Source organism: Bradyrhizobium sp. CCGB01, assembly GCF_024199795.1.
Taxonomy (GTDB): domain Bacteria; phylum Pseudomonadota; class Alphaproteobacteria; order Rhizobiales; family Xanthobacteraceae; genus Bradyrhizobium.
The window spans coordinates 2,623,008-2,843,055 of sequence record NZ_JANADK010000001.1 but is presented as its reverse complement, the minus strand read 5'-3'; the positions used below and the strand labels follow the sequence as shown (position 1 = coordinate 2,843,055).

The 220,048-nt window shown below is 62.4% G+C and carries 233 protein-coding genes, 2 tRNA genes, 10 pseudogenes and 1 riboswitch (2 of these 246 only partly in view); of the genes and pseudogenes, 120 read left to right on the top strand and 125 right to left on the bottom strand.

From position 1 onward, the window contains the following. Together NLM25_RS13090 and NLM25_RS13085 are read left to right on the top strand one after the other, a co-directional pair. Positions 1-34, top strand: partial view of a branched-chain amino acid ABC transporter permease gene (locus tag NLM25_RS13090; protein WP_254137187.1) — the 3' end only. The gene continues 842 nt to the left of window position 1, outside the view; only the last 34 of its 876 coding nucleotides appear in the window; the start codon falls outside the window, past its left edge; it ends in the stop codon at positions 32-34. Continuing rightward, positions 31-2,571, top strand: a complete 2,541-nt coding sequence (locus NLM25_RS13085; protein WP_254137186.1) for a branched-chain amino acid ABC transporter ATP-binding protein/permease — start codon at positions 31-33, stop codon at positions 2,569-2,571. Before NLM25_RS13090 ends, NLM25_RS13085 begins: the two co-directional genes overlap by 4 nt. A gap of 6 nt (positions 2,572-2,577) precedes the next feature. Here NLM25_RS13085 and NLM25_RS13080 read toward each other — a convergent pair whose 3' ends face one another. Beyond that, entirely contained in the window at positions 2,578-3,552 is a 975-nt protein-coding gene (locus NLM25_RS13080) for a tripartite tricarboxylate transporter substrate binding protein (protein ID WP_254137185.1), read from the bottom strand. 405 nt (positions 3,553-3,957) lie between these two features. Here NLM25_RS13080 and NLM25_RS13075 point away from each other — a divergent pair, with 405 nt between their 5' ends. From NLM25_RS13075 to NLM25_RS13065, 4 genes are all read left to right on the top strand, one after another. Continuing rightward, entirely contained in the window at positions 3,958-4,626 is a 669-nt protein-coding gene (locus NLM25_RS13075; RefSeq protein WP_254137184.1) for a hypothetical protein, read from the top strand. Next, entirely contained in the window at positions 4,575-4,892 is a 318-nt protein-coding gene (locus NLM25_RS44125; RefSeq protein ID WP_309143596.1) for an HGGxSTG domain-containing protein, read from the top strand. The genes NLM25_RS13075 and NLM25_RS44125 overlap by 52 nt, the downstream gene beginning before the upstream one ends. A gap of 132 nt (positions 4,893-5,024) precedes the next feature. Further along, entirely contained in the window at positions 5,025-6,524 is a 1,500-nt protein-coding gene (locus NLM25_RS13070; protein ID WP_254137183.1) for a CYTH and CHAD domain-containing protein, read from the top strand. 106 nt (positions 6,525-6,630) lie between these two features. Beyond that, positions 6,631-6,987 carry a response regulator gene (locus tag NLM25_RS13065; protein WP_254117189.1) on the top strand — a complete coding sequence of 119 codons (357 nt, stop codon included), beginning with the start codon at positions 6,631-6,633 and terminating at the stop codon, positions 6,985-6,987. A 188-nt stretch (positions 6,988-7,175) separates the two neighbouring features. On the opposite strand, the gene NLM25_RS13060 is transcribed toward NLM25_RS13065, so the two are convergent. Together NLM25_RS13060 and NLM25_RS13055 are read right to left on the bottom strand one after the other, a co-directional pair. Continuing rightward, complete coding sequence (locus tag NLM25_RS13060) at positions 7,176-7,745, bottom strand: c-type cytochrome (protein WP_254137182.1); 570 nt, start codon at positions 7,743-7,745, stop codon at positions 7,176-7,178. 125 nt (positions 7,746-7,870) lie between these two features. Then, complete coding sequence (locus tag NLM25_RS13055) at positions 7,871-9,145, bottom strand: sorbosone dehydrogenase family protein (RefSeq protein WP_254137181.1); 1,275 nt, start codon at positions 9,143-9,145, stop codon at positions 7,871-7,873. 221 nt (positions 9,146-9,366) lie between these two features. Between NLM25_RS13055 and NLM25_RS13050 the strand changes: the two genes are divergently transcribed. The 4 genes from NLM25_RS13050 to NLM25_RS13035 all read left to right on the top strand — a co-directional run bounded on the left by NLM25_RS13050 (position 9,367) and on the right by NLM25_RS13035 (position 14,270). Further along, the gene (locus tag NLM25_RS13050) at positions 9,367-10,614 is read left to right on the top strand and encodes an MFS transporter (RefSeq protein WP_254137180.1); all 1,248 of its coding nucleotides are present in this window, start codon (positions 9,367-9,369) and stop codon (positions 10,612-10,614) included. Positions 10,615-10,646: 32 nt separating this feature from the next. Further along, positions 10,647-11,840 carry a M20/M25/M40 family metallo-hydrolase gene (locus tag NLM25_RS13045; RefSeq protein ID WP_254117185.1) on the top strand — a complete coding sequence of 398 codons (1,194 nt, stop codon included), beginning with the start codon at positions 10,647-10,649 and terminating at the stop codon, positions 11,838-11,840. Between the two features lie 101 nt (positions 11,841-11,941). After that, on the top strand, positions 11,942-13,030 hold the full coding sequence (locus NLM25_RS13040; protein ID WP_254137179.1) for a mandelate racemase/muconate lactonizing enzyme family protein: 1,089 nt from the start codon (positions 11,942-11,944) through the stop codon (positions 13,028-13,030). A 91-nt stretch (positions 13,031-13,121) separates the two neighbouring features. After that, a complete protein-coding gene (locus NLM25_RS13035; protein ID WP_309143649.1) occupies positions 13,122-14,270 on the top strand; it encodes an amidohydrolase in 1,149 nt (382 codons plus the stop codon). Here the strand turns inward: NLM25_RS13035 and NLM25_RS13030 are convergent. The 17 genes from NLM25_RS13030 to NLM25_RS12950 form a co-directional block, all read right to left on the bottom strand. Continuing rightward, a complete protein-coding gene (locus NLM25_RS13030; RefSeq protein WP_254137177.1) occupies positions 14,267-15,202 on the bottom strand; it encodes a dihydrodipicolinate synthase family protein in 936 nt (311 codons plus the stop codon). The genes NLM25_RS13035 and NLM25_RS13030 overlap by 4 nt on opposite strands. 92 nt (positions 15,203-15,294) lie before the next feature. After that, positions 15,295-16,653 (bottom strand): ABC transporter substrate-binding protein, encoded by a 1,359-nt coding sequence (locus NLM25_RS13025; RefSeq protein ID WP_254141167.1) that lies wholly within the window; start codon positions 16,651-16,653, stop codon positions 15,295-15,297. Positions 16,654-16,852: 199 nt separating this feature from the next. Continuing rightward, a complete protein-coding gene (locus NLM25_RS13020; RefSeq protein WP_254137176.1) occupies positions 16,853-17,908 on the bottom strand; it encodes a LacI family DNA-binding transcriptional regulator in 1,056 nt (351 codons plus the stop codon). Between the two features lie 155 nt (positions 17,909-18,063). Then, positions 18,064-18,279, bottom strand: coding sequence for a hypothetical protein (locus tag NLM25_RS13015; protein WP_254137175.1), 216 nt, complete (start codon positions 18,277-18,279; stop codon positions 18,064-18,066). A gap of 36 nt (positions 18,280-18,315) precedes the next feature. Next, positions 18,316-18,489: a hypothetical protein gene (locus NLM25_RS13010; protein ID WP_254137174.1), complete on the bottom strand. Its 174-nt coding sequence runs from the start codon at positions 18,487-18,489 to the stop codon at positions 18,316-18,318. 22 nt (positions 18,490-18,511) lie between these two features. Then, the gene (locus tag NLM25_RS13005) at positions 18,512-18,841 is read right to left on the bottom strand and encodes a four-helix bundle copper-binding protein (RefSeq protein ID WP_254137173.1); all 330 of its coding nucleotides are present in this window, start codon (positions 18,839-18,841) and stop codon (positions 18,512-18,514) included. Between the two features lie 81 nt (positions 18,842-18,922). Next, positions 18,923-19,999, bottom strand: a complete 1,077-nt coding sequence (locus NLM25_RS13000) for a flavodoxin family protein (RefSeq protein ID WP_254137172.1) — start codon at positions 19,997-19,999, stop codon at positions 18,923-18,925. A gap of 88 nt (positions 20,000-20,087) precedes the next feature. After that, positions 20,088-20,702, bottom strand: coding sequence for a cysteine hydrolase (locus NLM25_RS12995; protein ID WP_309143648.1), 615 nt, complete (start codon positions 20,700-20,702; stop codon positions 20,088-20,090). 9 nt (positions 20,703-20,711) lie between these two features. Then, entirely contained in the window at positions 20,712-21,014 is a 303-nt protein-coding gene (locus NLM25_RS12990) for a hypothetical protein (RefSeq protein WP_254117175.1), read from the bottom strand. Between the two features lie 130 nt (positions 21,015-21,144). Further along, on the bottom strand, positions 21,145-21,312 hold the full coding sequence (locus NLM25_RS12985) for a DUF2934 domain-containing protein (RefSeq protein ID WP_254137170.1): 168 nt from the start codon (positions 21,310-21,312) through the stop codon (positions 21,145-21,147). A gap of 15 nt (positions 21,313-21,327) precedes the next feature. Then, the gene (locus tag NLM25_RS12980) at positions 21,328-21,516 is read right to left on the bottom strand and encodes a hypothetical protein (RefSeq protein WP_254117173.1); all 189 of its coding nucleotides are present in this window, start codon (positions 21,514-21,516) and stop codon (positions 21,328-21,330) included. A gap of 96 nt (positions 21,517-21,612) precedes the next feature. Beyond that, the gene (locus NLM25_RS12975; protein ID WP_254117172.1) at positions 21,613-21,897 is read right to left on the bottom strand and encodes a hypothetical protein; all 285 of its coding nucleotides are present in this window, start codon (positions 21,895-21,897) and stop codon (positions 21,613-21,615) included. A gap of 128 nt (positions 21,898-22,025) precedes the next feature. Continuing rightward, the gene (locus NLM25_RS12970; RefSeq protein WP_254137169.1) at positions 22,026-24,527 is read right to left on the bottom strand and encodes a two-component system VirA-like sensor kinase; all 2,502 of its coding nucleotides are present in this window, start codon (positions 24,525-24,527) and stop codon (positions 22,026-22,028) included. Continuing rightward, complete coding sequence (locus NLM25_RS12965) at positions 24,524-25,450, bottom strand: cytochrome-c peroxidase (RefSeq protein ID WP_254137168.1); 927 nt, start codon at positions 25,448-25,450, stop codon at positions 24,524-24,526. The genes NLM25_RS12970 and NLM25_RS12965 overlap by 4 nt, the downstream gene beginning before the upstream one ends. 256 nt (positions 25,451-25,706) lie before the next feature. After that, positions 25,707-26,333, bottom strand: a complete 627-nt coding sequence (locus NLM25_RS12960; protein WP_254137167.1) for a DUF1127 domain-containing protein — start codon at positions 26,331-26,333, stop codon at positions 25,707-25,709. A gap of 106 nt (positions 26,334-26,439) precedes the next feature. After that, complete coding sequence (locus tag NLM25_RS12955) at positions 26,440-27,165, bottom strand: response regulator (RefSeq protein WP_254117168.1); 726 nt, start codon at positions 27,163-27,165, stop codon at positions 26,440-26,442. A gap of 435 nt (positions 27,166-27,600) precedes the next feature. Then, the gene (locus NLM25_RS12950) at positions 27,601-28,551 is read right to left on the bottom strand and encodes a c-type cytochrome (RefSeq protein WP_254137166.1); all 951 of its coding nucleotides are present in this window, start codon (positions 28,549-28,551) and stop codon (positions 27,601-27,603) included. A 407-nt stretch (positions 28,552-28,958) separates the two neighbouring features. On the opposite strand from NLM25_RS12950, the gene NLM25_RS12945 reads away from it, so the two are divergent. Then, positions 28,959-30,311: a glycosyltransferase gene (locus NLM25_RS12945; RefSeq protein ID WP_254137165.1), complete on the top strand. Its 1,353-nt coding sequence runs from the start codon at positions 28,959-28,961 to the stop codon at positions 30,309-30,311. A 79-nt stretch (positions 30,312-30,390) separates the two neighbouring features. Then, positions 30,391-31,641 (top strand): MFS transporter, encoded by a 1,251-nt coding sequence (locus tag NLM25_RS12940; protein WP_254137164.1) that lies wholly within the window; start codon positions 30,391-30,393, stop codon positions 31,639-31,641. Between the two features lie 10 nt (positions 31,642-31,651). Here NLM25_RS12940 and NLM25_RS12935 read toward each other — a convergent pair whose 3' ends face one another. Continuing rightward, the gene (locus NLM25_RS12935; protein WP_254137163.1) at positions 31,652-32,839 is read right to left on the bottom strand and encodes a CaiB/BaiF CoA-transferase family protein; all 1,188 of its coding nucleotides are present in this window, start codon (positions 32,837-32,839) and stop codon (positions 31,652-31,654) included. Positions 32,840-33,018: 179 nt separating this feature from the next. On the opposite strand from NLM25_RS12935, the gene NLM25_RS12930 reads away from it, so the two are divergent. From NLM25_RS12930 to NLM25_RS12910, 5 genes are all read left to right on the top strand, one after another. Further along, complete coding sequence (locus NLM25_RS12930; RefSeq protein ID WP_254137162.1) at positions 33,019-33,906, top strand: VOC family protein; 888 nt, start codon at positions 33,019-33,021, stop codon at positions 33,904-33,906. A gap of 402 nt (positions 33,907-34,308) precedes the next feature. Then, entirely contained in the window at positions 34,309-34,956 is a 648-nt protein-coding gene (locus NLM25_RS12925) for a hypothetical protein (RefSeq protein ID WP_254117162.1), read from the top strand. An 86-nt stretch (positions 34,957-35,042) separates the two neighbouring features. Beyond that, positions 35,043-35,210, top strand: coding sequence for a hypothetical protein (locus NLM25_RS44120; protein ID WP_309143595.1), 168 nt, complete (start codon positions 35,043-35,045; stop codon positions 35,208-35,210). Positions 35,211-35,249: 39 nt separating this feature from the next. After that, positions 35,250-35,420 carry a hypothetical protein gene (locus NLM25_RS12915; protein ID WP_254117161.1) on the top strand — a complete coding sequence of 57 codons (171 nt, stop codon included), beginning with the start codon at positions 35,250-35,252 and terminating at the stop codon, positions 35,418-35,420. Between the two features lie 546 nt (positions 35,421-35,966). Beyond that, positions 35,967-36,218, top strand: coding sequence for a hypothetical protein (locus NLM25_RS12910; protein WP_254117160.1), 252 nt, complete (start codon positions 35,967-35,969; stop codon positions 36,216-36,218). Positions 36,219-36,901: 683 nt separating this feature from the next. On the opposite strand, the gene NLM25_RS12905 is transcribed toward NLM25_RS12910, so the two are convergent. Continuing rightward, positions 36,902-37,165, bottom strand: coding sequence for a hypothetical protein (locus NLM25_RS12905; protein WP_254117159.1), 264 nt, complete (start codon positions 37,163-37,165; stop codon positions 36,902-36,904). Between the two features lie 354 nt (positions 37,166-37,519). On the opposite strand from NLM25_RS12905, the gene NLM25_RS12900 reads away from it, so the two are divergent. Beyond that, complete coding sequence (locus tag NLM25_RS12900) at positions 37,520-37,723, top strand: hypothetical protein (protein ID WP_254137161.1); 204 nt, start codon at positions 37,520-37,522, stop codon at positions 37,721-37,723. Between the two features lie 152 nt (positions 37,724-37,875). Then, positions 37,876-39,159: a hypothetical protein gene (locus tag NLM25_RS12895; RefSeq protein ID WP_254117158.1), complete on the top strand. Its 1,284-nt coding sequence runs from the start codon at positions 37,876-37,878 to the stop codon at positions 39,157-39,159. 867 nt (positions 39,160-40,026) lie between these two features. On the opposite strand, the gene NLM25_RS12890 is transcribed toward NLM25_RS12895, so the two are convergent. Next, on the bottom strand, positions 40,027-41,013 hold the full coding sequence (locus NLM25_RS12890) for a LysR family transcriptional regulator (protein WP_309143594.1): 987 nt from the start codon (positions 41,011-41,013) through the stop codon (positions 40,027-40,029). 134 nt (positions 41,014-41,147) lie between these two features. On the opposite strand from NLM25_RS12890, the gene NLM25_RS12885 reads away from it, so the two are divergent. From NLM25_RS12885 to NLM25_RS12865, 5 genes and pseudogenes are all read left to right on the top strand, one after another. After that, positions 41,148-41,702, top strand: a complete 555-nt coding sequence (locus NLM25_RS12885) for a DUF4440 domain-containing protein (protein ID WP_254137160.1) — start codon at positions 41,148-41,150, stop codon at positions 41,700-41,702. Beyond that, positions 41,699-41,956: pseudogene (locus NLM25_RS44430) on the top strand (glutathione S-transferase N-terminal domain-containing protein); the annotation flags it as partial. The gene NLM25_RS12885 and the pseudogene NLM25_RS44430, both read left to right, overlap by 4 nt. Positions 41,957-42,170: 214 nt before the next feature. Then, positions 42,171-42,521, top strand: a complete 351-nt coding sequence (locus tag NLM25_RS44425; protein WP_375166836.1) for a hypothetical protein — start codon at positions 42,171-42,173, stop codon at positions 42,519-42,521. 438 nt (positions 42,522-42,959) lie between these two features. Beyond that, positions 42,960-43,226: a hypothetical protein gene (locus NLM25_RS12875; protein WP_254117094.1), complete on the top strand. Its 267-nt coding sequence runs from the start codon at positions 42,960-42,962 to the stop codon at positions 43,224-43,226. A 926-nt stretch (positions 43,227-44,152) separates the two neighbouring features. Further along, the gene (locus NLM25_RS12865; RefSeq protein WP_254117153.1) at positions 44,153-44,356 is read left to right on the top strand and encodes a hypothetical protein; all 204 of its coding nucleotides are present in this window, start codon (positions 44,153-44,155) and stop codon (positions 44,354-44,356) included. A gap of 750 nt (positions 44,357-45,106) precedes the next feature. Here the strand turns inward: NLM25_RS12865 and NLM25_RS12860 are convergent. Beyond that, a complete protein-coding gene (locus NLM25_RS12860; protein WP_254117152.1) occupies positions 45,107-45,331 on the bottom strand; it encodes a hypothetical protein in 225 nt (74 codons plus the stop codon). A 114-nt stretch (positions 45,332-45,445) separates the two neighbouring features. Between NLM25_RS12860 and NLM25_RS12855 the strand changes: the two genes are divergently transcribed. The 4 genes and pseudogenes from NLM25_RS12855 (at position 45,446) to NLM25_RS12840 (ending at position 47,753) form a co-directional block, all read left to right on the top strand. After that, complete coding sequence (locus tag NLM25_RS12855) at positions 45,446-45,796, top strand: hypothetical protein (protein ID WP_254117151.1); 351 nt, start codon at positions 45,446-45,448, stop codon at positions 45,794-45,796. A 3-nt stretch (positions 45,797-45,799) separates the two neighbouring features. After that, positions 45,800-46,717: pseudogene (ligD, locus tag NLM25_RS44420) on the top strand (non-homologous end-joining DNA ligase). Positions 46,718-46,897: 180 nt separating this feature from the next. Further along, on the top strand, positions 46,898-47,356 hold the full coding sequence (locus NLM25_RS12845; RefSeq protein WP_254117150.1) for an Hsp20 family protein: 459 nt from the start codon (positions 46,898-46,900) through the stop codon (positions 47,354-47,356). Positions 47,357-47,429: 73 nt separating this feature from the next. Then, on the top strand, positions 47,430-47,753 hold the full coding sequence (locus NLM25_RS12840) for a hypothetical protein (RefSeq protein ID WP_254117149.1): 324 nt from the start codon (positions 47,430-47,432) through the stop codon (positions 47,751-47,753). Positions 47,754-48,030: 277 nt separating this feature from the next. Here the strand turns inward: NLM25_RS12840 and NLM25_RS12835 are convergent, their stop codons facing one another. From NLM25_RS12835 to NLM25_RS12820, 3 genes and pseudogenes are all read right to left on the bottom strand, one after another. After that, a complete protein-coding gene (locus NLM25_RS12835) occupies positions 48,031-48,231 on the bottom strand; it encodes a hypothetical protein (protein WP_254141370.1) in 201 nt (66 codons plus the stop codon). Positions 48,232-48,257: 26 nt separating this feature from the next. After that, a pseudogene (locus tag NLM25_RS12825) lies at positions 48,258-49,051 on the bottom strand (Ku protein); the annotation flags it as partial. Positions 49,052-49,477: 426 nt separating this feature from the next. After that, positions 49,478-50,338, bottom strand: a complete 861-nt coding sequence (locus tag NLM25_RS12820; RefSeq protein ID WP_254117148.1) for a LysR family transcriptional regulator — start codon at positions 50,336-50,338, stop codon at positions 49,478-49,480. Between the two features lie 138 nt (positions 50,339-50,476). Between NLM25_RS12820 and NLM25_RS12815 the strand changes: the two genes are divergently transcribed. The 5 genes from NLM25_RS12815 (at position 50,477) to NLM25_RS12795 (ending at position 53,724) form a co-directional block, all read left to right on the top strand. Next, positions 50,477-51,025, top strand: coding sequence for an NAD(P)-dependent oxidoreductase (locus NLM25_RS12815; RefSeq protein WP_254117147.1), 549 nt, complete (start codon positions 50,477-50,479; stop codon positions 51,023-51,025). Further along, positions 51,003-51,335, top strand: coding sequence for an NAD-binding protein (locus NLM25_RS12810; protein ID WP_254117146.1), 333 nt, complete (start codon positions 51,003-51,005; stop codon positions 51,333-51,335). The genes NLM25_RS12815 and NLM25_RS12810 overlap by 23 nt, the downstream gene beginning before the upstream one ends. A gap of 36 nt (positions 51,336-51,371) precedes the next feature. Then, the gene (locus tag NLM25_RS12805; protein ID WP_254117145.1) at positions 51,372-52,196 is read left to right on the top strand and encodes an oxidoreductase; all 825 of its coding nucleotides are present in this window, start codon (positions 51,372-51,374) and stop codon (positions 52,194-52,196) included. Between the two features lie 46 nt (positions 52,197-52,242). Further along, complete coding sequence (locus NLM25_RS12800) at positions 52,243-53,091, top strand: alpha/beta fold hydrolase (protein WP_254117144.1); 849 nt, start codon at positions 52,243-52,245, stop codon at positions 53,089-53,091. A gap of 102 nt (positions 53,092-53,193) precedes the next feature. Further along, positions 53,194-53,724 (top strand): VOC family protein, encoded by a 531-nt coding sequence (locus NLM25_RS12795; RefSeq protein ID WP_254117143.1) that lies wholly within the window; start codon positions 53,194-53,196, stop codon positions 53,722-53,724. Between the two features lie 1,109 nt (positions 53,725-54,833). Here NLM25_RS12795 and NLM25_RS12790 read toward each other — a convergent pair. The 3 genes from NLM25_RS12790 to NLM25_RS12780 all read right to left on the bottom strand — a co-directional run bounded on the left by NLM25_RS12790 (position 54,834) and on the right by NLM25_RS12780 (position 57,212). After that, positions 54,834-55,073 carry a hypothetical protein gene (locus NLM25_RS12790; protein ID WP_254117142.1) on the bottom strand — a complete coding sequence of 80 codons (240 nt, stop codon included), beginning with the start codon at positions 55,071-55,073 and terminating at the stop codon, positions 54,834-54,836. A 228-nt stretch (positions 55,074-55,301) separates the two neighbouring features. After that, positions 55,302-55,511, bottom strand: coding sequence for a cold-shock protein (locus tag NLM25_RS12785; protein WP_254117141.1), 210 nt, complete (start codon positions 55,509-55,511; stop codon positions 55,302-55,304). A 447-nt stretch (positions 55,512-55,958) separates the two neighbouring features. Then, positions 55,959-57,212, bottom strand: coding sequence for a GAF domain-containing sensor histidine kinase (locus NLM25_RS12780; RefSeq protein WP_254117140.1), 1,254 nt, complete (start codon positions 57,210-57,212; stop codon positions 55,959-55,961). Positions 57,213-57,338: 126 nt separating this feature from the next. Here NLM25_RS12780 and NLM25_RS12775 point away from each other — a divergent pair, with 126 nt between their 5' ends. The 6 genes from NLM25_RS12775 (at position 57,339) to NLM25_RS12750 (ending at position 65,200) form a co-directional block, all read left to right on the top strand. Beyond that, the gene (locus tag NLM25_RS12775; RefSeq protein ID WP_309143593.1) at positions 57,339-57,686 is read left to right on the top strand and encodes a response regulator; all 348 of its coding nucleotides are present in this window, start codon (positions 57,339-57,341) and stop codon (positions 57,684-57,686) included. 284 nt (positions 57,687-57,970) lie between these two features. After that, the gene (locus NLM25_RS12770) at positions 57,971-60,334 is read left to right on the top strand and encodes a PAS domain S-box protein (RefSeq protein WP_254117139.1); all 2,364 of its coding nucleotides are present in this window, start codon (positions 57,971-57,973) and stop codon (positions 60,332-60,334) included. Between the two features lie 53 nt (positions 60,335-60,387). Next, on the top strand, positions 60,388-60,855 hold the full coding sequence (locus NLM25_RS12765) for a DUF2971 domain-containing protein (protein ID WP_254117138.1): 468 nt from the start codon (positions 60,388-60,390) through the stop codon (positions 60,853-60,855). Positions 60,856-61,802: 947 nt separating this feature from the next. After that, positions 61,803-62,261: a hypothetical protein gene (locus NLM25_RS12760; protein WP_254117137.1), complete on the top strand. Its 459-nt coding sequence runs from the start codon at positions 61,803-61,805 to the stop codon at positions 62,259-62,261. Beyond that, positions 62,258-62,992 (top strand): hypothetical protein, encoded by a 735-nt coding sequence (locus tag NLM25_RS12755; protein WP_254117136.1) that lies wholly within the window; start codon positions 62,258-62,260, stop codon positions 62,990-62,992. The genes NLM25_RS12760 and NLM25_RS12755 overlap by 4 nt, the downstream gene beginning before the upstream one ends. Before the next feature lie 1,458 nt (positions 62,993-64,450). Next, on the top strand, positions 64,451-65,200 hold the full coding sequence (locus tag NLM25_RS12750; protein ID WP_254137159.1) for a recombinase family protein: 750 nt from the start codon (positions 64,451-64,453) through the stop codon (positions 65,198-65,200). A gap of 9 nt (positions 65,201-65,209) precedes the next feature. Here NLM25_RS12750 and NLM25_RS12745 read toward each other — a convergent pair whose 3' ends face one another. Continuing rightward, a complete protein-coding gene (locus NLM25_RS12745; RefSeq protein WP_254137158.1) occupies positions 65,210-65,425 on the bottom strand; it encodes a PilZ domain-containing protein in 216 nt (71 codons plus the stop codon). Between the two features lie 223 nt (positions 65,426-65,648). On the opposite strand from NLM25_RS12745, the gene NLM25_RS12740 reads away from it, so the two are divergent. From NLM25_RS12740 to NLM25_RS12710, 7 genes are read left to right on the top strand one after another with little or no spacing between them, the layout of a single operon-like run. Further along, a complete protein-coding gene (locus NLM25_RS12740; protein WP_254117132.1) occupies positions 65,649-66,011 on the top strand; it encodes a hypothetical protein in 363 nt (120 codons plus the stop codon). Next, positions 66,008-66,316 carry a hypothetical protein gene (locus NLM25_RS12735; protein ID WP_254117131.1) on the top strand — a complete coding sequence of 103 codons (309 nt, stop codon included), beginning with the start codon at positions 66,008-66,010 and terminating at the stop codon, positions 66,314-66,316. Before NLM25_RS12740 ends, NLM25_RS12735 begins: the two co-directional genes overlap by 4 nt. Next, positions 66,316-66,801, top strand: a complete 486-nt coding sequence (locus tag NLM25_RS12730) for a hypothetical protein (protein WP_254117130.1) — start codon at positions 66,316-66,318, stop codon at positions 66,799-66,801. Before NLM25_RS12735 ends, NLM25_RS12730 begins: the two co-directional genes overlap by 1 nt. Further along, positions 66,702-68,108, top strand: a complete 1,407-nt coding sequence (locus NLM25_RS12725; RefSeq protein ID WP_254117129.1) for a hypothetical protein — start codon at positions 66,702-66,704, stop codon at positions 68,106-68,108. The genes NLM25_RS12730 and NLM25_RS12725 overlap by 100 nt, the downstream gene beginning before the upstream one ends. Then, complete coding sequence (locus NLM25_RS12720; protein WP_254117128.1) at positions 68,108-68,494, top strand: hypothetical protein; 387 nt, start codon at positions 68,108-68,110, stop codon at positions 68,492-68,494. Before NLM25_RS12725 ends, NLM25_RS12720 begins: the two co-directional genes overlap by 1 nt. Continuing rightward, positions 68,491-70,422, top strand: coding sequence for a phage portal protein (locus tag NLM25_RS12715; protein WP_254137157.1), 1,932 nt, complete (start codon positions 68,491-68,493; stop codon positions 70,420-70,422). The genes NLM25_RS12720 and NLM25_RS12715 overlap by 4 nt, the downstream gene beginning before the upstream one ends. Continuing rightward, complete coding sequence (locus NLM25_RS12710) at positions 70,419-70,946, top strand: hypothetical protein (protein WP_254117125.1); 528 nt, start codon at positions 70,419-70,421, stop codon at positions 70,944-70,946. The genes NLM25_RS12715 and NLM25_RS12710 overlap by 4 nt, the downstream gene beginning before the upstream one ends. A 161-nt stretch (positions 70,947-71,107) precedes the next feature. Here NLM25_RS12710 and NLM25_RS12705 read toward each other — a convergent pair whose 3' ends face one another. Next, on the bottom strand, positions 71,108-72,757 hold the full coding sequence (locus NLM25_RS12705; protein WP_254137156.1) for an arylsulfatase: 1,650 nt from the start codon (positions 72,755-72,757) through the stop codon (positions 71,108-71,110). A 653-nt stretch (positions 72,758-73,410) separates the two neighbouring features. Here NLM25_RS12705 and NLM25_RS12700 point away from each other — a divergent pair. Then, a complete protein-coding gene (locus NLM25_RS12700) occupies positions 73,411-73,560 on the top strand; it encodes a hypothetical protein (RefSeq protein WP_254137155.1) in 150 nt (49 codons plus the stop codon). Positions 73,561-73,629: 69 nt separating this feature from the next. Here NLM25_RS12700 and NLM25_RS12695 read toward each other — a convergent pair whose 3' ends face one another. Genes NLM25_RS12695 through NLM25_RS12685 form a run of 3 tightly spaced genes read right to left on the bottom strand, consistent with a single transcriptional unit; the run spans position 73,630 to position 74,955 of the window. Then, positions 73,630-74,478 (bottom strand): nucleotide-binding protein, encoded by an 849-nt coding sequence (locus NLM25_RS12695; RefSeq protein ID WP_254117122.1) that lies wholly within the window; start codon positions 74,476-74,478, stop codon positions 73,630-73,632. Further along, positions 74,478-74,657 (bottom strand): hypothetical protein, encoded by a 180-nt coding sequence (locus NLM25_RS12690; protein WP_254117121.1) that lies wholly within the window; start codon positions 74,655-74,657, stop codon positions 74,478-74,480. Before NLM25_RS12690 ends, NLM25_RS12695 begins: the two co-directional genes overlap by 1 nt. A 25-nt stretch (positions 74,658-74,682) precedes the next feature. Continuing rightward, positions 74,683-74,955, bottom strand: coding sequence for a hypothetical protein (locus NLM25_RS12685; protein ID WP_254117120.1), 273 nt, complete (start codon positions 74,953-74,955; stop codon positions 74,683-74,685). 334 nt (positions 74,956-75,289) lie between these two features. Between NLM25_RS12685 and NLM25_RS12680 the strand changes: the two genes are divergently transcribed. Together NLM25_RS12680 and NLM25_RS12675 are read left to right on the top strand one after the other, a co-directional pair. After that, positions 75,290-75,493 (top strand): hypothetical protein, encoded by a 204-nt coding sequence (locus NLM25_RS12680; RefSeq protein WP_254117119.1) that lies wholly within the window; start codon positions 75,290-75,292, stop codon positions 75,491-75,493. 447 nt (positions 75,494-75,940) lie between these two features. Beyond that, positions 75,941-77,020 carry a tyrosine-type recombinase/integrase gene (locus NLM25_RS12675; protein ID WP_254117118.1) on the top strand — a complete coding sequence of 360 codons (1,080 nt, stop codon included), beginning with the start codon at positions 75,941-75,943 and terminating at the stop codon, positions 77,018-77,020. 9 nt (positions 77,021-77,029) lie between these two features. On the opposite strand, the gene NLM25_RS12670 is transcribed toward NLM25_RS12675, so the two are convergent. The 5 genes from NLM25_RS12670 to NLM25_RS12650 all read right to left on the bottom strand — a co-directional run bounded on the left by NLM25_RS12670 (position 77,030) and on the right by NLM25_RS12650 (position 81,068). After that, positions 77,030-77,096 (bottom strand) — tRNA-Glu (locus tag NLM25_RS12670). 398 nt (positions 77,097-77,494) lie between these two features. Further along, on the bottom strand, positions 77,495-78,358 hold the full coding sequence (locus NLM25_RS12665; protein ID WP_254117117.1) for an intradiol ring-cleavage dioxygenase: 864 nt from the start codon (positions 78,356-78,358) through the stop codon (positions 77,495-77,497). Positions 78,359-78,591: 233 nt separating this feature from the next. Continuing rightward, positions 78,592-80,172 carry a 4-hydroxyphenylacetate 3-hydroxylase family protein gene (locus NLM25_RS12660; protein ID WP_254137154.1) on the bottom strand — a complete coding sequence of 527 codons (1,581 nt, stop codon included), beginning with the start codon at positions 80,170-80,172 and terminating at the stop codon, positions 78,592-78,594. Between the two features lie 21 nt (positions 80,173-80,193). Further along, positions 80,194-80,598 (bottom strand): nuclear transport factor 2 family protein, encoded by a 405-nt coding sequence (locus tag NLM25_RS12655; protein WP_254117115.1) that lies wholly within the window; start codon positions 80,596-80,598, stop codon positions 80,194-80,196. After that, positions 80,595-81,068 (bottom strand): flavin reductase family protein, encoded by a 474-nt coding sequence (locus NLM25_RS12650; protein ID WP_256570691.1) that lies wholly within the window; start codon positions 81,066-81,068, stop codon positions 80,595-80,597. Before NLM25_RS12650 ends, NLM25_RS12655 begins: the two co-directional genes overlap by 4 nt. 380 nt (positions 81,069-81,448) lie before the next feature. Here NLM25_RS12650 and NLM25_RS12645 point away from each other — a divergent pair, with 380 nt between their 5' ends. After that, positions 81,449-82,363 (top strand): LysR family transcriptional regulator, encoded by a 915-nt coding sequence (locus NLM25_RS12645; protein WP_254117113.1) that lies wholly within the window; start codon positions 81,449-81,451, stop codon positions 82,361-82,363. A 180-nt stretch (positions 82,364-82,543) separates the two neighbouring features. Here NLM25_RS12645 and NLM25_RS12640 read toward each other — a convergent pair whose 3' ends face one another. Next, complete coding sequence (locus tag NLM25_RS12640; protein WP_254117112.1) at positions 82,544-82,756, bottom strand: hypothetical protein; 213 nt, start codon at positions 82,754-82,756, stop codon at positions 82,544-82,546. A 195-nt stretch (positions 82,757-82,951) separates the two neighbouring features. Continuing rightward, positions 82,952-83,176, bottom strand: coding sequence for a hypothetical protein (locus NLM25_RS12635; protein WP_254117111.1), 225 nt, complete (start codon positions 83,174-83,176; stop codon positions 82,952-82,954). Positions 83,177-83,701: 525 nt separating this feature from the next. Here NLM25_RS12635 and NLM25_RS12630 point away from each other — a divergent pair. After that, positions 83,702-83,920: pseudogene (locus NLM25_RS12630) on the top strand (hypothetical protein). Between the two features lie 21 nt (positions 83,921-83,941). Continuing rightward, positions 83,942-84,364 (top strand): hypothetical protein, encoded by a 423-nt coding sequence (locus tag NLM25_RS12625; RefSeq protein ID WP_254117109.1) that lies wholly within the window; start codon positions 83,942-83,944, stop codon positions 84,362-84,364. A gap of 46 nt (positions 84,365-84,410) precedes the next feature. Here the strand turns inward: NLM25_RS12625 and NLM25_RS12620 are convergent, their stop codons facing one another. The 4 genes from NLM25_RS12620 to NLM25_RS12605 all read right to left on the bottom strand — a co-directional run bounded on the left by NLM25_RS12620 (position 84,411) and on the right by NLM25_RS12605 (position 86,987). Beyond that, entirely contained in the window at positions 84,411-84,650 is a 240-nt protein-coding gene (locus NLM25_RS12620; RefSeq protein ID WP_254117108.1) for a hypothetical protein, read from the bottom strand. A 409-nt stretch (positions 84,651-85,059) separates the two neighbouring features. Then, a complete protein-coding gene (locus tag NLM25_RS12615) occupies positions 85,060-85,305 on the bottom strand; it encodes a hypothetical protein (RefSeq protein WP_254117107.1) in 246 nt (81 codons plus the stop codon). 124 nt (positions 85,306-85,429) lie between these two features. Continuing rightward, on the bottom strand, positions 85,430-85,648 hold the full coding sequence (locus NLM25_RS12610; RefSeq protein WP_254117106.1) for a hypothetical protein: 219 nt from the start codon (positions 85,646-85,648) through the stop codon (positions 85,430-85,432). A 1,162-nt stretch (positions 85,649-86,810) separates the two neighbouring features. Continuing rightward, on the bottom strand, positions 86,811-86,987 hold the full coding sequence (locus tag NLM25_RS12605; protein WP_254117105.1) for a hypothetical protein: 177 nt from the start codon (positions 86,985-86,987) through the stop codon (positions 86,811-86,813). Between the two features lie 493 nt (positions 86,988-87,480). On the opposite strand from NLM25_RS12605, the gene NLM25_RS12600 reads away from it, so the two are divergent. Further along, the gene (locus tag NLM25_RS12600; protein WP_254117104.1) at positions 87,481-88,743 is read left to right on the top strand and encodes a site-specific integrase; all 1,263 of its coding nucleotides are present in this window, start codon (positions 87,481-87,483) and stop codon (positions 88,741-88,743) included. Positions 88,744-89,154: 411 nt separating this feature from the next. Continuing rightward, the gene (locus tag NLM25_RS12590; protein ID WP_254124748.1) at positions 89,155-89,517 is read left to right on the top strand and encodes a hypothetical protein; all 363 of its coding nucleotides are present in this window, start codon (positions 89,155-89,157) and stop codon (positions 89,515-89,517) included. Here the strand turns inward: NLM25_RS12590 and NLM25_RS12585 are convergent. From NLM25_RS12585 to rpsU, 3 genes are all read right to left on the bottom strand, one after another. Continuing rightward, positions 89,514-89,762 (bottom strand): hypothetical protein, encoded by a 249-nt coding sequence (locus NLM25_RS12585; RefSeq protein ID WP_254117102.1) that lies wholly within the window; start codon positions 89,760-89,762, stop codon positions 89,514-89,516. The two genes, NLM25_RS12590 and NLM25_RS12585, sit on opposite strands and share 4 nt — an antisense overlap. Positions 89,763-91,511: 1,749 nt before the next feature. Further along, positions 91,512-92,576, bottom strand: a complete 1,065-nt coding sequence (locus NLM25_RS12580; protein ID WP_254117101.1) for an IS110 family transposase — start codon at positions 92,574-92,576, stop codon at positions 91,512-91,514. 435 nt (positions 92,577-93,011) lie between these two features. Continuing rightward, entirely contained in the window at positions 93,012-93,287 is a 276-nt protein-coding gene (rpsU, locus tag NLM25_RS12575) for a 30S ribosomal protein S21 (protein WP_254124215.1), read from the bottom strand. A 425-nt stretch (positions 93,288-93,712) separates the two neighbouring features. Between rpsU and NLM25_RS12570 the strand changes: the two genes are divergently transcribed. The 3 genes from NLM25_RS12570 to NLM25_RS12555 all read left to right on the top strand — a co-directional run bounded on the left by NLM25_RS12570 (position 93,713) and on the right by NLM25_RS12555 (position 94,998). After that, entirely contained in the window at positions 93,713-93,922 is a 210-nt protein-coding gene (locus NLM25_RS12570) for a cold-shock protein (RefSeq protein WP_254117100.1), read from the top strand. Between the two features lie 439 nt (positions 93,923-94,361). Continuing rightward, positions 94,362-94,532, top strand: coding sequence for a hypothetical protein (locus tag NLM25_RS12560; protein ID WP_254117099.1), 171 nt, complete (start codon positions 94,362-94,364; stop codon positions 94,530-94,532). A 310-nt stretch (positions 94,533-94,842) separates the two neighbouring features. Next, positions 94,843-94,998, top strand: a complete 156-nt coding sequence (locus tag NLM25_RS12555; protein WP_254117098.1) for a hypothetical protein — start codon at positions 94,843-94,845, stop codon at positions 94,996-94,998. 18 nt (positions 94,999-95,016) lie between these two features. Here the strand turns inward: NLM25_RS12555 and NLM25_RS12550 are convergent. The 3 genes and pseudogenes from NLM25_RS12550 to NLM25_RS12540 form a co-directional block, all read right to left on the bottom strand. Beyond that, a pseudogene (locus tag NLM25_RS12550) lies at positions 95,017-95,294 on the bottom strand (DUF1488 family protein). Between the two features lie 18 nt (positions 95,295-95,312). After that, positions 95,313-95,618: a hypothetical protein gene (locus NLM25_RS12545; RefSeq protein WP_254117097.1), complete on the bottom strand. Its 306-nt coding sequence runs from the start codon at positions 95,616-95,618 to the stop codon at positions 95,313-95,315. After that, on the bottom strand, positions 95,615-95,875 hold the full coding sequence (locus tag NLM25_RS12540) for a hypothetical protein (protein WP_254117096.1): 261 nt from the start codon (positions 95,873-95,875) through the stop codon (positions 95,615-95,617). The genes NLM25_RS12545 and NLM25_RS12540 overlap by 4 nt, the downstream gene beginning before the upstream one ends. Positions 95,876-96,248: 373 nt before the next feature. On the opposite strand from NLM25_RS12540, the gene NLM25_RS12535 reads away from it, so the two are divergent. The 3 genes from NLM25_RS12535 to NLM25_RS12525 all read left to right on the top strand — a co-directional run bounded on the left by NLM25_RS12535 (position 96,249) and on the right by NLM25_RS12525 (position 97,892). After that, the gene (locus tag NLM25_RS12535) at positions 96,249-96,587 is read left to right on the top strand and encodes a hypothetical protein (RefSeq protein WP_254117095.1); all 339 of its coding nucleotides are present in this window, start codon (positions 96,249-96,251) and stop codon (positions 96,585-96,587) included. Between the two features lie 486 nt (positions 96,588-97,073). Next, positions 97,074-97,340, top strand: coding sequence for a hypothetical protein (locus tag NLM25_RS12530; protein ID WP_254117094.1), 267 nt, complete (start codon positions 97,074-97,076; stop codon positions 97,338-97,340). A 321-nt stretch (positions 97,341-97,661) separates the two neighbouring features. Continuing rightward, positions 97,662-97,892 carry a hypothetical protein gene (locus tag NLM25_RS12525; RefSeq protein WP_254137152.1) on the top strand — a complete coding sequence of 77 codons (231 nt, stop codon included), beginning with the start codon at positions 97,662-97,664 and terminating at the stop codon, positions 97,890-97,892. A 183-nt stretch (positions 97,893-98,075) separates the two neighbouring features. Here the strand turns inward: NLM25_RS12525 and NLM25_RS12520 are convergent, their stop codons facing one another. From NLM25_RS12520 to NLM25_RS12510, 3 genes are all read right to left on the bottom strand, one after another. Beyond that, on the bottom strand, positions 98,076-98,303 hold the full coding sequence (locus NLM25_RS12520; protein ID WP_254117092.1) for a hypothetical protein: 228 nt from the start codon (positions 98,301-98,303) through the stop codon (positions 98,076-98,078). Positions 98,304-98,642: 339 nt separating this feature from the next. Beyond that, positions 98,643-98,930, bottom strand: coding sequence for a hypothetical protein (locus tag NLM25_RS12515; RefSeq protein ID WP_254117091.1), 288 nt, complete (start codon positions 98,928-98,930; stop codon positions 98,643-98,645). Between the two features lie 84 nt (positions 98,931-99,014). Then, on the bottom strand, positions 99,015-99,200 hold the full coding sequence (locus tag NLM25_RS12510) for a hypothetical protein (RefSeq protein WP_254137151.1): 186 nt from the start codon (positions 99,198-99,200) through the stop codon (positions 99,015-99,017). A gap of 613 nt (positions 99,201-99,813) precedes the next feature. Here NLM25_RS12510 and ligD (NLM25_RS12505) point away from each other — a divergent pair. The 3 genes and pseudogenes from ligD (NLM25_RS12505) to NLM25_RS12495 all read left to right on the top strand — a co-directional run bounded on the left by ligD (NLM25_RS12505) (position 99,814) and on the right by NLM25_RS12495 (position 101,765). Further along, positions 99,814-100,734, top strand: a complete 921-nt coding sequence (gene ligD / locus NLM25_RS12505) for a non-homologous end-joining DNA ligase (protein WP_254124213.1) — start codon at positions 99,814-99,816, stop codon at positions 100,732-100,734. Between the two features lie 178 nt (positions 100,735-100,912). After that, the gene (locus NLM25_RS12500; RefSeq protein WP_254117088.1) at positions 100,913-101,371 is read left to right on the top strand and encodes an Hsp20 family protein; all 459 of its coding nucleotides are present in this window, start codon (positions 100,913-100,915) and stop codon (positions 101,369-101,371) included. A gap of 71 nt (positions 101,372-101,442) precedes the next feature. Then, positions 101,443-101,765: pseudogene (locus NLM25_RS12495) on the top strand (hypothetical protein). A 1,294-nt stretch (positions 101,766-103,059) separates the two neighbouring features. Here the strand turns inward: NLM25_RS12495 and NLM25_RS12490 are convergent. The 4 genes from NLM25_RS12490 to NLM25_RS12475 form a co-directional block, all read right to left on the bottom strand. Beyond that, a complete protein-coding gene (locus tag NLM25_RS12490) occupies positions 103,060-103,293 on the bottom strand; it encodes a hypothetical protein (RefSeq protein ID WP_254117087.1) in 234 nt (77 codons plus the stop codon). Between the two features lie 264 nt (positions 103,294-103,557). After that, positions 103,558-104,184 (bottom strand): hypothetical protein, encoded by a 627-nt coding sequence (locus NLM25_RS12485; protein ID WP_254137150.1) that lies wholly within the window; start codon positions 104,182-104,184, stop codon positions 103,558-103,560. A 12-nt stretch (positions 104,185-104,196) separates the two neighbouring features. Next, positions 104,197-104,511, bottom strand: a complete 315-nt coding sequence (locus NLM25_RS12480) for a hypothetical protein (RefSeq protein ID WP_254117085.1) — start codon at positions 104,509-104,511, stop codon at positions 104,197-104,199. 1,039 nt (positions 104,512-105,550) lie between these two features. After that, on the bottom strand, positions 105,551-106,063 hold the full coding sequence (locus tag NLM25_RS12475) for a ferritin-like domain-containing protein (RefSeq protein WP_254137149.1): 513 nt from the start codon (positions 106,061-106,063) through the stop codon (positions 105,551-105,553). Between the two features lie 882 nt (positions 106,064-106,945). Here NLM25_RS12475 and NLM25_RS12470 point away from each other — a divergent pair. Further along, entirely contained in the window at positions 106,946-107,482 is a 537-nt protein-coding gene (locus NLM25_RS12470; protein ID WP_254117083.1) for a DUF4142 domain-containing protein, read from the top strand. 354 nt (positions 107,483-107,836) lie between these two features. Here the strand turns inward: NLM25_RS12470 and ligD (NLM25_RS12465) are convergent, their stop codons facing one another. Further along, positions 107,837-108,772: a non-homologous end-joining DNA ligase gene (gene ligD, locus NLM25_RS12465; RefSeq protein WP_254117082.1), complete on the bottom strand. Its 936-nt coding sequence runs from the start codon at positions 108,770-108,772 to the stop codon at positions 107,837-107,839. Next, positions 108,772-109,302, bottom strand: a complete 531-nt coding sequence (locus NLM25_RS12460) for an alpha-ketoglutarate-dependent dioxygenase AlkB (protein WP_254124212.1) — start codon at positions 109,300-109,302, stop codon at positions 108,772-108,774. The genes ligD (NLM25_RS12465) and NLM25_RS12460 overlap by 1 nt, the downstream gene beginning before the upstream one ends. A 650-nt stretch (positions 109,303-109,952) precedes the next feature. Here NLM25_RS12460 and NLM25_RS12450 point away from each other — a divergent pair. From NLM25_RS12450 to NLM25_RS12440, 3 genes are all read left to right on the top strand, one after another. Beyond that, complete coding sequence (locus NLM25_RS12450; protein WP_375166835.1) at positions 109,953-110,516, top strand: cysteine hydrolase family protein; 564 nt, start codon at positions 109,953-109,955, stop codon at positions 110,514-110,516. After that, entirely contained in the window at positions 110,513-110,719 is a 207-nt protein-coding gene (locus tag NLM25_RS12445) for a hypothetical protein (protein WP_254117079.1), read from the top strand. Before NLM25_RS12450 ends, NLM25_RS12445 begins: the two co-directional genes overlap by 4 nt. An 837-nt stretch (positions 110,720-111,556) precedes the next feature. Further along, positions 111,557-112,726, top strand: a complete 1,170-nt coding sequence (locus tag NLM25_RS12440) for a sensor histidine kinase (protein WP_254137148.1) — start codon at positions 111,557-111,559, stop codon at positions 112,724-112,726. Between the two features lie 67 nt (positions 112,727-112,793). Here the strand turns inward: NLM25_RS12440 and NLM25_RS12435 are convergent, their stop codons facing one another. The 3 genes from NLM25_RS12435 to NLM25_RS12425 form a co-directional block, all read right to left on the bottom strand. After that, complete coding sequence (locus NLM25_RS12435) at positions 112,794-113,045, bottom strand: DNA-binding protein (protein WP_254117077.1); 252 nt, start codon at positions 113,043-113,045, stop codon at positions 112,794-112,796. Between the two features lie 572 nt (positions 113,046-113,617). Beyond that, a complete protein-coding gene (locus tag NLM25_RS12430) occupies positions 113,618-113,791 on the bottom strand; it encodes a ribbon-helix-helix domain-containing protein (RefSeq protein WP_254117076.1) in 174 nt (57 codons plus the stop codon). 164 nt (positions 113,792-113,955) lie between these two features. After that, entirely contained in the window at positions 113,956-114,279 is a 324-nt protein-coding gene (locus NLM25_RS12425) for a hypothetical protein (RefSeq protein ID WP_254117075.1), read from the bottom strand. Positions 114,280-114,983: 704 nt separating this feature from the next. Between NLM25_RS12425 and NLM25_RS12420 the strand changes: the two genes are divergently transcribed. Both NLM25_RS12420 and NLM25_RS12415 read left to right on the top strand, forming a co-directional pair. After that, positions 114,984-115,148, top strand: coding sequence for a hypothetical protein (locus tag NLM25_RS12420; protein ID WP_254117074.1), 165 nt, complete (start codon positions 114,984-114,986; stop codon positions 115,146-115,148). Beyond that, entirely contained in the window at positions 115,145-115,411 is a 267-nt protein-coding gene (locus NLM25_RS12415) for a hypothetical protein (RefSeq protein ID WP_254124211.1), read from the top strand. Before NLM25_RS12420 ends, NLM25_RS12415 begins: the two co-directional genes overlap by 4 nt. A 45-nt stretch (positions 115,412-115,456) precedes the next feature. Here NLM25_RS12415 and NLM25_RS12410 read toward each other — a convergent pair whose 3' ends face one another. Both NLM25_RS12410 and NLM25_RS12405 read right to left on the bottom strand, forming a co-directional pair. Continuing rightward, positions 115,457-115,660, bottom strand: coding sequence for a hypothetical protein (locus NLM25_RS12410; protein WP_254117073.1), 204 nt, complete (start codon positions 115,658-115,660; stop codon positions 115,457-115,459). Between the two features lie 690 nt (positions 115,661-116,350). After that, positions 116,351-116,554: a hypothetical protein gene (locus tag NLM25_RS12405; protein ID WP_309143592.1), complete on the bottom strand. Its 204-nt coding sequence runs from the start codon at positions 116,552-116,554 to the stop codon at positions 116,351-116,353. A 542-nt stretch (positions 116,555-117,096) separates the two neighbouring features. Between NLM25_RS12405 and NLM25_RS12400 the strand changes: the two genes are divergently transcribed. Both NLM25_RS12400 and NLM25_RS12395 read left to right on the top strand, forming a co-directional pair. After that, positions 117,097-117,282, top strand: coding sequence for a hypothetical protein (locus NLM25_RS12400; protein WP_254117072.1), 186 nt, complete (start codon positions 117,097-117,099; stop codon positions 117,280-117,282). Positions 117,283-118,059: 777 nt separating this feature from the next. Continuing rightward, on the top strand, positions 118,060-118,782 hold the full coding sequence (locus NLM25_RS12395; protein WP_254117071.1) for a helix-turn-helix domain-containing protein: 723 nt from the start codon (positions 118,060-118,062) through the stop codon (positions 118,780-118,782). Positions 118,783-119,898: 1,116 nt separating this feature from the next. Here the strand turns inward: NLM25_RS12395 and NLM25_RS12385 are convergent. The 4 genes from NLM25_RS12385 to NLM25_RS12370 form a co-directional block, all read right to left on the bottom strand. Next, the gene (locus tag NLM25_RS12385) at positions 119,899-120,072 is read right to left on the bottom strand and encodes a hypothetical protein (RefSeq protein ID WP_254117069.1); all 174 of its coding nucleotides are present in this window, start codon (positions 120,070-120,072) and stop codon (positions 119,899-119,901) included. Positions 120,073-120,185: 113 nt separating this feature from the next. Then, complete coding sequence (locus tag NLM25_RS12380; protein WP_254117068.1) at positions 120,186-120,374, bottom strand: hypothetical protein; 189 nt, start codon at positions 120,372-120,374, stop codon at positions 120,186-120,188. Positions 120,375-120,560: 186 nt separating this feature from the next. After that, complete coding sequence (locus NLM25_RS12375) at positions 120,561-120,731, bottom strand: hypothetical protein (protein WP_254117067.1); 171 nt, start codon at positions 120,729-120,731, stop codon at positions 120,561-120,563. A 530-nt stretch (positions 120,732-121,261) separates the two neighbouring features. Continuing rightward, positions 121,262-121,468, bottom strand: a complete 207-nt coding sequence (locus NLM25_RS12370; protein ID WP_254117066.1) for a hypothetical protein — start codon at positions 121,466-121,468, stop codon at positions 121,262-121,264. Positions 121,469-121,867: 399 nt separating this feature from the next. Here NLM25_RS12370 and NLM25_RS12365 point away from each other — a divergent pair, with 399 nt between their 5' ends. Beyond that, the gene (locus tag NLM25_RS12365; protein WP_254117065.1) at positions 121,868-122,413 is read left to right on the top strand and encodes a Crp/Fnr family transcriptional regulator; all 546 of its coding nucleotides are present in this window, start codon (positions 121,868-121,870) and stop codon (positions 122,411-122,413) included. Positions 122,414-122,629: 216 nt separating this feature from the next. On the opposite strand, the gene NLM25_RS12360 is transcribed toward NLM25_RS12365, so the two are convergent. The 7 genes and pseudogenes from NLM25_RS12360 to NLM25_RS12335 form a co-directional block, all read right to left on the bottom strand. Then, positions 122,630-123,439 carry a hypothetical protein gene (locus tag NLM25_RS12360; protein WP_254117064.1) on the bottom strand — a complete coding sequence of 270 codons (810 nt, stop codon included), beginning with the start codon at positions 123,437-123,439 and terminating at the stop codon, positions 122,630-122,632. Positions 123,440-124,103: 664 nt separating this feature from the next. Next, the gene (locus NLM25_RS12355) at positions 124,104-124,316 is read right to left on the bottom strand and encodes a helix-turn-helix domain-containing protein (RefSeq protein WP_256565666.1); all 213 of its coding nucleotides are present in this window, start codon (positions 124,314-124,316) and stop codon (positions 124,104-124,106) included. 561 nt (positions 124,317-124,877) lie between these two features. Beyond that, positions 124,878-125,126, bottom strand: a complete 249-nt coding sequence (locus tag NLM25_RS12350; protein ID WP_254117062.1) for a hypothetical protein — start codon at positions 125,124-125,126, stop codon at positions 124,878-124,880. A gap of 103 nt (positions 125,127-125,229) precedes the next feature. Continuing rightward, positions 125,230-125,436, bottom strand: a pseudogene (locus NLM25_RS44415) (serine hydrolase); the annotation flags it as partial. Positions 125,437-126,613: 1,177 nt separating this feature from the next. After that, the gene (locus tag NLM25_RS12345) at positions 126,614-126,937 is read right to left on the bottom strand and encodes a DUF736 family protein (protein ID WP_254117061.1); all 324 of its coding nucleotides are present in this window, start codon (positions 126,935-126,937) and stop codon (positions 126,614-126,616) included. 617 nt (positions 126,938-127,554) lie between these two features. Continuing rightward, positions 127,555-127,866, bottom strand: a complete 312-nt coding sequence (locus NLM25_RS12340; RefSeq protein WP_254124209.1) for a DUF736 domain-containing protein — start codon at positions 127,864-127,866, stop codon at positions 127,555-127,557. 705 nt (positions 127,867-128,571) lie between these two features. Then, positions 128,572-130,584: pseudogene (locus NLM25_RS12335) on the bottom strand (ParB/RepB/Spo0J family partition protein). A gap of 1,273 nt (positions 130,585-131,857) precedes the next feature. Here NLM25_RS12335 and NLM25_RS12330 point away from each other — a divergent pair. After that, complete coding sequence (locus NLM25_RS12330; RefSeq protein ID WP_254117060.1) at positions 131,858-133,063, top strand: hypothetical protein; 1,206 nt, start codon at positions 131,858-131,860, stop codon at positions 133,061-133,063. Positions 133,064-133,344: 281 nt separating this feature from the next. On the opposite strand, the gene NLM25_RS12325 is transcribed toward NLM25_RS12330, so the two are convergent. Then, positions 133,345-133,419 (bottom strand) — tRNA-Gln (locus NLM25_RS12325). 250 nt (positions 133,420-133,669) lie between these two features. On the opposite strand from NLM25_RS12325, the gene NLM25_RS12320 reads away from it, so the two are divergent. Further along, positions 133,670-135,448, top strand: a complete 1,779-nt coding sequence (locus tag NLM25_RS12320; protein WP_254137147.1) for an acyl-CoA dehydrogenase — start codon at positions 133,670-133,672, stop codon at positions 135,446-135,448. A gap of 173 nt (positions 135,449-135,621) precedes the next feature. Here the strand turns inward: NLM25_RS12320 and NLM25_RS12315 are convergent, their stop codons facing one another. Further along, positions 135,622-136,857: an MFS transporter gene (locus NLM25_RS12315; RefSeq protein ID WP_254137146.1), complete on the bottom strand. Its 1,236-nt coding sequence runs from the start codon at positions 136,855-136,857 to the stop codon at positions 135,622-135,624. 310 nt (positions 136,858-137,167) lie between these two features. Between NLM25_RS12315 and NLM25_RS12310 the strand changes: the two genes are divergently transcribed. From NLM25_RS12310 to NLM25_RS12275, 8 genes are all read left to right on the top strand, one after another. Next, positions 137,168-137,926 carry an enoyl-CoA hydratase-related protein gene (locus NLM25_RS12310; protein ID WP_254117057.1) on the top strand — a complete coding sequence of 253 codons (759 nt, stop codon included), beginning with the start codon at positions 137,168-137,170 and terminating at the stop codon, positions 137,924-137,926. Positions 137,927-138,141: 215 nt separating this feature from the next. After that, positions 138,142-139,800, top strand: coding sequence for a bifunctional UDP-sugar hydrolase/5'-nucleotidase (locus tag NLM25_RS12305; RefSeq protein ID WP_254137145.1), 1,659 nt, complete (start codon positions 138,142-138,144; stop codon positions 139,798-139,800). Positions 139,801-139,933: 133 nt separating this feature from the next. Beyond that, positions 139,934-140,863 (top strand): histone deacetylase family protein, encoded by a 930-nt coding sequence (locus NLM25_RS12300; protein WP_254137144.1) that lies wholly within the window; start codon positions 139,934-139,936, stop codon positions 140,861-140,863. Positions 140,864-140,936: 73 nt separating this feature from the next. After that, entirely contained in the window at positions 140,937-141,188 is a 252-nt protein-coding gene (locus NLM25_RS12295) for an exodeoxyribonuclease VII small subunit (protein WP_027516568.1), read from the top strand. A gap of 590 nt (positions 141,189-141,778) precedes the next feature. Beyond that, positions 141,779-143,707 carry a 1-deoxy-D-xylulose-5-phosphate synthase gene (gene dxs, locus NLM25_RS12290; RefSeq protein ID WP_254117054.1) on the top strand — a complete coding sequence of 643 codons (1,929 nt, stop codon included), beginning with the start codon at positions 141,779-141,781 and terminating at the stop codon, positions 143,705-143,707. Between the two features lie 37 nt (positions 143,708-143,744). Beyond that, on the top strand, positions 143,745-144,299 hold the full coding sequence (locus NLM25_RS12285) for a nucleoside 2-deoxyribosyltransferase (protein ID WP_254137143.1): 555 nt from the start codon (positions 143,745-143,747) through the stop codon (positions 144,297-144,299). A 27-nt stretch (positions 144,300-144,326) separates the two neighbouring features. Continuing rightward, on the top strand, positions 144,327-145,061 hold the full coding sequence (locus NLM25_RS12280) for a TlyA family RNA methyltransferase (RefSeq protein WP_254137142.1): 735 nt from the start codon (positions 144,327-144,329) through the stop codon (positions 145,059-145,061). Beyond that, positions 145,054-146,301 carry a methyltransferase gene (locus NLM25_RS12275; RefSeq protein ID WP_254141166.1) on the top strand — a complete coding sequence of 416 codons (1,248 nt, stop codon included), beginning with the start codon at positions 145,054-145,056 and terminating at the stop codon, positions 146,299-146,301. The genes NLM25_RS12280 and NLM25_RS12275 overlap by 8 nt, the downstream gene beginning before the upstream one ends. Positions 146,302-146,341: 40 nt before the next feature. On the opposite strand, the gene NLM25_RS12270 is transcribed toward NLM25_RS12275, so the two are convergent. The 5 genes from NLM25_RS12270 to NLM25_RS12250 are packed head-to-tail and all read right to left on the bottom strand — an operon-like array spanning position 146,342 to position 151,272. Then, on the bottom strand, positions 146,342-147,193 hold the full coding sequence (locus tag NLM25_RS12270) for an ABC transporter permease (RefSeq protein ID WP_254137141.1): 852 nt from the start codon (positions 147,191-147,193) through the stop codon (positions 146,342-146,344). Between the two features lie 2 nt (positions 147,194-147,195). Further along, the gene (locus NLM25_RS12265; protein WP_254137140.1) at positions 147,196-148,044 is read right to left on the bottom strand and encodes an ABC transporter ATP-binding protein; all 849 of its coding nucleotides are present in this window, start codon (positions 148,042-148,044) and stop codon (positions 147,196-147,198) included. Next, on the bottom strand, positions 148,041-149,084 hold the full coding sequence (locus NLM25_RS12260) for an ABC transporter substrate-binding protein (RefSeq protein ID WP_254137139.1): 1,044 nt from the start codon (positions 149,082-149,084) through the stop codon (positions 148,041-148,043). The genes NLM25_RS12265 and NLM25_RS12260 overlap by 4 nt, the downstream gene beginning before the upstream one ends. A 38-nt stretch (positions 149,085-149,122) precedes the next feature. Next, positions 149,123-150,340, bottom strand: coding sequence for a CaiB/BaiF CoA-transferase family protein (locus tag NLM25_RS12255; RefSeq protein WP_254137138.1), 1,218 nt, complete (start codon positions 150,338-150,340; stop codon positions 149,123-149,125). Beyond that, positions 150,337-151,272 carry a hydroxymethylglutaryl-CoA lyase gene (locus NLM25_RS12250; RefSeq protein WP_254117046.1) on the bottom strand — a complete coding sequence of 312 codons (936 nt, stop codon included), beginning with the start codon at positions 151,270-151,272 and terminating at the stop codon, positions 150,337-150,339. Before NLM25_RS12250 ends, NLM25_RS12255 begins: the two co-directional genes overlap by 4 nt. A gap of 89 nt (positions 151,273-151,361) precedes the next feature. On the opposite strand from NLM25_RS12250, the gene NLM25_RS12245 reads away from it, so the two are divergent. Continuing rightward, positions 151,362-152,273 carry a GntR family transcriptional regulator gene (locus NLM25_RS12245; RefSeq protein ID WP_254137137.1) on the top strand — a complete coding sequence of 304 codons (912 nt, stop codon included), beginning with the start codon at positions 151,362-151,364 and terminating at the stop codon, positions 152,271-152,273. Positions 152,274-152,322: 49 nt separating this feature from the next. Here the strand turns inward: NLM25_RS12245 and NLM25_RS12240 are convergent, their stop codons facing one another. After that, positions 152,323-152,925, bottom strand: a complete 603-nt coding sequence (locus NLM25_RS12240; RefSeq protein ID WP_254137136.1) for a hypothetical protein — start codon at positions 152,923-152,925, stop codon at positions 152,323-152,325. Between the two features lie 220 nt (positions 152,926-153,145). Here NLM25_RS12240 and NLM25_RS12235 point away from each other — a divergent pair, with 220 nt between their 5' ends. Beyond that, positions 153,146-154,204, top strand: coding sequence for a class I SAM-dependent methyltransferase (locus tag NLM25_RS12235; protein WP_254117043.1), 1,059 nt, complete (start codon positions 153,146-153,148; stop codon positions 154,202-154,204). Between the two features lie 27 nt (positions 154,205-154,231). Here NLM25_RS12235 and NLM25_RS12230 read toward each other — a convergent pair whose 3' ends face one another. Continuing rightward, positions 154,232-154,615 carry a VOC family protein gene (locus NLM25_RS12230; RefSeq protein ID WP_254117042.1) on the bottom strand — a complete coding sequence of 128 codons (384 nt, stop codon included), beginning with the start codon at positions 154,613-154,615 and terminating at the stop codon, positions 154,232-154,234. A 133-nt stretch (positions 154,616-154,748) separates the two neighbouring features. Between NLM25_RS12230 and NLM25_RS12225 the strand changes: the two genes are divergently transcribed. Both NLM25_RS12225 and NLM25_RS12220 read left to right on the top strand, forming a co-directional pair. Beyond that, complete coding sequence (locus tag NLM25_RS12225) at positions 154,749-155,390, top strand: carboxymuconolactone decarboxylase family protein (RefSeq protein WP_254137135.1); 642 nt, start codon at positions 154,749-154,751, stop codon at positions 155,388-155,390. 54 nt (positions 155,391-155,444) lie between these two features. Then, a complete protein-coding gene (locus tag NLM25_RS12220; protein ID WP_254137134.1) occupies positions 155,445-156,218 on the top strand; it encodes an enoyl-CoA hydratase/isomerase family protein in 774 nt (257 codons plus the stop codon). A 31-nt stretch (positions 156,219-156,249) separates the two neighbouring features. Here NLM25_RS12220 and NLM25_RS12215 read toward each other — a convergent pair whose 3' ends face one another. Continuing rightward, positions 156,250-156,882, bottom strand: coding sequence for a hypothetical protein (locus NLM25_RS12215; RefSeq protein ID WP_254137133.1), 633 nt, complete (start codon positions 156,880-156,882; stop codon positions 156,250-156,252). Positions 156,883-157,063: 181 nt separating this feature from the next. Continuing rightward, complete coding sequence (locus NLM25_RS12210) at positions 157,064-157,927, bottom strand: DUF1194 domain-containing protein (RefSeq protein WP_254137132.1); 864 nt, start codon at positions 157,925-157,927, stop codon at positions 157,064-157,066. Between the two features lie 294 nt (positions 157,928-158,221). Then, a riboswitch (Fluoride riboswitch) is annotated at positions 158,222-158,299 on the top strand. Positions 158,300-158,421: 122 nt separating this feature from the next. On the opposite strand from NLM25_RS12210, the gene NLM25_RS12205 reads away from it, so the two are divergent. The 5 genes from NLM25_RS12205 to clpS are packed head-to-tail and all read left to right on the top strand — an operon-like array spanning position 158,422 to position 161,165. Continuing rightward, positions 158,422-159,630 (top strand): MFS transporter, encoded by a 1,209-nt coding sequence (locus NLM25_RS12205; protein WP_254137131.1) that lies wholly within the window; start codon positions 158,422-158,424, stop codon positions 159,628-159,630. Next, on the top strand, positions 159,605-160,039 hold the full coding sequence (gene crcB, locus NLM25_RS12200; protein WP_254137130.1) for a fluoride efflux transporter CrcB: 435 nt from the start codon (positions 159,605-159,607) through the stop codon (positions 160,037-160,039). The genes NLM25_RS12205 and crcB (NLM25_RS12200) overlap by 26 nt, the downstream gene beginning before the upstream one ends. Positions 160,040-160,045: 6 nt before the next feature. Next, entirely contained in the window at positions 160,046-160,471 is a 426-nt protein-coding gene (gene crcB, locus NLM25_RS12195; protein ID WP_254137129.1) for a fluoride efflux transporter CrcB, read from the top strand. A 2-nt stretch (positions 160,472-160,473) separates the two neighbouring features. Continuing rightward, the gene (locus tag NLM25_RS12190) at positions 160,474-160,815 is read left to right on the top strand and encodes a DUF190 domain-containing protein (RefSeq protein WP_254117035.1); all 342 of its coding nucleotides are present in this window, start codon (positions 160,474-160,476) and stop codon (positions 160,813-160,815) included. A gap of 44 nt (positions 160,816-160,859) precedes the next feature. Then, positions 160,860-161,165 carry an ATP-dependent Clp protease adapter ClpS gene (clpS, locus tag NLM25_RS12185; protein WP_254117034.1) on the top strand — a complete coding sequence of 102 codons (306 nt, stop codon included), beginning with the start codon at positions 160,860-160,862 and terminating at the stop codon, positions 161,163-161,165. Between the two features lie 161 nt (positions 161,166-161,326). Here the strand turns inward: clpS and NLM25_RS12180 are convergent, their stop codons facing one another. From NLM25_RS12180 to fabI, 5 genes are all read right to left on the bottom strand, one after another. Then, the gene (locus tag NLM25_RS12180; protein ID WP_254137128.1) at positions 161,327-162,508 is read right to left on the bottom strand and encodes a radical SAM protein; all 1,182 of its coding nucleotides are present in this window, start codon (positions 162,506-162,508) and stop codon (positions 161,327-161,329) included. 468 nt (positions 162,509-162,976) lie between these two features. Continuing rightward, entirely contained in the window at positions 162,977-164,167 is a 1,191-nt protein-coding gene (locus tag NLM25_RS12175) for an adenylate/guanylate cyclase domain-containing protein (RefSeq protein WP_254137127.1), read from the bottom strand. 75 nt (positions 164,168-164,242) lie between these two features. Beyond that, positions 164,243-165,331, bottom strand: a complete 1,089-nt coding sequence (aroC, locus tag NLM25_RS12170; protein WP_254117031.1) for a chorismate synthase — start codon at positions 165,329-165,331, stop codon at positions 164,243-164,245. 87 nt (positions 165,332-165,418) lie between these two features. Next, a complete protein-coding gene (locus NLM25_RS12165) occupies positions 165,419-166,018 on the bottom strand; it encodes a histidine phosphatase family protein (RefSeq protein WP_254137126.1) in 600 nt (199 codons plus the stop codon). 14 nt (positions 166,019-166,032) lie between these two features. After that, positions 166,033-166,848 (bottom strand): enoyl-ACP reductase FabI, encoded by an 816-nt coding sequence (gene fabI, locus NLM25_RS12160; RefSeq protein ID WP_254137125.1) that lies wholly within the window; start codon positions 166,846-166,848, stop codon positions 166,033-166,035. Between the two features lie 172 nt (positions 166,849-167,020). Between fabI and NLM25_RS12155 the strand changes: the two genes are divergently transcribed. Both NLM25_RS12155 and NLM25_RS12150 read left to right on the top strand, forming a co-directional pair. Next, the gene (locus NLM25_RS12155; protein ID WP_254117028.1) at positions 167,021-167,509 is read left to right on the top strand and encodes an RNA polymerase sigma factor; all 489 of its coding nucleotides are present in this window, start codon (positions 167,021-167,023) and stop codon (positions 167,507-167,509) included. Positions 167,510-167,615: 106 nt separating this feature from the next. Next, positions 167,616-168,386: an anti-sigma factor gene (locus tag NLM25_RS12150; protein ID WP_254137124.1), complete on the top strand. Its 771-nt coding sequence runs from the start codon at positions 167,616-167,618 to the stop codon at positions 168,384-168,386. 424 nt (positions 168,387-168,810) lie between these two features. Here the strand turns inward: NLM25_RS12150 and NLM25_RS12145 are convergent, their stop codons facing one another. Further along, the gene (locus NLM25_RS12145) at positions 168,811-169,776 is read right to left on the bottom strand and encodes a DnaJ C-terminal domain-containing protein (RefSeq protein WP_254117026.1); all 966 of its coding nucleotides are present in this window, start codon (positions 169,774-169,776) and stop codon (positions 168,811-168,813) included. A gap of 109 nt (positions 169,777-169,885) precedes the next feature. Continuing rightward, positions 169,886-170,293, bottom strand: coding sequence for an RT0821/Lpp0805 family surface protein (locus NLM25_RS12140; protein ID WP_254137123.1), 408 nt, complete (start codon positions 170,291-170,293; stop codon positions 169,886-169,888). Between the two features lie 113 nt (positions 170,294-170,406). Here NLM25_RS12140 and pdxH point away from each other — a divergent pair, with 113 nt between their 5' ends. The 3 genes from pdxH to NLM25_RS12125 are packed head-to-tail and all read left to right on the top strand — an operon-like array spanning position 170,407 to position 172,631. Continuing rightward, a complete protein-coding gene (pdxH, locus tag NLM25_RS12135; RefSeq protein WP_254137122.1) occupies positions 170,407-171,048 on the top strand; it encodes a pyridoxamine 5'-phosphate oxidase in 642 nt (213 codons plus the stop codon). 38 nt (positions 171,049-171,086) lie between these two features. Beyond that, positions 171,087-171,839 (top strand): SDR family NAD(P)-dependent oxidoreductase, encoded by a 753-nt coding sequence (locus NLM25_RS12130; protein WP_254117022.1) that lies wholly within the window; start codon positions 171,087-171,089, stop codon positions 171,837-171,839. Between the two features lie 21 nt (positions 171,840-171,860). Further along, complete coding sequence (locus NLM25_RS12125) at positions 171,861-172,631, top strand: class I SAM-dependent methyltransferase (protein WP_254137121.1); 771 nt, start codon at positions 171,861-171,863, stop codon at positions 172,629-172,631. A gap of 82 nt (positions 172,632-172,713) precedes the next feature. Here the strand turns inward: NLM25_RS12125 and NLM25_RS12120 are convergent, their stop codons facing one another. Beyond that, positions 172,714-172,947 (bottom strand): hypothetical protein, encoded by a 234-nt coding sequence (locus tag NLM25_RS12120; RefSeq protein WP_254117020.1) that lies wholly within the window; start codon positions 172,945-172,947, stop codon positions 172,714-172,716. Between the two features lie 186 nt (positions 172,948-173,133). Beyond that, entirely contained in the window at positions 173,134-174,111 is a 978-nt protein-coding gene (locus NLM25_RS12115) for a magnesium transporter CorA family protein (protein ID WP_254117019.1), read from the bottom strand. 325 nt (positions 174,112-174,436) lie between these two features. Between NLM25_RS12115 and NLM25_RS12110 the strand changes: the two genes are divergently transcribed. After that, on the top strand, positions 174,437-175,123 hold the full coding sequence (locus tag NLM25_RS12110; protein ID WP_254117018.1) for a L,D-transpeptidase: 687 nt from the start codon (positions 174,437-174,439) through the stop codon (positions 175,121-175,123). A gap of 36 nt (positions 175,124-175,159) precedes the next feature. Here NLM25_RS12110 and NLM25_RS12105 read toward each other — a convergent pair whose 3' ends face one another. Continuing rightward, the gene (locus tag NLM25_RS12105; RefSeq protein ID WP_254137120.1) at positions 175,160-176,269 is read right to left on the bottom strand and encodes an extensin family protein; all 1,110 of its coding nucleotides are present in this window, start codon (positions 176,267-176,269) and stop codon (positions 175,160-175,162) included. A gap of 65 nt (positions 176,270-176,334) precedes the next feature. Between NLM25_RS12105 and NLM25_RS12100 the strand changes: the two genes are divergently transcribed. After that, positions 176,335-177,963 carry a fatty-acid--CoA ligase gene (locus tag NLM25_RS12100; RefSeq protein ID WP_254137119.1) on the top strand — a complete coding sequence of 543 codons (1,629 nt, stop codon included), beginning with the start codon at positions 176,335-176,337 and terminating at the stop codon, positions 177,961-177,963. A gap of 220 nt (positions 177,964-178,183) precedes the next feature. Next, on the top strand, positions 178,184-179,038 hold the full coding sequence (locus tag NLM25_RS12095; RefSeq protein WP_254117015.1) for a DUF1499 domain-containing protein: 855 nt from the start codon (positions 178,184-178,186) through the stop codon (positions 179,036-179,038). Positions 179,039-179,154: 116 nt separating this feature from the next. Here NLM25_RS12095 and NLM25_RS12090 read toward each other — a convergent pair whose 3' ends face one another. The 4 genes from NLM25_RS12090 to NLM25_RS12075 all read right to left on the bottom strand — a co-directional run bounded on the left by NLM25_RS12090 (position 179,155) and on the right by NLM25_RS12075 (position 184,593). Then, positions 179,155-180,072 carry an MBL fold metallo-hydrolase gene (locus NLM25_RS12090; protein WP_254137118.1) on the bottom strand — a complete coding sequence of 306 codons (918 nt, stop codon included), beginning with the start codon at positions 180,070-180,072 and terminating at the stop codon, positions 179,155-179,157. Positions 180,073-180,259: 187 nt separating this feature from the next. Continuing rightward, the gene (locus NLM25_RS12085) at positions 180,260-181,474 is read right to left on the bottom strand and encodes an acyl-CoA dehydrogenase (RefSeq protein WP_254117013.1); all 1,215 of its coding nucleotides are present in this window, start codon (positions 181,472-181,474) and stop codon (positions 180,260-180,262) included. Between the two features lie 139 nt (positions 181,475-181,613). Continuing rightward, on the bottom strand, positions 181,614-182,690 hold the full coding sequence (gene ribB / locus NLM25_RS12080) for a 3,4-dihydroxy-2-butanone-4-phosphate synthase (RefSeq protein ID WP_254137117.1): 1,077 nt from the start codon (positions 182,688-182,690) through the stop codon (positions 181,614-181,616). Between the two features lie 172 nt (positions 182,691-182,862). Next, positions 182,863-184,593 carry a cation:proton antiporter gene (locus NLM25_RS12075; RefSeq protein ID WP_254117011.1) on the bottom strand — a complete coding sequence of 577 codons (1,731 nt, stop codon included), beginning with the start codon at positions 184,591-184,593 and terminating at the stop codon, positions 182,863-182,865. Positions 184,594-184,684: 91 nt separating this feature from the next. On the opposite strand from NLM25_RS12075, the gene NLM25_RS12070 reads away from it, so the two are divergent. Next, a complete protein-coding gene (locus NLM25_RS12070) occupies positions 184,685-185,188 on the top strand; it encodes a DUF3124 domain-containing protein (protein ID WP_254141165.1) in 504 nt (167 codons plus the stop codon). Between the two features lie 125 nt (positions 185,189-185,313). Further along, entirely contained in the window at positions 185,314-186,546 is a 1,233-nt protein-coding gene (locus NLM25_RS12065; protein ID WP_254137116.1) for a PLP-dependent aminotransferase family protein, read from the top strand. 4 nt (positions 186,547-186,550) lie between these two features. Here the strand turns inward: NLM25_RS12065 and NLM25_RS12060 are convergent, their stop codons facing one another. Continuing rightward, positions 186,551-186,823 (bottom strand): helix-turn-helix domain-containing protein, encoded by a 273-nt coding sequence (locus tag NLM25_RS12060; RefSeq protein ID WP_254137115.1) that lies wholly within the window; start codon positions 186,821-186,823, stop codon positions 186,551-186,553. A 157-nt stretch (positions 186,824-186,980) separates the two neighbouring features. Between NLM25_RS12060 and NLM25_RS12055 the strand changes: the two genes are divergently transcribed. Together NLM25_RS12055 and NLM25_RS12050 are read left to right on the top strand one after the other, a co-directional pair. Continuing rightward, the gene (locus NLM25_RS12055; RefSeq protein ID WP_254137114.1) at positions 186,981-187,433 is read left to right on the top strand and encodes a hypothetical protein; all 453 of its coding nucleotides are present in this window, start codon (positions 186,981-186,983) and stop codon (positions 187,431-187,433) included. 96 nt (positions 187,434-187,529) lie between these two features. Beyond that, positions 187,530-187,757, top strand: a complete 228-nt coding sequence (locus NLM25_RS12050) for a hypothetical protein (protein ID WP_254137113.1) — start codon at positions 187,530-187,532, stop codon at positions 187,755-187,757. Positions 187,758-187,826: 69 nt separating this feature from the next. On the opposite strand, the gene NLM25_RS12045 is transcribed toward NLM25_RS12050, so the two are convergent. Beyond that, on the bottom strand, positions 187,827-188,645 hold the full coding sequence (locus NLM25_RS12045; RefSeq protein ID WP_254137112.1) for an aldo/keto reductase: 819 nt from the start codon (positions 188,643-188,645) through the stop codon (positions 187,827-187,829). 257 nt (positions 188,646-188,902) lie between these two features. Between NLM25_RS12045 and NLM25_RS12040 the strand changes: the two genes are divergently transcribed. After that, positions 188,903-189,124 carry a hypothetical protein gene (locus NLM25_RS12040; RefSeq protein WP_254137111.1) on the top strand — a complete coding sequence of 74 codons (222 nt, stop codon included), beginning with the start codon at positions 188,903-188,905 and terminating at the stop codon, positions 189,122-189,124. On the opposite strand, the gene NLM25_RS12035 is transcribed toward NLM25_RS12040, so the two are convergent. The 4 genes from NLM25_RS12035 to NLM25_RS12020 form a co-directional block, all read right to left on the bottom strand. Beyond that, positions 189,121-190,695: an alkaline phosphatase gene (locus NLM25_RS12035; protein WP_254137110.1), complete on the bottom strand. Its 1,575-nt coding sequence runs from the start codon at positions 190,693-190,695 to the stop codon at positions 189,121-189,123. The two genes, NLM25_RS12040 and NLM25_RS12035, sit on opposite strands and share 4 nt — an antisense overlap. Before the next feature lie 119 nt (positions 190,696-190,814). Then, positions 190,815-191,234 carry a hypothetical protein gene (locus NLM25_RS12030; protein ID WP_254137109.1) on the bottom strand — a complete coding sequence of 140 codons (420 nt, stop codon included), beginning with the start codon at positions 191,232-191,234 and terminating at the stop codon, positions 190,815-190,817. A 104-nt stretch (positions 191,235-191,338) separates the two neighbouring features. After that, a complete protein-coding gene (locus NLM25_RS12025) occupies positions 191,339-192,340 on the bottom strand; it encodes a nitronate monooxygenase family protein (RefSeq protein WP_254137108.1) in 1,002 nt (333 codons plus the stop codon). 63 nt (positions 192,341-192,403) lie between these two features. Then, positions 192,404-193,141: an SDR family oxidoreductase gene (locus tag NLM25_RS12020; protein WP_254137107.1), complete on the bottom strand. Its 738-nt coding sequence runs from the start codon at positions 193,139-193,141 to the stop codon at positions 192,404-192,406. Positions 193,142-193,306: 165 nt separating this feature from the next. On the opposite strand from NLM25_RS12020, the gene NLM25_RS12015 reads away from it, so the two are divergent. Then, positions 193,307-193,771: a helix-turn-helix domain-containing protein gene (locus NLM25_RS12015; RefSeq protein WP_254137106.1), complete on the top strand. Its 465-nt coding sequence runs from the start codon at positions 193,307-193,309 to the stop codon at positions 193,769-193,771. A 79-nt stretch (positions 193,772-193,850) separates the two neighbouring features. Here NLM25_RS12015 and NLM25_RS12010 read toward each other — a convergent pair whose 3' ends face one another. The 4 genes and pseudogenes from NLM25_RS12010 to NLM25_RS11995 all read right to left on the bottom strand — a co-directional run bounded on the left by NLM25_RS12010 (position 193,851) and on the right by NLM25_RS11995 (position 197,375). After that, complete coding sequence (locus tag NLM25_RS12010) at positions 193,851-195,470, bottom strand: DHA2 family efflux MFS transporter permease subunit (RefSeq protein WP_254137105.1); 1,620 nt, start codon at positions 195,468-195,470, stop codon at positions 193,851-193,853. Beyond that, positions 195,467-196,620 (bottom strand): annotated as a pseudogene (locus tag NLM25_RS12005) (efflux RND transporter periplasmic adaptor subunit). Before NLM25_RS12005 ends, NLM25_RS12010 begins: the two are co-directional and overlap by 4 nt. 196 nt (positions 196,621-196,816) lie before the next feature. Continuing rightward, positions 196,817-196,975: a hypothetical protein gene (locus tag NLM25_RS12000; RefSeq protein ID WP_254116997.1), complete on the bottom strand. Its 159-nt coding sequence runs from the start codon at positions 196,973-196,975 to the stop codon at positions 196,817-196,819. A gap of 25 nt (positions 196,976-197,000) precedes the next feature. Next, on the bottom strand, positions 197,001-197,375 hold the full coding sequence (locus tag NLM25_RS11995) for a PRC-barrel domain-containing protein (RefSeq protein ID WP_254137104.1): 375 nt from the start codon (positions 197,373-197,375) through the stop codon (positions 197,001-197,003). 153 nt (positions 197,376-197,528) lie between these two features. On the opposite strand from NLM25_RS11995, the gene NLM25_RS11990 reads away from it, so the two are divergent. The 6 genes and pseudogenes from NLM25_RS11990 (at position 197,529) to NLM25_RS11965 (ending at position 200,035) form a co-directional block, all read left to right on the top strand. Further along, complete coding sequence (locus NLM25_RS11990) at positions 197,529-197,756, top strand: hypothetical protein (RefSeq protein WP_254116996.1); 228 nt, start codon at positions 197,529-197,531, stop codon at positions 197,754-197,756. A gap of 78 nt (positions 197,757-197,834) precedes the next feature. Next, positions 197,835-198,386 carry a DUF4142 domain-containing protein gene (locus NLM25_RS11985; protein WP_254137103.1) on the top strand — a complete coding sequence of 184 codons (552 nt, stop codon included), beginning with the start codon at positions 197,835-197,837 and terminating at the stop codon, positions 198,384-198,386. A gap of 10 nt (positions 198,387-198,396) precedes the next feature. Further along, positions 198,397-198,522: pseudogene (locus NLM25_RS11980) on the top strand (NAD(P)-dependent oxidoreductase); the annotation flags it as partial. A gap of 72 nt (positions 198,523-198,594) precedes the next feature. Next, on the top strand, positions 198,595-199,179 hold the full coding sequence (locus NLM25_RS11975; RefSeq protein WP_254137102.1) for a phosphatase PAP2 family protein: 585 nt from the start codon (positions 198,595-198,597) through the stop codon (positions 199,177-199,179). Further along, positions 199,176-199,553: a DUF3147 family protein gene (locus NLM25_RS11970; protein WP_254137101.1), complete on the top strand. Its 378-nt coding sequence runs from the start codon at positions 199,176-199,178 to the stop codon at positions 199,551-199,553. Before NLM25_RS11975 ends, NLM25_RS11970 begins: the two co-directional genes overlap by 4 nt. Beyond that, positions 199,553-200,035 carry a hypothetical protein gene (locus tag NLM25_RS11965; protein ID WP_254137100.1) on the top strand — a complete coding sequence of 161 codons (483 nt, stop codon included), beginning with the start codon at positions 199,553-199,555 and terminating at the stop codon, positions 200,033-200,035. The genes NLM25_RS11970 and NLM25_RS11965 overlap by 1 nt, the downstream gene beginning before the upstream one ends. A 148-nt stretch (positions 200,036-200,183) precedes the next feature. On the opposite strand, the gene NLM25_RS11960 is transcribed toward NLM25_RS11965, so the two are convergent. After that, positions 200,184-200,342, bottom strand: a complete 159-nt coding sequence (locus tag NLM25_RS11960) for a hypothetical protein (RefSeq protein WP_254116991.1) — start codon at positions 200,340-200,342, stop codon at positions 200,184-200,186. A 172-nt stretch (positions 200,343-200,514) separates the two neighbouring features. Between NLM25_RS11960 and NLM25_RS11955 the strand changes: the two genes are divergently transcribed. Continuing rightward, a complete protein-coding gene (locus tag NLM25_RS11955; RefSeq protein ID WP_254137099.1) occupies positions 200,515-200,769 on the top strand; it encodes a hypothetical protein in 255 nt (84 codons plus the stop codon). A gap of 158 nt (positions 200,770-200,927) precedes the next feature. Here NLM25_RS11955 and NLM25_RS11950 read toward each other — a convergent pair whose 3' ends face one another. Together NLM25_RS11950 and NLM25_RS11945 are read right to left on the bottom strand one after the other, a co-directional pair. After that, positions 200,928-201,134, bottom strand: coding sequence for a hypothetical protein (locus tag NLM25_RS11950; protein WP_254137098.1), 207 nt, complete (start codon positions 201,132-201,134; stop codon positions 200,928-200,930). Between the two features lie 331 nt (positions 201,135-201,465). After that, a complete protein-coding gene (locus tag NLM25_RS11945) occupies positions 201,466-201,660 on the bottom strand; it encodes a hypothetical protein (protein WP_254124206.1) in 195 nt (64 codons plus the stop codon). Positions 201,661-201,754: 94 nt separating this feature from the next. On the opposite strand from NLM25_RS11945, the gene NLM25_RS11940 reads away from it, so the two are divergent. After that, complete coding sequence (locus NLM25_RS11940; protein WP_254137097.1) at positions 201,755-202,267, top strand: DUF4142 domain-containing protein; 513 nt, start codon at positions 201,755-201,757, stop codon at positions 202,265-202,267. 5 nt (positions 202,268-202,272) lie between these two features. Here NLM25_RS11940 and NLM25_RS11935 read toward each other — a convergent pair whose 3' ends face one another. Next, the gene (locus NLM25_RS11935; protein ID WP_254137096.1) at positions 202,273-202,569 is read right to left on the bottom strand and encodes a hypothetical protein; all 297 of its coding nucleotides are present in this window, start codon (positions 202,567-202,569) and stop codon (positions 202,273-202,275) included. Positions 202,570-202,849: 280 nt separating this feature from the next. Between NLM25_RS11935 and NLM25_RS11930 the strand changes: the two genes are divergently transcribed. Both NLM25_RS11930 and NLM25_RS11925 read left to right on the top strand, forming a co-directional pair. Further along, entirely contained in the window at positions 202,850-209,143 is a 6,294-nt protein-coding gene (locus NLM25_RS11930; protein ID WP_254137095.1) for a HAMP domain-containing protein, read from the top strand. Positions 209,144-209,157: 14 nt separating this feature from the next. Beyond that, positions 209,158-210,642, top strand: a complete 1,485-nt coding sequence (locus tag NLM25_RS11925; RefSeq protein ID WP_254116985.1) for an HWE histidine kinase domain-containing protein — start codon at positions 209,158-209,160, stop codon at positions 210,640-210,642. Between the two features lie 53 nt (positions 210,643-210,695). Here the strand turns inward: NLM25_RS11925 and NLM25_RS11920 are convergent, their stop codons facing one another. Then, positions 210,696-210,914, bottom strand: a complete 219-nt coding sequence (locus NLM25_RS11920; RefSeq protein ID WP_254116984.1) for a hypothetical protein — start codon at positions 210,912-210,914, stop codon at positions 210,696-210,698. Between the two features lie 140 nt (positions 210,915-211,054). On the opposite strand from NLM25_RS11920, the gene NLM25_RS11915 reads away from it, so the two are divergent. Both NLM25_RS11915 and NLM25_RS11910 read left to right on the top strand, forming a co-directional pair. Then, the gene (locus tag NLM25_RS11915) at positions 211,055-211,312 is read left to right on the top strand and encodes a hypothetical protein (protein WP_254137094.1); all 258 of its coding nucleotides are present in this window, start codon (positions 211,055-211,057) and stop codon (positions 211,310-211,312) included. A gap of 95 nt (positions 211,313-211,407) precedes the next feature. Beyond that, positions 211,408-211,653 (top strand): hypothetical protein, encoded by a 246-nt coding sequence (locus tag NLM25_RS11910; protein ID WP_254137093.1) that lies wholly within the window; start codon positions 211,408-211,410, stop codon positions 211,651-211,653. Between the two features lie 131 nt (positions 211,654-211,784). Here the strand turns inward: NLM25_RS11910 and NLM25_RS11905 are convergent, their stop codons facing one another. Beyond that, positions 211,785-211,970 (bottom strand): hypothetical protein, encoded by a 186-nt coding sequence (locus NLM25_RS11905; protein ID WP_254116981.1) that lies wholly within the window; start codon positions 211,968-211,970, stop codon positions 211,785-211,787. An 18-nt stretch (positions 211,971-211,988) separates the two neighbouring features. Continuing rightward, positions 211,989-212,210, bottom strand: coding sequence for a hypothetical protein (locus NLM25_RS11900; protein ID WP_254137092.1), 222 nt, complete (start codon positions 212,208-212,210; stop codon positions 211,989-211,991). 115 nt (positions 212,211-212,325) lie between these two features. On the opposite strand from NLM25_RS11900, the gene NLM25_RS11895 reads away from it, so the two are divergent. Together NLM25_RS11895 and NLM25_RS11890 are read left to right on the top strand one after the other, a co-directional pair. Then, positions 212,326-212,520 carry a DUF3072 domain-containing protein gene (locus NLM25_RS11895; RefSeq protein WP_254137091.1) on the top strand — a complete coding sequence of 65 codons (195 nt, stop codon included), beginning with the start codon at positions 212,326-212,328 and terminating at the stop codon, positions 212,518-212,520. Positions 212,521-212,592: 72 nt separating this feature from the next. Then, positions 212,593-212,892: a DUF6496 domain-containing protein gene (locus NLM25_RS11890; RefSeq protein ID WP_254137090.1), complete on the top strand. Its 300-nt coding sequence runs from the start codon at positions 212,593-212,595 to the stop codon at positions 212,890-212,892. Between the two features lie 7 nt (positions 212,893-212,899). Here NLM25_RS11890 and NLM25_RS11885 read toward each other — a convergent pair whose 3' ends face one another. Then, positions 212,900-213,265, bottom strand: coding sequence for a hypothetical protein (locus NLM25_RS11885; RefSeq protein WP_254137089.1), 366 nt, complete (start codon positions 213,263-213,265; stop codon positions 212,900-212,902). 272 nt (positions 213,266-213,537) lie between these two features. Next, positions 213,538-215,073 (bottom strand): Do family serine endopeptidase, encoded by a 1,536-nt coding sequence (locus NLM25_RS11880; RefSeq protein ID WP_254137088.1) that lies wholly within the window; start codon positions 215,071-215,073, stop codon positions 213,538-213,540. Positions 215,074-215,281: 208 nt separating this feature from the next. Between NLM25_RS11880 and NLM25_RS11875 the strand changes: the two genes are divergently transcribed. After that, entirely contained in the window at positions 215,282-216,118 is an 837-nt protein-coding gene (locus NLM25_RS11875; RefSeq protein ID WP_254137087.1) for a universal stress protein, read from the top strand. Between the two features lie 19 nt (positions 216,119-216,137). Here NLM25_RS11875 and NLM25_RS11870 read toward each other — a convergent pair whose 3' ends face one another. The 4 genes from NLM25_RS11870 to cbbX form a co-directional block, all read right to left on the bottom strand. Further along, a complete protein-coding gene (locus NLM25_RS11870; protein ID WP_254137086.1) occupies positions 216,138-216,341 on the bottom strand; it encodes a hypothetical protein in 204 nt (67 codons plus the stop codon). Between the two features lie 176 nt (positions 216,342-216,517). After that, entirely contained in the window at positions 216,518-218,374 is a 1,857-nt protein-coding gene (locus NLM25_RS11865) for a bifunctional diguanylate cyclase/phosphodiesterase (protein WP_254137085.1), read from the bottom strand. 264 nt (positions 218,375-218,638) lie between these two features. After that, the gene (rpe, locus tag NLM25_RS11860; protein ID WP_254137084.1) at positions 218,639-219,376 is read right to left on the bottom strand and encodes a ribulose-phosphate 3-epimerase; all 738 of its coding nucleotides are present in this window, start codon (positions 219,374-219,376) and stop codon (positions 218,639-218,641) included. Then, on the bottom strand, positions 219,373-220,048 hold the 3' portion of the coding sequence (gene cbbX / locus NLM25_RS11855) for a CbbX protein (RefSeq protein ID WP_254116971.1). It continues 260 nt past the right edge of the window; 676 of the gene's 936 nt are visible here — the last part of the coding sequence; the start codon falls outside the window, past its right edge; it ends in the stop codon at positions 219,373-219,375. Before cbbX ends, rpe begins: the two co-directional genes overlap by 4 nt.

The window sequence follows — 220,048 nt, the reverse complement described above, 5'->3', positions numbered from 1 at the left end:
CCTGCTCGGCGAGCGCATCGAGAAGTTCGAATGAGGAGCACTTCCACCATCGCCAGATTGAAACCGCTGCTGATCGCGACTGTCGCGGTCGTCGCGCTGCCCTTCCTGCTGAAGGCGTTCGGTCTGTCGCTCAACACCGGCACATGGATCGTTGGGCTCGCGATCGCGACCATGGGGCTCAATCTCTGCATCGGCTATACCGGCCTCGTCTCGTTCGGCCACAGCGCCTGGTTCGGCATCGGCGCTTACGCTGCCGGTCTGATCCAGCTTCGCTACTTCCCCGGCGAGATCTGGCTGCCGCTGCTGGGATCGATGGTCGTGGTCGCCATCGCATCAACCGTGATCGGGATGCTGATCCTGCGCCGGCGCGGCGTCTACTTCTCTCTGCTCACGCTGGCGCTGGCCGCGCTGGTCTACACCACGGCCTTCCGCTGGACGAGCCTCACCGGCGGCGAGGACGGGCTTGGCGGCCTCAAGCGCGGCGGCATCGGCGCTATCAGCTTCGACAGTGCCCTCAACTATTACATCGTGGTCGCGGCGATCGGCCTCGCCGTGCTCTACGTGCTGATGCGCCTCGTGCGCTCGCCGTTCGGGCATGTGCTGGTCGCGATCCGCGAAAACCAGCTGCGCGCGAGCTTTCAGGGCTACCCGGTCGAGCGCTACAAGCTCGCGGTGTTCGTGATCTCCGCCGTCGTCACCGGCCTTGCCGGCGCGCTGATCGGATTCCTCAACTATCTCGTCTCGGCCGAAGCGGTCTCGGTGCCCTTCGCCGGCGAGCTGCTGGCGATGGTCGTGATCGGCGGCATGCACAGCCTGCTCGGCCCCGCGCTCGGGGCGCTGTTCTTCATCCTGTTCAGGGAACTGTTCTCGATCTGGACCTCGGACTGGCTGTTCTGGTTCGGTCTCACCTTCGTGGCTTTCGTGATGTATTCGCCCGGCGGCCTCGTCGGCATCGGCGCGCTGATCATGCGCCGCCTCCGCCCGCCCGCGGAAGAAACGGCCGCGATGAGCCGCCGCAAGATCTATGACGGCCTGCCGCTGCCCGATTTCCTGCGGCCCGAGACGCTGAAGGGAACGGTGCTGGAAGTCAGCGGTGTCTCGCGAAAGTTCGGCGGCATCCGCGCGGTCGAGAATGCCAGCATCACGGTCGCGGCCGGCGAGATCCACGCGCTGATCGGACCGAACGGCGCCGGCAAGACCACGCTGTTCAACCTCATCTCCGGCCTCTATGCGCCGGAGCAGGGCACGATCCGCCTGCAGGGCCGCGACATCGCCGGCGTGCCCGCGAATCTGATCTGCCATCAGGGGCTGGCGCGCTCGTTCCAGATCACCAACCTGTTTCGCGGGCTGACGATCTACGAGAATTTGCGCCTGTCGCTGCAGGCGCGCCGTTCCATGCGCTTCAACATCTGGAACGACATCGACGCGTACGAAGACATCCACGCCGAAGCCGCGGCACTGACAAAGTTCCTCGGCCTCGAAGGCATCGAGGCAATCGAGGGCGGCGAGCTGTCCTATGGCGGGCAGCGGCTGGTCGATCTCGGCATCGCGCTCGGCAGCAAGCCGCAGGTGCTGCTGCTCGACGAGCCGCTCGCGGGCCTCGCCGCCGCCGAGCGCGAGCGGGTCTGCAACCTCGTCAAGAACATCGCGGCCAACATTCCCGTGCTGATCGTCGAGCACGACATCGACCGCGTGCTCGGCTTCTCGCAGGTCGTGACCGTGATGAACCAGGGCGAAGTGCTGATGTCCGACTGTCCCAAGGCGGTGCGGGCCGATCTTCGGGTGCAGGAAATCTACACCGGCAAGGGCATTCCTCCCGTCGAGCATCGACGCAGCCTCGAGGAGGCCGGCGAGCACGAGACCGTGCTGCGCCTCGACCGGGTCAACACCTTCTACGGCAAGAGCCACATTCTCAACGATGCCGCGCTCGACGTGCGCGAAGGCGAGATCGTCGCGCTGCTCGGCCGCAACGGCGCCGGCAAGTCGACGCTGCTCAAGACCATTTCCGGCCTCGTGCCGGCGGCCTCAGGCAGCATCGACTATCACGGCAGCGACATCGCGCGCCTGCCCGCCCCCGACATCGCCCGGCGCGGCGTCGGCTATGTGCCGCAGGGCCGCGGGTTGTTCGCCGGCATGACCGTGCGCGAAAACCTCGCGCTCGGGCGCCTCGCGCGCAAGACCGATGGCAGCGACGGCGTGGTCTGGGACGAGGAGCAGATCCTCAATTACTTCCCGCGCCTGAAGGAGCGCATGAACATCGCCGCCGACTACCTCTCGGGCGGCGAGCAGCAGATGGTCGCGGTCGCCCGCGCGATGTCTGGCAATGTCCGCCTGCTGCTGCTCGACGAGCCGTTCGAGGGCCTCGCGCCGGCCGTGACGCTGGAGCTGTTCGGGGTGTTCGACCAGCTGCGCCGCCACATGTCGATCGTGATCGTCGAGCACAATCTCGACCTCGTGCTGGCGCTCGCCGACCGCGTCTTCGCGCTGGAGCGCGGCGCCGTGTTCCACCAGGGTCCGGCAGCGCCGCTGCTCAACGATCTCGGCTATCGCAAGCAGATTTTGTGGCTGTAGCGTCCCCTACTCCGCCTTGATGTTCGCGGCCGCGACGACCTCGGCAAGCTCCTTGGTCTCCTTCGCGATCTTGGCGGCGTAGTCGGCCGGGCTGAGCACGCTTACGACGCCTTGCGTCTCCAGCCGCTCCTGCAGCACCGGATCCTTGGCGGCGGCGATGATCTCACGATGCAGCGTTTCCTGGATCGGCGCGGGTACGGCCTTCGGCATGAAGAAGCCGACCCAGAACGAGATGTCGAAGCCGGGATAGCCGGCTTCTGCGATGGTCGGCACGTCAGGCAGCGACGGCAGCCGTTCGGCCGAGGACACCGCGAGCGCGCGCAGCTTTCCGGCCTTCACCAGCGGCACCGCGGACAGGGGATCGAACACCGCCAGCACCTCCTGCGCGAGGATGCCGACCTCCGACGCCGCACCGCCGCGATAGGGCACGTGGATCAGCTTGATACCGGCCTTCTGGCTGAGCAGCTCCATGGCGAGATGAGCGAGGTTGCCGTTGCCGCCCGAGCCGTAGGCGAGCGCGCCCGGCGCGGCTTTCGCCGCCGCGACGAGATCGGCCACGGTGTTGATATTCGCCGTCTTGGGATTCTCGGGATTGACCACGAGGACGAGCGGCGCGGACACGACGGTGGTGAGCGGCGCGAAATCGCCTTGCGGGTCGTAACGAGCTTCCTTGAACAGCGTCTTGTTCAGCGTGATGGTGGACGAGTTGCAGGCGAGGATCGTGTAGCCGTCCGCGTCCGCCCGTGCCACGCCCTCGGCGGCGATCATGCCGTTGGCGCCGGCGCGGTTCTCGACCACGAAGGGCTGCCCGAGCCTGTTGCTCAAGCGGTCGGCGACGATGCGCGCGACGACGTCGACCGGTCCGCCGGCACTGAAGCCGACCATGATCTTGACCGGGCGCACCGGATATTTTTGCGCGAGAGCCTCGGTCGTCACGCACAATCCGGCGACAATCGCCAGCAGGCGAAGCGTTCGTTGCATTCGTTCTCTCCCCGGACCCGCGCCGCGCTCTTGCATATGTCGATGCGGCGTATTCGACCGTCATGATTAGCGGCCGCGCCGGATTTCGCAATCGCGTTTCCACGCCGGCATTCCGCCGCGCGGCAGGCGGGAGCCGCATCCAGATAGAAAATGCGAAGACAACCCCATGCACAGTAGGCGGCGCGTGCAAGAACAAGGACTTGCGCGCTTCGCAATGTCCTTTGACTCGTCGGGCAAAACACTGGCAGAATGCCATCATCGCAACAATCGTCAGCGTCACCACCGGAATGGCCAGGGCCACGCCGACGCAGTTGCGCGTAAACCCTTCATCGACATCCCGAAATTCGCAATCGCGCGCGGCAAGCGAACGATCGCGCGCGCCTGCGCCAGCCAAGGACACAGCCCATGACGGCATCCGCAAAACGCCACGCCACGCCGCCGGTTGCGGCAAACGATCGCAGCGGATTCATCGCGAGCCCGCGGATCAAGCTCTACAAGCGCCGCATCGCGATCGACCATCCCGACCCGCAAGCCGGCGAGCGGCTGCTGGCCGACGCACTCGGCGCCGTCGACCGCGATGCGCTGCACGGCATCCTCAAGCAATTGGTGAAGGCAAGCGCGATCGGACACAAGCCGGACGAGGCCAATCTCGCCTTCATGATCTCGACGATGAAGAGCATCGCGCCGAGGGGTTCCATCGAGTCCATGCTGGCGGCGCAGATGGTGTGCGTCCACATGGCGGCGATGCGCTCCGCCTGTCGCCTTGCCTGCACCGACGATCTTCCGCAGCAGGAGAGCATTACACGCGCACTGTCCCGGCTGGCACGCACCTTCGCAGCGCAGATCGAGGCGCTCGGCCGCCATCGCAGCGGCGATGAGCGCGCCATCACGGTGAAGAATTTGTCGGTGCAGGAAGGTGGCAAGGCGATCGTGGGCCATGTCACACAGCACGCCAGCGTGATTGTCGCGGAGGCAGGGATGACAGACCCATTTCCGAATGCGCAGACGATGGCTCCGCAGGAATGTCGTTGCAGCGACGACAGGCCCGGCGCAGCGCGCGGTGGCATCGCATGAGCAGCAATCACGTCCGCAATACCGGCCCGATGCGCGCAAGCCGCCGCTGCGGCGCAAGGACCCGCCATGGCGGCCCCTGCTGCGCGCCGGCCATGCGAGGCAGATCGCGTTGCCGCATGCATGGCGGCGCACCGGGATCACGAGCGCCTCGCGGCAACCGGAATGCCTGGAAACACGGGTTCTTCACGCGCACCGCGACTGCGGAGCGGGATGGCGTCCGGGCACTGCTGGATCAGGCATTCAAGCTGCTGCGGGACATGCCTTGATGCCGGCCCCTCGAGCATGTCCGAGCCGGGTTCCGTGAAATTCTGATGACCGCAGATCACGAACTGAAATCTTCCCGCACCGGAACTCCCGCGCTGACCCCGCTTTGAATCGGGGCAACGGAAACGCTCCCGATGAACGCTGAAACGGAACTGAAATTCCTCGTTGCGCCGCGAAAACTGTCGTCCATCCTGCATAACGGTGCCGGGCGACGCCGCGATCAGACGCTCGTGTCGACCTATTTCGACACGAGCAAGCACAAGCTCAGGCGACATGGTTTCACCCTTCGGGTTCGCAACGTCGACGGACACTATGTGCAGACCGTGAAAGCGGCCCGATCGGGAAGCTTGACGCGTGGCGAGTGGGAGAACGAGATTGCGGGCGCACGGCCGGATCTCACGAAGACGAAAGATACGCCGCTCAAGGACCTCGCGACCGGAAAACTTCCTCACAAGCTCAAGCCGGCCTTTCAGACCAACGTTCATCGCACGACCCAGGCAAGGCGAGTCCGAAAGAGCCGGATCGAGCTCGCGGTCGATCGCGGCCGGATCGCCGCCGGCCGTCGCTCGCGGCCCATCGCCGAACTCGAGCTGGAATTGAAGTCCGGGCAAACCGCCGATCTGTTCCGGCTGGCACGGACCGTCGAACGCAAAACGGACGCAGAGCTCGATCTTCGCTCGAAGGCCGAGCGCGGTTTTCAACTCGCGACGGGCAGTGGCGGCGGCGTACAACACGCCGAACCGGTCCAGCTCAAATCCGGACTGTCACCGCAAGACGCCTTCCGCGTCATCGCGCATTCGACACTTCGTCACATCACGGGGAACGCAGATCCGGTGCGCGGCATGGATTCCGAAGGGGTCCACCAGATGCGCGTCGGCCTGCGGCGGTTGCGGGCAGCGATCTCCCTCTTTGACGATATCCTGCTGCGCGCAAGCACGGCCCGGGTGAAGACCGAACTCAAATGGCTCACAGGCGAGCTGGCGCCGGCGCGCGAGATCGACGTGTTCCTGAAGGAGAGCCTTCAGCCGATTGCCGCCCAGGGCGTCCCGCGACGCGGCGCTCGTGCGATTCGCAAGAAATTCTCCGGGCAACGCGCGGCCGCCTTCCGGCGCGCCCGCGACGCCACTGCGTCGGCCCGCTATCGCCGCTTGCTGATCGATGTGATGGAATGGATCGAGTCCGGGGGATCTCGCACCGATCAGGACCGCACGATCGCTACCTACGCCGCCGCCCTGCTCGATCGACGCATCAGGAAGGCGCGAAAGCAGGGCAAGCACCTGAACGATCTCACCCCGCAGCAGCGCCACAAGCTGCGGATCAGGATCAAGAAGATTCGCTATGCCGTCGACTTCTTCAAGAGCCTGTATGGGAATCGCGACCAGCAGGTGCTCGCGGATCTCTCCGGCCGGCTGAAGCAGATTCAATCCGCCCTGGGATCACTGAACGACTTCATGGCGCATCGCGAGCTGGCGACGGAAGCCGCGTTGGCGGCGCCTCCCGCGAACCGCCGCGCACAGGCCTTCGCAGCGGGATTCATCGTCGGACAGGAACGCGAGGCGGCTGACGGCCTGATGAAGGACGCGGCGAAGGAGCTGCATCGGTTGCATCGTCTCCGCGTGGGACCGGCCGACTGAGTGACAACGGGGCTGACAGAAATCCGCAAGCGAACTTAGGGCATGTTGCACGGAACGGAACTGCACCCTGCAAATTAACATTTGATAAGAAGAGCGAGGTGCAATCATGGGCCAGTCAAAACCGTTTCGCCCGACCGCGATCGTCGTCGAGGACGATGACATTCAGCGCGAGATGCTCGCGCTGCTGCTCGAACAGCGGAACTTCGACGTGCTGCAATGCGAGGACGCAGAGACCGCGACCCTGGCGCTGAAGAAGAGGCACCCGTCCCTGATCATTACCGACATCAATCTGGTCGGGAAGATGGATGGCGTCGACCTCGCCTACTATGCCAAGCAGCATGATGCCGCGGTGCGGATCATCGTGATCTCGGGCAATCCGCTTCCGCGGCCTCTGCCTGCCGGCGCGAAGTTCTTCACAAAGCCCGTTTACCCGACTGCGCTTCTGAAGGAAGCCGCGCTGTAGCCGAGGTCTGCTGCTGCCTGTCCTTCGAGACGCCCGCCTTCGGCGGGCCCTCAGGATGAGGGCATGTTTTGCGGCGAGATACCCTCATGGTGAGGAGCCCGCCAAAGCGGGCGTCTCCGAACGATGCTCCGCATCGCCGGGCGACCACGCAGGCCGAGTTCGTTCGGCACATGCGACGATCCCGCCTCTCACCGGTAATGTGCGAGGTAATACGCAAGGTCGGCAATCTGGTCCTTGCCGACGGTCTGCATCACGTCGGCCATGGTGGCGTCGTAGCCGTGGCGGGTGTTGTCCTTGTATTCGGCGAGCGTCTTGCCGAGATAGTCCTCGCGCTGGTTGGCGATGCGCGGGACGTTCTCCTTTCCGGAGTAATCGGTGTTGTGGCAGGTGTTGCAGCGGTTCTGCTTCGACAAAGCCTCTCCGCGCGCCATCCGTGAGGCATCGGCCGCGTCAGTCGGCGGTGCGGGTTTCGGCAGCGTGGCGATGAAATCGGAGAAGGTGCGCAGATCGTCGTCGGTCAGCGGCTTCGCCATCTCGTTCATCGACTCGAACACGCGCAGCTTCTCGCGAAACATGAAGAGCTGGATCAGCGCGTAAGGCGCCTGCTGACCGCCGAGCGAGGGCGTGTTCTCGGTCTCGGAGGTGCCGCGCTCGCCGTGACAGGCAAGGCAGGGCGCGGCGCGCTCCTGGACGGTTTCGGCGTTTGCGGAGACGCTGAAGGAGGCCAGCACCAAAGCGGCGATGAGTGTTTTGTGCATGGGCTTCCTTCCGCGTATTCCGCTATTGCGAGGAATGAGGCGACGAAGCAATCCAGTGTGCTTCCGCGTTGGGATTTCTGGATTGCTTCGCTGCGCCCGCAATGACGGCAGTTATGACCGCGACCCTACTGCGCCGCGAGCTTCTGCTTGCCGTAGCTGATGCGGTAGACCGCGCCGTTCCAGTCGTCGGAGACGAGCAGCGAGCCGTCCTTCAGTTGCATCACGTCGACGGGGCGGCCGACATATTTGTTGTCCTCGAGGAAGCCGGTCAGGAACGGCTCCATCGACTTCACGCTGCCGTCCTTGTTCAGCCTGACGACGACGACGTCACCGCCCTGCTTCTGCGACTTGTTCCAGGAGCCGTGGCGCGCGACGAAGATCGCGTTCCTGTATGGCTTCGGGAACATGCTGCCGGTGTAGAAGCGCATGCCGAGCGCCGCGGTGTGCGGGCCCATCAGGCCGACCGGAGCGGTGTAGTTCTTGCAGTCCTTGCCCCAGCCGAGCTCCTGGTCGATGATGTTGCCCTGGTAGCAGAATGGCGCACCAAAATCCTCGCCGGCCTTGGTGACGCGGTTGAGCTCGTCCTCCGGCACCGTCTCCGACAGCCAGTCGCGGCCGTTGTCGGTGAAGTAGAGCTGTTTGGTGTCAGGATTCCAGTCGAAGCCGACCGTGTTGCGCACGCCGACCGCGTAAACTTCCGCGCCCGAGCCATCGAGATTCATGCGGCGGATCTGGCCGTGATCGGCGTCGTGCAGCACGTTGTTGCCGGGCTGGCCGACCGGAACATAGAGCTTGTTGTCGGGGCCGATGCCGATGAACTTCCAGCCATGCGCCTCGTCCTTCGGCAGCTTGTCGTAAATGACGGTCGGCTTCGGCGGGTTGTCGATGACGTCGTCGATCTTGTCGATCTTCGAGACTTTCGACAGCTCGGCGATGTAGAGCGTGCCGTCCTTGAAGGCGACCCCGTTCGGACGATAGAGGCCGGATGCGATCACCTTGACCGCACGTTTGCCGTCCTTGTTGGCGATGGCATAGACCTTGTCGACGAGGCGGCTGCCGACGAACACCGTGCCCTTGTCGCTCTGCGCGAGCGAGCGCGCATTGGCCATGCCCGAGGCATAGACCTCGACGTTGAAGCCGGCGGGCACCTTGAGCTTGGCGAGCGGCAGCTTCTCGGCCTGCGCCGGAATCGGCGGCGGCGCGACGGGGGCGAGCTTGGCGGCGGCCTCACCGTCCGGACGCCCGATCAAGGGCGAACCGGGCGGAAGCGGCTGGGCGGCAGGTGCAGCGCCGGCGGCGGGTGGAGTAGCGGGCTGCTGCGCCGCGGCGGACAGCGTGAACGCACCGAAGACAGCGCCGGCCAGCAACAAGCTGCGCGACGCAGACGAAATAGCCATCATGGTGATCTCCCCAAAGCGGAAGCCGTCTTCAGACGCTGGCGCGTCCGCGGCTTTTCCGATGCACAGTGTGTGAAGTTGCGAGAGCAATTGCAATCGGAACGACGTCGAGGACCCCTGACATCACGTCTGGGCGCCCCTGCGTGAACAGCGCCCCTCCCGCCATTGGCACCCTCCCCCCAATCGTGTAACCCGGCCCAAACCCTTGCCGGGACGGGACGCTGATGACTGCGGTTGCCACGGAAGAAGCGGGCGATGGCACCCGCGCGTTGATCTTTGCGCTGCTGGCGCTGGCCTGCGGGCACATGCTCTCGACCTTGCTGCGCACCATCCCCGCGGTCAGCCTCGATCTGATGGCCGCGGATTTCCACATGGAGCCGCAGGCGCTGGCGAGCCTCACCTCGGTCTATCCCTTTGCCTTTGCCGCGGCGCAGATCCCGGTCGGCGCCGCGATGGATCGCTTCGGCGTCCGGCCGGTGTCGCTGAGCCTGCTCATGGGAACCGTGATCGGCGCGATCGCGTCGGGCTTTGCGACCGGGCCGGAAAGCTTCGCGGTCGGGCAGGTGCTGCTCGGCATCGCGACATCAGGCATGCTGATGTGCCCGATGACGCTCGCCGCCAAGCAATTGTCGGCGGCGCGATTCGGGCTGTGGTCGGGCGCGATCCTCTCGATCGGCAATATCGGCATGCTGCTGTCGGCGAGCCCGCTCGCCTTCGTGGTCGACGCTTACGGCTGGCGCGCCGGGTTCTGGATCTCCGCGCTCGGCGGCGTGCTGGTGGCGCTCGCGGTGTTCCTGCTGGTGCCGAGCCAGCCGGCCGAGCACAAGGACGATTCCTCGCCGCTGTCGCAGATGATCGAGGTGCTCAGGCTCGGCTTGTCGCGGCCGTTGCGCGGGCTGATCGCGCTGGCGCTGGTGTCGCTTGCGACCTCGCTGGTGCTGCGCGGCCTGTGGGGCGGGCCATGGCTGATGGAGATCAAGGGATTGTCGCGGGTCGAGGCCGGCAACCAGCTCGGCGCGTTCACGCTGGCGATGATCGCGGGTCCCCTGTGTATCGGCATGATCGACCGCAGGCTCAACCGCCGCCGCGCGCTGGTGGCGAGCACGCATATGGTCGGGGCGCTGCTGCTGGCGCTGATGGCGCTCGGGGCGCCGCACTATCCGGTCTCGATGCTGTTCGGCGTTCCCGTGATGCCGCCGCAATACGATCTCGTGCTGTTCGTGCTGATCGGCCTGGCCACGTCCGCCCAGCCGCTGCTGTTCGGCATGTCGCGGCAACTCGTCGACGCGCAGACCGCGGGCAAGGCGCTCGCGGCGATCAACCTCGCCTTCTTCCTCGGCGCGGCGCTGATGCAGTCGGTCACCGGCGCGGTAGCGGCGCTCGCCGGGCTGCCGGCGGTGCTGCTGTTCATGGCTGCCATGCTGGGATTGGGCGCGCTGATCTTCTTGGCTTACACCTCGCCACGCTCATAGGATGGCGGGCCCATTGGCCAAAGGAATGAATCATGCCTGTCGACACCAAAGCCGCCACCGACCGCCTCATGCGCTTCCTCGCCATCGAGGGCGTCACCGGACAGGAGGCGGCGATCGGGCGTGAGCTCACCGCCGCGCTGAAGGAGAGCGGCGTGCCGGCCAAGGCGATCCGGCTCGATGACGCCAACACCCGCATTCCCGTGCCGACCGAGACCGGCAACCTCATCGTCGACCTGCCCGGCCGCGGCGCGCTGCACAACCAGCCGCGCATCATGTTCATGACCCACATGGACACCGTGCCGCTGTGCGCCGGTGCCAAGCCGAAGAAATCCGGCCGCAAGATCGTCAACGAGGCCAAGACCGCGCTCGGCGGCGACAACCGCTGCGGCTGCGGCGTGCTGGTGACGCTGGCCGCCGAGCTCGAAAAGCAGAAGCTCGACCATCCCCCGATCACGCTGCTGTTCTGCGTGCGCGAGGAGAGCGGGCTCTACGGCGCACGCCACGTCAAGCTGGACGAGCTGGGCTCACCGGTGATGGCCTTCAACTATGACGGCGGCTCGGCCTCCAACGTCATCATCGGCGCCGTCGGCGCGGACCGCTGGACCGTCGAGATCATGGGCCGCGCCTCGCATGCCGGCGTCGCGCCGGAGCGCGGCATCTCCTCGACCATGATCATGGCGCTCGCGCTCGCTGACGTGAAAGCCGGCGGCTGGTTCGGCAAGGTGGTGAAGGGCAAGCGGCAGGGCACTAGCAATGTCGGCCCCGTCACCGGCGGCGAGGGCCGCCCGGCCGGCGATGCCACCAACGTCGTCACCGACTACGTGCATGTGCGCGGCGAAAGCCGGAGCCATGACGGAAAGTTCTTCAAGGAGATCACGAAAGCCTACAAGGCCGCGTTCGAGAAGGCGGCCAAGAAGGTGACGAACGCGCAAGGCAAGTCCGGCAAGGTCAAGTTCAAGGCCGAGACCGACTATTTCCCGTTCCGCATGAAGGACAGCCAGCCCGTCATCAAGCGCGCGGTCGAAGCGGTGTCCGCGGTCGGCGGCACGCCGAACGTCCGCACCGCCAATGGCGGCCTCGATGCCAACTGGATGGTGCGCCACGGCGTTCCGACCGTGACCTTCGGCGCCGGCCAGAACGAGGCGCACACGATCGACGAATGGATCAACCTCGACGAATACGACCGCGCCTGCGCGCTCGCCGTGCAGCTCGCGACGATGCGGTGATCTCGTAGGGTGGGTTAGCCCTGCAGATGCACGAAGTGCATCGGCTCGGCGTAACCCACCCTACGGACGACGAAACAAAAAAGAAAAAACAGGGAGGCCACATGGCACGCATCGCGACGATCGAATCCGCACTCTACCGGATCCCCCTCCCCGTCACGCTCTCCGACTCCACCCATGGCGAGATCGCGGCATTCGAGCTGATCACCTGCCGCATCCGCGATGCCGATGGCGCCGAGGGCGTCGGCTACACCTATACCGTGGGGCGCAATGGCGGCGCGGTCGCCGACATCCTGAAGCGCGAGATCCCGCCGCTGGTCGAGGGCCGCGAGGCCGACGACACCGAGGCGATCTGGCATCATGTCTGGTGGGGCCTGCATTATGGCGGACGCGGCGGGCCGGCGGTGCTGGCACTGTCCGCGCTCGACATCGCACTGTGGGACCTGAAAGCGCGGCGCGCGAAACTGCCGCTGTACCAGTTGCTCGGCGGCTTCGATGCGCGCGTGCCGTGTTACGCCGGCGGCATCGACCTCGATCTCTCGGTCGAGGCGCTGCTGAAACAGACCGACGGCAATCTCGCCAAGGGTTTTCGCGCCATCAAGATGAAGGTCGGCCGGCCGGACCTCAAATCCGACGTCGCGCGCGTTGCGGCGATGCGAAAGCATCTCGGCGACGGTTTTCCGCTGATGGCGGACGCCAACATGAAATGGACGGTCGAGGAAGCGATCCGCGCCGCCCGCGCCTTCGTTCCCCATGATCTCACCTGGCTCGAGGAGCCGATCATTCCCGACGATGTCGCCGGACACGCGCGCATCATGCAGGCCGGCGGCGTGCCGATCGCGGCCGGCGAGAATCTGCGCTCGCTGTGGGAGTTCAAGAACTACATCGTCGCCGGCGCCGTGTCCTATCCGGAGCCCGACGTCACCAATTGCGGCGGCGTCAGTGCGTTCATGAAGATCGCGCGGCTGGCGGAGGCCTTCAACCTGCCGGTGACCAGCCACGGCGCGCACGACATCACCGTGCACCTGCTCGCGGCCTGCCCGAACCGGTCGTATCTGGAAGCCCACGGCTTCGGCCTGGACAAATATATCGAGCACCCGCTGGTGCTCGAGGACGGCAAGGCCCTCGCGCCGGACCGCCCGGGCCACGGCATCAGCTTCGACTGGAACGGGCTGGCAAAGCTTTCGCCGTGATTGCACGCGAGGCATTCCGAGGGGCTTGATGCAGCGGGCGGATAATCGGCTATGGTGATGACAAGCCCACACCATGCGAAAGATGCCCGCCTTGACCCCCGAGCTGCACCAGAAACTGACCCAATGGCGCCGGCATCTGCATGCGCATCCCGAACTGTCGCTCCAGGAGAAGGAGACCTCTGCCTTCGTGCAGGAGAAGCTTACCGAGCTCGGCATTCCCTTTGAGGCCGGTATCGGGGGCCACGGCATCGTCGCGACCTTGACGCGCGGCCATGCGCAGAGCCGCGTCGGCCTCCGCGCCGACATGGATGCGCTGCCGATCACCGAGGATACGGGCCTTGCCTACGCGTCGAAAACTCCCGGCGTGATGCATGCCTGCGGCCATGACGGGCACACCGCCTCGCTGCTCGGCGCCGCCGCATTGCTCGCCGCCGACGCGAGCTGGAGCGGCACCGTCGATTTCATCTTCCAGCCGGCCGAGGAAGGCTATGGCGGCTCGCGCGCGATGGTCGCAGCCGGGCTGTTCGAGCGCTTTCCGATGGATCAGGTGTTCGGCTTTCACAACTGGCCGGGCCTGGCGGCCGGCACGATCGCGGTCCATGACGGCGTCGTCATGGCCTCCGGCGGCCGCGTCACCATCACCATCGACGGCCATGCCGGTCACGCCGGCATGCCGCATCTGACGCGCGATCCGGTGATGGCGGCGGGGCACCTGATCGTCGCCATGCAATCGATCGTGTCGCGCAGCGTCGATCCGCTCGACACCGCCGTGTTGTCGCTGTGCACGATCGACGGCGGCACCGCGCCCAACCAGGTCGCCGGCCGCGTCACGATCCGCGGCACGCTGCGCCACCATCGCGAGGCTGTGAAGGACATGATCGTGAAGCGGATCGGCGAGATTTGCGCCGGGATCGCGACGACCTTCGGCGTCAAGGTCACGCCCGAGATCGTGATGGGCGTCGGCGTGGTGACCAATACGCCTGATGAGGCGGGCCTCGCGCGCCTCGCCGCGGGGAAGGTGCAGGCGCCAGTTCGCCGCGACCTCGCGCCCAGCATGGCCGGCGAGGATTTTGCCTTCTACCTCAAGCAGCGCCCCGGCGCCTTCGTCTGGATCGGCAACGGTGAATTGCGCGACGGCGCCGAGCTGCACGGCCCGCGCTACGATTTCAACGACGCGATCTTGCCGGTCGCATCGAGCTGGATGGCCGAGGTCGCCAAGGCAGCGCTGGCGTCGAACTAGCGGCGCGCGGCCGCAATCCTGGCGCGGAAGCTCGCCTGCCCCTGCTCGATCTTGTCGAGCAGCGCGTCCAGCGCCCAGAAGCGCTCGCGGATGTCGAAATCGACGGCCCGGCTGCGGATGGACGCGAACGTGCCGAGCCGCTGATGGTACAGTTTTGCCAGCTTGGGGTATCCCATCGGCTCGGCCATCGCCGCGAGTGCGAGATAGACGGAGAGCTCGTCCGCCAGTGCGGGATGCCTGGAGCTGTCGGTGAGCAGCCATTTGTAGAGGTCGGGGTGGAAGTTCGTGAACACGCCGGTGAAGCCGGCAGATCCTGACTTCATGGCGTCGAAGGCGATCGCCGCATTGGCGTTGACGATCGCAAGCGACGAGCCTTTGGTCAGCGCCACGCGACGCTTCACGGTGTCGAGGTCGCAGGACACGTCCTTGAGGATCGCGAAGCGTCCGCTTCCGGCGCAGAACTTCAGCTCGTCGTCGGACAGGAGCCGGCGGAACGGCGCGGGGCACTCGTAAAGGCCAAGCGGGAGATCAGTGGGCAGCGCAGCGAGCAGGCTGCGCAGATTGTCCATGAAGACGGGGCCGCCCTGCCCCTTCGGATCGAACCGGTTCGTCACCAGCACCAATCCGTCCACGCCGGTCTTGGCGATCGAGGTCAGCTCGGCCACCTGATCGTCGCGGGATTCGCTGACATGGCCCGACGCGATGACAGGCACCCGGCCCGCCGCCTGCCGCACCACGAAGCGCGCCAGCGCGACGCGCTCCTCCAGGCTCAAAAACTGCATCTCGCTCGACTGGGCCACCGCGAACAGCGCATCCGCACCATTGGCAATGTACCATTCGATCAGCTTTTCGAGGCCGGCATAGTCGATCGCGTCGGCTTCGGTGAACGGCGTCAGCATCACCGGAATGATGCCCTTGATGGTTGCAGTCACAGCTCGGCTCCCAGGCGTTGAAATCATTGACAGGCAGGAGCCTGCCGCTCACGCGTCCTGCGACGCGTGAGCGTAACATGCGTGGCTGGCGATCAGTTGCCGGCCACTTCCTTGATGCGCGCGATCATGTCGTCGACGGCCTTGTCGACCGGCACCTTGTTGGTGACGATGGCGTTGACCGCCTTCATCCAGACGTTCTCGTTGTTGAGCGTGGTGAACTTGTAGTTCTTGCTCATCTCGTAGCCGCCGACGCCGGCGAAGAACTGGTCGCGCACCGCGCGGCGATGAACGTCGCCATCCCAGAAGGCGGACTTCTGTGCCGACGTCTTGACCGGAAACCAGCGGCCGAGCGCGCCTTCGATATAGGGCTGGAGGTTCTCATCGCGCAGCAGGAACGAGACGAACTCCTTGGCGCGATCCTTGTTCTTGGCCTGCTCGAAGATCAGGCCGACCACCACGGACGCGCGGGTGTGAACCGGCGTGCCATCCGGCTTGTTGGGCCAGACCATGGTGCGGATGCGCTCGGAATAGTTCTTCTTGGCTTCGTCGCGCTGCTCGGCGGTCAGCGTCTCGTTGCTGGAATCGTCGAGCCATTTGCCGGGAAGCGAGACCGTCGAATTGTGCGTCATGATGGTCGTCTTGTTGTGGAAGGCGACGTTGTTGTCGGGATCCTTCCAGCTCGTCGCCGATTGCGGCGTGCAGCCCTTCGCGGCGATCTCGACATAGTCCTTCATGGCGGCGACGAGACCCGCCTTCACCTTGGGATCGTCGACCAGGAGCTTGCCGTTGTCGTCGACCAGCACGACGTTGTAGGCATCCATGAACACCAGGAACGAGATGAAGCTGTCGGTGGCGTCGACGCCCATGGGATGGCCGATGCCGTAGATGCGCTTGCCGGATGCCTTGCGCACCGCCGGCTGCGCCTTGTCGCACCAGAACGACCAGAAGCCGTTCCAGTCCTTCGGGATGTCGGTCTCCTTGAGACCTCCCTCCTCGAGCATGTCCTTCCAATAGTGCAGATGCAGCGTCGCCTGCTTCAGCGGGAAGGCGTAGTAGGCCTTCGCCTTGGTCTTGTCGTTGTACAGCATGACCGTTTCGAGCGACTGCGGGGAGAACTCGCCCTTGATCGGCGCGAGGACCGAGGTGAGATCGACCAGCTTGCCTTCGGACGCCCACTTGCCGGCGCCCTGGAAATGGTAGGTGTCCGCATAGGTGACGTCGGGCGGACTGCCGGCATCGAGCGCGGCCACCAGCTTCGGCATCATGTCCTGCGTCGCATATTGCGACAGCTCGACCTTGACCCCGGTCTTGGCCTCGAACTTCTTGATGACGTCGAGCAGCGCGTCTTCCTCGGCCTTGTAGTAGCCCTTGTTCCACCAGACGACGAGCTTCTCCTCGGCGGCCGCGGGGCTCGCCGCTCCCATCACGGGCAACAGCAGCGAGGCCGCCATCGAACAGTTTCTGGCCCACCGCAAAAGGCTATCGCGCATTGTCGTTTCCTCTCCGTCCCATCCCGGCGAGGAGCCCGCCGGTTGCTCTCATGGCGTTTAAAACGGGCGCTATGTAAGCGCTTACATGCCAGGAGTCAAGCAGCCCTCTTGCGCCGACCATGCGTGCTATCGAAGGACGGCCGTCATCTACCGTAAGGAATCAGCGGGCTTTGGCCTCGCCAGCGCTCTCGCGGATCTTCAGAACAGGCACGACTTCCCGGGACTGCGCGTGCGCTTGCCGGCCCGCGATCACGGCGAGCAGCTCGTTGGCCGCGAGGATGCCGATCTGCTGATTGTCGACCTTCATCGTCGTGAGCCTGGGAGCAAAGCGCGATGAAATCGCAAGATCGTCGAATCCGGTGATCGAAAAATCCGCAGGTGCGTCGAGGCCAAGCTCCCGCGCAGCCATCAACGCACCGAGCGCGAGATTGTCGTTGCCGCAGACGATCGCGGTCGGCCGAACGCCGGCCGCCTGCGTCATCAATCTGGCAAAACTGGCCGCCCCGAACTCCAGCGTCGAGGGGCCCATCATCAGGTCCTGCGCCGCGATTTCCAATCCCGCGGCCGCGAGCGCTTCGCGGATGCCGCGAAGCCTTTCCTTCACGCGGTCGTTGTTGGTGTCCGGCTGAAAGATGGCGGCAAACCGGCGATGGCGAAGAGACAGCAGATGCTCGGTCATGCGGCTGAACGCGGCGCGATTGTCGAAGCCGATGCACGGATGCGACGACAGCTTGTTGTAGGAGTAGGTCACGACATAGGGAATGCCGCGCGAGTTGAGCGCGTCGAAAAGCTCGGGTGGATGATTTTCACCGACCACGGCAAGTGCTTCCACACCGCGCGCAAGCATGGCTTCGGCCTGCCTCAGGCCCTCGTCCGGATCATAGTTCGAGCAGCCCAGGAACAGCGTGAAGCCGCGTTCGCTGAAAACGGTCTGCATGCCGCTGATCTGGTGGGCGAAGATTTCGTCGTCCAGGGTCGGGATGATGGCGCCGGCGATATGCGTCCGGCTCGAGGCCAGCGCCCGTCCGGCCGCATTCGGAATCCAATTCAGCGCGCGGGCGGCGTCCTTGACCCGCAGCCTGACCTCTTCGGAGACCTTGTCGGGCTCGTTGAAGGCGCGCGAGACGGTCGCGGTCGAGACATTGGCCTTGCGGGCGACCTCCTCGAGCTTGACGCGGCCGCTGCCTCCGCGCGCCCTCTTTGAACCTGCTACCATCCCGCCACTTCGGTCGAATGCTCGTTTGATCAATACCTTGCCATGGTATTGACGACCGCCGGAGTCCTCAACGGAAATCTCCGCGCGCGGTTGCGTTCACGCGCCACCGCCGCGCAGCAGGCGCCGACGGTCGAACGGGCACGGAGGCGGGAGCCTCACGAGATTTCGCGCGGCAGCTTCCAGTCCGGTTGCGGCTCGCAGGTCTCCTCCACCCGCGCGACGTGATACCCCTTGGGGAGAAGCTGGCCGCCTTCCTCGTCCGCAACGGGAACGTCGGTGACCAGTCCCTCGATCAATGCGGCTTCCCACACCTCCTTCTCGGAGGGGAAGGGATCGCCGATCTGCTTGTTGCCTTCGAACAGCGCGTACATCGGTTCGGCCCTCGTCTGGATGGTGCTGCAGCAGTGCTACGGTCCGCCAGCGACCGAACCGGCGATCACCATCACCAGCTCGGCGAGATTGATCTTGCCGTTGACGACCAGCTCTTCGGAAGAGCCCTCGACTTTCAACGATTGCGGACGGTTGGCAGCCTGACGCTTGAGTTCGCCGATGATGGATTCCGTGAGCTTCTCTTCCAGCATGAATTTTCTCCTCAAGCGACTCTTAAGCGGCCATGGCGCGGCAGGATTCGGCGCACGAGCGGCACATCGCGACGCACTCCTCCATGCCGCCGATCCGCTCGCAATCCCCGGCGCATTCCGTGCAGATCTCCGCGCATTCACCGCAGGTGTGCCGGTGATGCGGCGTGTTGATCAGCATGAAATGCGCGGATGTCCGGCACATTTCGGCGCAGGCCATCATCAGGCGGAAATGCTTCGGCTCGACATGCTTGCCGCCGGTCTCGAGGCAATGGTTCATGGCCACGCCGAGGCAGGTCCGGTAGCAGCTCAGACACAGCTCGATGCAACGGGTCATGTCCTCGGATTTCGGCATCTCGTCTCTCCTGACTGCTGCGTCCACGCTTCTCTGCACTATCCAGACAAGCCAAGGCGGCCGGCTTCGTTCCTGGCGTCGTCATTTGGGGTTCGGGTCTTCGAGGCCGGCCCCGGGCTCGTCGAGGCGCCCGCTTCGCGCCAGCCTGACAGCGTTGCCGAGGGCGCGCGCCACGTTCAGCACCTCCTGCTGAAACTCGCGGTCCTCGTCGAGGTGGCGATGCGACATCGCATATGGCTCCATGTAGCCGACGTAACCGTCGATCTCGCCGAAGCGGCCCGCCGAGATCAGGTGCATGTCGGTCAGCCAATCGGACAGGGTGCGACGCACGCCCTCGGCCCCGACGCTGTCGCCGTGAACGACGAGGCCGAAATGGCGGCCGGCGAGATGACGCGGATAGGGCCAGCCCTTCAGCTCCATCGCCTTGGCCTCGTCGGCCTTCTTGCCGTGCGTGGATGTCGGATCCGGATTGCCGCCGTCCGCGCAGACGAGGCGATCCATCATCGCTTTCAGCCCGCCCGGCACGTGATACCAGTTCACCGGCGTCACGATCATTATGCCGTGGGCCGCGACCCAGAGCGGGTAGATCTCGTTCATCCAGTCGCTGGCCTGGCCCAGCGAATGGTTCGGATAGCAGCTGCACGGCCAATGGCAGAGCGGCATCGCGGTGGAGACGCACGACTTGCACGGATGGATGGTCCTGCCGAACTCCGAGGTCAGGCGGGAGAGATCGAGGATGTCGACGGCATAGCCCATCTCCATGAAGACGGGCTCGGCCAGCTTGACCAGGCGCCAGGTCTTGGACATCTCGCCGGGACAGGTATGCTCGCTGCGCGCCGAGCCGTTGACGATGAGGATGCGCGGCGTCGCGCCTGCGTCGTCGTGCCGGCGCTGCGCCTCCAGAATTGCGGCGCGCGCGGCGAGCCAGTCCACGGCGAGATCGTAATCGGGATCGGCGAAACCTGCCCCCGCCTTCCGCGTCACCGGCGCCTTGCGCGAATGAGTGTAGGCATCCCAGGCGGCGCCGACGATGGCGTCGAGCTCGCGCTGGAGCGGCGCAAATGCCGGATCGACGAACTGGTCTCTGTAGCGCTTCTCGAACGCCTCGCGCGACAGCTTGACGGGCGGCATCCCCTTGCGAACGTCGACTTCCGTCATGCGTGCTCCTCGATCAATCGGTGCAACCCGACCAACCCAAGGTGCTGCACGCAGTTCCAAAGCAGGCGCGCGCGGGACCACAAGATCCCTAGTCGCGCCAGAACTCCGCCAGCTCTTCCGCGGTCACGAGATCGACCTGACCGTGGAAGCGGGTGCGGTACATCGTCATGAGCGCATCGTGGCCGACGTCGGACGAGCTGCACAGCGCATCCTCGACGATCACCACCCGGAAGCCGAGATCGACGGCGCTCAGCACCGTCGAGAGCACGCAGACATCGGTCTCCGCACCCGTCATCACCACCGTGCTGACGCTCTCTTCAACCAGCAGGCCCGCAAGGCGCGGATTGCTGAAGGCGGAATAGGCCGGCTTGTCGATGATGCGGGCCGGCGGAACGTAGCGTGCCAGCGCCGCCACGAGATCGAGCGCGGATGGCGGAAGATGGTTGCGCGTTGCCTGACGCCAGCGTTGGAAATAAGCCTTCCACTGCCCAGGACGATCTTCCGGCTCCTGCGGCGTGATGAAGCGCGTGAAGATCGTCCTGGCCTGATGGCGCGAGACGATCGACGCGATTGCCGGCAGGACTTTGTCCATCCACGGCGTTTGCCAGAGACCGCCGGGCGCAAAGATGTTCTGCATGTCGATGCAGAGGTGGATCGCATGCCGGATTTCGCCTTCCGGCGACTTCGCGTCCCGTTTGGAAATGCCGATGACTCAGCAATCCTTGTCGGCGGTACCGGTCGTCGACTTCGGCTGTTCGGCAGCCGTCGGCTGTCCCTGCATCTGACGCTGGGCGTCCTGCGACGAAGTCGCCGTGCTCTCGCTGGCTTTGTTCATGGCTGATGTCGGCGGATGCTCCTTGGCATTTGGCGAGGCGATGCCAGTCGTCCCCGTCGCCTGACCGGTGGTGGCCGGCCCCGAGCCTGCGTCGCGGTTGGCGGTGTTGCAGGGACCTGCCAAAGCAATGGTCGAGCTGACGGCCAGAATGGCGCCAACCAGCATTGATCTCCTGAGCATGACAATCTCCTTCCCGAAGTGCCGGCTCATGCTTGGCGGAGCCGGGTTCCGCCATTTTGCGATGCTTCTTGCTTGCCTAATCGCGCAGGGCACCGGCTGTTCCTAAGCGGAAGGGAACCTCGAGGCTCCGTTATTCCGTGAACGTATCGGAGGCTTCTTCGGCGTTGTTGGCTGGATCGGCCGAAAGCTCCCGCTCCGCTTCGCGCCAAAACTCGTCCTGCCGCCCTTCCGGCCTGCCTGCCAATTCCCAGAGCGCATGCGCGCGGCTCCGGATGAGATCTTCTGTCGGTTTCACCATCTCAGCTCCTTCCTGTCAGTTCGGCTTGGCAGGATGCGCGGTGCGCGGATGGCGATCGTGCAGCAGCCGCGCCAGAGCTTCGCGATCCTCGGCGCGGTCCTTCATCGCGGTCTCGAACAGCGCCTCCTGGACGTCACGCGGCATGTCGCCCCATACGTCCATGGCGGCGCGGCCCAGCAATGTGGCAAAGCGTTCGTCACCCATGTCGATCCTCCTGTCCAGATCGAAGAGGGAACAACGCACGCTCGCTGGCGTTCCACGAGCGGCTCCGCGGCGTCGCGGAGCCGCCCTCCGGCATGATCAGCAGCCGCGGCAGATCATCAGCTTGCGATCGATCTCCTCGTCGATCTGTCGCAACTCGACGTCGATCGCCGAGGCTTGCAGAGGCCCGGACAGGTCGCTAGGCCGCGGCTGGCGGTGCCCGATGGGAGCCTGCCGAAACAGGTCCGCGAACCTTGTCGGGGCGAGATCGCCGGGCGAGACGATCGTCGTGCGGGCGCCGGCGCTCTCTCCCGCCTTGAGGCTCGAAACCGGCCAAAACAACAAATTAGCTGCGACCATGGTCGCGCCGAGTCTGATCGACATCATCATTCTCCTATAACGGTGACATTGCGGACACGCGTGCACTGGATAGGAGGTTGCGGCTACCCGGCCATTTCGCCCGCGGTGATATCGCGTTACCGCTGAAACGGCGGGCACAGCCGCCGCGGGCGCTATGTCGCGCTGGCGGCTCGCTTCAATCGACTGCTCGTGGCCGGGGAGACAATGCTCCGCGCCAGGACGCCGGCGAGCTCCGCCGATGCCAGCGGGTGGTGAACGAGTTCGGTGATGCCAGATGTCTTGAGCGACGGCATCGCCAAGTCGCGTGTCGAGGGCGCCGCCAGGATGATCGGCAGCGCCGGCGCAGCGTCATGCAGCGCCGCCGCGAGATCGAGTGACGAGCCTCCGGGCAGATGACACACCAGCGCCGCGTCGAAACGGGTGTGCGCGGCGCGGCAGGCGGCAATCGCCTCCGCCAGCCCAGTGAAGCCGACGGGTTCATAACCCAGTGCCGCGAGGATTTCCTCGTAGCGCAACAGGCGGCGGCGATCGGTGTCGATCACGAGCACGGTTTCGCCGGCGCCGCGCAACGCCGGATCGGAGCCGTGTTGAAGTGCTTGCGGCTCGTCGGACTCGCCGGACGGCAGCCAGATCTCAAAGCGCGCGCCGGCATCCGGCTTGCTCTGCACGGCGATGGCGCCGCCATGTTGCTCGACGATCTCGCGAACCGTCGCAAGTCCAAGGCCGTTGCCGTCCGGGCGGGTCGTGAAGAACGGCTCGAATATCCGCTCCAGCGTCGCCTCATCCATGCCTGGCCCGGGATCGGCGATCGAAATGACGGTGAAACGGCCACGGCCGACTTCGTTGCGCCCGACCAACAACGGCTTCGCGAGATCGCGCACCTCGATGCGGAGCTCGACGCGGCCCGGCTCATTCATCGCCTGCGCCGCGTTGTTGCACAGGTTCAGGATGACCTGCTGCAATTGGGCAGGCTCGCCGATCACGACGGCCGTTTCGGCCATCTCAACGACCTCGACCTTGACGTGCGACGGCAATGATGCGGCCAGCAGCGACCTGGTTTCGTCGACCAGGGTCTTGACGCAAACGCGCTCCCGCCTGCCCTCGCCGCGGCGCCCGAAGCTGAGAATCTGTTCGACCAGCTCACGCGCCCGCTCACCGGCACGGCGGATTTCCGCAAGACTCGCGGCCGGCCCGCTTCCTGACGGGACTCGCGCATCGGCCATTTCGGCATAGCCGAGGATTGCACCGACGATGTTGTTGAAGTTGTGGGCGATGCCGCTGGCAAAGGTTCCAACGGTCTCCATGCGACGCGCGTGTTGCAGACTTTTCTGCAGGCGCTCCTTCTCGCCTTCGAGCCGAGCTCGTCGGATCGCATTGCCGATGGCGTCAAAGGCCATGCGAAACAGCGAGACTTCGGGCCAATATGTGAGCGCGCCTCCGCGCACGGCATCGAAGCCGAGAATTCCATCGCGGTTTCCGTAGGCCGCCATGATGCAGAGCCAGCCGCTGACGTCGGCTTCGGCAAGCAGGTTCATCGTGTCGTGGGGATGCGAAGCGTTCACCTTGGGGATATAGACGATGCCGTCCTCACCGCCGTCCAATCGCGGCGCGAGGCTCAGCACCCGCTCCGGCCAACCCGGCTCCAACTCGATGCCATCCCGGGACCACCGATAGGTCTGCATGGTCGTGCCGAGCACGCAGGCAAAATAAGCCCGATCCGCACCGATGCATCCTGCAAGCTGGTGAAGCGCCATCTCGACATCCGTGGCGATCCTCTCGTTGCTCGAATTGATGAACAGCATCGAGATGTTGGCGATCACATGCTCGAACGCGGCACGGCGGCGCAGTGTCACGGCCCGTTTGCGCAACAACGATCCGAAATAGATGATGCCCGAGAGTAGCAGCAGCGAGGTGATATACTGCAGCAAACGCGTCTTGCGCGCCGAGGCGCGCGCGGCGAGCTGGCGCTTCAAGATCACCGTCATCATGGCATCCTGCTCGCGGTTGTTGGATTCGGCGACGAGCGTCTTCAGGATGGTGTCGATATCAGGCAGAAGATCGTGCAGCATCTGCCCGTGGGTGAGCAGCGCCCGGACCGAGTCCGCTTCCGCCCGCGGCGCTTGAAGCTGCGCCAGCTCTTCCAGCCGATCCTCGACCTGGCGCGCGGCGGTGTCCGACGTGTCGAGCGTCAGGCGCAGCATCGCCGCCGCCAGTGCGGAGGCGGCCGTCACCAGCCGCCGGTCATCCGACGCGGCCAGCTTGTCGCTGAACAGGCCGAAATAGGCAAAGGAGTTTTGCAGCAACGCGTTCCTGCTCTTGAACCGCTCGATCAGGCTCTCCTGCCGGCCGGCGCGTGCCGACAGGACATCGATCGCCATGGTCTGCTCGGGGTCGAGGCCCGCGGTGTCGCGCAGCCGCGACAAGGCATCGTCATAGGCATTCACCAGATGCACCAGCGCGTCGTAATTGCGCGACAGGCCGGCACGCGCGGTGAGGACCTCCCTGGTCATCCCGCGTTCGAACCGGCTGAAATCCCCCAGCGCCTGCAGCTGGCTATCATAACGCGCCGAATTGATGTTCAGCCCGTTCAACAGCAGCCAGGTGAGAAGCGCGAGCACGAACGCGACGCAGGCAACGAGTGGAGCGGATCTCACGGCGCGCCTCCCACGGTCGCGCCGCGATAGGTCCCGGTCAGGCTGCCGAGAAAGGCGACAAGCGCCTTGACCTGCTGGTCCGTCAACGTCGCGTTCAACTGGGCCAGCGCCATCTTGCGAACCGCGTCGTCGAGTGTCGGCGCGCTGCCGTCATGAAAATACGGCGGCGTGGTCGCGACGTTGCGCAGGCTCGGCACGCGCAGGATCTTGGGCTCGGGCGAAGCGAGAGGGTGGAATATGCCGTGGCGCTCGAACAGATTGCCGCCGACGTTGACGCCCTGATGGCAGGCCGAGCAGCCCAGCGATTTGAACAGGCGGTATCCGTCCAATTCATCGGCCGACAGCGCTGCATCGTCGCCCTGCAGCCAGCGATCGAACCTGCCGCCCGGCGTGAGCAGCGTGCGTTGGTAGCTCGCAAGCGCATCGATGACATCGCCACCCTCCGGGCGGCGGCCATACGCCGCGAGGAAACGACCTCGCATATCAAGATCGGCATCGAGCTTCTCGGCAGCCTCCGCCGCGCTGCTGCCCATGGTGTGCGGGCTTTCCAGCGACGCCTTGATATCAGCCTCGACGGTGCGGAATTTCCCTTCCCAGGTGAAACGAAAATTGAGCGTCGAGTTGAAGACCGTGGGCGTGTTGAGCGGAAGCTCCATCCCGTCGAGGGCAACATCGTGCGGCTTCTGGCTCGCGCCGTTCGTCGCGACATCGTGGCAATATTGGCAGGTGCGGGAATTGTCATGCGATATCCGGCGATCGCTAAACAGCTTCTCGCCAAGTTGGACCTTGAGCGGATCGTTGGCGCGAGCCGCAGGAATCGGCGTGATTGGCTCGCCGCGGTCCAGTGCCGACGGGGGCGGCGACTGCGACGGCGCGGGAGTGACTTCCACGCAGCACAACAGCACCGCGCAAATGGCGATCAAGCCGCCTCGATAGCCGGCGCCTGGTCCTGCTCCACGAAATCCGATCAATTGTCGCACTGTCAGTGATATGGGGTGGAAGCGATACGCAACTGCGTCAATTCAAGGGCTTTTGATCGAAGCGCGATGATTTCGTGAACGCGGCCATCGCCAGATCCGGGGAACGAGACCGAACATGCCGGCCCTGAGGCCGCTCGGGATCATCGAGCGGCACGCGGCGTGACATAGGCCCAGCCCGGCGAAGGCGAAATAGATCGTGTCAGCAATCATGACAGTACCTCACCGTCCATTCGATATCCGAACGGCTCTGGATTCCGAGATCGCGCAATGTCTGGTCGTCGAGCTTCGCCAGAGCGGCAACCGCCCTGTCGATCTCGCGCTCCCGCCGCGAATGCGACAGCAAGTCGGTCAACGTCCCACCGGCCGAGCGCAGCCAACGCCAACGCCGCTCCCGTTGCGCATTGAACGGCCGGACGCGATCGAGTTCGACGACATTGCTCTCGGCCCCGTCGCTGCCGCTGTTCCGCACCGGCGCCACGGGCGCGCCAGCCTCTGGGCGCGGCTGCCAATGCCTCCTGGCCTCCAGTATTGCGTGAACCGGCATGGCCGCGGTCGGATGCAACGCGGCACCATAGAGGGCAAACCCTTCGATGAGGGCAAAGACCCCAGACCAAAATTTGCTGACCTCCCGGTCTGGCTGCGCAGCCGTCGCCGCCGGCCGCGAGCCGATGTCCGCGAGGCCCTGATCCGCCAAGCGCTGGCTCGCGGTGCAGTCAGTACGGCGACCGGACACGCCGCGGCCGTCAGACCACGCGAAACGGCTGCGCCGCTCGCGCTCCATGGCATCCGGGACAACACGGACCACATTGCGAGAATGCGTCTTCATCTCAAATCTCCCACACGCTGTTGATGGGAGAAATGTGCGGGCCGGCCGTTACGCCGAGATCACCGCCACCGGCAAAGGGGTTACAGTTGCAATCCCGCCGCCGCGTTTAGAACGGATCTACAGGAACCGCGAACACATAGCCGACGCCGCGCTCGGTCTGGATGACTCGCGGCGCACTCGGATCGGCCTCCAGCTTGCGCCGCAGCCGCAGCACCTGGACGTCGATGCTGCGATCGAAAATGTCTTCATGGATGCGGGTCGCCTGCAGCAGATGCTCGCGTGACAGGGGTCGCTGCGGCGCCTCGAGGAAGGCCAGCAACAAAGCATACTCTCCCTTGCTGAGCGGGACCGGCGTTTCGCTGGGATCGACGAGCTTTCGGCCGCGGCGTTCCAGTTTCCATCCGCTGAATCGATAGCCTCCGCGCTCGGGATCGCGGGCCCGCGCAGCACGACCCATCTCCTGCCGCCGCAACACAGCCCGGACGCGGGCCAGCAGCTCTCGCAGGGAGAAAGGCTTGATGATGTAGTCGTCGGCGCCGAGCTCGAGCCCGACGATACGATCGATCTCGTCGGGGCGGTGACCGGTCGTGATGATCACCGGCACGTCGGAATGCGAACGGATCTCCCGCAACAGATCCAGACCGTCGTCTTGGCCGAGGCGAAGGTCGAGAATGATCAGGCTGGGCTGACCGGCTTCGAGATAGTGGTTCAACTCGGACCTGGTGGAGGCCGCCCTGGTCGGGACGTTGTGCTCCTCCAGATATCTGATCACCATCTGACGCAAGGTGGGGTCGTCGTCGACAACGACGATGTGGCCAACATCTGCAAGCATACTACTCTCTCAAATCTGGCGTAACCAACAGGGTCGCGTTCAAGATCTGCAATCGCTCAAATGATATCCGGGACAGCCAAAACATCGCCATGCGCCGACGCCGTCCATTGCATGTCGATGACGCTGCAACCCGGTATTTCTGCGGCCAATCCCGCTGAATGTCGCAGACGTGAAGCATTGTGATCCCAGCTAATGCTACTTTTGGGCGATTTCCAGTGTGCCCGCCGACGTGATTGTTCGTCAGTGACGAAAGGACCGTTCGGCGATGACGACGGCTGCGCGACTGGCAGCAAGAAGGCTGTGAAAATTTTCCTGGAGCGCGACGTCGCCTTCAACAGCGCGCGCAGAGCCGGGGCGCCGCTGTTCGAGCGCACGCATAAGCGATGAGTGCAGCCGGGGCGAGACCGGCCACACCAGGTCATTCTCCGGGATGGGTCAGAAGCGCGGCAGGTTCACGAGGTACTGGTAGATCGCGGCGAGTTCGTCATCGTCCATCCGCCCGATCGGCTGCCACGGCATTTGCTCGGTGAGCCGATGTCCGTTCGGATCGACACCTGTGCGCATGGTTGCGACGAACTGCGCCTGGCTCCAGTCCTTGACGATAGCGAGGTCGGGTCCGAGCGGCGGCAACTGGCCGGGCACCCCACCGGAGAGATCCTTGCCGTGACATTCACGGCAGTCCTGATAGGACAGCAAGTACCTGCCGTAGCGCGCCGTCGGCTCCTTCGGCGGCGCGATGACCACACCGGTGAAGACCGGCTTGGCATCCGGCAACATTCCGGCGCCCAGCATCGCCAAGCCCAGCAAGCTGAAACGATCCGGAGGATCCGGGGTCTGTTCGCCGCTCGGTGACAAGCCGCGGATGTAGGCGATGACGGCCCTGGTGTCGTCGTCGCTGAGCCGGCCGGCGTTGGTAAAGGACATGATCGCGAGCCATCGTCCCCGCGCGTCGATGCCATTGCGAATGGCACGAAAGATCTCGCCGTCGGACCAATGCTTCAGGGCCCCGGCGGGAGTCAAATTCGCGGGCACGAAGGAGCCGATGGGAAGGGGCAGATCTTTGCCGACATCGCCGCCACCCGACAGAACGCCGCTCTTCGAATGGCATCCGGCGCAAAAGCCGTCGGCGACTGCCCTGCCGCGGGCAATTCGTTCCGGCGTCACCTCGACCTCGAGATCGGGGACCGGCGCAGACCGCGAATGCTGCTTGACGATGCCCGCTGCGGTCAACGCGCTTACGCCTGACAGCGCGACGGCGAGCGTTGCTGCCAGCACCACTCCGCCCCATTTCACCAGGGGATTCCTTGCCCGCAAGGCGCGAACGCCTGACCAAACCAGGAATGCGATGAGCGCAGCCATCGCAATCAAGGCGACAATGTTCTGCATGGCGTCTTCCTCGAAGAATTCCGCCTCAACGAATTTTGCGCGGTCAAAGCCGCGCGATATGTCGGTCTTCAATAATCGCGCCCGGCCAAAATCGCCGCTGAATGCCAGCAGTCCTCCAGGCTGATAATTTGGCAGATTAGGAGCGCAGCGTTACCGCTCTGTTTCACGGCCGGCCGCTCGCGTTACATTTGTAATCCTTGTGCGGCGACATGGTCGCCGCCTGCATGCTGCCGGGGCTGGACTCCGGCCTTGGACACCGGCCTTGGCCGCGCCACGATGCGTTGCCGGCGTAACCATTTGGCGGCCATCGGAAGCCTCGGCGTAACGGCGATCCCTTCAATTGCCTCTGCTCACTCGAGCGGCCGCCTTGCGGCGACCGTGCATCGATCATCAAGAGGTCATCTCCCATGAAGATTCTTATCGCTTCGACGCCTGCGACGGGTCATCTCAATCCGATGCTGGCGATCACGCAGATCCTGGTCGCCGAAGGCCATGAGATTGCTTTCATGACGGGCACCGCCTTTCGTGCCCGCGTCGAAGCCAGCGGCGTCAGATTTTTTCCGCTTCCGGAGGGCGCGGACTTCGATCCGAGCGACGTCTTCTCGCGGGTCCCCGAGCTCAAATCCATCCCTCCGGGGCTGGAGTGGTTCCGTGTTGCCTGCGAGCGCATCTTCGTCGACGCCGTTCCGCACCAGCACCAGGGACTGTTGCAGGTGTTGCGGCAATTCCCCGCGGACATCATCGTCTGCGACGACATGCTGTTCGGTGTGCTGCCGATGCTGCTCGGACCGCGCTCGCAGCGGCCCCCCATCGCGCTCTGCGGGACCTCGTTCCTGCATTGGGCGCGCGAGGATGGCGCGCCCAATTTCCTCGGCTTGCCGCCTGCAAAGACCGACGAGGAGCGCGATCATTACGCGGCCATGGCGCGGGACTATGATGCGGCGGTCGATCAGCCGGTGTCACTGCGACTGAACCGGGCCCTGAAGAGCCTCGGCGTCGGACCGATAGCGATGCCGCTCTTCCATTCCGTGGTCGCTCTCGCGGACGCCTACCTGCAATTGTCGGTGCCGAGCTTCGAATTTCCTCGCGAGATTCCGTCCTCGGTGCAATTCGTCGGCACGCCTCCGATCATTGCCAACCAGGTCCCGCCGCCGTCATGGGCCGAGCAGCTCGACGGCACACGCAAGATCGTTCTGGTGACGCAGGGAACGGTGGCCAATCACAATTTCAATCTGCTGATCGCCCCGACGCTGGCCGCGCTCGCCGACGAGCCCGACATCCTGGTGATCGCGACCGCGGGCGGCCGCCCGGTCGACGCCATCCCCGGCAGGATCCCGTCGAACGCGCGCATCGCCAGCTATCTGCCGTTCGAATGGCTGCTGCCGAACGTCGACGTACTCGTCACCAATGGCGGCTATGGCAGCGTCAACCAGGCCATGAGCTTCGGCATCCCGCTGGTCACCGCGGGAATGACCGAGGACAAGGCCGACGTCAACGCGCGGGTCGCCTGGTCCGGCGTCGGCATCAACCTCGCGACCAACGAACCGACTCCAGAGGCCTTGCGCGACGCGGTGCGAGCGGTGCTCGACCAGCCGCGCTATCAATTGCGCGCAACGCAGATCGCGGACGAGTTCGCCGAGATCGATACGCCGGCGGAAATCCTTCGTGTCCTCAGCGAACTCGTGACCGACGAGACGGAGGTATCGCGCCTCCGCGCGGCCGCAGCGAGCCAGGGGCGACGTGTCGGCCGGCGTGCCTGATCGCACGAGCGATGGAGCGCGGAGCGGCCGCGCTCCATCGCCTCGCGAAACCTCATCACACCTCATCGGGTATTCGTCCATGCGAATCGAGCCTCAATCCCTCGCATTCACGCTGTTGCTCGGCCTTCTTGCGGCCGTGCCGTATTCCGGCATCGACATCAATCTGCCGGCACTCACCGCCACCGGCGTCACGCTTGGCGCGAGCGCATCGGATGTCGGACTGACGATGAGCGCGTTCATGCTCAGCCTGGCCATCGCGCCGCTGATCTACGGACCGGTCTCGGACCGCCTTGGCCGCAAGCCGGTTCTCGCATTCGGCCTCGCGCTGTTCGTCGCCGCCAGCGTCGGTTGCGCGCTTGCCCCTTCGCTGCCGGTCCTGCTGCTGTGCCGCTTCGTTCAGGGCATCGGCGCCGCCGCAACCGCCACGACCTTTGCCATCATCCGCGATCTGTTCGACGGCGACGCCGCACGCGGCAAGATCGCCAACGTCATGGTCGCCGTCAACGTCGCCACCGTGATCGCGCCGACGGCGGGCGCCGCCCTGCTGGCGGCTGCCGGCTGGCAGTCGATCTATGCGGCCCAGGCCGGAATCGGTTTCATGCTGCTGATGGTCGTGATGTTTCGCTTCGCCGAAACCGCGACGATCGCCCCTTCCGGCCGCCTCGTGCCATCCGCCGTGATCGACAGCTATCGGCGCGTGCTGACGCATCCGGTTTCGCTGCCTTTCATCCTGGTCGGCGCCACCGGAGGCGCCACGGTGTTTGCCTATGTTACCGGCGCCTCGCTGTACTTCGTCGGCGCCGTCGGGCTGCGCCCCGAACAATACGGGCTGATCTTCAGTGCCTGCTCGGCGGCCGTGATGGGCGGCGCCCTGCTCGACGGCCAGCTCGGCCGGCGCGGCGCAAGTTCGGCACGCATGCTGGCAACCGGGCTGACGCTGTCGGCCGCAGCCAGCGTCGCCTTGCTTGCGATGACATTGGCCGGCTGGATGCCGACGGCTCTCGTAGTCACGCTTCTGATGACGGTCGCGCTTGGCTTCGGCCTGAGCCTGCCGAACGTGATGAGCGCGACGATGCAGCGCCTCCCTGAGATCGCCGGCGCCGTCAGCGCCGCCGCCGGCAGCATCCAGCTGACCGCAGGCGCGATAGCCAGCGGGCTGGTGGCGGTTCGCTTCGACGGCCGGACCGCGCTCTCAATGACCGCGGTGATGGCGGCGGCAGCGCTTCTCGCCCTGGTCCTGTATCTGTTGGTTGCACGCCCCGCCGAACGTCGTCTGGAGTCGCTGACCATCGAACCCGGCGTCGCGATCCGAAGCCCGAGGAATTCCTGACTTATGCCGACTAGATGATACCGCCCTGCCGAAGCGCCGCGATCGCAGCCGCGTCATAGCCGAGCTCGGTGAGGACGAGATCGGTGTGCTCGCCGAGCGTCGGCGGGCGCGATGCGATCTCGCCCGGCGTTTCCGACAGCCGCACCGCAGCGCGAGCGACCGGGGCCTGTTTCGGCAGGCCGGGATAATCGACATCCTGCATGAAGCCGGCGGCGCGAATATGCGGATGATCGAGCGCCTGTTGCGGGCTCAGCACGGGCCCGGTCGGGATCATCGCCTTACCCAGGGTGTCGACCGCCTCCTGCGTGGTGCGCTCGGCGCACCAGCGCGCCATCCGCTCGCTGATGACAGGGCCGTTGTTGCCGCGGCTGATGTCGTCGGCAAAACGCGGATCATTCAGCCAAAGCTCCTCCTCGCCCATCAGCCTCGCCCAGCGCTTGAACAGCGGATGGCCCGTGACCTGGCACAGCACCCAGCCGTCCTTGGTGCGGTAGATATCCGCCGGAGCTGCGGTCTGGCCGAGATTGCCTGTCGGCACGCGATTGACGTTGATGACGGCCTGCTCGATCAACGTCGCATTGGTGAAGGACAGCGCGGTTGCGAGCAGCGCGCCCTCGACGATCTGCCCGCGTCCGGATTTGCCGCGCTCGATCAGCGCAGCCAGCGTCCCGAATGCGCAATGCAGCGCCGTGCCGAAATCGACCCAGTTCACCGCGGCCCGATACGGCGGATCGCCGGCACCGGTCATATACACCGAGCCCGACATGACCTGCCCGACACCGTCGAAGCCGACACGGTCGGACCAGGGGCCCGGTCCGCCGAATGCGGTCGCCGTCGTCAGGATGATGTCGGGCTTGATCGCCTTCAGCGAGTCGTAATCGAGCTTCATCGCGTGCAGGGTCTGCGGCGGCAGATTGGCAACGACGACGTCCGCGGTCGCGATCAGGCGGCGCATCACCTCCTGCCCCTCCGCCTTCATCGGATCGAGCGTGATACACTTCTTGTTGCGGTTGACCTGGAGAAACAGCGCGCCTTCGCCGTTCTCGCCGACCGGCGCCACGAAGCGGTCCTCGCTGCCGTCGCGCTTTTCCACGCGGATGACCTCGGCGCCGAATTCGGCCAGCAAGGTCGCGCAATAGGGCCCCGCGATATAACGCCCGAAATCGAGGACGCGCACGCCCTCCAGAACTCCTCCCATCGATCCCTTCCCTGCATTGCTTGCCGCATGTTTTCGCCAGATTACAGGGACTGGCTGCCACGGCAAGGCGGCAGAGCGGGCATGCTGCTCTGCTCTCAAGATGTGATCGGCGAACAGTTTCGGCGGGCGGAAATTGTGCTCTAGTATGCCCCCGTCCGTCCTCAAGCCAGGGCTCATCCATGCCGCAACAATTCGATCGATCCGCAGAAGATCTCGGCAACGCCATTCATTTCGAGCACGTCAACATCCAGGTCCCGGACCAGCGCCTCGCCACGCTGTTCTACGTCACGGGGCTCGGGCTCACCCGCGATCCCTATCTGATGGTCTCAGACACCAACATGTGGATCAACGCCGGACGGAGCCAGTTTCATCTGCCGAGCGGCAAGCCGCAGGTGCTGCGCGGCCATACCGGGCTGGTCATCGAGGGCCGCGAGGCGCTGCTGGCGCGGCTGGCGTCAGTCGCCAAGAAGCTCGAGGGCACGGCGTTCGCCTTCACCGAACACAACGATCATGTCGAGGCGGTTTGTCCCTGGGGCAACCGCATGCGTTGTTACGAGCCCGACGCCGCGCGCTTCGGGCGCATCGCGCTCGGCATTCCCTATGTCGAGTTCGACGTGCCCATCGGCACCGCAAAGGCGATCGGCGCCTTCTACCCCGAGATCATGGGCATGCCCGCGGATTTGCGGAACGGCGACGGCCTGATTGCGGCCGTGAAGACCGGCCGCGACCAGCATCTGCTGTTCCGCGAGACCGACCGGCCCCAGGGCGGCTATGACGGCCACCATGTGCAGATGTACATCACCGATTTCTCCGGCCCTTATCGCAAGCTGCTGGCGCGCGACCTGATCTCGCGCGAGGACAATCAATACCAGTACCGGTTCTGCGACATCGTCGATCTCGACAGCGGCAAGCATCTGTTCACCGTGGAGCACGAGGTGCGCAGCGCCACCCACCCGATGTTCATGCGCCCGATGGTCAATCGCAATCCTGCTAGCAACAACCGCAACTACGCGGCCGGCCACGATCAGTCGCTGTGGGCCATGGGACCGGATCAGTACGAGGGATAGGCGCTGGCTGGGGCGGGAGGGATCGAACCTCCGAATGGCGGAATCAAAACCTGCTTGATTAGTGAGTGATTTCAGGGCGCATTTGGAAAAAACGTTCGAACTCGCCCCTAGCAATATCAATTGCTTAGCTAGCATTTCCAAACAGGGAAGCGCTTCGCCCCAGTGCAGATTGTACGCGAACACGGCGCAAGGTCGGGTCCACTCCTGCCGATCTTATCGACAAACGCGACAAGTCCCCGCGATTGGGGGAGATCCGCAGCTTCCCCGAGCCGCCACAAGCTCGGACACACTGGCGTTACGTTCCCTAGCTGATCGCGGCCTGCCGAAAGCCTGCTTTGTCTAACCGAGAGAAAATAGCGGCGATTATCTCCGCCGAAAATCCTTCCGCAGGAGCTGCCGCGTTTGAGTGTGGACGCTGCATTTGTCTCGCAGACTATCGATAGGATTAAATGCGACCAGTCTATGAGGCGGCTTAGACTAACATCGCGTGGCGACTATCTCGACCAATCCCTTGGGCTCGCTCCTTTTGTGCCCGCAGGGCTGCAGACGCTGGCTGTTATTCTGGCAAACTCCTATTATTCGGGCATGACCGCCCTCACCCGACGCCGTAGCGACAATACGCACCAGAAGACCTGGCATATCTATTTCGGCGACCTTCGTGTCGGCACGATCGGCACGCGAGCCGGCGTGCTGACAGCCGCCGATCAGTGGGGCTGGTCCTGCGGATTTTATCCCGGTCTCGAGCCCGGCCAGCACTGCAGCGGGACGGCCGAGACCTTCGAAGCCGCTCGCGAGGCCTTCGAGACCGCCTGGTCCGAACTGTTGCCCGACATCCCCAATAGCGCCTTTGCCGAATGGCGCCGCGATCGCGACTGGCGCGCGGATTTGATAGCCAGGCGCGGCCGCGGCGAGAAGCTCGACAGCGAGATCCCGAGCACGCTGATGCGCTGCGTCTGCCGTCCGAAATTTGACAGCTGCAATCCAGCGGAGAGCTACCCTCACCGCGCACACATCACCGCCGCGCAGGCGGCTAATGGGACACGCCGATGAAGCACGCCGAAGGACGACCTATGCGAACCCGGAGGCGGCCGCGCGCAAGCTGGTGGAGATCGCCGCTGGCATCGAGCCGGTCCAGGTTGGCCGATATCTATATCGAGCGCATCAACGCGCCGTTCATGTTCAATCTAAAGGGCAGCGGCAGCGAGTTCGGCGCCGGGCTCAAATACGCGATCGAGCGCGGCTGGCTCGAGCTGCACGAGTCCGGCACGTATGTCCGGCTGCTCAACGGGGGCGAAATGCTATAATTGGGTAGTGCAAACAAACGGGCACATGGGGACTGACCTATGTCGAAGGAGATCAAACAGTTGCGTAAGCAAGCTGAAAAAGCTGCTCGCGCCGCAAAGACCACCGTAGATGCCGAGGTTTCAGAGGAGCTGCAGGCCCTAGCACGCGCGTTCCAAAGCCAGGCCGACGTCCTGAAATGTAAAAAGAAGGCAGGCAAGAAGGAACGGTAAGGCTGTCCTTCGGAACCTGCACCAAACTCGCAACGGCTTATCTACCCCGGGGTGCCATTCTCAAGAGGGCGCCTGCTAATGACGGCCCCGGCCGTAGGGGCTTTTTGGGGTGTGGAGGCCGGGCCGTTGGAGGTGCTTGGACCTTGAGGAAGGCCAAGCAACAGCCTAGGAAAGAGCGGCAATCTGTTCTGTTAGCTTTCGGACGGTGGCTATATTGATCCCTCGGGGAACGGAGTAGCTGCATGGAAGACATGCAGGCCCCGTTGGAAAAGCTCCGCACGGATGCAGCCGTGTGCGCGCCGATCTGGCGACCGATCCAAAGAAGCGCGAACTGTTCACCCGGCTGCCGATCACCTAAGCGTGCTCGCCGCTGAGGTCGAGCGTGCGGTTGCGGAGGGTGTGAAGCGCAGCGACGGGTGAATATTTCTACACACCCACGACCCGCAGCGGCTCGCGCTCGTTCCGAGCCGCTGAAATCGATAAATTTGACGCAGGTTTTGCCGAGTGGCTTCGGGAACGTTCGGTGGTGGCGTTGCTTTGAGAGCAATGACGAGCACGACCGTAGTTCTCATTCCCGGCATGCTGAAAGCGCTTCGCCTGGTGCGCGTCTACGGCTTTATGGTCGAGCGCAGAGACGGCCTGTATTACCCCGGCAGCAACCAGCTGGCATGCTCGAAGGCTTTGGCAGAGAAGATGGTTGAAGGCGGCTGGCTGGTGAAACAGGGAGAACGTTATCAGCCTACAGAGAAGGGTTGGGATGCAGGAGAAGCCGGTTCGGATAAGGGGGAAGATAGGTGAATCCCAAGGTCGCCCGCGACGCACTCCCTCTTCGCGACCTAGGCTGCTAACTGAGGCGGCATTACTCGTCGCTGCCGGTTTGGATTTGGCGAACGTATTGGTCAGCGAGAGCAAGTAGGCGCTGGGCAATAACCGGATCGTTGATTTGGCGCGCAAGCCTTCGGCACTGCTCCACTTTCGTGATCAGAGAGAACTGTAGTTCCCAACGCTCTTCCGGTGTCCGCTCCATCCCGTGTAATTACACCCAACCCGTAAAATCCGCACTGGAAGATTCGGCGGTAGTCCCTCCGGGCCAACTGGCGGCCTTAACGCATTTAGTGCTTCGTAATGGGCTCAAACCTAGCGAGCCTGGTCGCACCTTCCCAAAGCTCTACGGCGTGCCCGTCCACCAGCTGCTTGGCTCGCTCTCTCGCAACCGCTTCGTCCTGCGCCTCAATGTCAACTCGAGACACTATGTGACCGTCTTCGCCGATTAGATAAGCACGAAAGCCTCGCATGACCCAGCTCCAAAACCCGCCGCGTTCCAAAGCAGGAACGATTTTAAAGCCGATCTAAAATCACGTCATCAGGGAAAATATCAACAAAGGAATCGCCGGTCCTAACGAGTTTTCGTTCGTTAAGCGTCAGCGATAAAAACTCGCCAGCGTGAACCGGCGGGCCTTTGTGATGGACTCGCGATCGGCTTACCAAGGAAGATAGAGCGCGACAAACAGCGCCAAGCTGATCAAACCGCACGCCCACGCGACCGGGCCCATTGGTGTCTGCGTATCCACGATATCCCCAAAAAAACTGCGAGCTTGACTCTGAAGGGCGGCCCGCGCCTCGATCTCGGCCGCCGAGCGCCTACAATCCTCGGCGACCTTCAGTAGTCCGATCCGCTCGCAATGCATCGAGGCAAGCGCGGCCTCAGCTAGGCAGATCTGCTCTAGCCGCCAGAGCTCTTCCACGTCTCGTTTCATTCGACCACGTGCGCCCATTGGCAGATGCTGATCCTGCTGTGGTGCAAAACTGTGGCAACAACACTTGTGCGAGTAGCGTGCATATAGTTCCAAGGTTGCGGCAAGGTCCGATCTCGGTCGTTCGGCGCTCCTTGTCACAGCCGGATCGGCAGCCCGAGCGACCTGTTCCCACCCATGAAGTACAGCAGCTCGCGCTGGTTTCCAGCCACTATAAACGACAATTTTACTCTCGCTGGCGCCGCGTTTCGATGACGTCATGCCCAGGGCAGAGAACCGCGCGGCCGCGAAAGCTCACCATAATGGACGGAAGCGCAAGATCGATGAGGAGCAGAAGACGAACGCTTGAAGGCAGACCTCGCTGAGCTCGATCGACTTCGCGCTACCTCATCGTCGGCACGAAAGCCCGGGCGCTTCGGCAACCGCGAGAAGCAGTTAACCATTGAGGACTACGTGGAGGAAATGACTGGAGAGCGGACCGCGCTGCGCGCCAAGAACCACCAGCGCGGACGACTAGAGGATACCGCCAACAGTGCTGCAGTCCCGTAGCTCCCCGTGGATTTCCCCAAGGGTTGCCGCTTCGCCTTTCGAAGGCCTTCTTTACCCTCAAGGGTCGCGACACTGTTTACAGAACAACCGGGCCACATTCGAGCAATAAGCGCAGCGTTTAGCGCGCGCCCACAGACTATGCGGGAAGAGCTGTGAAGCGCACTTACCTAGCAATTTCTATTGCAGTGGGCGCCTATATCCTTACGACGGGAGTCGGCGCGGCGATCTTCCCTTTCTCATTCGGCCGCGACCAGCTCATGGCGTACGTGGGCCATGAACCCAATATCATTTCGGGGGCCACCCTCGGCTCTCTGACGTATTGGATGCTGCTGCTAGTCTTTGTGGTCGCGCTGCCGACAGCCGCGGTGCTGGCAGGAGGCTTGATCGATCGCCCCATCTTCTCTGAAAAATCAAAGGTACCCATTTGGTTTCCAATCGCCACCGCGTTGGCGATGACTGCCTACTGCCTCTATCGCCTTTCGCTGTCTGGCGGCCACAACCTTCTGACAGCCCCATGGGACCTGACCTCGTGCTACGAAGCCAAGATCCTGCGTCGGGCCGAATTGCAGAGTTCGCTTGGAAACTTCTACTTTGCCTTCGCCTTTGCGAGCCTCCCGATGCTCAGTTGCTATCTGCTTGCACGCGGCGTGATGGGTAAAGACAAACCGGCGTTGCTGTCCTTTTTCGTTCTAAGCGTCGTCATTCTCAGTCTTGACCTTGCGACAATGCAGAAGGCGCCAGCATTCATCTACCTCTTGATGGTGGCGCTGACGCTCGCACTCTCAGAATTCGGAGTTTTACGCAGCGGCATTCTCGTGCTGCCGATTGCTGCCGCTCTCTTCCTCGCGCTTAGCATCACTCAGTTTTGCGCTGCTGAACACGTTGTATCGCCCGCACCCTTTGCGGAGGGATCGCGACCAGAGGGAACGCGACCAGATCGCCTGTCAACGTTTCGGATCTTCGCGATCCGGATGGTTCGCTCCAACTTATTGAGGATGGCCGTCGGCTTTCCCTTCTATGTAGAAACCTTCTCAGACCCAGAACGCCGATGTGGCATCGATCCATCGTGGCTACGTCGAGTCTTTGGTGAGCAACGATGCTTCCCGCCAACACTAATATTTCCTAAGGTCTTTCCAAATGTCACGTCCACGACAGGCTATCAGCCTGCACCTGTGAACATCTCCGGCTATGCCGAGGCAGGCCCTTGGTACGCATTGTTCGCGACCTTTGTTGCCGGATCACTGCTTGGCCTCATTTCCAGTCTGGGACGCGGCAAAGACCCTGCGGCGATCGCGACCACAGTCGCAGCATGCGTCTTTGCCTACTATATTGCGCAATCGTCTCTAACCGGAGCTCTGTTTGACGCATACGGACTGCTATGGCTAACGCTGCCCCTTTTCATTTTGAAGCTGTCAAATATTTCGCGTGGCACGTAACCGCCTGCGCACGGAAGAAGATAAACGGTGAAGGAATTTTTATCTGTCGCCGCGAAGGTGGTCACGACGAGCTCAAGGAGCAGCTGAATGGGCCAACGTGCTCACGCAAGCCGAAGCAAGCGATCCAAGAACGACCACAAACACTGCTGATATCGTCACCCGAAGATTCAACGCCCAAATCTCCGTACCAGTCGAGAACCGATCATCGCTCAAAACCACGTCAGATGAAAACGCGGTATGCCGAGACCGTGTGATCGGATCCGCAGCCGAGCATCGCCGACAATGTCTAGGCCGAATGGCGCCAAGATCGCGATTGGAGGGCTGAGGTTGCGGCCAAGTCGGGCGCGTGGCGAGAAGCTCGACAGTGAGGCAGAAACACGCCTCATGCGCTGCGTCTGCGGTTCGTAATTTGACAGCTGCAAGCCGGCGGAGAGCTACCTCCCCCGCCAGCACATCTTTGCTGCGCAAGCGGCCGAAAAGCTCCAGAATCGTACTAGGGCACATACTCATAAACGTCCGCTTACCAACACAAAGGGGAAGTCTGCCAGCTTGAGCGTGGTCGGCGGCTTGTGACCCGTAGCGGACCAAGCTCGGCCCGCTAAGCTCGATGGACAGTAATTTAGCGCTCTACTTCTGTGGGAGGGCGAAGGTGCCTGCGTGTGCCGGATCCGAAGCACCCGCTCTAGTAAGCGATAGTGATCTATTGGGCCCACGCCGGACCTCACCAGCATCGTGATCATCTTCCCCGTCGCCCCCCAAAAGCACACAGGGCAAATCTCATCGCCGGCTCGCTGGTGCAAGGTGCGACATAGGTAGCAAGGCCTGTCTTCAGAAAGCGGAGGCCGACGTCCTCAGCAGGTCCTGAGCTCAATTGCGAATCCGCGCCGCCTTTCCCGAGCGCGGCGCCTTGCCTAGGCCGATGCAGCGCGCGATGGTCTCGAACAGCCAGGCGATGCCGGCATCGGCCATCGCGGCCTGCGATGTGATGATGCGCACCGGATCAGGCGTCCAAGGAAGCGGCACCGCGCGCGTAACCAAATTAAAATGCGCGGCATGGCGCTCGACCAGGTGACGGGGCAAGGTCGCTACCAGATCGCTCTCGGCCAGCTGCACCAGAGCCATCATGAAATTCGGTACCGTCAGCGCAACACGCCGCGAATGTCCTTTCTCGGCCAACTTGGCATCCACGACCCCCAATGCATCGCCGATAGCCGAAACGAGCATGTGCCGCGCAGCTAGATAAGCCGGGAGGCTCGGCTTGCGTGCGAGCGGATGCCCCTTTCGCATGGCAATGACGAAGTCCTCCTCGAAGAGCAGCCGCTCGGCGAAGCGAGGCGGTGGCGGGCCGATCGGCAGAACCGCAATATCGAGCCGTTGCGCATCGATCTCCGTCAGAGTGGTCTGCCAGACCTGGCTCGTCGGCCTGCCGCGATGTTGCGGCATCAGCTGCAGAAGCCGGACGTCGATACCCGGCGCCTCACGTGCCAGGCAGGCAACCAATGGTCCGAGAAAGACGGCCGCCAGCGCATCCGGCGCACCGATCGTGAAGCAGCGTTGCGCGGTTTTCGGATTGAATGGTCCTGCCGTTGAAACGATCCCTTCCACACGGGTGAGCAACTCGGCAACGGGACCCGCGAGCGCCCGCGCCCGGTCCGTCGGCTTCACGCCACTGGGCGTCTTTAGAAACAACGGGTCATGCAGGAGGCGCCGCAGTCGGCGCAGGCCATGGCTGACCGCGGACGGGGTGAGATTGAGCCTCTGCGCCGCGCGCGCCACATGGCCCTCCTCTAGCACTGTGCTGAACAAGACGAGGAGACGGAGATCGATGCGAAGGAGCTGAGCTGCGTTCAGCACGGTCCTGAGTTCTTATCACTGGCTTCATGTGCAAGATGAGACCATCTCTCATCCGTTGCAATCCAAATCGACAGGTAACCGACCAGGAACCCACGACGGCGATCGCCGTCACGAATACTGAACAGGACAGTGCAATGTCAGAGCATATTGGCAATGAGGACCAGCAGGTACAAGCGATGACCAGGCGTACCGCGCTCGCGGTAGCGGCAGTCGCTTCCCTTTCCATCGATTCCGCGGCTGCCGCCGAACCCGTTGCGGAGCTGGTGGCCCGGGCTGCCGAGAAGAATGCGGCGTTCATGCGAGGCGACATGCAGCGCTGGTCAGATCTCGTTCGTATCGCCGCCGACTTCACCCTGATGCAACCCTTCGGCGGCCCTCCGAGCCGCGGCTTCGACATGAGCCCGGGGCGCATGGCGGAGCGGGCTCGGTACTTCCGCAACGGCAAGACCGACCTGGAACTCTTGCAGACCTACGCATGCGAGGACATGGTGGTGCTCGTCATGATCGAGCGGCAGACTGCAGAGGTGGGAGGGCTGCCCGAGCAAGACTGGTCGCTGCGCGTAACGGAGGTCTACCGTAAGGCAGGCTCCGAGTTGCAACTGGCGCACCGCCACGCCGATCCACTGGTCCGACCTGTCAAGCTCGAGCAGGTCGCCGCGATCGCGCGTGGATTGGACGTGACGGAATGACCTGTCAGGCGGCCAAAGACATGACCGGACCCATGCTTCAGTTTTACTCTTTTAAGCTGTGCCCCTTTGCGCACCGGGTGCGTCTAGCGCTCGCCGAGAAGGGTGTTTTGGCGGAAGCGATCGAGATTGATCTCAAGAACAAGCCCGCTAGCTTCGTGCGGATCTCGCCCTGTGGCAGGGTCCCGTTGCTGCTGCACGGGGAGGCCAAGCTATGGGAATCGGCTGTCATCAGCGAATATCTCGACGAGGTCTTCCCTGACCCGCCATTGATGCCAGCCTCGCTTCCCGATCGGGCGCATGCCCGGATCTGGGTCAAGTTTGTCGATGATCGACTTTATTCGGCGACGCACCGCTTCATCTTCACGCGGGAAGAGGAAGCGAGACGGAAGCTTGCTGCCGAGATGGTCGATAGCGTGTGGTTTCTCGAGAACGAGTTAATGGCAAAGCGCCCCCGGAGGGGGGCCTTATGTGTTCGGAGATCGCTTTACCCTGACGGACATTGCGCTTTATCCCTGGTTCGAGCAGGTGGGCGCCTTGGAGCAGCTGAGCGAATTCCGGCTGCCGCTCGGCTGCGTCGGCCTCTCCGAATGGCGAGGGGCGATGAACGGGCGCAAGGCCGTTCAGCAGTGTGCGCGCACAAGTGATTGGTACGTCGAGCATTATCGCGCCTATCTTCCGCCTGAGGCTTATCAAGCGCCAAATGCCTGCTGGTTAGAACCAAAAACGCGTTGCCGGCAAAGATGGTTGCTGAAGAAGAGATCGTGCGTTTCCGTTTGGCCCTTTGTCCACTTAATTGGAACGACCGCTTCTGGTCCTTAGCGGACTAGCTAGGGCGAACTGGCGATGTCCGGTCTTGAAGACTAAACGGACACGGGCCCTACCTCCGCGCAAGGCTGATTCGGGTTTATGAGTACACCCTAGCGCACCCGCAAGGCTATCAAGACAGTCGATGCTGGCGGACTTCTCCTGGCTTCATTTGCAAGGCCGCCGCATCCTCGGCGCTCAACTCCCGCTGGACTAGGCTGGCCCTCCAGCCCTCGGGGATCGCATCGAGCACGTAGTCGACAGCGTTGTCGCGCTCCGTCGCTGCAAGCCAGATCTGGCGCTCGCCGCTGTCAGTTATCACCCGCACCAAATGAACCCTTCATGGGCCTACAAGCACAACAATGCGCATTGGTTGCATGGCAACCCTAGCTGAATTAGGCAGAACTCCAAATTTGGAGTTAGGAAGACTGGATCAAATATGGAAAGCTGCGCATGAAGCACGCCGAAGGACGACCCTATGCGGACCGGGAGTTGGCTGCCCGAAAGCTCGTCGAACTCGCGGCCAGTATCGAGCCGGTGCAGGACGGCCGCATCTACATCGAGCGGATCAACGCGCCATTCCTATTCAAGCTGAAGGCCAGCGGCAGCGAGTTCGGCGCTGGGATTCGGTACGCCGTCGAACGCGGCTGGCTGATGCTTCACGAGAGCGGCACATATGTGAAGCTGCTCCCGCCTGGCGAGGATCTTCTCGCGCGATAGGAGGGCCTCTCCGGCGGGAACGCGCTCCGACCGAGGCGGCGGGTGCCCCATTCGTCCCAAATTAGAACGCTGCCGGGCTCGAAATACGCGTCCCGGCAGCGTCTTATTCTCTAACTGAGCTCTGAAATCCCAGTTGGCTTCAACTTTGCAATGGGCGTGCCACAGGCTAGTGACCAAAGCAAAACGGCTTCAAGCAGGTCCGGGGCTGGCGCGGACGCTGAGGCCGTTCGGCGCAGCCCCCCACAAATAGGCGCGCGCTGCATATTTTCCCGCTCGCGGCCAGATTCGCAAGGAATACTTGGACCAAATGTACATTAATTGGCTCGAATGGAAACGTCGCGAGCTGCTGCCCATCTAGGTTTGGACAACAGAGCGGTACTGTCCGTATTTGACCCCAAGTGTCCTAAGTTGATTTTGGCAGTGTCCTAATAGCCAAATCCGCCTTTTGAGCGGTTCCCGAAAAGTTCGAGCCGCGCGCAAAAATATAGTCCCCGGCTCGTTAACCTAAGTTGTCGTCGCGCGGTGCCGATATTGTACGGTTAGTCCATCACCGCACGGTCCGTGGCATTTATCGGTGATGAGAACGCCATCACGCGCTCCCGCCTTCCTCTCATGGAAAGGAGCGCGCCATGACCCCGCGTCGGCGTCGTTTCAAACAAATCGAAACATTGGAAACACGGCTAGCGGCAGAGGCCATGCGCTTGCGTGAGGAGGCAAGAAACGCCTCCCCAGGTATTGAGCGGGAGCGCCTTCTGAGGAAGGCCCGCCAGTGCGAGACCGGCTCGCATGTGAGCGAATGGCTCCGGTCGCCCGGACTGCAGCCACCGAAATAGCCAGCATTGTCTGCTTCCGATCGCAGCGGTTTGAATTTGTAACTGGCCGTTTTTGACTTCTGGTCGCACGCTGGTTCCGGGTAGGAACTGGCAATGACGCTGGATAAAAGAATCGCTTTGGCGCAGCGCCACGTTGATCGTGGCAGGCTCATCATAGAGCGCCAACGAGTGCTTGTTGACCAGGACGGGACGCCAGCTTCAATCGATCTTCTAAAACTGTTCGAGCAGACCCAGCAGATGTTCGAGATGGACCTCGCCGACCTACTCAAGAGGAAAGCAGCCTGCGGACCTCAATAGGCACATTCTGTCTGCGCACGCATTGATCGCGATGAAGGAAGCTGATTTTGCGAGGTACGTGCAACAAGCGCAGAATTGCTTGGATGAAGCCGCGAGGGCCACGAACCAAGTCGACAAACAGGCTTGGTTAGAGCTTGCGGAAGAGTGGATGGCCATGGCGCGGAAGGCTCGTGGCGGCGGGCCATCGGAGCATTAAGCCAAGTTGCAACTTGACGATCTTCGACCGTGAACTCAGAAGGCGCGACTGATGGCGCCTATATCGGAAGGCATACAGACCTAATTGCCGAATCTTCCTAGACCTTAGTAGACCTTGGCGCCCCCTTAACCGCCAAGGCTTCCAACGGCTCCGGCATCTAGTTGTGCTGGGGCCGTTTTTTCGACCTGTTACCACGAGCGCAAGCGCTACTGCGGCTCGTAGGCGGAGAAAAAGGCGCTGGCCTGTTTCCGAGCTCAGTGGTCTAGTTTGATTTTTGCGGTGGCCTAAATCGAAACTAAACGGGTGTCTCGGTAGACTTAAAGAAGGGTGTTGAAAGTGGTGCCGTGCAGTCCAAGAACGAACGCGTTGAACTGGAAATGCGGATACTACGCTATCGGCAAATAGTCCGACGCATTGCTCACGACCCGGAGACCTATGAGCGTATCCAGGCGCTAATTCGGGAACTGGAAGATAAGCTCCGCGAGATCGACGAGTAAAACCGCCTCAGTTGCGCGTTCGACATCCAATCAGCGATCAAACCTAAGCCACCAAACCTAGCGCTTCCGCGTGGCGGTTTTCTTAGCTCTCTCGACCCGCACGCCTTTGAATTTTTTGGCAGCTTTCTTCGCCGTTTTCGGCTTCTTCACAGCCATAAACTCGCCCGACGTTCTGTCGCGCTTTGTATAGCCGGTAGCGCCGCCAATTGTCGTTTTGGTCTGCGAGCGTTTCTTCACCGCGCCCTTGCGCGCGTTGTCGCCGGTCGGTTTATTGACTGCCATGGTTCCTCCGCTAGCTGCCTCTCCTCATAAAATCCTGGCGCAACTAGCAGTTCCAACCCGGGGAACGAATCGGCGCGGATCAAATTGAATCCCGGTTCTTGAGTGGAGTTGCGTATGCGTCCGCCTCGTTGGACCCCGTCTATTGTCCCCGCCGATGAGCCGACCGTTTATCTGGTCGCCGACGATTTTGGACGGGCCGGCAGCGCCTGGCGGGAAACGGACATGGAGACGGCCGACCTAGAGACGGTCATTCAGGACCTCATGGCCGGCGAGTACAGACGGCCCATCAAGGTGGTCGCTTTTAACACGGCCGAACGCTGGTGCGAGGATGTGTCTGAGGACATAGCAGGCGAGATCCAACGCCGCTTCAATCTTCAGCGGGCCGATGTTCCTTCGCATCTCCAGGAATTTGTCAACCGCTACGCCGCGGAGGACTCGCGGCAGTTCAGCTTGCGCCTGGCATAGCCCATGGCTTTTCAACGAATGAAGCCCGAAGCGCTTGGCATCAAGGCGCCCCTTCCCGGTTTCATCGAGCCGGCCCTGGCAGCCTCCATCGACCGCGTGCCATCCGGCGAGCGCTGGATCCACGAGATCAAGTTCGACGGGTATCGCGTTCAGGTGCATCTCGCCAACGAAGCCGTCACCGTATTCACCCGCCGCGGGCACGACTGGACCAAACGCTTCAAGAAGGTTGCCAACGACGCCTGGCACATCAAGGCGAGCTCGGCCATCATCGACGGCGAGATCGTGGTGCCGGCCGCCGATGGCAGCACCGATTTCTCCGTCTTGCAGAACGAGCTAAAGGGAACCTCGACTAAGATCATACTCGTCGCCTTCGACCTGCTTTATCTCAACGGCAGGGACATCCGGAAGGTGCCGCTATTCGAGCGCAAGGCCGCACTGAAGAAGGTCGTTACTGGCAGCGACGTCCAGTTCAGCGAGAGTTTTGAGATCGACGGAGGCGAGATGTTCGCCCATGCCTGCAAAGTCGGGCTGGAAGGCGTCGTCTCCAAGGTGCGGGACAGCGTCTACCCGGTCGGCCGCAGCAATAATTGGGTCAAGAAAACATGCTCCCAGCGCGAGACGCTCACCATCGCCGCTTCGCCCTCGATGAGGGCAAATGGGACGGCATATATCTCGGTAGGCGCAAGGGCGAGGATCTGGTTTATGCCGGCAAGGTCGACCACGGCTTCGACAAAACGTCAGCCGCCGAGTTGCGGCGGCGCCTCGAGCCCCTGGTCCGGAAGACACAGCCCTATGCAAAGCGGGTTGCGCAAAGGCATCTGGGTCGAACCGAAGCTGCTGGCAGAGATCGAGTACCGCGCCAAATCAGCTGAGGGAAAGGTGAGGCATCCGTTCTTCAAGGGGCTGCGCGAGGACCTGTAATGGCGCGGCGATCTGTGGCAAAATTTTTTCAGCCCCCTCTTGAAACCAAAATCGGCTTTGCTAATTTTTTTGTCGCCATCTGACGATGGCGTCCGGGCGCCTGACGGGCCCGGCCAAGAGACGGGCACCGGTTGTGTCCGGTGCCGCTCGTAGACATCTTGCTCTTAGGAGGATTTGGCTATGCGCACCTACGATTTCGCCCCCCTCTGGCGCTCGACCGTTGGTTTCGACCGCCTTTTCGACCTCGCAGAAACCGCTCAGCGGGCCAGCGAGGACAATTACCCGCCTTACAACATCGAACGGCTGGCGGATGATCGCTATCAGATCTCGCTCGCGGTGGCGGGTTTCTCGCCCGACGACATCGTCATCACCGCCGAGCAGAACGTGGTGACGGTCGAAGGCAGCAAATCCGACAAGACTGAGCGTGATTTCCTCTATCGCGGTATCTCGAGCCGCGGTTTCAAGCGGCAGTTCAACCTCGCAGAATATGTCCAGGTGAAAGGCGCCGCGTTCGACAACGGCTTGCTGACTATCGAACTCGTTCGCGAGATCCCGGAAGCCATGAAGCCGCGCCGAATTTCCATCGCCGGCGCAACGTCTTCCGGCAACGTCCACCAGATCGAGGCCAAGGTGGCCTAACTCATCCACCAGAGGAATGCCGCGCGTCCGGGCGACGCGCGGCAGCTGATTTCGTCTTAGAATGGAGGATACCATGCGGCCGACGACCGCTTCCGACGACAACGTCATCGACTTTAACGCGCTTCTGCATCCCGGCACCGTGTTTGACCACCCGAGGGACGTACTGGCAGACCTTTCGCTTTCGGTCTCCGAGAAACGCGCCATTCTGGCGTCTTGGGCGTCCGACGCGTCGGCAATCGCTTCCTGTCCCTCCTTGCGGGCACCAGCGAGACTTAAAGCGCCGGTCACCATCGACGAGATACTCGAAGCATTGTGCGAACTTGACGGCGGCCCACGCAATCCACCCGGAGGCAAGCCCAACCGTCTCTGTTCGACATCAAGACTTCTCGCCGCTTGAGGAGGAGGTCGCGATGGATAACATTGCATTGCCGAGAGACGTATTGAACCGCATCGAGCGTCGGTGGATGGCCAAGCTCTCGCAGGCTCCTTCTCGCCAACCGTCGTCGATGCTTGGCGATGATCCTCTCCGATCTCCGCGAGTCCGGCGACTGCTGGAGGGGCCCTTGAGACCTCCGACGGTTGATAGACCCGTCCAACCCAGTTGCGCCTGAACCTCGGGCGCTACAGATCGCACGATCGATCTCCGGTTAGCTCTTCGCGTCCCGGAGGTCGCCCTATTGCATGCCGGTCGGTCTACCGCGTGAGCAGAGACTCCTGAAATCTAGCAAAAAGCGTCGCCCACCGCCGACGACCGTCTCGACCTCGATCTCCTCGCCGATAGCAACGACGCCGAAGAAGTCGCCCAGGAAGGCGAAGAAGGCGTCCGCCGGCCAGAAGGAGATGCTGATGCCGATCGCCGGCAAGAAAGCGGTCAAGGAGACCGCAGCGAAGAAGGCGTCGGACCGACGCTCTTGCGCAGCGCCTCCATCAGATCGACCACGTTACCCGGTGACCCCGGATGGACGGTACTTCGTCGTCCGCGGTCGGCTTTGGGACGGATGACCTTGCCGGCCCGCTTCTGGTTGATGAGGTCGATCAAGGCCGTCTCGTAGTGGTCCTCGAATTTGTCCGGCTCGAAGTTGCCGGCCTTCTGATTCACGATGTGTTTGGCCAGGTCGAGCATGTCCTTCGTGACTTTGACGTCCTGGATGTCGTCGAAATACTCGGCGGGATCCCGCACCTCGTAAGGATACCGCAACAACGTTCCGATTAGGCCCTTGTCGCGCGCTTCGAGCGCGATGATGTGCTCGCGGTTCGTCAGCACGACGCGGCCGATGGCCACCTTGTCCATCTCACGGATGGTCTCTCGAATCACGGCGAAGGCATCATGGCCGACCTTGCCGTCCGGGCGCAGATAGTAGGGGCGGATCAGGTAGCGCGGATCGATGCCGCTGCGGTCGACGAATTCGTCGATCTCGATGGTCCGGGTGGATTCCAAAGCGACGTTCTCAAGATCTTCCTTGGTAACCTCGATAAACGTGTCGGTGTCGACCTTATAGCCCTTCACGATGTCCTCGTTCGGGACCTCGTCACCGGTATCGGGGTCGACCTTGAGGTACTTGATGCGGTGGCCCGTCGCCCGGTTCAGCTGGTTGAAGGAGATCTTCTCGGACTCGGACGTTGCAGGGAAAGCGCCACCGGGCAGGTGACGAGCGAGAGGCGAAGGAAACCTTTCCAGTTGGCGCGGGGGGCCATGAACGCGGTACTCCGGATGGACGATCGGCTAGAATCAAGACGACCGGCACCGCTTGGTTCCGACATGGCCCAGGTGTGATTTCGGCACGGCCGCGGCGGCCCGGGCTACGGTAAATACATACGCGCTCTGTCCGAAACCACGTGCTGCGATTAGTGAAGCTACTACCCTGCTTCAAGCTCGCCGTCCGCTATCGGCGATGCGCCCATCAGACGAGTGAGTTCGAGCGAAGCCATGGAAATGGCGAACTCGGCAATTTCTTTATGCTTTGCCATGCGCTTCATGCCAGGCACTTTGATCTTCCCGACTGATCGGCTTCGACATCCGGCGCGGGCCTATCGTCCATTCCGGCAGGACGCCGAACTGCCGGGTTGGTCGTTCCAGCACGATGGAATTGATACGTTACGCAGCATGCGAAGATTGTCGAATCATGCGGTCGCATTCACGAGATGGTCCGATACAGTCGAGATGAACGCGCGAAGACGCTCAAGACGCCGCAGGTCCCGGTGGTATCCCATCCAAATGTCCCGCGCTGGCGGCGGCGTCGGTAGTTCCAGCCTGCGGATACCCGGGATCTGATTGCCGACCACGCGGGGCAGAACGGCGATGCCGACGCCTTGCCTGCACATGCGCCCCTGAACGTTGCGGTTGTTCGATCGCAGGACCGGTTTCGCGTTGGGGAAACTCTCGATGAGCCACACGATGTCGGGGAAATTGCCTGTGGATGTGTCATGGGTGATCAGCCGAAAACCGGTCCCATCGCCATATTTGGGATCGGCCGCCTCCTCGGCGATGTAGACGCCGTATTCGAGCCTGAAGAGCCGCCGCTGAACGACATCGGCAGTATCGAAGGGAACGATACGAAAAGCGACGTCGGCCTCCCGTTGGGAAAGGTTGACTCGGCGCGTGCCGGTCAGGATTTCGACATCGACATTGGGGTAGGCTTTCGAGAAATCCGCCAGAATTGGAGGCAGGACATAGGCCCCGAACCAGTCCGCTGACGTAATGCGCAGACTGCCTTTGAGATTTTGCTCCTGCCCTGCAAGCCGGCGCTCCATGGCCAGCGCGCCTTCTTCCATTTGCTCCGCCAGTGCGATGATCCCGTGGCCTTCGTCGGTCAGAACAAGCCCGTCCGCTGTGCGCTGGAAGAGCGTGTGACCGATCGCCTGCTCTAGTGCGCGAAGGCGCCTGCCTACGGTTGGATGGCTTGTCTGAAGAGAACGCGCGGCGCCGCCGAGCGTGCCCGATCGCGCAACAGCAAGAAAGATTCTGACGTCACTCCATTCCATCGCGACACCCGCACAAAACTGAACACCGAAAGTACAGTTATGTCACTCAAAGAACAAATCTAAGCACCTAGGTTCCTGCCATCGCCCGGCTGCCTGCGTCCGATCCCGCGCACAGCCCTCATCGACAGGAGATAGAACATGCAGATCGGATTTATCGGTCTCGGCAGCATGGGCTCGGCAATGGCCCTGAACCTCGTGAAGGCAGGCCATGATGTCCGGGCCTGGAACCGAAGCAAGGTCGCCCAGAATAGCGTCCCCAGGGTGAGGCTCGTCGAACTCGCCGCGGATGCATTCCAGGCTGACGCTGTCTTTACGATGCTGTCCGACGACTCTGCCATTCGTGACGTAATCCTCGATGCCGGCTTGCTCGCAAGCGCGCGCCCAGGACTGACCCATGTCGTCGCATCGACGATCTCGGTCGCATTCGCGCGGGAACTGGAGCTCCTGCACGAAGAGGCGGGCCTTGGCTATGTGTCCGCGCCGGTCCTCGGTCGACCGAACGTAGCGGCGAGTGGCCAGCTCAACATCCTCGCAGCCGGGAAAGCCGATGCAATTGCCGCGATTGAGCCGCTGCTCGCTCCGCTCAAGCAAAAAGGTCTGGAAGTTGGGGGAGAACCCCGCGCGGGCGAATGCGGCAAAGCTCGGTTGCAACATGATGATCGCCATGGCCATCGAGGCGATGGCTGAGGCTGTCGTGCTGACCGAGAGCGTCGGCCTCGGCCGCGCGGATTTCTTTGAACTCATCTTGGGCACCCTGTTCTCGGGCCGCGCCTATGAGAGCTACAGCACGCAGATCAAGGAACGATCTTTCGAGCCGGGTTTCAAAGCCAGGCTCGCTCTCAAGGACATGCGCCTGGCGACTGAGGCCAGCAACGAGATCGGACGCACGCTCCCGATGCTTGAAGCTGTTCGCGAGGGGCTCAGCCAAGCTGTCTCGGCGGGCCTCGGGGAGAAGGACTGGTCGATCATGGCCGATATGACGGTACGCGGCGGCTAGCGTGGCGTCGTTTGAAAACAACTTGGAGAAGAAGTCATGAAAACCTGGCTCATCACAGGCTGCTCAAGCGGCTTCGGCCAGCGGCTCGCGCTCGCTGCAGCACAGCGGGGCGATCGGGTCATCGCGACGGCCCGCGATGTCAAGATGGTCGAGGAAATGGCCGCGCCTTTCGGTGGCCGCATGATCACTTGGCCGTTCGACGTGACCGATGCGACGGCAGCCAAGGCAGCGGTCGCAAAGGCGGTCGAGACCTTTGGCGGGTTTGACGTGCTCGTGAACAATGCCGGCTACGGGCTGTTCGGCGCGATCGAGGAAGGCACGCCCGAGGAATATCGGGCGATGTTCGAGGTGAATGTCTTCGGTCTGATCGAAACCACCAGAGCCGCCCTGCCCGTCCTGCGACGTTCGGGCGGAACGATCGTCAACATGTCGTCCGGCGCCGGCATCGCGGGCAGCGCCGGCGGAGGTTATTACAACGCCGCCAAGTTCGCCGTGGAGGGGATTTCCGAAGCGCTCGCCGGCGAGCTGGAGCCGTTCGGCATTCGCGTGCTGATCGTCGAACCTGGGCCGTTTCGCACCGATTTCCTTGGCCGCTCGATCACGGTGGCGGCGAACGAGATGCCGGAATACGCCGCGAGCTCCCGCAGGCACTATCGCGAAACCAACAACGGCAATCAGGCGGGCGATCCCGACAAGGCGATCGCGGTGATCCTGCAGGCAGTCGACGCCGATGACGCCCCGCTTCATCTGCCGCTCGGCCCGATCGCGCACGCGATCGCTGAGCGGAAGCTGGCTGCCTTCCGCAGCGATCTCGACGCCTGGCGCGACATCGCGATCGCCACCGATTTCGAGCAGCCGTGAACATGCCACGAGCTCCGTTTGAACAACATCTGACTGGAAAGCGATCATGATCTCAGCTTTGAAGGGGTTTACCCAGCAGCTGGTGCCGGTGAATGGCATCAAGATCAACGCCGTCACAGGAGGCTCGGGCCCGCCGATCCTTCTGCTTCACGGCTGGCCGGAAACATGGTGGGAATGGCACCACGTGATGCCGTTGCTGGCCGAGTATTTCAGCGTGGTGGCCATGGATCTGCGCGGCGCTGGCTTTTCCGACTGCCCGCTCGACGGCTATGACAAGGCGACGATGGCGCGCGACGCGCATGAGGTGATGATTGCCCTTGGGCATGAACGCTACGCCGTGTGCGGACACGACATCGGCGGAATGGTCGCCTTGCCGCAGGCCGCCATCTATCGGGAAGTTGTTACCCACCTGGCTGTGCTCGACGTTCCGCTTCCCGGCTGGACCGGATGGGAGGCGACGACCGCAAGGCTCTGGCACTTCGGCTTCCATACGAACCGGGATCTACCAGAGCGCCTGATTCATGGCCGTGAATATGACTATGTTTCGACCTTCATGGCAGAGCGGTTCTACGATCACAGCACCTTCAATCCGGCGGACATCGAGATCTACGCCAAGGCGATGGCGCTTCCTGGCCGCACGCGTGGCGGCATGGAATGGTACCGCACCCTCGCCGCCGATCATGCGACTGCGCTCGCGTACAAGAAGCAACCGCTCGCGATACCGGTGCTTGGCCTGGGCGGGGACCAGCGGTTCGGTGCGCAGATGGTGCCGATGCTCAGGGAGTTCGCCACCAATGTGAGGGGCGGCTCGATCGCGCGGTGCAGCCACTATGTCGCGGACGAGCGGCCGGATGAAGTCGCAGCCGCCCTGATCGAGTTCCTCAAGGCCAATTGAAGCTCGGCGCCCGCGCCGTCGTCGACCGGGCGGATCGCGAGGCTGCGGGCGCATTGCGCCCGCGGCGATCGCGATGGATCGAATCTAGCAAAGGAGACTGTCATGACTAAACCCGTCATTCGCGGCGTCAATCATATCGGCATCACGGTGCCCGACATCGAAGCAGCAAAGTCGTTCCTGGTGGAAGCTTTCGGCGGCCAAGTGATCTACCAGTCCTTCGGACCGCAGGATCCGCCACGGCAAGGACCCGAATTCGAGCGGGCCGTCGGCGCTTTTCCCGGAACGGTCGTGCGTGCGCAGGCGATGGTCAAGATCGGGACCGGACCCGATATCGAGCTCTTCGAAATGCACGGTGCCGAGCAAGCCAAGCCGATTCGGGCGAGCGACTTCGGCATCACGCACTTCGCTCTCTACACGGACGACATCGATGCATCGGTCGAGCGCTTCGAGAAGGCGGGAGGCACACCCCTTACCGCGCCGCGCGCTATTCCCTACGCAACCGAGAAAGGTCCTGGAAACAAGGTCTGCTACTGCCGCATGCCCTGGGGCACGATGATAGAGTTCATCACCACGCCGGACCGCATGGCCTATCATAACCAGACGGATCTGCGCAGGTGGCAGGACGCAGACTGATCGCGCGAAAAGGGACCGACCGCTTCTAGTCTGTCGCTGAGGTCAGCAAAGAGCACGAATCTGTCCGCTTTCGACTGGTGACCGGACCACGTTCATGCGGTCAGCCGTGGCAGCCATTGACCATTGCAGACCTCGCCTGTGGCTAACCTGACATCGTTCTAGGTACCCGAAAAAGCTTGAGCAACGAGATCGGGCGGTGATCAGCGCTTGTCTGCCGTTTGACCGTTGGCCTTCTTCTCGAGTTGATCATTCTGTCGAGTGCGTTGCTGAGGAGCTCATAAGGCATCATCTGGTAGGCGGGCGGTGTCTGGTGCTTACTCTGGGCCGAACATGGCAAAATGGGGTTCCCTTTTCGGCCGCCTTCCTACATAGTTCGGCATGGCAAAAATAAAAGTGAACTTCAAACCAGTTCGTAAGTCAGAAGGCGACTGGGCTATCATCGCCGAGTACCCGGGCACAGAAGCGCGAGAGATTACGGGCTTCACGAGCAAAGCCGAAATTGACGAATGGATGAATGGAGAGCGTCGGATCGCTTGGCTCCGATCACAGGGTTACGCGAAGTGACTCGATGAACCCCTTGAGCGGTGCGTCCGGTGCTTCTGGAGTGGCTGAAGGATCGTAGATCTTTCGTAGCATGTCGGCGGCCTGAGTCGACCGTACGCAAACGGCGGGACCTCGACCAGCGTTCCGATCAATCGCAACAACGCTTGTTGTTCGGGTTCCTTCCCGTCACGTTTGTGGGCTCGCGTGCGATGAACCATGCGTCCCCGTTTAGGCTCCGGTATAGCTCGCGCCGGTCTGACATTTTTTCCCTCCCTGCTGCTCCGGGCACTGCCTGACGAGCCCTTCGGGATGCGGAGATCAGTGGCGATAAGAAAGCTGATCTTCCGTAACCACGCGTTCAATGTTCTCGGACGTGCACTTGATGCGATATTTTACGCGTCCATCGGACTCGATCGGCATGCACTGTACGATCGTGTAGATCCTTGGCAGTTCAGTTGCGGCGCGTCCTTGGGGACCTTGAGCGTGGTGGCGAACCTCTTCATTTAGCTTATAGGCGTATGGCATATTTGCTTTCTCGGCGTTTACGGGTCTATCGGCGGTCTTACTTAGTCTTCGAGAATGGATTTTGTCGCCTCGAATATCTGTTCCGCGCTGCCCTTGATCGTGCCCTTTGCCCAGGCTTGGAATACCGTGACGTATGCGTTCTTGTGTGCCGCTTCGTCCGCGGAGAAGTAGACTTCGTCTGTCGCAGTATCCAAGACAAGCGCGCCTGTATCGATACAGATTTCCTCGATCAGGACTAAGCGTTCTTCTTGCTCGGCTAGATGACGTTTAACGATGCTCAATTGATCTCCTGCTTAACAATGAGGAATCACGTTCCCGATGCGGCTGGTGAACATGGTGACGTAGTCACCGGACACAAGCCACAGTCAAAGGAAGCCGTAGGGGCGCCCGCTTTTCGATCTCTCTGCCTGCTTGAATGAAAAACCCCGCCCCGATAACCCGGGAGCGGGGCAGGACCAAAAGCTCTGCCAGTACATCCGTGGCTAGAGCGACAGGTCTGGTGTTCTTAACTAAGCGGCACGAAGATTTTCGGCAGCAGACTTGCCCGTACGACGGTCTGCGACGACGTCGTACGACAGCGTCTGACCTTCATTCAGGGTGCTCATCCCGGCGCGTTCGACCGCGCTGATATGAACGAAAACGTCGTTGCTACCGTTCGCCGGCTGGATAAAGCCAAAGCCCTTTTGGCTGTTAAACCACTTCACTGTACCTGTGTTCATCACGTCTTTCTTTCGTATACGCGCAGGAGTTGGCGCACGGACTCGCGGTCCGTGCGCGGTTAGTCGATGTTGGAGAATGTCTGAAACGTGCGCGCCGTCAGGAACTGAGGCGAAAGCGGAACAGTTGTTCGGCCAGTATCGATACGTCAGATCATACATCAGCAATTCACAAACTTCAAGAAAAAGCGAACGGTGCTTCTGGTCATTGTTCTTCGAACCAGCGACAGATTACGGAACCGAACTTGATTCATCGAAAATGTAAAGGATTGCTCGTTGGCATCGCAGAACGATAACCACCTTCGGTGATTGTTGTGGAGTACCCCAGGCGCAGTCACCGGGAAACCACGCGTTTCGCGAGCAAATCCGAAATTGACTTCGCGGGACAGAAAGACGCAGCGCATCCCAACCGGGTGTCTGCCACACAAGACCCACGTCGCTCAGCCAGTGCTACAACGGCATCTTGAAAGTGAAAATCGTTTCGTTCGGTGTTGACACTGCGTCCAGCTTACCACCGTGGGCACGCGCGATTTCCGACGAAATATACAAGCCCAGACCCAGACCGTTCTGACTGGGCCTGTCGCCGCGCGTGTAGGGCTGAAACAGATACGTCATTGCTTTGTCAGATATCGGCGTACCGTAGTTCGTCACGGAGAGTGTAAACTCGGCCTCGTTGGTCCAAGCTGTCACCATGACCGCTCTCTCCGGGTCACCATAGGTGATGGCGTTGCCCAACAGGTTGGAGAAGAGCTGACCGAGTTTACTTCGATCGCAACGGACGGGTTCTTTGATTTCGATGACTGTCTCGATTTTTCTGTCAGGCCACGCCAACCTGACTTCGTTCACCACTCCCTCCAGAACCGGGGTTAGCGACTGTTGAGCGTCGGGCTTGATCGTCAAGCCGCCGCCCAACCGCCCGCGGGCAAAATCCATGATGTTATCGACGAGCCCGGCCATCCGCAGGACCGACTTCTGCATTTCAGCGATAACGGCCTGAGATCGACCATCATTGATATCCCTCAGGAGGATGCGCAGACCAGCGTCGATCGAGGCCAGCGGATTGCGCAGATCATGGCCCAGCACTCCGATGAACTGTTCGCGCAACTCAGCCGTTCTCCTCTCATCCACCAGATCGGCCTGGCTAAGCCTAAGGCTCTCTTCGGCCGACATGCGATCGTGCTCGCTCTTGCGCAGACTGGACTCGTGGATCGACAGATCAGATTGGCTCTGCTCAAAGCGCGCGTTCATGCTTAGCTGAGCAGCTATCAACTCAGCAAACAGTTCGAACGTGCTGATCACTTCAGGTCGGTCCAGATCGCGAGGCTCGGGATCGAGAGCGCAGAGCATGCCCCAGACCGCGCCATCAACTAGCTTGATGGGCGCCGCAATATAGCTCCGAAAGCCGTATTGCTCAGGAGACGGGTGATTACAATAAACACCGTCGGTCTGAACATCATTGATAACGACGACCTCGCTGTGTTCGCTGGTCTTGCGGCCTGTCGTCTTCTCAATGCGAAGCTCGCCGCCTAGTGGCAAACCAAAATCGGTGAGGTCCCGCACCGCACAGCAGACCCAATTGCCGGTCCTCACCCTCGCAATTGCGACAAAACGCATCCCGGTGATACGGCCAACCGAGTCAATTATTTTGGGAACTGCGTGGATGTGCTGGACCTCATCAACATCCGCTCGCAGGCCAGTGTTCATAGCAAACGCCCTCTCAGCTCCTCGACCCGTTATAACGGTTCAATCGGAACAATGTTCGCCGGAACCTATCAAGTGGCTGACTGTTAAGGCTGATTGATCGAAAACTAAAAACGCATTGTGAGTAGCATGCCCGTCGTCTTGATTGTCGAGGATGATTTCCTCCTCCGTTCTGGCGCAGCCGATATGGTGAGGGAGCTGGGTTTTGAGGCGATCGAAGCCGCTGACGCCGACGAGGCGATAGAGCTGCTCGAGCGGCGGAACGACATCGACATTCTGTTCACTGATATTCAGATGCCGGGCTCGATGAACGGGCTAAGGCTCATCGCGGTCGTCAGAGACCGATGGCCACCGATTCTGCTCCTTGTGACTTCGGGTCAGTCACGCCTCCCAGCGACCAGATGCCTTCGGGAACGCGGTTCTTGTCCAAACCATACTTGCAAAACGAACTTAAGTCTCATTTTGAGGCGCTCCTAAACTAGCCGCCCGGCTAAGCCGACCGATCGGACAGCAAGCTTGCAAGGCGGCAACTTTCCCAGTCTGCGCGGGCCGAAATGGCATTCAAGCTGGAAAGCCGGCTCGGCGGGCGCACTTCGCACACCGTCCTCTGGGCTTATGGCTACGCTTGCAATGTGACTTTGGGGGCGGCCTCCGTCATCCTTAATACGAGCCGTGCCGCCTTTCATTGGAACTAAGACTGATGGAGCCGCGTTTCATCGAAATGGTGTCCCAACCCACACTGGGGCTGGGATAGGATTTGTATGGAAGTCTCCAACCGCTTCGAAGCCGCACAGACGAGCGACGGCCGTTATCGGCTGCTCGTCGAAGCGATCACCGACTACGCGATCTACATGTTGGATCGCGAAGGTCGCGTAACCAGCTGGAATCCAGGTGCGAGGCGCTTCAAGGGCTATGAGGCGGATGAGATAATAGGTCGTCATTTCTCGACCTTTTACACCGATGCCGAGAGGTCGCAGGATGTCCCTGCGCAAGCGCTGGCAGAGGCCGAGCGTACAGGCCGCTTCGAGCGCGAAGGTTGGCGTGTCCGCAAGGACGGCACGCAGTTCTGGGCCCATGTAGTCATCGACGCGATCCGCTCGCCCGAAGGGCACCTAGTCGGCTTCGCTAAAATCACCCGCGATTTGACCGAGCGAAGGGCGGCGGAAAGGAAACTGCGCGAAAGCGAAGAACAGTTCCGCTTGCTCGTTCAAAGCGTGACCGACTACGCTATCTACATGCTGGATGCCGGTGGCCACGTGGCAAGCTGGAACGCCGGCGCGCAGCGTATCAAAGGCTATGCCCCCGAAGAGATCATCGGCCGACATTTCTCTAATTTCTACACGGAAGCCGACCGTGTCTCCGGGCTTCCCGCGATTGGCCTTGAGACCGCGACCCGAGATGGACGCTGGGAGCACGAAGGTCAACGGGTCCGAAAGGACGGCACTACGTTCTGGGCACACGTGGTGATCGACGCGATCCGGGACGATGCTGGCAAGCTTCTCGGCTTCGCCAAGGTGACGCGGGATATCACCGAACGCCGCGAAGCGGAAGCCGCACTCCAGACGGCGCAGGCGACCATGATCCGTTCGCAGAAGCTTGAGGCGATCGGGCAACTCACCGGTGGCGTTGCGCACGACTTCAACAACTTGTTGCAGGTGATCAGTGGAAATCTGCAGCTACTGAGCAAAGACATCGCCGGCAACGTCCGGGCTGAGATGAGGGTCCAAAGCGCCCTCGCAGGTGTTGCCCGCGGTTCGAAACTTGCTGCTCAATTGCTTGCCTTCGCAAGGCGGCAGCCGCTGGAGCCAAGAGTGGTGAACGCCGGGCGCCTGATCAAAAACATGGACGAGATGCTCCGTCGCGCCCTCGGCGGGGAGATCGAAGTCGAGACGGTAGTCGCGGGCGGGCTATGGAATAGCCTAGTTGACCCGGATCAATTTGAGAATGCCGTCTTGAACCTCGCGATCAACGCCCGCGACGCGATGAATGGCGAAGGCCGACTGACGATCGAAGCAAGCAATGCCTTCTTGGACGACGAATACGTCAGGCAGCATGACGAATTGTCTGCGGGACAATACGTGATGATCGCTGTGACTGATACGGGCACCGGCATTCCGCCTGACATTCTGGAACGGGTTTATGAGCCATTCTTCACCACCAAGGCCGAGGACAAGGGCACGGGCCTGGGCCTCGCCATGGTTTACGGTTTTCTCAAGCAGTCTGGCGGACACGTCAAAATCTACAGCGAGGTAGGTGCCGGGACCACGGTGAAACTGTACTTCCCGCGATCGGTAGCAAGCGAAGATACTCTGGTCGGGCCTGCGTCAGGCGAGGTGCAAGGTGGGGAGGAAACCGTTCTCGTGGTAGAGGATGACGATGAGGTTCGCGAAGTCGCGGTCTCTATGCTGACCGAACTCGGCTACCGCGTCGTCAAGGCGCGAGATGCGGCGAGTGCACTCGTTGTGGTCGATAGCGGCATCCCGATAGATCTGATCTTCACCGACGTAATGATGCCTGGCAGCCTACGGAGCCCGGACTTTGCGCGAAAAGCCAAGGAACGATTGCCTAATGTCGCTGTACTTTTCACATCCGGCTATACCCAGAACGCCATCGTGCACGGCGGGCGGCTTGATCCCGGGGTAGAGCTTCTGGCCAAACCTTATACGCGCGAGGCGCTCGCTCGGAAAATCAGACACGTGTTGGCCAATCAAGCTCAAAGGCGCGCGGCTCTGGGATCGCGGCACTTGGACAATGAAAAGACTTTCAAGAACGCAACCGTGTTGCTGGTCGAAGATGACGACCTCATCCGCCTTACGACGACGGAGATGCTGAGCGATATCGGATGCCAAGTGAGAGAAGCCAGAACGGCTCAAGAGGCCCTGAAGCTCCTGGATGAGCACCCTGTTGACATTCTACTCACGGATGTCGGTCTGCCCGGGGTTTCAGGTCTGCAGCTCGCAAGGGAGGTCCAAGCGCGCCGGCTCAATCTACGCTTGGTTCTCGCGACAGGTGACAGCGCAGTGCAAACCGAAGCCGCTCAAGTGGGCGCGATACTCATCGTGAAACCCTATACCGCGGAGTCTCTTCGTCAGGGGTTGGAAGACGCGATGAAGAAACGTCGCTGAATAGGTGTAGGAAGACGCGGTCTGAAGCGTTTGTGAACGAGACGAATGCGTTCATGCAGAACTATCGCGTGTTTTGTGTCACAACCGACAAGGCCTCCGAACGCATGTGGAAGGATTATGCCAAAGAACACCAAGGTATCGCCCTGCGCATCACGCCAAGCGTCGAGAAGGCTTCGAAGTACCTGAAATTCGCGCCCGTGACCTATCAAGAGAAGCGCCCACCGATCTTCGCTAAGGTGGCCGATTTCGCGGCGGAGTCCCTATTCGGCAATCAAACCGAACGGGCGCGCACAGTCCTCGAAGGGATCATCTACACCAAGACCAACGCTTATAGATTCGAAAACGAGTACCGGCTCGCTATTCCGCTCGGCGAAGGGGAAGAGGATTACCGGACGCAGCCTTTCCATCCCGAAGAGATCACCGAGCTCTATCTCGGTGCCGCCATGACGGACGCCGACAAGCAGGAGATTGTCGCTACCGCCAAGGCACTCAATCCGGCGATTGTCCAATCGTTGTCGTGACGATACGCCCATCGCCTATCAACTCGTAGAGCTTCGTGCGTCCCAGGCCGGTCGCTTCGCGAGCTTCGTCAATCGTGCAGGCGATCCGTTGTGCAAATGGCATCGTGTACTGCTCTGCGGTTTCCCGAGCGGATAGACTGGCGTGTGACTGTCGTTCGCCAGTTTTCTCTCGTCGCTTGTAGCTCACGTGGCCCTCCAATTCGCACAAAGGTCAACAGGGCAAGAGTTGATTGTGCGATGAGCAACGTCAATGCGAACATCCGAAGGCACTTGCGTACGACAGCGCACGACAGCGGCGGTTTGAATGTTTCCGGATACCAAAGGCGACGAGGAAATTTTTCGCGAGTCCGCCAGCCACAGTGGGGCATCGGGCCGAGGCTGGTCTGCCAATATCGGGAGAAAATTTCGCAGGCGTCCGCCGCTGTTCACCAGCGACTTATTCAACCATTATTCAACGAGTTCGGCTTAAGGCCACCTAAGTGCCTGAGATTGCTGGCGCTCCCTAGGGAAGCGAGGAAACTCTATAAAAAACGGCAAATCTTGAAAAGTTTGGGAATCACTCGCTGCATTGAATTGCAAAGGGTTTCAAGATCGATTCCCAAACATCACCCCATGCCGAGGGGGAAGGTCCGCACACCGCGCGCGAGTAGCGCCGCGGGGCACGATACCTACATGATATTCGGCGTTCGCAGCGCCGGCACCCGCAGCACCTTTTCGACCAGCACACCACCAAGGAGACCACCACTATGACGCCGAAACATCGAATGAAAGACAAACGACATGAAGCCCATAATGGAAGGGCCCGGTCACCGACATGACCAGGCCCTGAGAAGCTCGTCTCGACAGCTCACCATCACGAAAGCTATCGCCGACAAAAATAGATCGTCGCTCTCGCTCGCGCAAGGGCCACTGCATCGCCTCGCCTCAAAAAACATGGAGGCGCGCCGATGAACCGTCAGCCGCGCCGCTCTCGAAAGAAGGCGAGCGAGGTCGATCCGACACGGATCGGCCAACTGCTCCGGCTGGCGCTAAGCTCGAACCAGACCGGCGAAGCTGTCGCTGCGATCGCGGCGCTGAAGCGCACGCTTGGAGCTGCCGGCCTGGACCTGCATGATCTCGCAGGCGCCGCGGAACGCGGCCTGCAGCCACAGTATCAGCAGCAGCAGCCACGCCAGCGTGGATCATGGGGCCCGCCTGAGCCGTCTCTCGACGACTGGAATAGCATGGCGTGGTGGTGCTTCCATCACCGCTACCGTGTGCCCGTTCATCAGCGCGAGCTAGTCGAGGACCTGCTCTTAGGTCGCGGCGAGGGTTTCGCTAATGGCCAGATTTGCCGCTGGGCCATTAGCGAGCTGCGTGCAATCGTCGTGAGCGTGCGGGCCGCTCTCGCGGAGGCGCGGCCATGATCTCGGAGAACGCGGGCGACAAGCAGACGCTGCTCGCCCGGGGGCGCCTCAAAGAGGCCAAGCAATGGTTCGCCCACCGCGGCTGGGAAGTGCTGCCACGGAACAAGCGCGGCTGGAGCATCCTAAAATGGGGCGCCGACCATGCATACCTGGCATCCGCCGCCAACCCTGAGCGGTCGGTCCGCCGCTGGTGCCGCCGCTGGGCTCCGTGGCTGACCGATGCCAAGCTCAACCAGATCGTCGCCGACGCCGAGACGTCAAACAGACGCTGGTCACACGATCAGTGCGCCATCACGCTCGAGATCACCGTGCGCGACCGCCAAGCCCTTCGATTTCGTTTCATCGGCGCCAATGATGATCCCGACTACAAAGAGCGTGACGCGGCGAAGAAGGCGAAGAACGCTGCAGCCAACCGCCGATACCGGGCGAAGCGTAGCTCCGGCCGCAAGCGAGGTCGGCCGAAGTTGGAAGTCCCGGCATGGAAGGTTGCAGGCTACAACAGCAAGCGAACCTATCAACGCCATAAGGCGAATGGAACATTGGCCGCTCAGGGTGGCACCAAAAATGCGAGATGCGACATAAGTAAGAATAGAACGCATCACGGAATAAAAGTGCCATTGCCAACGCAGCCGAGCAGCGATCTCGCCGGCACCGACTTTTCGAGGTTCGGCATCACCGCCATCCATGTCATCAGCAACAACCGTGTTGTTCGCCATTGGCCCGCAGGCTGAGAGCGCGGCGCCTGAAGCGTCCGCGCTAGCACACCGTCTCCTCGACGGCCTGCCAGACGCGCTTCGCGCGGGGCGCCGTGGATTGATGGACCACATGCGCGGCCGCACACCTCCCGACCTCGCCGACCTGGACTCGTGGAGACCCGGCCGCGCCTGCGGCGAGCTCTGCCGTTCCGCGTGTCACCACCGAGTCCTAATCTGGGACAAATGGGACATGCCGGGAAGATGTCCCAAATGTCCCAAATGATGCGCTCGAAGGAAAGGAACAAAAGCGCCGTTATTAACTTATGTGACTCATCTACGGATCAGGAACGAAGTCAGTGGTGGAGGAGACGAAGGCGGAACTGCCAAAACAACAGACGCAGGATGGCCCACGTTGCCCAACCTGCGCAGCCTTCCCCCGTCTGGCTCAATCCATACTCGATACCCGCAAGGGCAAGACCGTTCGGCTCTACCAATGTAAGTGTGGCGAGCGCATTTGGGACGACTAGTGCCCGCGAGGTAATTCAGACTCGGGCGCTGAGCCAACAAGGATTTCGTACGCTCGCTCGGCCTGCTCCCGCGTCAAACTGGCTGCCCAGTCGGTGCCGATCAGTGCTGGACCCCGGCGTTCTCGATCGTAAACCATCCAACCAACGCCGCCAATGCGAATGAGAAATCTGGTCGCTGCCCGCGCGCTTTCACTCACCATCGCCTCTCAATCACCTGCAGAGGTGGCGAGTACGCCGCTTATGTCCCGACTGCATTTGCCTATGTGAATCAATTCGGGAAAAATAGGCAACAGAACTGTGCGAAAGCGAACAGAGCGGCCTTTCGCTGTGTGCGTGGGCGCGCCCCTGCTTGGTGCAACCGACACCAAAGCGCAGCGGCCCGGCCCACACCCCCGAAATACCCCGCCGGGCCGGGGCCGTCTCGCTGACTCAGTAGCCGCTGCTGCAGTGGCCCATGATCGCGCGCCGCGGCTCACCTCGCTCCAAATCCGGCCGAACGTCGGCGCCGCGTGATCCGCACGCTTGGCAGACACTCTGGGCAGACGCATCCGGACGCTCGGATTTTTCCTGGCCCTAATCTGGCTTTCGCGAGAACCGCCCGAACCGCACCGCCGCCGCCCCTTTCTGCGAAGAGGGAGGGCGACGACGGCGGACGCAGCCTCGCCGTGAGGACCGCGCTATCGGGCAACGCCCTCGAGCCGGCGCGCGTTCCTGTCGGATGCGTTCTCCCCACGCGCATCCGCGCCCCTCCATTTTTTTCAAGCGGCTGCGCCCGCTACCTGGACGTATGCCGTAGCTCGGATTGCTCGAGCCGCTGCGCGCCCATCTCGATCTCGTGCTGCCTAAGCCACAGCATGCCGAGGATTAGTAAGCCCGTAAGCGCGGCGAGGCCGAGCTGTAGATGCCACTTCATTCGCTGTGAACGCGACGTGCGGGCCGACGTTCCTGAGCTCGACCAAGCGCGGCCTTGAATGCCGGGCGCCATTCTGTTACGTTTCCTCAGGGAAATGATACAGGCTTTGAGGATAACGCTATGTTCCGCAAAGACTTAATCAAGGCTTTCGCCTATCTCCGCACCTCCAGCGCGACCAATGTCGGCGAGGACAAGGACTCCCAGAAGCGCCAGCTCGCCGCGATCGAGCGGTTTGCCAAGCGCAACAGCTTCACCATCGTTGGCACGTTCTCGGATGACGCTGTGTGGGGCGAGGACGACATTGCATCGCGTCCCGGCTTCTCGGCGATGTTGGATGCCCTGGAGGCGAACGGCACCCGTACGGTCATTGTAGAGGATGCTAGCCGCTTCGCGCGCAAGGTGCTCGTGCAAGAGCTTGGCATCGTGGCGCTGATCGCGCGGCAGGTCTCGTGCTGGTCCGCGGCCGGCGACATCGAGCTGACCAACACCGAGGACGAGTTCAAGGTAGCAATGCGGCAGGTCGCCGCGACCTTTGCTGAGCTTGAAAAGAAGCGTCTCGTGAAAAAGCTCAAGGTGGCTCGCGAGCGCAAGCTACAGGCCACCGGCAAGTGTGGCGGCCGCAAGACCTATGAGGAGCGCAATCCCGCGATGGTCGAGCTGGCGAAGAAACTGCACCGCTACACCATCAACGGGCGCAAGCGGTCGCTGCGTGACATCGCCGCCGAGCTGGAGGCCGCGGGCCATGTTGCCAAGAATGGCCAGCGCTACTCGGCGACTGCGATCTCGCGCATGATCGCGGCCTGATCGCCTCGCTCACACGAACTTAACTCCGAGGCGCTGTTCATCGCGCCATAGCGCGCGGCACCGGAACCGCTTGCGATCAATGAACAGCTCGAACGCGTCCGGGATATCAGCCGAGGACGGAAGTTCCAATACAGCCAACGTCGCAGTCCGATCGTGCACCGTGCAGCTGAAAGCGCTTTTGGGAAATTCAATTATTCCGAATTCTTCTTGTTTTTCTTGCTTCATAGGGCGCTGGTCTTCTTCTTGTTTTGCCCGGCTTCGTAACTGAATCGGGAAAACTCGGCAACCTATCGCCTCGGCCTCGCCTCCGGACGCTCCGAAACACATCTGCACCGATCCCGTGCAAGCCATTGATTTTTAACAGCTATTACGAACTTGTCATTTGAAACAAAATGCTGGGCGGATACTGTGGACATACCGCGAACATGCAGTGGCGATGAGTGCTCGAATGGCGGAGATAGCCGCGCTATCCAAAATTGATGGGCGCACGAAGTTGGCGAGGCGGCTGAAAGCCGATGCCGCTCATCGAGATGAGATCGCGACCGGCTTGCTCACCGATCTCAATCGGCCGGCAAACACGACCGACAGGATCTGGGCCCAAAACCTCGCCGTCCTGGTCTGGCGTGCCGAGCAGATCGAAGCAATCGGTGGGGATACCACAGAGCTGCGGCGGCTGATCAACCAATCCATGAGGGCGGGCGGACAGAAGCCGGCGCCACCGGCACCGGCGAAGACTTCGCCTGGCCCGTCCGCCGCGGAGCGCATCGCCGCCATCGGCGCGGCCCGGAAGGCCGCGGAGGAGGCATTGTGAGCGCACCGCCGACACGCCGCCTCCGGGCTTTGGCCGACGTACTGATGGTGCACGAGTATCACACCCGCGTGCACGACGGCACCATCGTCATGATCGCGGGCACGACTGGCGAGATCAGGCCCCATCATGGCGAGCTGATCGTAACCATCAGGCAGCGAACCTCCGCCGCGACGGTCCGGAAACTGCTCGGCCTCGCCGTGCTCGACGTTGCCGGTAACGGCGACCTGAAGCTTGGCCGCATGCCGCGGCCGGACGAGGCGCCGCTGTTTCGTGACCTCCTCGGCTTGCATGCGAGGAGAGCGTGATGCCGCCGATCACGTCGATCGAGTTCTTCGCCGGCTTGAACTGGATTGACGGCAAGCCGCTGGTGATCGAACCGTATCGGCGTGAAATCTTCCGCAGGGCGCTCGACACCTACCTGGACGGCACCAGCATCCCAGCAATCAACCTGGTGGTCAGCGGCCGCGGAAAGAAGAACAACAAGAGTCTCGACCTTATCCTCGCCGGTCTCTACTGCCTGGTGTGCCGCGAAAGTCCGCAAGGCTCCGACGTCCTGATCGTGGCCAATGATAAGGACCAAGCCGAGCAAGATCTCGACTTGGCCAAGAAGCTGATTGCGGCCAATCCCGACATTGCGGAGGAGCTAGAGATCCTCTCCGACGAATCCGCCGCAAGGACGGCAAGGGTACCATGCGGGTGCTGCCGGCGAACAACGTCGCGGGCCAGCACGGCAAAACAGCCTGCTTCATCGGCTACGATGAAATCCACGCCTACCGCGATTGGAGCCTGATGGAGGCCCTACAGCCGGACCCGACCCGCGGCGACGTCCTGCAGTGGGTGACTAGCTATGACAGTCTCCTCGACTTCGAAGGCGCACCGCTTCACGATTTGAAGAAGATCGGCATCAGTGGCGAAGACCCGCGAATGCTGTTTTCGTGGTATTCGGCCGACTTCACGACCGATCCGGCAGCCGTCAGTTTGCCGCCGGATCAACGCGCAAATCCTAGCTGGCGGTCATGGCCGGAAGGTCTCGGCTATCTCGCACAGCAGCGCCGCCGTCTGCCGTCGGCGCGCTTTCGGCGCCTTCATCATAATCCGCCGGGTGCTCCACAAGGAGCTTTCTTCGACCAAGGCATAGTAGAGCGTGCCATCGTCACCGGGCGTCATGCGCTCGATCCGGTCGACGGAATCGATTACCTCGCCTTCGTCGACATGTCTGGTGGCAGCAGCGACGATGCGACACTCGCGATCGCGCATTGGGACGGCCGTAGGGTGGTCATCGACCTGGTCATCAATCAGGGCGAAGCGATCCCGTTTAATCCCCGACTCGCCGTGGCGAGATTCGCGGCCACCTGTTCCCGCTATCGGATCAAAACCGTCAGTGGTGATGCTTATGCTGGCGAAACCTTCCGCCGGGACTTTGCCGATTGCGGCATCGACTACGTCGTCCACAAGGCGACCCGCACGGATCTTTATGAGAATGTCGAGGTGGCGCTGAACGCCGACCAAGTTGAGCTGTTGGACAGCGCCAAGCTGCGAAACCAGCTTCTGACCTTGGTGCGGCGTGGTGCGAACATCGATCACCCGTCTGGGCAACATGATGACTGGGCAACCAGTGCAGCCGGCGCCGTGACGCTGGCCTGTCCCGACCTCGGCGCGCCGGTGCCGTCGATGCTCGTGCACTACCAGCGCATGGTCGAGGCGGCGATCGCGCCGCCGCCGGTTAGCGATAAGGTGCGCATCGTCTGGCCGCCGCAGGACCAGGCGCCGTCCCATCTCGAGGACGACGGCCACGCTTACCTCGTCGAGCTCGATGGAAACGAGTTAGTATTTCGCGTCAGCAAAGATCACGCTCGCCGCCTGCTCAAGGGGGCGCTCTCCACCCCCAATCTCGTCGCTGCGAATCAAGAGATTGCCGCTGGTCTTGAGCCGCTTCGTGAGCCGGCCCGCGTCAACATTAATGCAATACTCGCCGAGATCGAGGCGCAACGCCCGATTCATCCGCTCGATCGAGGCAGAATGGCGCGGGAAGCCCTACGGGGCTACAGCCCCGGCGCGGTTTTGCGCGAGGTGCTTCAGGAACGGGGATATCGGTGATGATGAGCACCGTAGCGATCATAAGCAATGATGCGGAGGACGCCGTCGTGCTGTTCAAAAGTAACGAAGTGCTCCGGCGTGATTACGAGCAGATCTGCCGGCGCTTCGATGGCCAATGGGAGACAATCCTGGCCGACCACGCCGAGGCCCAGGCCACGATCCAACCAGGCCAACCCAAACTGGCGAAAGCGGATCGGCGGACCGCGCTGCTGGAGGAGCAAAAACTACTCCTCGAGGAGCATGTTTCTAGACTGCAAGCCGGTAACGCGACGCTCGCTAAAATCGCGGCCTGGTTGAAATACCGCAACCAAGCATTTGCCGAACACAATGAGGTCGCCGACCGAAGCAAGCGCTTCGCGCGGCGGCACGCGAGGTTTGCCGAATGACCGAACTCGATAAGATCTCAACCCCACGCGGTGAAGCGCGGTTGATGACTGAGATTGACGCCAACGGCGGATACCCGACAGCACCGCCGGGCACCGGTGCGGACTGGTTCGGACCGCAGGCACCGATGCGGCCTCTGGCACCGTCGGAGGTTGCCGGACGGGCCTGGGACTTTGTCCCTGGCTACAATCTCAACACTCAGCCCCGCGCCTACGAGTCAATCGACTTCGTCTCGCTGCGGGCGCTCGCTGACAGCTACGATCCGGTCCGCCTCATCATTGAGCGCCAAAAGGATCAAATCTGCCGACTACCCTGGAGAATCCGACTCAAGCACGAAGACACCGGCCGGCGTCCGAAGACCAGTGAGCTATCACCTGCCACAAGGGGACGCATCGCCGACATCACCAACTTCATCAAGACGCCTGACCACGACGTCAACTTTCGCGCCTGGCTTCGTTCTCTACTCGATGACCTATTCGTCATCGATGCGCCTTCGATCTACTGCGACCGCAATTATAGCGGCGACCTCGTCGGTCTCCGCATCGTCGACGGCAGCACCGTCAAGAAGATCATCGGACCAGATGGGCGCGCACCGCGGCCGATTAGATGGACCGGTGCGCCATTCGAGTGGAACGGCCAGACCATCACGCTGGAGAACCATCGCGCCCTCGGCTTCCGGCTTGTCGGTGGCACGATGTTTCCGCCCATGTTTCAGCAGATTCTGCACGGGCTTCCGGCGGCCTCACTCACAAGGTGGGACCTACGCTACGCACCAATGAACGTCCGGCCCGGCCACGTATACGGCTTCAGCCCGTGCGAGCAATTGGTGCAGACGGTGTCGACCGCGATGCGCCGCGCGACACATCAACTGGAATATTACCGCGAAGGCAACCAGCCCGAGAGTTTGTACGGATTGCCTCCGACATGGACGTCGGACCAGATCCAGAAATTCCAAGACTACTGGGACAATCTGTTTGTTGGCAATCTCGGTCGCCGCCGCCAGATGAAGTTTATGCCCGGCGGCGGGGACTATAAGCAACTCAAGGAACCGCCGCTCAAGACGGAGATAGACGAGTGGCTGGTGCGGATCATCTGCTTTGCGTTCTCGTATCCTCCGTCGGCCTTCGTCACGCTCTCGAACCGCTCCATCGCCGAGCAGCACGAACGGCAATCGGAGGAAGAGGGAATCGAGCCGGTAAAAAATTGGGCGAAGGACCTGCTAGACGGCGTGATCGCCGATGAGTTTCTTTCCGACGATCTGGAATTCGTATGGATCGAAGAAGACGAGATCGACCAGGAGAAGCAGTCGATCATTCTCAACAGCTACGCCGAACCGCGTCATGACGATCAACCAGGTAAGGGAGCGTCTAGGCCTCGATCCCGATCCATCTCCGGCCGCGAACAAGCTGATGGTGAAAACCGCCGCGGGCTACGTGCCAGTCGACAAAACCAGGGAGATCACCGCATGACAATATTATCGCCGGCCAGAGCGCGCCTGGCCAAACTGATCGCCGCGGGCGTGGACGATCTCGACGGCGATCTCATCGCTGTGCTTCATGAGGAGCACGCGGCAGCACTGGCGCGGCGCGAGGCCGCGCGTAGTCAGCTTGTCGAAGCTGAGGCGGATGCTATCGCGATCGCCGCAGTGTTCGGCGAACAGGGACGGTCCGGCCCGGGGTCCTCGGTCAAACTGAAATGGCTTAGGGCCGGCGAGCGCGCGGCTGTGGCATGCAGCGAGGCATCACGGCCAGAGCCGACGCCTGATGAGATGATGGAAGCACTTCGCCGCTGGACCACAGTCCTGGCGCGCCTCTCGACGGACGCCACCGCGCCGCGGCCACTTGCCGTCATCCACCCCGTCCGGCCTCGCCCGCTGGCCGCTGAGGCTTCATCGCACACGAACCCCACTCCGTTAGGATTATTTCGATGACGAAGACCGCGCGCGATCCGTTGTTCGCAACCCAGCGCGCCCCGATGTCGTCGGGGCGCCATGCCAAAGCGATCACCCCCGATCCTAACAACGATCTCTCCGACGTCACTTCCAGTTTGATCGTGACCATCGGGGCCGGCGGCACTGGGGTCACGGTAATCTTTGCTGATGATCCCGATCAGGCGCCGGTCTCGATCCCGCTCGCGGTCGGTGTCTTCCAGCTGCAGATGCAAGTTCGTCGCGTGACCGCAGCCACGCTCGGCACCGGTGGTGGCATTGTCGCAACATGGGATGAGTTACCGCGACCGTCACGACGCTGCTTTTCTCCGTGGGGCAGCGGGTTGCGCCCGGCGGCGGGCGTTTTGGTCTCCCTGTGGCGCCCGCCGCTGACTTTCATTCCTTCAAGCGCGTGCAGCCCATCCAACTGCGAGCGCTCGGGGGAGCCGGCGAGGTCGACCGTGGATGTAGCGGCGGCTTCGCTTGGCGACCTTTTCACAACGGCGTGCGATGACCAAACTATTTGATCTCGTTGGCTTCGTCGCGACGCTGATCCTACGTGCCGTCCAAGGCGCGTTTGATGTCCGCAATGCTCCCGACAGCGGCGCACAAGCGGACATTGCAGGAGGTCCGCGAAGGGCCAATTACTGACAGGAGCGGACGATTCGCCGCCCCGATGGACAGAGCATCAATTTTTCCCCGGGCCCGCCGTCATGATGTTGTCCAGGACATCGCCGATCGTGAAGCTCGCCGCTTTTGCGCGCGGTGGGAACTCCTTGAAGCTCTCGATATACTTCGCAACAATGGCTTGTGCGGGCACGAGTAGAAAGACACGGTGAGAGTGCCAATCGCTATAGAGCATGCTTGTTGTGGCGCGTTCGAACGGATCGGCCCGCAGATTGTACAAATTGGGCACGCGGAGCTTCGTAAATTGGCCTTGCCAGACTCCGATTGGAAGTTTCGGATTGATTTCAGCATGCTGCTCCATGAAGGCGATTTTCCAATCACGAACGCGAATGGCCATCAGATCGCCGTCGTCGCTCCAGTATAGGAATTCGCTGCGCGGCGACTCCTTTGCTTCGCCTTTGAGGAACGGCAGCAGGTTGAAGCCGTCGAAATGCGCTTTGAACTGCTTGCCGTTTAACGTCGTGCCCTTCTTCGTCCGCTCGACCAGGTCCACATCCCCGTTGGCGGCCGCGAATGTCGGTATGAAGTCTTCATGTGCACAGATGTCGTTGATGACGGTTCCGGGCTTAATGACTCCGGGCCACTTGATCAGACACGGCACGCGGAAGCCGCCTTCCCAGTTGGTGGCCTTCTCGCCCTTGAAAGGCGTCGCGCCGCCGTCGGGCCAGGTAAACACTTCAGCACCATTGTCGGTTGTGTAGACGATGATGGTGTCGTCGGCGACGCCGAGATCGTCGACGAGTTTCAGGAGTTCGCCGACATGCCCGTCGGTCTCGACCATGCCATCCGGATAGAGGCCCTTGCCGGTCTTGCCTTGGGATCCCGGCTTGAGATGCGTGAAGACGTGCATGCGCGTCGAGTTGAAGTAGCAGAACCACGGCTTGTTGGCGCGGTGTTGGCGGCCGATGAAGTCCTTGGCCGCGTCGAGGAATTCCTCGTCGATAGTCTCCATCCGCTTTTTGGTGAGCGGTCCGGTGTTCTCGATCTTTCCGTCTGCGCTGGACTTGATCACCCCGCGCGGTCCGAACCTTTTGCGGAACTCGGGATCCTTCGGGTAGTCGGGGTTCTCCGGTTCTTCCTCGGCGTTGAGATGATAGAGGTTGCCAAAAAATTCGTCGAAGCCGTGCGCCGTCGGCAGGTGCTCGTCGCGGTCGCCGAGATGGTTCTTGCCAAACTGGCCGGTGGCATAGCCGTAAGTCCTCAGGACATCAGCAACGCTGGGATCTAGTGGGCCGAGGCCAAGCTCGGCGCCGGGCAGGCCGACCTTGGTCAGTCCCGTGCGCACCGGCGTCTGTCCCGTGATGAAGGCGGCTCGACCCGCTGTGCAGCTCTGCTGGCCGTACCAGTCAGTGAACACGGCACCCTCCCTGCCTATTCGGTCGATGTTGGGCGTGCGATAGCCCATAATTCCCATATTGTAGGCGCTCACGTTGAACCAGCCGATGTCGTCGCCCATGATAAAGAGGATGTTGGGCTGGCGGCCCGAGGGTACGGCTGGCTGTGCGGTAGCGGGCGCAGCTCTTTGGTCCTGCGGGAACGCCGCGCTGCTCATCGCTGCAGCTGCAGCCAGCATGGACGTTCCCAAAAGCAGAGTACGGCGATCAATTTTTCTTGGCGACGCTGTTCGTTCGCGCGCGTCTGTGTTGATCATGCTTCACTCCGCATTCACCTGGATACTGCACTGCAAAATCGCGCCTTAGCGATGTCTGCATGCTAGTGAACATGAAGAAATATGTGATGTGCAGTTTGTGCCAAAGGTGACTAGCACTCAGCGGAGTCCGCAATGGGTCAAAACCGGCAAATGCTCTGATTGAGCAGAGAATTTCTGCTTAGCTCCCGAAAGCCGACATCTGCGCCTTTATGGTCGGGCCGCCGAGCCTCATGCTGATGCGATTCTGCCGCTGCCCCATTGGGTGCGGGCCGCGCGCGAGATCGTCATCGAGTTGCTACCGGCCGAAGCGCGCGATCCTGGTGCGCTGACGAATGCACTCAAATGGTGCAACACCAGGTTGTGAAATCCGGAACGTTGACGTTGAGTCAGGCGAAGGAGCAGCATGGCGATGCCGTCGAGTACAGCGGCCCGGCCGACATCTGTGAAATGCCTGCCGAGCCTAACCCGAGCCACCTTGGAGGTTACACATGGCCCAGGCTACCGACCATTCTACCACGTCCAAGTAGAACCCCGACGCCGCACTGCTCGCGATGATCAAGCACCATGATATCCTTTCGGCGCAGTGGGATCTCGCGGTCAAACGTGACCCCATGAACGGCGCCCCTACGAATCTCATCCAAAAGACGTCCGACTTGCAGCGTAAGATCATCGCAACCTGCGCCTTCACATCAAAGGGCCTGGACGCCAAACTAAGGATCGTGCGTCATGCCGAGTTCGATGACGACGACGGGATCATAGCCGCAATCCTCGAGCTCGACGCCAAGCGCGTCGCGGCGCGCTGATCACGTCTGCACTGCCGAGACGACGATGAGGCCGCCCGCGAGGGCGGCCTTCCTTATCTAGACACAATCCTAAGCTCGCTTCTTCGCCGGCTTAGACTCGGTTGGCTCGAACTTGCCTGCAGTCATCCAGTCATTACCGATCCGATTGACTTGGCATTTCCTCGCCAGACGACTGGCGAAGCTGTTGCGGCTCTGTGTGCTATCGTTCAGACGCACCATGTGGCGACCGCCAATGTCCGAGAAGTCCTTCACCCTGCCGATGCTGACCATCACGGTCTTGTCAGGATAGGCGCCGAGCGCCAAGCCAGCCTCGAACAGAACGTTTGGTCGCGCCTGGCCCTGCTGCTTGCCCTCGGTGGACCGCTCCGCGGCCTTGACGAAGTGCGGCTTGAGCTCCACGAGGTCATCGGGCGAGAACAGCACGACGATGGCCTCGGCCTTCTCCATAACAACGTTCAGGATCTTTCCGACGTAGGGATTCCCCTCATTTGCCTCGTCGATCGCATGTTCCCATTCTAGCGGATGCAATCCCAGCGCGCGCAGGAATTCGAACATTGACCTGCGCAGCGCATCATCACGGCCATGGACCACAAAGACGGTATTGCCCTTGGTACGCTTCGCCGGCTTCTTCGCACGCGATTGCGCACGGCGCACCGGGCGCTCGACGGCTTCCACTGGCGCATCATCCCGGTGCCGGCGGCTGTTAGACGAAACGCCGCCGCGGAGCTCGGCTCGCTCCTCTGCCGTCGAATACCGGCTGATGTTCACCCCAACACGATGGGCGAGCTCCAGAGCAGCCAGATTTCGCTCCAGCCGCGTCTCTCGCATGACCTTCTGGACGTGATTGTAGACCGCCTTAATGGTGATCCCCATCTTGTCGGCGAGGCGTTCAAGCAGCTCCTGGTTGATTTTCGGCACTACCGCTTCTTGCTCTTACGGTGGCGGGCGACGTTGACGTAGTTCGGCCCGACATCAAGGAGGGCCGCAATCTCGCGCGACGTGAACCCGATCGCATCGAGCTTGAGCGCCGCCGCATCCTTGTCCTCGATGTCCTTCACGTAGAGCAGCGCCAGCAGCCCAGCGATCTTGTCGAGCACGGGAATCCCCTGCTCGGCAGCGGTATCACCGGCGGACGCGCGCTTTCTTGCCTTTTTTGCCATTGGCTTTCCTGGTCCTACTGCGGCTTCGCATCACCTGCACGGATGCGGCGGTCGATCCTGCCGCCTCTGCGGCGTCCCTTGTCGGCAGCCCGAGTCCTTCGAGGAATTTCACCCGCTCGAGCACCTCGCCATATTTGTCCGGCGCCTCCTCCCAAGCCTTTGACAAGGCAAGCCTCGCGAGCGAGCGGCCGATCACCGGCAGCCAGGTAGCGTAATCGGGGGTGTCCTCAGCCATGCTTTTACCTGCGGTTGCGAATCGCAGGGGGCATGCTGCCGCTCACGGTTCCCGCAAACAAGCTAGTGCCGTAGTCATCCGGGCACTTATCCATCAAAAAAGATCGGGAAGTGGAGCGCAGCTCGGCAATAGTCCGAGGTCAACCTCGACGCCCGCTCGCTGATCGCGCCGGCATCACCGACAAGGCTGGCCGCCCATCAGGTCGGCCCTTCCGTTTTTCAGTATCACATAGTTGGGAGAAAATCTTGGGGAGGAAATTTCTGTAGCAGCATACCGGTTTCGGGTCGCCCATCGGAACGGCTGCCCTTGGTTCGCCATATGTGCGCAATCCATATTGCACACACGCATCGTGAATGCGTCTGGAGCATTTGGTATTCTACCTAAACGGGAATCGGTCGTCATCTCTGTTCGCGTGCCTCTCGATGTGAAGACCTGGCTGGCGGCCCAGGCGAAGCGCAACATCTCCTCGCAAACCGCAGAGATCATCAGAACGCTGCGCGATCGCATGCAGCGCGAGCAGCGCGAGGCGGTGCGGTGACGTCAAAGCGCATGAAAATCGGTGACACCATCTGCACCCGAAACGGCGTCGACGCTCTTGGTCGGCACTATTGGTGCGCCCAGCACGAACCTGATGTCGTGCATGGACCGTCCGAGACTGAGGCTGAGTCCTGGGAGAACCAGCGGCTAATCCTGTTGGGCCCTGATCGCGAAGTTGATCCGATAATCGAGAAGCTGCAGTGATGCCGAAGCAGGCCGCGCTTCCACCTTCCCTTCCGCCGCGCCTGATCGGGCGCGACGGGGCCGCGGCCTATGTGTGCGTCTGTCCGAATACCTTCGACTGCATGGTGTTGGACGGGCGCATGCCACGCGCCCGTGTTCTAGGGGACAAACGCAAAGCGTGGGACGTGAGAGAGCTTGACTTGGCCGTTGAGGCGTTGCCCCATGAGGGTGAGGCCTTGGCCGCCAGCGACGTGGGATGGACCTGATGCCCCGCAAGCTCCCGCTGCATGTCGAACGCAACACTGTCAAAGGCAACACGTACCTGTCATTCAGGATACGCAGTCAGAACGGGCCACGCATCCGTCTGCCCGACGATCCGACGTCGGAAGAGTTTCGTCTAGCGTATATCGCGGCAATGGGCGGCACCACCAAGGTGGTGCTGAAGAAGGATTCGCCCGACAGTATTAGCGCGAAGATCGCCGCCTACATGGCGAGTCCGGCGTATCGCGCACTAAGCGACTCCTCGAAGGACGGCTACAGCTCACGCCTCGAGCAGATCAGAACCGATCACGGCCACCGCGCATTCTCAGGGCTCACGAAAGAGCGAATCGAAACATTCATTCTGGCACCGCTCGCCAACAAGCCCGGCGCCGCGCTCGACACGCTGAAGAAGCTGCGCATCCTGATCAACCATTTCAAGCTGACGCCAGACCCCACGGCTGGCATCAAGCGGCCCAAGGGAGGCGAGATCAGGGCCTGGACCGATCGTGAGCTTGCCGCCTATGAACGGCGCTGGCCGATCGGCACGAAGCAGCGCACCGCCTATGCGCTCATGTTGAACATGGGCACCGCGCGCATCGACACCCACGCGCTGACGTGGCCCCAGGTCGACGATGGTGCCTGTTACCGGCGCCACAAGACCGGAGTCGCCGTCGACATGGCCGTGTCCGAGGATCTGGAGAAGGCGCTGGCGGCGACGCCGCGCAAGCATTTCGTGGTCATCACCACGGCCTACGGCAAGCCATTTACGGTCGATGGTTTCAGCCGGTTCATGCGCGATGCCATCACCGCCGCCGGCTTGCCTCTATCCTGCCAGCCGCACGGCCTGCGCAAGACGCTCGGCCGCCTGCTCGCCGACGCCGGCTGCAGCGCTCACGACATAATGGCCGCGCTGGGCCATACGACCTTGGCCGAGGCCGAACGCTACACCCGCGAGGCCGATCGGAAGCGCGGCGGCAAGCGCGCGGTGACGCAGCTCAATGAACATCGGAAGAACAAACCTTCCCAAACCACACCGGAAGGTTTGGGAAAAGCCGTAAAAAGCGATGGGAAAACAACGCCATGACTTCCCGGCTGGCGCTCCCTAGGGGAATCGAACCCCTGTTTCAGCCTTGAGAGGACCAAGTCGATCCGCTCAATAATCGTCCTGAAACAGTCCTATAGATGTCAAAGCCGGCCCGTCTGCGCGTGTAGGCGTGGCCGCACCAGTTTAGCACCAGAAACGACCTCACCAAAACGCAACAAACGCGATCGAACGCAGATGAAACCGCAGCAAAATCAACGAAGCTGACCGATAGTCTGCCGCTCATAACGGTCTGGTTGCAGGTTCGAGTCCTGCCGGGCCCACCAACGGGATCAATAGCTTACTTCGTTCTCGTTGCCTTCCGCGCCGCCGCCGCACCAGTAACCGCACCAGATACGTGCCCTCTTCGTTCGTGGGCGGTTCGCGCTCCGCCTGGATTTCGCCTGACGGGGAGAAGGTGAACGAGCTGATCGCTGGTGCCCATTTTGGTGGGCATCGCCTATCGAAAATCGAGCCTCAAGATAAGTGCAAGCCGAAGTCGTAGTGCAGGTGGAAAAAGGGCGAGTTTTGGATAAGGCCGTCCGGCGCCTGCCCCGCCGGCATCTCGACAAATTTGCGCACCAGGCTGTCCTTGACGCCGAAGACGACGTCGGTGTCGAGATACGCATCGCCTTCCGCGAATATGTGCGTCACCAGCTTCTGATAGCCAGGCGCCGAAATCATGAAGTGGATGTGCGCCGGTCGCCACGGATGCCGTCCCTGCTTCTCTAACATGGCTCCGACAGGACCATCGTGAGGAATGGGATATGCCGCCGGCTTAATACTCCAGAAACTGAACCTCCCATCTCCGTCCGTCGAGAACCGGGCCCTCATTGCTAGGCCACCAGTCTCCCCGAGTTGCTGGACATCGTAGTAGCCATCGCCGTCCGAATGCCAGACATCGACGACGGCGCCGTTGATCGGCGTGCCGTCCGGAGCATTCACCGTTCCTGTGACAATGAGCGGGTCACCTTCGAGACCGCCAGAGATGTTATCCCCACGCCCTTTCTCGGGTGGCCCCTCGACGTAAAAGGGCCCAAGCACCGTCGACTCGGTGACGCCCTGGGCTGCTCCGTGATTAATGGCATCCACGAGCATCGAGACGCCGAGCGTATCTGACAGGAGCACGAACTCTTGGCGGGTGTCACTGCACATTTTGCCGGTATCCGTCAGGAACGCGATCCCCTTTTCCCATTCCTCGATCGTCGGCCGTACCTCCCTCACGAAAGCATGGAGATGCCGGACCAAGGCGACGCTGACCTCAGCCGCTCGCCGGTCGCTCGCACCTGAAAGACGGTCGACGACCGCGTCAGTGATCGTGATCTCGTCAAAGTTTCGCATAGTTCCCTGTCCAATTCATCTTTGGTGAAGTCACGTCAAATCCTGGCATCGTCCACCAGGATTACCTTCGGCGGACGGCCCTCGCAGCCGATCGACCCGATGGTCCGAGAACCAAGCACCACGCGTGTCGGCAGGCCGAGAAAAGTGAAGTGCTTGTATCATTCACCTTCGAAAATGCTGAAGGGACCGCGAAAGCCGACTGGGGGCTTCCGCGATCTTGGGTGATGCTTCGCCTACTCGGCCGCGTCGTTCATGTAGGATTTCTTAACGTCCTGGGCCTTCGCGTAGTCAGGCTGGAAGCGGACGCTGGCGTAGTGGGACTTCTGCTCAGCTTCCTGCGCACGCTTCCCTAGTTCCGCCGTGTCGCCGAAGCCGAGGACCTGCCGCGCCAGCTCGGTCAGCGGTCCATCGACCTGATACTCTGTGCGCTGCATCGTCAGCAAGTTGATGAGATAGAGAGGCGTGCCATTGAACTTCTCGAACATCTCATGGCGGTTGCCCCACTCGCTCAGGAATCGCTCGCTGATTTGGCGGAAGATCTTGATACGGTCGTAGGCACTGATCTCAGCACCGCGGAGGGCCTCTGCGAGTTTCGGGCCGATATATGGATCCTCCATCTCGCGCTTCGACGGCTGGATAACAACACCGCGACCGCAGAAATCGATCAGGGTGTTCACCATCTTGGCCTGGTTCTCGAGATAGTAGGCGCGGCCGAAGTCGATGTAGATATTGTTCGGCTTGAACAGCCCCCCGGGCGTCGCGAATCCCGTCTCTTCAGCGGCGATCATGAAGGCCCGACAGGTCTCGCGGAAGCGAATGAGCTCAGCGAGCTGCGCCGCCACGACCGGGTTGGTGCTGGTGCCCAGCGACTGCGTCAAGAGCAGAGCGAGGCCGACCATCAGTTCGGCATGGACGCAGTGACGGATCTGGGTTTCGAGATGCACCCAGTCGAATTGACGTTGCGGATACCATTTCGCGTGGTCAGGATTGCCGACGTGCTGAACCCGGTCCCATGGAATGAGGACGTCATCGAAATAGACCATCGCGTCGAGTTCGTCACCGATGGTGGCCAACGGGCGATCGTACGGATCTGCGTCCGGCTGCGCGTTCGACTTGCGGGCCACGACCGAGATGCCCTTGGTAGCGATCGGCACCAGCGCGTAGACAGTCTGCTCCGCGGTCTGGCCGGGACGCCACAAGTTTCCAATAAGAAGATGATTGACGAACGGAACGGACGTGCCGATCGCCTTCCAGCCGCGGACAAGGATGCCGTCGTCGCGTTCTTCGATGATCTTCAGCATTGGCGTCTCGGCCATCGCATTGTCACGGCCGCGATCGAACTGGACGTCGAGGAACATGGGCGAGATAGCCAGATCCTGAGACGTCACCTCCTCCCACTGACGCTGAATATTTCCGGAGAGATCGCGCTTCTTGCCACTGAAGCGCGAATTGTCCGACCAAGGCTTCTGGTCGTCCACCTGGGTGAACATGACCACGTTCATGCCGGCTGGCGGCCGTGTGAAGATGCCGCCCTTGAAGTGACGGCAGAGGAAGTCGCAGTACTGGCGGCGCTTGACTACATCTTCCTTTGACCGCGGAAGGAACCAGTGCATCGACTGACGCTTGCCACTCTCATCGATGAAGGTCGCGATGTCTTGATGCTTCGGGTCAAGATGAAGATCGTAGTATTCGGCGATGGCATTCGCATACCCCTTCGTCATGGGATGCGTGGTCACGTCCTCGATTAGCTCACCACCGACGTAGACGCGGCGACCATCTCGTAGAGATTGAAGATACTCGGCACCGGTTCTCATAGCTCACTCCTTCTCATGTTCTTAGGAAACTTGCCGCTGGAACGTCGCTGCATCCCAGTAGTCTTCGCTGTGGCGTATCCGGCCGTCCTCGACTTGAACCAGTTGAACACCACGCAACGAAATGGTCTTGGCTTCAGCCGTGCCGTTCTTCTGCGGAGCGGTCGCGCGCATGACGTAGGCGACGGCGACCGTTCCATCCCCTCCCACAATCATGGACTTCACCTCCCATCGGACGTCCGGGAGCCAGCTGAACAGCTTCTGCATGCCCACCGCGATCTCGGCGGGGCCTTGCTTCGTCTTGAGTTGCGAGACTTCGTCGTGCGTCGCATCATCGCAATAGAGCGCGAGGATCGCGCGGTGATCGTGCCTGCAGTAGGCGTCGTAGAGCGCGTTGGCGACTTCCTTCGGGGACGACGCGGACGTCATGCGCGCGCCTCCAGATCGACGCCATGCATGTAGCGCCCCTGTCCGTAGAGTAACGGCGGACCAGCGGCCGGCGCATGAATGCACTCGATCGCGGCGATGGCGATGCGATGGCTTCCGACCACGAGTTGCTCGACTGCCCGACATTCGAACACAACCGATGCCTCGCGTAGCCGCGGAACTCCGCTTCCGCCGAAAACGCCGGCCGATAGCAAGACGTGTTCGTCAATGAATTTGTCGACGCTAGGACGCGAGCAGAGCTCCGAAAGGTGAAGCTGATCCTGAGTGAGGAGGTTCACCGCGAAGCGCCCGCCCTCCCGGACGTGCGCGGCGGTCACGGTCTTGCTGTTCAAACAGATCAGGATCGTCGGCGGCTCGGTGCAGACCGAGGTAAACGAATTGATCGTCATCCCCCAGGGTCTAGCGCCATGCCAAGTCGTCACGACGCTCACGCTTCCGACGAAGTGCCGCATTGCCGCCCGGAATTCGGCCGCATCCGCAGTCGTCTGCGAAGGCGAAACTCCGAGGTCGTTTCCAATTCCCGAGTTGTTATTCATGGTGCGCCTCGTAGCGACTTATTCGTGTCACAGAAGCTAGGTGGCGCGCCTGGCCGACGTCTAATCGATAATAAGTATTCCAACTATCTGCCGGATCGATCCATCCGTCTCATGCGCCTTAAGACACCATTCGAGGGACGCCGAAAAGCCGAGAGCCAACACATCGCCGGCAACATCTCGCAACCGCAACATGCGAAATGCGGCCGATCGAAATACGGCAAGGACGAGCTCATTCCGATAGTGCACGACGATACAAATTGTTACGGTCCGAGGCTGCATTCACCGGGAGGCCTGGGGTGAACCTACGAAGTATTGACCTCAACCTGCTTGTGATACTCGACGCGCTCCTCACGGAGCGCAACGTGAGCCGGGCTGGCGAGCGCATCGGTCTCAGCCAATCGGCGATGAGCGCGGCTCTCGCGCGACTGCGCGAAGTCTTCCACGACCCATTACTCGTGCGCGTTGGGCGCGATCTGGCTCTAACGCGAAATGCGGAAGACCTCATCGTCCCGCTGAAAGAATCGCTTAGCAAGGTCGAACATCTCCTGCTGCGTCGTCCTGGATTCGACCCTGCGACCGATGCGCGGACGTTCTCGATCAGTGCGTCCGACTATGCGGGGTTGGTCCTGCTCACGCCGCTCGTGAGGATGATCTCCAACGAGGCTCCGAACGTGACGATTCATCTACTGCCTCGTGCTCGCGACGCCGCGCGCGTGCTGCAGACGAACCAGGCGGACATTGTCATCGAGCCGATCGAACTCTTCGGACCGAACGACTATCCGACGGCCTCGCTGCTAAGCGATCGCTGGCTCTGCGCCGTCGATGCAAATCACCCCGACGTCACAGGCGATATATTGAGCGAGACGCAGTTTCTCGAGCTCCCGCATCTCGTCTACGGCATCGGAGACGATCGGCAGCTGAACCTCGCCGACCAACATCTTGCCAATGCTGGCGTTCAACGGCGTATTGAGGTGACGGTCGAAAGCTTCCTGTTGAGCCCATTTCTTATCAAAGGGACGCGGCTCATCAGCCTCGTGCTGGAACGGGCGGCCAGAAGACTGATTGGCACGGTCGATATCAAGCTGCTGGAGTCCCCAATATCTGTCCCGGACATCCACGAGGCCATGTACTGGCACCCACGCCATACGACCGATCCAGCACACAAGTGGCTAAGAGAGAAGCTGCTTAACGTCGCGCAGCAACTGGATTGAGCCTCATCCACTCACATTCTGCATCGCGACTGACTTTGCGCGATCTTTTCGGCGAGCGTGCTTCCACCTCGCCAGGCTAATGTGATGTCTGTGGGTTATGGTGCGCTCGGAGGGAGGTCGCATTCGTTTTAATTTCAAGCGGTTACGGGAAGCGCCAGAGCTTACTCCCATTGGTTTCAATCAAAAGGTGGAGGCCATTCCCGTCGGGAGCTTGTAGGGCTTCTCCCGCGGCCTTGCGGCCAGCACGCCAACCTGAGTGAGCATGGGTACACTCACTGGCGCGCCGTCGTTACTCTGCTCGAAGGCCGCTGTTTTCCCAAATTCGACGGGCTGATGGGCGGGCGATATACGCGCGCTGTCCGCGCGTTCTTCGATCGCGAATACGGTATCCACGGCGAGACCCAAATATCGAAGCCACATCAGCCAGCGAACTTGGGAGCATCTTGGAAGAAGCGCGACCTTAAACGGCCGTGATCCGGCGACAATCTTAAGGCCCGGGTTCTCCGAACGACGCCCGGGTCTCGTTTCCCGGCGTCCCTGAGTGACCGAAATCTGTGATCGCTGCCAAACGGGGATGCTACATGGTCTTTATGCCGGGTTCACAACGGCATAGCCATGCTTGATCGCAGCTTCGAACACTTCCTTTAGACCCGCATTGCGCAAAACTTCATCAGCTGAGCTGAAGTCCCGTACCGGGCGCCAATCGAAGCCATTCTTGGGTTCGGGCAGCACTGTTGCGTTGAAAGCGTAGGCAGTCCGTCCCGGCCGTTCGCCGTCTGACCCTTGTTCGACGTATTTTTGCAATCGGTTCATTCGCGCCCCCGTGGATCGCTCCATCTTTGATGCGAGAACTCAACCGCAAAGGATGCGTCAAGGCAAGCGACAGCGCGCCGGATCAGCGGCGCGCTTGGCATCTGCCGGCATTGCTGCCAGCGCATCCAGTTCGGCGCCCTTGTCCAACGACGTCCCGGCGACGCGGTCCAGATCAGGGCCTAACGCCTTCGGGCGGGTCACGCGTCGGATGGTCCGCTCCGGCTTGCCGGTCTTCCCTGACGTACCGGCGACGAAGCTGGCCCAAGTTGGCCACCTTCGCCTTGCCGCCGCCGGCCTTGCCCGGGCGGCCACCTTGTCGGCGTCTCCGGATGCACCGCTTCATAAGTCGCCTTCCGCTTCGCTATCAGCTTCGCACGTTGCGCCGCCGTCAGATCGCGGCAGATAAGGCTTTCGACGTTGCGAGATTGTTCCGGGAGCACGCGAGATTTACCGAGGCCTAGGAACGCTATTCATCGTCGCGATGTTCGGTCCTAATCGGAGGCAGGCATTGCGGAGTTCTCTTTCATGGCTACCCAGATCGTGATGGACCACAGGCGACAGCAGACACTTCTTCGAGCAAACCGATCCAAGCGGCTTGCCGAGGCTGAGTGGCGTTTAAAGAAGCTGATCGACCAAGGATTTACCGCCGCCATGCGGATGGCGACTGGCGATCTAAACGTCGTGCGGACATTTGATCCGACGGCGGAGGAAACGCTTTCCTATCCGCGCCTTGTCAGCGGATAGACGGCGTTCGCCGCGCGCAAAATGTTTTTGTTCAGACGAAACGGTGCCGGCAGTGCGCGTTTGCGCGCTATGCGTGCGCTTTATCGGAGCTTCATCGAGGAAAATGGGCCGGAAGCGCGTGCGCGCCGCCTTTTGCGAGAATGGTTATCTCCAGAGCAGCGTGCGCAATTTGATGCCGAAGGCTTCTTCGATGTCACTGGATCCCACACCGGCCGACGATACCGAATTCATCCGGGCACCATGAGCAATGTTTGGGAGCTTGATGAAAAAATGGAGCCCAAGACGGGGTGGTGTTTCGTTCCTGAACGGCCCCTAGGAACTTGCGACGTGATGCTCGCCCAGAAGATCGCGCTTGAAACCGACGAGGCCGCAGTGATCGCGCTTGCAAACCGGGTTTCTCCGAGACCGCCCTCGCGGCCCCGAATGGTGCGGCGCGCCTATTAGTCCTGCTCATGGGCGGGGCGGCCGCTTAGGGCGGCGGCTGTGTGGCTCAATCGGACTTGGTCCGCGCACTGATCTCTTTGACCCTTTGCAGCGCTCGCTCGAATTCCGATCGGAGATACTGCTCATGGGCGAGGTCTGTTGGCGCTGCCAGGAATGCAATCGTCACGAGAAAGCGGTTCAGCAAAGACGCAATTTGAAGATTGTCGGAATGTTGCGAACGCAAAGCCGTGAGTTGCCGACGCATCTCAATCAGATCGATGGTCTCATGATGCGGCTGCTCTTTCAAATGAAAACTCGCGTTCGTGGCTAGAAGTTTTACGAAGCCGCCGCCCCGAGTATCGTGGCCCGACGACCTCGCCATGGTGACCCCGGGCGGGGGCAATGTCCGGTGCAGAGAGGTTAGCGCTCCGCAGCTTTGGTGCAATCAAAGACCCGGATTAAGCTTGATGTCGTCGCGGAAAGTTAAATCTGGAACAAGCGCTGCTGTCGCGCGGCAGCATGCCAGCGTGGCGCCGGCATGCCTTGCAAGTGCAATATGGCCGATCGGCCGACGCCGAGGGGATCATCAAAGAAGTAGAAGGTGCGCCGAGGGACTTCCGGCATTAGCGTGCCATTGACTTCAATCATCGCAACCGTTGCGGGGGCGCCTTTTCGCAAGCCGATTTCCAACTGGAGGCTACGGCTGATCGTGCTGCCTAGGAGGCCAGCCGAAGATCGTATCGGCGCTTCAACCGATCGCTTGTGACCTTGGCGGCATATTGAATGCGGTCGAGATCGCCTCCGTCGTTCGCTATGACACACAATTGCCAGTTGGTGTCCTGTGCTTGCCGGGCCTCGTATTCGACTTCTACTGAGACGACATGTTCGGAGCCGGGGAAACTACGGATGTCCTGAAGCGCAATGCGTTCGAGGTCCCCCTTTGAAATTAAAGCTTTTGCCATCTTCATCTCCTGAGTTGGCAAAGGGCCGCCGAACGGTACACCCTAACCAACCGACCCTGCGTGGCAAAGTTCCTATGGGGGCTGCAATGCTTCAGTCCTTAGGCCGAGTCGCACAACGGGCCTATTATTGAAGACCGCCGATGTCGAACGCGCCAAGGCGGTAGTCTTCAGCGACCGATTGCTCAGTCGTCGGCTGCGCGATCAAAGTGAACGTCGCATCGGGGTAGCGCGTCCAAACCTGAATGTCTTCTGAAGTGACCGTCAGATATCCGAAAAAGCACTTGTATCGACCAGGCTCGGTCGCTCGGCCGATTTTGTCCCAATTGATCTTGTTAACGCGCATCGCTAGCTCCACTCGTTCTCAGGCAGCGAACCGGGCGGGGGTTTAAGTTCTTCGAGGCCGGCTTCGATCAACGCCAATTCTTCTTGGATTGCTTTGGCCGCGTTCTCTGGGTTGATACCGACACGGATTGCAGCTGGGCGAGCACCTTGCGACGATGTGCCAGCAAGTCGGCCAGAGCGCGTCGGTCCTGTACTTTCACGTAGCCGGCGACGATTAGTTCCATGGCCTTTGACACGTTCGTCGTTCCCACCCTTGGTTATCGGAGGCGGCTAAGTTCTGTCAGACCAGCTTCGATCATAAGATATTCGACGCCTTCGCGATGTCTTGACGTATCGTTTCAAGCGGGCGTTCGGTTTCCATGGCCGCTTGTTGCCATCGCATCGTTTACGAGCAGTTACGGATCGGGAACGGCCCGGAAATCTTTTCTAAATGGTTCATGGATATTGTTCTGCGGCATGGATCACGAGGACGCATCGGCGGCTTGGTTAGTTCCAGCTCTCAGGCGAAGCTACGCTCGCCGCCGCGCTCAGAGCGGCCGGCTCGCTTTCCCGACCCACCGCGGCGGCCTGTGCCGCCGCGTATTTAGCTGTTGTAGATCGCGAATGACGAACGATCGTACATCGACGCGTCCGTGGTCGGTTGACGAAGAGGCGGAATTGCTCTCGCTCTTTGCCGCTGGTGCCACTGCTGAGGAGGTCGGCGAGCGGCTGCGCCGCACCCGACAAGCTGTTTACGCTCGCTTGCAGCGCTTTCAAAAACAGCGGGGGCGAGCGAGTAGGAAGAGTGGGAAGTCATTTGCTCAGTTGCCGCCCGCGCTGAGGCAACCCTTGCAAAAGGCGCCAAGCTGAGCCATCGCATTGGGATCGTCTGATGACAAGCCCGATTGATGACGAGTTGCTCCGCGGTCACCGCCGCCGTGGAAGACTTCGCGCCAGCTTCCTCACCTGTCACCGAACAATTGTGAGACGTTGAACAAGTTGATCATCACCAGACTTCAAACCGTGCTCTTCCCGCATGCGAAGGCGTTCGACAAGCGGTAATTCCGGCGTCAGCGGCCTAATTTGGAAATCACCATGGCCTGACAGACATGCAGGCCGCCTCAGTTGGCGGCCGCTTTTTGCTTCACCGCGAGAATGCGAAGCTTTCAAAGATTGGCCGGCACTTACGCGGCGACGTCGAACGATGCGATCAGGGTACGTAGGTCTTTGGCCAACCCGCGATAGTGTTCGCTTGCACGCAGATAAAACTCGCGATTACTTCCATCCGATTGTTTGGCGATCAATTCGCATTCAGCTGCGAGGCTTTCAAAACGTTCCAGTTTGGCTTGAAAACCAATCATGTGGCGTTCCCCCAAAACTCGTTACTAAAAGGGACGCGAAAGATATTCGCCGAATTAGGTCGGTGCGAACATCGTTATGGACCATAATATCTTTTTGCTCAGGGGCGATTTCCGTTTTCGCATCGCAACCAAACCGATCTGTGGCGCGCTCCTATCTCGTCGGTAATTCCTTGCCCAGCGTCAGCAGCGTCACGTACGTGCCGCTCAGCGAGCGCTCAGGCGAAGGCGGGCGAGACACGCCACGATCAATCCACCCGACAGATGATTTGGAATAATGGTCGGAGCGAGAGGATTTGAACCTCCGACCCCTAGTCTCCCAGACTGATCTGACTATTTTCCAATTGATGCCGCAGGCTTCCGCTGGATTTCGTCATATATATAACTGCTTGAAAATGTACAGAAAAATCTGTATTCTCATTTCCATTGCTTTCCAATCGGTTCCGCTGAATAGATAATCCCGTGGCTACTCGGTGGCTACTCATGGGAGAAAGCGATGCCGATATTGAAGCTGGGCCGCCGATCGGTCTCAAGCCTGCCGGCCGTCAGCAAGCCAACCATTTTTTACGATTCTGACCTTAAAGGGTTTGGCATCAAGGCGATGCCCACGGGCGCCCAGTCCTGGATCGTCGAGTATCGCCCTGGCGAGGGCGGCAGGGGCGTTCAAAAGCGCCGCATGGTCATCGGAACGCCGTCTACCCTATCCCCAGAGAAGGCCCGCGAGGCCGCGGAGAGGCTACTCGCGGAAGTCAAGCTGGGAGGCGATCCGGCGGCCGAGCGCGCCAAGGCCCGCCGCGCGGATACCGTCAACGATATTCTCGATGCGTACATCAGAGAGCACGCCACGCCGCATCTCAAGGCGTCTAGCACCGACTTGCTGAAGATCTATTTCGACAAGCACATCCGGCCGGCAATTGGACACAAAAAGTCGACAACGATTGCCAAGGGCGACGTCGCCAACCTTCACCGAGCGATCGGTAAGACGCTGCCAGTAACGGCAAACCGGGCGATTGTCGCGCTCAAGGCCGCCTATAACCACGCGATCGAGCACGGCAGCATTCCGGAGACGATCAAAAACCCCGCCGCAGGCATCAAGATGTTCGACGAGCAACCGCGAGAACGGTACCTCACGGAGGAAGAACTGCAACGCTTGGGTGATACGCTCCGAGAAGCCGAAACGACTGGCCTCCCCCATGTTGTCGACCAGACCAAGCAGTCGAAGCACGCCCGGAAGACGGAAAACCGTTTCACCAAGATTGATCAGCATGCGGCAGCGGCAATCCGCCTATTGCTCTTCACCGGCTGTCGACTACGGGAAATCCTGCACGTCCGCTGGTCCGAGTATGACGCAGGTCGCGGGCTGCTCTTCTTGCCCACCAGCAAAACCGGACGAAAGACTGTTGTGCTGTCCGCGCCCGCAATAACCATATTAGATACACTACCTCGGATTGGCGCCTATGTGGTTGCCTCCGAGTCTGCCGGCCAGAAAGACGAGCGTCCACGCCACGATCTCAACCGGCCATGGCGCGCGATCCGCAGGCACGCCGGCATCGAGGACGTCCACATACACGACCTGAGGCATTCATTTGGCGCCATTGGCGCGGGCTCCGGTCTCGGACTACCAATCATCGGCCGCCTGCTGGGACACACTCAGGCCGCCACCACCGCGCGCTATTCGCACGTTGCGATCGATCCTGCCAAGCGGGCAGCGGATCTTATCGCTGGGCAGATCTCCGACGCCATGAATGGCGGGAAGTAGAGCGCCCGCCCCTCTTTCGTGAGCGGGCCAGGGCGCGGGGGCCGCGGTAATGTTGTGTTGCAGTAAAATGAGCAGTTAGCACAATTGAGTAGTTCTCAAAATAAATCAATGGCTTAACAAAGGATATAGAAAGCAACCAGGACCCTGGTTAGTTTAATTGCCATCACCGCGCGGTATGTGGCAAACATCGTGATGAGAACGCGACAATGCGCTCCCGCCTTCCTCTGACGGAAAGGTGCAGCGCATGATCAAGCGTCGCAACCGAACCAAGCATACGAAAACATTTGAAGAGAGATTGGCCGAGGAGGCTGCGCGGTTCAGGGAGGCTGCAGCCCAATCGCCGCCCGGCACCCAGCGCGAGCTATATCTTAGACGAGCCCGCCAGGCCGATACCGCCGCTCACATCAATGAATGGCTGACATCGCCGGGCTTACAACCGCCGACCGCGCTGGAGAATATGCAGGAAGGAAGACCGGCAAAGCGAGATCGAGTCGGCTCAGATTAGAAACCCGTGCGCTAGTTGCCGCATTGAACGAAATGGCAGAGTCGTTCGGCAGTTCATTTACCGTCGTTCAAGCGACAGGTGACGACACAACAACGCAAATTTGGGTTGCGCTAGCCAAACCAAGCCAGGCGCTGACTTTGGTGCTGGCAGCCGTGCCTGAGGGCTGGACGGCCGAAGTGTTGGATGTGGCTCTGACGCCAACGCAACAGCGGACCTTTGAGGAGCTTCGCCTCGCGCCCGGGGATGTTTACAGGCTGGACCAAGCTTAAGTTGTCTTCCGCCTTTCGCTTTCAGCCATGTTCGCGGCTCTCAGAAGCTCCTCGATGTACGCGGCGATGTCGCCAATCGCAGCCCGCAAGTCGGCCTCCGAAATGCCCTGCCCCTTGGCAGCCTCGATGAGACGACGCGTGAGTTCTGCTACATCCTGCGACGCGCCCGCTGCCTGGTACTGCTCGACCGCATGAATGCAGTTCTCCGCCCAGAAATCGATGAACTCGCGGGCCTTGTCTGACATGTGACGCCCCCTGTTGGGACACGCTTAGCGCGCCCTACTCAAAAGGGACAATCGAAATCACGGTTCCGTAAATGAAAGGCTCTTGGGAAAGCGGCAGCCCGCCTCAACTTGCGCTGCGGCATGCTGCGCGCTCGGCTCGCGCTCGCGCGATTATAGCGCGACCGGCGCTCCCACCTACAGACAGGCCCGCCGCAGGCGAAAGTCGTAGGAACGAGCCATCATCGCATTGCATTTCTTTGTCGGCCTACTCGAACATGGAGGTATGAATGCGAAAAATTGCACTTGCAGCCTTGGCTGCCGGCGCGATCTCCCTCACCGCTGTCGCTCCGGCCGAAGCCCGGTGGCATGGCGGATGGCATGGCGGCTGGGGTCCAGGAATTGGCTTTGGCCTTGCCGCTGGAGCACTGGCCTTTGGCGCCGCCGCTGCGGCATCTCCCTACTACTATGGGTCAGGCTATTATCCAGGCTACTACGGCCCGCCGTATGGCTATTATGGCCCCCGCTATTACCGCCCCCGCATTTTTTACCGGCCTTACGCATGGGGCGGGTACTACGGTCCTCGGTACTATGGCGGATGGGGACGTCCAATTTACGCTGGCTGGTAACTCAAAAAAAAAGAGCATGCGCCCCACCCTCGTGGGTGACGCGCTACGGTGGCATGCCTCCGCACGGAACCTTTCTTAAAGTCCATTTTAAGGAGTTTTCAGGGAGGTATTGCAGGAGGAGTATCGCAGATGCCCGAGTCACATCGGCGGTGGAGTGAAGAAGATATCTCCGAGCTCAAGAGCCTGGCGGGGAAGATGCCAGTTGGTCAGATTGCCGCTAAACTGAGCCGGAGCGAAGGTGCTGTCATGGTGGAAGCTTCGAAGTTGAAGCTCTCGCTTCGCGTTCATCGAACGCACACCCGCAAGCCGCCTCGGCTTAGCTCGCTGCCCTGCGCGTCAAGATACCCTAGCGCCGAGAGCTGATTCTCGCGCTTTGCGACGATATTCGTCCACCTTGGGTGACATGAGGTGGAAACCGCGCCGGGGCACGTGGGTTGCTACAAATTAGGCCGTTTCCAAATCCAGTTAGGACATTGGGGTTAATGCGGACAGTGCCAGTCCGCCTTACACTTCCAGCTCTTTTTTGATGCGCTCGCGAGGCCGGATGTGCTGCATCTGAGTGGCGAAGAAGTTGTTTAGAAGCCTTTGCGCCTCCGTCGTGTCGGCTCCGAGGCGGGCAAGGTGCGCGATTCATAAACGTCCGCTTACCAACACAAAGGGGAAGTCTGCCAGCTTGAGCGTGGTCGGCGGCTTGTGACCCAATGTATGGTCCGGCCGTGCGGTGCAAGAAGATTTCGACGATCAGCAGATGCGGTCTTGCATCAATGTATCCGGCCTCTGCTTGGAACGCAGTACTCCGGGCCATCATGGATATCAGCGCGCGTGCGAGCTGATTAGCGGACAGGCCTCGACCGGGCCATTCGGGTCACCAGTGTTCGCATGCGCCGGGAAGACCGATCCTCCATTTCGTCTCGTCGTCTCGCAGACCTTGGCGGGTAAAGGATGTTGGTTACGTCATCGATAGCTCCTCAGTTCGCGCTGTTCCTTTGTTCGTGCCTGGCGGTCGTTCCTTCGTCCCGGCCTGCGCGCGCAGACGCGCCGCGCGCAAGGGGCCGTCAAGGGCCGGCCGTCGTGCTGCCCCGGCGTCATGCGCTCCCTGCTGCCAGGCCGCGCCTTGAGGGCCCCCCGGAGCACGGCGCGAGGATCAAGCAGGTCGGGACGAAGTCTCCTCCGTCTGGACGCACGCGAAGGCGCGTTCCTTGTTGAGGACCGCCCAGGCGATCCGGGCGAGCTTGTTGGCGAGCGCAATCGCCAGCACATTGTGGTGCAATCGTTTCTTGGCGGCTTCGATCCGAGATTTGAGGCCGTAGCGCTCCCAGCACTTGACCTTGACCAGCACAACCCACGCGGCTTGCACGAACAGCGCACGCAGGTAGCGATTGCCGCGCCTTGAGATGCTGCCGAGGATCGTGCGGTCGCCAGTCGATATCTGCTTCGGCACCAGTCCAAGCCAGGCGCCGAAGTCGCGGCCTTTCGAGAACACGTCTCCCGCGCCGATTGCGGCCACCATTGCGCTCGAGATGATCGGGCCAATGCCAGGCACCGTCATTAATCGCTGGCAGGCCTGATCTTGACGGGCCAGCGTTTCGATCTCGCTCGATAGTCCCTCGATACGCTCATCCAGCCGGCGCCAATCTTCCGCCAGACCCTCGATGATGCGCAACATGCGAGGCGAGAGCACATCGGTGCGTGTCGCCAAGATACCCGGCAACTCGGACCGTAGGGCATGCAGGCCTTGCCGCACGGCGATGCCCCGCTCCAGCAGGAACGCACAGATCTGATTGATGACGCTGGTACGCTGACCGACCAATCGATCGCGGACGCGGTGCAGCGCCTGAAGGTCGAGCTGATCGTCGGTCTTGGTCGCGACGAACTTCATGGTCGGGCGTTGAACCGCCTCGGCGATGGCTTCCGCATCTCGGAAGTCATTCTTCTGTCCCTTCGAATAGTGGCGCACGTATTTCGCCGGCATCAGGCGGGCGTCGTGGCCAAGTATTTGGAGCTTGCGACTGAGATGATGCGCCCCGACGCAGGCCTCCATGCCAATCAGGCAGGGCAGCATATTCGCGAACCGTGCTGCCACCTGGCCCCGCGACCACTTTTGCCGCAGGACAATCTCCCCGCGCGTGTCCTGACCGACAATGTGGAAGGAGTTTTTACCGATATCGATACCAACAATGGCAGTTCGAGCATTGATCTGTTGGGACATGACGTGCTCCTCGTCTTTGGCGCCCCTTACCAGCTTCCATCGCTGGCTGGGCGGGAGCACGGCCGGACCATCCCACTAGCGGAAGTGAGTTGGATCCACGCGAGAGGGCTACGCCACAGCCAGCCGGCTTTCTTGACCCGTTCTGCTCCTGCTGAAGATAGCGCTGCTTCGAAAACTCGATTAAGAACGATTTGCACCTCAATGGCGACGTCTTTCAGTTCATCCCTGGGTCAAACGTCGCGCGCCAGACTGGCCAGCGATTCGATCGCTTCCAGCTCGGCTTCGAGCTGAGTTCGGAACTCCATCCCCTCCTCGCCGGAATAGAGCCCCGTATCGTCCCAGATGTCTGAAATTATAGCGCGTCACTGGGCGCCTTGTTGCCTTTGGCGCTCCGATCGGGACAGCACGCCTGTCGCTTGCTTGAGTTTGGACACTTCAGCGAGCGGTAGCGGACGTCTGCGGGAGGGGAGGCTTGCGCTCAGGAAGTTTCTTTTTTGGCGGCGCTGGCAGCAAACCTTCCCTGATTGCCTGCTTGCGTGCGAGCTTGCGGGCCCTGCGAATGGCTTCGCCCCTTTCGCGCGTCTTTCTTTCGGAAGGCTTCTCATAGGCGCGACGCTGCTTCATTTCACGAAAGACGCCTTCGCGCTGCATCTTCTTCTTCAGAACACGCAGCGCTTGATCGACATTGTTGTCGCGGACAAGAACCTGCAATTGAAACTCCTTGCTGGCTGCGAAATACGACGATCCTACACGCAGCCAAATGCGCAGGGAGTTCGTTGCGAATGGGATAAAGTGAGCGCGACTGCGGAGTCTTCGCCTGTCTCGAACGAGCGTTGACTCATCGCGGCGATGCGCGGCACAGTGGATGCGAGGTGAACACCCCAGCTCGGCCAAGTCAATCGATAACGCCCTTTCGTTCCCAGATGGCCTCTCCGGAACTGCCTGAATCCATGCGCCGAGAACAATGTGGGTGCCTGCCTTGCAAAAAACCGAAAGATATGTATATTGGGCGTATTCGATCAGCCGCTGTGCCTTGTTGAACGCGCCCGCGGGCTCCTTTTCCAAAGACATCGACGAAGTTGAAACGACCGCGTGATTGTCGCGCGGCATGCGCTTGCGCGCTTTGGAGAAGAAACATGACGGCAGGTACAGTGAAGTGGTTCAACGGCCAAAAGGGCTTCGGATTCATCCAGCCGAACGACGGCAGCAGCGATGTGTTCGTGCACATCAGCGCGGTTGAACGTGCTGGTCTTTCGGGTCTCGCCGAAGGCCAGAAGGTCAATTACGAGCTCAAGACCGACAAGATGCGGGGCAAGGTCAGCGCAGAGAATCTCTCGCTGGCCTAATCTCGAAGCGCCGTTTCACGGATGTACTGGAGCGGCGATGCTGCCCGCTCGATCCCCGGATTGAGCGGGTTTGCCGGTTTTGAACGGATGAATGATGAGCACGAGAAAATCGGCCATACTTTCACCTGAAGCAATAGCTCGCGCTGATCGTCAGCGCTTGGCTGCCGAAGAAGGCGTGCGGGCAATCGCAGATGTCGAAAAGCATGCGATCGACGTTCGCAAGAACATGAGACGGCTCCGCGAGCTGCGCGAGGCCAAAGAAGCCGCGGACGCGGCCCTTGCGGCGACATTGCCGACACCAGCGGCCAAGAAGCGAGCGAGATCCGAACAAAGCGCTCGCTATCGGCACATAAAGGCGCACTGTCTGCTACCACCGAGCGGCCCTTAGCATCTATCGGTGATGTGAACGCAAGTTGCTAGACGTTCTCCAGTACAACCTATGACCTTCGAATACCGCCTGGCGCAAGAGGCGATCAATCTCCGCTTACAGGCGAAGGGCATGCCCGCAGGCATCCGTCGTTCGGAACTTTTGCGCAAGGCGCGGCAGATCGACGTCGCCGGGGAGATCAACAATTGGCTGTTCTCACCGGGCTTACGACCGCCATCTTGAATTTTGTGGTCTCGTTCTTGTCCGACGTGTTGACCTTCAGCCTGCCAATTGGAGACAAACCTCTATCGGGATTTTACTCTCACCCTCCCGGGGCTGGTAAGCCGCCGCCTGCGCTTGATTTAAGCGGGCGGAGTTTTTGCTTTGAGCTAGTAAGCCATTGGAGGGGTCGTCCAGCAGTCGAGAGTATTTTCTCATATTTCCAGGAACGCCGCTCGAAGACCAACTTTGGGTTTAATCACCTTTCCGAATCCCTGGGCACGATCGGTGACCGAGAGCTTGTTGCTCCCGCTCGAAACCGCGGGATGCACAAGTGAAAAAAGTGCTGATAAACAACGAGATCAAAAATCTTCGCGTGTTGACATTATCTGGGATGGACGCCCTAAGCCTGGCGATGATCCAGTGCGCCATCGAATTGCTGGAAGCCGACAAGGCGACCCTTAGGCGGCAAGGCTGCCCGCATACCTAAGCGCGACCGCTTACTCCCCTAAGTCCTAAAATCGATGCCTCGCAGCACGATGCCGGGCGGGGTGCCTTCGAACTCCGTCGCGCGATATTTAATTGCCGTGCTTGCTTCAATGCGGCCCGGCAGGCGGATGAACTTGGCTTCTCGCTGCTCGGGCCTGACTTGCGGGAGGCGCTCAAATAGTCCATCGCAGAGGTGGTTATCGCACAAGGAATCTCCTTGGCACCGTCGTGCATCGAGAACCGTACGATCATCCGGTCATACTCGTGACCGATAAAGCGGCCGCGGGTCAATGTCATAGCCTGCTCCAGTACGCATTAGTCGCCACAACCCTCTCCGCCGAGCCGGAGGAAATCATCAAACAGTGCCGATACCAGGGCGCGGTGGCGCGTGTCCTCGGCGGGTAGGCTTGCAACGTAAAGGTTGAGCAGATAGCGCGCTTTCACTGCCGCCTCAGGCCATGAGGTGGCGGGCACCGTCATCAGGCGGTTTTCGAGATCGGACTCGCGTTCGCGCAATTCCCTGACATTGTTCTCGACCTCGGCCAGCGCGCGGCGCAAATCGGTCGCCTTCTGAGCGGCCATGCCGCGGTGCTTGTCGAGATCGACGGGAATATCGGTCATCGGTGGTTCATATCGGCGCGTCGGGCGTCCGCGAGGTCGACCGAACCAATCGAGCGCACCTCCGTCGCGCCCTGGACGGCTTCCGACGGCACCGTGATCAGGGTGGCGACACGGCGCCAGACCGCAAACGACAGCCCATCGATCATTTCCTCATCGGTGACGACTTCGTAGGGGCCTGCCGGCAATTTGCGCGCGATGCCGCGGATGTGGAACGGATGCTTGAATGTGACGGTTTCCTGCCGCGAACGGATGGTCATGTGCGCCTGCCTTCTTGTGAGAACGGCCTCAACCGACACCGGCGATCACGACCATGCGCCTTAAGCAGGGCAATAGCCAGCACTATCGAGGCCACCGGGCGCGCGGCGTTTTAGTCCTCGCTATCGGCGTGATGCAGGCATAAGGTCATCCGCATCACCGCATGTTCCACTACGGCATCGACCGGTGACTGAGGGTCACGTGCGCTCCCGCCGAGAAACCAGTCACTGAAGCACGACTTCGTCGTGCTCGTGCAGGAGCATGCAATGCCGCGTTTTCGAGCCTCGGAGTGGGTCGTTCCGCCCGTCATCGTTCCGCTGTTACTTCTACTGCTTGTCGCTGCAGCGGCGCTCTTCCATGGCTAGGCCAATCCGCGTGCTCTACCTCGTCTCTGGAACGAACGAATACGGCTGCGCCAATCACGGGCGCGGCAGCGCGACCCTCGCGCTGCGGCTTGCGCGAAAACTGCTGCGCGACGGTTACATTGACGTGCGCGTCTGCACGCCGCGCGGCCGCGTGCTGCAATCTGACGAACTAGACGAACTCAAACCCCAAGCGAAGCCTCAAGACGAGATTTACATGGCCAAGGGAGAGCAACGCGGCAATCGCGAAGTCAATAAACCGAAGAAAGAGAAGGCTACGGTGATCGCTGCGGCGCCAAGCCGTAAGGAGGCCGCTCGGCAGCCGGATTTCGGGCCGTTGAAGAAAAAATAATGAAGGGCTGTCCGGCCAATAGCCTACCTTTGGTGCATCCTGTCGATCGTCACTAGCTGGTGCCAACTGGCGATGTCCGGTCTTGAAGACTAAACGGACACGGGCCCTACCTCCGCGCAAGGCTGATTCGGGTTTATGAGTACACCCTAGCGCACCCGCAAGGCTATCAAGACAGTCGATGCTGGCGGACTTCTCCTGGCTTCATTTGCAAGGCCGCCGCATCCTCGGCGCTCAACTCCCGCTGGACTAGGCTGGCCCTCCAGCCCTCGGGGATCGCATCGAGCACGTAGTCGACAGCGTTGTCGCGCTCCGTCGCTGCAAGCCAGATCTGGCGCTCGCCGCTGTCAGTTATCACCCGCACCAAATGAACCCTTCATGGGCCTACAAGCACAACAATGCGCATTGGTTGCATGGCAACCCTAGCTGAATTAGGCAGAACTCCAAATTTGGAGTTAGGAAGACTGGATCAAATATGGAAAGCTGCGCATGAAGCACGCCGAAGGACGACCCTATGCGGACCGGGAGTTGGCTGCCCGAAAGCTCGTCGAACTCGCGGCCAGTATCGAGCCGGTGCAGGACGGCCGCATCTACATCGAGCGGATCAACGCGCCATTCCTATTCAAGCTGAAGGCCAGCGGCAGCGAGTTCGGCGCTGGGATTCGGTACGCCGTCGAACGCGGCTGGCTGATGCTTCACGAGAGCGGCACATATGTGAAGCTGCTCCCGCCTGGCGAGGATCTTCTCGCGCGATAGGAGGGCCTCTCCGGCGGGAACGCGCTCCGACCGAGGCGGCGGGTGCCCCATTCGTCCCAAATTAGAACGCTGCCGGGCTCGAAATACGCGTCCCGGCAGCGTCTTATTCTCTAACTGAGCTCTGAAATCCCAGTTGGCTTCAACTTTGCAATGGCCGTGCCACAGGTGTGTGACACCCCCGTCGGCTCACCCTGGCCTGTTTCCGTCAGTGGCCGAAGTTGAATTTCGCCACGGCCCCAGAGGAACCTAGCGGAACTTTCTTGCCTTAGCACGGCTTTGAGCGCTTAATGGGTTCCATCGACTGCGGCTGAGGGCCGCCAGATGCCAGAGTATCGGGTGTACGCGATCGGCGAAGATGGCAACATTAGCCTGCGCCTCGACTTGATGTGTGCAAACGATGACGCCGCAAAAGAGCGGGCTAAAGTACTAGCAGATGATCGAGTTATCGAACTGTGGCAATTCGGTCGCAAGATCGGAACGTTCAAACCCGACCCCTTAAAAAATGAACGGGTGGCTGGTTGGCTCAAGGGTGAGCTACGTCCCCCGAAGTAAGGCCTCCGCTGGCGGTTTGGCACAAGCTGCACATCACAACGGCACCAACCGATGTTATAATCAACCATGGGTCTAGATGTCGCGTACAAGATCGCTGTGATTGTGTTGGGCACTTTGCCGGTTGTGCTAACTGCCGTAGCCTTGTTCGCGCTTTAAGGCCCCCCTCAATTGGCGGCCTCTTTGCTAATTTGATTGCGACGTGATCTCGCGAACGTCACCCGGCCGGAGGTTCAGGGCCTCCGCCTCCTGCTTGCTCAACTGATTGTCGAGCAGGGCCGCACTCCATCCTTCCGGAATGATATCCAAGACCGCCTCAACCGCTTCGTCGCGAGGGGCCGCCACAACCCAAAGCTTATGCTCCCGGTCGTCGGTCGTGACCCGTACCAGGTGGATTTCCGACACACTTGCCATAACGCATTATGCGCACGACTTGCTGATGTTCCAAAACGTAGCCCGCCTCTGCTGGCACAAGGAACGAGTCTCCAGCGGAGAGGATTAAGATTTCGGTCTGTGGCGCGATACCTGGATCACTCCAGACTCCAGCTTCGCGACATCCACCCGGGACGGCCCATCGTCCGGACGCGCGTTTGGCGATGGGCCGGTTCTCGCAAGGCGCCTCAGCCTCTTCCTTAGGAACAAGTGGCAAGCGTCTGGATTGGTGCTCTGCTTCGGCACCCATGCTCCCCCCTGCGTGCCGGACGGTCGAGAGGCCCAGCCGCCCCCCTGGCTGGGGCCTTGTCTTTGGCGCGGCTATCGGGCGTTTCGAGAGCCATTGATTGCAAGCCGCTGGTTGCCCCGCTCGAAGTCTGGCCGAATCTCGGCGCCGCGATTACCGCAAACCCGGCAGACGAACCGCGGCTCAAGATCCGAGAGCCCGACGCTGTCGTGCCAGCAGTCAGCGTCCAGGGCGACGTGATGGCCACAGTGGCAATAGACCAGGACGCCGCGCAGGCCCATCTCGCGCATCTCGCCGAACGTGATCTTCATCGGCCGGCCGTCGGGGTGCGTGGGCGTATGGCGGCGGACAGGGCGAGGCATGCCGACATCGAAACGCGGCGCAAGGCAGAGTCAAATTATCGATTCCTAGCGGCGGGATGCGCGCGCGAGCTACTGCCAGTGGTGTTACCCGTCGCTGCGCTTCATACCTTCCGCAATCGCATGCTCGACCTCGGCAGCAAGCACGCTCAGATGATCTGCCAGCCGGGTAAATAGTTTTCGCTTCTTTGGATCGCTTGCCAGATCTCGGATCAGCGCACACTCGGCCGCATCCGTGCGGAGCTTTTCCAACTGAGCCCGCATATCTTTCATTGCAGCTACTCCAGTCCCGCCAACCGAACTCTATAGCCAATGTTCACGAGTGAACAGAACAGATTGCCAGTTTTTCCTAGGCTCGCGGCGCCTGACGATCCCCATACCGCCAAGGCCTCCCAGTCGCGCCAAAGGAACGACAGCGGCGCGCGGACAGTTGAATCGTCGCCAGCTCCCTGCAGAGCTGACGGAGCGGCCCCGGCCTTAACCCCAAGCCTCTGCGAGCCGGGGCCGTCTCTCCGCCGTTGCTGTATCGGAGTAGCCTATGCGTTCCTCGCCCTCAATCGTGCCGGCCGACCGCCTCGACCGCGACATCTATCTGGTGGCGGACGACTTCGGGCGCGCAGGGAGCGCTTGGCGCGAAACCGACATGGAATCGGCAGACCTCGAGACGGTCCTTCAAGATCTTCTCGCCGGCGAGTATCGACGGCCGAGCAGGGTTGCCTTCAACACGTCGGAGCGCTGGTCAGAAGAGGTTTCCGAGGACGTTTGCTCGCGAGATCCAGCATCGGTGCAATCTGCAGCTCACCGACATTCCTTCGAATCTCCAGGAATTCGTCGATCGCTACGCTGCCCAAGACACGCGGCAATACAGCTCGCGCTTGGTCTAGCCGTGGCATTTCAACGGAAAAAGCACGAAACGCTGGGCATCAAGGCGCCCTTTCCCGGCTTCATCGCGCCGGCCCTGGCAGCCTCGATCGATCGCGTGCCATCCGGCGAGCGCTGGTTTCATGAGATCAAGTTCGACGGGTATCGCGTCCAGGTGCATCTCGCTAACGAAGCCGTCACCGTATTCACCCGCCGGGGGCACGACTGGACCAAACGCTTCAAGAAGGTCGCCGACGACGCCTGGCACATTAAGGCGAGCTCGGCCATCATCGACGGCGAAGTCGTGGTACCGGCCGCCGATGGCAGCACCGATTTCTCCGTCCTGCAGAACGAGCTAAAGGGCCGCTCGACCAAGATCGTACTCGTCGCCTTCGACCTGCTCTACCTCAACGGCCGGGATCTACGGAAAGTCCCCCTGCTCCAGCGCAAGGCCGCGCTGAAGAAGATTATCGCCGGCAGCGACGTCCAATTTAGCGAGAGTTTTGAGATCGACGGGGGCGAGATGTTCGCCCATGCCTGCAAAGTCGGGCTGGAAGGCGTCGTCTCCAAGGTGCGCGACAGCGTCTACCCGGTCGGCCGCAGCAATAATTGGGTCAAGAAAACATGCTCCCAGCGCGAGACGCTCACCATCGCCGGCTTCGCCCTCGATGAGGGCAAATGGGACTGCATATATCTCGGTAGGCGCAAGGGCGAGGACCTGGTTTATGCCGGCAAGGTCGACCACGGCTTCGACAAAACGTCAGCCGCCGAGTTGCGTAAGAAGCTTCAACCGCTCGTCCGAAAGACACAGCCCTACGCCAAGCGGATCGCACTCAAAGGCATATGGGTCGAGCCGAAGCTGCTTGCCGAGATAGAGTACCGCGCTAAGTCGGCCGAGGGGAAAGTACGGCATCCTTTCTTCAAGGGGTTGCGCGAGGACCTGTAACGGCGGTGATCGGTGGCAAGATTTTTTCAACCCCTCTTGAAACCAAAGCCGGCTTTGCTAATTTTTTTGTCGCCATCAGACGATGGCATCCGGGCGCCTGATGGGGCCCGGGCCAAGAATCGGGCACCGATTGTGTCCGGGTCGGCTCGTAGACATCTTGCTCTTAGGAGGATTTGCTATGCGCACCTACGATTTCGCCCCGCTCTGGCGCTCGACCGTTGGTTTCGACCGCCTTTTCGACCTCGCAGAAACCGCTCAGCGGGCCAGCGAGGACAATTACCCGCCTTACAACATCGAACGGCTGGTGGATGATCGCTATCAGATCTCGCTCGCGGTGGCGGGTTTCTCGCCCGACGACATCGTCATCACCGCCGAGCAGAACGTGGTGACGGTCGAAGGCAGCAAATCCGACAAGACTGAGCGTGATTTCCTCTATCGCGGTATCTCGACCCGCAGTTTCAAGCGGCAGTTCAACCTCGCAGAATATGTCCAGGTGAAAGGCGCCGCGTTCGACAACGGCTTGCTGACCATCGAACTCGTTCGCGAGATCCCGGAAGCCATGAAGCCCCGCCGGATTGCGATCGGCGATGTCTCGGCCGGCAACATGCGTAGGCTGGAAGCCAAAGCTGCCGCATAGCGCTGGCGCCCTTGGAGCCGTGCGACAAATCGTGCGGCTCCCACCCATTCGTCAATGAAAAGGAGAAGACCATGCGGCCGACGACCGCTGACGACAATGTTTTCGACTTCAACGCTCTTCTTCATCCCGGCACGGTGTTTGAAGCACCGAGAGACGTGCTGGATCATCCGGCCCTGACGTTGGCCGAGAAGCGCGCAATCCTGGCATCATGGGCGTCCGACGCGTCCGCGATCGCTTTTTGCCCGTCCTTGCGCGCCGCTGCCGGCCTCGAGAAGCCGGTGTCAATCGACGAGATCTTGGACGCGTGTGCGCCTTGGACGGTGGCCCCCGGACGCCACCCGGCGGAAAGCTTTACCGTCTCCGCTCGACCGAACGTGCGGCTGCGGCGGCGTAGTTTCGGAGGTCAGATGATGATGGACGAAAAACTGGCGCGGCTTCGCTTCCATCACGACAAATCTCCACCGCTACCGCTCCACCGCTACCGCCGCCTGCTGAGCATCGGCTCTCAGATCTCGAGCGCGCGTTCTTGATTAAGCGACTCTCGGAGGAGCAAATCGCTATTGATGCGCTATCGACGACGACTTTCCCATTTTCCTTGAATCTCGACAGTCCACCGCCGGTGCAGCATACAGGGTAGCTTAGCTTCAATGCTGGAGATTATGTTGATCGATCGCAATCGTCGTGGTTGGGAATGGCGAGTTTGCGACCAGTCTGGCAATGTCCTGGATAAGGGCCGTGAAAGGACGCGAATGGCCGCGAGATATCGCAGCTATCAGGCGATGTTTCTATTAGTCGCAACCGGAGCCCGATTAATCGATCCGGGGCCGTTGGCGCCATAATGTCCTTCCTGACCGGCCCGGGGCACCCAGGTAGGCGCCACTCCCTGAGGGGCTCTCCCGGTTTCCGTAACTCGCCGGTGTGGGCATTTGGGTGCTAGTGGCAGCGATGTTCGCAAGTGACCCCAAGCACTCACGCGTAATGACACGCCAGCCGGATTGCTCGTAATGCCAACAACCGCCCCTAGCGGAAAGCTCTCGCGACCCGAAGTCCGACTTGTCGGCATACAAAGAAAGAATTTTTCAACCCGATTTCAAAGGCCTTTTGCGCTATAAAGTAGTGCCGTGATGGTCGATGGGTGTAAGGCTCCTACGCAAACGGCGGTATCTCGAGCAGGGTTCCGATCAGTCGCAACAATGCTTGCTGTTCGGGTCCCTTCCCATCACGCAATAACTCGCCCAACTCGATGTGAGATAGCCGGCCACCAGAGGGCGCATTGGGCTGGTGAAAGATAAAAGCGTAACCGTTAGCAGGCTCGCGTGCGATGAACCACGTGTCGCCATTTGGGCTCCGATAGAGCTCCCGCCGGTCTGACACTTCTCCTCCTAGCTGCCTCCCAAACTGCGGAATGCTGATGGACGCTTGCGAAGGACACGAGAACTCACTGAAAATACGAAAGCTGATCTTCCGTAACGATCCGCTCGATGTTCTCGGACTTGCACTTGATACGGTATCTTACTCGTCCATCGGACTCGATCGCATGTGCTGTACGATCGTGTAGATCATCTGCGGTTCAGTTGCAGCACGTCCTTGTGGGCCTTGAGGTTGGTGGCGAACCTCTTCATTTAGCTTATAGGCATATGACATGTTATTACCTCGACGTTTTCGGCTCTAGCGGCTGCCTCTAGTACTCAAGAATGGATTTCGTAGCCTCGAATATCTGTTCCGCTGTTGCCCTTGATCGTGCCCTTGGTCCAGGCCTGAAACGCCGTGACGTAGGCGCTCTTGTAGGCCGCCTCGTCTGCAGAAAAGTAGACTTCGTCTGTGGCCGTATCCAGGACAAGCGCTCCCTTATCGATGCAAATTTCCTCGATTAAAACCAGACGCTCTTCTTGCTCCGCCAGATGAAGTTTTACAATGCTCATTTGATCTCCTGCTTGGCACCGACCATATCACGTTCCCGATGCACCTGGTAAAAGCCCACTCAGGGACAGGAGCGGCAAGAGGCTGAGCATGGACCGACGATCTGTTTGCTTCTATTGGCAACGTGACAACTACTTAACGGCTGTTCCGCTTCGGGCCAGAAGTTGACGTCATCTCGCTTGGGTTCGCCGAGGCCCCTGCCAAGTGTACCGGTTTGCTATCAAAAAAGGCCCCGCAGTGCGGGGCCCTTGTGAGGCGGACGAGACCTATCGCCTCCCTCCCGCGCCGTAAAGCTCGCGCTCGCGGCCGATGTCCTCGGGAGACAATGGCGGGCTTGCGGCATCGAAGTCGGTCCAGCCAGCCTTTTGCCAAGCGGAGCTGCGCTCCTGAAGGTTGACAGACCTCTCATGGAGAAGCGCATCGAAGCGTGTGCGATCGTTGTCAGGCACCTTCGCGGACACGAGGGTGCCGCCACGGCGAACCCCTTCCGCATAGCGAGATGCGTCTTCCCTGGAGACGCCGGCTTGGGTGAGCGCGCCGACGATGCCGCCTGTGGCCGCACCTGCGGCCGCGCCGGCGGCCGTCGACGCGAGCCATCCCGCAGCCACGACCGGCCCGAGACCGGGAATGGCCAACAGGCCGAGGTCGGCGAGAAGGCCTGCCGCGCCGCCGAGGCCGGCGCCAATGCCGGCACCCGCGCCGGCCCCTTCGGCGCGATCGTCGACGCCGTCGCGGTCACGGTCGACTGTGCCCCTCTGCGAGCCGTACCAGCTGTCAGAATTGTTGGCGACGATGCTGATGTCGGAGTGCGGCACACCGGCGCTCTCGAGCCGAGTGACGGCCCGCTCTGCATCGGAATAATTGTCGTAGAGCCGAGAGATGGTGGTCGTCATGCGATCTGCTCCTTATTTTGTGGGATTGACGTTGCCCTGGAAGTCGACGCTGACGTCGGTCTTGGTGCCCGCCTTGTCGGCCTTGCCGCGCCAGACGCCTTCATTGTCCTTCTGCAGGCCGGAGACGTTGGAATATCCTGCCTCCTCGATCCGCGATTTCGCTTGGCCCTCGGTGAAGCTGTTGCGGCCCGAGACTGGCGCGTTTGAATTGTTCTTTTCGGAGCTGTTCACGGCGTTGTTGCCAGGACCGCTTTGCGCGGGCTGCGACTGCGCGGCCGCAGATGCGAGCAGCAACAACGTTGCCGCCAGCAAAGTTAGACGTGACATGCCTTGTTTCCTCCAAGTGGTTGTGCTGGCGACAACAATTGACAGTCGAACTGGTTGCTACGGCGGGGAAGTGCGGCAGCTGGCGGGCTTTAAATGCAGTTAGGAACGATTGCCCGATGACCCGTTTGCCCTCCAGCTGTTGACCCACATCATCGGGCGATCGGGCCAAAGCCAAAGCGCTGGCGTTGAACGAAGCCGCCGGACCGAAGTGGCCTTACTGCATCGGCTGGCGCCGCCCCTCATGAGTGACTGCACTGCAGAGTCGTTGGCGAGTTCGACAAAGTTCCGTGCCATCCTTTGGCAATTTGCCGATCTGGTCAGCTTGTTTCTGCTACTGCCGGGCGAGTTTCCGACACTCCTCAGCACTACACACGAGTAACCCTTGGCAGCAGTGGATTTGCTCCGGTATTGCTACTCCAGATCACCGACCATGGCGGCGTAAGGCCTGTACGGAATTGCTGTGAAAGCTCCCGACAACGATTTAGGGGCGCTTGAAGTCCGGGAATCCTCGCAATCGTGCATGTTTCCTACCGACGTCAACAAAACATCGGAATAAGGAAATGGTTTGAAACCGACGCATTTCCATATTGTTCTGGCTGGGTTTGCTATAAAATCACCCGATGCGGGGCATGATCATAATCACAATCGGATTGTTGGGGCTGGCGGTCGCGTTCTCACGACCGCATCAGCTGGTCATCCACCCGACCAAGCCAATTCCACCCGTTAACGCGCCTGCCAACTGAGGCGGCCTGCCATAGGCCATGAGGCGACGTCGGTGCAGACAGCTGTCACGCGTCTGCTATGGGCCAGAAGCTCTCGCGCCGGCAACGAGCGCTCCCTGATGCAAGCGCTCTTTATGGAGCGAAGCGACGAAGTACCACGTGTCGCGGTCCAGCCGCCTACGATGGCGAGAAGGAATACGGTAGAGGCGGCACTTCGCGGCTTCGATGCGCTGGTCGGCGAGGCCCCGGTGGAAGGGAGCAAGGAGTACGTCGAGTTCATGGATATCCAACGGGGCAGGTTCACAGCTCCTGCGGCGCTATTCCTCTTCGTCCTCAGACTCTGTCTTGACATTCACGACTAGCTTTGCGATGCCCGTCAAAGTCTTGTCGGTGTTCTTTTCTTCGGCCAGCGTCGCATCCAGCAGCGTCACAGCTTCATCATAACCCAGTTCTTCCGCCCAGGTAGATAGCGTCCCGTACCGGGAGATCTCGTAGTGCTCCACTGCCTGAGCCGCAGCGAGAAGGCCGGCATCGAGCGCAGGCGCTCCCTTGAAGTCCTTCATAATCTCCGAGCCTTCTTCGGTGATACCGTTGATGGCTGCGCAGGACTTGCCCTTTGCCGGCTTACCGATAATCCTGAACACACGGTCGAGGCGCTTTACCTGCCCTCTGGTCTCTTTCTCATGCAGCGTGAACGCCGCCCTCAGCTCCTGGGACTGGGCCGCTTTGGCCATTTTCGGAAGTGTCTTCAAGATTTTGTTTTCGGCGTAGTATATGTCCTTGAGCGTCTCATGAAAAAGGTCTTCGAGCTTCTTGGGTTTTTTTGCCACGGCTTATCCCTTCGTTGAATGCGCACAACAACAATTGATGAACAGGCCGGTCCTAAGCGGAACGTTTTCGCCGTGGCTCTGGCCGCATGGGACAAACGGGCATTTCCCCGATATTTTCGGTAGTAGGAGTTGCGGTAGCGTTACGGAGTAAACAGGCCGGCGCAGGGCATCAAAGCTCCCTATCCCGGATTTGCAGAACCTGCCGATACCTGGCGCAGGTTCACATCGCCAACCAATCAGTCAAATTTTTTACGCGTCACGGAGGAAATGTCCGGCATCCGATCTAGGCATACGGGAGGATCTTTAATGCTGACGAATTCTCTCAGACCGATGTCCGGCTTCGACCCGGCAGAACCGGCTATCCTCCACGACCGCCTGACGGACGCGATTGAAACCTGGACGGGCGAGGAAGAAGCTGACTATCGCGCCAATGCGAGGCCGCTGCCGGACGGCGCTATCGCGTGGCGCAGGCGGCCGTTCAAGAGCTGCCGCATCCTCGAGGGCGTGCCGATCCAGCGTTGCCTCCTTCCACCCACTCCATCCCACCGCGCATGTGTCATTATGCGCACGCACTTCGCAGAGGGCGGCGTAGGCACGGAATGTCATCGCTCGCAGAATCACCGACACAAGATGATCGATCCGCCCGGGCATGACCGTGTAAAAGTGTACATAGCCGATGCTTTCACGAAGCGTATGAACGGCCGACATCCGGCGTGCTTTCTTCTCGTGCCGGTGCACTCCGGCACGCCGTTGCCCCGGCAAAGCGGTCCCGGTCTACCTCCTCTCAGGCCGGGGCCGTGCCGTGTCCGACATCTAGGGGGCGCAGGAACTTTGATCCTGACGGACGGTTGACCGCGCGATTTTCACCCAAGGAAACGTCTCATGAAAAAAGCAGCTCTCGCGTTCGCTATACTCGCCCTATTTACCGCACCGTCCTTCGCACAGTCGGTCGGCGAAAAGACGGGCGTCAACTCGGCACTGGGTATCGCGCCCAAAACGGAAGACTTCATCAAGGAAGCCGCCATGAGCGACCAGACCGAGATCGAGGCGGCCAAGATCGCGCAGGAGAAGGGCAATGCCGACGAGAAGAAGTTTGCCGAGATGATGGTCGCGGATCACACGAAGACCAGCAGCGAACTCAAATCCATGGTCCCCGAAAATCTGAAAGCGGCGATCCCCGCCTCGCTTGATGACGCGTCACAGAAGAAGATTGCAAAGTTGCGCGACGCCAAGCCCGAGGATTTCGCGTCGGAATACGACCCCATGCAGGTAAGCGCTCATAAGGATGCAGTGTCGCTGTTCGAGCGTTACGCGAATGGCGGCGACGATGCCAAGCTGAAGGACTGGGCGGGTAAAACCCTGCCGGCGCTCAAGCACCATCTCGAAATGGCGCAGGCACTCGACAAGAATCGTAAGTAGTCCAGCATTCGCATGCAAAAGAAAGCCCGGCCGAAGCCGGGCTTTTGTTTTTACTTTACGGCTTCTGGCCGCCCTGCTGCCGGCCCTGTTCGCCATCTTGCTTGTTTTGGCCAGGGTCCTGGTTTTTGCTGGCCTGGCTTCTGATTCGGGTTGTGACCTTACTGGCCACCCTGGTTGCCCTGCCGGTTCTGCTGTCCAAGGGCCTGTTGCTTGTTGGGATTCTGCTCGTCTGCCATGTGAACGACGTCCTTTCACTTCGTGGATGATGACAATCATGCGCGAAGGTGCTCACCTATTCACTGGGCTTAACGAGGCCAAGATGCTCACCAGTCAGCCGGGGCTGACATGCAGTCGTCACCGGCGCGGCTTTTCGCGTTCCATGACGATGTCTTTTGCGTCCTTGTCTTTTCTCAGGCCGAGATAAACGGGGTGCCGCATCTCGCCGGAGCTCGTCCACTCGGTAAATTTCACCTCGGCAACGAGTTGCGGCTTCACCCAGGTGGTGACTGCTTCGTCCTTTACCTTTTTGCCGAAGGGAGATTTGGCGGCTTTGAGCCTGATCATCTTTTTGTGGAGCTCTTCGAGAGTATCGTGGCTGAAGCCCGTCCCGACATGCCCGATATAGCGCCAGCCATTTCCTTCCCGCAACGCAAGTGTAAGCGCTCCGAAAAACGGTCTCGTCCTCCGCGGCGCCGTAAATCCCGCGATCACCACTTCCTGGCGTTTCGAGGTTTTAATTTTCAGCCAGTCGTGGGTTCGCGCGCCTGACAGGTATTTGCTGTCGGCGCGTTTTGCCATGATGCCTTCAAGTCCTTTGCGTTCGGCCTCCTCGAAGAATTGCACACCAAAAGTCTTCCGGTTGCGGCTGTACCCGATGAGCTTATTTTTCGGCAGGATAGCATTAAGGCGCTGCTTACGCTCCGTGAGCGGCAGGCCACGAAGATCTTCGCCATCTTGAAACATCAGGTCGAACGCGAAGTACTGCAGTTTTGCTTCATGGCGAAGGGCATTCTGCAGAAGCTGGAAATGCGACACGCCATCCTTGCCGATCGCGACGAGTTCTCCGTCGATGACGGCATCGCCTCTGACACCTTCGAGCGCCTGTGCGACTTCGATATAGCTATGGCTGATGATCTTGCCGTTGCGGCTATACAGCGTCACCTTGCCGCAGTCGATTTTAGCGACCATGCGGAAGCCGTCATACTTGTCCTCAAATATCCAGCCCTTATCGTCGAACGGCGCGTCGGTCAGCGTTGCAAGCATCGGCTGGAGCCGCTTTGGCAACGCCATTACGATGCACCCCCTTCGAGGACGTTCCGAAAAGTGACCGAGTAGCGCAGGGTTTCGAATCGGGGAATGCTGTGCTGCCATTCGGTGCGCGATGGACCGCGGAGAAGGTAAACAGAGCGCGGCTCGGCAACGAGAGTGTTCCTCTCGAAGCCCTTTTCAGTCCGCCTGCGCAACCTTAAGGTGCAAGGCGACAACAGGGAAACGCCCGCAACATCGCCGAAGACGGAGCGGTCTTTATGCCAGCCGATCCCGGCCCCAGGCGCGTATTCGGTCACGAGGGCCTGCTGGAAGCCGTGAGGCGCAAGGCCGGCAAAGGCTTCGGCACGGGCGCGGAGCGCCGTCAGGAATTCGGGCATGTCTTCGGTTCTTGTGAGGCCGCCGCCATTGAAATCATAGCGCCACCCGAAAGAAACGGTGCGACGCTTTCCCGTGAAACCGCGGAATTCAAACTCCCGGAAGGGGAGCTTTTCGACATCAGTTAATAACTGACGCTCCTCCTCGGCAGAGAGAAACTCCGCCTCATACTTCATACCTTCCGGAAGGAAACCGCCTCCGAAGAGATCAAGTGTGGCGTTACTTGCGGGCACTCGATTGTCTCCGCGCCTTGGAGTTGACGGGCTTGCGGTCGCCCCGGCCACCCTGCCCCGCTTTCACTTTTATCTTCGCCGTCTTGCGGCGATCCTGAGAAAGCGACCGGCTCACATTATCGCTTTCCTTGATACGGCCTTTCGCATCGCGGCGAACATATCGCCCGCCCGCCATTTCGTAATTCGCTTCATGAGGTCTCCCGGTTTGGTCTGCTGGTATCCCAACTTTCCGCAAAGGCGCACGGTTCCGTTTCGGGCGCGTCCGCCTGCTGCGCAGCCGACCGGCCTCTAGCCCGTCCCCTGCAGTCCGGCGCCCGGGCTTCTCGCGCGAAAAAGGGGCTGCCGCCCCTTCAGCCGTCAAGGGCAAAGCCCGCGCGAGCGCGGTGCGTCGCCGCACCATTGACCGCCTTTCCCCGCTCAATGCCGCGTCGCTAGCCGGGTTGCTGGTTGCAACCCTTTTCAGGACAGGAACCAAGGCCGGATCGCTCCGTTGGAGCTCACTTTCGAGGACGGCGCCGATGTCAAAGAACGCTGAGCTCCGCTATGGGGCGCCCGGAGAGAACGCGGTTCATATCTGCGTCGATATGCAGAGGATGTTCGCGGAAAGCACGGCATGGCAGATGCCGTGGCTACCGCGCGTCCTGCCCAATATTGTTGCCGTGACGGCGGCCCAGCCCGAGAGGACGCTCTTCACGCGCTTCATCCCGGCGCAGAAGCCCGGCCAGGGCGCCGGCATGTGGCGGCGTTATTACAAGCGCTGGGGATCGATGACCATCGATGCGCTCGGCTCGAAGATGATCGGGCTTGTCCCGGAGCTTGCGCAGTTCGTTCCACCCGCACGCGTCTTCGACAAGCATGTCTACTCCCCCTGGACGGGAAGCGATCTTCACGAGCAGCTGCGCGCGGCGCGCGTCGATACGATCATCGTCACCGGCGGCGAGACGGACGTCTGCGTCCTGGCCACCGTGCTGGGAGCCGTCGACTGGGGCTTCCGGGTCATCCTCGTCACCGATGCGCTCTGCAGCTCCGCCGACGAGACCCACGATTCCATGATGAACATCTACATGAACCGGTTCGGACAGCAGGTGGAGTGCGTGGCGACGGAAACGCTTCTAGCCCACTGGTCGGCAAGCGCCCGTGCGTGGGTCCTGCGATGAGTGCCGCCTATCTTGTGCAAATACTCGTCCCGAAAGAGGCGGGCGATGGCGAGAAGATAACGAAGGATTGGTTCGATAAGCTTTTCAAGGAGCTGACCGATGAGTTCGGCGGAGCGACGAGCTTCGTGCGGGCACCCGGAGAAGGTTGTGGCGCGGCGACGGCGGCACAGAGCGCGATGCGATCGCCGTCGTCGAGGTCATGACGGAGCGTCTTCGCCCCGCTTTCTGGCGCACGATGCGCGAGAGAGTTAGCGCCGGAGGGGGCTGCTCCAGGTGCGGTCGCGGTGCTGGTTGGGCTGTCGGTCGCACCAGACATTCCGCCGTTCGAGTTTGAATTTACGCCGGTGCCGGCAGCTCCCGCAGAGCCCGCGGTTGAAGGAGACATTGCGGAGGTGCCTCCCGCCCCAGACGAGGCCGCGCCCCCGGCGCTTCCACCGGCAGACCCGCCGCCTCCACCTCCACCACTTCCTCCTCCCCCACCGCCACCTCCGCCTTGAGCTAAAGCAGTGCAGGGAAGGAAAATTGCCAAAGCAAGAGCGAAGCGGGAGACTTCATATCGCGATTCCTTTAGCGACCAAGCAGCCTCTTGTTGTTTCGTTCCTATCGCAGACGGTCACCCGTCTTGCCTGCAAGTGAGGTTGTGCCGTCACCGAAAAATAGCAGGGAGGGATGCATGGGAGGAACCTACCCTATGATCTGGGTTTAGTTATCGACGAGAAAATAGCGAGAGCGAAAATGGGAAACAGCGGCGTCGGAATGCTGCTCGGCGATACGTCGGTAACAGCTCTTTGGATACAGTTTATCGGTGCCTTCATTTTGGGTGGCGGTGTCCTGAGGACGGGAAGGTTGAGTCGGAGCGAGAGTGCGCAGCTCGACCGAAATACGGAGGCAGCGCAGCGCCGGGATGACTGGCAGAAGAGACCAACTCGTTAGCCATGGCTCGCCGGCCTGTCTCTCTGACCGGTCCCGCTCCTGGAGCAGCGTCACCAAGTGGCCTTAGCCCTGTCAGCCCCTTAGGCACCATTGCAAGCTAGAAGCCAATGGATGAGCGCTCAATCGAAGCGACTGAAAGCGACGTCCTGGATAAACTCCGGCGCCACATCCGCATTTTGGTCGATATTGGTCGTCTTTCAATGGAAGACGCCGATATCGAGCGCTTTTTGGACAAAGCTGTGCTCCAAATTGCCCGGGCCGTGGAAATCCATCACGTAAAAATTCTTCAATATCGTCCAGACACGTCCGACCTACTGTTGATGGCGGGTGTCGGCTGGAAAAAGGGTGTCGTCCGCACCGCGACCCTCTCGGTTGACTTTCGGTCGCCGCCTGGTCGCGCATTCCAAACGGCTGAACCTGTCAGCATCAGAGATTTCGGCGAGCAGGAGGAGTTCGTTCGCTCCGAGCTTTTGGCGGAGCACGGCATTGTCGCCGTCAGCAATGTCCCGGTGCTGATCGGCGGCGCGGCATGGGGCGTGTTGGAGGTCGATAGCACCAAACCGAGAGACTTCTCGCAGGATACGACCGAGTTTCTGACCGCCGCCGCCGCGCTGATCGGAGCGGCGCTGCGCCGCGACGCGCGGCCGGATGAACATGCGCGCCTTATGGCTGCGATCGCCGAAGCTCAAAAGGGGCAGATTCTGCTTCGGGAAATGCAACATCGGGTCAAAAACAACTTTCAGCTTGTTCTGTCGTCGATCTCCATCCAAAAGCGCCGCTATCCTGATCCAGAGTCCCACCGCGCTCTGGACCACGTGGCGAGCCGCATCAACGCCATCTCGTTGGCACATGATCAGCTTGCTCCTCGTCAAGAAGGACAGATTGTCAGACTCTCCCATTACATCCGGGCTCTGTGCAGCGCGATCCGCAATCAAGTTGAGGAAATCGAAATCGATGTTGAGTGCGATGAACTCGAATTGACCATCGACCGCGCCTTGCCGGTTGGCCTCATCTTGAATGAGACTGCGATGAACAGCATTAAGCATGCGTTCGGCGCAAAGAGCGGCAGGATTAAAGTGAACTTGGTAGGAGGCGTCGGCTTTGGCGAAGCCCGTTTGACAGTGTCCGACAACGGACGCGGCATTCAAAACCCTAACGAAAACGGGTCGGGCCTTAAGTTGATTGCCTCTCTTGCGAGACAGATTGGCGGGACCGTCGACCAGAACAGCGGCGACGCCGGCACAACAACAACGCTCACATTTCCGCTGATAACATGATAAAGGGGGACTGCTGAAGGAAGCCGGCTACCCGCGGCGCGGTTCTAGGGCGTCGTCTTTTTTGCAACTATCCTGAGCTGAAAGCCCATGGCGGGAGCACACTGAGAACAGTTGAAAACTTCGGAAGCTGTTCGTCGCCGAAAGCACGATAGATGCTCGTGCGTTGCAAGCCGGTTTGCCTTGCGATTTCCGAAATGTTGAAGTCGCCGCGTGCCTCACCGACGGCCTTGCATATGGTATTTGGTTCAGCCGAAGCGAACGCGTCGTTTAGCTCATCAGCGAGCCGCGAGGAAATGACCGGCCTGTAAGCTTTTGTCATTTTCAAGCCTCGCAAAGAAGAAGGCCGGCTCTTTGAGCCGGCCCTTGTTCTTTTGATGAAGCCACTCAGTAACTCGCGATGGTCGGGCCGCCCCAACGAAAGTTCACGCGCACGAGGCCCATGTCGACGTCTTGGCGGATAGCCCTCATATTCTGAATTGCAGATGCGCGCATTTTTGGGGACCGCCGGTGTCCTAGAAACGATTATTTTAGAGCCATCGAACACCCCACGGGGTACCGCGCCGCCCTCACCACACACTAAGGACGTCGACCACGTGTCCATCTGCATCGCGTACGCACTCGATGCGATCGCCAGGACGCATCTCGAAGTGGCCTAGCCATTCCGGCCGACGACGCTCTTAATGCGGTTTCTACGGGGTGGGTGTAATGATACGGGAATGTCGCCGGAAACAGTAGAGCGTTGGGAACTACAGTTCGCCCTTGTCGCGAAGGTGGAGCAATGCCGAAGGCTTGCACGCCAAATCAACGATCCGGTTATTGGCCAGCGTCTACTTGCTCTCGCTGACCAATACGTTCGCCAAATCAAAACCCTCAGCGACGAGTAAGGCCGCCTCAACTGTCCACATTCGCGGTGCACTTTTGGACAGTCAGCCCGCGTCGTAGCAACTCCCTAACTGCCGCCGCGCGGCTCGGAAGCCGCTCCGCAAACCAGAAGTCATCAATGGCTTGCAGCTCCTCTTTCGATAGCTCGACTTGAAGGCGGATGGTGAGGCTGCGCTGTCCCATGTGAACGAAATGCGAAATATATCGTCAAAGTTCCGATGAGTAAGGCCGCCTCAGTTGGCGGCCTCTTTCTCATGGAGAGCACGATAAGAGTTGCTTCAAGAAGCAGGGACGCCCGCCAGCATCAGTTCTCCACTCCACGACCGGCAGTAGCTCGCGCGCTCGATTTAGGTCTGGTCTTCGCCGTCATGGTTTCTAGTACCGGCCGCCTTCCGACGCTTCTTCGTCAGTCGCTTGATCTGATCAACGGCCTCGATCAGGGGCGGCGTCAATGAGAAGAATGCGCCTAGTGCAACGGCTATGATGGTGTGACGGATCGAAACTCGGTCATCGTCGGCGAAATGATGGCTGTTCTGATCAACTTGTACAGGAGAGAGACCTGCGGAGTTAGACCCCTCCGCTCTCCGCGGTTTCCGAGGCGGGGTCATCACAACGACAAACAGGACGTTGATCAGTAGCCAAATGCCGATGATGACAAAAAAAGCCTTCATATAACCGCGCGCAAAAAATGCCAAAAGGTGAGCTAAGCCCTCTCTTTGAGGCCGCGCAAGCTTACTTCGCAGTCAACGCGCAATTCGGTTAAATCTTACCGACAGCCAGCATCCTACACGGAAGATAGACCGCAGAGTTGATTTCTGGCCGAGCATACGAAAACTGTAGTTCGCCGCCGCTCCAGTCGAACACGACCCGCTAGCTCGCTCTACCAGCTATTCAGGAGGCACAACGCCGATGGTTTCGATTCCGCTAAGGAGCGCCACCGCGCCAAAGCCCAAAAAATATCAATGCAAGTTCAATTGGTTAAGAATGGCGAAGAATCGCTGTTACACAGTTGGTGTCACAGTCCGCCGCAATGTTTGTTCTCGCTGCGTTCACGTGCCATAAGCCGCCCCATGACAGAGCCCACCCTCACCCGCCGCCGCAGCGACAATCCACACCAGAAGGGGTGGCAGATCTACTTCGGTGACGTGCGTGTCGGCCCGATCGGCACGCGCGCCGGCGTGCCTACAACCGCCGGTCAGTGGGCTTGGTCGTGCGGATTCTATCCTGGTCTGGAGCCCGGCCAGCACCGAAACGGAGCGGCCGAGACCTTCGAAACCGCCCGGGAGGCCTTCGAGACCGCTTGGTCCCAGCTGTCACCGACGATCCCGGACAGCGCCTTCGCCGAGTGGCGCCACGACCGCGACTGGCGCGCCGAATGGCAGCCAAACGCGCCCGGGGTGAGAAGCTCGACAGCGAGATCCCGAACACGCTGATGCACTGCGTTTGCGGCACCCTGTTCGACAGCTGGAAGCCGCAAGAGAGCTATCCGCATCGCGGGCACATCTATGCCGCGCACGCTGAAGGAAAGGTTCGTTGGTGAAGCACGTCGAGGCCCGCCCCTACGCCGACCCGGAAGCGGCCGCGCGAAAGCTCGTCGAACTTGCCGCGAGCATCGAGCCGGTGCAGGACGGCCGCATCTATATCGAGCGCATCAACGCGCCCTTTCTATTCACGCTGAACGCCAGCGGCAGCGAGTTCGGCGCCGGCATTCGGTACGCCGTCGATCGCGGCTGGCTGATGCTCCACGAGAGCGGCACATATGTGAAGCTGCTTCCACTTGGCGAGGATCTTCTCGCTCGGTAGCTTGTCTCTCGCGCCGGTCATGGCCGCCAAACTGGGCAAACTTTTTTACTTTTCTAGCTCGTTCAAAATGCGCTCGCGGTGCTGAATGTGCTGCATCTGAGTCGCGAAGAAGCTGTTTAGAAGCCTTTGCGCCTCGGTCGTGTCGGCTCCGAGGCGGGCAAGGTGCGCGATCCGCTCTTCCTGCTCTGCAATGTGACGCTCGCCTTGGGCAATGTGCCGCTCGGCTAGTTCCAGATGGCGAAGCTTCATTACCCTGTCCATGACCTAAGCTAAGTCAAAACAGGCCACTGCAAAATTAAAATTGGCCACTAGCGTCGGAAACAGGCCACTACCTGAAGCTGCTTCCGCCTGGCGACGTTCTTCTCGTGAGATAAAGAGGGCCTCTCCGCGGGAACAGCCGCCAACAGCGGCTTACTCGTCGCTACCGATTTTGATTTGGCGAACGTATTGGTCAGCGAGAGCAAGTAGGCGCTGGGCAATAACCGGATCGTTGATTTGGCGCGCAAGCCTTCGGCACTGCTCCACTTTCGTGATCAGAGAGAACTGTAGTTCCCAACGCTCTTCCGGTGTCCGCTCCATCCCGTGTAATTACACCCAACCCGTAAAATCCGCACTGGAAGATTCGGCGGTAGTCCCTCCGGGCCAACTGGCGGCCTTAACGCATTTAGTGCTTCGTAATGGGCTCAAACCTAGCGAGCCTGGTCGCACCTTCCCAAAGCTCTACGGCGTGCCCGTCCACCAGCTGCTTGGCTCGCTCTCTCGCAACCGCTTCGTCCTGCGCCTCAATGTCAACTCGAGACACTATGTGACCGTCTTCGCCGATTAGATAAGCACGAAAGCCTCGCATGACCCAGCTCCAAAACCCGCCGCGTTCCAAAGCAGGAACGATTTTAAAGCCGATCTAAAATCACGTCATCAGGAAACATTGAAAAATCAGACTTACTTCGGCGGCTGCAAGCCGGGCGAGCGTAGCCAGTCGCTGAGATGCGCGCCGGTCTCGGCGATCCTGGCTCGCTTAAGCAGCGTCTCGCGCTCGGCGCCTGCGGGCATCTGATCGGCCAGTGCTTTGAGCTTGGTGGCCTGTTCGGCCATTCGGTCTTCAAGGGAGCGGGTCTGTTTCACTCTGCGGCGTTTCAGGGTCACGGCAAACTCCTAAGCCGGGAAGACTCACCTAACGGCCCCTAGGTAAGTTCCGTTCCTAAAATTGAACCGACACCACAAGAGCTAGTGTTCCGAGGGCCTTTCTCTCCGAGCCTTGCGGGCCATGTCTATCCACTCTTTCCCAAGCTTCAGCCACGCCTCCTTGTCGACCTCGCTCGTCGCCTTCTCAGCCTCGTCCAGGCAATTCTTCGCTTGACGCAGGTATCTCGCAAAATCGGCGTCGTCCATCGCGTACAATGCGGCCGCCAATGGAAGGTGCCAAGTTAGAAGCCGCAGGCGCCGCCCCTAAGACAGCTCCTGCGGCCTGTGCTGCGACAATCCGCACGATCGGTGCGACACGCCCTCTGCGCTAGCACAAAGGAACCGCAAGGGCGGGAGAATATTTGAGACGTCGCTGGCTCGCCGCCGAGCTGGCGGAGCGGCCCCGGCCACCCCTTGGACCCCCACCTGCAGCCGGGGCCGCCCTCTTTGTAACTGGCCTGTTTTGATTTCTTGGTGCAGGCTGGTTCCGGTAGAAACCGCCAATGACGCTGGATGAAAAGATCGCTCTGGCACAGCGCCACGTTGATCGGGGCAGGATCATCATTGAGCACCAGCAAGCGATTGTTGCTTGCCACCGGACGTCAGCCTCAATCGACCTCCTAAAACTGTTCGAACAGACACAGCAAATATTCGAGATGGACTTGGCCGATCTGCTCAAGAGGAAGTAATCCAACCGACGATCACCCCCCACTGGCGGCGCCCGCTTGTCGGCTCTCTTGGCTTTTTCCACCCGCACATCGCGCGCCTGCGAGCGCTCTCCGTCCATCGTCCTGGCTGACCAACTTTTCAGAAGAACGGCCCCGGCGCTGGGGCTGGGGGCTGATAGAGCGCCAGAGCCGTCGCTCCCCCGGTACCGAGCAGCTTCTGGAGGAATGACATCGTCGGACGGATGAACCGACGACACTGAGACGAGCCCCGTCACAGACAAGTGCAGTTTGTGCCATTCGATGTGGCGTAAACGGAAAGCCCCTTGCCGCTGCTGAAATCATCAGAGTCAGCGAAACTTGCAAAATTTCAGTCATACTATGGGGAAGCTTCATCGTTGGGACGAACATGGCGCGCTGGAGGCAGGATTGGACCACAGAAGAAGTTGAAAAGCTGAGGTCTCTGGCTGGCACCATGCCACTCATGAAGATTGCTGCAGAGCTGGACCGGACCACCGGCAGCGTGCTTGCGAAGGCAATGGAGAAGCTGCCAGTGATCGTGCATGTAAGAAGTGGACGGGCCTGAGAAGATGAGGAAGGCCATGCTGTCTGCCGCGCGGATGTCGCTTGTTGGGCCCTTGGGGACTTCGTGAAGTGTCGGCTTCTGCGACGCTGTTGCAACCTAACATTGTCCCTTAGTACAATGACCAAAGAGACAAGCATTGATTACGTTGGTCGGTCGAACGACGTGAGGCACGAGAGGATTATTCAAGAAACTTGAATACGGAAGAGGAATGACCCATGTACGTGCGTATCACGACGGATCAACGACCTCGGCCTCATACGATCGATGAATTTGGTTTATCGGGTGCATCTGACCCATTTATCAGCCTAAATGAATTCACATATCGGAAAGGCACCGAAATCTTCGGCGAAGAAGAACCGGCTATGTACGTCTACCAAGTTAAGCTTGGTGCGGTGCGAAGTTATAAGTTGCTTTTAGACGGTCGGCGCCAAATCGGCGCCTTTCATTTAGCGGGCGATATTTTCGGACTTGAGAACAGCGACAAGCATCGCTTTACCGCAGAGGCGGTCGTCGAAACCATCGTGCGCCTGATTAAGCGCGAGAGCCTTCAATTGATGGCCGCAAAAGACGTGGTTGTCTCGCGCAACCTGCTTAGTATGACGACGCGCAACCTAGAGCACGCAGAAAACCATATGCTGCTCCTGGGCCGCAAGACCGCGGTAGAACGGGTCGCTGCCTTCCTGCTTGAAATGGATTGCCGGACTGGAGCAGACAAGATGTCGCTCCCCATGAGCCGCCGCGACATAGCGGACTATCTCGGCTTGACACTCGAGACGGTTTCTCGCGCGCTATCTCATTTGCGTAAAGCGGGCGTCCTTACGTTCCTCGACCACTACCAGCGAGAAATCATCTTAAACGACAGGCAGCGGCTTGCCGATTACGATCCGCAAGGACCGGCACAATCCGGATTATCGTTCAGCGACGACATGACTACCTAGCTCCTCCACATGACCGCGACTGCTTATTGAGCGAGCTAAAGCGATTAGTCCGTTGATGTAGATCATTGGTTTTCCGGCGATCTGGGTTCAAGGCTCTGCCATGAGCAAGCCGTCGGAAACCGATCAGCCCGAGCCCAAGCCAACGCGCTTGGAGGAGGCTCGCCGGATCATTGAGGAGTACGCGAATGACCTTCGCGAGATCATCCTAAAGCTACGCCGCAAGATGAATTGAGGCCACCTCAGTTGGGGGCATCTGCCTGTGGTATTTGCTGACGCGCTCGGAACGCTTTCTGCCTAGGGAACGGTGTTCCCAGGTCGCGCGCCTTGCTCTTTACGGATTGCATAGATCGTCGGAGCGCCACCGCTGCTCTCGCGGCCGATGCCCCTTCGCCAGCCAGCTTCTGCAACTGTTCGAGTTGTTCAGGGGTCCAGGACACAGCTGTCAAGCGTGGCATTGATACCGACTTTTCGTATGGGCTTTCGACGGCTCCAGCCGAGCTGGACTTGCCGCCGGCATGCGAGGACGACGGACGTATTTCAAGCGGCTGGCTTCTACCTTGTTCCTATCCGTGAGGATGCCACCGCGTTGCGCAAGCGGAGCACAAGCTACTGCCGGTCGTAAGCGGGAAAAAAAGGTCGCGAAGCCTCCGCCGAGGTCGAGCGTGCGGTATGCGGAGGGTATGAAGCGCAGCGACGGGAGAATATTTCTCCACATCCACCACCGGCAGTAGTTCGCGCTCTATCCCGCCGCTAGGAATCGATAATTTGACTCTGCCTTGCGCGGGGTTTCGATGGCAGCATGCCCAACCCTGCTCGACGCCACACGCCTACGCACCCAGACGGCCGACCGCTCAAGGTTACCTTCTGCGAAATGCGCGAGATGGGTCTGCGCGGCGTCCTGGTCTATTGCCACTGTGGCCATCACATCGCCCTGACCGCTGACTGCTGGCACGACAGCGTCAGGCTGTCTGATCTCGAGCCGCGGTTCGTTTGCGAGGGCTGCGGTAGCCGCGGCGCCGATGTTCGGCCTGATTTTGAACGGGGCAACCAACGCCTTGCGATCATAGGCGCGAAAGGGGCCGCCAACTGAGGCGGCGGTCGCTGGCCGAAAAAGACTTACCGCCGCTCGGCCCTCGCGAGGCAAGCCAGTCTATCCAGTTGGCCGGCCAACCCCACAAAAGATCGGGCGATGTTCTTCAGGATAGCTGCGCGTTCTTTGGAGATGCCGTTCGCGCAGGACAGTTCCTTGTAGTGGTCGGCATGTTCTTGGCACTCAACAATGTTGATCACTGGCTCGGCCTTCCTATTTCCCTTGAGACGGGAGCCCATTCCCGGCCAGCTCGCCTGATCCCATGTTAAGTGACTTCGAAATTCAACTTAGGAGGCCGCCAACTGAGGCGGCCTTACTTCTTTAGGTCGGAGCGACGAAGCGCTTCCTCATCGTCGGCCAGCAGGTCGAGCTGATGAGCTAAGCCGCTCAGGCTGTGGGCGATGTTTCGCAGGATGGTAGCCCGCCGTGGGGCCAGGCCGGGGTCTTCCGCCAAGCGGCGGCAGTTCTTTGCAATGTCCCGGCATCCGGCGACGGTGAACATGACCAGCCCTCCACGCGGCCTACTCTTTGGGGTGGAGTGCCAACTTATCCGCCGTCAGCTTTTCGAGCAGGCGGTCAGCGGCTTCATTCATCTGCTGATCGCATACCAGGGTTTTAAACCTTCTATACCGGGCGATTGTCAGGTCTATTGCATCGCACTTGTTGCACACAGCCGGCAACCTAACGACTAGCGTTCTGATGGAGGGCGCTGCTCGCCTACGAAAGTTGATGGCATCGGCTGGCGTAGCAACTCTGGGCTGCGTTCGATTTGCTCTCGGGACCGGGCGATCAGCTCCGCCTCGTGAAACGCAAGATGGCGACGCAAACCGATATGTTCGTTATTGGTCGGCTCGGACATCGGCCGCTCCTCTGCCTTGCAGGCGGGAGCGCTAACAGTCTCTCAGCCACCGACGCCTACGGGCAAAGCCGAAGCCGGTGATGCAGTGACAATGAGCCTATTCCGTTTCGATTGCTAGTCCGTGTACCTATAAACTTGGCGGCGTCATATGACCGGTGACGACGCCCGCTTTGCTCCTATAGCGAACAGGTTCGTGGCAGCGCAGTTATGTCGCGATGGGCCGGGTGCAGACATCGCAGTCTTAACAGCCCGGAGCAGCTTTGGCTGCATCAGGCGCGCGCCCAGGCTGCTGCAAGTGCGTCCAGGAGGCGGCCTTACTGGTTGCGAGTGAACGTCGCTATCTTGCGGTCCAGCTGCCACAACTCGACGTCGTGCCCATCAACGAGCGCCCTTGCGTGCTTCTCCGCATCTTCTTGCTTTTCAAATGCTAGATCGACGCGCTGGATGATGTGCCCATCAGGCCCTATAGGCATGGAATCCGTCCACTTCCCGCTCCCCGGCCCCTTCGTTCCCGTTTTAGAAGCATGTGATCACTTGGGCGCTGCAAGACCCGGCGACGACAGCCAATCGTTCATATGGGATGCGGTTTCGGCTTGACGCGCCCGGCGCAGAAGCAACTCGCGGGCTTTGCTACCCGGGGGCTGTTCTTCGGCTGCTTCTTTGAAACGTCGGGCTTCTTCCGCCAACCGCTCTTCGAAGGTGGTCAGATGTTTTACACGCTTTCTCGTCTGGGCCACGGCGGACTCCCTACAGTAATCTTAACCACTGGCTAATTCTAAGCGGCTTCGAGGGCACACGCTCGAAGTTTGACTGGGTCTCGGACGCCGCCCGCCGCATGCTTTAGGATGCGCTGAGCCATTTCGGATTTGACGGTGTGAGATCTGAGTCCATCCGGCAGGACGGCCCAAGCTTCATCAAGCACCTTTCGGAGGATAATCAAGGTTTCGGGATCATAATGGGCCATGCCAGCACCTCCAGAAGCCCATTCAAACTCAAGGTTCCGGCGGCTGTCGGTTAACCACCCGACATAGTTGAAAAGAAAGCTCGCTATTTTCCAGCAAAGGCCTAGGGTCGGTGGATTAGCGGCAGTCTCCTAGGCGCCGCTGACTGAGAGTTCTCTGCGCTCCCGCCTGTACATGCGCAATTCCGGCAATCTGCTATTGGACTCTCTTTCCGAGAGTGACGCCGCTGCCCTCCGCGCGCACCTGAAACCCATCCATCTGGACAATGAGAAGGTTCTGTTTGAGGCCGGGGGTAAGGTCACGGACATCTACTTTCCGAACGGGTCGATCGTCTCGCTTGTGGTGGGTCTCTCTTCTGGAGAGATCATTGAAGCCGCGATGGTCGGTAAAGACGGAGTCGTCGGCGCATTCGCCGCTCTTGGCGGGAACATTCCCGTCAATCGAGCCATAGTCCAACTCGCCGGACCCGCGCTGACGTGCAAGGTGAGCGAACTCAGAAGCGCGGTGCTTCAAAGTCAATCCTTGCTGACAACGCTGTTTCGTCATGAGCAGACGGTCTATGCGCAGGCAAGCCAATCGGCCGCCTGCATGGCGGCTCATACGGTAGAAGCGCGACTTTGCCGATGGCTTCTTCGAGCAAGGGATTTAGCGGGCAGCGACAATCTGCATTTCGCCCAGGATTTTCTCGCCGAGATGCTGGGCGTCAAGCGGCGGCTCTGATGTGAGTGTGCGACCTAGTATTTGCCAAGCCAATTAGGATGCGCCGTTGGCTCCGAGCAGGATGCAACGTAAGTATCGTCGGGCAACAGTTTACGCCATTCGTCGAGCAACCACCCTCGATTGGCCTTCTCGCAAGCCATTGCGATCCAGCGCATTGCATCGAGAGGCCAGGAGCGGAAATATCCGTCACCGCTTGCAGTCAACAAGCGATGATTTTTATCGTCGACCAGAACAGCAGAGATGTACGACATCCCAGCTCGACCAGCCCCGGTCCAGCGGCCTCGTCTGGTCGAGACGCGCGGGGGCGCCGCTGTTCTCGACTGAGGCGATGCCGACCCAGGCCGGGTTCAGATCGAGCCCGACGGCACGCGTCGCCATCCGGAGCGCCGGTCGCCGCCGCTGCGGATGCTCGGGCAGGTCCTCAGGATCGACGGTGACGTGGAGCCTTGCGTCGTCGATCCGGAACGTGACGTTGATCCGCGCCGCAGCCAACTGGGCGGCTTGCCGCAGCACCTCGCCAGCGTTTCCGGTCAACTCCTGCAGATCGAGCGTGACACTGCGCCGGACCATGGACTTGCCCTTGACGCGGCCGCCCTGGAGCATAGTGAAGACGCAGGTCCGCCCGTCCGCGCTGAGCCGGAAATGGCGGTTGCGCGCGTAGTTCTTGTCGCCCCGAATGGTCATCGGCCTCAGCCTCGCCCGACGCCAGTCCTCGCGCCTAATCAAATCCTTGCGGCGCCGCTCCAACGTCGCTCGGCCGCCGAACACCATGCGGCCGTCCGGAATGCGCTTGCGCAGGTCCATGCCCTCCGGCGTGGCGCAGTGAAGCGCCCAGGCGTCAAGGATCCCGCCGGCGAAGCTTGACTTGACCAGGTCCCGCAGCGGCTTCTGCTTTACACGTTCGTCTGCCACGTCATGCCCATTTGCGTACGCCGTCCTCACCACCGCGGAATAGACGCGGCGGCAGTCGTCCAAGAAGGCGCGGTCCTCGGTGGAGCAGCGGTATGGCAGGGAGATCGTCTGCATGCTCCCAAACCGACCCGAGGGCTGGAAAGAGTCAACGCAGCCGGCTTCACGGGACCGGGGAAACCCAAGGATTCGATTAGCCGCCCGCTCCGGACGCGAGGAGCCTTCCGGCTGCGGATAAAGCGAAGAGACGAGACCCGTCCACACCGAAATCCGAATGGCCGGTCTTTCTTGACTTCACCCGCAACCATAGCCTCGCCGGCACTACGCCTCCCTCGCTCAAAATGCGTTCCGCGTCCAAGCGCGGACGAGCAGGCGCGTTATGCCGATGCCGACCAATTGGCCGCCACTTGTTGAACTCGACAGCCCGGAGCGATCGCCGGCCCCGGGACACAACATTGGGGTGGTTCGTACCACCACTCGCGTCTGTGTCCACGAGGCGCAGTTGAGTCCTCGAATAGGCACCATCAAAGGAGATGACCCGAGAGCCACGCCAGCCGGGCGAACTGCCCATCGCATAACGAGTTGAAATACCTACAATTCGTAAATTTGAATCCTTCAGCAGGGAAGCTGAAATCCGTGGGGAACGTGGTACGAAATCAAATCTCGCTGCAGTTCGGGCGAAAAGCCCCTTATTTTCATGGTAGCGGGAGGGGAGCGCTACCGCCATTCCCCATACGACGCAAATCTGCGATATTTCCAGCCTCGGTCGCCTTTGCCGATTTCAGGATTCCACAAATAGTTTAGTGATGGGCACGGAGAGCGCCCGTGCGATTCTCGCCATGACCAACAAACTGGGATTTCGACGGCCCCGCTCAATGCCCCCGACGTAAGTTAGATCTATTTGCGCCTCGAATGCGAGCTCCTCTTGCGTCATGCGCCGCAATTGCCGCAGTCGTCGCACATTTCCTCCTACGATGCTGCACCAATCCTGCATTGCAGGATCGGGCACCATGAGGCATATAGTCTCTAGGGAATATAGTCCATATCGCCTCTTTTTTGCGATGTAGACAGCGCGTAACTATCAAGACGTTATGAAGCCTCAAGCGTCCGACCTAGAACCGTTTATTGAAGCACCCGGTGCGACCTCGCCCCACGCCGATGTGTACCGGTTTGGGTATCGGTTGGGCGGGGCGGTCGTTTCGGCCGTCGATCTACCGGCAGAGACTGTCGAGAAGCTCTTACTCTCGAAAACTGGGCCGTCGGTACGCATTACGCCACGCGGCGAGATAGTCCCAGGATTATCAATTCCGAATGTTCTTGGTGAAGTTGGCTACGTAGCAGAGACCGTCTTTTCGATTGATGACCTCATGAGAGAAACATTGAGTGCGGAAACACTGCGAATGGAAGAGGCAACCCCGGAAGACCTCGCACTTCTATTCAGCCGCCTCGAATGCGCGATCGCCTTGGTAAGAACCGCCATAGATCGGGCATCAAGTTTTTGACTCAGCCCGACCTTCTTGAGGCCTCAACCTATCGCGCAATGACAGAACGCCGTCTAAACCTCGCGTGAGCTCGGCTGGTACCGGTGCTGTACTTCGGACTTGATCGCGTCTTCAGTCACCAGGTTCTTGCCACCGATCCTGACCTCGTGGACGATGCCGGCCGAGTTACGGATGAGGCGGCAGGCCTCCCCGAGATCGCCGAATGCCTGCGCCGAGGTAACGACCGCCTCGTCGATCCCGGACAGGGTTAGTTCGGTCGCATCCCAAAAAGGGGACAGTTGGCCCGGCGTCGCGACTAACACCTTGTCTTTGCCGGGGCACCAGATCAAATGGACCCCACAATGTCCACCAGCGACCGCGCCAGTGAGCAGTTTCGGGCCCCTCGCGGGTCAGGCCGGCCGCATGCAGTTGCGAAATGGTGACGTCAGAGACCTCCGGCGTCAGATTTGCCAGATACTCACCCAGCCGGTCGTCAAGCCGAACTTTATTTTGCTCGCGCAACAACATGATCCCCGCCGCCGTGAAAGTCTTCGAACGCGAAAGCGATGGCGAGAGGTGAGTGGTTCGCGGGTTGCAAGATCGGCCATGCCGCTCGCGTGTTTCAAGCAGCACCAGACCTTTGCGAACGATCGCCAGCGGCACGCCGAGCTGATAAATAGTTCCCGCTGATAGTCAATCCATGTGGGGATGTAGCCGAGAGCAGAAGAGAGCCAGTCTGGATGCTTAGAACCTATCGGAAGTGAGGCCTTCGGGCCTTTCGCGCGCACCCTACTTCCGAGAAGCTTCGATGGATGCCAAATGGTAGCGCAGATCGAAACGGTTCTGCGAACAGTTGGACGTGCCACGGAAGCGACCGTCGCGGGGCGGGCTCCATCGACATAAAGGCTCATTACGAGAGTTTCGCCCGCACCGCTGTCGGCGAGCTTCCGGAAATTCTCCGCTCGACAAACCCAAACGGAGCATGCAGACGAATTTCACGAAGAGACTGCACCACTTGAGCATGTTGTGGCGATACGTAGGGCGCCAATAGCGCCAAATCTTGGATGTGCAGACAACCACTTAGCCGCTCTTCGGCGACAGTGCTTTTATCTTGCCCTACTCCCTCTGCTCATTGTTGCTCGCTCAACCTTCTTCTGTTTGAAGAACTCGTATCTGCTGATCTACGGATCAGCAGACAAATCTCCCATCTTTTTGTCTGTAAAAGAGGGAGATATGCGATGAACAGTAGTGCGGATCATCGCGGAGGATCCACCAATAGCGCCTGCAAAAACACCTGGGCTGGTGGCCGATTCATGCCGCGACTTGGCAGTTGATTTGCGAAGCCCACACTGTTTGCGACGCTTGCGATAGCGATCGTTACCCGAAGGGCCGAGACACCCGGAGGGTGGCTCGGTGAGGAGCGAAGCGACGAGTAGAGCGCGAGCCGAAGGCATCGCCCATACGCCATGTGCAGCCGCCGGACGCTTACTTGGTCGTCTGTGCGCTTAATCTCAGCGTTTTCTCCCTCTGCTCACAACAAGGTCCTGGCACCGGCGCCAGACGACGTAACCAACCGCAAGATTTGAAAGCCCCGTCGAGCGTTTTGGAGAGACGATACGTAGCCGAAACATGAGAATTTAAGCCCGGAAGATCGCCTGTTGGACCCTTTGAGCGCTTGCAAACAGGCGAGAATTCTCACGTCGGCGGACTGCGTTCTTCGAGCCGAAGCCGTCGAATTTTTCTCAAGAAAACTGCTGCCCTGGAGACAGGAAAGGGCTCCCGCGCGGTACGCGGGAGCCCTTGTTTCGACCTAGTCGACAGGATTCCAGACGAGAAAGTAGCCGCCGTCACCGTTAAGGCCGACGGTTCGACCAAGGTTGGTGCAGAGCTTACGGCCCCCAAGGCCGGGTGCTGCGAGCGACAAGCTGAGGTAGTCCGTTCCAAAGCTCTCGCCGCTCAAAATCCGACCGGATCCGACCTCGACCCCGTGGGCGAAGATGCGAAAGTCCGGCGTGATATCGCCCGACTTATCGCGGTTGGGCACGATGTCAATGTGGGCGCAGATGGGCAGCAATTTGAGCTCGCCGCTGAAGCCGCCGTCCATTGTGCGGGTGACGAATCCGATCGCGGTCATGGTCTGTCTCCTTCGTTGCCGCAGGGGCCGATGCCCTGCGATGGCGAGACCGTCATGGCGGTTGGCCCCCATCCGAACCCTCGGGGCGAAGCGCAGCGGCGCACCCGAGCCCGTTCCTTTTTTGCAGCGAAGCGGCCGCGAGGAGCCGCACTTCCGGCGGGGAAAAAAGGAGCGTGCGAGGGTTTCGGATGAGGGACGGCCGCCATAGGTCGTAGCGCCATAAGCAGGGCAACGCGCCCTTGGAGGAAGGAGGGAGGCCTTGCCGCACAGCGCTATTCACCCGCACAAACGGCGCTTCAGCGCCAATTTTCTCGCCGAGAAAGCTCCTCTGTTTCGCATCCAAGCCGTGGGGCTGGTCTTGCATCTCAAGTCGGCATCGGCGCGATCAGTCGACCGCGCAAAGGGCGATCGAGCTCGCCAATCGCTCAAAGAAGACCCGCCCGGAAGCTCGTGAATTCGTCATTCGGCGCCTCAAACCGGCTTCAAGTTGCGCCACAAATCCATGGCAGCGTGCCTTTTTTTCGAGGAAGAAATCCCCTCCTGCCCTTCTTCTAAAGCGATGCAAGCAACGCAAAACGGCCCCGCCTCCGAGGAGGCGGGGCCGATGATCCCGGCGATCAGTCGCCGCTGCGGCGTGACCAGATCAGGCTGAAACCTTCTTCGCCTTCGATCTTCACCAGCGAGGCGTAGATCGGAGCCGGGAAGCTCGGATCGTCAAGCTTGACCGAGAGATATTCGCGGTCGCTGTCGCGAACGGTCTTCTTCCAGGCGGCACCGAATTCGGTTGCACCTGCGAAAATCCTGAAGTCGGGAGCCTTGTCGTTGTCCTTCTCGGAGGCCGCGAACTTGGCCTTGATGTTCAGCGTCAGCGTCTTGATCGAGCCGGTGTAGCCGTTGTCCGAAGCGGTGAAAGTGCCGATGGTCGCCATGGTGATCTCCGTCTGTCTGTTGTTCGGGCCGCGCCCATCGCAGCCTCGATGGCGATCCTTGGCCCGGGGGGCGATCGGCCCGCAGCCCTTGGGCCCGCAGCGCAGCGGAGGACGGCGAAAGCCTGCTTTTTTGTCTTCCGCGAGGAATGCCGCCGCTCGGCGGCAGGGGAAAAAAGCAGGCGTCAGCCGTTGCGGGAAGGCGATCGAGGCTCTTGCCGTCCCTCGGGCCTGATCAGCCAATCGAGTTGCGTTGGACGCGCGCCCATGACCTGGACTGACGGCGATGACCATGGCTGCCAACGCTCGGTGCAGCATGGGAAACGGCGGGTCGATCAAAGAAAAGCCGACGTCCGCTCATCAATCAAAGCACGATGCACCGGACAAACCAAGCGAGCTAGATCGCATTTTCGCATCAGCAAACGACGGCGCCGGCCAGGATTATTCGCGCGATTGCGCGTCGGATACGCGAGGTCCAGACACGATCAGAACCCCAACCTGAGCGCTGGCCGCTGCCAAAAGGGAGGCATGGCACAGCCACGCTGGCCGCTGCAACGGCGTAGATCGGACCGATCGTAGCCCGCATTTGGAGACGGGCTAGCATGCGTGATCGCCGGTTTCGCTCCGACTGAACCGGCCGCGCGCCGTAAGGTGCGCGGCCGGATTTTGAAGGAAGCCGGGGGCGTCCTCGCGCCCCCGGCTCTGCTCTTACTCCGCCGCTTGCGAGGAGAAATCGTGACCTTGCACCGTGTCTGGCGCACCGGCCTGATCCTGCGTCTTGGCCGTGCGCAGCAACGGCGGCAACCAGTCGGTTGCCGCCAGCAACTGCTCAGCGGCCGCCGCCATCTCGACCTTTTTCATCCCCGACAAGCGGCCGGCGGCCTCCTCACTAACGCCTTCGCGGACAGCCTCCAGAATGCCCGCCTTGGTGACCCGGCCGAGATAGGATTGCACCGTCAGCCGCCAGTATCCGGTCATGTCGAGGTCGACGGCTCCGGCCAAACGGCCAGCCACCGCCAACGCGCGGGGCCTCAGGTCAAATGGCAATTTGACCGCATTGACCGTCAATGCCGCGCAATGTGCAAACAGCGCCATGCGGCTGTCGTGGTCGAGTTCGGCCACGAATTCCCACAGTCTGGCGACGTCTCGGGGCATTTGCCGCGCCCAATTGGCGTGGCGATCCGACCACGCTTTGCCGGCCGGAGTGTCCTCGATCCCGACCGCATGCGTGGCCAAATCCGTCTTGACTGGTTGGATGCCAACCACATGGGCATTGGCCCCAACATAAAAGATTTGTGCTGCGAGCGCATGCGTAACTGCCACGATGGCAACGTCCGGCTGCTCTCCAAGATTGACGCAGCCCCAAGGTACGATGCGCGGTGAGGTCACGAACGAGTGTGTCGGACAGCTTCTGTTCTTCTTCGTCCTCTTCGCTTTCCGCCTCTTCTCCTTCACCATCACGCGTGGCTTGGTCGTCCCCATCGCGCTCCTCATCCTGTGCCTGAGCCTCGCCGTCCAGCCCAGTTTCGGACTGGGGCTTCTCGTCTTCGCGGCGGATGAGACCGCGTTCGATCCTGATGGTACCGTCATGATTGAGCGTCACGAACGCGCCGCCGCGCGCGACATCGCCGGGATCGTAGGCCTGCCTTTTCGCTTCGAGTTGCTCGATTTGGCTCTCCAGTTCACCGAGCCGTGCATCCACCTCATCAGGCAATTCCTCGGCCGTTTGATGCTCTTCCGTCAGCCAATCAGAACTCAGTTTGAAGCGCTTGAAGAGCGGTCTGATCTTCCGCCGAAAGCTCGACCGGATGCGGGTAAGCGCGCTTCATCCCGTGGGCATGTGGGAAGTCGAGATGGGGCTCAGTCCACTTCCATCCCTCGGCCGCTCGAAGAGTGTCCGCCTCTCGGCCAAGCCGTGCCGTCACCAGCAAATCAAGCAGCGCCACGTCCTCTAGATAGCCGCCACGATCCTCGGTGAAGAGGTCGCGCAGAACCGTACCGCCTGCCTCGATATAAGCTTCAAGCCCGACAAACCGCACTCGGCGATCGGTCGCGGCGATATGGGTTTCGGTGAGGAGACGGCGGATCGTGCTCGGCTCACGGTCATAGGAAAGACGCTCGTAGACACTTTCCTGCCGAACCACGTCGCCTGTGATGGCAAACGCCATCAACTGATCAAGAGCCAGATTGCCATCCCTATAGAGCTGAACCAACCGTGGCGAAACTGATCCCAATCGCAGCCGTTGCCGCACCACGTGAGCCGTCACGCCAAAGCGAGCGGCGATCTCCTCCGCACCAAGGCCGCGCTCCTCCGCGAGCCTCCTGAACGCCTCGAACTGGTCAGCAGGATGCATGTTTTCCCGGGTGACATTCTCGTCCAGGCTAATTTCGTGTGGATCGTTTGCGGTGTCGATGATGCAACGGATAGGCTCAGTCTTCTTGATCTCCTTCCGCTTCACCCGCAGCAGCTGGGCAAGCCGCCTGCCCTCGCCGATGGTCACCAAATAGAACCCCGTAGCCACGCCCTCACCGTCCAGTTCGGGCTCGACCACCAGATTTTGCAGGATGCCTTTCGCGGCGATGCTCGCCGCATAACCCTCAATCGCCGCCTCGCTATGCGCAGTCTTGCGCGCATTGTTGGGAGACTTTTTTGGGCTTGTTGAGCGGGATAAACGTCTCCCTCCCGCTCACGGGAATGATTTCAACTGACTTGGCCGACATGATCATTCTTCCTTTTGCTTCCATGGGTGCAAGGCGCACCACGCGCCTGCACCCTGCCCGTCGGCGAGACTGGGGGTAGCAAGTGCCAGGGCGACCCGAGCGGAGGGGTATCTCCCGCCCGGAAGGGCCGCTCGCGCGAGCGGGTCTGCACAAGCGATTGCCTGAAGTCCGAAGGAGGCTGGTTGAAACAAGCGCGGAAGACTGGGGAGACCGCTCGGGGCGGCGCCGGCAAAGCCGGCGCTTCACCCTGGCGCGCGCGAGGGGCAACGCCCCTGAGATCTCAATCAAGAGAATGGTGAGCAGGTCAGCATAAGTGAGAACAAAAGATCGAAAACGAAAGCAAGAGTGAGCAAATCAAAAGAGGCACCCGCAAGAGGGTCAGCATAGCGCCGACGCGGAACGCGGCGGGACCCGGGACCGAGTGCAGTCGCGAGACCGGTTCAAAAAGGCACCCGCGCGATGGGCAGTGATAACGGTGCCGCGAAGCGGCAGCCCTTCGTGCGAGTGCCTCCGGCGAGCGACACATTATATATCTGCTGCTTGCTTCCGCGAGGGATCGAAGCCGAACGGCCGAGACGCAACGCGGCTCGGTCCACGAGACCCCGGTTCGCATGCGAACGCGCTACCGCCGATCAACAGCTATCACTGAAGATCCAGCCTGCTCCAGCCGCAGAATGCCTTTTATTGAAGGCACAAGGGGTCGAAACCGCGTGGCAGCGGCGGATAACACGATTATGATCCGCATGACCTAGCGCCAGCTACTCGGACGAAGGGCCACACAAGCGGCGTGACTTGGGCGCACAATGCAGCAACCTTGCTTTGCTTGCAGTTGAGCAACTCGTGCACCCATGTTTGATTGGGATCAAACAGCTCCGCCATCGTCATTCCCGGCGCTGCTCATCCAGCTTCATTGAACTCAGCGTTTTGGTTCGGCAATGCGGCGCTCTGCCATCATTCCAGTTGGTGCTTGGCCGCGTCGCATGCCAGCCGCGATTGCAGCTGGTTATTGTGGTGAGCCGACCACAGAATCCTTTCTAAAACGGGTTGGTTCGGAGTATCCTCAGCCACGTGTAAAAGAAGGACGACGTCAACTGTGGTTGAGAGACGATCTAGACCGAGCTATTGCCCCGGACCTGGCGCCGGGCGACCTCGCCGAGGATTTGTAGCGCTGGAGCGCCCTCTGCCGCGGTTCGTGGAAGTGCGCCGACTTGCCCGCAGTCCACTTGGATTCTACTTCCGCATTCCCACGCATTACCGCAAACTTGGATGCGAGATGGCCAACGAGCCATTGGGCACAAGCTATGATGTGGCGTGCGGTGACGACGGCAAAGGAGGCCGCGCCGCGACACTCAACGCGCTGTTCGATGAATGGAACGATCGTCGCAAGGGTGATCCGGTCGAGCAAGGCAAGATCGCGCGCTATGGCACGCTCGATTGGCTGTTTCGGCAATACAAAACAGAGAAGGCCTATACCGAGAAGGTCTCGCCGCGATCGCGGCCAGACTACGAACGCATTATGCAGATGATTTGCGATACCGTCGGTAAGAGCGGCCGGCGTATTGGCGAGCGACAGATCCGGGAAGTTACGCCTAGAGCAGCTGACAAGATCTACGACAGGATCATCAACGGGCCGAACGGTCTTAGGCTGCGGCAAGGCGAAAAGGTCGTCGGGCTGTGCCGCAAGGTTTGGCGCATCATGGGCCGCCTGCACCCGGACCTGTTCGATAAGAAGCACCCGAATCCCTGGAATGATTTTACTCTCAAATCCCGGACCAAGACCAAGAAGCATGCGGTCTCGCGCGAAGAGGTCTACCGGTTTGCGTGGGGTTGCATCGAGCATGGCCGGCCCGAGCCGGCCGCTGTTGCGGTCATCTGCTTTGAATGGCTGCAGCGGCCGGAGAATGTCGTGGCCGGGTTTTTGACCTGGCCAGATTACCGCAGCAAGAACTGGCCACATGCGGTGCGGATCGAGCACCACAAGAACAAGTCCCTGGTCTGGCATCCTCTGGAAGAAAAGCAGGATGGTGAAGTCGTCAAGTTCTATGCCGAAGCAGAAGACATCTTGGGCCATCTCCCCAAGATCGGCGTTCCCATGATCATGCGTCGGATCGAGCGCGGGGAATCCAAGGGAGCAGCGAAAGTCTGGTCTTACCCCGGGATGGAAAAAGTCGTTCAGCAGATGCGCAAGAAGATCGAAGGCGTGTCCAAGCTGTTCACGCTCGACGCATGCCGACATGGCGGCATGACTGAATTGGAAGAAGCCGAGTTGACGGATGGTCAAGGCCGCGCGCTGTCGGGACACAAAACAGCACAAGCTTATCGCGGCTACGCCAAGGAAACGATGCAACGCGCCTTGGCGGCGACCCGCAAGCGGCACGCACATCTCCTAGCGCAAAAGCAAGTTGAGCAACGGGATAGCGACGTAGCTGAAGCTCAAGACCAGACCGGCGACGGCAATATCCGCCAAAGCGCTTCCTGAGCAACACCAGGCGCCTCACCCCGACTGCCGATCCTCGCGCGAAGGGATCAAGTCGATACGCGCTGCCCCACTGCGGCAGTTGATGCGCGTTGCCCGCTTCTCACCGTAATGACACGTTGAAGAACATGCGGTGGGCCATGTGCAACCGACCTGGCATGCAGGTGGCGGGGAAACGAAAACAGCACAGAATTTCCAAATGCCCGGGCAAACGAATTTCCAAACGCGCTCACAACGCGACTGAGAACAAAGCTGATTTGGAAGGAAATTCAGGGCGTTGCACCTGGCTGGGGCGGGAGGGATCGAACCTCCGAATGGCGGAATCAAAATCCGCTGCCTTACCGCTTGGCTACGCCCCAACAGGCGACCAGGGAACGGGGCGGAAGAACTGGCTACCGCAGATTCCCTTTGGTCGCAGCCGGTCTATAGGGAGCGGCGCAGCATTTCAACCGCCTGGAGGGGCAAATTACCGCGGGCCGTCGGCTCGGGACGGCGCCACACCTTATTATAGGCCCCGGCAAGGGCCCGGTGCGGTCCCGTATCGCGGCCATTGAGACCTCCCCCGTTTCATGGGAATACGGCGCCAATATCTATCCACGGGAGTGAGCCATGACCTACCGCGCGCCGATCTCTGACATGCTGCTGTCGCTCAACCATGGCGCCGGCCTGAAGGCTGCCGTGGAGGCCGGCCATTACGGCGATTTCGACGGCGACATCGTTGCCGCCGTGCTGGAGGAAGCCGGCAAGTTCGCAACCGACGTGCTGGCGCCGCTCAACAAGGTCGGCGACGAGCACGGCATCAAGCTCGACGCCGGCAAGGTCACGACCGCGCCGGGCTGGCCGGATGCCTACAAGCGCTGGACCGAGGGCGGCTGGAACGCGGTCTCAGGCCCGGAAGATTTTGGAGGTCAGGGCCTGCCGCTCGCGATCAACGCGGCCTGCACCGAGATCTGGAGCGCCTCCAACGTCGCCTTCGGCCTCTGCCCGCTGCTGACGGCGTCGGCGATGGAGGCGCTGGATGCCCATGGCAGCGACGAGCTGAAGAAAATCTATCTCGAAAAGCTCATCTCCGGCGAGTGGACCGGCACGATGCAGCTCACCGAGCCGCAGGCCGGCTCCGACGTCGGCGCGCTGCGCACCCGCGCCGAAAAGCAAGCCGACGGCACCTATCGCATCAAGGGGACGAAGATCTTCATCACCTATGGCGAGCACGACATGACCGACAACATCGTGCATTTCGTGCTGGCGCGGCTGCCGGACGCGCCCGCCGGCACCAAGGGGATCTCGCTCTTCCTCGTGCCGAAGTTCATGGTCAATGAAGACGGCTCGCTGGGGCAGCGCAACGACATCTTTGCCTCTGGCGTCGAGCACAAGCTCGGCATGCACGCCTCCCCCACCTGCACCATGACGATGGGCGACAATGGCGGCGCGATCGGCTTCCTGGTCGGCGAGGAGAACCAGGGTATGCGCTGCATGTTCACGATGATGAACCAGGCCCGCCTCGGCGTCGGCCTCGAGGGCGTCGGCGTCGCCGACCGCGCCTATCAGCAGGCCTTGTCGTATGCGCAGGAGCGCAAGCAGGGCCGCGCCGTCGGCAAGAAGGGCGATGGCTCGGACGCGATCTTCGTACATCCCGACGTCAAGCGCATGCTGATGCGGATGCGGGCGCAGACCGCCGCCGCGCGCACCATCTGCTATGCGACCGCGGTCGCGATCGACATCTCGACGCGCGCCAAGGACCCGAAGGTTCGCGCGGACGCCGCCGCCCGCGCGGCGCTGCTGACGCCGATGGCCAAGGGCTATTCCACCGACATCGGCAACGAGGTCGCCTATCTCGGCGTGCAGGTGCATGGCGGCATGGGTTTCATCGAGGAGACCGGCGCGGCACAGTATTATCGCGATGCGCGCATCACCGCGATCTACGAGGGCACCAACGGCATCCAGGCGATCGATCTCGTCACGCGCAAGCTCGCGGCCAATGGCGGCGCTGCGGTATGGACGCTGCTCGACGAGCTCTCGGCTACCGTGAAGCAGGTCGAAGCCTCCAACGATCCCGCTTTCGGCACCACGGGTCCGAAGCTGCGCGAGGCACTGGAGGCGCTGACGCGCACCAGCAAGTGGCTGCTGGAGCGCATGGCCTCCGCGCCGAACGAAGCACTCGCCGGCGCGACGCCGTACTTGCAGCAGTTCGGCGCCACGCTCGGCGGCTGTATGCTGGCCTCCGAAGCGCTTGCCGCGAAGGCCGGCGGCAATACCGAGGCCGCGCGCTACGTCTCGCTCGCGCGCTTCTTCGCCGAGAACATCAGCGTGCAGGCCGGCGCGCTCGAGCGCACGGTGACGGAGAGCGCGGAGTCGGTCGCTGCGGCGGATGCGGTGTTGCTGGGGTAAGGGATACGGCTGCCACCGCGATATATGAGGAGGCCTCTCCTCCTCTCCATTGTCATTCCCCGCGACGGCGGGGAATCCAGTACGCCGCGGCTTCCCGATTCAGTAACTGCTCTCTCGGAATACTGGATCGCCCGCCTTCGCGGGCGATGACAGCGAATATGTGGAATCCGTAGCTACGAAGCGGCGAGCTTCGCCCGTCGCCCCGGCCGCCACAGCACGATTCCGGCCGCGACGAGATCCAGCGCCACACACAGCGCGAACGCCGTCGTGTAGTTGCCCGTAAAACTCCGCACGAGGCCGATGATGCCGGGGCCGAAGGCGCTGACGATGCCGCTGATCGACGTGCCCAACCCCATCGCGGCGGCGAAGGCGGCGGCACCGATCTCGCGCTGGATGATCAGGGGCGGGAACGTGATCATGTTGCCGATCGAGAAGCCGTAGACGGCGCAACAGATGAGCAGCACGGTCGGGCTCGTGCTTTGGAGCAGCACGAACAAAGCCGCCGCTTGGCTCGTCATCGACGCCGCGCAGGCGAGCCTGGGATCGAGCCGGTCGACGAACAGGCCGAGCGACAGGCGGCCGACCACCGCCATTGCCGCCATGAGGGTGACCGCGAGGCCGGCACTGGCGCGGCCGATCAGCGGCTCGAGGAACGTCACCTGGTGGATGATGAATCCCATCTGCGCCAGCAGCGCAATCGCGATCGGCAGCACCATGGTCCAGAACGCCGCGTTGGCGAGCAGCGTCTTGCGGGAATGGGTCGGCGCCGCCGTGGCGGCGGACGATCGCTCGCCCGATGCAGGCGACGTCTGTGCCGGCCAGCCGATGAAGATGACGACCACAGGCAGCACCAGCACCACCATCGCCATCGTGGCGGCCAGCATGGCCGACCGGAAGCCGATGCTGCCGGTCAGCGACAGCAACAGCGGTACGAGGACGATGCCGCCGCAGGTCGCGCCGTTGAAGGCGAGGCTGAGCGCGAGCCCGCGGCGCCGTTCGAACCAGGCGTTCAGCACGGTCGCGATCACCACGGTGCCCATGCCGGTCCAGCCGACTGACATCAGCGCATAGGCGAGATAGAGCTGCCAGGGCGTCTGCATCAACGCCAGCAGCACGGTCGAAGCGCCGAGCGCCGACAGGCCACACAGGATCAGCGCGCGCAGCCCGATGCGGCCGAGCAGATCGTCGGTGAAGATGACGAGAACGGAGGTCAGGAGAAACGAGAAGGTGCTGGCGGCGGAGACCAGCGTGCCCGGCCAGCCATGGGCGCGCTGGAGCTCGGCGAGATAGACGCCCTGGCCGTAGAGGCCAAAGCCGAACATGAAGAACGCCATCAGGAAGCAGGCCAGCACGACGCGCCAGCCGTGATAGCGCAGCGAGGATTCGTCAACGCCCGTTGTGGCAATCATCAATCGAGCAATCGGCCAAATGGGATGGCATCAGGTGGGATCGTGCCCCACAACCACCGGTTTTTCAAATGAAACATTGTAGCCATTTGTTGCAATGCGCAACTGCATGTGCGAAGCGATACAACCGGCCTGATCCGGCGCAGTGCGGTTCCGCAACGGGAGAGAGCCGCGGCGGCGGCATGCGCCGGGATCACGGGGATGGGCCCTGAAAAGGCCGGGCGGGCGGATTGGCACGCCTGCAAGATGATGTAGGCTGAGGCTTGCGAGACTCGCCAAAGGCAAGCGTCGCGGCGACGCGCAGGGGGTTTTCATGCCGAATGGCAATATCGTCGTCACCGAAGAGCGCGGAACGCGCGTGATCACCCTGCGCCGCCCGAGCAAGAAGAACGCGATCACGCAGGACATGTACCGCGAGATGAGCCGCGCGATCGACACCGCGCAGAACAATCCCGACATCCGCTGCATGATCATCACCGGCGGCTCCGGCGTGTTCACCGCCGGTGACGACATCGACGACTTCATGCATGCCGACACGTCGCGCCCCGAGACGCTGTCGGACGGCGCAAAATTTCTCTATTCGCTTGCCCTCAACGTCAAGCCCATCATCGCAGCCGTGGACGGCGCCGCGATCGGCATGGGCACCGTGATGCTGTTCCACTGCGACTATGTGCTGGCCTCGAACGCGGCGACCTTCTCCGCGCCCTATATCCATCTCGGCCTCGTTCCGGTCGGCGCCGCCAGCCTGTTGATGCCGAACACGATGGGCTACCAGCGTGCCTTCGCGATGCTGGTGATGGGGCGGACTTTCACCGCTGCGGAGGCGCATGCGGCGGGCTTCGTCAACACCGTGGTCTCGCCGGGACATACCGAGGTCGAGGCGCGCAAGGTTGCTCGCGAGATCTGCCGGCTTCCGGCGGAAGCGGTCGCGACCTCGCGCAAATTGCTGCGCACCCCGCCCGAAGAGCTCACCCGCCGCATCGACCAGGAAGGCCATCTGTTCGGCGAGCGGCTGAAGTCGGACGAAGCGATCGCCGCGTTCAACGCATTTGCGAACAGGAAGAAGCGGTAGGGGCGCACTTTCCCCCCGCCAGTCTGGAATCGTAGGGTGGGCAAAGGCGCATTTGCGCCGTGCCCACCATCTCGCGAGGACAGCGAAAGACGTGGGCACGCTTCGCTTTGCCCACCCTACGAGACTGTGGTTGGGGGCAGAACCCCACATCTGGCCGCGGCACATTCACGACAATGCTTCGTGAAAACTTCGCGCGGAACGACTAGTCTGGTTCCATGCGACATCTTCTCCGCCTGACCACCCTCACGCTCGCACTCGCCACGATCCCCGCCGCGGCCCAGACCGCAGCGCCGGTCGAGCTGCGCGTCCTCGCGATCAACGATTTCCACGGCAATCTGCGGCCGCCGCCGGGCGGAATCCGGATCGGCGATCCCGAGGACAAGGCCAGGAAGGTGACGGTGGCGGCGGGCGGCGCCGAATACATGGCGACGCTGGTGAAGCAGCTGCGCGAGGGGCACAAGAACACGATCTTCGTCGCCGCCGGCGACCTGATCGGCGCAAGCCCGTTCCTGTCGGCAATGTTTCACGACGAGCCCTCGGTCGAGGCGCTCTCGATGATGGGACTTGCGATCACATCGGTCGGCAATCACGAGTTCGACGAGGGCAAGACCGAGCTGTTGCGGATGCAGAACGGCGGCTGTCATCCGGTCGACGGCTGCCAGGGGCCGCATCCGTTCACGGGCGCCAAATTCCGCTATCTCGCGGCCTCCACCATCGAGACCGCGACCGGTAGAAGCGTGCTGCCGCCCTACGAGATCAGGGAGTTCGAGGGCATCCCCGTCGCCTTCATCGGGCTCACCTTGAAAGAGACCGCGGGCATCGTCTCGCCCGCCGGCATCGCAGGCCTCGAGTTCCGCGACGAGGCCGAGACGGTGAACGCGCTGGTGCCACAGCTCAAGGCGCGCGGCGTCGAGGCGATCGTGGTGCTGATCCACCAGGGCGGCGAGCCCTCGGGCGACTACAATGAATGCCCTGCGATTACGGGGCCCATCGTCGATATCGTGAAGAAATTCGACCGCGCCGTCGACGTCGTCGTCAGCGGCCACACGCACCGCGCCTATGTCTGCAATATCGACGGGCGGCTCGTCACCAGCGGCGACAAATACGGCACGCTGGTCACCGCGATCGACCTCAAGCTCGATCCTGTGACGCGCGATATCGTCAGTGCCAAAGGCGAGAACGTCATCGTCGCCAATGCCTCGCTGGCGAAGGATCCCGAACAGACTGCATTGATCGAGGCTTACGACAAGCTCTCCGCACCGATCGCCAATCGCCCGGCCGGATCGGTGACGCAAACGCTGTCGCGCGTTCCGAACGAGGCCGGCGAGAGCGCGCTCGGCGACGTCATCGCGGACGCGCAGCTTGCCGCCACCAGGGAGGCCAGGGACGGCAGCGCGGTGATCGCGCTGACCAATCCCGGCGGCATCCGCACCGACATCATCCCGAAGGAGAACGGCGCCATATCCTTCGGCGATGTTTTCGCCAGCCAGCCGTTCCGCAACCGCCTCGTCACCATGACGCTGACAGGCAGCCAACTCAAGGACATGCTGGAGCAGCAATGGCTCGATCCGAAGCGGCCGCGGATTCTCCAGGTCTCGAACGGCTTCAGCTACACCTGGGATGCGACCAAGCCATTCGGCGAGCGCATCAGCCTCGAGAAGATGATGCTCAACGGCAGGCCGGTCGAGCCTGGAAGCGGCTACCGCGTCACCGTCAACGATTACCTCGCCGTGGGCGGCGACGGTTTCACGGTCGCCAAGCAAGGCACGGCGCCGCAATATGGCGGCTACGACGCGGACGCCCTGTTCGCCTTCTTCAGGGCGCACGGACCGATCGGTCCGCTGCCGCTCACCCGCATCCTCCGCGTGAATTGATTCGGATCAAACGGACCGGTCCGGGACAATCCTTTGCCATTCCAGACCAAGTGCATAGATTGGGTTTTGCATTGCGTTTTGGCGCCGGATGCGCCAACGACGTCAAGAGCCCGCATCCCATGAGGCCGACCTGATGAGCACGCTTCTCCTCTCCCACAAGGCCTGCCTCGACCACGTCACGCCGCCCGGACACCCCGAAAGACCCGACCGCCTGCGGGCGGTCGAAGAAGCGCTATCGCACGAGCGCTTCCAGTTCCTGGTGCGCGACCAGGCGCCGGAAGGCGATCTCGATCTCGTCACGCTCTGCCACAACGAGCATTACGTCACCGAGCTGCGCCACATCGCGCCGACCAGCGGTCAGGTCTATATCGACGGCGACACCTCGATGTCGCCGGGCACGTGGGAAGCGGTCATGCGCGGCGTCGGCGGCGCGGTGGCCGCGACCGAAGCCGTGATGAATGGCGAGCATCGCAACGCCTTCGTCGCGGTGCGCCCGCCCGGGCACCACGCCGAGATCGGCAAGCCGATGGGCTTCTGCTTCTTCGACAATGTCGCGATCGCCGCGCGTCATGCGCAGCGCAAATACGGCATCAAGCGTGCGGCCATCGTCGATTTCGACGTGCATCACGGCAACGGCACGCAGGACATCTTCTGGTCGGACCCGACCGTGATGTACTGCTCGACGCATCAGATGCCACTGTTTCCGGGTACCGGTGCGAAGGGTGAGCGCGGCGAGCACGACACCATCGTCAATGCGCCGCTCGCCTCCGAAGACGGCGGACCCGAGTTCCGCGCCGCGTTCGAGCATCTGATCCTGCCGCAGCTCGAAAAATTCAGCCCCGAGCTTGTCATCATCTCCGCGGGCTTCGATGCGCATCACCGCGATCCGCTGGCCTCGCTGAATTTGCGCGCGGAGGACTACACCTGGGTCACGCGCAAGCTGATGGACCTTGCCGACAAGAGCGCCGGAGGGCGCGTTGTCTCCGTGCTCGAGGGCGGCTATGACCTGCAAGGATTGAAAGAATCTGTTACGGCGCATGTCGGCGCCCTGATGGGCGCCTGACGATCCCGCCACACTAAGCCCGCAAAACGCCCCTTCTCTGCAAGGAATGCGAATCGGGCAATCGGAAACGGATATGGCCGAAAATACCCAAATCGACGTCTCCAGGCTCACCTTCGAGCGCGCGATCGAGGAACTCGAAACGATCGTGAAGCGGCTCGAGGACGGCAAGGTGCCGCTCGAGGAATCCGTGACGATCTACGAGCGCGGCGAGGCGCTGAAGCGCCGCTGCGAGGAATTGCTGCGCCAGGCCGAGGCGCGAGTCGACAAGATCACCACCGATGCCAGCGGTCAGGCCACCGGAACCGCGCCGCTCGACGTGCAGTAAGGGCGGCCGTTCAAAGCCGCCCGTCTCAGGCATCGGCCGCCTGCATTTTTTCATGATCGCACGCGGCTGATTTCGCTCATGGGGCCGGGGCGGCCCGCCGGAAAGGTCGCGGAACTCGCTCGCGGGGGGCCTCTCGCCCTCCGAATCCGTCCAAAATGGCCTTCCATTCGCCCAAAATCCTGCCGAAGAACCGGGCAAAGATTGGAACCCTACAGCTGGGACCAGGATTAACCACTCTGGCCCGCGGGTTGCAGGTGCATGCCGGTAATCGGTCCGGCGGGTTGGCTTTGGCCCAAGCTTTGGTGTAAAGCTGCGCGGAGTGTGGCTTTTTGTAAGCCTTGCGTGGGCACCGATTACCGACGACAAGCGCTTCAATCTGCTAGTGAATTGGCTGGGACGGACGAAGCCGATCTAAGTGACAGGGATCACAGAGACTGAACCGGAGCGCACCTGAGCTCACCTAAGCTTGAAGACGGGGCCTCGCCCCATGCAGGTGGCTCCGACGGTTTTAGGACTCGCGCTGCGCCGATATTGTGCAAACCCATCGCGCACCGGAACGATCTTCCGGCGCTGACAAATTGGAAATCGCCGTGAACGCATACAGTAAAACGCCGCTTCTCGACACCATCCAGACGCCGGATGACCTGCGCAAGCTCAAGATCGAGCAGGTTCGTCAGGTTGCCGACGAGTTGCGGCAGGAGACCATCGACGCCGTCTCGGTGACCGGGGGTCACTTCGGCGCGGGCCTCGGCGTGGTCGAGCTGACCACCGCGATCCATTACGTCTTCGACACGCCGCGCGACCGGCTGATCTGGGACGTCGGCCACCAGGCCTATCCGCACAAGATCCTCACCGGCCGGCGCGACCGCATCCGCACGCTGCGCACCGGCGGCGGCCTGTCCGGCTTCACCAAGCGCAGCGAGAGCGATTACGATCCGTTCGGCGCGGCACATTCCTCGACCTCGATTTCCGCCGGCCTCGGCATGGCGGTCGCGCGTGACCTCTCCGGCGGCAAGAACAACGTTATCGCCGTAATCGGTGACGGCGCGATGTCGGCGGGCATGGCCTATGAAGCCATGAACAACGCCGGTGCGATGAACTCGCGCCTGATCGTGATCCTCAACGACAACGACATGTCGATCGCGCCGCCGGTGGGTGCCATGAGCGCCTATCTGTCGCGGCTCTACTCCGGCAAGACCTATCGCACGCTGCGCGATGCGGCCAAGCAGATCAACAAGCGCCTGCCCAAGATCATCGCCAACCGCGCCAACCGCGTCGAGGAATATTCCCGCGGCTTCATGATGGACGGCGGCACGCTGTTCGAGGAGCTCGGCTTCTATTACGTCGGCCCGATCGACGGCCACAATCTCGACCATCTCCTGCCCGTGCTGAAGAACGTGCGCGACATGGAGACCGGCCCGATCCTGGTCCACGTCGTGACGCAGAAGGGCAAGGGCTATGGCCCGGCGGAAGCCTCCGCCGACAAGTACCACGCCGTCGTCAAGTTCGACGTCGCGACGGGCACCCAGGCCAAGGCCAAGCCGAATGCGCCGGCCTACCAGAACGTGTTCGGCCAGAGCCTCGTCAAGGAAGCCCAGAAGGACGACAAGATCGTCGCCATCACCGCGGCGATGCCGTCCGGCACCGGCGTCGACATCTTCAACAAGGCCTTCCCGGACCGCACCTTCGACGTCGGCATCGCCGAGCAGCACGCGGTGACGTTCGCCGCCGGTCTTGCGAGCGAAGGCTACAAGCCGTTCTGCGCGATCTACTCGACCTTCCTGCAGCGCGGCTACGACCAGATCGTGCACGACGTCGCGATCCAGAACCTGCCGGTCCGCTTCGCCATCGACCGCGCTGGCCTCGTCGGCGCCGACGGCGCGACGCATGCCGGCTCGTTCGACAACGCCTATCTCGGCTGCCTGCCGAACATGGTGATCATGGCGGCGGCGGATGAGGCCGAGCTGGTGCACATGGTGGCGACCCAGGTCGCGATCGACGACCGTCCGAGCTCGCTGCGCTATCCGCGCGGCGAAGGCCGCGGCATCGAGATGCCCGAAGTCGGCGTTCCGCTCGAGGTCGGCAAGGGCCGCATGATCCGCCAGGGCAGCAAGATCGCCCTGCTCTCCTTCGGCACGCGCCTCGCCGAATGCGAGAAGGCGGCCGACGAACTCGCCGCCCACGGCCTCTCGACCACGATCGCGGATGCGCGCTTCATGAAGCCGCTCGACACCGAGCTGGTTCTCAAGCTCGCCCGCGACCACGAGATCCTGATCACGATCGAGGAAGGCTCTGTCGGCGGTTTCGGCTCGCATGTCGCGCAGTTCCTGACCGACCAGGGCGCGCTCGACAGCGGCATGGTGCGCTTCCGCTCCATGGTGCTGCCCGACGTGTTCCAGGACCACGACACGCCGGCCGCGATGTACGGCCGTGCCGGTCTCGACGCCAAGGGCATCGTCGCCAAGGTGTTCGAGGCGCTCGGCAAGGACGTCAAGACCGAGACGGTCAAGCTCGCCTGAAGGCGAGCTTCGACCTTCGGCAAAGCGGCTCACGGCCATGAAAATCTATCTGGCAGGTCCCGACGTGTTCCTGCCGGATGCGGTTGAGATCGGCCGGCGCAAGGCCGCGATCTGCGCCGCGCACGGCCTCACCGGCCTCTTCCCCCTCGACAACGCGATCGACCTCACCGCGCCCGACGCCTCGCGGCAGATCTTCTGCGGCAACGAGGCGATGATGGACGAGGCCGATGTCATCATCGCCAATCTCACGCCGTTCCGCGGCGCTGGCGCCGATCCCGGCACGGTCTACGAGCTCGGCTACATGGCCGGCCGCCGCAAGTTCTGTCTGGCCTATTCCAACGACGGCGCCGCCTATGCCGACCGTGTCGGCCGCTTCGTGGACGTGACCTCCGAGGACGGACGGCTGGTCGATGCACAGGGGCTGACGGTCGAGGATTTTGGTCTCGTCGACAACCTCATGATGATCCATGCGCTGGAACTGCACGGCTGCCCGCTGGTGACGCCGGCGCAGATGCCGATTGACGTCTGGCACGATCTGGCCGCGTTCGAGGCTTGCGTCCGGATGGCGGCCGCGCGATTGATCGCACCATAGACGTTTCAATCGTCGTCCGGAGAGCCGATGTCCCCTGCCCGCAAACGTGCGGATGTGTTGCTGGTCGAGCGCGGCCTGTTCGAGAGCCGGGCGCGGGCGCGCGCGGCGATCGAGGCCGGGCTCGTCACCGCCGACGGCAAGCAGGTCGCAAAACCCTCGGAGACGATCGCCGAGGACGCGGTGATCCAGGCCGAGCCGGCGCAACCTTACGTCTCCCGTGGCGGCGTCAAGCTCGCCGGCGCGCTGGAGCGCTACAGCATCGAGATCGAGGACCATGTCTGCCTCGACGTCGGCGCTTCCACCGGCGGCTTCACCGAGGTGCTGCTGGCGAACGGCGCCAGCCTGGTGTTCGCAATCGATGTCGGCACCAGCCAGTTGCATCCCTCGCTGCGCGACCATCCCAAGATCGTGTCGATGGAGGAGACCGACATCCGCAGCTATGACGGCAAGCGGCTGCCGGCGCGGCCCGATGTCGTCGTCATCGATGTCAGCTTCATCTCGCTCAAGACGGTGCTGCCCGTGGCGCTGTCGCTGGCAGCGGCGCCGATGAGCCTGCTGGCGCTGATCAAGCCGCAGTTCGAGGCCGAGCGGAAGCACAACAAGAAGGGCATCATCCGCGACGCCGCCGTGCACCGGGAGATCTGCGACGACATCGCGGCCTTCGCCGCCTCGCTCGGCTGCACCGATATCGAGGTGTTCCCCTCCCCGATCACGGGCGGCGACGGCAATGTCGAATTCTTCCTGGGCGCGCGCCGTGGTTGAGCGCGTGAGGATCGATCACGTCGGCCATCGCGGCGACGGCGTCTGCCTCGAGGCCGGCGAAGCGATCTACGTGCCCTACACGCTCGGCGGCGAGACCGTCGAGGTCGACCACGTCGCCGGCAACCATCCCGACCGGCGCAAGCTGCTCGCGGTCGATGTCGCCAGCCCCGATCGCATCGAGCCGTTCTGCCCGCATTTCGGCATCTGCGGCGGCTGCGCCATCCAGCACTGGGCGCCCGAACCGTACCACGCCTGGAAGCGCGGCATCGTGGTCGAGACGCTGGCCCAGGCCGGCATCGACTGCGAGGTGGCGCCGCTGGTCGATGCCCATGGCGCGGGCCGCCGGCGCGTCACGCTGCACGGCCGGTTCGGCACGCACGACGTCCTCAAGGTCGGCTTCTCGGCGGCGAGCTCGCACGACGTGATCCCGATCCATCGCTGCCCGATCCTCGATCCCGGGCTCGAGGGTGCGCTCGACGCCGCCTGGGCGCTTGCCGAACCGCTGACGTCCAGAATGCCGGTGACGAAGCCGCTGGACATCCAGGTCACCGCGACCGCCAACGGCCTCGATGTCGACGTCCGCGGCTCCGGCCCGCTGCCGACACCGCTCGTCACTGCACTCTCGCGCGTCGCCGAGCAGCATCGCCTGGCACGGCTGACGCGGCATGGCGAGCTGGTGCTGCAGCGTCTGCCACCGACGGTCAAGATGGGCCGCACTGACGTGACATTGCCGCCGGGCTCGTTCCTGCAGGCAACGGTCGCGGGCGAGGAGGCGCTGGCGTCTCTCGTCGCCGAGCGCGTCGGCAAGGCCAAGGAGGTTCTCGATCTCTTCTGCGGCGTCGGTCCGTTTGCGCTGAGGCTCGCCGAGAAGGCCCGCGTCACCGCCTATGACAACGACGCCGGCGCCGTCGCCGCGCTTGTGAAGGCCGCGCGCACACCCGGGCTGAAGCCGGTCAAGGCCGAGCCGCGCGACCTGTTCCGCCGCCCGCTGGTGCCGCCGGAGCTGCGCGACTTCGACGCCGTGGTGTTCGATCCGCCGCGCCAGGGCGCGCAGGCGCAGGCGCTGAAACTCGCTGCGAGCAAGGTGCCCGTCGTGATCGCGGTGTCCTGCAACGCCGCAACCTTCGCCCGCGACGCGCGGCTCCTCATCGACGGCGGCTACAGGATCGAGACCGTGGTGCCGGTCGACCAGTTCCGCCACACGCCGCATGTCGAGCTGGTGGCCCGATTCAGCCGGTGACGCGGTACCTGCCGCCCACCGTCCGATTGCTTCCGGACTGCTAGGCCGACGGCTCGAATTGCGGCTGCCATCGCAGCAGGTAGGACTGCAGCGAACGCACGGCGATCGCCAGCACAATCCCGACGAACATCATGACGAAGATGGCGACCATCATCTCGCTGGCATTGGCGCGCGCCTCAGCCTCGATGATCAGCTTGCCGAGCCCGCGCTCGGCACCGATGAATTCGCCGACGATGACGCCGATCAGCGCAAAAGATACGGCCGGCAACAGCGACGCGAACACCCAGGCCAGTGCGGACGGGATCACGACCGTGCGCAGCACGGTGAATTCGCTGGCACCCAGCAGACGGGCGGCGGCGATCTGGTCGCGGTCGACCGCACGCGTTCCCTCAAAGGTATTGAAGAACACCACGAAGAAAACGACGAGCCAGGCAGTGGCAATCTTGGAGAGATCGCCAAGGCCGAAGATCAGGATGACCAGCGGCACCAGCGCGATGCGCGGTATCGAATTGAGCGCCACGACGTAGGGCCCGAACACGCGGGCAAGGAAGTCCGAACGGCCGAGGACCAGGCCAGCGGCGATTCCGCTCGCCGACCCGAACAGAAATCCCCACCAGGTGTTCTTCAGCGTGACGAGCGTGGCGAGCCACAGATTGTTGTCGCTGCCGTTGATGCAGGCGGCAAAGCCGGCGGAATCGGCAAAGCAGCCAAGCCGCAGGAAGCTCTGCCAGATCAGCGATGGCTTGGCGACGAAATACGGATCGAGGATTTTCGGCACATAGGCCTTCGGCAACAGCGCCTTGCTCCATTCAAAGCCCCACTGCCAGACGACGAGAACCAGTACGAGGATGGCCACTTGCCAGAACAGGACGGCGGTACGGCTGTTGGACATGGTCAGTCGGCCCTGGTGCGGCGGAATTCCTCGCCGAGGGAATGCCAGATGTGAGAGTAGAGGCGGCCGAATTCGGCGGTCCCGCGCACGGCCACGGGATCGCGCGGCCGCGGGATGGCGACGTCGAAGTCTTCCTTGAGCCTGCCGGGCCGCGCCGAGAGCAGGATGATGCGGCTCGCCAGCGTCAAGGCTTCGCCGAGATCGTGGGTCACGAACAGCACAGTCTGCCGCTCGCGTTCCCAGATCTCCAGCAGCGTCTTGTGCATCTCGAGCTTGGTGTGGGTGTCGAGCGCGCCGAACGGCTCGTCCATCAGCAGGATCTCGGGCTCCAGGATCAGCGTACGCATCAAGGCGACGCGCTGGCGCATGCCGCCGGACAGCATGCGGGGAAAGCTCTGCGCAAAACCCGAGAGCCCGGCCTTGTCGACGGCCGAGGCGACGCGCCCGGCGCGCTCGGTCCTAGGCAGCCCCGCGATCTCCAGCCCATAGCCGATGTTCTGCTCCACGGTTCGCCAGGGAAACAGCGTGTCGCGCTGGAAGACATAGCCGACCCTGGGGTTGACCTTGCCGGTCTCGACCGTGTCCTCATCGATCAGGATGCGTCCGCCCGAGCGCGGCAACAGTCCCGCGACCATGTTGAGGATGGTGCTCTTGCCGCAGCCGGAAGGACCGAGCAGCGCGACGAATTCACCCTGCTTGACCTCGAAGGAGACGTCGTCGACCGCGACGAACTCGCGGCCGGACGCGTTGAAGCGTTTGGCGAGAGCTTGCACCGCGATGCGGGTGCGCGGCGCGGCTCTCTCGTCCTCGTTTCGCGCGAGCGTAAGGCCCGGACCTGGCGCGGCGATCATTTGTATTTCGCCCTGGCCGCCTGGAGGAAGCTCATGTCGACGACATCCTCGTATTTCGTCTCGGGAATGTCGGTGCCCTTGCGGTACCAGGGCTTGGCGCCGCGTTCGAACGCGGCCTTGTCGATGACACCGTCATAGCCCCAGGTCGACTTGTCGAAGCCGAGCTCGGCGCTGACCGCATCGGGGTCGATGCCGGAGAAATATTTCGGCGTGACCAGCGCCTGCACGTCCGCCAGCGGCGTCGCTTTCACGAACGCCATCGCGCGGTAGATGGCATTGACATAGGCCTGCACCATCGCCTTGTCCTGCTCCACCGTGTCCTGCAGCGTGTAGATCACGAGTACGGGCAGCGTTCCGCCAAAATCCTTCTCGAACACGCCGGGTTTCGAGGTGTCGTAGATCGTCTTGCCAAAACCCTTCTTGTCGACTTCGACGACCCAGCTCGGCGGCGCCATGATGGCGTCGAACTGCTTGGTCTGCAGCGACGGAAACATCGTGTTGGGCCCGCCGCCGGCGACCCAGTTCACCTTGTCGCCGAGCCCGCGCGCCTCGAACACGTAGGTGCCGAACACCCAGGTGCCCGAGCCGATCGCGGTGGCCGCGACGATCGGCTTGGCGCCGTCTCGCTTGTACTCCGCAAGCTTCTCGACCGAATTGATGCCGCTCTCGTACAGGTCCTGCCGGACCATGATGTTGGCGTAAGAGCACACCATCTCGGTCGCGAGCAGGATCTTGCAGGGCTTGCCGCGCGCGCTGAGCTGGAGCGGATGGCTGGCATCGCCATGCGCGAACAATGCCTGTCCCGCCGCCAGCGTCTGGCGACCGAATGTGCCGGCGTTGCCGGTGATGAGTTTGGAGTCGAGTCCCTCGTCTTTGAAGTACCCCTTCAGCTCGGCGATCATGCCGATGGCATAGACCGGCGACACCGGCCCGAAGGCGAGCGACACCTGCTTGGTCTCGGCGCGGAGCTGCCCGGACAGCATCGATGCGCCGGCCAACGTGGAGCCTGCGATCAGCGCCTGGCGCCTGGTGATGTTCATGTGCTCCTCCCTCGGTTCTTGCTTGATCGATCTGTTCGTCAGGACGGCGTTGGCGCAATCCGGATCGTTCCTGCTCTCTGCAGCGTTTCGATTTCGCTCGACGACATGCCGATCTCGGTCAGGATCTCGCGCGTCTGCTCGCCGATCTGCGGCGGGTCGTAGCGGTTGGGCAGGCGGCGGCCGTCCATGGAGATCGGCAACAGCGGTGTCTTCGCCTCGCCGCCATCGGGCAGGTGAATGTCGGTCAGCCCGCCCGACTGGTTCAGATGCGGGTCATCGAAGAGATCGCCGGGCTTGTTCACCGGCGCGTAGGGCAGATCGAGCTGATCGAGGCGCGCAGCGAGATCGGCCTTGTCCCATTGCTTGAAGATCTTGGCGATCTCGGGGATCAGCCAGCCGCGATGGTCGACACGATCGTTGCTGGTCGCAAAGCGCGGATCGCCAAGCCAGGATTCGCGATCGAAGGCGCGGCAGAACGCCTCCCACTGCTCCTCACCGACGATGGTGACGAACAGCTTCGAGCCGTCCCTGGTGTCGAAGAGATCGTAGACCGGCCAGGGACTGTCCTTGATGGAATACGGGATCGAGGGTTGGCCGCTGACCACCTCGCACATCATGGCCTGCGCCATCAGGAACACGTTGTTCTCGTAGAGCGCACTCTGGATGTAGCGGCCGCGGCCGGTGCGCTGCCTCTCGGCCAGTGCGGCCTGGATCGCGATCACGCCGAACATGCCGCCCATGACGTCGTTGACCGAGGCGCCGGCGCGCATCGGCCGGTCCGGCAAGCCGGTCATGTAGGCGAGACCGCCCATCATCTGCACGACCTCGTCGAGCGCGAGGCGGTTCTCGTAGGGGCCGGGCAGATAGCCCTTGAGCGAGCAGTAGATCAGGCGTGGCGCAAAAGCGGCAACCGACTCGTAATCGAGACCGATCCGCTTCAGCAGGCCGGGCCGGAAATTCTCGATCAGGACGTCGCTGTCCTCGATCAGCCGCCGCGCGATGTTCTGGCCTTCCGCGGTCGACGTGTCCAACGCGATGCTGCGCTTGTTGCGGCTGTAGGTGGCGAAGAAGCCGGCCGCGGGACCCTTGAAATAGCGGGTGCGGTCGCCCTTGGGCGGTTCGACCTTGATCACGTCGGCGCCGAGATCGGCGAGGATCAAGCCACAACTCGGCCCCATCACCATCTGGCTGAACTCGATGACACGAATGCCGGCGAGCGGACGCAGCTCCGATACCGTCTCGGCCGCGACCGTCATGCCGCCCTCCGCAGCACCTTGGGAATGCCGGCCTCGTGCAGGTGCCCGGTCAGATGTCTTGCCGCGATATGGCGGGCCAGAATCTCGCGCGTCTGCATCAGGCGGTCCAGGTCGATGCCGGTGGAAAGTCCCATGCGTTCCAGCATGAACACGAGATCCTCAGTGACGATGTTGCCGCGGGCACCGGGAGCGAAGGGGCAGCCGCCAAGTCCCGACACCGCGGCGTCGAAACGCCGGATCCCGGCTTCGAGGCCGGCGACGGCATTGGCAAGGCCGGCGCCAAGCGTGTCGTGCAGATGAAGCCGCAGCGTCATTTGCGATCCGACGTCGCGCCTGACGGCTTCGACGATCTGCCTGATCAGTTTCGGGGTGGCATAGCCGACGGTGTCGGCGAGCCCGATCTCATCGGCGCCGGCTTCGGCAAAGGCGCGCGCGACCCGGCACACCGCCGCTTCACTCACTTCGCCTTCCAGCGAGCAGCCGAAGGAGGTGGAGATCGCGCCCATCAGGTGCGGCCGCCGGTCCGCCGGACAGGCGTCGATCGCGGCGCGGACCGCGCGAAACCCCTCGAGCTGCTCCTCGATCGAGCGGCGCACATTGGCGCGGTTGTGCGTCTCGCTGGCGGAGATGACGAAGTACACGGCGTCGACACCGGCGGCGATGGCGCGCTCGGCGCCCTTCACGTTCGGCACGAGTGCACCGATGGTCGCGGTCTTGTGCGCGAGGGCGTGCGCCATCACCGCGTCGACATCGGCGAATTGCGGCACGACCTTCGGCGGCACGAAGGATCCCGCGTCGATCTCGCGCATGCCGGCGGCGGCGATCACATCGATCAGCGCGCATTTGGCTTCGGTGGGAACGAACACGTCCAGGTTTTGCAGGCCATCGCGAGGGCCGACCTCGCAAATCAGGACATCCGGCGCATGCGCCATCGGGCTCTCCCTGGACTTGATTGTATATTATTGCATTAAAGAACAATCCATGGGACAATCTGTCAAGCTCAAAATCAGCGTGCACTGCAATGACCACCTCCGACAGCTCCCGACAGCCCGCCTCGAGCAGAGGCGGTTCCGAGCGCGCTGAGCACCTCGCTGGCCTGATCATGGCGCTCGCCAAACGCGAAGGCATGAAAGCCGGTGATCGGTTGATCGAACAACGGCTTGCCGATGCGCTCGATCTTTCACGCGCGCCGATCCGGCTCGGCCTCAAGGCTCTGGAAGCGGCAGGACTCGCGCGCGGCGAGCCGCATCGCGGGTTCGTGCTGGCCAAGAATCCGACCAGCGGCGCAGCCCAGCCGGCCCTCGCAGCCGTCAGGCGCAGCGAACAGGTTTATGCGACCATCGCAGGCGACGTGCTCGCAAGCCGGCTGCCCGCTGACGTCACCGAGGCGGAGCTGATGCGCCGCTATGGCCTCAGCCGGGCTGAGCTGCAGCGACTGCTCGACCGGATTGCCGTCGAGGGCTGGATTGCTCGCCTGCCCGGTTATGGCTGGCGCTTCGCAGAGACGGTCTCGAGCCCCGAAGCCCAGGCCAAGGCCATGGCGTTTCGCGCGGTGATCGAGCCTGCGGCGATCGCGCAGCCCGGCTTCGCGCTGCCGCAGGAGGTGATTGCACGCTTGCGCGAGCGCCAGCAGCGCGTATTCGAAGGCGAGCTTGAGAAGATGACGATCGGCGAGGTCTTTCATTCCGGTTGCGAATTCCACGAGGAGATCATCCGCGGCGCCGGCAATCCCTTCTTCCTAGAATCGCTCAGGCGCGTGAATTCGATCCGGCGCCTGTTCGCCTATCGCAGCTTCGCCGACCGCGACGGCATGCGGCGGCACGTGCGCGAGCATTTGCGCCTGCTCGAGGTTCTGGAAACGGGGCGTTACGCCGAAGCGGCGGAGCTGATGGCGAAGCACCTGCAACGTCCGCTGATAGCAGGCTTGTCGTAGGCCAGCGCGGCCGCGGTCAAGCGGGTGGCGAAATCGACGCCTGAGCGCTCTAGCGCCGCAAGCCGCTCAACGCCGGCGACTCGCCGGGCAGCATCGACGAATTGATGTCGCTGTCCATGCGGCCTGAGTCCCGCTGGGTGAAGCCGGCGCCGAACGACAGGCTGAGGTTGGAGGTCGGCTTGAACTCGACACCGGCGAACGCGCCATAGCCGGGCGCGGCGCTGGAGGTGAGCGGGGCAAGCGAACTGCCGATGCCGTTGCCAAGCTTGAGCGTGTCGAAACCCGCAAAGAACGTGACGGGCATACCGCCCGCGGTCTTGTAGTTGTAGCCGAACTGCGTGCTGTCGTAAGAGAGCGCGCTGAAATTGCCTGAAGGCACCGGCTGGCTGAGGCCACTCAAACCAAGATTGCCGTGCTGGCTTCCGACAAAGAAACCGGGACGGAAACCGTAACCTGCGTTGGCATCGCCGGCATTGAAGCTCGGGAAAGTGCCGTAGCCGTCGGAGCTCTGGACGGCGCTGCCGCCAAAGCCGAAAGGCCCGCCCGGGATCCAATATTGCAGGGGCGCGACCTGCGCATGCGCCGGCGCTCCGCCGAGGCAAAGCACCGCGAAGAGAGTGGCAAGACCGCAGGAACGTACGAGGCTGGGCATACAGGAGACCGTCGAAAAAGCTCGCAAATTATACGCCCGGGAACGTACGAATACCAGCGATGCGATGCCGCTGATCACGTCACTTGGTTCCCGGATTACCTCTTCGTGACGTCTTGAACCTCCTCCGTGCCGGATTGACCCACTTACAGGACCCGCAAGCGTGCGCCCCACGCTTATTGCGCAGATCCTTGAAAATGTCCGACATCGCATGGAGGCTGTCATGGAGGTCAATTCCGACAGGTTGAATGCCTTTATGGGCAAGATGGTCACCGAGTTCGGTGCGGCGATGAATGCATCGCTGGTGCTGCTCGGGGACAAGCTCGGTCTGTACCGTACGCTCGCGGCCAAGGGACCGATGAACTCTTCCGAGCTCGCAAGCGCGACCGGAACGAAGGAGCGTTATGTCCGCGAATGGCTCGCGAGCCAGGCGGCATCCGGCTACATCGAATACGACTCCGCTTCGGGAAAGTTCTCGATGCTGCCCGAGCAGGCGATGGCGCTCGCTGACGAGGACAGCCCGGTGTTCCTCGGCGCGGTCGGCAATGTCATTGCATCGACGTTTCTCGACGAGCCGAAGATTACGGACGCATTCAAGTCCGGCAAGGGAGTCGGCTGGAACCGGCGCAGCGAGTGCCTGTTCTGCGGCACCGCCCGCTTCTTCCGCACCGGCTACATGCATCATCTGGTTCAGGAGTGGTTGCCAGCGCTCGACGGCGTCGTGGACAAGCTGAAGCGGGGCGCCAAGGTCGCCGATGTCGGCTGCGGGCACGGCGTCTCGACGCGACTGATGGCGAAGGCCTTCCCGAACTCCCGCTTCTACGGCTTCGACTATCACGAGGGCTCGATCGAGGCCGCGCGCAAGGAGGCCAATGAGGCCGGGTTGGGCGACCGGGTCAGCTTTGCCGTTCATTCCGCCAAGACCTACCCGGCCGAAGGCTACGATCTCGTCTGCTTCTTCGATTGCCTGCACGACATGGGCGATCCCGTAGGCGCCATCAGGCACGTGCGTGAAACGATGGCCAAGGACGGCACCTGCATGCTGGTCGAACCGTTCGCGGGGGACCGTCTCGAAGACAATCTCAACCCGGTCGGGCGCATCTATTATGCGGCATCGACCATGATCTGCACGCCGGCCTCGCTCGATCAGGAGGTGGGTCTCGGGCTCGGCGCACAGGCCGGCGAGGCAAGGCTGCGCAAGGTCGCCAGCGAAGGCGGCTTGTCGCGCTTCCGCCGCGCCGCCGAGACGCCCTTCAACCTGATCCTGGAGGCGCGGATCTGACCCGAGGCGGGCCCGCGGCCGGCGTTGTCAGGCCGCGGCGTCCGTCCCCATCCCGAACGTGACCTGATTGCCGTCGGCATCGACCGCATCGAAGTCGCGCATGCCATAGTCACGGTCTTCCGGCTGGCCGATGAGCCTTGCGCCGCGTTCCGACAGCTCGGCGTAGAGCTGGTCCACATCTCGCACAAAGATGCAGAGGCCGCCCTGCCCCGGCAATCGCTTCGTCCCGGCCGCCGCGAGCAAGTGCAGGGCCACCTCGTCGCGGCAGAGGCAGGCGTAGGACAAGGGCGGGCCGTATTCGAAGGTGACCTCGAAGCCGAATATGTCGCGGTAATATGCGAGGCTCGCGGCGATGTCGGAGACGACGAAGACGGTGGCCGAGCCGGCCATCATCGGGTGCTCGTTGGTCATTGGTTCTTCCGTCTTGCAAGCAATCTCCTGCGCGCAGCCTAGCATGCGCGCCGAGGTCTTGCACAGCTCACGCCGCAACATAAGCTGGCGATCGAGCAAGGCGGCGCGAGTCCGCCGGCATGGGAGGATGATCATGAAGTTTCTTGGCCTGGCGGTGGCCGCGCTGTTCGCGGTGACGATCTCGGGAGCGGGCCGAGCGGCCGAGCCAACCCGCTTCGGGCCGCTGAAGCCGGACGAGCTGACGCCGCCGCAGAAGGAATGGGCGGATGCGATCGCGGTGCCCCCGCGCAACGCCAAATTCACCAACCCGCCCTATCGCGCCTATATCCGCAACCCGGAGCTCGCGCCAAAGCTCTCGGCGATGTCAGACTATCTGCGCTGGAATTCGTCGCTGCCGGCGCGTCTCAGCGAATTCGCCATCCTGATCACCGCGCGGCAATGGACCGCGCAGTACGAATGGTTCGCGCATTATCCGCTCGCGATGAAGGCCGGCCTCGATCCGCAAGTCGCCAAGGACGTCGCCAACGGCGTGCGGCCACAGGCGATGAAGGATGACGAAGCCGCGCTCTATGATCTCGCGATGGCGCTCTACCGCGACAAGAAGGTGTCGGACGACATCTATCGCGCGGCACAGCAGAAATTCGGCGAGCGCGGCATCATGGATATCATCGGCCTGATCGGCTATTACGACCTCGTCTCGATGACGCTGATCACGATGCAGGCGGAAGCACCGAACGACAGCGTGCCGCCGCTGCCGCCGCTCGCCGCGAAATGACCGCGCCATCATCGCGGCCGATGCCGCACGATCGCTGAAAGCATGGAGAACAGGGTGACATCTGGCAATCCCGTCGCCTACGAACGCGCTGGCAACATCGCCCGCATCACGCTGCGCCGCCCGCCCGTCAACGCGCTGAGCCTCGAGGTCATCCGCGCCGTGGTCGCGGCGCTTCACCGCGCAGCGAACGATCCGGATGCGCGCGTGGTCGTGCTGGCGAGCGCGATTGCCAAGCGCTTTTCGGCAGGCCTCGACCTCGACATCCTGCTTGGCAAATCCGGCGCCGATATCCGCGAATTCCTCCAGGCGCTCTATATCGACCTCTACGACGCCCAGTATGGGCTCGGAAAGCCGTCGATCGCCGCGGTCGGCGGCGCGGCGCGCGGCGGCGGCATGACCATGGCGGTGTCCTGCGACGTGGTGCTGGCGGCCGAAAGCGCGACGTTCGGCTATCCCGAGATCGACGTCGGCGTCATTCCCGCGATCCACTATGCGCATCTGCCGCGCATCGTGGGACGTCACCGCGCCTTCGAGCTGCTGTTCACCGGCCGCGTCTTCAGCGCCATGGAGGCGCGCGAGCTCGGCGTGGTGAATCGCGTCGTCGGCGATGCCGAGCTCGACGCCGAGGTTTTGAAGCTTGCGGCGCAATTCGCGAGCAAATCGGCCGCCGTGCTGCGGATGGGCCGCGCCGCCTTCATGCGCCAGATCGATCTCGACTATCGGCGCAGCATCGCGAGCGCCGTAGACGATTTCTGCAACGTCGCGACGTCGGACGAAGCGCAGGAGGGCTTGAGGGCGTTCGTCGAGAAACGGGCGCCGAACTGGTGAGGGGCAGGCAGCCCGCCCAGCAGGCTGAAATTCAGGCCGTCACGTCCACCGAGGACGACGAATCCGCCGGCGGATATTTCGTCACGGGCACCGAGAAGGATTTGCTGCCGACCTGGTAGATGATCGTGCCGTTCTGTCCGTCCTTGGTCGAGATCTGCGACTGCCCGAACATGATGACGTTCTTGTAGACGTAGCCGGTGCCCTGCCGGGTGATGCCGTCGGTGGTGACGCTGACCGTGGCTTCCTTGTCGTTGATGGCCAGCACGCGAAAGCTCGCGCTCTTGCCGTTGTCTGAGGAATAGCCGCCCCAGCTTCCCATCAAATTGCTGTCGGAACCCGGGGGCGCCTGCTTCTCGAGAGTGGCGCTCGCCTGACCGCCGCCGGCGGAGAACACGAGCGCGAGATTCTTGCCATCCTTGGTGCCGACGGTGACGTTGCCATAGGTGATGGTCGCACCATTGACCTGGCCGAAACCGCGCTCGGTGTGCCCGTTATGGGTGTACTCGATCTGGGCCCGGGCCCCGCGGATGTTCACAACCTTGAAGCCGACGGCCTGGTTGTTGCCTGCCCAATTGCCCTTCCAGTCACCGACCAGATTGCTCTGGTGGTACATCCGCTCGTTGGCGGGCGAAATCTGGTTGGTGCTCGACGAGATGACGGCCATTGGATTGCTCGGCGGATTTGTCCGACGGACCCGCTTTTGTTCGCACGCCGGACAGCAGCGCGAAGAGACCTTTGAGAAGCAAACAGAAACAATTCGATTAGGCCCTCGCGCTGGTTAAAGAGAGGTTAAATTCAACCGTCAGGCGAGATGGGGCAATTGGTCTCATTCGGGGTAGCGTGGATCAGCGCCCCCAGCGGTCCGACCAGATCTTCTCGCCGATCATGCAATTGACCCGCGGCTCCTTGTCGGCAACGCGCGTCACGGGACGCTCCGGCATGCGGCCCGCGACCTCCATCAGGAGTTTTGTGCGGATCGCTTCCTTGAACTTCTCGCGGTCCTTGATCGTGATGACGAAGGAGCCGGGACCGCCGATGACGCAGTCCTCGTAATAGTAGTCGAGATTGTCGATATCCATTGTCGAATAGGACGGCTCCTTGACCATGATCGGCAGGCCGTTGATGACGATGCCCTTCTCGAGCGCGGCGTCGCGCGCCGCCGTGACCGGGCCGCCATTGTTGTTGGGGCCGTCACCGGAAATGTCGATGACGCGGCGCAAGCCGCGATAGGGATCCTCGTCGAACAACGGCATCGCGAACGTGATCGCGCCGGAGATCGAGGTGCGCGAGGCGCGCCGGATCGGCGTCTTCATGATCTCGGCGGCGACCGCGTCCGCCGTCTCCGGCCCGTCGACCAGCCGCCACGGGATGATGATCTTCTGGTCGCTGGAAGCAGCCCATTCGAAATAGGTCACCGCGATCCGGCCATTCGGCCCGAGCTTCAGCGCCTGGAGGAATTCTTTCGACTGGATCGCCTGCGCATAGCCCTCGCGCTGGATCGCGAGCTCGTCCATGTCCATGGAGTAGGAGACGTCGACCGCGAGGACCAACTCGACATCGACCGTCTGTGCGTCCCTGTCGGCCGCCAGCCGTTGCGGCTGATTTTTGGGCGGCTCAAATTTTGGCCCTGGTGCCGCGATGCCCGCGACGTCCCCTCCGGCAAGCACGCCGGCCACCAGCACAGCCCCGATCGAGAACAGCATGCGCATCGCAGTCTCCCGTCGTATGACGCGATGGTGACATGCAATCGCCTTGCCGCAAAGTCCGAAGATCGCTTGCGCTTCACATTCGAGTTAAGAATCTGCGAGTTAGGAATTTGCGAGTGGGGAATTTTGCGCGCCTTGCGCAAAGCTGCCGCCGTGTTGCCGTGCTTGCGCCGCTGGAACATGCGCAATGCCGCATCGTCATTCCGGCGCGTCCGGCGGCATCGAGTCCGGATTGACGCCGCACGGGACAGGGCTTCCCCGCCCACTTGTCCGGTGCGATTTCCATGCTAGGCTGGACGTACAGATGGGGATGGAGTCCCCCGACAACCGCCCGGCGGCCTGTGACCGTAGTGGGCTGATGACTCCTGCTTGAGGTGGGGCAATCTTTGAGCCTCTGCCTTCGGCGGGAGCATGGACGAACCCGCCGCCGGCGGGTTTTTTGTTGCCTGGAAACGACAGCCTGAAAGGGCCGGGACGCGAAGGCCAAGGAGAAGGGCGTGACGACGACGACACCGAATGCTGCGCGTACCAAGCTGCCCAGGGCGATCTGGGTGCTCGGCTTCGTCTCGATGCTGATGGATGTCTCCTCCGAGATGATCCACGCGCTGCTGCCGGTCTATCTCGTCACCGTGCTCGGGGCCTCCACGCTCACGGTCGGCTTCATCGAGGGCGTCGCCGAAGCGACCGCCTCGATCACGAAGATCTTCTCTGGCGCATTGTCCGACTGGCTCGGCCGGCGCAAGCTCCTCGCAGCGCTCGGCTACGGGCTGGCCGCGCTGACAAAACCGCTGTTCCCGCTTGCCCCCAGCGTCGGATGGCTGGTCGCCGCGCGCTTCATCGACCGCGTCGGCAAGGGTATTCGCGGCGCACCGCGCGATGCGCTGATCGCCGATATCGCGCCTGCAGGCCTGCGCGGCGCGAGCTTCGGCCTGCGGCAGTCGCTCGACACCATCGGCGCGTTCGTCGGACCGCTCCTGGCGATCGGCCTGATGTGGTGGACGGCGGACAATTTTGCCGCCGTGTTCTGGGTGGCGGTGCTGCCGGCGTTCCTGTCGTTCGGCCTGATCGCGTTCACGGTGAGCGAGCCTGAGCCGGACCCTGGTCGTGAACCGTCGAGGAATCCGCTGAACACCGCCTCGATGCGGCAGCTTGGATCCGTGTACTGGCGCGTCGTCGCGGTCGGAATCGTGTTCACGCTGGCGCGCTTCAGCGAGGCCTTCCTGATCCTGCGCGCGCAGAACATCGGGCTCAATGCGATGTGGGTGCCGGCGGTGCTGGTGCTGATGAACGTGGCCTATGCCCTTTCGGCCTATCCGGCCGGGGTGCTGTCGGACCGCATCAACCGGACCGGCCTGCTCGCGCTCGGCCTCGTCTTCCTTGCCGGCGCCGATCTCGCGCTCGCTTTGCTGCCGAACCTTCCGGGCCTCGCACTCGGCGTCGTGCTGTGGGGACTGCATATGGGATTGACCCAAGGCCTGCTGTCGGCCCTCGTCGCCGACGCCGCGCCGCCGAGCCTGCGCGGCACCGCGTTCGGCTATTTCAACCTGTTCACCGGACTTGCCTTGCTGGCCGCAAGCGTGATCGCCGGTGCGCTGTGGGATGCCTATGGTCCGGTGGGTACGTTTTTGGCCGGCCTCGGCTTCGCGCTGGTCGCGCTGGTCGGGCTGCTCGCCGTCGGCAATGGTCTGGCAGCGGAGGACAAATGATGATGGGGGGTCGTTCGCCGTGCTGAGCGGAGTGATCGCGATCGTGGTCGGCAGCGTTCTCGGCGGCTGCGCGCGCTATTTCGTCTCGGGCGCGATCGCGCGGCGGCTTGGCGAGACCTTTCCCTGGGGCACCATGACCATCAACGTCACCGGCGCCTTCCTGATCGGCATTTTCGGCGCGCTGGCGACCCATCCCGGCTCGGTCTTCGCTGCGCCCGATCCATGGCTGTTTGCGGTGACCGGGTTCCTCGGCTGTTACACCACGGTGTCCTCGTTCAGCCTGCAAACGCTGACCCTGGCGCGAAGCGGCGAGCCGATGCATGCCCTCGGCAATGTCGTGCTCTCGGTCGGGCTGTGCCTTGCGGCCGTCAGTTGCGGCTTCATCCTTGCCGACAGCCTTGGGGGCTAGAGGCAGATGAACTCTCCTTCTGCCGAGCGCCGGCGCAGCGCGACACTCTATGCCTGGGTTGCCGCCGGCAGCATCGTCGGCGGGCTGACGCGATATCTGGTCGGCCTCGCGCTCGACACCGGGCCGGGCTTTCCCGTCGCGACGCTGTTCATCAACGCGACGGGCTCGCTGATCATCGGCTTCTACGCGACGCTGACCGACCCCGACGGCCGCGTGCTGGCGCGGCCCGAGCACCGGCAGTTCGTCATGACCGGGTTTTGCGGCGGCTACACCACCTTCTCGACCTTCAGCCTGGAGACCTTTCGCCTGTTCCACGGCGGCATGAAATACATGGCGCTCGCCTATATCGCGGCTTCTATCATCTGCTGGCTGGTGTCGGTGTGGCTCGGCCATATGATGGCAAGCCGCTACAACCGCTTGACGAGGAGCTGACCATGCAAATCCCCAATCAGGCTGTTTCGCTCCGGATCTTCATCGGCGAGAGCGACCATTTCGACGGCAAGCCGCTTTATGAAGCGATCGTGACGACGGCGCGCGAGCGGCATCTGGCGGGCGCCACCGTGCTGCGCGGCCCGATGGGGTTCGGCAAGTCGAGCCGGCTGCACACCTCGAAGATCCTGCGGCTCTCGGAAGATCTGCCGCTCTTGATCGAGATCGTCGACAGCGAGGACAACATCAACGCATTCCTGCCCATCCTGGATGGCATGATGTCGAGCGGCCTGATCACCTTGGAGAAGGTGCAGGTCCTGCAATATGGTGCGAAGGCCACGAGCTGATCGCTCCGGCCGGGAACCCGAGCCCGCCGTGTCCAGGAGGCGGAATGAACGACACTGTCACCACGCCGAAGACGCGGACCAAGACCAAGGTCGAGCGGCCCAAGCTGCACAAGGTCATCCTGATCAACGACGACTTCACGCCACGCGAATTCGTCACGATGATCCTCAAGGCCGAGTTCCGCATGACGGAGGATCAGGCCTACAAGGTCATGATCACCGCCCACAAGCTGGGCGCCTGCGTGGTCGCCGTGTTCACCAAGGACGTCGCCGAAACCAAGGCCACCCGCGCCACCGACGCCGGACGCGCCAAGGGCTATCCCCTGCTGTTCACGACGGAGCCAGAGGAATAGCGCGCCGGAACTCGTCCAGAATGCCAAAGATTTCCCGTCATACGCATGGGGGACGATCGGAGGCATGACCGCGGATGCTGCATTGCACGAGCCGGCATCGCGTTCCGCGAGACCACGGGTGCTCCCCGCGCTGTACTTCATCCTGACGAAGTCGTTTTCGACTAGGCGCCTGTCAGCGTATCGCCCACGTTGACGCGCCCTCCGTCTGGCTTGCTGACGTAGAGATGGCTCTCCAACACGGATTGCATGCTCTCAAACATCGAATAGAGATCTTCACAATAGACCGAAGGGTTGTCGTAGCCGCGCTCCCTGGAGAAACGATGCGGAAGATAGCCGCCCCCGCAGGCGTTCATGAACTTGCATTGACGACACTTCGTACAAAGATTGATCGAAGCATCGCGCGCGGCTTTCCAGCGGGGCTCGTTTCGGACCTCATCGATCGCATGATCGAAGATGTTGAACCTGGTGTTCGTGAAGCCGTCGCCTGCAATTCGCAGCACATCGTGGGCCTCCACGGTGCCATCGGTCATCACGGTGCAAAGCTCGACAGGTTTGTGACCCACACCTTCGGTCGGCGAATTGTCGCCGAGCAGGGCGGTGATCATGTCGGAGATGATGCGAATATCGGTCGTTGGCGTTGCGCGATTTGCCTCGAGCCACAAGCCAAACAGCCCCTTGTAGAAGGCGGCAATGGATGGAGGCCTCTCATCCACCGTCGCGTCGGGGATCATGATGTCGTAGTTGGCGATTCCACACGCGGCGAAAAAATCGACGTATTCCTGCGGCGCATAAGCGGGATTGCAGACGGCCAGGGCAATGACCCCGATGTTGCGCGATACCAGCATGCGAACGGCACGTTCGACGCTGGCATGAGTGCCCGTCCCCTGAAAGGTCTTGCGGTGGAGGTCGTGAATATGGGCCGGCCCGTCAACGCTGATCGCAACCGAAATGTTGCGGGCCTCGAAGCAGGCCAGCCATTCGTCATCGATCAACACGCCGTTGGTCGTGACCGCGATCGGTATGCCGCATCCGGTCCGTGATGAAATGGCCTCGCAGGCCTCGGCAAAGCGGTGGAAATTCTCGACGCCCCACAGCAACGGCTCGCCGCCGTGCAGAATGACGGGAAAATCGGTGAGCGAAAATCTGACGACATGCTCCTCGATGCGCTGCAGCAGACGATGCTGCACGTCAGGACTCATCAGCTTCGGTTTGCTGTAAACGGACGCGTCGCGAAACCAGTAACAATAGGAGCAGTCGATGTTACATCTCGTCGCGACCTTGACCAGCAATTGCGTAATTGGCTGATCCTGGAAGGCGACACAATCTGGACCGTCAGCCGGCATGCCGACACCGAGACGAGTTGGAAGAAGTTTGTCTAGTACCCTCTAACGAATCCGCCTCGGCGGAACGCCCCGACGCCCGGCGCGTAGCCCCCCCTGCGGAAGGCACCTGCGTTGGCGCCTTTAGCAAAAGCGCCCCGTCTGAAAGCAGCCTGGGTCGCCACGGGGTCGTCGGAGACGACGCCCTGCTCCGCCCCCTGTCCTCGCAGATCGTTCAGCAATGCGTCGATACCCTGATGGTCGCTCTGAATGGTTGCGCCAGGCCCGTGCAATTGAATGAGGCTAGCCAAGACCTTCAGCGTCGTAATCGGCATGATTGTGCTCCTCTTTTCGCGACGCAGTGCAGGATCGAACGAAAGGCCAGCATATCGAGCCGGCTGAGCAGCGACGAAGACTATACCGTTTCCATTGTTGCGGCAATGTGTCGGGACCGGCCGGTCTTGGAGCAGACATCGCTCCTGGAAAGGCGCCCTAAGCCATCACCACCGGCATTTCCTCCGCCAGCCCGTACACGCGCTGCGCCTTGGAAAATCCGGCGATCGGAAATTCGCCGAGCTCGTGCCAGTCGTGGTGACAGACCTTGGCGAAGCCTTCCGAGGCGACGACGGTCCGCCCGAGGCGACCCGTGATCTTTTCGAGCCTTGCCGCGAGATTGACGGCGGGGCCGATGCAGGTGAAGTCGAGCCGGTTGCCGCCGCCGATATTGCCGTAGAGGATGTTGCCGACATGCAGCGCGACGCCGAAGCGGAAGTGCTCGACGACGTCGCCGACCGGAAAGGCCAGCGCCTCGACGCTGGCGCGGGATTCGCGCGCCGCCTCCAGCACGCGCGAACAGACATGGGCGGCATCGCCGACATATTCGTCGATCGGGAACACCGCGAGCAGGCCGTCGCCCATGAATTTCAGCACCTCGCCGCCGTGGCCGCGGATCGCGGTGACCTGGCAGTCGAAATACTGGTTGAGGATATCGACCACCGTCTCGGCCGGCAACCGGTCCGACAGCGCGGTGAAGCCGCGCAGGTCTGAGAGCCAGATCGCAGCCTGCATGGTGTCGTTGTGGCCGCGGCGGATCTGGCCACCGAGGATGCGCGCGCCGGCGCGGTTGCCGACATAGGTGTCGAGCAGCATCTCGGCGGTGCGGCGCAGACTGATGATCTCGGCAACACGCGCGAGCGGCGCCATGATGGTGCGGATCGCCGCGATGTCGTCGTCGCTGAACCCTCCGGGATGCCGGGTGACCCAGCTCGTGGCGTGGATCGAGCCGTCGAGATACGGCATCGGCACGGCGATGTAGTCGGTCACGCCTTCGGCGCGCATGTCGTCGAGAAACGGAAAGCGCTTGCTGTCGGGGTCGTCCATGCGGCCCCTGACCTCGATCCCCTGCTCGAACACGATCCGCAGCGGGCTCTTGGCGAATTCGGGCGTCTCCAGGATCTCGAAATCGACGGTGCCGATCTCGACCGCCTGGCCCTGCCGCCAGATGAAGTTGCGGCCGAAGATTTCCGGATGCAGCGTGCGGATGAAGATGCCGAAGCGCGCCAGCGGCAGGCCGGCTGCGACCAGATGTTCGCAGACATCCGCAATCATCTCGGACGGCGTCCCCGACGACCTCGCGCCGTCGATCAGCCAGTGGGTAATGCGCTGGAGCTCGGAGCTTTCCATGGCCGCATTTGCGGACGAAGTTGTGGGATCGTCAAGCTGCGCGGTGAGCTAGTACCGCGGCATCAAGACCCTGCGTTAGCGCCCAACCTGCCCGCGATCCCGAATGAAGTGATCGGCGAGCACACACGCCATCATGGCTTCGCCGACGGGGACGGCGCGGATGCCGACGCAGGGGTCGTGGCGGCCCTTGGTGAAGATCTCGGTATCGGCGCCCTTGCGATCAACGGTGAGACGCGGCTGGAGGATCGACGAGGTCGGCTTCACCGCGAACCGCACCACCACCGGCTGTCCCGTCGAGATGCCACCCAGCACGCCGCCGGCGTGATTGGACAGGAAGCGCGTGCCGTCATTGCCGGTGCGCATCTCATCGGCGTTCTCTTCGCCGGTGAGCTCGGCCGCGCCAAAGCCGGCGCCGATCTCGACGCCCTTCACTGCGTTGATGGTCATCATCGCACCTGCCAGCTCGGAGTCGAGCTTGGCGTAGATCGGCGCGCCCAGGCCCGCCGGCACGCCTTCGGCGACGACCTCGATCACCGCGCCGATCGAGGAGCCGCTCTTGCGGATGCCGTCGAGATAGGTCTCGAAAAACGCCGCCTTGTCCTTGTCGGGACAGAAGAACGGATTTCTCGCAATCTCGTCCCAGTCCCATTTGTCGCGGTCGATCTTGTGCGGGCCGATCTGCACCAGCGCGCCGCGCACCTTCACGTCGGGCAGCACTTTTCGCGCGATCGCGCCGGCGGCGACGCGCATCGCGGTCTCGCGCGCCGACGAACGCCCGCCGCCGCGATAGTCGCGCAGGCCGTATTTGGCCTCATAGGTGAAGTCGGCATGGCCCGGCCGAAACTTGTCCTTGATCTCGGAATAGTCCTTCGAGCGCTGGTCGGTGTTCTCGATCAGGAGCCCGATCGGCGTGCCCGTCGTCACCTGCACGCCGGTCTCCGGATGCGCCATCACACCGGACAGGATCTTGACCTGGTCCGGCTCCTGGCGCTGGGTCGTGAAGCGCGACTGGCCGGGCCGGCGGCGATCGAGATCCTGCTGGATGTCGGCCTCGGTGAGCGGGATCATGGGCGGACAGCCGTCGACCACGCAGCCGATCGCCACCCCATGGCTCTCGCCGAAGGTGGTGACGCGGAACATATGGCCGAAGGTGTTGAAGGACATCGCTGCTCGCTGGCTCGTAAGTCAGTTCTGACTTGTGGTAGCGCCCGGGCACACGGCGTTCAACCCCCGGGATAACGGCGAATTGGCTTAACTGTACTTCTCCAGCCGGCCGCAGCGGAACACATAGACGGCGCCCTGCTCGATATAGAGCTCGGCGGCGCTGGCCGGCGTCTCCAGGCCGAGCGAGACCATCAAGGCCCGGCAGGTCCCACCATGGGCGACCGCGACGGTGTCGGTCCGGAGCTGGTCGTACCAGGCGCGCACGCGGACCTGCACGTCGGCGTAGGTCTCCCCGCCCGCGGGGCCTACCGTCCATTTGTCGGCGAGGCGCCGGGCGTAGATTTCGGGATCGGCCGCCTCGCTTTCGGCCAGCGTCAGCCCCTCCCAGGAGCCGTAGCCGATCTCGCGCAGGCGATCGTCGAGGCCATAGTCCGCCACCGGCAGTTCGAGCTTGCCGCGCGCGAGCTCCATGGTCTGGCGTGCACGCCCGAGCGGGCTCGACACGTACGGTAACGCCGCCTTGTCCTTGCCGTCGCGCTTGAAGAGATCAGCAAGCACGCCGCCGGCCTGCACGGCCTGACCGCGTCCGCGCGCGTTCAGCGGAACGTCCTTGGTGCCCTGAAGCCTCCCGAGCGCATTCCACTCGGTCTCGCCGTGGCGAAGATAATAGATCGTGGGCACGGGCATTCCAGAGCTAAGGGCTAGTCCTTCCCGCCGAACGAAATGTCCGGCGCGTCGGGCCGCTTCATGCCCAGCACGTGGTAGCCGGAATCGACGTGATGGACTTCGCCGGTCACGCCGCGCGACAGGTCGGAGAGGAAATACAGCGCGCTACCGCCGACGTCTTCGGTCGTGACGTTGCGCCGCATCGGTGCGTTGTGCTCGTTCCACTTCAGGATATAGCGGAAGTCGCCGATGCCGGACGCCGCGAGCGTCTTGATCGGTCCCGCCGAGATCGCGTTGACGCGGATGTCCTTCTCGCCGAGGTCGGCGGCGAGGTAGCGCACGCTGGCCTCCAGCGCCGCCTTCGCAACGCCCATCACGTTGTAATGCGGCATCCACTTCTCGGCGCCGTAATAGCTGAGCGTGATGAGCGAACCGCCGTCGGTCATCAGCTTCTCGGCGCGCTGCGCCACCGCCGTGAACGAGTAGCAGGAGATCAGCATCGACTTCGAAAAATTCTCCTGCGTGGTGTCGACGTAGCGGCCGTCGAGCTGCTCGCCATAGGCGATCGCATGCACCAGGAAGTCGATCTTGCCCCACTTCTCCTTCAGCACCGCGAACGCGGCATCGATGGTCGCGGCATCCGTGACGTCGCAATGGCCGAGCACGAGCCCGCCGATCTCGGCGGCGAGCGGCTCGACGCGCTTCTTCAGCGCGTCGCCCTGGTAGGTGAAGGCGAGCTCGGCGCCGGCCGCGTGGCATGCCTTGGCGATGCCCCAGGCGATCGAGCGGTTGTTGGCAACGCCGAGGATCACCCCGCGCTTACCCTGCATCAGACCTGAATTCTGCGCCATTTGCTAACGTCCCGTCGAGCTCTCGTTGTGGTCTGGAGGTACACCAGCCCTCCTTCGCGGTACAGTCCTAATACGCGGCGTTAACGCTGTTTCGAGGGCCGGAATAGCCGTTCCGTTCGGGTGTTATGATGATTGTGGCGCTTGCGCCGAACGGCAGGACATCAAAGACGGCATGAGCGCGTTTCGCCAGAGTGTGGAAGCCATGATCCCGGCGTTGCGCCGCTACGCCCGCGCGCTCACGCGCGATGCGGATGCGGCCGACGATCTGGTGCAGGATACGTTGGTGCGGGCGCTGCGCTCGGAGCGCCTGTTCCTCGGAGGCGACGTCAGGAGCTGGCTCTATACGATCCTGACCAATCTCAACAAGAACCGGCGGCGCTCGCTGGCAAGGCGCCCGCAATTCACGCAGCTGACGGAGAACAATCCGGATGCCAGCGGGACCGAAGCCGAAGGGCGCGACATCGCGAAGGCGCTGGCGACGCTGGTCGAGGAGCAGCGCTCGGTGCTGCTGCTGGTGATGCTGGAGGGCATGAGCTACCGCGAGGTCGCCGACATCCAGGGCGTACCGATCGGCACCGTGATGTCGCGCCTGGCGCGCGCCCGTGCCCACGTTAAAGCGTCGCTGGAAGGTGAGCGTCCGGCGCTCAAGCGGGTGAAATGATGGCAGGGTTGATGCATCGCGCGGGTCGCTTCCCCTGCATGGAGCGGGAAGCAGCGCAGTTGAACCACGTAAGATTTTTTGGGCCGCAGAGCCAGAGACGACCGATATGAACGACCGCAAGATTGCAGTGACCGAAGACGAACTCCACGCCTATGTCGATGGCGAGCTGCCGGCCGAGCGCCGCGCCGACGTCGAGGCCTGGCTTGCCGCGCACCCCGAGGATGCCGAGCGCGTGCAGTCCTGGCAGACCATGGCCGAGATGCTGCACGCCCGCTACGATTCCGTCGCCCAGGAGCCGGTGCCGGCGCGGCTGGAGCTCGAACGGCTGGAGCGGCGCCCCCGGCAATGGCTCTATGGCGCCGCCGCGGCTGTGCTGGTCGCTTTCGTCGCCGGCGGCGCCGCAGGCTGGGTGGCGCACGGCGCCGCGAGCGCGCCCTCGACGTTCCAGAGCTTCACGGCGGACGCGCTCGACGCCCACCGCCTCTATGTCGTCGAGGTCCGCCACCCCGTCGAGGTCGCCGGCAATGAGCGCGACCATCTCCAGGCCTGGCTGACCAGGCGCTGCGGCTGGACCGTGTTCGCGCCGAACCTTGAGGCGAGCGGGCTGAAGCTCGTCGGCGGCCGGCTGTTGCCGGGGCCGAACGGTCCGGCGTCATTCCTGATGTACGAGGGCGCCTCTGGCGAGCGGTACACGATCTACACCGCCAAGACCGAGAACGGCGCGACTCAGATGCGCTATGCCAAGACGGACAAGGACGGGGCGCTGTTCTGGGCCGAGCGCGGCGTCGGCTACGTCGTCAGCGGCGCCGGCGACCGCGATCGCCTGACCAAGGTGGCGCAGGCAGTCTACGACCAGGCAGAGAAAAACGGCAGCTGAGCAACCGCTTGAACGCGGTGCCTCGATTCCGACATTGAAAATTTGGAATCAGGACATGGGTGCGTCTCATTATCGCACCGGATGATCACGAGAAAATGAGCAGCGTTCGATCCGCCGATCGACGCGGGCGGCCTCGATTGGGGTTTTTGGTACCGCGCTGGTCCCCCTCTCGAGGCCGCACCTTATTATCGGCTGCCCCGCCGGACAGCCGACACGCCGAACCACATGAGCCGAGAAGCGCTAAGGCATGTGATGAGCATCATCCGTCCAGAGATGCTCAAGGCTCTTAGGAGATACCCCCTTCAGCTGCGATCTCGCCCTAAAGCGCGACGGCTCGCGCTCTAGCTATTTTGTTGGCGCGTGACCTGTCCGGAAAACCGCTGCACATTTTGCGCCAACGCGGCCTCCGGGTCCGGATCATGCTTTAGCCAAGCCCGCTACGTGGATTGTAGGGGTGTTGGTCCCGCCACTTTTCCATCAATGCCTCAAGCTCGGCGTCGTTCCCGTCCGGTAGCATAATCCTGATCGTGACGAAGAGATCCCCGGTTCCGCCAGCTTTTGGCAATCCCTTGCCCTTGAGGCGGAAGGTCCGGCCGCTGGAGGTGTTTTTCGGGACCGACAGCTCGACGGCATTGCCGAGGGTCGGCACGCGGACCTTGCCGCCGAGCACCGCCTCGTAGAGCGTGACCGGCAGGTCGATCCGCAAGTCCGCGCCCTCGATCTTGAAGAACGGGTGCGGCGCGATGCTGATCGTGATCAGCAGGTCGCCCGGCGGATGGCCCTGGGCGCTTTCGCCCTGCCCCCTGAGCCGGATCTGCTGGCCCTCGGTGACGCCCGGTGGAACCTTGACGTTGAGCTCCTTGCCGTTCGGCAGCCGGACGCGCTTGTCGCCCCCTTTGACCGACTCTTCCAGCGAGACGGACATGGCAACGTTGACGTCGAGATCGAGCCCGATCCCGCCGGTGTCGAATTCGAACTGGGCACCGCCGCCGGCCCCGGGCCGCGCACCGCGCACCCCGCCACCGAACATGCTGTTGAGGATGTCCTCGAACGCACCGCCGCCCTGACCGGGGCCCGCGCCGCCGCTGCGGAACGAATAGCTTTCGAACCCGCCCGGACCCGCGCGACCGCGCGGCCCGCCGCCGCCCGGAAACCCCTGGAAGCGCGGCTTGCCGTCGGCGCCGATCTCGCCGCGGTCGAACTGCTTGCGCTTGTCCTCGTCGCCGATGATCTCGTTCGCCGAATTGATCTCGGAGAAGCGCTCGGCGGCCTTCGGGTCATCCTTGTTGCTGTCGGGATGGTGCTTCTTGGCAAGCTTGCGATAGGCGCTCTTGATCGCGGCAGCGTTGGCGCTCCGCGGCACCCCCAAGACCTCATAGGGGTCGCGCATCCGTCACGTCTCCTTCAAGAAATCGAATTGTTCAAAGGGCTCCCCGCCCCACCTGCACATCATGTGGGAGGCGAGTGGCATTTTTGCAACTAGCCTGCGGAGCCGATTCCTAGCTCCGCCACGGCTTTAGCGTATGAATCTCCCAACGGCCACGGCTGCTTTGGCAGCCGGCGCCCTGGAGCCAGCTTTCCGTGCTGCCATTGACGTAGCTCGCCAGGAAGTCGCGGCACTTGCGGCCGTCCTCGGCGGCGTAGGACTGCGCGATCGGCGTCACCGAGCCGCGCGCTCCGGTTTCCGGATTCTCCCAGTGCTGGCTGGAATCCTTGTCGCCCTTGCTGAGGACGTCGGAAGCGGCGTTGCGGGCGAAGGCAAGATCGGTGTCGGTCGGCGGGGCGTCCTTCGCCGGCCGCGCAATCGAACCGGTCAGGTCACTGTCGTCGGCCTTGGCATAGGCGCGGGTGTCGTTGCGGGAAAAGCTGCAACCGCCGGAGCCGAGCCCGATCAAAATCATCGTCATGACAAAGCCGGACGGCCGGATCGCCGATAGGCCAACGCGCCCCCATGCCCTATATAGGGCGGTAGCGGACAACAACGCGTTTTGGGCCGCGGGACGCAACTCGGACTCCAGACATGACCGACACGACCTCGATGAAACACCAGACACCCTTAACATCCGGTGATTTCACCGCCGCCGACGAGCCATTTGCGCTGTTCGAGGCCTGGCTGAACGAGGCGATCAAGAGCGAGCCGAACGATCCGAACGCCATGGCGCTCGCCACCGTCGACGCGGACGGGCTGCCTGACGTGCGCATGGTGCTGATGAAGGGCTTCGATACCGAGGGCTTCGTCTTCTACAGCCACATCGCCAGCCAGAAGGGCCGCGAACTCGCCGCAAATCCTAAGGCGGCGTTACTTTTTCACTGGAAGTCGCTGCGCCGTCAGGTCCGCATCCGCGGCAACGTGACGCCGGTAACCGACGCCGAGGCCGATGCGTATTTCGCCACCCGGCCCAAGCAGGCGCAGATCGGCGCCTGGGCCAGCAAGCAGTCGCAGGAGCTGGAGAGCCGCTTCGCCTTCGAGCAGGCCATCGCCAAAGTCGCGGCCAGACACGTCATCGGCGAGGTGCCACGCCCGCCGGGCTGGAGCGGCTGGCGCATTACGCCCTCGCGCATCGAGTTCTGGCACGACCGCCCATTCCGCCTGCACGACCGCATCGAATTTCGCCGTGACGCGGCCGGCCAGCCATGGTCCAAGACGCGGATGTATCCTTGAGCCTTATCGCCAGCTTTGGGCCGACCTGAAAGATGTCCATGCCGCATTCGTCCAATGCGCCGCGCCGCACGCTGCTCCTGACCGGAGCCAGCCGCGGCATCGGCCACGCCACGGTGATCCGCTTCTCGTCGGCGGGCTGGCGTGTCATCACCTGCTCGCGGCATCCCTTCCCCGAGGACTGCCCGTGGGACGCAGGCCCCGAGGATCACATCCAGGTCGACCTCGGCAATCCCGAGGACACCGCGCGCGCGATCTCCGAAATCCGCAACCGCCTCGAAGGCGGCATGCTCCATGCCCTCGTCAACAACGCCGCGATCTCGCCGAAGGGCGCCGGCGGCTCCCGGCTCGGCTCGGTCGACACCGACCTCGACACCTGGACGCACGTCTTCCACGTCAACTTCTTCGCACCGATCATGATCGCACGCGGGCTGATCGAGGAGTTGAAGACGGCCAAGGGCTCGGTCGTGAACGTCACCTCGATCGCGGGCTCGCGCGTGCATCCCTTCGCGGGCGCCGCCTACGCCACCTCGAAGGCCGCGCTCGCCGCGCTGACGCGCGAGATGGCCTCCGACTTCGGCCGCGTCGGCGTCCGCGTCAACGCCATCGCGCCCGGCGAGATCGACACCTCGATCCTGTCGCCGGGCACCGAGAAGATCGTCGACCAGCAGATCCCGATGCACCGCCTCGGCACGCCCGACGAGGTCGCCAAGATCATCTACGTGCTGTGCACGGACACCAGTTCCTACGTCAACGGCGCCGAGATCCACATCAACGGCGGCCAGCACGTGTAGGCAAAGCACGCAGGGCGATGCATGGGCCGGTTCGCGAGCACAGCCTCACTTTACGAGCATTTGCGGCCGCCCTACCCGAGCGAGTTCTTTCGCAGCGTCGCGCAAAAGCTCGGGCTGTCCGCGCACCACACTCTGATCGACCTCGGCACCGGCCCCGGATTGCTGGCACTGGGCTTCGCCGGATATGTCGGCCGCGTCGTCGGCGTCGACCCTGAGCCCGCCATGCTCGACGCCGCGCGAGCCGCCGCTGCATCCGCTGGCCAAGCACTCACGCTGATCGAGGGCAAGGCCGAGACGCTCGCTCCTGACATCGGCACCTTCGACGTCGTGACGATCGGGCGCGCCCTGCACTGGATGGATCGCGAGGCGACGCTTGCGTTGCTCGACCGGCTGGTCGCGCACGGCGGCGCGATCCTGGTCTGCGCCTCGTTCTCGGCCACCGACGGCCGCAACCCATGGCTCGACGGCTACAATGAAATCCGCCGCCGCTGGTCGCCGGCCAAGCTCTGGGAAGAGGCCGGCAAGGGCACGCGGACCCATCGCGACCTTCCCGCATTCTTTCGCGGCAGCCCCTTTCAGCCCACAGAACTCGCCACGGTCGAGACAAGCCACATGGTCAGCGTGCAGGACCTCGCACAGCGCACACTCACCTACTCGTCGTCTTCGCCGGATGCATTGGGCGACAATGTCGAGGCGATGCTGCGCGATGTCGAGGGGCATCTGGCTTCGTTCAGCCGCAACAGTGCCATCGCCGAGACCATCGTCTCGACGGCACAGATCGTGAAGCGCTAGCTGAATCGTCTAATGGCAGAAAGCAAGGCGATCCAGACAACGCCGCCGCAAGACCTGGATCGCCCGCCCTTCCTTCCGGTCCTCAATCGACTCGAATCCGACGCGACCGTTTGCGCAGACTTGAAGCTGCAGCACTTGGAGCGGCAACGTTCAACGCAGTCGAGCAGTCGTCGTCGTTCTCGCCATCGAGCAGCGGAGCACCACAGTGCCGGCACATCCGTGCCGACAACGACGGCGCCTTGCCGCTCGCCAGGACCTGACGATAACTCGCCAGATCGATGACGTTGCGGGGCGTCGTTATGTGTTTTTCAACCATGGCTGTTCCTCGCGGCTAACATGCTGCTTATCGCAGACAAGTTTCGCGCAAACGTTCAGCCCACTGCTCAAATTTTACCGGAGGAATTGGGGCGGCGCGCACACATCACGGCGCGGCCGCAATCCCGCTCTATTCTGCGACACCAACCGCCATGTCTCTACGACCGGCGTAAGGTATCGGTAGGTATTAAAGCCACTTCTTCCACTTGAAGATCCAGTACGGAACGATGGCGGCGAACAGCATCATGACGATCGCCATCGGATAGCCGTGCACCCATTCGAGTTCCGGCATCGACTTGAAGTTCATGCCGTAGATCGAGGCGATCAGCGTCGGCGGCATCAGGACAACGGCCATGACCGAAAACAGCTTGATGATGTTGTTCTGCTCGAGATTGACGACGCCGAGCATGGCGTCGAGCACGAAGGTGATCTTGCTGGAGAGATAGGAGGCGTGGTCGGTCAATGACGACACGTCGCGCTGCATGGTCTTGAGCTGCTCGCGCATGTCCTTCGACCATTTCACGCCCTCCACCACCGCGGACAGGAAGGTGACGACGCGGCCGATCGACACCAGGCTTTCGCGAACCTTCGAGGTCAGGTCGCCCTTGCGGCCGATCGAGATCAGGATCTGGGAATATTGCTTGGCGTGGCCGTGGCGCTCGCTCTCGGGCTCGAAGATGTCGTGGCTGACCTGGTCGATCTCGGCGCCGCAGCGCTCCAGGATGTCGGCGCAGCGGTCGATCACGGCGTCGAGGAGTTCCATCAGCACCATCTCGCCGGTGATCGCAGGCGTGCAGGAACGGGCCAGCTTGGCCTCGACCAGCGCAAACGGCTTGGGCTGGTCGTAGCGCACCGTGACGAGGCGGTGGTCGCCGAGAATGAAGGTCACGGCCGTGGTCCGGGGCATGTCGGTATCGGAGTGGCACATCAGCGTCGCCGTCATGTAGCGCGCGCCGTTCTCGATATAGAGGCGGCTGGAGATCTCGATCTCCTGCATGTCCTCCCGGGTCGGGATCGCGATGCCCGAGAGCCGCTCCACCGCCTTGTCCTCCGCCGCGGTCGGGTTGACCAGATCGATCCACACCGCGTGCTCCGGAACCGCCGCGAGGTCCTCGACGACGGCCTTCTTGAGAGTGGAGTCGGAGGGAACGAACACAGAAAACATGCACAACTCCAGCAGGGGCCTGCGACAGACTGACAGCCCTTAGCGCGATTCTGACAAGTTCATGATGACAAGCACATTAACGGAGCGTTTGCATTTGTGGCGGCACCGTGGCCCGGAATCGACAGTTCGGCATCCCACGCCCAAAAATCAGCCCAAAGCTGCAAAACTTGCGGCAAAAAAGCCACAGCTCGGGTCTCGCAGCGCGGGAAAAGGTCCGAAGCGCTGGAATTGTGGCAGATTTCAACGATAATAGGACCCAACGGAGTCGTGGTTTGGGCTCGCTCAAGCCCCACGAAAGCATGTTGTTGTCGATTGGAACCAAATCATGTCGTCGCTGAAAGTTAAGCTGGGTATTTTGGCCGCTGGCCTGATGCTGTCGGGCTGCATGCAGGCCACACATTTTGAGGCGACCGACACCAAGGCCTTCAAGCCGAAGGACAAGGAACTCCTCGCCAAGGTCCGGTATGAGAACACCCCGGTCGCCGAGCCGTTCCGCCGCGCCATCGTCGATTACCACCGTAAGGAATCGCCGGGCTCGATAGTGGTCGATTCCGACAACCACTATCTCTATTACGTGCAGGATGGCGGCAAGGCGATCCGTTACGGCATCACCGTTGGCGAAGAGGCGATGGCCTGGTCTGGCATCGCCAAGGTGGGCAGCAAGACCGAGTGGCCGGCCTGGCATCCGACCCCGGGCGAAATTTCGCGCCTGGGCGTGCCGACCTATGTTGCGCCCGGCCCGGACAATCCGATGGGCTCTCGCGCGATCTACCTTTATTCCGGCGGGAAGGACACGTTGTTCCGCATCCACGGCACCAATCAGCCGGAATATATCGGCGCCTCGATCTCGTCAGGCTGCATCCGCCTGACCAACGAAGACGCGATCGATCTCTATGATCGCGTGAAGGTCGGCACCATCGTCGTGGTGCTCGAGCCGAAGCACGGCGACTCGCCCTACAATTCGCGCCTTGCGCTCGGCGGCGGCCAAATGGGCCAGGCGGGCAGCTACTGATCAGCTCCTGATCTCAGACATTCAAAAGCGCCGGTTTTACCGGCGCTTTTTCGTTGCCGGCTTGTGCGGCTGGGCTTTCTTGCGGTCGGCCGCCGGTTTGTCCGCAGGCGCAGGGGGGTTCTGCGCCGCCTCGTCATCAGCCCCGTCCTTCGCCTCGGGCTTGGCCTCGGATTTGGCCGCGACCTCGCGCGGCGGCGCCTCCTCGGGCCGCTCCGCCGGCAGCAGCGGAGCGACCTGCGGCAGGGGATCCCAGACATTCCACTGGCAGATCCGGTAGTCGTTGCGCCGCTGCGCCAGGTCGAGATGGATGTGGTCCTCGTGATACCAGTCCGAGCCCGGGCCAAGCACGGTGGAGAAGCGCGCGCAGACCGAATGCAGCACGCGCTCGCGCACATCGCGCGACAGGCTGCGGTCGGTCAGGCCGATCGACTGCCCGTTGGTGAGCTTGACGGCGCGGACGTCGAGCGCGTTGGCCTTGCCGTGCTCGGACAGCATCGCCCCCACGACGCGGTTACGGCCCCGGCATTCGAAGCTGTCGAAATTGTCGAGATCGCTGATGGTCGAGCCGAGGCTGGTGGCCAACGGCACCATGTCCTTCCGAATCCAATCGGCGATCGCGGACGCCATGGTGCAGCGGAGGACAGCCGCCGGCTTGACCGCCACCTTGCGCTTGTCCGGCAGCACGATGGCTTCGAGCCGCACCAGGTCCTCGCCGCCGCAGGCACCGGGGCCGCGAATATCGGGAATGGACGGCGCGACCGCGATCTCATCGGTCAGCGCAAGCCGGCAGGCCGAGACCTGCTTCTCGGGTGGCGGCGCGGCCTCGGCGGGCTTGGTGGCATTCGGCTTGTCGGGAGAAGGTTTTCCGTCGGTCTGCGGAGGGGTCTCGTCCGCCGCCTTGGGGGCCTCTTCCGGGCGCGGTTTTGGTAGCGGTATCTTGGCAGGTATCCTGGCTGGATGAACCGATCCGCGCGGCCGTGGCGTACCAAGGCCAAAGATATCGAACGGCGACGCGTATTTTCGCGCCTCTGCCTTCTCGGCGAGCACAAGCGACAGCCCCAGCGCGGCGGTAACCATTGCCGCGCCGGCGGACATATAGCCGCGACAAGACCATTTGCGGCGAAAGTCCGGCAGGCTAAAACTCATGACAATTCTTTGGCCCAGCGCTGAGAGCGACAACCCGCCCAGCGAATTCTCGGAGGAACGACGGAATGCTTGGTTTGATGCAAGATTGGCCCCTGCTCTGCCACCGGATCATCGAACACGCCGCCAGGATTCATGGCAAGCAGGAGGTCGTTACGCGATCGGTCGAGGGACCGATCCATCGCACCACTTATGGCGAAATCCACAAGCGCGCGCTCAAGGTCTCGCAAGTGCTGGAGCGCGACGGCATCAAGCTCGGCGACCGTGTCGCAACGATCGCCTGGAACACCTGGCGCCATCTCGAGGTCTGGTACGGCATCATGGGGATCGGCGCTATCTGCCATACCGTCAATCCCCGCCTTTTCCCCGAGCAGATCGCCTGGATCATCAATCATGCGCAGGACCGCATCGTGATGACCGACATCACCTTCGTTCCGGTCCTGGAGAAGATCGCCGACAAGCTGCCGAGCGTGGAACGCTACGTCGTGCTCACCGACAAGGCGCACATGCCGCAGACGACGCTGAAGAATGTGGTCGCCTACGAGGACTGGATCGCGGAGGCCGACGGCAACTTCAGATGGAAGGACTTTGACGAGAACACGGCAGCCGCGATGTGCTACACGTCCGGCACCACGGGCGATCCGAAGGGTGTGCTGTATTCGCATCGCTCCAACGTGCTGCATGCGCTGATGGCGAACAATGTCGATGCCCTCGGCACCAGCGCGTCCGAGACAATGCTCCCGGTGGTGCCGCTGTTCCATGCCAATAGCTGGGGCATCGCGTTCTCGGCACCCTCGCAAGGCACCAAGCTGGTGATGCCCGGCGCCAAGCTCGACGGCGCCTCGGTCTACGAGCTGCTCTCGACCGAGAAGGTGACGCACACGGCGGGCGTGCCCACCGTGTGGCTGATGCTGCTGCAGCACATGGCCGCCAACAATCTGAAGCTGCCGGACCTGAAGATGGTGATCTGCGGCGGCTCGGCGATGCCGCGCTCGATGATCAAGGCCTTCCTCGACATGGGCTCGAACGTGCGCCATGCCTGGGGTATGACCGAGATGAGCCCGATCGGCAGCGTCGCGGCGTTGAAGCCGCCGTTCCAGAATGCGACCGGCGATGCCAAACTCGACGTGCTCCAGATGCAGGGCTATGCGCCCTTCGCGGTGGAGATGAAGATCACCGACGATGCCGGCAAGGAATTGCCGTGGGATGGTACGACCTTCGGCCGCCTGAAAGTTTCCGGCCCCGCCGTCGCCAAGGCCTACTTCCGCATCGACACTGACATCCTCGACGAGGAAGGCTTCTTCGACACCGGCGACGTCGCGACCATCGACGAGGCCGGCTACATGCGGATCACCGACCGCTCCAAGGACGTGATCAAGTCCGGCGGCGAGTGGATCTCCTCGATCGACCTCGAAAACCTCGCGGTCGGCCATCCCGCCGTTGCGGAAGCCGCGGTGATCGGCGTGTTCCATCCCAAATGGGACGAGCGGCCGCTGCTGATCGTGCAGCTCAAGCAGGGCCAGCAGGCCAGCCGCGAGGACATCCTGAAGTTCATGGACGGCAAGATCGCCAAATGGTGGATGCCCGACGACGTCGCCTTCGTCGACGGCATTCCGCACACCGCCACCGGCAAGATCCTGAAGACGGCGCTGCGCGACCAGTTCAAGGATTACCGCTTTCCGAACGCCGCGGCGTAACGGGCAGCACTCACCGTCATTCCGGGATGGTCCAAAGGACCAGACCCGGAATCTCGGGATTCCGGGCTCGATGCTTCGCATCGCCCCGGAATGACGGTTCGTCCGGGCAGTAACAGTCCGGTCTCCCTTGAATTTGCCCCCGGGCCGTGGTCTCAACGGCCCATCGTCGTGCCAAATCGGCCGGCACCGCCCCCAAAAACCCCGGCAGAAGCGTCACCCGATGGCCCGCAGGTTTTCCACTCCCTATCAGTCGGAGCCCGTGTCCAGCCTCGCGAGCTGGGCGCGTAATCTGGCCGTGTTCGCGGTGGTGGCAGTGGTGGTCTCGATCATCATCGTCCGCTTCGACTTCCTGGAGATGAAACCGGCGCTGATGACGTTCTTCGCCGGGCTTGCGATCGCCGGCCTCTCGATCCTGTTTGGGCTCGCGGGCTTTGCCGCGATCTGGCAGAACGGCTCGCGCGGCATGGCGCGCATCCTGCTCGCCTTCCTCATCGACGGCGCGATCCTCGCTTATCCGGCTTATCTCGGCCTGCAATACCGCAAGCTGCCTCCGATCTACGACATCACCACCAACCCGATCGACCCGCCGCGCTTCGACGCGCTGTCGCACGTGCGCACCGGGGATGGCACCAACACCGCCGTGTATGCCGGCCTCTATTCGGCCGAGCAGCAGCGCCAGTTCTATCCCGACATCGAGCCGATCGAGCTGGAGATCCCGGTCGATCGGGCCTATGCGATCGCGCGCCAGCTCGTCATCAAGCGCAAATGGCTCGTCATCGACGAGCGTGAGCCGCAGCCGCCGCGCCGCATCGGCCGCATCGAGGCGGTGGCACGGACGCCGATCATGGGGTTCCGCGAGGACGTCTCGATCCGGGTCGTGCCCGACGGTGACGATTCCCGTGTCGATATCCGCTCGGCCTCGCGCTATTTCGACAGTGATTTCGGCAGCAACGCCGCACGCGTCAAAAAATTCATCGACGATCTCAACACCGCCGCCGACGCCGACGCGCTGAAACCGGTGAAGAAGACGCCGGTCGCACCGCCGAAGGCACCGGCGAAGACGGTGAAGAAGTGACGCGATAGCGTCATCCCGGGGCGCGCGATAGCGCGAGCCCGGGATCCATTCATCCACCGGCGCTGCGGCCCGACGGATTCCGGGTTCGATGCTGCGCATCGCCCCGGAATGACGAGCTAAGCCATCCGGTACGTCCCGCCGATCACAGGGTCGCCATCCGTCGTCACCACGCCGCGCGCGACCAGATCTTCCAGATGCGCCAGGACGGAATAGCCGGCGGCCGTCGTCAACCTGGGATCGATGCCGATATAGATCGCGCGGACCATGGTCGGGATGTCGGTCTCGCCCTTGGCGAGGCGGTGCAGGATCGAGGCTTCGCGCGCCTTGCGGTGGCGGATCAGGAAGCGCACGAAGCGCTGGCCGTCCGGGATCTCGGGGCCGTGGCCGGAGAAATACAGATCCTCCTCGCGCGCGGCGAGACGATCCAGCGACTCCATGTAGTCGATCATCGAGCCGTCGGGCGGCGCCACGATCGAGGTCGACCAGCCCATCACGTGGTCGCCGACGAAGTTGAATTTCCGCTCGGGCCAGGCGAAGGCGAGATGATTGGCGGTGTGGCCCGGCGTCGCCACGGCCTCCAGACGCCAGCCGTCGCCCTCGACCACGTCGCCATGCGCGATCCTGATATCGGGCGAGAAATCGCGGTCGGCGCCGGATTCCGGATTGTGCTTCTCGCTCTCGAAGCGCGGGCGCGAGGCACGGTGCGGGCCCTCGGCATAAACAGGCGCACCGGTCGCCTGCTTGATCCGCGCGGTGTTCGGCGAATGGTCGCGGTGGGTGTGGGTGACGAAGATATGGCTCACGGTCTCGCCGCGCACCGCATCGAGCAGCGCCGCCGCATGCGCCTCGTCGTCCGGGCCGGGATCGATGATCGCGACGTTGCCCTGGCCGACGATGTAGCTGACCGTGCCGGTGAAGGTGAACGGGCTCGGATTGTTACAGAGCACGCGCCGCACGCCGGGACGGACTTCCTCGACGACGCCGGCTTTAAGCGGAAAGTTGCGGTTGAACGGGACGTCGTCGTTGTCGGACATGAGACTTCCTGTGCACTGCTGCCCCAACACTCGCCGTCATACCCCGCGAAGGCTGGGTATCCAGTACGCCGTGGCGCCGGTGGCGAAGGCAAGGTCTCTGGGATACTGGATCGCCCGCCCTAGTGCGCAATTGCGCACGGGGCGGGCGATGACAGCTGAGTAAAACAACGGCCACGGAATACGCGGCTCAGAAAAACGCCTGGATGCCCGTGATCGCACGTCCCAGGATCAGGGCGTGGACGTCGTGGGTGCCCTCGTAGGTGTTGACCGTCTCGAGGTTATGGACGTGGCGCATCACGTGGTACTCGGCCGAGATGCCATTGCCGCCATGCATGTCGCGGGCGACGCGGGCGATGTCGAGGGCCTTGCCGCAATTGTTGCGCTTCATGATCGAGATCATCTCGGGCGCGAACTTGCCCTCGTCCATCAGGCGGCCGACGCGAAGCGAGCCCTGAAGGCCGAGCGCGATCTCGGTCTCCATGTCGGCAAGCTTCTTCTGCACCAGCTGGGTCGCAGCGAGCGGCTTGCCGAACTGCTTGCGGTCGAGCGTGTACTCGCGGGCGCGGTGCATGCAGTCCTCGGCGGCGCCGAGCGCGCCCCAGGAGATGCCGTAGCGGGCGCGGTTGAGGCAGCCGAACGGGCCCTTCAGGCCGGAGACGTTGGGCAGCAGGGCGTCCTCGGGAACCACGACGCCGTCCATCACGACCTCGCCGGTGATCGAGGCGCGCAAGGACAGCTTGCCGCCGATCTTCGGCGCGGAGAGGCCCTTCATGCCCTTCTCCAGCACGAAGCCGCGGATCTGGTTGTCGTGCGCGGCCGACTTGGCCCAGACCACGAACACGTCGGCGATCGGCGCGTTCGAGATCCACATCTTGCTGCCGGTCAGGCGGTAGCCGTCCGAGACCTTCTCGGCGCGGGTCTTCATGCCGGCCGGATCGGAGCCGGCGTCGGGCTCGGTGAGGCCGAAGCAGCCGACCCACTCGCCGCTGGCGAGCTTCGGCAGGTACTTCTTGCGCTGGTTCTCGTCGCCATAGGCGTAGATCGGGTACATCACCAGCGAGGACTGCACCGAGTTCATCGAGCGATAGCCGGAATCGACCCGCTCGATCTCGCGCGCGACGAGACCGTAGGCAACGTAGCTCGCATTCGCGCAGCCATATTCCTCAGGCAGCGTAATGCCGATCAGGCCGAGCTCGCCCATCTCGTTGAAGATCTCGCGGTCGGTCTTCTCCTCGAGATAGGCCTTGGTGACGCGCGGCAGCAGCTTGTCCTGGGCGTAGGCGCGGGCGGTGTCGCGCACCATGCGTTCGTCTTCGGTGAGCTGCTCGTCGAGCAGGAACGGATCGTCCCACTGGAAAGAAGCCGCAGCCGGCTTGTCCTTGGCCTGAGGGCGCACGCTCATGAAACGTCCTTTCGTCTGGTTCCGTCAAAAATTTGCCCGACAAAGTAAAGCGCCGCGGCAACAAGTGCAATTGCGTTGCAGAAGTACGGGTCTGCGTGAATCCCGGGGACGCGCGGCGCGCGAGCCCGGAATGACAGCGCTAGCTTTCAAGCTGCTCGTTGGCGACGATCTCGATGCCGAACCCCGACAGACCCTTGTAGTCGTGCACCGAGGAAGTGAGGTGGCGGATCGAGGTGACGCCGAGGTCGCGCAGGATTTGCGCGCCGACACCGACCTCGCGCCACTGGCGGTTGCGGTCCGCCTCGGTCGCGCTCTCATCGGGCAGCGGGGCAACGGGGACGCCGGCGGCACCGTCGCGCAAGTACACCAGGACGCCGCGACCGGACTTCTTGAAGTGCTCGAGCACCGCCGTCATGCGCTTGTGGCCGGTGAAAATGTCCTTGACGATGTTGGGCTTGTGGAAGCGCGTCAGCACGTTCTTGCCGTCGCCGACGCCGTTATAGACGAACGCGACGTGGGCGATGGAATCGAACGGCGAGCGGTAGGCATAGCCCTGAAGCGGTCCGATCGGGCTTTCGGTGACGAAGGTCGAGACCCGCTCGATCAGCTTCTCGCGCACCTGGCGATAGGCGATCATGTCGGCGATGGTGACATGCTTGAGCTTGTGCTGGGCGGCGAAGCGGGCGACCTGCTCGCCCTTCATCACGCTGCCGTCGTCATTCATCAGCTCGCTGATGACGCCGACCGGCGGCAGGCCGGAGAGCTTGCACAGATCAACCGCGGCCTCGGTATGGCCGGAGCGCAAGAGCACGCCGCCGTCCTTGGCGATCAGCGGGAAGATGTGGCCGGGACGGGCGAAGTCGTTGGCGCCGACATTGGGATTGGACAGCGCGCGGCAGCACGAGGCGCGCTCTTCGGCCGAGATGCCGGTGCCGCCGTCGGGCTTGTAGTCGATCGAGACCGTGAACGCGGTGGTGTGCGCGGAATCGTTGTGGGCCACCATCGGATCGAGCCGGAGGCGGCGCGCGTCCTCGGTGGTCACGGGCGCGCAGACGATGCCCGAGGTATGGCGGATGATGAACGCCATCTTCTCGGCGGTGCAGAGCGAGGCGGCGACGATCAGATCGCCCTCGCCCTCGCGGTCCTCGTCGTCGGTGACGACCACGAGCTCACCACGGGCAAAGGCCTGCAAGACTTCCTGAACGCTATCGGGCATTTCCCAATCTCTATCGGTTATGGCCGGGAGGCTTAGCCGGACTTGGGCCGGGGCGCTAGTGTCCTGGACGCAACCACATATTCCGGGCGGCGGGCCTGTCAGGGGCAGGCTTGCACCGAAGATGCCAGAGATATAGGCGCAAATAGCCGGGCCGGAAGGCGGCCGGGCGCCGTCAGGGCAGCACTTCGCGCCGCTCGCCAAGCCGCTGATCGAGCTCGGCGCGCTTGTCGGCCAGAAGGCCGGCCTGGGCGGCTTCGATCACGGTAAACAGCTCATGAGCGTCGCTGAGCCGGGTCACGGTGACATAGCTGGCGCCGGCCGCGTAGAGTTCGCCCACATCCGACAAGAGATCGGCCGTGGCGACGATCATGGCGGTCGGATTGAGGGTGCGGACGTGGCGGACCAGCTTCTCGTTGCTGGCGCCCTTCAGAAGCGCATCCGGCACGCTGAGGATGATCATCTCGGACTTGCCAACGCCGGCGTGGAGCAGCGTGTCGGCGCTGCTGATGTCGCCATAGATCACGTGCAGGCCGCGCGACACCAGGGTCTGGTACACATTGGGGTTGAAGTCGACCACGGTGATCTGCTCGAGCAGCACCGGTGTCTGCCGCTCGATCTCGGCGAGAAGCGCGCTCGCCGCACGGAAAAAGCCGAGGATGACGATGCGGCGGGCCTCGCCATGGCCGCCTTCGTGCCCCTCCTCGCCATGGCCGTTGCCGTGGTCGAGATCGCGCAGGCCGATCCGCTTCAGGGGGCCGATCGCCCAGCGGGTGATCTCGTCGCTGCGGGTCATCACGAAGGTCGAGAGCACCGCCAGCACCACGAAGGCGAAGGAGGCCGCATTCGCCGTTTCGGCCGCGATATGATGGTCGGCGACGCCGGTCTGGATCACCACCAGCGAGAACTCGGATATCTGCGCGAGGTTGAGGGCCGGCAGCAGGCTGGCGCGCAGCCCCTGCTTCATCAGGTAGAGCGGAGCGAAGGTGGTGACGAGACGGCTCACCACGGTGAATGCCGCGATCATCAAGGCGAGCCCGATCACGGAGAGACCGGGCACGGGAATGGTCATGCCGAGCGCGACGAAGAACAGCGTGATGAAGAAGTCACGCAGCGTGGTGACCTTGGCAGTGACGTCGAGGGCGTAAGGGAAGGTCGAGAGCGAAACGCCGGCGATCAGCGCGCCCATCTCGCGCGACAGCGACAGCCGCTCCGCGGTCTCGGCGACGAGAAAGCACCAGGCAAGCGCGCCAAGCAGGATCAGCTCGGGACGGCGGGCGATCTGATGGAACAGGCGCGGCAGCACATAACGGCTGACCAGCAGCGCGGCGGCCACCAGCACGGCGACGCGGCCGATCGAGAGCAGGATGACGCTGACCTCGAGATTGGCAAGGCTCGGCTGCACCGCCAGGAACAGGATCGCGAAGATGTCCTGGAGCACCAGCACGCCGAGCGTGATGCGGCCGGGCAGCGTGTCGAGCTCGCGTTTCTCGTAGAGCACCTTGACGATGATCACGGTGCTCGACAGCGCGCAGGCGACGCAGAGATAGACCGCATCGAAATGCCCGCCGCCGAACGACAAGCCGATGCCGGCGAAGAACAGCGCCCCGAGCAGGCAGCCGCCGAGCAGCTGACCGCCCGCCGCGAACAGGATCACCTTGCCCGCCCGCACAATCTTCTTCAGGTCGATCTCCAGACCGATCATGAACAGCATGAAGATCAGGCCGAGCTCGGAGATGACGCTGATCGATTCCTGCGACTTGACCCAGCCGGCACCGAATGGACCTATGCAAAAGCCGGCGATAAGGTAGGCCAGGATCAGCGGCTGCCGCGAGAAATGGGCGAGCAGGCCCAGCATCCAGGCAAACAGAATACAGAGAGTGATGTCGCGAATGAGTTCGTGCATGCCAAATTGGTCCGTTTTGCCGCACCCTAGAGACGGGTTGCGGTGCGGCAAGCGAGCAATTCGTCACACGCGGAAGGGGCTGTTGGCAGCAATGCTGTTATGCCCCCTTGCCTATGCCGTGCCCGCAGCCGCTCAATCCAAGGTCAATATCGAACAAAACTTTGCCGATTCGCTCACCGCGCTGCCAAAGGAGGAACTTGCCGTCTCCGGCGGGTTCTACGTGCCCGCCTATTCCAGCGTCGCGATGAGCCAGGGAAAGCTGCGTGTCGACTTCTCGGTGACGCTGAGTGTGCACAACGCCTCCGAGACCCAGCCGCTGGTCGTTAAACGCATCGCCTATTTCGACACCACAGGCAAGCAGGTCGAGACCTACCTGAAGGCTCAGGTGGCGCTGAAGCCTCTGGCCACGGTCTCGATCTTCATTCCGACCGACGACGTGCGGGGCGGGACCGGGGCCAACTTCCTCGTCGATTGGGCCGCGACCAGTGAGATCGCCGAGCCGGTGGTCGAGGCCTTGATGGTTGGCGGCGTCGCCAATGCGCATTACGCTTTCATCAGCCAGGGCCGTCCGACCAGGACGGTCGGTAAGAAGTAAGGCCCGTCCGACCAGGACGGCCGGCAAGAAGCAAGGCCGCCCACCCGGGCGGCCCGCGAGAAAGAAAACAAGCGGGTCGGTGCAACGCTGGCCGCTCAACAAGAACAGAAACGAGGAACGCCCCCATGACGTCCAGCTTCGATTTCGCGCCCCTGTTTCCCGCAGGGCTGCCGGCCCCTTCTGCGCGCTGGACGGGCCTTGCCAAGTACAGCTTCGTCGGCGGCAACAACGATTCCGAGCAACTGCCGCTCGATGGCCTGATCGAGGCGACCAACCAGGCCCTGCAACGCGAGGGCCGCTCGCTCGCCACTTACGGGCTGGCGCATGGCCCCCAGGGCTACCTGCCCTTGCGCGAATTCCTGGTGACAAAACTGAAGCGCGATGCCGGCATCAACTGCACGGTCGACGATCTCATGATCGTCTCGGGCTCGCTCCAGGCGCTCGACCTCGTCAACGCGACGCTGCTGACGCGCGGCGATACCGTGATCTTCGAGCAGGACAGCTATCAGGGTTCGTTGACCCGCCTGGCGCGGCTCGGGGTCAATGTAGCAGGCGTCCCCCTCGACAAGGACGGCATGCGCATGGATGTGCTGGCCTCGACGCTGGCCGACCTCAAGGGCCGCGGCATCCGTCCCAAATACATCTACACCATCCCGACCGTGCAGAACCCGACCGGCAGCATCATGCCGGAGAGCCGGCGCGCCGAGTTGCTGCGGCTGTCGGCGGAATACGGCGTGCCCATCTTCGAGGACGATTGCTATGCCGATCTCGTCTGGTCGGGACAGCGGCCGCCGGCGATCTACGCGATGAGCCCGAACGGCGGCGTGATCCACATCGGCTCGTTCTCCAAGTCGATCGCGCCGGCACTGCGCGTCGGCTTCATCGCCGCGCCCTGGGATGTGATGTCGCGGATGCTGGCGCTGAAGACGGATGCCGGCTCGGGCGCGCTGGAGCAGATGGTGCTGGCCGCCTACTGCAAGCCGCATTTTGCGACCCACGTGCCGGCACTGACGAAGGCGCTGCGCACCAAGCTCGACACGCTGATGGAGGCCCTCAACGAGCAGTTCGGGACAGCGGCGGAGTTCGAGGAGCCGAAGGGCGGCATCTTCCTCTGGGTGAAGCTGCCCGACCAGGTTGATACGCTGAAACTGTATCAGGCCGCGCTCGCCGCAGGCGTCTCGATCAATCCGGGACCGGAATGGTCGACCAACAAGACGCATTCCAGCTCGCGTCTGAGACTGTGCTTTGCAAGCCCCTCGCATCAGCAGATCCGCGAGGGCGTCGCCGTGCTGGCCGAGGTCTGCCGCAAGGAGTTCGGCGTGCCGGCCCGCAGCGCGAACGTGGAGAAGCGGGCCTAGGGCTTCAGGCGACCTGTGGCTGGCTGCTATGGATCGCGGAGGCCAGCCGCAGCAACAGCACGATCGAGACGTTGCCCTTGCCGGCCTCGATCTGGGCAATGTAGCGCTCGGAAATCCCGGACCGGCGGGCCAGCTCCCGGCGCGACAGCTCGCAACGCGCGCGCGAGGACCTCAAGCGCTCGCCCAGCTCGGCCAGAAACGCCGTCTCGGAATAAGGCGGCGCGGCGCAGCTCCCCGGCAGCACCTCGCCCGCGAAATCCATGACTTGATTCAGCATCGGTCTATCCAATTTCGCCTTCGGGAGCGCCATCCTAGCCTTGATATGACCGACCTCATTGACGCGGATCAAATTCGCGCGCGATTGGTAGCTGGCGTGGACGATCGCGAACGGGATGCTACACTTTGGAATTCTTCGAGGCGGGGTTTTTCAGGAGATGACACGTTGTTTGAGCCGCTGGATCACGGCGGCATCGCTGTGGATTGCGTTCGCGCCGGCGGCCGGCGCCGAGACGCTCGCGGCGACGGTCGAGCAATGGGGCCTGCTCGGCTCATGGGCGATCGATTGCGCGGCCCGGCCGGACCGCGACAAGGGCTCGCTCCTGACTTACGAGATCCGCAAGGACGGCCGGGTGATGTACCGGCGCGATTTCGGCGAAGCCAAGGACGAGAACGAAGTGGTGTCCGCCACGGTCGATGCCGGAGGCCTGCTCAATGTGATGGTTTACTTCCCCTCGCTACGGCAGACGCGTGAATACGGCCTGCTGCTGTCCGAGCAAGGCAGCTTGCGCGCGATCTACAATCGCAGCGAGCGCGGTGTGTACACCATCAAGGACGGCAAGTACGTCGCGACGGGCGCGCCGACGCCTTCACAGCAACGCTGCGATTAACCACCCTGAACATCCGTTCAGAAATCTCCTCCATTTTCTCCGGAACGTTCACACGCATGCGCCGTTCTCATTTGCATTGAATTGGAGGAGGACAGCATGAAGAAGGTTGGTTATGTGGTTGCGGCTCTGGGTGCGCTCGTGATCGCTGCGCCGACGCTGGCAAGTGCGGAGACGGTGGTGATCAAGCATGGTTATCATCACGGCCCGTACGGCGCCCGCGCCGAATACGGCATGCATCGCGATCACGGCTGGCATCGCGGTTGGCATCATCGCGACAACAAGGTCGTGGTGATCAAGCGCAGCCACCGTCACCACTGGGACTAACGCGCAACGCAACACGGAAATGGCCCCTCGCGGGGCCATTTCTTTGCGTGTTCGAAACATCAGACAAGACTAATCCCACGCCGGCGCAAAGCCGGGATTGACGCAACGCCTGTCCTTCGGCAGCGCCGCGATCTTCTTGCGGTCGGCATCGTCGAGCGTGATCTTCAGCGCGTCGAGATTGGCCTGCTGGCTTTCGCGGCGCGAGGCCTTCGGGATCGCAGCGACGCCGTTTTGGTCGAGCAGCCATTTCAGCGCGATCTGAGCCGCAGTCGCGTTGTGCCTGGCGCCGATCTCGGCCAGCACCGGATCTGATGCAATCCGCCCCTGCGCGAGCGGGCAATAGGCGACCAGCGGGATCGACCTGGCGTTGAGATAGGCCAGCACCTTCGATTGATCGAGCATGGCGTGATATTCGATCTGGTTGCAGGCGATCGGCGCCTTGATGTCCTCGACCACGGTCCTGAGCAGCGCCGTATTGAAATTGGCAACGCCAATCGCCCGCGTGCGCCGCTCCTCCTTCAGCTTCATCAGGGTCTCGAACACGGCGCCCCAGTTCGCGGCCTTGGACGGCCAGTGCACGAGATAGAGGTCGACATGATCGAGCCTCAACTTCTGCAGGCTGGCATCGAAGGCGCGACGGATCGCGTCGGGGCTGAGGTTCTCGTGCCAGACCTTTGTCGTGACATGCAGCTCGGCGCGCGGCAGGCGGGCCGCTGCGAGCGCGGCACCGATCGGCTCCTCATTGGCGTACATCTCGGCGGTGTCGATGTGGCGATAGCCGATCGAGAGTGCGCTCTCGACCGCGGCGCGGCAGGCATCGCCCTGCAAGCGGAAGGTGCCGAGGCCGAGCTTGGGCATGCTGATGCCCTGTGTCTTCAGATTGTCCATGAAACAGGCTCCTGAGATATTTCAGCCCGCCGGATGCACGCGGTGAGGCCGCGGGAACAGACTCTTCGGTGATGGAAAAGAGATGGCGGGAGCAGACAGTATAGCGCGGGAGGCGCGGGGCGGCCAATCAAGATCGGGTTAGCGAGATAGCCGACGGGTATCGCCGCGACAGCCAAACGGCATTTCAGATCAGCGCCCTCTCCTGTCAGCATCCCATCATCGCGGTCATTCTGGCCGCGCGCGACACGGAGACGACCATGAAAACGATCTTGACCATCACGGCTCTGGCAGCCGCCCTCGCCAGCGCCGCATCGGCGCGGGCCGACGGCTTCGCCTATACTGGCTCGCCCAAGCAAGGGGAATTCTTTGTCCGGCAACCGACCGCACCGCAGATGCCGCCTTGGATGAATGCGCGCGCCGAAGCTCCGCAAACCGCTCCCCGGCCCGTGCGCGGCGGCATTGGCCTGCGTATGCCCTAGGAATGCTGCGCGACCACGGCCGGCCGGGCCTGCGGGTGCGGCACGATGTCGACCGACCAGAGGTCGCGATTGTCGACGTCTTTCAAGGTCACCGTCATGACGCCGCTGCGGCCGTCGATGTCGACGCGGCCGAAGAACTGCAGGCCGAAGCACGGCGCCAGATTCTCGCCCTGCGCTTCGCTGCACCCGTTCTGGTACATCGCGACCGGGCCAAAGGTGTCGTCGAGCTCGCCCGGTCCCCAGGTGCCGGCATGCAGCGGGCCGGAGACGAACTCCCAGAACGGCTCAAAATCCTGGAATTGCGCCTTGTTCGGATCGTAGTAGTGCGCGGCGGTGTAGTGCATGTCGGCGGTGAGCCAGACGATGTTGCGGATGCCGGCGCTCTTGATCGAGGCGAGGAGATCGGCGATCTCATGCTCGCGCCGGTCCGGCTGGCCATTACCGAGCGCGACGGCATCCAGGCTCACGAGGCCGATCGGCAGGTCGGCCGCGATCACCTTCCAGGTCGCGCGCGAGCCGGCGAGCTCGCGCTTCAGCCAGGCGAGTTGCTCGGTACCCAAGATCCAGCCGCGGTGATCGTCGCCCTTGTTCCAGCTGTCGTCGCGGTAGCTGCGCATGTCGATCATGAAGACATCGAGCAGCGGACCGTAGGCGATCTTGCGATAGACCCGGCCCTGCCGCGCGCCGATGTCGCGGATCGGCATGAAGTCGAAGAAGGCGCGGCGGGCGCGTGAGACGAGGCGCGGGGTGCCGTCATCCTCATAGCCGGCCTCGTCATAGCTGCCGGTGGGCGACCAGTCGTTGGTGACCTCGTGGTCGTCCCACTGCGCGAACATCGGGACGTCCGCGTGGAACGCGCGAAAATGCTCGTCGAGATGATTGTATTTGTAGTTGCCGCGGAACTGCGCCAGCGTATGCGCGACCTCGGCCTTTTCCTCAGTCACCAGATTGCGCCAGGTCTCGCCGTTCGGCAGCTTCTGTTCGGAAGGGATCGTGCAGTCGGCGTAGATGTGGTCGCCGGAGTGGATGAAGAAGTCCGGGCGATTGTCGCGCATGGTGCGATAGCTGCGATAGCCGCCGCGCGAGATGTCGATGCCCCAGCCCTGCCCGGCGACGTCGCCCGACCACACGAACGAGATCGACTGGCTCGCTGCCGGCGCGGTGCGGAAATGGCCGACACGGCTTTCGCCGGCAATGCCGCTCGCGATGTCGTCGAAGCGCACGCGATAGAAGATGTCCTGCCCGGGCGGCAGATCGTTCAGCAGCAGCTTTGCAGTGAAGTCGGCATCGGGCAGCGCGTCGCGCGATGCGGATGCAATGATGGTCTTGAAGCTCTCGACGGTCGAATACTCCACCTGCATCCGCGCGGGCCGGTCGGCGCGCGCCCAGACCACGGCCGATCCATCCGAGACGTCGCCGGACTGGATACCGCCCGCGATCTGCGGGCGATCGGCGGCGCGGCTGATGGATGGCTTTGCGAGTGTGCCGAGCGTGGATACGGCGAGACTTGAAGTCGAGCGGACCAGGAACTGCCGCCGGGTCCATGCGCGCGAGGCGCGGAGCGTTGCCATTCAGGAAACCTTCGTCGAATCGCGACGGAAGGTGCCTGCGCTCCTTGACTCCTACCCTTATGGTTTTTTGACTCCGCGCCGACGGTTTTACGACGCGCGGATGACGCGGACAGGCCGGGCTAGCGCTGCCAGTTGCAGATGCCGCCGGAGCGGCAGGGCCAGGTCTGGATGCGGGTATCCCTCGCCTGCGCGTCCAGCGGATTGCCGTGGCGATGCGCGAGCTTGGCGCGGGCAGCGCCGCGCGGCTGGGCGTTCCTGGCATGCGCGACCTTCGGCTCCGCCACATGCACGCGTTCGACGGCGACCTTCTTCGGCACATCGATCGGCTCGGCGCGGGCCTGCGCCTCGTTGCCACCCTTCGCCTCCAACGCGACAGGAGCGAATTGCGTCTCGGGCCCGAGCCGCTTCGGCGACAGCACCGCCTTGGAGAGATCGAGGCCGAGATATTCGTCGGGCTTGTAGTCGTCAGCGCGCGCGATGCCGCCCCATGCGAGCACGAGGGCAATGGCAACTGCAAAAGGAACGCTCTTCAGGACCACGGACGCCTCCTGAAATTGATTAAGGGGTAATTTACCCCTATTTAGGAGGCGTCGCGCGCAATTCCAGCGGGCAGTTCCCGCCGTGGTTAAGAAGTTTGACGGTGTCAGGCGACCTTTCGCGCCGCACCTGTCCCATCGAGGAACCCCATCAGGCGGCTGCGGATGATCTGTTCCGCCTCAGACATGATGCGATCGACGAGTTCCTTGCAGGAGGGAATGTCGCGGATGAGGCCCGCGACCATGCCGCAGCTCCAGGCGCCCGAGTCCATCTGTCCGTCCAGCATGATCCTGGGATAGACGCCCGCGACCTGATCGTGGATGTCGTCGATCGTGAGCTTGTCGCCCTTCTCGTGCTCGATCTCGAGCAGGCGATCGACATTGGCGTTCTTCAGCACGCGCTCGGTGTTGCGCAGGCTCCGCATGATCAGGCGGGTGTCGAGCTCGGTCGCCGTAACAAGCGCGTTCTTCACGTTCTGATGCACCGGCGCTTCCTTGGTGGCGATGAAACGCGTGCCCATGTTCATGCCGGCGGCGCCCAGCGACAGTGCCGCGACGAGGCTGCGGCCGTCGGCCATGCCGCCGGAGGCAACGAACGGAATCTTCAGTTCCTCCGCCGCCCGCGGCAGCAGGATCATGTTCGGGATGTCGTCCTCGCCGGGATGGCCGCCGCACTCAAAGCCGTCGACGCTGACGGCGTCGCAGCCGATGCGCTCGGCCTTCAGCGAGTGGCGGACCGAGGTGCATTTGTGAATCACCTTGATGCCGGCGGCCTTCAGCGCGGGCATGTACTGCTCCGGGCTGCGGCCCGCCGTCTCCACCGCCTTGATGCCACCTTCGACGATGGCCGCGATGTATTCCGGATAGGGCGGGGCCGAGAAGGTAGGCAGAAACGTGAGGTTCACGCCGAACGGCTTGTCGGTCATGTCGCGGCAGCGCGCGATTTCCTTCGCGAGCAGCTCCGGCGTCTTCTGCGTCAGGCCGGTGATGATGCCGAGCCCGCCGGCATTGGAGACCGCGGCGGCGAGCTCGGCAAAGCCGACGAAATGCATGCCGCCCTGGATGATGGGGTGCTCGATGCCGAACAGTTCGGTGATCGCGGTCTTCACGTAAGCTTCCTCCCCGATTTCGGTTTGTGTTCTGGTCAGTCTAGCCGCAGTGCCGTGCCGCGGTCACCATTTCTCTCCGAACGGGCGGATCTCCATCTCGAAGGTCCAGGCGCTCTTCGGCTGCTGATAGAGCTGCCAGTAGGCATCCGCGACAGACGACGGCGGCATCAGGAGATCGGGATTGTCAAGCGCATTCGCCCCGAGGGCTTCGAGCCGGCGTTGCCGCACCCACTCGGTATCGACGCCGGAATCGATGATGAGATGGGCGACGTGGATGTTCTTCGGCCCGAGCTCGCGCGCCATCGCCTGCGCCACCGCGCGCAGGCCGAACTTGGCGCTGGCAAAGGCGGCAAAGCCGCTGCCGCCGCGCAAGGATGCGGTCGCGCCGGTGAAGAAGATGTTGCCGCCGCCGCGTGGCAGCATCAGCCGCGCCGCTTCGCGCCCTGCGAGGAAACCGGAATAGCAGGCCATCTCCCACACTTTGCGGAAGACGCGCTCGGTGGTGTCGAGGATCGGGAAATTGACGTTGGCGCCGACGTTGAAGATGCAGACCTCGAGCGGCGCATGCTGGTCGGCGTCGTTGAGGAAGGAGATGATCTCCTCCTCCTTGCGCGCATCGAGCGAGCGCGCGTGGATCTCACCGCCGGAAGCCTCGATGTCCTTCACCAGCGGCGCGAGCTTGTCGCCGTTGCGGCGGCCGGCGAAGACCGTGAAACCTTCTGCGGCAAATTTCTTGGCGATCTCGGAGCCGATGAAATCGCCGGCTCCGATCACGGCTGCTGTCGCGTTTCGCTTGGGCAAGGTCGCCTCCTCCGGTGAGAGCAATCGTGTGTTGGGCAGAAGGCTACAGTTCTAAAATAGAACTGTCAAACCATCCGGCCTAATGCTAGGCTGAACTACGAATATCTCTGATCATTCAAGTCAGTTCCTTTTTCAGACTTAAAAGGACGAGCCGGAGACCGCATCATGAAGTGGGATACGCTGGACGAGGAGCCCTGCTCGCTGTCCCGCACCGTCGCGGTGGTCGGCGACCGCTGGACGCTGCTGATCCTGCGCGAATGCTTTTTGCGCGTGCGCCGGTTCGAGGCGTTCCAGTCCTCGCTCCAGATCACGCGGCACCTGCTCTCGGAGCGACTGAAGAAGCTGGTGCGGTTCGGCATCCTGCGCCGCGTCCCCTATTCCGAGGCGCCCAAGCGCTACGAATACATCCTGACGCAGAAGGGCCTCGACCTCTACCCGATCATCATGGCGATGGTGCATTGGGGCGACACCCACATGGGCGACGAGCGCGGCCGCCCGCTGCTCCACGAGCACAAGACCTGCGGCAAGCAGTTCGACCCGGTGATGGTGTGCTCGGAATGCGGCGAGCCGCTGCATGCGAAACAGGTGCATGTGCATGCGGGGCCGGGGCGGCGGGAAGCGGTGGGGTGAGCGGCGCGCTTCTCAAACGCCGTCATTGCGAGGCGCTCTTGCGACGAAGCAATGACGGGGACAGGCAGCGCCCTTCTCCTCAATGCCCCCGCGCCGGCGCGCCGAGATCGATCGGACGCAGCACCGCCGCCGTCGGAATCATCAGCACAGCGACGATCGCGAGCGTCCAGAACACGTCGATATAGGCGAGGAAGTCCACCTGCTGCTGCAAGGTTCGGCCGACCCATGCGACCGCCTGCGACGCGGCGTCGCTCGCATTCGAACCCTGCGCCTGAAAATAGCGTGTCATCGCATCGATGGTCTGCTGGTAACCGAGGTCGGATGGCGCGGCGTGCTCGATCAGGCGGCTTTGATGAAATTGCTGGCGTTGCGCCAGGACAGTCTGCGCGAGCGCAACACCCATGGAGCCGCCGATGTTGCGGGCGACGTTGATCAGCGCGGAAGCCTGGTTGGTCTTGTCAGGCGGCACACCGTCATAGGACGCGGTCGTCACCGGCAGGAACAGGAATGGCAGGCCCAGCGCGAGGAAGATGCGCGACAGCGCGGCATAGCCGTAGGTGATGTCGCCGGTGAGCCCGGTGAGATGCCACATCGAGAAGGCGACGATGGCGGCACCGAGCATGATGAGATATTTCGGCTGCACGGTGCTGACGAGGCGCCCGACCACCGGCATCAGCACCAGGGTCGCGATGCCGCCCGGTGACAGCGCAAGGCCGGCCAACATGGCGGTGTAGTTCAACTCGGTCTGGAGCAGTTGCGGCAGGAGCTGCGTGGTCGAGATCAGCACCGCGCCGGTGCCGAGCATGACCAGGAAGCAGGCGGCGAACTGCCGCCGGCCGAGCAGGCGGAGATCGACGATGGGATCCTCACGCGTCAGCTCCCACGGGATCAGCGCGATCAGGGAGACAGCAGCGAGCACTGCGAAGAACACGATCACGTTCGAGCCGAACCAGTCGCTGCGCTGGCCTTCATCGAGCACGTATTCGAGCGAGCCGAGCCCGATCGCGACGAGTGCGAAGCCGATATAGTCGACACGCAGGCCCTTGCTCAGCAATTTCTCCCTCTCCTCTTCCGCGCCCGACGGCTCCTTGACCAGCGTGCCGACCAGGAACAGCGAGAGCATTCCCATCGGCACGTTGATCAGGAACACCCAGTGCCAGCTGTACGTATCGGTGATCCAGCCGCCGAGTGTCGGGCCGATCACGGGCGCGACCACCACCGCGACACCGTAGATCGCGAAGGCCTGGCCGCGCTTGTGAGGCGGAAAGGAGTCCGCGAGGATCGCCTGCTCGCTGGTCGCCATGCCGCCGCCACCGAGGCCCTGGAGAATGCGGAACAGCACCAGCGCCTCGAGATTCCAGGCGAAGCCGCACTGCAGCGACGCGATCGAAAACGTCGCCACGCAGATCATGTAAAAACGCTTGCGGCCGATCACGGTCGACAGCCAGCCGGAGATCGACAGCACGATGGCGTTGGCGACGAGATAGCTGGTGATGACGTAGGTGCTCTCGTCGATGCCGACGGCGAGCCCGCCGGCGATGTGACGCAGCGCGACATTGGCGATGGTGGTGTCGAGCACCTCCATGAAGGTCGCGATCGAGACCACGAAGGCGATGAGATAGGGATTGTGCCCGCCGGCCGCCGAGCGCTCCGGCGACCAGCCGCCTGCGGAGGCGCCGTTTTGTGTGGTGTCCGTCATCGCACCCTGGTCCAGGGCACGACCGACATGCCGGGACCGACTGGCAGATCGGCCGGCCAGTTGTCGACCACGATCTTCACCGGCACGCGCTGCACCACCTTGACGTAGTTGCCGGTGGCGTTCTCCGCCGGCAGCAGGCTGAACGCCGTGCCCGAGCCCGGCTGCACGGAATCGACATGTCCCGTGAGCTTGCGCCCGGGATAGGCGTCGATACGGATCTCGACGGGTTGCCCGGACGCATGTCGTTGAGCTGCGTCTCCTTGTAGTTGGCGACGACCCAGACCTCGTCGGGCACGAACATCATCAGGCTCTGCCCCGCCGTGACAAAAGTGCCCTTGGCGCCCGAGAGCTTGACGACCCGGCCGGACTGCGCGGCAACGACGTTGGTGTAGTGCAGGTTCAGCTTGGCCTGATCGAGTTGCGCCTGCGACTGCTGGAGCTGCGCCTTGGCCCCTTCGAGCTGCGCCTGCAGCGTCTTGATGCCGACCTGCGCGGCCGTCACCGCGGTCTTGGCGCGCTCGGTGTTGGCCTGCTGCGCCTGAAGATCGGACCGGGTCTGCTGCTGGCGCTGCACGGTGCCGGCGCCCTTCTCGACGAGGTCCTGGGCACGGGCGAACTCCTCCTGCGAGAACTGAAGCTGGGCTTGCGCCTGTTCGAGCTGCGCCTCCGCCTGCTTGATCTGCTCCTGCTGTGAGACAATCTGCGCCTGGACATTGTCGATGTTCGCCCTGGAGACGGCAACCTGTGCCGTAGCCTGGTCTACGGCGATCCGGTAATCGCGCTCGTCGATTTTGGCGATGAGATCGCCGGCATTGACATGCTGATTGTCCGTGACCGGGATGTCAGTCACGTAGCCGCCAACCTTCGAGGCTACGGAAAAGCTGCGCGCGGCGACGAAGGCGTCATCGGTGGATTCGTAGTGGCGAACTTCGAGCCAGTAGAGCAGACCACCGATCAGGACCGCGAGCAAAATGATGGCGCCGACGGTTGCAAGCAACCAGTGCTCGCGAAGCCGATCACGCAGCGACGGGGTGTTCGCCGGCGCCTGGTCCTTGGCATCGCGGGACTGATCAGGAGATGTCTTCGGAGCTTCCTTCGCCCTCTGCGGCTGCTCCGCAGATGGCCCACGCTCCCGTGTCTGAGCATCCACGGTGAACACCTTTCCAGGGACTGAACTGGCGGCGGAGCGGCCAAGGCCGGCTCACGCGCCGCGAGCCCAACGACAGCCCCAGAGCATGGTTCCGGCCCTCAGAGCACCGCTGTCATTCGTGATTGCACTGCTCAAAAGAAAAAGCGCGGCACCGTGGGTGCCGCGCTCATGTAGATGCTGTCGTCGCACACCTTGCTCAGTGCGTCTTCGTCTCTTGCCACTTCTCGAGGTCGGGCTTTGCCTCCCCCGACTTTTGCTCCTTCTCCGGATTTCCCTTCCAGGGCTTGTTCGTCTGGGTGTGCGATCCCCAGTCAGTCTGACGCCGGGGATCGTCGGTGGGCCGTTCCTTGCTCATGGGAAGCTCCCTTTCCATTCGCCGCTCAAGCGAAGGGAACGCCATAATAGGAGTTGATGCCGCGGACCGCGGCGTCATCGCCCCAGTTCCAGTCGCTGCGTTCGCCATATTTCGGCGCGCCTTCGAGCGACTTCGCGGTGACCGCGGTGACGTAGCCGCCGAGCTCAGTGTCGTATTTCAGCGACTGCCAAGGCAGCGGATAGTGGTCGTTGCCGAGGCCCAGGAAGCCGCCGAAACCGAGCACGGCGTAGGAAACCTTGCCGCTGACCTTGTCGATCATCACGCGTTCGATCGCGCCGATCTTGTTGCGATCAGCGCCATAGACCGATGTTCCCTCGACCTTGTCGCTGCCGATCAACCTGCCCATCTCGGTGCGGTCCAACTCGCCTTGATTCAACATCTCGATTCTCCAATCAGCAAATGTACGGATCAACTTGCGTGAAGGGGTGATCGTTCCTGGGGGCAGGTGCGACATCTCGCGGCCAAACAGGAACATCACGGAAAACGCGCCGTTCTCAATGTCGATATCAGGAAACCGGGAGTGAGGTGAACCATGAGCGACTTCCGCGACATCCAGCATGGCGTCAACGACCCCGTCGATGGCGTCGACGTCAAGCGACAGATCAACACCAACCAGACCCCGCATGAGCGGGCGCAGCGACACGCCGATGTGCGCGCTGATCCGTCGGCCTCGCCCGCAGAACCGTTCCTGCCTGAGAGACTACGGCGCAAGCCGACCGATCCGATCAATCCGCGCACCGGTCGCCATCCGACGGATTAGGAACTTCGGTCTGGAGGCTGTGTTGGCGCAACAACCCGCGCGGCAAGCGACCGCGCCGCCAATCCAGAGGACCGGACCATGAAACGTACCGCCATCGCCATTGCTTGCGTGCTTCTCGCAGGCCCTGCCCTCGCCCAGTCGCTCGGCGAGAAGACCGGCGTCAACTCCGTGCTCGGCGTCGCGCCTGCAACCGCAGACTTCGTCAAGGAGGTCGCCATCAGCGACATGTTCGAGATCGAATCGAGCAAGCTCGCCGGGCAGAAGGGCACCGCGCAGGAGAAATCCTTCGCGCAGCAGATGGTGACCGACCACACCAAGACCAGCAGCGAGCTCAAAGGTCTCGTCGGCGACGGCAAGGTGCAGGCGACCCTGCCGACGGCGATCGACAGTTCGCACCAGAGCAAGCTCGACAAGCTCAAGGGCGCTACGGGCAAGGATTTCAGCTCGGACTACAATTCCTACCAGGTCAGCGCGCACCAGGACGCGGTCTCGCTGTTCGAGCGCTACGCCAAGGGTGGTGACAATTCGGCGCTGAAGGACTGGGCCGGCAAGACGCTGCCGGCACTCAAGCATCATCTCGAGATGGCCAAGGAGCTCGGCAAGGCGCCCAGCGTCGGGCAGACCAGGTAATCATCGCATGACGCCGCTCGGTCGCCCCGGCCAGCCCGCCGAGCTCGCTTCGATCTATGTGCAGCTTGCCGCAGCCGATGCGAGCTATGCGACGGGCCAGGTGTATGGCTCCGCGGGCGGATCGGGACAGCCGTGAGGCTCAGGAACCATCATCGGTACCCGAGCTTTACAAAACTGTCATGGAGATCGTTTCGCCAGCCGCAGACCGATGGCGCTTGTAGCAGTCAAACCAACACGGATCGACATCGCGATCGCGGACGAGATCGCGGATCATACCAACTCGGAGCTCGAGCAGACCGCCGAAGCGCTGACCTGGGGCGCGGACGAGCATGTGCTCCTCGCCCTCGCCGCCGCGGGTTGGCTCTACACCCGGCTTCGGCCTCGCGACGAGCGCCGCGCCGCCGACCACATCCTGGCGGTGTCGTTGGCGACGGCGGTGCTGCCCCATATCTTGAAATCGGCCTTTGACCAGGTCAGGCCCGACCGGCTGACCGTGCGAGGCCATCGCCGCGGCATCCCTTTCTCCGGGCGGCCGCGCGACGCCTTCCCGTCGGGCCATGCCGTGCACATGGGCGCGCTGGCATCCGCGGCCGGCTTGCTGCCACCTGCCCGGCGCCGTCTCGTGCGGTCCATAGCGGCGGCTCTGTCGCTGACGCGCGTGGCATTGCTCGCGCACTGGGCCAGCGACGTCGTCGCAGGCTTCGCCCTTGGCGTGGCTGTCGAGCGGTTGCTGAGGCCGTGGACGCTGGCAAGGCCGAACTGCAAGCCCGCAGAGCGGCGGAGGCGACCATGACCGAATATGTTCTGCGCTTCATCGCCGGCGGCGTGATCGTATCCGCCTTCGCAATCCTCGGTGACATGCTCAAGCCCAAGAGTTTTGGCGGCCTCTTCGGCGCCGCGCCATCGGTCGCGCTAGCCACGCTCGGTATCGCGGTCGTTCAGCACGGTCCGCAATACGTTGCGGCCGAAAGCTGGACCATGATCTACGGCGCGGTCGCCCTCGCCTGCTACAGCCTCGCCGTCTGCCATCTTCTGATGAGATTTCGGCTCGCGGCGCTGCCCGCCACCATCATCGCCTTTGCCGTATGGCTTGCCGTCGCCTTCGGCCTGCTCGCGGCTCTCGGAGATTCCGGTCCTGGAGGTGCCGAACTTGGAGGTGCCGCCTGATGCTGATCAAGCTGTCACCCTCGGCGCTCGGGCGAACGCGCTGGTATGAATACGGCGTTCGCTTCCTGCTCGGAGGCCTCGCGACAGTGTTCGCGGGCGTCATGGGCGCGCGCTTCGGCGTCTCGGTCGGCGGGCTCTTCCTCGCGCTCCCCGTCATCCTCTGCGCGAGCGCAACACTGATCGAAAGCCATGAGCGCCGCGCCAAGGAGAAGGCGGGTTTCAGCGGACGCAGACGCGGGCAGCAGGCAGCAGCGCTGGACGCAGCGGGCGCCGGCTTTGGGAGCATCGGCCTCGCAACGTTCGCGGCCGCGTTCTACGTCATGGTATCGGCAAGCATCGTCGGCGCGTTCGCCACCGCCGTTGTGGCCTGGGTCTTGGTTTCGGTGTCGGCATGGTGGCTGAGGCGGAAGCTTCGCGTCACCGCACGCCGCAGGGAGCACGGACGCGAGGCGCGGTCAGTGTGGGGCCGCGGCCTCCCGTAACGTCAGGAACTCGTGCATCGCGGCAGCGGTCTGAAGCTGATCGATGCGCGCCAGAACAGAATTGCGCCGCTGTCCATCCGGCAGGCCCGACAGCTCATGCTCGAGCCGCAGTTTCTCTGCCTCGAGACGTTGTTCAAATGTATGCGGCTCAGATCGTCTTCGCATCTTCCGTCCTCGGTGGTTGCAGCCCGGGGCTGTTGGCCCAGCGCTCGACTTGATCGATGACCTTCTGATGACTCGGACGCACCGGCTTGGGCGCCTCGGGCTCTTCGGAAAGCTTGCGGGGTAACCTGACTTCCTCGGTCATGGCCTCTCTCCCTTACCAGAAGAATGCGCCATCGAAAGAGTCGTTTCAAAATAACTTATTGATTTTACAGCGTATTTTTACTCATTTGGTGATTTTGTGGACTCTTGTGGAACTCTCGGCGAGTTAGATCATTGAGTAATCTACTCAACTTGCTCAATCTGAGTGTTCAACCATGAACGACCTTCGCGCCGAGCGGCTGCAGGTCATGCTCTCACCGGACGAGCTGGCTGCTGTTGACGATTTCCGGTTCAAACATCGCATGCCGACGCGGGCGGCAGCGGTCCGCGAGCTCCTCAAGTTCGGACTGGCGGCCGTGGGCGTGGACGCGCAAGCCGGCGTCAAATCGAGCAACTTCGGCGTATTGGGCCGCGGCCCTGACGGACACACCCAGCGCGATCCTGAAAGCGGTAACGAAACTGATCCATAGCGGCCATCCATAAGCAAACGGCCCCGGCACGGTAGGTGCCAGGGCCGTCCTTGGAGATTGCTTCCAGCGCACCGGGGGCATGACAGCCAGAAGCATCCTGTCGACTCGTCGCGCGAGGATTCGTTCCTCGCGAGAAATCGTCTACCGCCGAGCGCGCTTTACCCGCTCGGCGCAGCGCCGGAATCATCCGGCGTCATGCCGGAGCCCGGCGTCTTGCTGTTGTCGTTCAGCTTGGGATCGCGCGTCGCTTCGCGCGACGACGACCCCTTTGTATCCGTCTTGTGCACGGTCTGCGCGCGTTGCTTGTCGCGCGGCTGCTCCTCGGCGCGCTTGTCCTTGACGATGCCGTGATCGGAATGCGCCATGATATCCTCTCGCTTCTGCTGATGTCTCGAAGCGGTTACGCGCCGGCACAACGAATGTTCCAGCGCGAGAGGCCCGCAGCGCTAACTATGCACAGCGTGGACCGCAGCCGATGCCTTCTCGAGATGCACCTGCCGCACTGTCGTCACCGTCGCGAACGCAACCGAGACGCCAAAGGCGAAAATGAGTGAAAGAAGAGCCAGACGTGGAGCCATCGCAAAACCTCCTTCTGGAATCAAATATCGACGCGATCGACTGTTCGTGGATGATCCTGGATTGGTTGCTTGCATTCCGTGAGCGGTCTCACACGCAGATCTGCGAAAACGGGAACGCTCACGCATCCTGCGTTTGGAGGACGCGGACCGTTACAGGCGGGATTTCGCCGTCGAGCCAGTCCTGCTCTTTCGCCAATGCGGTCCAGGCATTCGCCATGCGCAAATAGCGATTGTGGGCGGGCTGCCCTTCCGCGCGCTCGGCGAGCTGCAGGCAGTTCTCGGCGTTATCCCTGAAAAGGTCAGACTGTTTCATGGAGAAGATCTGGGGACGGAACTCCCGCCCTGCAACCGCCCTTACCGGATCGTAACGCAAGGGAACTTCGCACGTCATCGGTCATTGGAGAGGCATGAGGATTCTCGTCGCGATTATCGTTGCGTTCATCAGCACCTCGGCGTTCGCCGACAGCACTGGTGAGCGAACGGCTGGCGAACGCGTGCCGACCGCAACCGATGTCATCACCGGTCTCTACACCTTCAGCCGTTTCCAGCAGGGCCTGCTGGAAAGCACCGACCTGAAAGGCAATGCGGAGGTGAAAAATCTCGCGGCCCTGCGCGCCGAAGAGGCGGGCAAGCGCGACAAGGCCCTGAAGCAGATTCAGGACGCAATTGGCGCGGAGCCGCATGCCGGCAAGACGACGTCAGTGAGCGCAAGCCTCGTCGAGCCCGAAAATGCCGACGGACCAACTTACGTCAGAAGCTTCTATGCCGCGCAAATCCCCGAATATGAATCCGCCATCAGCCTGCTCGAGCGCTATCTGAAAGCGCCCGACAATCCTGCGCTCGCCGCCTTCGCGCGCGAGCAATTGCCGATGCTGCGCTCGCAGGTGAAGGATGCGGCGCGCACCATGGCGGACAAATAGCAGCCCTATTTGTCTTCCGGATGATGCTGCTGGCTCTCCGGCCGCACCGTGCGATTGCTCTCGGGCATCTTGTCCCGGCCGGCATCGCCGTTGTCGTCCCTGCCGCCCGAGGTCGAAGTGCCGCTGCCGCTCGGGTTCGATCTGGATGCGGTCCCCGTGGTCTGCGGATCCGCGTGTGGCGTGGCGGAGCTTGCGGCGGGGTCGCCGGTCACAGCCCCGCGTCCGCTGGGTGCGCCGGTCTGGGCCAGCGCCAGTCCGGCGGCAAAGAATGTGAGGATAAGGACGGCCAATCCGGCTCTCATATGCGCTCTCCCTGGGGTTGCGGGCTAACCTCGGGACTGATCCTCCGTTCCTGGGACGGTGAAGAACCCTGGCGCTGGTCCAAATGCCGGCGCTCGGAGCGGCTTTTTCTGAACCGGATGGAACCATTGGCAATCGTGGTCGTTACTTTTGCCGGGCTGAGCATGGCAGGTTCCAATTCCTAGCGTCAAAACCTTGGCGCTTGATTTCGAATTTGGCTGACGCTCTATTTTGACAATCGCGTCACGCCTTGGATTCGGCCGACGCTGCGGGGGAATCAGTATGAGCGACCTCGATCCCGGAACTGCATCACGCTCCGGTCGTCGCGGCCCAAAGCCAAAAACCAACGATATGTCGGACCCGGATTCTCGGCCGGAATTGCTACTTGCCTTGCAGGCCATGCGCAGCGGCGATTTTTCGGTGCGGATGAGCGGGGACTATCTCGGCATCGACGGCAAGATCGCCGACACTTTTAATGAAATCATCGCCGCCAACCAGCGCATGGCGCAGCAGCTCGAGCTGGTCGGTCAGGTCGTGGGGCGCGAGGGCAAGACCCGCCAGCGCGTGAAGTTCAGCCTCGCCAGCGGCTCCTGGGCCGACATGGAGGGCTCCGTCAACACGCTGATCGACGACCTCCTGTGGCCGACGCGCGAAGTGACGCGCGCGGTCGCGGCGGTGGCGCAAGGTGACCTGCTCCAGACCGTCAAGCTGGACGTCGATGGTCGTCCGCTCCGCGGAGAATTCCTGCAGTCGGCGACCATCGTCAACACCATGATCAAGCAGCTCGGCGTGTTCACCTCCGAGGTGACGCGCGTGGCGCGCGAGGTCGGCACCGAAGGCAAGCTCGGCGGCCAGGCCCAGGTGCCGGAGGTGACCGGCGTCTGGAAGGATCTGACCGAGAGCGTCAACTCGATGGCGAACAACCTGACCAACCAGGTTCGCAACATCGCCGAGGTGACGATCGCGGTCGCCAACGGCGACTTGTCCAAGAAGATCACCGTCGACGTCCGCGGCGAAATCCTTCAGCTCAAGGAAGCCATCAACACGATGGTGGACCAGCTCCGCTCCTTCGCCTCCGAAGTGACGCGCGTGGCGCGCGAGGTCGGCACCGACGGCAAGCTCGGCGGACAGGCAATCGTGCCGGGCGTCGCCGGCACCTGGAAGGACCTCACCGACTCCGTCAACGCGATGTGCGGCAACCTTACCGCACAGGTCCGCAACATCGCCAACGTGACGACCGCCGTGGCGCGCGGCGACCTGTCGCGAAAAATCACCGTGGACGTGCGCGGCGAGATCCTGGAGCTGAAGGACACCATCAACACCATGGTGGACCAGCTCAACTCCTTCGCGTCCGAAGTGACGCGCGTGGCGCGCGAGGTCGGCACCGAAGGCAAGCTCGGCGGCCAGGCCCAGGTGCCCGGCGTGGCCGGCACCTGGAAGGACCTCACCGACAACGTCAACTTCATGGCGTCGAACCTGACCGCGCAGGTCCGCAACATCGCCGACGTCGCGACCGCCATCGCCGGCGGCGACTTGTCGAAGAAGATCACCGTGAACGTCTCGGGCGAAATCCTTCAGCTGAAGGAAACGCTCAACACCATGGTCGACCAGCTCAACGCCTTTGCCGGCGAAGTCACGCGCGTTGCGCGCGAGGTCGGCACCGAGGGCCGGCTCGGCGGTCAGGCCAACGTGCTCGGCGTCGCCGGCACCTGGAAGGACCTCACCGAAAGCGTCAACTCGATGGCGTCGAACCTGACCGCGCAGGTCCGCAACATCGCCGAGGTGACGACGGCGGTCGCCGGCGGCGACCTGTCGAAGAAGATCACGGTGGACGTGCGCGGCGAAATCCTGGAGCTGAAGGACACCATCAACACCATGGTGGACCAGCTCAATGCCTTCGCCGGCGAAGTCACGCGCGTGGCGCGCGAGGTCGGTACCGAAGGCAAGCTCGGCGGCCAGGCCCAGGTGCGCGGCGTCGCCGGCACCTGGAAGGACTTGACCGACAGCGTCAACTCGATGGCCTCGAACCTCACCGGCCAGGTCCGCAACATCGCCGAAGTCGCGACCGCGGTCGCCAAGGGCGACCTGTCCAAGAAGATCACCGTCAACGTGTCGGGCGAAATCCTTCAGCTGAAGGAAACGCTCAACACCATGGTCGACCAGCTCAACGCCTTCGCCGGCGAGGTCACCCGCGTGGCGCGCGAGGTCGGCACCGAAGGCAAGCTCGGTGGTCAGGCGCAGGTGACGGGCGTTGCCGGCACCTGGAAAGACCTCACCGACAACGTGAACTCGATGGCGGGCAACCTCACCGCTCAGGTCCGCAACATCGCCGAGGTTGCAACCGCCATCGCCGGCGGCGACCTCTCGCGCAAGATCACGGTGGACGTGCACGGCGAGATCCTTCAGCTCAAGGACACGCTGAACACGATGGTCGACCAGCTCAACCGCTTCGCGGGCGAGGTGACGCGCGTTGCGCGCGAGGTCGGCACCGAAGGCCGCCTCGGCGGTCAGGCCAACGTGCCCGGCGTCGCCGGCACCTGGAAGGACCTCACCGACAGCGTGAACTCGATGGCGGGCAACCTCACCGCACAGGTCCGCAACATCGCCGAGGTCACCACCGCCGTGGCGCGCGGCGACCTGTCCCGCAAGATCACCGTGGACGTGAAGGGCGAAATCCTCGAGCTCAAGAACACCATCAACACCATGGTGGACCAGCTCAACGGCTTCGCCGGTGAAGTCACGCGCGTGGCGCGCGAGGTCGGCACCGAAGGCAAGCTCGGCGGCCAGGCCGAAGTGCCCGGCGTGGCCGGCACCTGGAAGGACCTGACCGACAACGTCAACTTCATGGCGTCCAACCTGACGGCCCAGGTCCGCAACATCGCCGAGGTCGCGACCGCGATCGCCGGCGGCGACCTCTCCAAGAAGATCACGGTGGACGTCCGCGGCGAGATCCTTCTGCTCAAGGATACCTTGAACACGATGGTGGAGCAGCTCCGCTCCTTCGCCGCCGAAGTGACGCGCGTGGCGCGCGAGGTCGGAACCGAGGGCCGGCTCGGCGGTCAAGCCGTCGTGCCCGGCGTCGGCGGCACCTGGAAGGATCTCACCGACAACGTCAACCTGCTGGCCGCGAACCTGACCACGCAAGTCCGCAACATCGCCGAAGTCACCACCGCCGTGGCGCGCGGCGACTTGTCCCGCAAGATCACCGTGGACGTGAAGGGCGAAATCCTCGAGCTGAAGAACACCATCAACACCATGGTGGACCAGCTCAACGCCTTTGCCGGCGAAGTCACACGCGTCGCCCGCGAGGTCGGCACCGAAGGCGAGCTCGGCGGCCAGGCGCAGGTGCCCGGCGTCGCCGGCACCTGGAAGGACCTGACCGACACCGTCAACTTCATGGCGGCGAACCTGACCGAGCAGGTCCGCGGCATCGTCAAGGTCGTGACCGCTGTCGCCAACGGCGACCTCAAGCAGAACCTCACGGTGAAATCGAAGGGTGAGGTCGCAGCCCTTGCCGACACCATCAACAACATGACCGAGACGCTCGCGACCTTCGCCGACCAGGTGTCCTCGGTGGCGCGTGAAGTCGGCGTCGAGGGCCGTCTCGGCGGTCAGGCCGACGTGCCCGGCGCGGCCGGCACCTGGAAGGACCTCACCGGCAACGTGAACCTGCTGGCGGCAAACCTCACCTCGCAGGTGCGCGCGATCGCGGAAGTGGCGACAGCAGTGACCAAGGGCGATTTGACGCCGTCGATCCAGGTCGATGCCCGCGGCGAACTCGCCGAGCTGAAAGACAACATCAACACGATGATCACGAACCTCCGTCTCACGACGGACGTGAACACCGAGCAGGACTGGCTGAAGACCAACCTTGCGAAATTCACCAACATGCTCCAGGGCCAGCGTGACCTCGCCACCGTCGGCCGGCTGCTGCTGACCGAACTGTCGCCGCTGGTGAACGCCCATACCGGCGTGATCTACCAGGTCGAGAACGAGGATAGTCCGCAGCTTCTGCTGCTCGCCTCCTATGCCGGCGACGGCGTCTATCCCTATCAGCGCGTACTGCCGCTCGGCGACGGCCTGATCGGCCAATGCGCCCTCGACAGACGGCCGCGCGTCATCGCCGACATTCCACCCGACGTGGTGCCGATCAACTCGGCGCTGTTCCGCGTCGCGCCGAAGAACCTCGTCGTGCTGCCGGTGCTGTTCGAAGGCCAGGTCAAGGCGGTGATCGAGCTCGCCTCGCTCACCTCGTTCACGACGTCCCAGATGACGTTCCTGGAGCAGCTCACCGATTCCATCGGCATCGTGCTCAATTCGATCGAGGCGACGATGCAGACCGAAGGCCTGCTCAAGCAGTCGCAGCAGCTTGCCGGCGAGCTCCAGACCCAGCAGCGCGAGTTGCAGCAGACCAACGACCAGCTCGAACAGAAGGCGCAGCAGCTCGCCGAGCGCAACGTCGAGGTCGAGCGCAAGAACCAGGAGATCGAGCAGGCCCGCCGCGCGCTGGAGGAAAAGGCGACGGAGCTCGCGCTGACCTCGAAGTACAAGTCCGAATTCCTCGCCAATATGAGCCACGAGCTGCGCACGCCGCTGAACTCGATCCTGATCCTGGGCCAGCAGCTCACCGACAATCCGGACGGCAACCTCTCGGCCAAGCAGGTCGAATTCGCTCGCACCATCCATGGCGCCGGCACCGACCTGCTCAACCTCATCAGCGACATTCTCGATCTCTCCAAGATCGAATCCGGCACGGTGACGGTCGACGCCGAGGAGATTCTGACCGCGAACCTGCTCGAGACCGTCGGGCGGCCGTTCCGGCACGAGGCCGAGAACCGCAACCTGTCGTTCAAGATCGACGTCGACCCGAACCTCGCACGCAGCATCGTCACCGACTCCAAGCGCCTGCAGCAGGTCCTCAAGAACCTGCTTTCCAACGCGTTCAAGTTCACCGCCGAGGGCGAAGTCCGCCTGAAGGTCGCCGCCGCGGTCGGCGGCTGGGGCACGGATCACCCGGTGCTGAATTCCGCGCCGGCCGTGATCGCGTTCGAGGTGTCGGACACCGGCATCGGCATCCCCCTGGAGAAGCAGAAGCTGATCTTCGAGGCTTTCCAGCAGGCAGACGCCGGCACCAGCCGCAAATATGGCGGCACCGGCCTCGGGCTTGCCATCAGCCGCGAGCTCGCGAGCCTGCTCGGCGGCGAAATCCACCTGCGCAGCGCGCCGGGCAAGGGCTCGTCCTTCACGCTCTACCTGCCTCTGAAATATTCCGGCCCGACGCTCGCGCCGCGTGCGCCCGCGCCGCAGCAGTACAGTCAGCCACCGGCGTTGCAAGCCGCCGTGCCCGAGCAGCAGCGCGTCATCGAGCAGATTGCCGACGACAGGCTCAATCTCGAGCCCGGCGACACCATCCTGCTCATCGTCGAGGACGATCCGCACTATGCGCGCGTGCTGGTCGATCTCGCCCGCGACAAGGGCTTCAAAGTTCTGGTCGCCGCACGCGGCGCGGAGGCGCTGGAGCTTGCCAAGCAATACCAGCCGCGGGCCGTTTCGCTCGACGTGTTCCTGCCGGATATGCTGGGCTGGACCGTGCTGAGCCAGCTCAAGCACAATCCGCTGACCCGCCACATCCCCGTGCAGATCATCACGCTCGACGAGGACCGGCAGCATGCGCTGGCCCGCGGCGCCTTCTCGTTCGTCAACAAGCCGACCACGACCGAGGGCGTCTCAGCCGCGCTGACGCAGATCAAGGAATATGCGCGTCCCAGGCGCAAGCGGCTCCTGATCGTCGAGGACAACGAGGCCGAGCAGCTCTCGATCCGCGAGCTGCTGCATCACGACGACATCGAGATCGTGACGACGGATACCGGGGCCGGCGCGCTCTCGACGTTGCGCGAGGCTCCTTGCGATTGCGTGGTGCTCGACCTCAGGCTGCCCGACATGACCGGCTTCGAGGTGCTGGACCAGATCCGCAACGACGAGGTGCTGTCGAACGTTCCGGTCGTGGTCTTCACCGGCCGCGAACTGTCGGCGGAGGAGGATGCGGAACTCCACACGATGGCGCGCAGCATCGTGGTCAAAGGCGTGGAGTCGCCGGAACGCCTGCTCGATGAAACCGCCTTGTTCCTGCATCGCGTGATCACGGAACTTCCGGTCGAGAAGCAGCGCATGCTGGAGAAGCTGAACAGTTCCGACGAGGATCTGATCGGCAAGACCGCCCTGCTCGTCGACGACGACGCCCGCAACATCTTTGCGCTGTCGAGCGTGCTGGAACGGCGCGGCATGAAGGTGCTGACGGCCACGACAGGCCGCGAGGCGGTGACGCTGGTCGAATCCAATCCCGAGATCGCCATCGTGCTGATGGACATCATGATGCCGCAGATGGATGGCTATCAGACCATCGGCGTCATTCGTGAAAATCCGGCCTTCGCCCGCCTTCCGATCATCGCGCTGACCGCCAAGGCGATGAAGGGCGACCGTGAGAAATGCCTGGAAGCCGGCGCGTCCGACTACCTCGCCAAACCCGTCAACACCGATCAATTGCTGCTTGCGATCCGCATGTGGCTGCATCGCTGAGTTTGGATCCGCGAATGGACCACGAAAAGGTCAACATCCTCCTCGTCGACGACCAGCCGGCCAAGCTGCTCGCCTATGAGGTGATTTTGAAGGATCTCGGCGAGAACCTCGTGATAGCCTCGTCGGGCCGCGAGGCGCTGGAGGTCCTGCTCAAAACCGAGGTCGCGGTGATCCTGGTCGACGTCTGCATGCCCGAGCTCGACGGCTTCGAGCTGGCCGCGATGATCCGGGAGCATCCGCGATTCCAGAAGACCGCGATGATCTTCATCTCGGCAATCCAGGTCAGCGACATCGACCGCCTGCGCGGCTACGAGATGGGCGCGGTCGATTACGTGCCGGTGCCGGTCGTGCCGGAGGTGCTGCGCGCCAAGGTCAAGGTGTTCGCCGAGCTCTATCGCAAGACGCGCGAGCTCGAACGGCTGAACCAGGATCTGGAGGATCGCGTGCGTGCCCGCACGGCCGAGCTGGAGAACTCCACCGCAAAGCTGCGCGAGAGCGAAGAGCGGCGCAGCATGGCGATCGCCGCCGGCAAGATGGGGTCCTGGGATTGGGACTGGGTCAACGGCGACTGGATGTGGGACGAAGGCCAATACCGCATCTTCGGCGTGACGCCGGAGACCTTCAACGTCACCTCAGCCAACATCCAGGCGCTGCTGCATCCCGACGACGTCGACCAGTTCGGCCAGGCGATTGCCGCGTTCAATACCGGCGCGCACGCCTATGAAGGCGAGTTTCGCGTCAACCGGCCCGATGGCGAGGTGCGCTGGTGCGTCGGCACGGCAGCCGCGACGGTCGACCAGGGCGGCCGCGTGGTGCGCGTGAGCGGCGTCACCGTCGACATCACCGAACGCAAGCGCGCGGAAGAGCGGCAAAATCTGCTGGCGCGCGAGGTCGATCATCGCGCCAAGAACGCGCTGGCGCTGGCGCAGTCGATCGTGCGGCTCACCCGTGCCGACGAAGTCAAGGACTACGTCAATGCGGTGGAAGGGCGCATCAATGCGCTGGCGCGCGTGCACACGATCCTGTCGCTGTCGAGCTGGCAGGGCGCCGAATTGTCCAAGCTGATCGACGAGGAGCTCGCACCCTATTCGCTCGGCGGCCAGATCAAGTTGGCGGGTCCGGAGGTTCAGCTGATGCCCGCGACGGCGCAAACACTGGCGCTGGCGCTGCATGAGCTTTTCACCAACTCGGCGAAGTATGGCGCGCTGTCGGCGCGGTCAGGACGGCTGGCGATCGGCTGGCAAGTCGAGGACGACCACCTCACACTGACCTGGGATGAAACGGGTGGTCCGCTGGTCAGGACGCCGAAATCCCGCGGCTTTGGCACGCGAAGTCTGCTTGCCAGTGTCGAATCGCAACTCGGCGGACAGGCGGAATTTGACTGGCGTGCCGAAGGCCTGTTGTGCCGCCTTGAGGTGCCGCTGACGCGGAAGGCGGCAGCGCCCGCGAGCAAGTTCGAGGCGGCTCCCTCCGAAGCCCTTCAGCGGGCTTCAGGCTAGCGCGTTTCCGAGCGAAGTAGACTCCGGTTCGCGTGAAGAAAACGCGTCAAGCTCTAGCGCGCCGCGACCCTCATACGCTGCATCGGCTGAGGCTCGTCAGCGACACGTCCTTCGAGCCAGGCTTCGGTTTGCGAGAGGTCGCGCAGTGCCCGCGCGTATCGGCGGGCTGCGCTCCGCTCGACACCGCGCGGCAGCTTGCGCGCCTTCCGCAGCATGTCCGCGGCGGCGTTGCGATAGGCCAACGAGCGATAGAGAAAGACGACCTTACCCATATCGGATGTTCCCGTGTTGTTGGCTTTCATCTTCGCAAGACCGGCATGAACGTCGGATGAAGCGGGGAATGACAATATCTTCATGAGAATGGAACCCGCAATCGGCGCGCGCGTTCTATGCCACACCGTGAGGCTGTTCCATGCCCGCGAAAAAGTCGCCGAGCCTCATCTCTCCGACCGGCGTCATCAAGCTGATGACGCATGCGATGATGGGCGCAGCCCTCGGCCTGGTCTTCGGTCTCGCCCTCGTCCTGCTCAATCCGGCGGTCGCAAATTTGCTGAACCATGGCGGCTATTCGGCCGCTGTCGTCTTCGTCACCACACTGGTCACGACATTCGCGATCGGCGCGACGCTCACGGGCCTCGTGTTCATCCTTGCCGAGGACAAGGAATTTTGAAGCCTGCGTGAAGCGCCCCGGGCGCTTTCGTCGGAACTCCTGCGGCAAACGGCGGTTGGCTGCCTGCGTCAATTTAACTCAGGGAGTTCCCGCGCATGAAAACCACCAGGCTCGCTCTCACCGTAATGCTGGCAACCGGCCTCGCCGCCGCCCCGTTCGCCGCGCAGGCCAAGTCGCACAAGGCCAAGCAGGGATCGTCGATGTCGTCGTCGCAGACCACAGGCGCCAACACCAAATCCTCCAAGGGCGCTGATCCCTCAGGTCAAGGGGGTTCTGGCCCCGGCTCCGACCAGGGCGGCACCATGACGAACAACAAGGGCGGCATGACCAACACCAAGTGAGCTCTGGCCGCCAAATAAAAGGCCTCGCGGCAACGCGGGGCCTTCGCTTTGGAGCTCATTGGAAATCCTTCTGGCCGCCACATCGTCGGCGTTCGCGTCAGCTCACCGCGGCCGGTCGGATGTAGGGGATGCTAAAGCGGCCGCCCCGTGGCATTCGCCTTCACGAGATGCTCAAGCTGTGCGCGCTTGCGTGCGATCAGAAGCTGGGCTGCGGCATCGTCGAGACCCTCGCGCTGCAATTGCCGGATGGCGGAGCCGAGTTCGAGAATTTCGGCGCGCAGCTTTAGAATCCGGTACGTGTCCGGGTCTTCTTCCACCGCACGCTCCCAAAATTCTCAGCGCCGCGCGACCACGCGCAGGGGACTGCCGGATGTCGTCGCGGGACGCAGGCGTACCCGGTCGCGGACGTCGGGCAGAACATCGCCGCCACCGGCAGCCTTCCATTCGCCGATCAGCAGGTTGATTTTCCGGCGCAGATCCATCTGCGCCAGGGCCTTTTCTGTGCAGTCACGATCGCGATTGACGAGGTCGCGCACGGACACCTCGATGTCGGCCATTTCGAGCCTCAAGGCGCTGATTTTGCGTCGAATTTCATTAATTCTGTTGTCCATGGCTTGTTAGAACAAAATAAGAACATATAGTCAAGTCACGATTTCAGAACGGAGAGGCCAGATGCAGGTTCAGGGTAAATATGACGCCAGGGTTTTCCTCACGGAGCAGATGACGAGAGCGCAGGGGCTGAAGCTGAAGCGTCTGAGCGAGGAAGCCTATCAGCCCACTCAATACGATCGGGCTCTGTCCTTCACCGAGGCTGCGCGCCGCATCCGAGCGCTGGAAGACGAGATCGAGCTGGCGAACTCCTTCTGAGGAGCGCGGCCGGCGCATTTGGAACGTTGGGTCAGTGATGCGGTTCTTTCCCCGGGCCAAGGGAGAGAGTTGATGGCACGCAAGGCAAAGAAGCGCCGCTACTCACGCAGCGCCGGCAGCGATGTCGAAAGCGAAATGCGGCGCTACAAGAAGGGCACCGCGAAGAGCGGCCGCGGTGGTCGCGGCGGACGCGTGAAGAACCGCAAGCAGGCCATCGCGATCGGGCTGTCGAAGGCGCGCAAGAAGGGCAAGAAGGTCCCGAAGAAGACGTCGAAGCGGACAACGGCCAAGAAGACCTCCAGGAAGTCCTCCAAGAAGACATCCCGAAAAGCTCCGAAGAAGGCTTCGAAGCGCAAATCCAGCAAGCGGTGACACCGCGTCAGATCATGCTGCCCGGCATGAAGCAGCGGATCGAAATCCCGAACGCGGTCTTCACCGGCCACACCATGGTGTGGCCAGCCCGGTTTGGCTCGGTGATGACGGCCTCATCGGGCACGTCCACCCACTGCCCGTCGAGCCGCACGCGATAGTGCCCGTCGTGCGATTCCCAATCGGGATCCGACACAGCAAAGCCATCCGCATCCGAGCAGCACGGCCCGAGATGGCTGCGCAAACTGTCGAACCAGGGTTTTAGGGGTGAATTGGCGTAGCGGCCGTCGTCGCGCCCCAAGGCGCTTCCAGTCGTCAGCAGCACAATTGGCGCCACGAGCAGCGCACGCCTCAGCGAGAGCTTCAATCGATCCATGTCGGCACCGATCAAATGCGAACGTCAGGTTCCACAAGAGGCCCGGGCGTTCGAAGTTCCACTCTAGCAATTTCGCCCCGGCGTCGTCATCGCCGCCAAGGCGCAACACGCGAGTCAGAACTGTGACGAGCGAACGCGGCTTTTTCGGACGAACCCGTCACCGTTGCTGCCGTTAACGAGAATGTTATCGGAAGCCTGTGGGTATCTCCAGCGCGCGCACGAAAAAGGCGGCCCGGGGGCCGCCTTTTGAGTTTGCCGCAGAAAGCGTGGGCTTATGCCAGCGGCACCGCGACGAACCGCGTCGCTTCCGCGCCCTTCACCTGCAACAGCACGCTGTTCTTGCCGGACGATTTGGCTTGCGCCAGCTCCGAGCGAACGTCGCCGACATTGGCGACGGCCTTGCCGCCGACATTGAGGATGACGTCGCCGGTCTGGATGCCGCGCTGCGCGGCGGGTCCCTGCGGGTCGACGTCAGTAACGACGACGCCCTTCTGACCCGCGCCCTGCACGTCGCCGGCCGGCGCCAGGCTGAGACCAAGGCGCGGCGTGCCGGTGTTCGGCTGCGCCTTGCCGTCGCCGGCCTTGGCCTGCCGCTCGTTCGGCAACTCGCCAAGGGCGAGCGTCACCGTCTTGTTCGCGCCTTTGTGGAAGACGTCGAGCTTCACCGACGTGCCCGGCGCCAGGGTGGCGATGGTGCGGGCGAGATCGCGGGAGTCCTTGATCGCGGTGCCGTTGACGGCCGTGATGACGTCGCCCGCCTCGATGCCGGCCTTCGCCGCGGGGCTGCCGTCCTGCGGATTGTCCACGATCGCGCCGCGTGCCTCCTTGAGGCCGAGACTGTCGGCGATCTCGGCGTTCACCGGCTGCACCTGCACGCCGAGCCAGCCGCGGGTGACCGCGCCCTTGTCCTTCAGCTGCGCGATGACGAGCTTCGCGGTCGAAGCCGGAATGTCGAAGCCGATACCGACCGAACCGCCGGAGGGCGAGAAGATCGCGGTGTTCACGCCGATCACGTTGCCGTTCATGTCGAACGCCGGACCGCCGGAATTGCCCTTGTTGATCGGCGCGTCGATCTGGATGAAGTCGTCATAGGGACCGTTGCCGATGTCGCGACCGTTGGCCGAGACGATGCCCGCGGTGACGGTGCCGCCGAGGCCGAAGGGATTGCCGACCGCGACCACCCAGTCGCCGATGCGCGGCTTCTGGTCGGAGAATTTGACGAACGGGAAGTCCTTCTTGCCGTCGACCTTGATTAGCGCGAGATCGGTCTTCGGATCGGTGCCGACCACCTTCGCGGTGTAGACCGTGCCGTCGTCCATCGTCACCTGCACCGATTCAGCGTGATCGACGACGTGGTTGTTGGTCACGGCATAGCCGTCGGCGGAGATGAAGAAGCCGGAGCCTTCGCCCGTGATCATCTGGTGGCGCTGGCGCGGCATGCCGTTCATGCCACCCGGGCCGCGGAAGCCGAACTGCCGCGAGAACTGGTCGAACGGCGAATCCTCGTCCGAATCCATCCGGTTCTGCTGCAGCATCGCGCTCTTGTCGTTGTCCTGGTCGATTTTGACCCGCACCGAGATGACGGCGGGTTTGACCTTGCTGACGAGATCGCCGAAGCCCGGCGGCGTTGCGGCGCTCTCGGCCGCCTGAGCCGGCGCGACGAAGGAGGCCATGCCAAGCGGCGAAGAGCCGGGAGACGCAGCCAGCACGGCCACGCCAAGCGCGGCCACCGTGCCGAGCAGCGCAAGCCGGCGCGGCTTCAAGATCGTGCGGGACGTGGTGGTGTCGGAATTGACGCGATCGTTCATGTCGAAATGTCCATGTTGGGTAAGTCGCCTTGCACCCAACATGGACGTCGTCACCTTACGGCGTCCCGTCCGTCCGATTAAATCTTGGCAAAGGAGCTGGGCCCGGCAGCCCGCCCAAATCGCGGCTGGTTGTTTGATACAGCTCAACGCGGGTTCTCCGGCCGATGAAAAACTGAGGCCACCGGATGATCCCCACAGGAGGCGCGCAATGTACAAAGACATTCTCGTCCACATCCCGACCGAGCGCCCGACGCGCGCCCTGATCGACGGGTCCATCTCGCTCGCGGCCAAGCTCAACGCCCACGTCGACGCGGTCGCCGCCGGCTATGTCGCGGGCAGCGCGGCTTACGTCTTGGAAGGTGGCGCCGCCGTAGCGGCCGTGTTCGAGCTGGAGCGCGAGCGTGCCCTGGAGCGGGCCGAGGCGGCGCTCGCGGTGTTCAGGAGCGAAGCGGCGAACGCCGGCATTTCCTGCACCTGCCACCCGCTCGGCGCGATCCCGGTGGACGCAGCCGTCGCACTTGGCGAGATGGCGCGGCTCCACGATCTCAGCATCGTGCTCCAGCCGGATCCGGCGCAAGGCTCGTTCGACAACGACGTGCCCGGCGAGATCCTGTTCCAGTCGGGAGGCCCGGTGCTGTTCCTGCCCTATACCTTCCGCGGGGCCTTCAAGGCGAACCGGATCGGCATCTGCTGGGACGGCAGTCGCCTCGCCGCCCGAGCGATGCGCGACGCAGCTCCGTTCCTGGCCCGCGCCGAGGAGATCGTGATCATCACGATCAACGAAGCCGATGCCGTTCCCGATGAGGTCTCTGCAAGCCATCTGGCCCGCCATCTCGGCCGGCGCGGGCTCTCGACCCGCACGGCCGGCCTGTCAGCCGCGCGTGCCGACATTCAACCGACCATCCTGTCGCTGGCGGCCGACGAAAACATTGGTTTGCTGGTGATGGGCGGCTATGGCCATTCGCGCTGGCAGGAGCGCTTCCTCGGCGGCGTCACCCGCGCCATGCTGGAAGCCATGACGGTCCCGACACTGATGTCGCACTAGCGAAGCGGGTGCAGCGCCCTCACGCCGCGGCGGGGGTTTCCCATTGCACAGCGTCGTCTTCGCGTTGCGCATTGCACGCGTCGAAATGTGCCTTCAGCGCAATTTCTGCGAGATATTCGAAATGCTCGGCCTGGCCAAGGAGTTGCCAGTTCTGGAGCGGCCGATAGGCCGCCTGCTGACGACAGAGAGAGGCCAGCGCGCGGTAGCGACGTACGTTCTCCATGAGACCCTCCCTCGCATTGACTGAGCTTATTGCCCCGATTTGCGTCAGGCCGATGGCGGTTATGCAAAACATTTGCTGCGTGCGAAGTCCCGACCAACCTGGGTTAACGTCCAGCAAACGCGCAAGCCCGCATTGGTTCCTATCGGAGCACCCGAGCGTGGAACCCGGAGGGGATGCTAGGCGTAGCGGCGGCGCTCGACGGTGATGCCGATCAGTTCGAGATACCGTTCGATCGGCTCCGGCCGGCCGATGAGATAGCCTTGCATCTCTTCACAGGCCTCTCGTGCCAGGAAGGCCCGTTGCGCCTCCGTCTCCACTCCTTCCGCGACGACCGGAATGTGCAAGGCATGCGCGAGGCTCAGGACCGCGCGAACGATCTCGGCCGATTGCGGCGTCGCTTCGAGATCGGAGATGAAACTGCGGTCGATCTTGATCTTGTCGAACGGGAACGACTGCAGATAGGACAACGAGGAATAGCCGGTGCCGAAATCGTCCATCGCGATGCGGATGCCTAGCGCCTTCAGCCGGCGCAGCAGATTGAGCGCGCGAGTGAAATCGCCGATCAGCACGCCCTCGGTGATCTCGACCTCGAGCCGCGTCGGCGCGAGCCCCGTCTCCAGCAGGATCTGGTGGATGGAGCGTTCGAGGTCACCGGCCTGGAACTGGACCGGCGACAGGTTGACCGCGACCTGCAACGGCCGCGGCCAGGAGGCGGCTTCGCGGCATGCTTCGCGCAAGACCCATTCGCCGATCTGGATGATCAGCCCGTTCTCCTCGGCCAGCGGAATGAACTGGTCCGGCGGCACGAAACCGCGCGTTGGATGGTTCCAGCGCAGCAGCGCCTCGAAACCGATGATCTCACAGTCCATCCGCGCCTGCGGCTGGAAGTAGACGAGTAACTGGTTCTGCTCCACCGCCTGCCGCAGATCGTGCAACAGCAGCCTGCGGTCGCGCAGCTCCCGGTCCATCTCGAATTCGAAGAAGCGCACCGTGCCCCGGCCCTCCCGCTTGGCGCGATAAAGCGCGGAATCGGCGTTGGCGAGCAGCGTTGCCGCATCCACGCCGTCATCCGGATAGAGCGCGATGCCGACGCTCAGGCCGACATGGGAGAGATAGTCGTCGACCTCGAGCTCGTTACCGATCGCCTCGACCAGGCGCTCGCCGAGCGCCAGCACCGCTTCGCGGCAGACATCGTCCGGCATCAGGACCATGAACTCGTCACCGCCGATGCGGGCGACGAAGGCGCCATCGGCTTCCGCGGCAAGCCGCTCGGCCGCAGCCCGCATCAGCATGTCGCCGACGGGATGGCCGAACACGTCGTTGACCTCCTTGAAGCGATCTAGATCGAGGCTGAGCACGGCAAAGCTGGCCGACGCCTCCTGCGCCCGTTCCAGCCGCTCGCTCAGCGCCGCATTGAAGGCGCTGCGGTTCGGCAGGTCGGTCAGCGCATCATGCTGGGCAAGGTGGCTGATGCGTTCCTGGGTGGTGATGCGCTCGGTGACGTCCTCGATGATACCGACCAGATATTGCGGATCGCCGGCGCCGTCCGTGATCAGCATCTTGCGCGAATTGACGACGCGGTCGTGGCCCTTGATGCCGACTTCGAGCAGGTGCTCCTCGAGGAACATCGGCATGCCGGTGGCGACGACACGACGATCCTGCTCTTTGACCATGCGGGCGACGTCGGCCGGAAAGATCTCCTCGGGCGTCCTGCCCAGCATCTGTTCGCGCGGCAGGCCGTAATAGTGTTCGCCGGCGCGGTTCAGCAGGATGTAGCGCGAATCCTTCGCACGCTTTGCGAACACGGCGATCGGGATATTCTCGACGATGGTGTCGAGGAACTCGCGGGTCCGCAGCAGGTCTTCCTCGGCCTGGTCATGCGTCTGCGTGCGTGCGTCGGTCATCCGCCGGCGATCGCGGTCACTCGCCTCATAGGCCGCGCTGACGAACTCGCCCAGCTTGATGAGATCGACCTGCCCGGTCGCGTCGGTGGCACAGCGAAGCTGCTCGGCGAACAGGCGATGCATGCTCATGCCATCGCTCCACGCCGCGTGCGGGCCTCATGCCCGCAGATGTCTTCGATCCGCATCCCCGCGCTCTCTCAGCGTTGCTAAACCGCAGATTGAGAGGCACAGCATTGCGTGGTCGTTAATCGAACCTTCGTCTCGGACGCGTTGGTTACCCCGGCCTGAAGGAGCTGATCGCTTTTTTCAGCATTATCAGTGGAACCCCGGAGAAAGTGGCACACCCTGGCACAACCAGCCGACGCCGGCTCCCGCCGCGCCTTTTGTCGTATTCTACCGGACGAGCGCGGTCTCGCCGGCTCGCATCGTTTGCGCTGAACCATGTTGCAGCTTCGGAACCCTGCCGGCTTCCGCGGCCGCGCGGATGGCGGCGATGTTGCCTGCATAATCGGCGCTGCTCTTGCCGCGGAACACGGCCGAACCTGCCACGAGGGTGTCGGCGCCCGCGGCAGCCACAGCGGCGGCATTGTCGCGCGTAATGCCGCCATCGACCTCGAGCCGGATCGGCCGGTCGCCGATCATGCCTCGAACGCGCCTGATCTTCTCGATCTGGGAGTCGAGGAAGGACTGGCCGCCGAAGCCGGGATTGACCGTCATCACCAGCACGAGGTCGAGCCGGTCAAGCACGTATTCGATCGCAGCTTCCGGAGTAGCCGGACACAGGCTGACACCGGCCTTCTTGCCGAGTGCGCGGATGGCCTGGAGCGAGCGGTCGAGATGCGGGCCCGCTTCGGCATGAACGGTGATGACGTCGGCGCCTGCCTTTGCGAACGCCTCCAGATAGGGATCGGCCGGCGCGATCATCAGATGCACGTCAAAGATCTTCGACGTCGCCGGCCGGACCGCCTTGATGACGTCGGCGCCATAACTGATGTTCGGCACGAAGTGTCCGTCCATGACGTCGCAGTGGATCCAGTCGGCGCCGGCAGCATCAACAGCCGTGACCTCCTCGCCGAGGCGCGCGAAATCGGCGGCCAGGATCGAGGGCGCGATGAGGATTTCTCTCGTCATGGCTTCGCACTCCCCTGCGCGTCCGCACCACCGCTGAAGACGCGGCTCGCAAGGACATCCGCCGGATCGATCGTTTCGAGATCGGCGACATCGAGCATACGGTTGAGATCGGACACGAGGCGATCAGCCTGCCTGAGGCGGATACGATCGACCGCATTGCGGATCGAGCGCGCATTGGAGAAGAACGGCTGGGTCCGGCGCAGCGCGATGTATTTCTCGAACGCCTCGCGCGCGGCGGCCGAGAAGCGATAGCCCCGCTCCTTCAGCATCAGCTCGGCGATGACAAGCAGCTCGGCTTCCGCATAATCCGGAAATTCGATGTGATGGGCGATGCGTGAACGGAAGCCCGGGTTGGACGCAAAGAAGCTCGTCATCCGCTCGCCATAGCCGGCGAGGATCACGACGAGGTCCTCACGCTGGTTCTCCATCACCTGGAGCAGGATCTCGATCGCCTCCTGGCCGTAATCGCGCTCGTTGTCGGGGCGATGCAGATAATAGGCCTCGTCGATGAACAGCACGCCGCCCATCGCCTTCTTCAATATCTCTTTCGTCTTCGGCGCGGTGTGGCCGATATATTGGCCGACGAGATCGTCGCGCGTCACCGAGATCACCTGCCCGCGCCGCACGAAGCCGAGGCCGTGCAGGATCTTTGCCATACGCAGCGCCACGGTG

Bases quoted from the DNA above. Each gene is read 5' to 3' on its own strand.
- NLM25_RS12500 (WP_254117088.1), top strand. From the start codon at position 100,913: ATGCGCACCTACGATTTCGCCCCGCTCTGGCGCTCGACCGTTGGTTTC.
- NLM25_RS11950 (WP_254137098.1), bottom strand. From the start codon at position 201,134: ATGGCGCATTCCGATCACGGCATCGTCAAGGACAAGCGCGCCGAGGAG.
- NLM25_RS12300 (WP_254137144.1), top strand. From the start codon at position 139,934: ATGAGCACGCTTCTCCTCTCCCACAAGGCCTGCCTCGACCACGTCACG.
- NLM25_RS13015 (WP_254137175.1), bottom strand. From the start codon at position 18,279: ATGTACGCGCTGTTCGAAGGCAACAAGCAGATCGGCGATCCCTTCCCC.
- NLM25_RS13045 (WP_254117185.1), top strand. From the start codon at position 10,647: ATGCCTGTCGACACCAAAGCCGCCACCGACCGCCTCATGCGCTTCCTC.
- NLM25_RS12045 (WP_254137112.1), bottom strand. From the start codon at position 188,645: ATGGACAATCTGAAGACACAGGGCATCAGCATGCCCAAGCTCGGCCTC.
- NLM25_RS12720 (WP_254117128.1), top strand. From the start codon at position 68,108: ATGATGAGCACCGTAGCGATCATAAGCAATGATGCGGAGGACGCCGTC.
- NLM25_RS11915 (WP_254137094.1), top strand. From the start codon at position 211,055: ATGCCCGCGAAAAAGTCGCCGAGCCTCATCTCTCCGACCGGCGTCATC.
- NLM25_RS12130 (WP_254117022.1), top strand. From the start codon at position 171,087: ATGCCGCATTCGTCCAATGCGCCGCGCCGCACGCTGCTCCTGACCGGA.
- NLM25_RS11880 (WP_254137088.1), bottom strand. From the start codon at position 215,073: ATGAACGATCGCGTCAATTCCGACACCACCACGTCCCGCACGATCTTG.
- NLM25_RS11990 (WP_254116996.1), top strand. From the start codon at position 197,529: ATGAGCGACTTCCGCGACATCCAGCATGGCGTCAACGACCCCGTCGAT.
- NLM25_RS12655 (WP_254117115.1), bottom strand. From the start codon at position 80,598: ATGACGTCCGCGTCGTCCCCGAAGGAAGTCGCCAACGCGCTCTACGAC.
- NLM25_RS12675 (WP_254117118.1), top strand. From the start codon at position 75,941: ATGCCCCGCAAGCTCCCGCTGCATGTCGAACGCAACACTGTCAAAGGC.
- NLM25_RS12190 (WP_254117035.1), top strand. From the start codon at position 160,474: ATGCAAATCCCCAATCAGGCTGTTTCGCTCCGGATCTTCATCGGCGAG.
- NLM25_RS12280 (WP_254137142.1), top strand. From the start codon at position 144,327: ATGTCCCCTGCCCGCAAACGTGCGGATGTGTTGCTGGTCGAGCGCGGC.
- NLM25_RS12155 (WP_254117028.1), top strand. From the start codon at position 167,021: ATGAGCGCGTTTCGCCAGAGTGTGGAAGCCATGATCCCGGCGTTGCGC.
- NLM25_RS12540 (WP_254117096.1), bottom strand. From the start codon at position 95,875: ATGACCATCCGTTCGCGGCAGGAAACCGTCACATTCAAGCATCCGTTC.
- NLM25_RS12435 (WP_254117077.1), bottom strand. From the start codon at position 113,045: ATGACAAAAGCTTACAGGCCGGTCATTTCCTCGCGGCTCGCTGATGAG.
- NLM25_RS12420 (WP_254117074.1), top strand. From the start codon at position 114,984: ATGGCAGCCAAACGCGCCCGGGGTGAGAAGCTCGACAGCGAGATCCCG.
- NLM25_RS11920 (WP_254116984.1), bottom strand. From the start codon at position 210,914: ATGGGTAAGGTCGTCTTTCTCTATCGCTCGTTGGCCTATCGCAACGCC.
- NLM25_RS12785 (WP_254117141.1), bottom strand. From the start codon at position 55,511: ATGAACACAGGTACAGTGAAGTGGTTTAACAGCCAAAAGGGCTTTGGC.
- NLM25_RS12885 (WP_254137160.1), top strand. From the start codon at position 41,148: ATGTCAGAGCATATTGGCAATGAGGACCAGCAGGTACAAGCGATGACC.
- ribB (WP_254137117.1), bottom strand. From the start codon at position 182,690: ATGCCCGATAGCGTTCAGGAAGTCTTGCAGGCCTTTGCCCGTGGTGAG.
- NLM25_RS12805 (WP_254117145.1), top strand. From the start codon at position 51,372: ATGAAAACCTGGCTCATCACAGGCTGCTCAAGCGGCTTCGGCCAGCGG.
- crcB (WP_254137130.1), top strand. From the start codon at position 159,605: ATGGTCTGGCAGCGGAGGACAAATGATGATGGGGGGTCGTTCGCCGTG.
- NLM25_RS13065 (WP_254117189.1), top strand. From the start codon at position 6,631: ATGGGCCAGTCAAAACCGTTTCGCCCGACCGCGATCGTCGTCGAGGAC.
- NLM25_RS12460 (WP_254124212.1), bottom strand. From the start codon at position 109,302: ATGAAGTATGAGGCGGAGTTTCTCTCTGCCGAGGAGGAGCGTCAGTTA.
- NLM25_RS12085 (WP_254117013.1), bottom strand. From the start codon at position 181,474: ATGAGCGTGCGCCCTCAGGCCAAGGACAAGCCGGCTGCGGCTTCTTTC.
- NLM25_RS12285 (WP_254137143.1), top strand. From the start codon at position 143,745: ATGAAAATCTATCTGGCAGGTCCCGACGTGTTCCTGCCGGATGCGGTT.
- NLM25_RS12845 (WP_254117150.1), top strand. From the start codon at position 46,898: ATGCGCACCTACGATTTCGCCCCCCTCTGGCGCTCGACCGTTGGTTTC.
- NLM25_RS12570 (WP_254117100.1), top strand. From the start codon at position 93,713: ATGACGGCAGGTACAGTGAAGTGGTTCAACGGCCAAAAGGGCTTCGGA.
- NLM25_RS12740 (WP_254117132.1), top strand. From the start codon at position 65,649: ATGGCGGAGATAGCCGCGCTATCCAAAATTGATGGGCGCACGAAGTTG.
- NLM25_RS12215 (WP_254137133.1), bottom strand. From the start codon at position 156,882: ATGGCCGTCATCTCGTCGAGCACCAACCAGATTTCGCCCGCCAACGAG.
- NLM25_RS13010 (WP_254137174.1), bottom strand. From the start codon at position 18,489: ATGCTGGAAGAGAAGCTCACGGAATCCATCATCGGCGAACTCAAGCGT.
- NLM25_RS11935 (WP_254137096.1), bottom strand. From the start codon at position 202,569: ATGAGAGCCGGATTGGCCGTCCTTATCCTCACATTCTTTGCCGCCGGA.
- NLM25_RS12745 (WP_254137158.1), bottom strand. From the start codon at position 65,425: ATGAAGCAAGAAAAACAAGAAGAATTCGGAATAATTGAATTTCCCAAA.
- NLM25_RS13055 (WP_254137181.1), bottom strand. From the start codon at position 9,145: ATGATGGCTATTTCGTCTGCGTCGCGCAGCTTGTTGCTGGCCGGCGCT.
- NLM25_RS12585 (WP_254117102.1), bottom strand. From the start codon at position 89,762: ATGTCAGACAAGGCCCGCGAGTTCATCGATTTCTGGGCGGAGAACTGC.
- NLM25_RS12110 (WP_254117018.1), top strand. From the start codon at position 174,437: ATGTCGTCGCTGAAAGTTAAGCTGGGTATTTTGGCCGCTGGCCTGATG.
- rpe (WP_254137084.1), bottom strand. From the start codon at position 219,376: ATGACGAGAGAAATCCTCATCGCGCCCTCGATCCTGGCCGCCGATTTC.
- NLM25_RS12265 (WP_254137140.1), bottom strand. From the start codon at position 148,044: ATGATCGCCGCGCCAGGTCCGGGCCTTACGCTCGCGCGAAACGAGGAC.
- NLM25_RS12445 (WP_254117079.1), top strand. From the start codon at position 110,513: ATGAGTGCCGCCTATCTTGTGCAAATACTCGTCCCGAAAGAGGCGGGC.
- NLM25_RS12175 (WP_254137127.1), bottom strand. From the start codon at position 164,167: ATGGAAAGCTCCGAGCTCCAGCGCATTACCCACTGGCTGATCGACGGC.
- crcB (WP_254137129.1), top strand. From the start codon at position 160,046: ATGAACTCTCCTTCTGCCGAGCGCCGGCGCAGCGCGACACTCTATGCC.
- NLM25_RS12000 (WP_254116997.1), bottom strand. From the start codon at position 196,975: ATGAGCAAGGAACGGCCCACCGACGATCCCCGGCGTCAGACTGACTGG.
- NLM25_RS12980 (WP_254117173.1), bottom strand. From the start codon at position 21,516: ATGGGTGACGAACGCTTTGCCACATTGCTGGGCCGCGCCGCCATGGAC.
- NLM25_RS11895 (WP_254137091.1), top strand. From the start codon at position 212,326: ATGCAGGTTCAGGGTAAATATGACGCCAGGGTTTTCCTCACGGAGCAG.
- NLM25_RS13060 (WP_254137182.1), bottom strand. From the start codon at position 7,745: ATGCACAAAACACTCATCGCCGCTTTGGTGCTGGCCTCCTTCAGCGTC.
- NLM25_RS11960 (WP_254116991.1), bottom strand. From the start codon at position 200,342: ATGACCGAGGAAGTCAGGTTACCCCGCAAGCTTTCCGAAGAGCCCGAG.
- NLM25_RS12270 (WP_254137141.1), bottom strand. From the start codon at position 147,193: ATGTCCAACAGCCGTACCGCCGTCCTGTTCTGGCAAGTGGCCATCCTC.
- NLM25_RS12975 (WP_254117172.1), bottom strand. From the start codon at position 21,897: ATGTCGATCAGACTCGGCGCGACCATGGTCGCAGCTAATTTGTTGTTT.
- NLM25_RS12855 (WP_254117151.1), top strand. From the start codon at position 45,446: ATGCGTCCGCCTCGTTGGACCCCGTCTATTGTCCCCGCCGATGAGCCG.
- NLM25_RS12715 (WP_254137157.1), top strand. From the start codon at position 68,491: ATGACCGAACTCGATAAGATCTCAACCCCACGCGGTGAAGCGCGGTTG.
- NLM25_RS13000 (WP_254137172.1), bottom strand. From the start codon at position 19,999: ATGACGGAAGTCGACGTTCGCAAGGGGATGCCGCCCGTCAAGCTGTCG.
- NLM25_RS12330 (WP_254117060.1), top strand. From the start codon at position 131,858: ATGGCCAACGAGCCATTGGGCACAAGCTATGATGTGGCGTGCGGTGAC.
- NLM25_RS11995 (WP_254137104.1), bottom strand. From the start codon at position 197,375: ATGTTGAATCAAGGCGAGTTGGACCGCACCGAGATGGGCAGGTTGATC.
- NLM25_RS12770 (WP_254117139.1), top strand. From the start codon at position 57,971: ATGGAAGTCTCCAACCGCTTCGAAGCCGCACAGACGAGCGACGGCCGT.
- NLM25_RS12230 (WP_254117042.1), bottom strand. From the start codon at position 154,615: ATGACCAACGAGCACCCGATGATGGCCGGCTCGGCCACCGTCTTCGTC.
- NLM25_RS11910 (WP_254137093.1), top strand. From the start codon at position 211,408: ATGAAAACCACCAGGCTCGCTCTCACCGTAATGCTGGCAACCGGCCTC.
- NLM25_RS12710 (WP_254117125.1), top strand. From the start codon at position 70,419: ATGACGAAGACCGCGCGCGATCCGTTGTTCGCAACCCAGCGCGCCCCG.
- NLM25_RS12355 (WP_256565666.1), bottom strand. From the start codon at position 124,316: ATGCAGGATTGGTGCAGCATCGTAGGAGGAAATGTGCGACGACTGCGG.
- NLM25_RS12060 (WP_254137115.1), bottom strand. From the start codon at position 186,823: ATGCTGAATCAAGTCATGGATTTCGCGGGCGAGGTGCTGCCGGGGAGC.
- pdxH (WP_254137122.1), top strand. From the start codon at position 170,407: ATGACCGACACGACCTCGATGAAACACCAGACACCCTTAACATCCGGT.
- NLM25_RS12725 (WP_254117129.1), top strand. From the start codon at position 66,702: ATGCGGGTGCTGCCGGCGAACAACGTCGCGGGCCAGCACGGCAAAACA.
- NLM25_RS12510 (WP_254137151.1), bottom strand. From the start codon at position 99,200: ATGAAAGATATGCGGGCTCAGTTGGAAAAGCTCCGCACGGATGCGGCC.
- NLM25_RS12660 (WP_254137154.1), bottom strand. From the start codon at position 80,172: ATGAGAACCGGTGCCGAGTATCTTCAATCTCTACGAGATGGTCGCCGC.
- NLM25_RS13020 (WP_254137176.1), bottom strand. From the start codon at position 17,908: ATGGTAGCAGGTTCAAAGAGGGCGCGCGGAGGCAGCGGCCGCGTCAAG.
- NLM25_RS12470 (WP_254117083.1), top strand. From the start codon at position 106,946: ATGAAAAAAGCAGCTCTCGCGTTCGCTATACTCGCCCTATTTACCGCA.
- NLM25_RS13070 (WP_254137183.1), top strand. From the start codon at position 5,025: ATGAACGCTGAAACGGAACTGAAATTCCTCGTTGCGCCGCGAAAACTG.
- NLM25_RS12525 (WP_254137152.1), top strand. From the start codon at position 97,662: ATGCCAGAGTATCGGGTGTACGCGATCGGCGAAGATGGCAACATTAGC.
- NLM25_RS13025 (WP_254141167.1), bottom strand. From the start codon at position 16,653: ATGGCGGCCTCGCTGCTGTTGCCCGTGATGGGAGCGGCGAGCCCCGCG.
- NLM25_RS13085 (WP_254137186.1), top strand. From the start codon at position 31: ATGAGGAGCACTTCCACCATCGCCAGATTGAAACCGCTGCTGATCGCG.
- NLM25_RS12440 (WP_254137148.1), top strand. From the start codon at position 111,557: ATGGATGAGCGCTCAATCGAAGCGACTGAAAGCGACGTCCTGGATAAA.
- NLM25_RS12065 (WP_254137116.1), top strand. From the start codon at position 185,314: ATGACGTCCAGCTTCGATTTCGCGCCCCTGTTTCCCGCAGGGCTGCCG.
- NLM25_RS12145 (WP_254117026.1), bottom strand. From the start codon at position 169,776: ATGCGCGACCCCTATGAGGTCTTGGGGGTGCCGCGGAGCGCCAACGCT.
- NLM25_RS12480 (WP_254117085.1), bottom strand. From the start codon at position 104,511: ATGTCACGTCTAACTTTGCTGGCGGCAACGTTGTTGCTGCTCGCATCT.
- NLM25_RS12610 (WP_254117106.1), bottom strand. From the start codon at position 85,648: ATGCGCGTTAACAAGATCAATTGGGACAAAATCGGCCGAGCGACCGAG.
- NLM25_RS12865 (WP_254117153.1), top strand. From the start codon at position 44,153: ATGACGCTGGATAAAAGAATCGCTTTGGCGCAGCGCCACGTTGATCGT.
- ligD (WP_254117082.1), bottom strand. From the start codon at position 108,772: ATGGCGTTGCCAAAGCGGCTCCAGCCGATGCTTGCAACGCTGACCGAC.
- NLM25_RS11875 (WP_254137087.1), top strand. From the start codon at position 215,282: ATGTACAAAGACATTCTCGTCCACATCCCGACCGAGCGCCCGACGCGC.
- NLM25_RS12430 (WP_254117076.1), bottom strand. From the start codon at position 113,791: ATGGGACAGCGCAGCCTCACCATCCGCCTTCAAGTCGAGCTATCGAAA.
- fabI (WP_254137125.1), bottom strand. From the start codon at position 166,848: ATGGCGCAGAATTCAGGTCTGATGCAGGGTAAGCGCGGGGTGATCCTC.
- NLM25_RS12485 (WP_254137150.1), bottom strand. From the start codon at position 104,184: ATGACGACCACCATCTCTCGGCTCTACGACAATTATTCCGATGCAGAG.
- NLM25_RS12295 (WP_027516568.1), top strand. From the start codon at position 140,937: ATGGCCGAAAATACCCAAATCGACGTCTCCAGGCTCACCTTCGAGCGC.
- NLM25_RS12115 (WP_254117019.1), bottom strand. From the start codon at position 174,111: ATGTTTTCTGTGTTCGTTCCCTCCGACTCCACTCTCAAGAAGGCCGTC.
- NLM25_RS11965 (WP_254137100.1), top strand. From the start codon at position 199,553: ATGCTGATCAAGCTGTCACCCTCGGCGCTCGGGCGAACGCGCTGGTAT.
- NLM25_RS12090 (WP_254137118.1), bottom strand. From the start codon at position 180,072: ATGTCCGACAACGACGACGTCCCGTTCAACCGCAACTTTCCGCTTAAA.
- NLM25_RS12875 (WP_254117094.1), top strand. From the start codon at position 42,960: ATGAAGCACGCCGAAGGACGACCCTATGCGGACCGGGAGTTGGCTGCC.
- NLM25_RS12910 (WP_254117160.1), top strand. From the start codon at position 35,967: ATGACGAGCACGACCGTAGTTCTCATTCCCGGCATGCTGAAAGCGCTT.
- NLM25_RS12800 (WP_254117144.1), top strand. From the start codon at position 52,243: ATGATCTCAGCTTTGAAGGGGTTTACCCAGCAGCTGGTGCCGGTGAAT.
- aroC (WP_254117031.1), bottom strand. From the start codon at position 165,331: ATGTCCTTCAACACCTTCGGCCATATGTTCCGCGTCACCACCTTCGGC.
- NLM25_RS12210 (WP_254137132.1), bottom strand. From the start codon at position 157,927: ATGCGCATGCTGTTCTCGATCGGGGCTGTGCTGGTGGCCGGCGTGCTT.
- NLM25_RS12395 (WP_254117071.1), top strand. From the start codon at position 118,060: ATGTACGTGCGTATCACGACGGATCAACGACCTCGGCCTCATACGATC.
- NLM25_RS12615 (WP_254117107.1), bottom strand. From the start codon at position 85,305: ATGGCAAAAGCTTTAATTTCAAAGGGGGACCTCGAACGCATTGCGCTT.
- NLM25_RS12140 (WP_254137123.1), bottom strand. From the start codon at position 170,293: ATGACGATGATTTTGATCGGGCTCGGCTCCGGCGGTTGCAGCTTTTCC.
- NLM25_RS12010 (WP_254137105.1), bottom strand. From the start codon at position 195,470: ATGACGGACACCACACAAAACGGCGCCTCCGCAGGCGGCTGGTCGCCG.
- NLM25_RS12650 (WP_256570691.1), bottom strand. From the start codon at position 81,068: ATGCGGCACTTCGTCGGAAGCGTGAGCGTCGTGACGACTTGGCATGGC.
- NLM25_RS12345 (WP_254117061.1), bottom strand. From the start codon at position 126,937: ATGACCGCGATCGGATTCGTCACCCGCACAATGGACGGCGGCTTCAGC.
- NLM25_RS11925 (WP_254116985.1), top strand. From the start codon at position 209,158: ATGGACCACGAAAAGGTCAACATCCTCCTCGTCGACGACCAGCCGGCC.
- NLM25_RS12125 (WP_254137121.1), top strand. From the start codon at position 171,861: ATGGGCCGGTTCGCGAGCACAGCCTCACTTTACGAGCATTTGCGGCCG.
- NLM25_RS12315 (WP_254137146.1), bottom strand. From the start codon at position 136,857: ATGATTGCCACAACGGGCGTTGACGAATCCTCGCTGCGCTATCACGGC.
- NLM25_RS12095 (WP_254117015.1), top strand. From the start codon at position 178,184: ATGGCCCGCAGGTTTTCCACTCCCTATCAGTCGGAGCCCGTGTCCAGC.
- NLM25_RS12560 (WP_254117099.1), top strand. From the start codon at position 94,362: ATGACCTTCGAATACCGCCTGGCGCAAGAGGCGATCAATCTCCGCTTA.
- NLM25_RS12075 (WP_254117011.1), bottom strand. From the start codon at position 184,593: ATGCACGAACTCATTCGCGACATCACTCTCTGTATTCTGTTTGCCTGG.
- NLM25_RS12240 (WP_254137136.1), bottom strand. From the start codon at position 152,925: ATGCCCAGCCTCGTACGTTCCTGCGGTCTTGCCACTCTCTTCGCGGTG.
- NLM25_RS12590 (WP_254124748.1), top strand. From the start codon at position 89,155: ATGGCTGACATCGCCGGGCTTACAACCGCCGACCGCGCTGGAGAATAT.
- NLM25_RS13040 (WP_254137179.1), top strand. From the start codon at position 11,942: ATGGCACGCATCGCGACGATCGAATCCGCACTCTACCGGATCCCCCTC.
- NLM25_RS12360 (WP_254117064.1), bottom strand. From the start codon at position 123,439: ATGCAGACGATCTCCCTGCCATACCGCTGCTCCACCGAGGACCGCGCC.
- NLM25_RS11985 (WP_254137103.1), top strand. From the start codon at position 197,835: ATGAAACGTACCGCCATCGCCATTGCTTGCGTGCTTCTCGCAGGCCCT.
- NLM25_RS12665 (WP_254117117.1), bottom strand. From the start codon at position 78,358: ATGCGAAACTTTGACGAGATCACGATCACTGACGCGGTCGTCGACCGT.
- NLM25_RS11940 (WP_254137097.1), top strand. From the start codon at position 201,755: ATGAGGATTCTCGTCGCGATTATCGTTGCGTTCATCAGCACCTCGGCG.
- NLM25_RS12365 (WP_254117065.1), top strand. From the start codon at position 121,868: ATGCGCAATTCCGGCAATCTGCTATTGGACTCTCTTTCCGAGAGTGAC.
- NLM25_RS12780 (WP_254117140.1), bottom strand. From the start codon at position 57,212: ATGAACACTGGCCTGCGAGCGGATGTTGATGAGGTCCAGCACATCCAC.
- NLM25_RS12545 (WP_254117097.1), bottom strand. From the start codon at position 95,618: ATGACCGATATTCCCGTCGATCTCGACAAGCACCGCGGCATGGCCGCT.
- NLM25_RS12815 (WP_254117147.1), top strand. From the start codon at position 50,477: ATGCAGATCGGATTTATCGGTCTCGGCAGCATGGGCTCGGCAATGGCC.
- NLM25_RS11970 (WP_254137101.1), top strand. From the start codon at position 199,176: ATGACCGAATATGTTCTGCGCTTCATCGCCGGCGGCGTGATCGTATCC.
- NLM25_RS12515 (WP_254117091.1), bottom strand. From the start codon at position 98,930: ATGCCTCGCCCTGTCCGCCGCCATACGCCCACGCACCCCGACGGCCGG.
- NLM25_RS12940 (WP_254137164.1), top strand. From the start codon at position 30,391: ATGCGAATCGAGCCTCAATCCCTCGCATTCACGCTGTTGCTCGGCCTT.
- NLM25_RS12765 (WP_254117138.1), top strand. From the start codon at position 60,388: ATGCAGAACTATCGCGTGTTTTGTGTCACAACCGACAAGGCCTCCGAA.
- NLM25_RS11930 (WP_254137095.1), top strand. From the start codon at position 202,850: ATGAGCGACCTCGATCCCGGAACTGCATCACGCTCCGGTCGTCGCGGC.
- NLM25_RS12580 (WP_254117101.1), bottom strand. From the start codon at position 92,576: ATGTCCCAACAGATCAATGCTCGAACTGCCATTGTTGGTATCGATATC.
- NLM25_RS12180 (WP_254137128.1), bottom strand. From the start codon at position 162,508: ATGCCGGCTGACGGTCCAGATTGTGTCGCCTTCCAGGATCAGCCAATT.
- NLM25_RS12340 (WP_254124209.1), bottom strand. From the start codon at position 127,866: ATGGCGACCATCGGCACTTTCACCGCTTCGGACAACGGCTACACCGGC.
- NLM25_RS12490 (WP_254117087.1), bottom strand. From the start codon at position 103,293: ATGAGCATTGTAAAACTTCATCTGGCGGAGCAAGAAGAGCGTCTGGTT.
- NLM25_RS12035 (WP_254137110.1), bottom strand. From the start codon at position 190,695: ATGGCAACGCTCCGCGCCTCGCGCGCATGGACCCGGCGGCAGTTCCTG.
- NLM25_RS12255 (WP_254137138.1), bottom strand. From the start codon at position 150,340: ATGACGGTCGCGGCCGAGACGGTATCGGAGCTGCGTCCGCTCGCCGGC.
- NLM25_RS11955 (WP_254137099.1), top strand. From the start codon at position 200,515: ATGAACGACCTTCGCGCCGAGCGGCTGCAGGTCATGCTCTCACCGGAC.
- NLM25_RS11870 (WP_254137086.1), bottom strand. From the start codon at position 216,341: ATGGAGAACGTACGTCGCTACCGCGCGCTGGCCTCTCTCTGTCGTCAG.
- NLM25_RS12955 (WP_254117168.1), bottom strand. From the start codon at position 27,165: ATGCTTGCAGATGTTGGCCACATCGTCGTTGTCGACGACGACCCCACC.
- NLM25_RS13050 (WP_254137180.1), top strand. From the start codon at position 9,367: ATGACTGCGGTTGCCACGGAAGAAGCGGGCGATGGCACCCGCGCGTTG.
- NLM25_RS12950 (WP_254137166.1), bottom strand. From the start codon at position 28,551: ATGCAGAACATTGTCGCCTTGATTGCGATGGCTGCGCTCATCGCATTC.
- NLM25_RS12150 (WP_254137124.1), top strand. From the start codon at position 167,616: ATGAACGACCGCAAGATTGCAGTGACCGAAGACGAACTCCACGCCTAT.
- NLM25_RS12425 (WP_254117075.1), bottom strand. From the start codon at position 114,279: ATGAAGGCTTTTTTTGTCATCATCGGCATTTGGCTACTGATCAACGTC.
- NLM25_RS12945 (WP_254137165.1), top strand. From the start codon at position 28,959: ATGAAGATTCTTATCGCTTCGACGCCTGCGACGGGTCATCTCAATCCG.
- NLM25_RS12795 (WP_254117143.1), top strand. From the start codon at position 53,194: ATGACTAAACCCGTCATTCGCGGCGTCAATCATATCGGCATCACGGTG.
- NLM25_RS12400 (WP_254117072.1), top strand. From the start codon at position 117,097: ATGACGCTGGATGAAAAGATCGCTCTGGCACAGCGCCACGTTGATCGG.
- NLM25_RS12120 (WP_254117020.1), bottom strand. From the start codon at position 172,947: ATGGTTGAAAAACACATAACGACGCCCCGCAACGTCATCGATCTGGCG.
- NLM25_RS12320 (WP_254137147.1), top strand. From the start codon at position 133,670: ATGACCTACCGCGCGCCGATCTCTGACATGCTGCTGTCGCTCAACCAT.
- NLM25_RS11900 (WP_254137092.1), bottom strand. From the start codon at position 212,210: ATGGCCGACATCGAGGTGTCCGTGCGCGACCTCGTCAATCGCGATCGT.
- NLM25_RS12410 (WP_254117073.1), bottom strand. From the start codon at position 115,660: ATGAAGCTTCGCCATCTGGAACTAGCCGAGCGGCACATTGCCCAAGGC.
- NLM25_RS44125 (WP_309143596.1), top strand. From the start codon at position 4,575: ATGTCGTTGCAGCGACGACAGGCCCGGCGCAGCGCGCGGTGGCATCGC.
- clpS (WP_254117034.1), top strand. From the start codon at position 160,860: ATGAACGACACTGTCACCACGCCGAAGACGCGGACCAAGACCAAGGTC.
- NLM25_RS12775 (WP_309143593.1), top strand. From the start codon at position 57,339: ATGCCCGTCGTCTTGATTGTCGAGGATGATTTCCTCCTCCGTTCTGGC.
- NLM25_RS12165 (WP_254137126.1), bottom strand. From the start codon at position 166,018: ATGCCCGTGCCCACGATCTATTATCTTCGCCACGGCGAGACCGAGTGG.
- NLM25_RS12250 (WP_254117046.1), bottom strand. From the start codon at position 151,272: ATGGCGCATGCGCCGGATGTCCTGATTTGCGAGGTCGGCCCTCGCGAT.
- NLM25_RS12930 (WP_254137162.1), top strand. From the start codon at position 33,019: ATGCCGCAACAATTCGATCGATCCGCAGAAGATCTCGGCAACGCCATT.
- NLM25_RS12915 (WP_254117161.1), top strand. From the start codon at position 35,250: ATGTCGAAGGAGATCAAACAGTTGCGTAAGCAAGCTGAAAAAGCTGCT.
- NLM25_RS12245 (WP_254137137.1), top strand. From the start codon at position 151,362: ATGACCACCTCCGACAGCTCCCGACAGCCCGCCTCGAGCAGAGGCGGT.
- NLM25_RS11890 (WP_254137090.1), top strand. From the start codon at position 212,593: ATGGCACGCAAGGCAAAGAAGCGCCGCTACTCACGCAGCGCCGGCAGC.
- NLM25_RS12100 (WP_254137119.1), top strand. From the start codon at position 176,335: ATGCTTGGTTTGATGCAAGATTGGCCCCTGCTCTGCCACCGGATCATC.
- NLM25_RS12810 (WP_254117146.1), top strand. From the start codon at position 51,003: ATGGCCATCGAGGCGATGGCTGAGGCTGTCGTGCTGACCGAGAGCGTC.
- NLM25_RS12760 (WP_254117137.1), top strand. From the start codon at position 61,803: ATGAACCGTCAGCCGCGCCGCTCTCGAAAGAAGGCGAGCGAGGTCGAT.
- NLM25_RS12015 (WP_254137106.1), top strand. From the start codon at position 193,307: ATGAAGTGGGATACGCTGGACGAGGAGCCCTGCTCGCTGTCCCGCACC.
- NLM25_RS12705 (WP_254137156.1), bottom strand. From the start codon at position 72,757: ATGATCAACACAGACGCGCGCGAACGAACAGCGTCGCCAAGAAAAATT.
- NLM25_RS11945 (WP_254124206.1), bottom strand. From the start codon at position 201,660: ATGAAACAGTCTGACCTTTTCAGGGATAACGCCGAGAACTGCCTGCAG.
- NLM25_RS12050 (WP_254137113.1), top strand. From the start codon at position 187,530: ATGAAGAAGGTTGGTTATGTGGTTGCGGCTCTGGGTGCGCTCGTGATC.
- NLM25_RS12380 (WP_254117068.1), bottom strand. From the start codon at position 120,374: ATGTTCACCGTCGCCGGATGCCGGGACATTGCAAAGAACTGCCGCCGC.
- NLM25_RS11865 (WP_254137085.1), bottom strand. From the start codon at position 218,374: ATGAGCATGCATCGCCTGTTCGCCGAGCAGCTTCGCTGTGCCACCGAC.
- NLM25_RS12070 (WP_254141165.1), top strand. From the start codon at position 184,685: ATGCTGTTATGCCCCCTTGCCTATGCCGTGCCCGCAGCCGCTCAATCC.
- NLM25_RS12730 (WP_254117130.1), top strand. From the start codon at position 66,316: ATGCCGCCGATCACGTCGATCGAGTTCTTCGCCGGCTTGAACTGGATT.
- NLM25_RS12235 (WP_254117043.1), top strand. From the start codon at position 153,146: ATGGAGGTCAATTCCGACAGGTTGAATGCCTTTATGGGCAAGATGGTC.
- NLM25_RS12530 (WP_254117094.1), top strand. From the start codon at position 97,074: ATGAAGCACGCCGAAGGACGACCCTATGCGGACCGGGAGTTGGCTGCC.
- NLM25_RS11975 (WP_254137102.1), top strand. From the start codon at position 198,595: ATGGCGCTTGTAGCAGTCAAACCAACACGGATCGACATCGCGATCGCG.
- NLM25_RS12935 (WP_254137163.1), bottom strand. From the start codon at position 32,839: ATGGGAGGAGTTCTGGAGGGCGTGCGCGTCCTCGATTTCGGGCGTTAT.
- NLM25_RS12260 (WP_254137139.1), bottom strand. From the start codon at position 149,084: ATGAACATCACCAGGCGCCAGGCGCTGATCGCAGGCTCCACGTTGGCC.
- NLM25_RS13005 (WP_254137173.1), bottom strand. From the start codon at position 18,841: ATGCCGAAATCCGAGGACATGACCCGTTGCATCGAGCTGTGTCTGAGC.
- NLM25_RS12305 (WP_254137145.1), top strand. From the start codon at position 138,142: ATGCGACATCTTCTCCGCCTGACCACCCTCACGCTCGCACTCGCCACG.
- NLM25_RS11885 (WP_254137089.1), bottom strand. From the start codon at position 213,265: ATGGATCGATTGAAGCTCTCGCTGAGGCGTGCGCTGCTCGTGGCGCCA.
- NLM25_RS12840 (WP_254117149.1), top strand. From the start codon at position 47,430: ATGCGGCCGACGACCGCTTCCGACGACAACGTCATCGACTTTAACGCG.
- NLM25_RS12860 (WP_254117152.1), bottom strand. From the start codon at position 45,331: ATGGCAGTCAATAAACCGACCGGCGACAACGCGCGCAAGGGCGCGGTG.
- NLM25_RS12635 (WP_254117111.1), bottom strand. From the start codon at position 83,176: ATGAACCGATTGCAAAAATACGTCGAACAAGGGTCAGACGGCGAACGG.
- NLM25_RS12755 (WP_254117136.1), top strand. From the start codon at position 62,258: ATGATCTCGGAGAACGCGGGCGACAAGCAGACGCTGCTCGCCCGGGGG.
- NLM25_RS12990 (WP_254117175.1), bottom strand. From the start codon at position 21,014: ATGCTCAGGAGATCAATGCTGGTTGGCGCCATTCTGGCCGTCAGCTCG.
- NLM25_RS12960 (WP_254137167.1), bottom strand. From the start codon at position 26,333: ATGAAGACGCATTCTCGCAATGTGGTCCGTGTTGTCCCGGATGCCATG.
- NLM25_RS12820 (WP_254117148.1), bottom strand. From the start codon at position 50,338: ATGGAATGGAGTGACGTCAGAATCTTTCTTGCTGTTGCGCGATCGGGC.
- NLM25_RS12450 (WP_375166835.1), top strand. From the start codon at position 109,953: ATGTTCGCGGAAAGCACGGCATGGCAGATGCCGTGGCTACCGCGCGTC.
- NLM25_RS12105 (WP_254137120.1), bottom strand. From the start codon at position 176,269: ATGAGTTTTAGCCTGCCGGACTTTCGCCGCAAATGGTCTTGTCGCGGC.
- NLM25_RS12605 (WP_254117105.1), bottom strand. From the start codon at position 86,987: ATGATTGGTTTTCAAGCCAAACTGGAACGTTTTGAAAGCCTCGCAGCT.
- NLM25_RS12055 (WP_254137114.1), top strand. From the start codon at position 186,981: ATGACACGTTGTTTGAGCCGCTGGATCACGGCGGCATCGCTGTGGATT.
- NLM25_RS12225 (WP_254137135.1), top strand. From the start codon at position 154,749: ATGAAGTTTCTTGGCCTGGCGGTGGCCGCGCTGTTCGCGGTGACGATC.
- NLM25_RS13080 (WP_254137185.1), bottom strand. From the start codon at position 3,552: ATGCAACGAACGCTTCGCCTGCTGGCGATTGTCGCCGGATTGTGCGTG.
- NLM25_RS12985 (WP_254137170.1), bottom strand. From the start codon at position 21,312: ATGGTGAAACCGACAGAAGATCTCATCCGGAGCCGCGCGCATGCGCTC.
- NLM25_RS12310 (WP_254117057.1), top strand. From the start codon at position 137,168: ATGCCGAATGGCAATATCGTCGTCACCGAAGAGCGCGGAACGCGCGTG.
- NLM25_RS12600 (WP_254117104.1), top strand. From the start codon at position 87,481: ATGCCGATATTGAAGCTGGGCCGCCGATCGGTCTCAAGCCTGCCGGCC.
- NLM25_RS13075 (WP_254137184.1), top strand. From the start codon at position 3,958: ATGACGGCATCCGCAAAACGCCACGCCACGCCGCCGGTTGCGGCAAAC.
- NLM25_RS12520 (WP_254117092.1), bottom strand. From the start codon at position 98,303: ATGGCAAGTGTGTCGGAAATCCACCTGGTACGGGTCACGACCGACGAC.
- NLM25_RS12040 (WP_254137111.1), top strand. From the start codon at position 188,903: ATGAAAACGATCTTGACCATCACGGCTCTGGCAGCCGCCCTCGCCAGC.
- NLM25_RS12685 (WP_254117120.1), bottom strand. From the start codon at position 74,955: ATGGCTGAGGACACCCCCGATTACGCTACCTGGCTGCCGGTGATCGGC.
- NLM25_RS12625 (WP_254117109.1), top strand. From the start codon at position 83,942: ATGTTTTTGTTCAGACGAAACGGTGCCGGCAGTGCGCGTTTGCGCGCT.
- NLM25_RS12375 (WP_254117067.1), bottom strand. From the start codon at position 120,731: ATGTCCGAGCCGACCAATAACGAACATATCGGTTTGCGTCGCCATCTT.